General features: G+C 49.7%; 196 protein-coding genes and 6 tRNA genes (1 of these 202 running past the window's edge). 99 read left to right on the top strand and 103 right to left on the bottom strand.

The features are described from left to right. Nucleotides 1-52: 52 nt before the first annotated feature. Nucleotides 53-721 carry a Bax inhibitor-1/YccA family protein gene (locus EYB30_RS13440; protein ID WP_166839427.1) on the bottom strand — a complete coding sequence of 223 codons (669 nt, stop codon included), beginning with the start codon at nucleotides 719-721 and terminating at the stop codon, nucleotides 53-55. A 163-nt stretch (nucleotides 722-884) separates the two neighbouring features. Between EYB30_RS13440 and EYB30_RS13445 the strand changes: the two genes are divergently transcribed. The 8 genes from EYB30_RS13445 to EYB30_RS13480 all read left to right on the top strand — a co-directional run bounded on the left by EYB30_RS13445 (nucleotide 885) and on the right by EYB30_RS13480 (nucleotide 4,777). Further along, a tRNA-Ser gene (locus EYB30_RS13445) sits at nucleotides 885-975 on the top strand. Between the two features lie 209 nt (nucleotides 976-1,184). Then, nucleotides 1,185-1,829 (top strand): UvrY/SirA/GacA family response regulator transcription factor, encoded by a 645-nt coding sequence (uvrY, locus tag EYB30_RS13450; RefSeq protein ID WP_166839428.1) that lies wholly within the window; start codon nucleotides 1,185-1,187, stop codon nucleotides 1,827-1,829. Continuing rightward, on the top strand, nucleotides 1,829-3,646 hold the full coding sequence (gene uvrC / locus EYB30_RS13455; RefSeq protein WP_166839429.1) for an excinuclease ABC subunit UvrC: 1,818 nt from the start codon (nucleotides 1,829-1,831) through the stop codon (nucleotides 3,644-3,646). Before uvrY ends, uvrC begins: the two co-directional genes overlap by 1 nt. Nucleotides 3,647-3,679: 33 nt before the next feature. Continuing rightward, on the top strand, nucleotides 3,680-4,234 hold the full coding sequence (gene pgsA / locus EYB30_RS13460) for a CDP-diacylglycerol--glycerol-3-phosphate 3-phosphatidyltransferase (RefSeq protein WP_166839430.1): 555 nt from the start codon (nucleotides 3,680-3,682) through the stop codon (nucleotides 4,232-4,234). A 136-nt stretch (nucleotides 4,235-4,370) separates the two neighbouring features. Continuing rightward, nucleotides 4,371-4,446, top strand: a tRNA-Gly gene (locus EYB30_RS13465). Nucleotides 4,447-4,476: 30 nt separating this feature from the next. Next, nucleotides 4,477-4,550 (top strand) — tRNA-Cys (locus EYB30_RS13470). A gap of 34 nt (nucleotides 4,551-4,584) precedes the next feature. After that, nucleotides 4,585-4,671 (top strand) — tRNA-Leu (locus tag EYB30_RS13475). A gap of 30 nt (nucleotides 4,672-4,701) precedes the next feature. After that, a tRNA-Gly gene (locus EYB30_RS13480) sits at nucleotides 4,702-4,777 on the top strand. A 47-nt stretch (nucleotides 4,778-4,824) separates the two neighbouring features. Here EYB30_RS13480 and EYB30_RS13485 read toward each other — a convergent pair. Beyond that, complete coding sequence (locus tag EYB30_RS13485; RefSeq protein WP_166839431.1) at nucleotides 4,825-6,261, bottom strand: SLC13 family permease; 1,437 nt, start codon at nucleotides 6,259-6,261, stop codon at nucleotides 4,825-4,827. Between the two features lie 21 nt (nucleotides 6,262-6,282). Then, nucleotides 6,283-7,041 carry a pseudouridine synthase gene (locus EYB30_RS13490; RefSeq protein WP_166839432.1) on the bottom strand — a complete coding sequence of 253 codons (759 nt, stop codon included), beginning with the start codon at nucleotides 7,039-7,041 and terminating at the stop codon, nucleotides 6,283-6,285. Nucleotides 7,042-7,141: 100 nt separating this feature from the next. Between EYB30_RS13490 and EYB30_RS13495 the strand changes: the two genes are divergently transcribed. After that, nucleotides 7,142-8,101, top strand: coding sequence for an aldo/keto reductase (locus tag EYB30_RS13495; protein ID WP_166839433.1), 960 nt, complete (start codon nucleotides 7,142-7,144; stop codon nucleotides 8,099-8,101). Nucleotides 8,102-8,155: 54 nt separating this feature from the next. Here EYB30_RS13495 and EYB30_RS13500 read toward each other — a convergent pair whose 3' ends face one another. Together EYB30_RS13500 and EYB30_RS13505 are read right to left on the bottom strand one after the other, a co-directional pair. Continuing rightward, the gene (locus EYB30_RS13500; RefSeq protein WP_410200355.1) at nucleotides 8,156-10,222 is read right to left on the bottom strand and encodes a hypothetical protein; all 2,067 of its coding nucleotides are present in this window, start codon (nucleotides 10,220-10,222) and stop codon (nucleotides 8,156-8,158) included. A 329-nt stretch (nucleotides 10,223-10,551) separates the two neighbouring features. Further along, on the bottom strand, nucleotides 10,552-12,186 hold the full coding sequence (locus tag EYB30_RS13505) for an electron transfer flavoprotein-ubiquinone oxidoreductase (protein ID WP_174978748.1): 1,635 nt from the start codon (nucleotides 12,184-12,186) through the stop codon (nucleotides 10,552-10,554). 200 nt (nucleotides 12,187-12,386) lie between these two features. On the opposite strand from EYB30_RS13505, the gene EYB30_RS13510 reads away from it, so the two are divergent. The 3 genes from EYB30_RS13510 to EYB30_RS13520 all read left to right on the top strand — a co-directional run bounded on the left by EYB30_RS13510 (nucleotide 12,387) and on the right by EYB30_RS13520 (nucleotide 14,674). After that, nucleotides 12,387-13,136 (top strand): electron transfer flavoprotein subunit beta/FixA family protein, encoded by a 750-nt coding sequence (locus EYB30_RS13510; protein WP_166839436.1) that lies wholly within the window; start codon nucleotides 12,387-12,389, stop codon nucleotides 13,134-13,136. Then, a complete protein-coding gene (locus tag EYB30_RS13515; protein WP_166839437.1) occupies nucleotides 13,136-14,062 on the top strand; it encodes an electron transfer flavoprotein subunit alpha/FixB family protein in 927 nt (308 codons plus the stop codon). The genes EYB30_RS13510 and EYB30_RS13515 overlap by 1 nt, the downstream gene beginning before the upstream one ends. 114 nt (nucleotides 14,063-14,176) lie before the next feature. After that, nucleotides 14,177-14,674 carry a GNAT family N-acetyltransferase gene (locus EYB30_RS13520; protein WP_166839438.1) on the top strand — a complete coding sequence of 166 codons (498 nt, stop codon included), beginning with the start codon at nucleotides 14,177-14,179 and terminating at the stop codon, nucleotides 14,672-14,674. Nucleotides 14,675-14,733: 59 nt separating this feature from the next. Here the strand turns inward: EYB30_RS13520 and fur are convergent, their stop codons facing one another. Continuing rightward, nucleotides 14,734-15,174: a ferric iron uptake transcriptional regulator gene (gene fur / locus EYB30_RS13525; protein ID WP_166839439.1), complete on the bottom strand. Its 441-nt coding sequence runs from the start codon at nucleotides 15,172-15,174 to the stop codon at nucleotides 14,734-14,736. A 155-nt stretch (nucleotides 15,175-15,329) separates the two neighbouring features. Here fur and EYB30_RS13530 point away from each other — a divergent pair, with 155 nt between their 5' ends. Beyond that, nucleotides 15,330-15,800: a DUF4442 domain-containing protein gene (locus tag EYB30_RS13530; protein WP_166839440.1), complete on the top strand. Its 471-nt coding sequence runs from the start codon at nucleotides 15,330-15,332 to the stop codon at nucleotides 15,798-15,800. Nucleotides 15,801-15,852: 52 nt separating this feature from the next. Here EYB30_RS13530 and fldA read toward each other — a convergent pair whose 3' ends face one another. The 4 genes from fldA to EYB30_RS13550 all read right to left on the bottom strand — a co-directional run bounded on the left by fldA (nucleotide 15,853) and on the right by EYB30_RS13550 (nucleotide 17,714). After that, nucleotides 15,853-16,383 (bottom strand): flavodoxin FldA, encoded by a 531-nt coding sequence (gene fldA, locus EYB30_RS13535; RefSeq protein ID WP_166839441.1) that lies wholly within the window; start codon nucleotides 16,381-16,383, stop codon nucleotides 15,853-15,855. 13 nt (nucleotides 16,384-16,396) lie between these two features. Then, entirely contained in the window at nucleotides 16,397-16,669 is a 273-nt protein-coding gene (gene ybfE / locus EYB30_RS13540; RefSeq protein ID WP_166839442.1) for a LexA regulated protein, read from the bottom strand. A 14-nt stretch (nucleotides 16,670-16,683) separates the two neighbouring features. Further along, complete coding sequence (locus EYB30_RS13545; protein ID WP_241698043.1) at nucleotides 16,684-16,830, bottom strand: DUF2788 domain-containing protein; 147 nt, start codon at nucleotides 16,828-16,830, stop codon at nucleotides 16,684-16,686. A gap of 116 nt (nucleotides 16,831-16,946) precedes the next feature. Further along, nucleotides 16,947-17,714: an alpha/beta fold hydrolase gene (locus EYB30_RS13550; protein ID WP_166839444.1), complete on the bottom strand. Its 768-nt coding sequence runs from the start codon at nucleotides 17,712-17,714 to the stop codon at nucleotides 16,947-16,949. 109 nt (nucleotides 17,715-17,823) lie between these two features. Between EYB30_RS13550 and seqA the strand changes: the two genes are divergently transcribed. The 35 genes from seqA (at nucleotide 17,824) to EYB30_RS13725 (ending at nucleotide 67,661) form a co-directional block, all read left to right on the top strand. Then, nucleotides 17,824-18,330, top strand: a complete 507-nt coding sequence (gene seqA / locus EYB30_RS13555; RefSeq protein WP_166839445.1) for a replication initiation negative regulator SeqA — start codon at nucleotides 17,824-17,826, stop codon at nucleotides 18,328-18,330. Between the two features lie 11 nt (nucleotides 18,331-18,341). Next, nucleotides 18,342-19,991 carry a phosphoglucomutase (alpha-D-glucose-1,6-bisphosphate-dependent) gene (gene pgm / locus EYB30_RS13560; protein WP_166839446.1) on the top strand — a complete coding sequence of 550 codons (1,650 nt, stop codon included), beginning with the start codon at nucleotides 18,342-18,344 and terminating at the stop codon, nucleotides 19,989-19,991. A 153-nt stretch (nucleotides 19,992-20,144) separates the two neighbouring features. Continuing rightward, the gene (locus EYB30_RS13565; protein ID WP_166839447.1) at nucleotides 20,145-22,628 is read left to right on the top strand and encodes a glycogen/starch/alpha-glucan phosphorylase; all 2,484 of its coding nucleotides are present in this window, start codon (nucleotides 20,145-20,147) and stop codon (nucleotides 22,626-22,628) included. 156 nt (nucleotides 22,629-22,784) lie between these two features. After that, a complete protein-coding gene (locus tag EYB30_RS13570) occupies nucleotides 22,785-23,624 on the top strand; it encodes an ABC transporter substrate-binding protein (protein WP_166839448.1) in 840 nt (279 codons plus the stop codon). 63 nt (nucleotides 23,625-23,687) lie between these two features. Beyond that, entirely contained in the window at nucleotides 23,688-24,485 is a 798-nt protein-coding gene (locus EYB30_RS13575) for an SAM-dependent methyltransferase (protein WP_206674648.1), read from the top strand. Beyond that, nucleotides 24,463-24,981: a GNAT family N-acetyltransferase gene (locus tag EYB30_RS13580; protein WP_166839449.1), complete on the top strand. Its 519-nt coding sequence runs from the start codon at nucleotides 24,463-24,465 to the stop codon at nucleotides 24,979-24,981. The genes EYB30_RS13575 and EYB30_RS13580 overlap by 23 nt, the downstream gene beginning before the upstream one ends. A 9-nt stretch (nucleotides 24,982-24,990) precedes the next feature. Then, complete coding sequence (locus EYB30_RS13585) at nucleotides 24,991-25,284, top strand: hypothetical protein (RefSeq protein WP_166839450.1); 294 nt, start codon at nucleotides 24,991-24,993, stop codon at nucleotides 25,282-25,284. 378 nt (nucleotides 25,285-25,662) lie between these two features. After that, nucleotides 25,663-27,057, top strand: a complete 1,395-nt coding sequence (locus tag EYB30_RS13590; protein ID WP_166839451.1) for a tetratricopeptide repeat-containing diguanylate cyclase — start codon at nucleotides 25,663-25,665, stop codon at nucleotides 27,055-27,057. Between the two features lie 88 nt (nucleotides 27,058-27,145). Continuing rightward, on the top strand, nucleotides 27,146-28,822 hold the full coding sequence (locus EYB30_RS13595; protein ID WP_166839452.1) for a GGDEF domain-containing protein: 1,677 nt from the start codon (nucleotides 27,146-27,148) through the stop codon (nucleotides 28,820-28,822). A 74-nt stretch (nucleotides 28,823-28,896) separates the two neighbouring features. After that, nucleotides 28,897-29,952, top strand: coding sequence for a succinylglutamate desuccinylase (gene astE / locus EYB30_RS13600; RefSeq protein ID WP_166839453.1), 1,056 nt, complete (start codon nucleotides 28,897-28,899; stop codon nucleotides 29,950-29,952). A 295-nt stretch (nucleotides 29,953-30,247) separates the two neighbouring features. Next, entirely contained in the window at nucleotides 30,248-31,432 is a 1,185-nt protein-coding gene (locus EYB30_RS13605; RefSeq protein ID WP_166839454.1) for a thiamine pyrophosphate-dependent dehydrogenase E1 component subunit alpha, read from the top strand. Next, entirely contained in the window at nucleotides 31,432-32,409 is a 978-nt protein-coding gene (locus tag EYB30_RS13610) for an alpha-ketoacid dehydrogenase subunit beta (RefSeq protein WP_166839455.1), read from the top strand. The genes EYB30_RS13605 and EYB30_RS13610 overlap by 1 nt, the downstream gene beginning before the upstream one ends. An 11-nt stretch (nucleotides 32,410-32,420) precedes the next feature. Continuing rightward, a complete protein-coding gene (locus EYB30_RS13615; RefSeq protein ID WP_166839456.1) occupies nucleotides 32,421-33,953 on the top strand; it encodes a dihydrolipoyllysine-residue acetyltransferase in 1,533 nt (510 codons plus the stop codon). Nucleotides 33,954-34,032: 79 nt separating this feature from the next. Further along, nucleotides 34,033-35,493, top strand: a complete 1,461-nt coding sequence (locus EYB30_RS13620) for an AAA family ATPase (RefSeq protein ID WP_166839457.1) — start codon at nucleotides 34,033-34,035, stop codon at nucleotides 35,491-35,493. Nucleotides 35,494-35,496: 3 nt separating this feature from the next. Next, the gene (locus tag EYB30_RS13625) at nucleotides 35,497-37,335 is read left to right on the top strand and encodes a protein kinase domain-containing protein (RefSeq protein ID WP_166839458.1); all 1,839 of its coding nucleotides are present in this window, start codon (nucleotides 35,497-35,499) and stop codon (nucleotides 37,333-37,335) included. Between the two features lie 141 nt (nucleotides 37,336-37,476). After that, entirely contained in the window at nucleotides 37,477-37,950 is a 474-nt protein-coding gene (locus tag EYB30_RS13630; protein ID WP_166839459.1) for a GAF domain-containing protein, read from the top strand. After that, complete coding sequence (locus EYB30_RS13635) at nucleotides 37,947-38,255, top strand: hypothetical protein (protein ID WP_166839460.1); 309 nt, start codon at nucleotides 37,947-37,949, stop codon at nucleotides 38,253-38,255. Before EYB30_RS13630 ends, EYB30_RS13635 begins: the two co-directional genes overlap by 4 nt. After that, a complete protein-coding gene (gene proQ, locus EYB30_RS13640; RefSeq protein ID WP_241698044.1) occupies nucleotides 38,242-38,955 on the top strand; it encodes an RNA chaperone ProQ in 714 nt (237 codons plus the stop codon). Before EYB30_RS13635 ends, proQ begins: the two co-directional genes overlap by 14 nt. Nucleotides 38,956-38,972: 17 nt before the next feature. Further along, complete coding sequence (gene prc, locus EYB30_RS13645) at nucleotides 38,973-40,997, top strand: carboxy terminal-processing peptidase (protein ID WP_166839461.1); 2,025 nt, start codon at nucleotides 38,973-38,975, stop codon at nucleotides 40,995-40,997. Nucleotides 40,998-41,089: 92 nt separating this feature from the next. After that, a complete protein-coding gene (locus EYB30_RS13650; RefSeq protein WP_166839462.1) occupies nucleotides 41,090-42,421 on the top strand; it encodes a sodium-dependent transporter in 1,332 nt (443 codons plus the stop codon). 77 nt (nucleotides 42,422-42,498) lie between these two features. Then, nucleotides 42,499-43,968 (top strand): Na+/H+ antiporter NhaC, encoded by a 1,470-nt coding sequence (gene nhaC / locus EYB30_RS13655; RefSeq protein ID WP_174978749.1) that lies wholly within the window; start codon nucleotides 42,499-42,501, stop codon nucleotides 43,966-43,968. 83 nt (nucleotides 43,969-44,051) lie between these two features. Continuing rightward, nucleotides 44,052-46,640 carry an aminopeptidase N gene (gene pepN, locus EYB30_RS13660; RefSeq protein ID WP_166839463.1) on the top strand — a complete coding sequence of 863 codons (2,589 nt, stop codon included), beginning with the start codon at nucleotides 44,052-44,054 and terminating at the stop codon, nucleotides 46,638-46,640. Next, nucleotides 46,640-46,861 carry a DUF2835 family protein gene (locus EYB30_RS13665; RefSeq protein WP_174978750.1) on the top strand — a complete coding sequence of 74 codons (222 nt, stop codon included), beginning with the start codon at nucleotides 46,640-46,642 and terminating at the stop codon, nucleotides 46,859-46,861. The genes pepN and EYB30_RS13665 overlap by 1 nt, the downstream gene beginning before the upstream one ends. A 320-nt stretch (nucleotides 46,862-47,181) precedes the next feature. Continuing rightward, nucleotides 47,182-49,383 carry a DUF1302 domain-containing protein gene (locus EYB30_RS13670; protein WP_166839464.1) on the top strand — a complete coding sequence of 734 codons (2,202 nt, stop codon included), beginning with the start codon at nucleotides 47,182-47,184 and terminating at the stop codon, nucleotides 49,381-49,383. A gap of 16 nt (nucleotides 49,384-49,399) precedes the next feature. Then, the gene (locus EYB30_RS13675; RefSeq protein WP_166839465.1) at nucleotides 49,400-50,761 is read left to right on the top strand and encodes a DUF1329 domain-containing protein; all 1,362 of its coding nucleotides are present in this window, start codon (nucleotides 49,400-49,402) and stop codon (nucleotides 50,759-50,761) included. A 79-nt stretch (nucleotides 50,762-50,840) separates the two neighbouring features. Beyond that, the gene (locus EYB30_RS13680; protein WP_166839466.1) at nucleotides 50,841-51,875 is read left to right on the top strand and encodes a WD40/YVTN/BNR-like repeat-containing protein; all 1,035 of its coding nucleotides are present in this window, start codon (nucleotides 50,841-50,843) and stop codon (nucleotides 51,873-51,875) included. A gap of 1 nt (nucleotide 51,876) precedes the next feature. After that, nucleotides 51,877-54,192, top strand: coding sequence for an efflux RND transporter permease subunit (locus tag EYB30_RS13685; RefSeq protein ID WP_166839467.1), 2,316 nt, complete (start codon nucleotides 51,877-51,879; stop codon nucleotides 54,190-54,192). A gap of 228 nt (nucleotides 54,193-54,420) precedes the next feature. Beyond that, the gene (locus EYB30_RS13690; protein WP_166839468.1) at nucleotides 54,421-59,259 is read left to right on the top strand and encodes an NAD-glutamate dehydrogenase; all 4,839 of its coding nucleotides are present in this window, start codon (nucleotides 54,421-54,423) and stop codon (nucleotides 59,257-59,259) included. Between the two features lie 64 nt (nucleotides 59,260-59,323). Beyond that, complete coding sequence (gene pyrD, locus EYB30_RS13695) at nucleotides 59,324-60,334, top strand: quinone-dependent dihydroorotate dehydrogenase (RefSeq protein ID WP_166839469.1); 1,011 nt, start codon at nucleotides 59,324-59,326, stop codon at nucleotides 60,332-60,334. A gap of 132 nt (nucleotides 60,335-60,466) precedes the next feature. Continuing rightward, nucleotides 60,467-60,982 carry a cell division protein ZapC domain-containing protein gene (locus EYB30_RS13700; RefSeq protein WP_166839470.1) on the top strand — a complete coding sequence of 172 codons (516 nt, stop codon included), beginning with the start codon at nucleotides 60,467-60,469 and terminating at the stop codon, nucleotides 60,980-60,982. Nucleotides 60,983-61,058: 76 nt separating this feature from the next. Further along, nucleotides 61,059-62,261: a class I SAM-dependent methyltransferase gene (locus tag EYB30_RS13705; RefSeq protein WP_166839471.1), complete on the top strand. Its 1,203-nt coding sequence runs from the start codon at nucleotides 61,059-61,061 to the stop codon at nucleotides 62,259-62,261. Between the two features lie 81 nt (nucleotides 62,262-62,342). After that, complete coding sequence (gene chrA / locus EYB30_RS13710; RefSeq protein ID WP_166839472.1) at nucleotides 62,343-63,554, top strand: chromate efflux transporter; 1,212 nt, start codon at nucleotides 62,343-62,345, stop codon at nucleotides 63,552-63,554. Between the two features lie 25 nt (nucleotides 63,555-63,579). Next, a complete protein-coding gene (locus EYB30_RS13715; protein ID WP_166839683.1) occupies nucleotides 63,580-65,352 on the top strand; it encodes an SLC13 family permease in 1,773 nt (590 codons plus the stop codon). A 25-nt stretch (nucleotides 65,353-65,377) separates the two neighbouring features. Continuing rightward, nucleotides 65,378-66,064 carry a glutathione S-transferase family protein gene (locus tag EYB30_RS13720; protein ID WP_166839473.1) on the top strand — a complete coding sequence of 229 codons (687 nt, stop codon included), beginning with the start codon at nucleotides 65,378-65,380 and terminating at the stop codon, nucleotides 66,062-66,064. An 82-nt stretch (nucleotides 66,065-66,146) separates the two neighbouring features. Next, a complete protein-coding gene (locus EYB30_RS13725; RefSeq protein WP_166839474.1) occupies nucleotides 66,147-67,661 on the top strand; it encodes an alanine/glycine:cation symporter family protein in 1,515 nt (504 codons plus the stop codon). An 80-nt stretch (nucleotides 67,662-67,741) separates the two neighbouring features. Here the strand turns inward: EYB30_RS13725 and EYB30_RS13730 are convergent, their stop codons facing one another. Beyond that, nucleotides 67,742-69,589, bottom strand: coding sequence for an ABC transporter ATP-binding protein (locus EYB30_RS13730; protein WP_166839475.1), 1,848 nt, complete (start codon nucleotides 69,587-69,589; stop codon nucleotides 67,742-67,744). Between the two features lie 265 nt (nucleotides 69,590-69,854). Between EYB30_RS13730 and ribA the strand changes: the two genes are divergently transcribed. From ribA to ydiJ, 3 genes are all read left to right on the top strand, one after another. Further along, the gene (ribA, locus tag EYB30_RS13735) at nucleotides 69,855-70,436 is read left to right on the top strand and encodes a GTP cyclohydrolase II (RefSeq protein ID WP_166839476.1); all 582 of its coding nucleotides are present in this window, start codon (nucleotides 69,855-69,857) and stop codon (nucleotides 70,434-70,436) included. A gap of 78 nt (nucleotides 70,437-70,514) precedes the next feature. Next, nucleotides 70,515-70,982, top strand: a complete 468-nt coding sequence (locus tag EYB30_RS13740; protein WP_166839477.1) for a YehS family protein — start codon at nucleotides 70,515-70,517, stop codon at nucleotides 70,980-70,982. A gap of 56 nt (nucleotides 70,983-71,038) precedes the next feature. Next, nucleotides 71,039-74,083, top strand: coding sequence for a D-2-hydroxyglutarate dehydrogenase YdiJ (ydiJ, locus tag EYB30_RS13745; protein WP_166839478.1), 3,045 nt, complete (start codon nucleotides 71,039-71,041; stop codon nucleotides 74,081-74,083). A gap of 70 nt (nucleotides 74,084-74,153) precedes the next feature. Here ydiJ and EYB30_RS13750 read toward each other — a convergent pair whose 3' ends face one another. Continuing rightward, nucleotides 74,154-76,733: a TonB-dependent receptor plug domain-containing protein gene (locus tag EYB30_RS13750; RefSeq protein WP_166839479.1), complete on the bottom strand. Its 2,580-nt coding sequence runs from the start codon at nucleotides 76,731-76,733 to the stop codon at nucleotides 74,154-74,156. 220 nt (nucleotides 76,734-76,953) lie between these two features. Between EYB30_RS13750 and EYB30_RS13755 the strand changes: the two genes are divergently transcribed. Both EYB30_RS13755 and EYB30_RS13760 read left to right on the top strand, forming a co-directional pair. Next, nucleotides 76,954-77,523, top strand: coding sequence for a GNAT family N-acetyltransferase (locus tag EYB30_RS13755; protein ID WP_166839480.1), 570 nt, complete (start codon nucleotides 76,954-76,956; stop codon nucleotides 77,521-77,523). Between the two features lies 1 nt (nucleotide 77,524). Further along, nucleotides 77,525-78,862 (top strand): NAD(P)/FAD-dependent oxidoreductase, encoded by a 1,338-nt coding sequence (locus tag EYB30_RS13760; RefSeq protein ID WP_166839481.1) that lies wholly within the window; start codon nucleotides 77,525-77,527, stop codon nucleotides 78,860-78,862. A gap of 32 nt (nucleotides 78,863-78,894) precedes the next feature. Here EYB30_RS13760 and EYB30_RS13765 read toward each other — a convergent pair whose 3' ends face one another. After that, complete coding sequence (locus EYB30_RS13765) at nucleotides 78,895-81,267, bottom strand: TonB-dependent receptor (protein ID WP_166839482.1); 2,373 nt, start codon at nucleotides 81,265-81,267, stop codon at nucleotides 78,895-78,897. 192 nt (nucleotides 81,268-81,459) lie between these two features. Here EYB30_RS13765 and EYB30_RS13770 point away from each other — a divergent pair, with 192 nt between their 5' ends. From EYB30_RS13770 to EYB30_RS13790, 5 genes are all read left to right on the top strand, one after another. Continuing rightward, a complete protein-coding gene (locus EYB30_RS13770; protein ID WP_166839483.1) occupies nucleotides 81,460-82,101 on the top strand; it encodes a LysE family translocator in 642 nt (213 codons plus the stop codon). Nucleotides 82,102-82,144: 43 nt separating this feature from the next. Beyond that, nucleotides 82,145-82,675, top strand: coding sequence for a YaeQ family protein (locus EYB30_RS13775; protein ID WP_166839484.1), 531 nt, complete (start codon nucleotides 82,145-82,147; stop codon nucleotides 82,673-82,675). Nucleotides 82,676-82,770: 95 nt separating this feature from the next. After that, the gene (gene trhO / locus EYB30_RS13780; RefSeq protein WP_166839485.1) at nucleotides 82,771-83,685 is read left to right on the top strand and encodes an oxygen-dependent tRNA uridine(34) hydroxylase TrhO; all 915 of its coding nucleotides are present in this window, start codon (nucleotides 82,771-82,773) and stop codon (nucleotides 83,683-83,685) included. 176 nt (nucleotides 83,686-83,861) lie between these two features. Next, on the top strand, nucleotides 83,862-84,410 hold the full coding sequence (locus tag EYB30_RS13785) for a cytochrome b (RefSeq protein ID WP_166839486.1): 549 nt from the start codon (nucleotides 83,862-83,864) through the stop codon (nucleotides 84,408-84,410). A gap of 13 nt (nucleotides 84,411-84,423) precedes the next feature. Continuing rightward, entirely contained in the window at nucleotides 84,424-84,993 is a 570-nt protein-coding gene (locus EYB30_RS13790; RefSeq protein ID WP_166839487.1) for a YceI family protein, read from the top strand. Between the two features lie 26 nt (nucleotides 84,994-85,019). On the opposite strand, the gene EYB30_RS13795 is transcribed toward EYB30_RS13790, so the two are convergent. The 5 genes from EYB30_RS13795 to ubiG form a co-directional block, all read right to left on the bottom strand. After that, a complete protein-coding gene (locus EYB30_RS13795; protein ID WP_166839488.1) occupies nucleotides 85,020-86,048 on the bottom strand; it encodes a tetratricopeptide repeat protein in 1,029 nt (342 codons plus the stop codon). A 70-nt stretch (nucleotides 86,049-86,118) separates the two neighbouring features. Beyond that, the gene (gene yfaE / locus EYB30_RS13800; protein ID WP_166839489.1) at nucleotides 86,119-86,373 is read right to left on the bottom strand and encodes a class I ribonucleotide reductase maintenance protein YfaE; all 255 of its coding nucleotides are present in this window, start codon (nucleotides 86,371-86,373) and stop codon (nucleotides 86,119-86,121) included. Nucleotides 86,374-86,381: 8 nt separating this feature from the next. Beyond that, complete coding sequence (gene nrdB, locus EYB30_RS13805; RefSeq protein WP_166839490.1) at nucleotides 86,382-87,512, bottom strand: class Ia ribonucleoside-diphosphate reductase subunit beta; 1,131 nt, start codon at nucleotides 87,510-87,512, stop codon at nucleotides 86,382-86,384. Nucleotides 87,513-87,582: 70 nt separating this feature from the next. Further along, nucleotides 87,583-89,868 carry a class 1a ribonucleoside-diphosphate reductase subunit alpha gene (gene nrdA, locus EYB30_RS13810; RefSeq protein ID WP_166839491.1) on the bottom strand — a complete coding sequence of 762 codons (2,286 nt, stop codon included), beginning with the start codon at nucleotides 89,866-89,868 and terminating at the stop codon, nucleotides 87,583-87,585. A gap of 364 nt (nucleotides 89,869-90,232) precedes the next feature. After that, nucleotides 90,233-90,958 carry a bifunctional 2-polyprenyl-6-hydroxyphenol methylase/3-demethylubiquinol 3-O-methyltransferase UbiG gene (gene ubiG / locus EYB30_RS13815; RefSeq protein ID WP_166839492.1) on the bottom strand — a complete coding sequence of 242 codons (726 nt, stop codon included), beginning with the start codon at nucleotides 90,956-90,958 and terminating at the stop codon, nucleotides 90,233-90,235. A 187-nt stretch (nucleotides 90,959-91,145) separates the two neighbouring features. Between ubiG and gyrA the strand changes: the two genes are divergently transcribed. From gyrA to EYB30_RS13870, 11 genes are all read left to right on the top strand, one after another. Beyond that, entirely contained in the window at nucleotides 91,146-93,764 is a 2,619-nt protein-coding gene (gene gyrA / locus EYB30_RS13820) for a DNA topoisomerase (ATP-hydrolyzing) subunit A (RefSeq protein ID WP_166839493.1), read from the top strand. 139 nt (nucleotides 93,765-93,903) lie between these two features. Further along, nucleotides 93,904-94,986 (top strand): 3-phosphoserine/phosphohydroxythreonine transaminase, encoded by a 1,083-nt coding sequence (serC, locus tag EYB30_RS13825; protein ID WP_166839494.1) that lies wholly within the window; start codon nucleotides 93,904-93,906, stop codon nucleotides 94,984-94,986. Further along, the gene (aroA, locus tag EYB30_RS13830) at nucleotides 94,983-96,263 is read left to right on the top strand and encodes a 3-phosphoshikimate 1-carboxyvinyltransferase (RefSeq protein WP_166839495.1); all 1,281 of its coding nucleotides are present in this window, start codon (nucleotides 94,983-94,985) and stop codon (nucleotides 96,261-96,263) included. Before serC ends, aroA begins: the two co-directional genes overlap by 4 nt. A gap of 144 nt (nucleotides 96,264-96,407) precedes the next feature. Beyond that, a complete protein-coding gene (cmk, locus tag EYB30_RS13835) occupies nucleotides 96,408-97,097 on the top strand; it encodes a (d)CMP kinase (RefSeq protein WP_166839496.1) in 690 nt (229 codons plus the stop codon). A 111-nt stretch (nucleotides 97,098-97,208) separates the two neighbouring features. After that, entirely contained in the window at nucleotides 97,209-98,888 is a 1,680-nt protein-coding gene (gene rpsA / locus EYB30_RS13840) for a 30S ribosomal protein S1 (protein WP_166839684.1), read from the top strand. Between the two features lie 22 nt (nucleotides 98,889-98,910). Further along, nucleotides 98,911-99,237 carry an integration host factor subunit beta gene (gene ihfB / locus EYB30_RS13845; RefSeq protein ID WP_277816736.1) on the top strand — a complete coding sequence of 109 codons (327 nt, stop codon included), beginning with the start codon at nucleotides 98,911-98,913 and terminating at the stop codon, nucleotides 99,235-99,237. Between the two features lie 41 nt (nucleotides 99,238-99,278). Next, nucleotides 99,279-99,521 (top strand): lipopolysaccharide assembly protein LapA domain-containing protein, encoded by a 243-nt coding sequence (locus EYB30_RS13850; protein ID WP_166839498.1) that lies wholly within the window; start codon nucleotides 99,279-99,281, stop codon nucleotides 99,519-99,521. Between the two features lie 3 nt (nucleotides 99,522-99,524). Beyond that, the gene (locus EYB30_RS13855) at nucleotides 99,525-100,661 is read left to right on the top strand and encodes a tetratricopeptide repeat protein (protein ID WP_166839499.1); all 1,137 of its coding nucleotides are present in this window, start codon (nucleotides 99,525-99,527) and stop codon (nucleotides 100,659-100,661) included. A 14-nt stretch (nucleotides 100,662-100,675) separates the two neighbouring features. Continuing rightward, nucleotides 100,676-101,380 (top strand): orotidine-5'-phosphate decarboxylase, encoded by a 705-nt coding sequence (gene pyrF / locus EYB30_RS13860; RefSeq protein ID WP_166839500.1) that lies wholly within the window; start codon nucleotides 100,676-100,678, stop codon nucleotides 101,378-101,380. Between the two features lie 17 nt (nucleotides 101,381-101,397). Beyond that, entirely contained in the window at nucleotides 101,398-103,122 is a 1,725-nt protein-coding gene (locus EYB30_RS13865; protein WP_166839501.1) for a potassium/proton antiporter, read from the top strand. Continuing rightward, entirely contained in the window at nucleotides 103,122-103,433 is a 312-nt protein-coding gene (locus tag EYB30_RS13870; RefSeq protein WP_166839502.1) for a hypothetical protein, read from the top strand. Before EYB30_RS13865 ends, EYB30_RS13870 begins: the two co-directional genes overlap by 1 nt. Nucleotides 103,434-104,062: 629 nt before the next feature. Here the strand turns inward: EYB30_RS13870 and EYB30_RS13875 are convergent. The 9 genes from EYB30_RS13875 to EYB30_RS13915 form a co-directional block, all read right to left on the bottom strand. Further along, complete coding sequence (locus EYB30_RS13875) at nucleotides 104,063-104,551, bottom strand: hypothetical protein (protein WP_166839503.1); 489 nt, start codon at nucleotides 104,549-104,551, stop codon at nucleotides 104,063-104,065. A gap of 67 nt (nucleotides 104,552-104,618) precedes the next feature. Then, nucleotides 104,619-105,941: a zonular occludens toxin domain-containing protein gene (locus EYB30_RS13880; protein WP_166839504.1), complete on the bottom strand. Its 1,323-nt coding sequence runs from the start codon at nucleotides 105,939-105,941 to the stop codon at nucleotides 104,619-104,621. Further along, the gene (locus tag EYB30_RS13885; protein ID WP_166839505.1) at nucleotides 105,941-106,306 is read right to left on the bottom strand and encodes a DUF2523 domain-containing protein; all 366 of its coding nucleotides are present in this window, start codon (nucleotides 106,304-106,306) and stop codon (nucleotides 105,941-105,943) included. Before EYB30_RS13885 ends, EYB30_RS13880 begins: the two co-directional genes overlap by 1 nt. Continuing rightward, a complete protein-coding gene (locus EYB30_RS13890; protein ID WP_166839506.1) occupies nucleotides 106,306-107,745 on the bottom strand; it encodes a virulence factor TspB C-terminal domain-related protein in 1,440 nt (479 codons plus the stop codon). Before EYB30_RS13890 ends, EYB30_RS13885 begins: the two co-directional genes overlap by 1 nt. An 83-nt stretch (nucleotides 107,746-107,828) precedes the next feature. Beyond that, nucleotides 107,829-108,029 (bottom strand): major capsid protein, encoded by a 201-nt coding sequence (locus EYB30_RS13895; protein ID WP_166839507.1) that lies wholly within the window; start codon nucleotides 108,027-108,029, stop codon nucleotides 107,829-107,831. A 198-nt stretch (nucleotides 108,030-108,227) separates the two neighbouring features. Then, entirely contained in the window at nucleotides 108,228-108,584 is a 357-nt protein-coding gene (locus tag EYB30_RS13900) for a hypothetical protein (protein ID WP_166839508.1), read from the bottom strand. A gap of 10 nt (nucleotides 108,585-108,594) precedes the next feature. Beyond that, nucleotides 108,595-109,659 (bottom strand): phage/plasmid replication domain-containing protein, encoded by a 1,065-nt coding sequence (locus EYB30_RS13905; protein ID WP_166839509.1) that lies wholly within the window; start codon nucleotides 109,657-109,659, stop codon nucleotides 108,595-108,597. Nucleotides 109,660-109,761: 102 nt separating this feature from the next. Beyond that, entirely contained in the window at nucleotides 109,762-110,040 is a 279-nt protein-coding gene (locus EYB30_RS13910) for a hypothetical protein (RefSeq protein WP_166839510.1), read from the bottom strand. Nucleotides 110,041-110,373: 333 nt separating this feature from the next. Continuing rightward, nucleotides 110,374-110,811 (bottom strand): hypothetical protein, encoded by a 438-nt coding sequence (locus tag EYB30_RS13915; RefSeq protein ID WP_166839511.1) that lies wholly within the window; start codon nucleotides 110,809-110,811, stop codon nucleotides 110,374-110,376. A gap of 108 nt (nucleotides 110,812-110,919) precedes the next feature. On the opposite strand from EYB30_RS13915, the gene EYB30_RS13920 reads away from it, so the two are divergent. Beyond that, nucleotides 110,920-111,282 (top strand): DUF3693 domain-containing protein, encoded by a 363-nt coding sequence (locus tag EYB30_RS13920; protein ID WP_166839512.1) that lies wholly within the window; start codon nucleotides 110,920-110,922, stop codon nucleotides 111,280-111,282. Between the two features lie 67 nt (nucleotides 111,283-111,349). Here EYB30_RS13920 and EYB30_RS13925 read toward each other — a convergent pair whose 3' ends face one another. After that, entirely contained in the window at nucleotides 111,350-112,054 is a 705-nt protein-coding gene (locus EYB30_RS13925; RefSeq protein ID WP_166839513.1) for a hypothetical protein, read from the bottom strand. A gap of 88 nt (nucleotides 112,055-112,142) precedes the next feature. On the opposite strand from EYB30_RS13925, the gene EYB30_RS13930 reads away from it, so the two are divergent. The 6 genes from EYB30_RS13930 (at nucleotide 112,143) to EYB30_RS13955 (ending at nucleotide 115,354) form a co-directional block, all read left to right on the top strand. After that, nucleotides 112,143-112,457, top strand: coding sequence for a hypothetical protein (locus tag EYB30_RS13930; RefSeq protein ID WP_166839514.1), 315 nt, complete (start codon nucleotides 112,143-112,145; stop codon nucleotides 112,455-112,457). Between the two features lie 112 nt (nucleotides 112,458-112,569). Further along, nucleotides 112,570-112,854: a hypothetical protein gene (locus EYB30_RS13935; RefSeq protein WP_166839515.1), complete on the top strand. Its 285-nt coding sequence runs from the start codon at nucleotides 112,570-112,572 to the stop codon at nucleotides 112,852-112,854. A gap of 90 nt (nucleotides 112,855-112,944) precedes the next feature. Next, on the top strand, nucleotides 112,945-113,154 hold the full coding sequence (locus EYB30_RS13940; RefSeq protein WP_166839516.1) for a hypothetical protein: 210 nt from the start codon (nucleotides 112,945-112,947) through the stop codon (nucleotides 113,152-113,154). Nucleotides 113,155-113,376: 222 nt separating this feature from the next. Then, the gene (locus EYB30_RS13945) at nucleotides 113,377-114,030 is read left to right on the top strand and encodes an SGNH/GDSL hydrolase family protein (RefSeq protein ID WP_241698045.1); all 654 of its coding nucleotides are present in this window, start codon (nucleotides 113,377-113,379) and stop codon (nucleotides 114,028-114,030) included. 88 nt (nucleotides 114,031-114,118) lie between these two features. Further along, entirely contained in the window at nucleotides 114,119-114,733 is a 615-nt protein-coding gene (locus EYB30_RS13950; RefSeq protein ID WP_166839517.1) for an outer membrane beta-barrel protein, read from the top strand. Between the two features lie 15 nt (nucleotides 114,734-114,748). Beyond that, on the top strand, nucleotides 114,749-115,354 hold the full coding sequence (locus tag EYB30_RS13955) for a DUF938 domain-containing protein (RefSeq protein ID WP_166839518.1): 606 nt from the start codon (nucleotides 114,749-114,751) through the stop codon (nucleotides 115,352-115,354). Nucleotides 115,355-115,370: 16 nt separating this feature from the next. Here the strand turns inward: EYB30_RS13955 and EYB30_RS13960 are convergent, their stop codons facing one another. From EYB30_RS13960 to EYB30_RS13980, 5 genes are all read right to left on the bottom strand, one after another. Further along, a complete protein-coding gene (locus EYB30_RS13960) occupies nucleotides 115,371-116,093 on the bottom strand; it encodes a substrate-binding periplasmic protein (RefSeq protein ID WP_166839519.1) in 723 nt (240 codons plus the stop codon). 112 nt (nucleotides 116,094-116,205) lie between these two features. After that, nucleotides 116,206-116,628: a hypothetical protein gene (locus EYB30_RS13965; RefSeq protein WP_206674649.1), complete on the bottom strand. Its 423-nt coding sequence runs from the start codon at nucleotides 116,626-116,628 to the stop codon at nucleotides 116,206-116,208. A gap of 129 nt (nucleotides 116,629-116,757) precedes the next feature. Then, nucleotides 116,758-117,915, bottom strand: coding sequence for a GNAT family N-acetyltransferase (locus EYB30_RS13970; RefSeq protein WP_166839521.1), 1,158 nt, complete (start codon nucleotides 117,913-117,915; stop codon nucleotides 116,758-116,760). Further along, the gene (gene kynU / locus EYB30_RS13975; protein ID WP_166839522.1) at nucleotides 117,916-119,169 is read right to left on the bottom strand and encodes a kynureninase; all 1,254 of its coding nucleotides are present in this window, start codon (nucleotides 119,167-119,169) and stop codon (nucleotides 117,916-117,918) included. Then, complete coding sequence (locus tag EYB30_RS13980; protein WP_174978751.1) at nucleotides 119,166-119,333, bottom strand: hypothetical protein; 168 nt, start codon at nucleotides 119,331-119,333, stop codon at nucleotides 119,166-119,168. The genes kynU and EYB30_RS13980 overlap by 4 nt, the downstream gene beginning before the upstream one ends. Nucleotides 119,334-119,506: 173 nt before the next feature. On the opposite strand from EYB30_RS13980, the gene yghU reads away from it, so the two are divergent. Next, a complete protein-coding gene (yghU, locus tag EYB30_RS13985) occupies nucleotides 119,507-120,346 on the top strand; it encodes a glutathione-dependent disulfide-bond oxidoreductase (protein ID WP_166839523.1) in 840 nt (279 codons plus the stop codon). A gap of 31 nt (nucleotides 120,347-120,377) precedes the next feature. Here the strand turns inward: yghU and EYB30_RS13990 are convergent, their stop codons facing one another. From EYB30_RS13990 to zwf, 14 genes are all read right to left on the bottom strand, one after another. After that, on the bottom strand, nucleotides 120,378-121,706 hold the full coding sequence (locus EYB30_RS13990) for an ABC1 kinase family protein (RefSeq protein ID WP_166839524.1): 1,329 nt from the start codon (nucleotides 121,704-121,706) through the stop codon (nucleotides 120,378-120,380). A gap of 103 nt (nucleotides 121,707-121,809) precedes the next feature. After that, nucleotides 121,810-123,114, bottom strand: a complete 1,305-nt coding sequence (locus EYB30_RS13995) for a ribonuclease J (protein ID WP_241698046.1) — start codon at nucleotides 123,112-123,114, stop codon at nucleotides 121,810-121,812. A 119-nt stretch (nucleotides 123,115-123,233) separates the two neighbouring features. After that, the gene (locus tag EYB30_RS14000; RefSeq protein ID WP_166839525.1) at nucleotides 123,234-126,323 is read right to left on the bottom strand and encodes an efflux RND transporter permease subunit; all 3,090 of its coding nucleotides are present in this window, start codon (nucleotides 126,321-126,323) and stop codon (nucleotides 123,234-123,236) included. Then, on the bottom strand, nucleotides 126,320-127,381 hold the full coding sequence (locus EYB30_RS14005; RefSeq protein ID WP_166839526.1) for an efflux RND transporter periplasmic adaptor subunit: 1,062 nt from the start codon (nucleotides 127,379-127,381) through the stop codon (nucleotides 126,320-126,322). Before EYB30_RS14005 ends, EYB30_RS14000 begins: the two co-directional genes overlap by 4 nt. 227 nt (nucleotides 127,382-127,608) lie before the next feature. Next, entirely contained in the window at nucleotides 127,609-129,474 is a 1,866-nt protein-coding gene (locus EYB30_RS14010; RefSeq protein WP_166839527.1) for a DUF885 domain-containing protein, read from the bottom strand. Nucleotides 129,475-129,567: 93 nt separating this feature from the next. Continuing rightward, entirely contained in the window at nucleotides 129,568-131,250 is a 1,683-nt protein-coding gene (locus tag EYB30_RS14015; protein WP_166839528.1) for an NAD-dependent malic enzyme, read from the bottom strand. Between the two features lie 72 nt (nucleotides 131,251-131,322). Then, entirely contained in the window at nucleotides 131,323-132,168 is an 846-nt protein-coding gene (locus tag EYB30_RS14020) for an HDOD domain-containing protein (protein ID WP_166839529.1), read from the bottom strand. Between the two features lie 185 nt (nucleotides 132,169-132,353). Continuing rightward, nucleotides 132,354-132,821 carry a Dps family protein gene (locus tag EYB30_RS14025; RefSeq protein WP_166839530.1) on the bottom strand — a complete coding sequence of 156 codons (468 nt, stop codon included), beginning with the start codon at nucleotides 132,819-132,821 and terminating at the stop codon, nucleotides 132,354-132,356. A 204-nt stretch (nucleotides 132,822-133,025) separates the two neighbouring features. After that, on the bottom strand, nucleotides 133,026-134,615 hold the full coding sequence (locus tag EYB30_RS14030; RefSeq protein ID WP_166839531.1) for an ABC-F family ATPase: 1,590 nt from the start codon (nucleotides 134,613-134,615) through the stop codon (nucleotides 133,026-133,028). A 154-nt stretch (nucleotides 134,616-134,769) separates the two neighbouring features. Next, nucleotides 134,770-135,423 carry a bifunctional 4-hydroxy-2-oxoglutarate aldolase/2-dehydro-3-deoxy-phosphogluconate aldolase gene (locus EYB30_RS14035; RefSeq protein WP_277816737.1) on the bottom strand — a complete coding sequence of 218 codons (654 nt, stop codon included), beginning with the start codon at nucleotides 135,421-135,423 and terminating at the stop codon, nucleotides 134,770-134,772. Further along, a complete protein-coding gene (locus EYB30_RS14040; protein WP_166839532.1) occupies nucleotides 135,407-136,393 on the bottom strand; it encodes a glucokinase in 987 nt (328 codons plus the stop codon). Before EYB30_RS14040 ends, EYB30_RS14035 begins: the two co-directional genes overlap by 17 nt. Beyond that, nucleotides 136,386-138,218 (bottom strand): phosphogluconate dehydratase, encoded by a 1,833-nt coding sequence (edd, locus tag EYB30_RS14045; RefSeq protein WP_166839533.1) that lies wholly within the window; start codon nucleotides 138,216-138,218, stop codon nucleotides 136,386-136,388. Before edd ends, EYB30_RS14040 begins: the two co-directional genes overlap by 8 nt. A gap of 9 nt (nucleotides 138,219-138,227) precedes the next feature. Beyond that, nucleotides 138,228-138,920 carry a 6-phosphogluconolactonase gene (pgl, locus tag EYB30_RS14050; RefSeq protein WP_206674650.1) on the bottom strand — a complete coding sequence of 231 codons (693 nt, stop codon included), beginning with the start codon at nucleotides 138,918-138,920 and terminating at the stop codon, nucleotides 138,228-138,230. A 3-nt stretch (nucleotides 138,921-138,923) separates the two neighbouring features. Continuing rightward, nucleotides 138,924-140,393 (bottom strand): glucose-6-phosphate dehydrogenase, encoded by a 1,470-nt coding sequence (zwf, locus tag EYB30_RS14055; RefSeq protein ID WP_166839534.1) that lies wholly within the window; start codon nucleotides 140,391-140,393, stop codon nucleotides 138,924-138,926. Nucleotides 140,394-140,647: 254 nt separating this feature from the next. On the opposite strand from zwf, the gene EYB30_RS14060 reads away from it, so the two are divergent. Further along, nucleotides 140,648-141,505 carry a MurR/RpiR family transcriptional regulator gene (locus EYB30_RS14060; RefSeq protein WP_166839535.1) on the top strand — a complete coding sequence of 286 codons (858 nt, stop codon included), beginning with the start codon at nucleotides 140,648-140,650 and terminating at the stop codon, nucleotides 141,503-141,505. Between the two features lie 131 nt (nucleotides 141,506-141,636). After that, on the top strand, nucleotides 141,637-143,073 hold the full coding sequence (gene pyk, locus EYB30_RS14065; protein WP_166839536.1) for a pyruvate kinase: 1,437 nt from the start codon (nucleotides 141,637-141,639) through the stop codon (nucleotides 143,071-143,073). 56 nt (nucleotides 143,074-143,129) lie between these two features. Here pyk and EYB30_RS14070 read toward each other — a convergent pair whose 3' ends face one another. Then, entirely contained in the window at nucleotides 143,130-144,101 is a 972-nt protein-coding gene (locus EYB30_RS14070) for a DMT family transporter (RefSeq protein ID WP_166839537.1), read from the bottom strand. 200 nt (nucleotides 144,102-144,301) lie between these two features. On the opposite strand from EYB30_RS14070, the gene EYB30_RS14075 reads away from it, so the two are divergent. Next, nucleotides 144,302-145,285 carry a 6-phosphofructokinase gene (locus EYB30_RS14075; RefSeq protein WP_166839538.1) on the top strand — a complete coding sequence of 328 codons (984 nt, stop codon included), beginning with the start codon at nucleotides 144,302-144,304 and terminating at the stop codon, nucleotides 145,283-145,285. Between the two features lie 7 nt (nucleotides 145,286-145,292). On the opposite strand, the gene EYB30_RS14080 is transcribed toward EYB30_RS14075, so the two are convergent. From EYB30_RS14080 to EYB30_RS14095, 4 genes are all read right to left on the bottom strand, one after another. After that, the gene (locus EYB30_RS14080; RefSeq protein WP_166839539.1) at nucleotides 145,293-146,111 is read right to left on the bottom strand and encodes a LytR/AlgR family response regulator transcription factor; all 819 of its coding nucleotides are present in this window, start codon (nucleotides 146,109-146,111) and stop codon (nucleotides 145,293-145,295) included. Beyond that, nucleotides 146,104-147,186, bottom strand: coding sequence for a sensor histidine kinase (locus tag EYB30_RS14085; RefSeq protein WP_166839540.1), 1,083 nt, complete (start codon nucleotides 147,184-147,186; stop codon nucleotides 146,104-146,106). Before EYB30_RS14085 ends, EYB30_RS14080 begins: the two co-directional genes overlap by 8 nt. Before the next feature lie 114 nt (nucleotides 147,187-147,300). After that, nucleotides 147,301-147,699 carry an acyl-CoA thioesterase gene (locus EYB30_RS14090; RefSeq protein ID WP_166839541.1) on the bottom strand — a complete coding sequence of 133 codons (399 nt, stop codon included), beginning with the start codon at nucleotides 147,697-147,699 and terminating at the stop codon, nucleotides 147,301-147,303. Between the two features lie 95 nt (nucleotides 147,700-147,794). Next, nucleotides 147,795-148,145 (bottom strand): HIT domain-containing protein, encoded by a 351-nt coding sequence (locus tag EYB30_RS14095; protein ID WP_166839542.1) that lies wholly within the window; start codon nucleotides 148,143-148,145, stop codon nucleotides 147,795-147,797. 77 nt (nucleotides 148,146-148,222) lie between these two features. Here EYB30_RS14095 and EYB30_RS14100 point away from each other — a divergent pair, with 77 nt between their 5' ends. Next, nucleotides 148,223-150,001, top strand: coding sequence for a M61 family metallopeptidase (locus EYB30_RS14100; protein WP_166839543.1), 1,779 nt, complete (start codon nucleotides 148,223-148,225; stop codon nucleotides 149,999-150,001). A 7-nt stretch (nucleotides 150,002-150,008) separates the two neighbouring features. Here the strand turns inward: EYB30_RS14100 and EYB30_RS14105 are convergent, their stop codons facing one another. From EYB30_RS14105 to EYB30_RS14115, 3 genes are all read right to left on the bottom strand, one after another. Further along, on the bottom strand, nucleotides 150,009-150,833 hold the full coding sequence (locus tag EYB30_RS14105) for a M23 family metallopeptidase (protein ID WP_166839544.1): 825 nt from the start codon (nucleotides 150,831-150,833) through the stop codon (nucleotides 150,009-150,011). Next, nucleotides 150,796-151,653 carry a 6-carboxytetrahydropterin synthase gene (locus EYB30_RS14110; RefSeq protein WP_166839545.1) on the bottom strand — a complete coding sequence of 286 codons (858 nt, stop codon included), beginning with the start codon at nucleotides 151,651-151,653 and terminating at the stop codon, nucleotides 150,796-150,798. Before EYB30_RS14110 ends, EYB30_RS14105 begins: the two co-directional genes overlap by 38 nt. A gap of 77 nt (nucleotides 151,654-151,730) precedes the next feature. Beyond that, the gene (locus tag EYB30_RS14115; protein ID WP_166839546.1) at nucleotides 151,731-151,988 is read right to left on the bottom strand and encodes a hypothetical protein; all 258 of its coding nucleotides are present in this window, start codon (nucleotides 151,986-151,988) and stop codon (nucleotides 151,731-151,733) included. A 143-nt stretch (nucleotides 151,989-152,131) separates the two neighbouring features. Between EYB30_RS14115 and fabA the strand changes: the two genes are divergently transcribed. Continuing rightward, nucleotides 152,132-152,644 (top strand): bifunctional 3-hydroxydecanoyl-ACP dehydratase/trans-2-decenoyl-ACP isomerase, encoded by a 513-nt coding sequence (gene fabA / locus EYB30_RS14120; protein WP_166839547.1) that lies wholly within the window; start codon nucleotides 152,132-152,134, stop codon nucleotides 152,642-152,644. Between the two features lie 84 nt (nucleotides 152,645-152,728). Here fabA and rmf read toward each other — a convergent pair whose 3' ends face one another. The 5 genes from rmf to rlmKL all read right to left on the bottom strand — a co-directional run bounded on the left by rmf (nucleotide 152,729) and on the right by rlmKL (nucleotide 159,233). Continuing rightward, nucleotides 152,729-152,911 carry a ribosome modulation factor gene (gene rmf / locus EYB30_RS14125; RefSeq protein ID WP_166839548.1) on the bottom strand — a complete coding sequence of 61 codons (183 nt, stop codon included), beginning with the start codon at nucleotides 152,909-152,911 and terminating at the stop codon, nucleotides 152,729-152,731. Between the two features lie 270 nt (nucleotides 152,912-153,181). Next, nucleotides 153,182-154,966 carry a DUF3466 family protein gene (locus EYB30_RS14130; protein WP_166839549.1) on the bottom strand — a complete coding sequence of 595 codons (1,785 nt, stop codon included), beginning with the start codon at nucleotides 154,964-154,966 and terminating at the stop codon, nucleotides 153,182-153,184. A gap of 25 nt (nucleotides 154,967-154,991) precedes the next feature. Further along, nucleotides 154,992-156,890 carry an ATP-binding cassette ATPase Uup gene (gene uup / locus EYB30_RS14135; protein ID WP_166839550.1) on the bottom strand — a complete coding sequence of 633 codons (1,899 nt, stop codon included), beginning with the start codon at nucleotides 156,888-156,890 and terminating at the stop codon, nucleotides 154,992-154,994. Next, complete coding sequence (locus EYB30_RS14140) at nucleotides 156,890-157,117, bottom strand: glutaredoxin family protein (RefSeq protein WP_166839551.1); 228 nt, start codon at nucleotides 157,115-157,117, stop codon at nucleotides 156,890-156,892. The genes uup and EYB30_RS14140 overlap by 1 nt, the downstream gene beginning before the upstream one ends. A 1-nt stretch (nucleotide 157,118) precedes the next feature. Next, nucleotides 157,119-159,233, bottom strand: coding sequence for a bifunctional 23S rRNA (guanine(2069)-N(7))-methyltransferase RlmK/23S rRNA (guanine(2445)-N(2))-methyltransferase RlmL (rlmKL, locus tag EYB30_RS14145; protein ID WP_166839552.1), 2,115 nt, complete (start codon nucleotides 159,231-159,233; stop codon nucleotides 157,119-157,121). A gap of 214 nt (nucleotides 159,234-159,447) precedes the next feature. On the opposite strand from rlmKL, the gene EYB30_RS14150 reads away from it, so the two are divergent. After that, nucleotides 159,448-159,524: transfer RNA gene (locus tag EYB30_RS14150), tRNA-Met, on the top strand. Nucleotides 159,525-159,833: 309 nt separating this feature from the next. Here the strand turns inward: EYB30_RS14150 and EYB30_RS14155 are convergent. Both EYB30_RS14155 and EYB30_RS14160 read right to left on the bottom strand, forming a co-directional pair. Next, nucleotides 159,834-161,753, bottom strand: a complete 1,920-nt coding sequence (locus tag EYB30_RS14155) for a sensor histidine kinase (protein WP_166839553.1) — start codon at nucleotides 161,751-161,753, stop codon at nucleotides 159,834-159,836. After that, nucleotides 161,750-162,895 carry a sugar ABC transporter substrate-binding protein gene (locus tag EYB30_RS14160; protein ID WP_166839554.1) on the bottom strand — a complete coding sequence of 382 codons (1,146 nt, stop codon included), beginning with the start codon at nucleotides 162,893-162,895 and terminating at the stop codon, nucleotides 161,750-161,752. The genes EYB30_RS14155 and EYB30_RS14160 overlap by 4 nt, the downstream gene beginning before the upstream one ends. A 188-nt stretch (nucleotides 162,896-163,083) precedes the next feature. On the opposite strand from EYB30_RS14160, the gene EYB30_RS14165 reads away from it, so the two are divergent. Continuing rightward, nucleotides 163,084-164,553 carry a protein adenylyltransferase SelO gene (locus EYB30_RS14165; RefSeq protein ID WP_166839555.1) on the top strand — a complete coding sequence of 490 codons (1,470 nt, stop codon included), beginning with the start codon at nucleotides 163,084-163,086 and terminating at the stop codon, nucleotides 164,551-164,553. Between the two features lie 66 nt (nucleotides 164,554-164,619). Here the strand turns inward: EYB30_RS14165 and EYB30_RS14170 are convergent, their stop codons facing one another. Both EYB30_RS14170 and EYB30_RS14175 read right to left on the bottom strand, forming a co-directional pair. Beyond that, nucleotides 164,620-167,040 (bottom strand): TonB-dependent receptor domain-containing protein, encoded by a 2,421-nt coding sequence (locus tag EYB30_RS14170; RefSeq protein WP_166839556.1) that lies wholly within the window; start codon nucleotides 167,038-167,040, stop codon nucleotides 164,620-164,622. Nucleotides 167,041-167,136: 96 nt separating this feature from the next. Continuing rightward, nucleotides 167,137-168,387: an MFS transporter gene (locus tag EYB30_RS14175; RefSeq protein ID WP_174978752.1), complete on the bottom strand. Its 1,251-nt coding sequence runs from the start codon at nucleotides 168,385-168,387 to the stop codon at nucleotides 167,137-167,139. A 170-nt stretch (nucleotides 168,388-168,557) separates the two neighbouring features. On the opposite strand from EYB30_RS14175, the gene gtfA reads away from it, so the two are divergent. Continuing rightward, a complete protein-coding gene (gene gtfA, locus EYB30_RS14180; protein WP_166839557.1) occupies nucleotides 168,558-170,045 on the top strand; it encodes a sucrose phosphorylase in 1,488 nt (495 codons plus the stop codon). Between the two features lie 15 nt (nucleotides 170,046-170,060). Here gtfA and EYB30_RS14185 read toward each other — a convergent pair whose 3' ends face one another. Then, nucleotides 170,061-171,080, bottom strand: a complete 1,020-nt coding sequence (locus EYB30_RS14185; protein ID WP_166839558.1) for a LacI family DNA-binding transcriptional regulator — start codon at nucleotides 171,078-171,080, stop codon at nucleotides 170,061-170,063. A gap of 104 nt (nucleotides 171,081-171,184) precedes the next feature. Here EYB30_RS14185 and EYB30_RS14190 point away from each other — a divergent pair, with 104 nt between their 5' ends. After that, the gene (locus EYB30_RS14190) at nucleotides 171,185-172,117 is read left to right on the top strand and encodes a PfkB family carbohydrate kinase (protein WP_166839559.1); all 933 of its coding nucleotides are present in this window, start codon (nucleotides 171,185-171,187) and stop codon (nucleotides 172,115-172,117) included. Between the two features lie 45 nt (nucleotides 172,118-172,162). On the opposite strand, the gene ppsA is transcribed toward EYB30_RS14190, so the two are convergent. Next, the gene (gene ppsA / locus EYB30_RS14195; RefSeq protein ID WP_166839560.1) at nucleotides 172,163-174,541 is read right to left on the bottom strand and encodes a phosphoenolpyruvate synthase; all 2,379 of its coding nucleotides are present in this window, start codon (nucleotides 174,539-174,541) and stop codon (nucleotides 172,163-172,165) included. A 136-nt stretch (nucleotides 174,542-174,677) separates the two neighbouring features. On the opposite strand from ppsA, the gene ppsR reads away from it, so the two are divergent. Further along, entirely contained in the window at nucleotides 174,678-175,487 is an 810-nt protein-coding gene (ppsR, locus tag EYB30_RS14200) for a posphoenolpyruvate synthetase regulatory kinase/phosphorylase PpsR (RefSeq protein ID WP_166839561.1), read from the top strand. Between the two features lie 14 nt (nucleotides 175,488-175,501). Here the strand turns inward: ppsR and EYB30_RS14205 are convergent, their stop codons facing one another. The 3 genes from EYB30_RS14205 to EYB30_RS14215 all read right to left on the bottom strand — a co-directional run bounded on the left by EYB30_RS14205 (nucleotide 175,502) and on the right by EYB30_RS14215 (nucleotide 178,551). Further along, nucleotides 175,502-176,563: a 2-dehydropantoate 2-reductase N-terminal domain-containing protein gene (locus EYB30_RS14205; RefSeq protein WP_166839562.1), complete on the bottom strand. Its 1,062-nt coding sequence runs from the start codon at nucleotides 176,561-176,563 to the stop codon at nucleotides 175,502-175,504. A gap of 22 nt (nucleotides 176,564-176,585) precedes the next feature. Continuing rightward, nucleotides 176,586-177,935 (bottom strand): class II 3-deoxy-7-phosphoheptulonate synthase, encoded by a 1,350-nt coding sequence (locus EYB30_RS14210; RefSeq protein WP_166839563.1) that lies wholly within the window; start codon nucleotides 177,933-177,935, stop codon nucleotides 176,586-176,588. A gap of 127 nt (nucleotides 177,936-178,062) precedes the next feature. Beyond that, on the bottom strand, nucleotides 178,063-178,551 hold the full coding sequence (locus EYB30_RS14215; protein ID WP_166839564.1) for a low molecular weight protein-tyrosine-phosphatase: 489 nt from the start codon (nucleotides 178,549-178,551) through the stop codon (nucleotides 178,063-178,065). Between the two features lie 138 nt (nucleotides 178,552-178,689). On the opposite strand from EYB30_RS14215, the gene EYB30_RS14220 reads away from it, so the two are divergent. After that, on the top strand, nucleotides 178,690-179,367 hold the full coding sequence (locus tag EYB30_RS14220) for a response regulator transcription factor (RefSeq protein ID WP_166839565.1): 678 nt from the start codon (nucleotides 178,690-178,692) through the stop codon (nucleotides 179,365-179,367). Here the strand turns inward: EYB30_RS14220 and EYB30_RS14225 are convergent. The 5 genes from EYB30_RS14225 to EYB30_RS14245 are packed head-to-tail and all read right to left on the bottom strand — an operon-like array spanning nucleotide 179,334 to nucleotide 182,845. Beyond that, on the bottom strand, nucleotides 179,334-180,116 hold the full coding sequence (locus tag EYB30_RS14225) for a CsgG/HfaB family protein (protein WP_166839566.1): 783 nt from the start codon (nucleotides 180,114-180,116) through the stop codon (nucleotides 179,334-179,336). The genes EYB30_RS14220 and EYB30_RS14225 overlap by 34 nt on opposite strands. A gap of 2 nt (nucleotides 180,117-180,118) precedes the next feature. Then, nucleotides 180,119-180,502, bottom strand: a complete 384-nt coding sequence (locus tag EYB30_RS14230; RefSeq protein WP_166839567.1) for a curli assembly protein CsgF — start codon at nucleotides 180,500-180,502, stop codon at nucleotides 180,119-180,121. Between the two features lie 2 nt (nucleotides 180,503-180,504). Continuing rightward, nucleotides 180,505-180,906 carry a curli production assembly/transport protein CsgE gene (locus EYB30_RS14235; RefSeq protein WP_166839568.1) on the bottom strand — a complete coding sequence of 134 codons (402 nt, stop codon included), beginning with the start codon at nucleotides 180,904-180,906 and terminating at the stop codon, nucleotides 180,505-180,507. A 46-nt stretch (nucleotides 180,907-180,952) separates the two neighbouring features. Continuing rightward, nucleotides 180,953-182,431: a hypothetical protein gene (locus EYB30_RS14240; RefSeq protein ID WP_166839569.1), complete on the bottom strand. Its 1,479-nt coding sequence runs from the start codon at nucleotides 182,429-182,431 to the stop codon at nucleotides 180,953-180,955. A 21-nt stretch (nucleotides 182,432-182,452) separates the two neighbouring features. After that, entirely contained in the window at nucleotides 182,453-182,845 is a 393-nt protein-coding gene (locus EYB30_RS14245; protein ID WP_166839570.1) for a curlin subunit CsgB, read from the bottom strand. A gap of 295 nt (nucleotides 182,846-183,140) precedes the next feature. Here EYB30_RS14245 and EYB30_RS14250 point away from each other — a divergent pair, with 295 nt between their 5' ends. The 4 genes from EYB30_RS14250 to EYB30_RS14265 all read left to right on the top strand — a co-directional run bounded on the left by EYB30_RS14250 (nucleotide 183,141) and on the right by EYB30_RS14265 (nucleotide 189,576). After that, nucleotides 183,141-185,624, top strand: a complete 2,484-nt coding sequence (locus EYB30_RS14250) for a S8 family serine peptidase (protein WP_166839571.1) — start codon at nucleotides 183,141-183,143, stop codon at nucleotides 185,622-185,624. 156 nt (nucleotides 185,625-185,780) lie between these two features. Further along, the gene (locus EYB30_RS14255; protein ID WP_166839572.1) at nucleotides 185,781-186,689 is read left to right on the top strand and encodes an AAA family ATPase; all 909 of its coding nucleotides are present in this window, start codon (nucleotides 185,781-185,783) and stop codon (nucleotides 186,687-186,689) included. Beyond that, on the top strand, nucleotides 186,677-187,645 hold the full coding sequence (locus EYB30_RS14260) for a DUF58 domain-containing protein (RefSeq protein ID WP_166839573.1): 969 nt from the start codon (nucleotides 186,677-186,679) through the stop codon (nucleotides 187,643-187,645). The genes EYB30_RS14255 and EYB30_RS14260 overlap by 13 nt, the downstream gene beginning before the upstream one ends. Then, on the top strand, nucleotides 187,639-189,576 hold the full coding sequence (locus tag EYB30_RS14265; protein WP_166839574.1) for a transglutaminase TgpA family protein: 1,938 nt from the start codon (nucleotides 187,639-187,641) through the stop codon (nucleotides 189,574-189,576). The genes EYB30_RS14260 and EYB30_RS14265 overlap by 7 nt, the downstream gene beginning before the upstream one ends. On the opposite strand, the gene EYB30_RS14270 is transcribed toward EYB30_RS14265, so the two are convergent. Further along, on the bottom strand, nucleotides 189,550-189,798 hold the full coding sequence (locus EYB30_RS14270; RefSeq protein WP_166839575.1) for a TIGR02647 family protein: 249 nt from the start codon (nucleotides 189,796-189,798) through the stop codon (nucleotides 189,550-189,552). The two genes, EYB30_RS14265 and EYB30_RS14270, sit on opposite strands and share 27 nt — an antisense overlap. A gap of 128 nt (nucleotides 189,799-189,926) precedes the next feature. Next, on the bottom strand, nucleotides 189,927-191,015 hold the full coding sequence (locus tag EYB30_RS14275; RefSeq protein WP_206674662.1) for a pyridoxal-phosphate-dependent aminotransferase family protein: 1,089 nt from the start codon (nucleotides 191,013-191,015) through the stop codon (nucleotides 189,927-189,929). 213 nt (nucleotides 191,016-191,228) lie between these two features. Here EYB30_RS14275 and EYB30_RS14280 point away from each other — a divergent pair, with 213 nt between their 5' ends. Continuing rightward, nucleotides 191,229-191,570 carry a zinc ribbon domain-containing protein YjdM gene (locus EYB30_RS14280; protein ID WP_166839577.1) on the top strand — a complete coding sequence of 114 codons (342 nt, stop codon included), beginning with the start codon at nucleotides 191,229-191,231 and terminating at the stop codon, nucleotides 191,568-191,570. 47 nt (nucleotides 191,571-191,617) lie between these two features. Here EYB30_RS14280 and htpX read toward each other — a convergent pair whose 3' ends face one another. After that, on the bottom strand, nucleotides 191,618-192,484 hold the full coding sequence (gene htpX / locus EYB30_RS14285; protein WP_166839578.1) for a protease HtpX: 867 nt from the start codon (nucleotides 192,482-192,484) through the stop codon (nucleotides 191,618-191,620). A gap of 141 nt (nucleotides 192,485-192,625) precedes the next feature. On the opposite strand from htpX, the gene pepE reads away from it, so the two are divergent. After that, nucleotides 192,626-193,327 (top strand): dipeptidase PepE, encoded by a 702-nt coding sequence (pepE, locus tag EYB30_RS14290; RefSeq protein WP_166839579.1) that lies wholly within the window; start codon nucleotides 192,626-192,628, stop codon nucleotides 193,325-193,327. Between the two features lie 110 nt (nucleotides 193,328-193,437). Here pepE and bioD read toward each other — a convergent pair whose 3' ends face one another. Genes bioD through bioB form a run of 4 tightly spaced genes read right to left on the bottom strand, consistent with a single transcriptional unit; the run spans nucleotide 193,438 to nucleotide 197,119 of the window. Then, nucleotides 193,438-194,136 carry a dethiobiotin synthase gene (bioD, locus tag EYB30_RS14295; protein ID WP_166839580.1) on the bottom strand — a complete coding sequence of 233 codons (699 nt, stop codon included), beginning with the start codon at nucleotides 194,134-194,136 and terminating at the stop codon, nucleotides 193,438-193,440. After that, nucleotides 194,126-194,929, bottom strand: a complete 804-nt coding sequence (gene bioC, locus EYB30_RS14300) for a malonyl-ACP O-methyltransferase BioC (RefSeq protein WP_166839581.1) — start codon at nucleotides 194,927-194,929, stop codon at nucleotides 194,126-194,128. Before bioC ends, bioD begins: the two co-directional genes overlap by 11 nt. Next, a complete protein-coding gene (locus tag EYB30_RS14305; RefSeq protein WP_166839582.1) occupies nucleotides 194,926-196,077 on the bottom strand; it encodes an aminotransferase class I/II-fold pyridoxal phosphate-dependent enzyme in 1,152 nt (383 codons plus the stop codon). Before EYB30_RS14305 ends, bioC begins: the two co-directional genes overlap by 4 nt. Before the next feature lies 1 nt (nucleotide 196,078). After that, nucleotides 196,079-197,119 carry a biotin synthase BioB gene (bioB, locus tag EYB30_RS14310; RefSeq protein ID WP_166839583.1) on the bottom strand — a complete coding sequence of 347 codons (1,041 nt, stop codon included), beginning with the start codon at nucleotides 197,117-197,119 and terminating at the stop codon, nucleotides 196,079-196,081. Between the two features lie 106 nt (nucleotides 197,120-197,225). Here bioB and bioA point away from each other — a divergent pair, with 106 nt between their 5' ends. Further along, complete coding sequence (bioA, locus tag EYB30_RS14315) at nucleotides 197,226-198,497, top strand: adenosylmethionine--8-amino-7-oxononanoate transaminase (RefSeq protein WP_166839584.1); 1,272 nt, start codon at nucleotides 197,226-197,228, stop codon at nucleotides 198,495-198,497. Here the strand turns inward: bioA and EYB30_RS14320 are convergent. After that, entirely contained in the window at nucleotides 198,494-198,868 is a 375-nt protein-coding gene (locus EYB30_RS14320; RefSeq protein ID WP_166839585.1) for a hypothetical protein, read from the bottom strand. The genes bioA and EYB30_RS14320 overlap by 4 nt on opposite strands. 101 nt (nucleotides 198,869-198,969) lie before the next feature. Between EYB30_RS14320 and asnS the strand changes: the two genes are divergently transcribed. Continuing rightward, entirely contained in the window at nucleotides 198,970-200,370 is a 1,401-nt protein-coding gene (gene asnS, locus EYB30_RS14325; RefSeq protein WP_166839586.1) for an asparagine--tRNA ligase, read from the top strand. 556 nt (nucleotides 200,371-200,926) lie between these two features. On the opposite strand, the gene EYB30_RS18820 is transcribed toward asnS, so the two are convergent. The 5 genes from EYB30_RS18820 to EYB30_RS14350 form a co-directional block, all read right to left on the bottom strand. After that, nucleotides 200,927-201,040, bottom strand: coding sequence for a bacteriocin (locus tag EYB30_RS18820; RefSeq protein WP_166839587.1), 114 nt, complete (start codon nucleotides 201,038-201,040; stop codon nucleotides 200,927-200,929). Between the two features lie 211 nt (nucleotides 201,041-201,251). Then, nucleotides 201,252-201,809, bottom strand: coding sequence for an NAD(P)H nitroreductase (locus EYB30_RS14335; RefSeq protein WP_166839588.1), 558 nt, complete (start codon nucleotides 201,807-201,809; stop codon nucleotides 201,252-201,254). A 114-nt stretch (nucleotides 201,810-201,923) separates the two neighbouring features. Further along, entirely contained in the window at nucleotides 201,924-203,336 is a 1,413-nt protein-coding gene (locus EYB30_RS14340; protein ID WP_166839589.1) for a glycogen synthase, read from the bottom strand. Nucleotides 203,337-203,362: 26 nt separating this feature from the next. Next, nucleotides 203,363-204,595: a glucose-1-phosphate adenylyltransferase gene (glgC, locus tag EYB30_RS14345; RefSeq protein ID WP_166839590.1), complete on the bottom strand. Its 1,233-nt coding sequence runs from the start codon at nucleotides 204,593-204,595 to the stop codon at nucleotides 203,363-203,365. A 226-nt stretch (nucleotides 204,596-204,821) separates the two neighbouring features. Then, on the bottom strand, nucleotides 204,822-206,840 hold the full coding sequence (locus EYB30_RS14350) for an NADPH-dependent 2,4-dienoyl-CoA reductase (protein ID WP_166839591.1): 2,019 nt from the start codon (nucleotides 206,838-206,840) through the stop codon (nucleotides 204,822-204,824). 186 nt (nucleotides 206,841-207,026) lie between these two features. Between EYB30_RS14350 and sppA the strand changes: the two genes are divergently transcribed. Continuing rightward, nucleotides 207,027-208,907 carry a signal peptide peptidase SppA gene (gene sppA, locus EYB30_RS14355; RefSeq protein WP_166839592.1) on the top strand — a complete coding sequence of 627 codons (1,881 nt, stop codon included), beginning with the start codon at nucleotides 207,027-207,029 and terminating at the stop codon, nucleotides 208,905-208,907. A 68-nt stretch (nucleotides 208,908-208,975) separates the two neighbouring features. Further along, the gene (ansA, locus tag EYB30_RS14360; RefSeq protein WP_166839593.1) at nucleotides 208,976-209,992 is read left to right on the top strand and encodes an asparaginase; all 1,017 of its coding nucleotides are present in this window, start codon (nucleotides 208,976-208,978) and stop codon (nucleotides 209,990-209,992) included. Nucleotides 209,993-210,011: 19 nt separating this feature from the next. Here the strand turns inward: ansA and EYB30_RS14365 are convergent, their stop codons facing one another. The 7 genes from EYB30_RS14365 to msrB form a co-directional block, all read right to left on the bottom strand. Continuing rightward, nucleotides 210,012-212,723, bottom strand: a complete 2,712-nt coding sequence (locus EYB30_RS14365; protein ID WP_166839594.1) for a DUF349 domain-containing protein — start codon at nucleotides 212,721-212,723, stop codon at nucleotides 210,012-210,014. Further along, on the bottom strand, nucleotides 212,713-212,994 hold the full coding sequence (locus EYB30_RS14370; RefSeq protein ID WP_166839595.1) for a YeaC family protein: 282 nt from the start codon (nucleotides 212,992-212,994) through the stop codon (nucleotides 212,713-212,715). The genes EYB30_RS14365 and EYB30_RS14370 overlap by 11 nt, the downstream gene beginning before the upstream one ends. Before the next feature lies 1 nt (nucleotide 212,995). Beyond that, entirely contained in the window at nucleotides 212,996-213,322 is a 327-nt protein-coding gene (locus tag EYB30_RS14375; protein ID WP_166839596.1) for a zinc ribbon domain-containing protein, read from the bottom strand. 52 nt (nucleotides 213,323-213,374) lie between these two features. Then, nucleotides 213,375-215,000: a penicillin binding protein PBP4B gene (gene pbp4b, locus EYB30_RS14380; RefSeq protein WP_166839597.1), complete on the bottom strand. Its 1,626-nt coding sequence runs from the start codon at nucleotides 214,998-215,000 to the stop codon at nucleotides 213,375-213,377. A gap of 49 nt (nucleotides 215,001-215,049) precedes the next feature. Further along, nucleotides 215,050-216,177, bottom strand: a complete 1,128-nt coding sequence (locus EYB30_RS14385) for a M14 family metallopeptidase (protein ID WP_166839598.1) — start codon at nucleotides 216,175-216,177, stop codon at nucleotides 215,050-215,052. Nucleotides 216,178-216,313: 136 nt separating this feature from the next. Continuing rightward, a complete protein-coding gene (locus EYB30_RS14390; RefSeq protein WP_166839599.1) occupies nucleotides 216,314-217,765 on the bottom strand; it encodes a glyceraldehyde-3-phosphate dehydrogenase in 1,452 nt (483 codons plus the stop codon). Nucleotides 217,766-217,890: 125 nt separating this feature from the next. After that, nucleotides 217,891-218,277: a peptide-methionine (R)-S-oxide reductase MsrB gene (gene msrB / locus EYB30_RS14395; RefSeq protein ID WP_166839600.1), complete on the bottom strand. Its 387-nt coding sequence runs from the start codon at nucleotides 218,275-218,277 to the stop codon at nucleotides 217,891-217,893. Nucleotides 218,278-218,449: 172 nt separating this feature from the next. On the opposite strand from msrB, the gene EYB30_RS14400 reads away from it, so the two are divergent. Beyond that, nucleotides 218,450-220,231 carry an alkaline phosphatase D family protein gene (locus EYB30_RS14400; protein ID WP_166839601.1) on the top strand — a complete coding sequence of 594 codons (1,782 nt, stop codon included), beginning with the start codon at nucleotides 218,450-218,452 and terminating at the stop codon, nucleotides 220,229-220,231. Nucleotides 220,232-220,258: 27 nt separating this feature from the next. Here EYB30_RS14400 and EYB30_RS14405 read toward each other — a convergent pair whose 3' ends face one another. From EYB30_RS14405 to glgB, 9 genes are all read right to left on the bottom strand, one after another. Then, nucleotides 220,259-220,792 carry a hypothetical protein gene (locus tag EYB30_RS14405; RefSeq protein ID WP_166839602.1) on the bottom strand — a complete coding sequence of 178 codons (534 nt, stop codon included), beginning with the start codon at nucleotides 220,790-220,792 and terminating at the stop codon, nucleotides 220,259-220,261. Nucleotides 220,793-221,104: 312 nt separating this feature from the next. Further along, entirely contained in the window at nucleotides 221,105-221,512 is a 408-nt protein-coding gene (locus EYB30_RS14410) for a GFA family protein (RefSeq protein ID WP_166839603.1), read from the bottom strand. A 14-nt stretch (nucleotides 221,513-221,526) separates the two neighbouring features. Further along, on the bottom strand, nucleotides 221,527-221,973 hold the full coding sequence (locus EYB30_RS14415; RefSeq protein WP_166839604.1) for a hypothetical protein: 447 nt from the start codon (nucleotides 221,971-221,973) through the stop codon (nucleotides 221,527-221,529). A gap of 1 nt (nucleotide 221,974) precedes the next feature. Then, nucleotides 221,975-222,991 carry a hypothetical protein gene (locus EYB30_RS14420; RefSeq protein WP_206674652.1) on the bottom strand — a complete coding sequence of 339 codons (1,017 nt, stop codon included), beginning with the start codon at nucleotides 222,989-222,991 and terminating at the stop codon, nucleotides 221,975-221,977. A 28-nt stretch (nucleotides 222,992-223,019) separates the two neighbouring features. Then, nucleotides 223,020-223,829, bottom strand: a complete 810-nt coding sequence (locus EYB30_RS14425) for an alpha/beta fold hydrolase (protein WP_166839605.1) — start codon at nucleotides 223,827-223,829, stop codon at nucleotides 223,020-223,022. A gap of 185 nt (nucleotides 223,830-224,014) precedes the next feature. Next, on the bottom strand, nucleotides 224,015-225,217 hold the full coding sequence (purT, locus tag EYB30_RS14430) for a formate-dependent phosphoribosylglycinamide formyltransferase (RefSeq protein ID WP_206674653.1): 1,203 nt from the start codon (nucleotides 225,215-225,217) through the stop codon (nucleotides 224,015-224,017). Continuing rightward, a complete protein-coding gene (gndA, locus tag EYB30_RS14435) occupies nucleotides 225,214-226,743 on the bottom strand; it encodes an NADP-dependent phosphogluconate dehydrogenase (RefSeq protein ID WP_166839606.1) in 1,530 nt (509 codons plus the stop codon). Before gndA ends, purT begins: the two co-directional genes overlap by 4 nt. Before the next feature lie 93 nt (nucleotides 226,744-226,836). Next, the gene (gene glgX, locus EYB30_RS14440; protein WP_166839607.1) at nucleotides 226,837-228,909 is read right to left on the bottom strand and encodes a glycogen debranching protein GlgX; all 2,073 of its coding nucleotides are present in this window, start codon (nucleotides 228,907-228,909) and stop codon (nucleotides 226,837-226,839) included. A 36-nt stretch (nucleotides 228,910-228,945) separates the two neighbouring features. After that, a protein-coding gene (gene glgB / locus EYB30_RS14445; RefSeq protein WP_166839608.1) for a 1,4-alpha-glucan branching protein GlgB crosses the window boundary here: on the bottom strand, nucleotides 228,946-230,686 show its 3' portion. The gene runs 452 nt beyond the window's last position; only the last 1,741 of its 2,193 coding nucleotides appear in the window; its start codon lies off the right edge, out of view; the stop codon is at nucleotides 228,946-228,948.

The following is a 230,686-nucleotide window of genomic DNA, read 5'->3' on the forward strand; positions in this document are numbered from 1 at the left end:
CCGGCAGGCGGGGCATTCTATCGAATATCAGCTGTGACGCAAAGTGGTGACGTTAATCATCACCACCAAACACACCCAGCAGCTGCAGCAGGTTAACGAAAATGTTAAAAACATTTAGGTATAAACTTACGGTAGCACGGATGTAGTTGGTCTCGCCGCCATTGATGATACGGCTGGTATCAAACAGGATCAGGGCGGACATGATCAGGATGATAGCAGCACTGATGGTCAGGCTAAGCGCCGGGATGGCTAGAAAGATATTTGCCAGCGCGGCAACCAGTACCACGATAAGACCAACCATTAAAAAGCCGCCCATAAATGAGAAGTCTTTGCGGGTGGTCAGTGCATAAGCTGACAGACTGAAGAAGATCAGTGCTGTACCGCCTAAGGCTTGCATAATCAGCGCCGGGCCATTTGCCAGACCAGCGTAGTAGTTCAACATTGGGCCAAGCGACGCGCCCATGGCACCGGCAAAAGCAAACACCCAGAAAATACCGCTGGCTGAATCTGCCTTTTTATTGACCACGAATAACATAATAAAGCCGGCGACAAAACATACCAGTGACATCACCGGTGACATGTTAAGCGCCATTGCGATGCCTGCGGCGACGGCACTAAACGCCAGTGTCATCGCTAGCAAAAAGTAGGTGTTGCGCAGAACTTTATTAATCTCTATGCTGCGTCCGGCAGTACTGAGGGTTGACGTTTCTCTGTATGACATCGTTATGTTCTCCTGATACAAAGGTTTAATGTTGCTTTGGATAACATCATACGCAGTTAGTTCCATACAGACCAGTCTCTGCTGCGACAATTTCAGCGGCATGACAATTTTTTCTATTAAAAGCTTTCTTTTATCGGGTTAACTGATTAATATACGCGTCGCCGGAGGGATGGCAGAGCGGTTTAATGCACCGGTCTTGAAAACCGGCGTGGGTTAATAGCCCACCGAGAGTTCGAATCTCTCTCCCTCCGCCACTTCACTAAAGCCTGCTGTTAAAGCTAAAAGCACAAATTACCGCCTAAAACACAATTCTATTGTTTCAAATTGTTAACCTTTCTGGCACACTTAACGTCAACCGGTCAAAACTAATATTATCGGCGCAATATGTTTAGCAAAAACGCTGTAGGTCGGCTATGCTAAACGGCAATAATAATTCTAAAAACCAGTGAACGGAGAAGCGAAATTGATTAACGTCTTGTTAGTTGATGACCACGAGCTTGTACGTACTGGGATCAGTCGCATACTAATGGATGAGCGCGGTATCAAGGTGATAGGCGAAGCTGGCTCTGGCGAAGAAGCATTACAATTTTGCCGTCAACACGAACCTGATGTCGTGCTGATGGATATGAACATGCCCGGTATGGGTGGCATGACAGCAACCAAACGTATATTACATTACTGCCCTGATATCAAAGTATTGGCGTTGTCGGTGTCTTGTGAAGAACCGGTGCCTACTAAGGTAATGCAATTGGGCGCAGCAGGTTTTATTTCAAAAAATTCACCACCGCGCGAAATGGTGTCGGCGATCCGTAAAGTCTACTCCGGCGTAAGGCATATATCGGATGAAGTGGCACAAAAAATGGCGCTGAGTAAGGTCAATAACCACAGTCAGAACCCGTTTGATGATTTATCTGATCGTGAGCTGCAAATCATGATGATGATTACTCAGGGGCAAAAAGTGACGGATATTGCCGAGCAGCTCAATGTTAGCGCCAAAACGGTGAATTCCTATCGTTACCGCATGTTTGAAAAACTGGCCATCAGCGGTGATGTCGAGTTAACACATCTGGCGTTACGCCACGGCATGATTGACATCGCTAAAGCCTGATGTTCGACGCTAAAAGCTTTTTAAAGTCTGTACCGCATCAGCCCGGCGTTTACCGTATGCTAAACGCCGCCGAGCAGGTCATCTACGTTGGTAAAGCCAAAGATTTACGCGCCCGGCTCAGCAGCTATTTTCGCTCCCAGGTCGATAGTATTAAAACCCGCTCTCTGGTAAGCCAGATTGCACAGGTTGAATACACGCTGACACACAGTGAAACGGAAGCGTTGATCCTGGAAAATAATCTGATCAAGCAGTTTTTACCGCGCTATAACGTTTTGCTGCGCGATGATAAGTCTTACCCCTACATTTTGATCAGTAGCCACAAGCATCCGCGTATCAGTTCGCACCGTGGGCCGCGTAAAACCGCAGGGCAGTATTTTGGTCCTTACCCCAATGCCAGTGCTGTTTGGCAAAGCCTGAAAACCTTGCAGAAGATCTTTCCCATTCGCCAGTGCGAGGATGGCTTTTATCGTGCCCGTACCCGGCCTTGTCTGCAGTATCAGCTAAAACTGTGCTCAGCCCCCTGTGTTGGCAAAATATCCGATGCCGAATATCAGCAACAGGTTGCGCTGGCGGGGTTATTTTTGCAGGGCAAAAATCAGCAGGTGATAGATGACTTAGTGCAGCAAATGAGTCAGGCCAGTGATAATTTGCAGTTTGAGCAAGCCGCACAGTTGCGCGACAAGATCATCGCGCTAAGAAAAGTGCAGGAGCAGCAAAGTGTTAGCGGGCAGCACGATGAAATGGATATTATTGGTTTTGTCTATTCGCATGGCGTGGCTGCGGTGCATGTGCTGTTTGTGCGTGAGCAAAAAGTACTGGGTTCAAAAGCGTATTTCCCAAAAGTGCCGGCAGATACCTCTGAGGCGGAAATCTTAACCGCATTTTTGCTGCAGTTTTATCTTGATGGTTATGGTGCGCAGCAGATGCCGCGTGAAATTGTGATTGCCCGGCCACTGCCCGACATAGACAGTGTTACCGATGCGATCAGTGAGGTGGCAGGGCGTAAAGTACGTATTACGTATGCACAGCGGGGTGAAAAGGCGCAGTATTTGAGCCTGGCACAGAAAAACGCCCAGCAGTCTTGTGACAACAAACAATCACTGGCACAAAAAATGGCGCTGCGTTATCAGCAGTTACAGCAGTTGCTGGCGCTACCTCAGCCGATTGAACGAATGGAATGCTTTGATATCAGCCATACCATGGGCCAGGCGACTATCGCGTCCTGTGTGGTGTTTGACGGTCAGGGGCCGCACAAAGCACAGTATCGGCGCTATAATGTCAGCGGTATCACAGCCGGCGATGACTATGCCGCCATGCAGTTTGCATTGGACAAACGCTATAGCAAATTGCAGGACACTGACAACATTCCGGATATTATTTTTATTGACGGTGGCCAGGGCCAGCTGAATATCGCGATTGAACAGTTTAGCAACTGGCCGCATGCCAAGCGGCCATTGCTGGTGGGCGTGGCGAAGGGCACCAGTCGCAAACCCGGGCTGGAGACGTTGATCCTGGCACACAATGGCCGCAGTATAAATCTGGCTGAAGATGCGCCGGCTTTGCATTTAATCCAGCAAATTCGAGACGAAGCGCACCGCTTTGCGATTACCGGTCATCGTAATAAAAGAGGCAAAGCGCTGCTTAAAAGCCCACTGGAGCAGGTAAAAGGGATCGGCGAAAAGCGCCGGCAAGCCTTGTTGCAGTATCTTGGCGGGCTGCAGGGGGTGATGCGCGCATCAGTTACTGAGCTGTGTTCAGTGCCGGGGATATCAAAGGCGCAGGCAGAAAAGATTTACCATGCTTGCCATAACAAGTAGCATAGCGGCATAAATGCTGTAGAGAATAATAAGATGTGGAATATTCCCAATCTGTTAACCCTGTTCCGATTGTTTTTGATCCCGGTTTTTATCCTGTGTTTTTACTCAGGTGCTGACAATGCCCGTTTCTGGGCTGCATTTGTGTTCTGGTTGGCGGCGATTACCGATGCGTTGGATGGTTATCTGGCGCGGCGGCTGCAGCAGTCCACACCCTTTGGCGCTTTTCTGGACCCGGTGGCGGACAAAGTGATGGTGGCAGTGGCGCTGGTATTGGTGGCAACAGACAGTGTGTCACTGTGGGTTACCATCCCGGCCATCATTATGATCAGCCGTGAGATAGTGATCTCAGCGCTGCGGGAATGGATGGCGCAGTTGGGTAAGCGGGCTAATGTTGCGGTATCTAATCTTGGTAAATATAAAACTATAGCGCAGATGCTGGCACTTATTGGTTTGATTTGGCGGCCTGAGCACTGGCTGGTCAGCTGGTTTACCCCGGCGGGCATGCTGTTACTGTACCTGGCTACGTTATTAACGCTCTGGTCTATGTACGTTTATTTAAAAGCGGCCTGGCGCGATCTGCTGCATTAATGGCTGTTTTTGTTGCTAATTAGTGCAACTCAGTCAAATTTTAATCAGTCAGTCATAAAAGCAAAAATTTATTATTGACTGCCACAATTAAAACAGTAGAATGCGTCTCGTGTTAAGGCACATGGCCATAAGCATCGCGAGTATAGCTCAGCTGGTAGAGCGCGACCTTGCCAAGGTCGAGGTCACGAGTTCGAACCTCGTTACTCGCTCCAACTCTTTCAAAGAGAGTGCATTGTTTGATTGGCGGGTTGGCAGAGTGGCCATGCAGCGGATTGCAAATCCGTCCACCTCGGTTCGACTCCGGGACCCGCCTCCATAACACAGTACAATAGCGTAACAAAAAGTTGTCTGCCCGGGTGGTGAAATCGGTAGACACAAGGGATTTAAAATCCCTCGAGGGAAACCTCGTGCCGGTTCAAGTCCGGCCCCGGGCACCATTACTCAGTAAGAGTAAATACCAGAATTATGCGAGTATAGCTCAGCTGGTAGAGCGCGACCTTGCCAAGGTCGAGGTCACGAGTTCGAACCTCGTTACTCGCTCCAAATAAAAAACGCAGCCGATGAGCTGCGTTTTTTATTGCCGTAAGTTCTTAAAAGTTAAAGATAAAACGTGCTAAATACCACACCGCCAGCGTGATCAGCGCTATGGCTACCAGGTTCAACACCAGGCCGGCTTTTACCATGTCGACAATTTTTAATTTGCCTGAAGCAAAAATGATGGCATTGGGCGGCGTAGCGACCGGCATCATAAAAGCGCAACTGGCTGCCACAGCCGCGGGGATCACCAACATAGCGGCAGAGGTATCCAGCGACACGGCTACCGGGCCTAACAGCGGTAAAAAGGCCGCCGCAGTGGCCGTATTACTGGTGATCTCGGTCAGGAAAATAATGACGCTGGTCACTAGCACAATCAATAGCAACAGATTAACGCTGCCAAGCATACCAATTTGTGACGCGATATAAGCTGATAATCCTGAGTTATCAATTTGGCTGGCCAGCGTCAGGCCGCCGCCAAACAGTAATAGCACACCCCAGGGTAATTTATGGCAGTCTTCCCATTGCAAAATGCGTTGACCGGTTTTTAACGACACCGGCAAAATAAACAATAAACTGCCGGCAAACACAGCGATCAGCGTATCGTCCAGTTTAATGCCACTTAGGCTGCTCAGCGGGCTGCGAAAGATCCAGCAACAGGCTGCCAGTATAAAGACCAGCAACACCAGTTTCTCGGCGTTATGCATAGCACCAAGGGCACTGAGTTTTTGCCGGTATAAGCTGCGACTGTCAAGGGTTTTAACCTTATCCAGTCTAAAATGCAGCTGCGTTAGCCAAAACCAGCACACCAGCAATAAACTTACCGACAGCGGCACACCAAACAACATCCAGTCGCTAAAGCTAAGTTGCAGCTGATAGCTACGCTCCAGATAGGCGGCTAATAACGCATTAGGCGGAGTGCCTATTAAGGTTGCTACGCCGCCAATACTGGCAGCATAGGCGATGGCCAATAATATGGCTTTGGCAAAATTATCTTCGCTGATGCCTTGTTCCTGTTGCATGGCAATAATGGATAAGCCAATGGGTAACATCATTACTGCTGTGGCGGTATTTGACATCCACATCGACAAGAATGCGGTAACCAGCATAATACCGGCAATTTGTTGGCTGGGTTTGCTGCCAACCAATAGCATGGTCAAAAGCGCGATGCGTTTATGCAGGTTCCAGCGTTCCATGGCGATGGATAACATAAAACCACCAAGGAACAAAAAAATCAGCGGATGGGCATAAGGTGCCGTGACATTGCCAATACTGTCGAGGCTTAATAACGGAACGATGACAATTGGCAGCAGAGCAGTAACCGGTATTGGTACCGGCTCGGTGATCCACCATAGCGCCATCCAGGCTGTCAGTCCGCTGATCAGCCAGGCATTTTCTGACATGCCGTTAAAGGCGGGTTCAGTTAACAGCACCAGCAGAAATAGTGCCGGGCCGGTCAGCAAAGCAACATAGAACGGCAGCTTGAATTGCATAAGTCGTTTTACCTGTCACTGTTAGTCATCAAAGCTATGGTTGCTCGTACCTGGCTCAGCGGTTTTGCTGGAGCTGAGTAGCTGTGCCTCGAGCATACGGATTTCGACATCGTCCAATAAACGCCATTGGCCTGGCTTTAGCCCGGCCAGACGGATATGCATAATGCGGGTGCGTTTAAGCGTTTGCACCTCGTAACCCAGATATTCACACATCCGGCGGATCTGGCGGTTAAGCCCCTGCGTTAAAGTAATATTGAAGCTCTGTTTTGATTTTTGTACCACGCTGCAGGGCAGGGTGACGGTGTCTAAAATAGGCACTCCGCGGCTCATCTGCTGAATAAAGCGTTCAGTAATCGGTTTATTGACGGTGACAACATATTCCTTGTCATGGGCATTACCGGCACGCAGAATTTTATTGACGATATCGCCATCATTGGTCAGAAAAATTAAGCCTTCCGAGGGCTTATCCAGGCGGCCGATGGGGAAAATACGTTCGGGGTAGCGGATAGCATCAATAATATTGCCATGGATATGCCGCTCTGTGGTACAGGTAATGCCGACCGGCTTATGGTATGCCAGATAGACTCTTTTCGGTTTAGCCTTTAGTGGCTTCCCCTGTACTAAAACCTGATCGTGCTCGCCGACTTTCAGGCCGACCGGCGCAACGGCGCCGTTTACGCTAACCTGACCGGTTTCAATCAATTTATCTGCTTCACGCCGTGAACACAGGCCGGTATCACTGATAAATTTGTTTAGTCGGTATAATTGGGTATCAGACATAGGGGAACAACAATCCGTAGCGGGCTAATAATGCCGATAGTGTAGGGGTTCAGGCTTTTTTTCGCTACACTGGCGGCGAATTTCATTATTAGGAGACCCTATGATCCCTTTAGCACAACACCTTCCTGGTGTCAGTTCACTGGCATTTGGCTGTATGGGGCTGGGCGGTAGCTGGGATGACAGCGTTATCACCGAACAGAGCCAGCGGCATGCGTATTCTGCTATTGATGCTGCGTTAACGCACGGTATCAATTTTTTTGATCATGCCGATATTTACACCCGGGGTAAGGCAGAGCAGGTGTTTGGCCGTTATCTGCAGCAGGCTCCGGCGGCCCGGGCTAAGATGTTTATTCAAACCAAATGCGCCATTCGCTTTGCCGATGAACAGGGCCCCGGGCGCTACGACTTTTCAGCTGACTATATTATCCACTCAGTAGAGCAGAGCCTGCGCCGGCTAAACACTGACTATCTGGATTTATTATTATTACACCGGCCCGATCCTCTGATGCAACCGGAGCAGGTCGCCCAGGCGTTTACGCAACTGCAACAACAAGGCAAGGTGCGCCATTTTGGTGTCTCTAATATGGGCTGGGCACAGATGCAGTGGTTACAAACTGCGCTGGGACAGCCGTTGTTAGTTAATCAGTTACAAATGAGCCTGGCAGATATCGACTGGCTGGAGGAAACGGTGCTGACCGGCATGCCACAGGGGCAGCAACATCACTTTGGTTATGGCACGGTGGAATATTGCCAGCAGCACGGCATACAGCTGCAAAGTTGGGGCAGTCTGGCAAAAGGTATTTATAGTGGTGCATCCTGCCAAACAGCCGCACAGCAAGCGACCGCCGCTTTGGTTGCACAACTGGCTGAGCAGTATCGGTGCAGCCGTGAAGCCATAGTGCTGGCCTGGCTAATGCGCCATCCCGCTGCGGTGCAACCGGTGATAGGTACGGCCAATGCTGCCCGAATAGCGGCTTGTGCAGAAGCAACAACCATTAGCCTTAGCCGCGAACATTGGTATCAGCTGTACGTTAGCCGGCGCGGGCAACCGCTGCCGTAATGCAGCTCGGATACAGGCTTAGCATCGCTAAGCCTGTATCCAGAGTCCCGTTGGTTAGTCTGTCGCCGCCGTTTTTTTCTGGCTTTGCGGATTAAGCGAAATAACTTTTGTTTTGCTGATTTTGTGCCGGTAAATTTCGCGTAGGTATTTAATCGCCTTTTTCACACTGTCACGGCTTAAACGAATGTCATTAATAGAGACAAATTTATCTTTATTATGAATAAGTTCGCGGTACTTTTTCTCGTACATTGGTTTAATGGCATACCAGTTGGTGTCGAGAATTTTGGCCGGATTTTCAAATTCATGTAGCATCTCATCCAAGCTGTTTTCGTCAAATTGATCGGAACGAATAAATTCTAGCATTGCCTGATCAAGTTGCTCATCAAAACGGTAGTTGTCTTTGGCAAAACAGCGCTTAATAAAGGCGACAATTAAGGTTAAAAAATCATCACTTAAACAAGGGCTTTTTACGATCAGGGTGGTCAGCGATATATTGGCAGAGGCACCGATAACCAGAGCATAGCGTTTTAAGGTGGTGTTAGGGAACAGCGCATTGAGATGCGATTTTAGCCGGTTTAAATCCATGTACGATAATTTGTAGTCTTTCGGCAGCGATACAATAGACACTACCGACGAGCAGTTTTTGAAAAAGTGTAAGTCTTTTAACTCGGCAGCGTTATAGCCATTTTTTACGTAATTGGCCAGGGTTTCCCGGTAGCGGCCAGACTCTATTGGCAGCAAGCTAATGCCTTCAATTGCCTGGGTCACTTTATTAAAATGCGGCAAGTCAATTGAGCGGAAAAATAAGTCATCAATGTTTAGCCCGCCTGCGCTTTTATCAAACATTTTCAGCTTCTCTGCGCTACCATTGTCGGACGGTACCACCGATTCGGCATACGCCACGGCAACCGGGCCGGCCAGGCTCATAAATAAATCATTGGCATCCAGCCGTATTGTTTCACCAATATCAATACCGGCACGACGGAAGTAGTTTTCGTCATAATCGGTGGTTACTGCCTGGGCCGTTAAAATATTAAAAATCTGCTGCGAAATATATTGGTTAGCGTATTTCTCCATAGCGTTGACATCAATATGCTGAATACCGCCATCGTCGGTTTCTTCGGCGTAGCGCATAATATCATTGGATATCAGCATCATTGCATTCCAGGGCCGGATGCGGTGCATAACGCTTGATTCACTGCTGTCTTCGTTGTCGAAGTTATAAGAGAAATCCCACTCTTCAGCCAGATATTTACATAGTAAGCGGCCGGCATTGATATGCAGTGCTTCAGACATCTCAACGCCGTGGTCAGAAATATTCGGTAAAATGCAGATGCCACTGGTAAAGATAGGTTCGAATACAAAGGAGTGGCCGCGGTTTTCTTCGTCTTCGGCCAGCATACGGGTGTCGAAGGTTTTGCTCATGTAAGCATATTGCTGCGCCAGGCCAAACTCGGATGCCATACCTGAGCCGGTACCCCCACCAGCACTAAAAATATAAAAGTACAGCCGTGACTGATTGGCTTTAATACCGCAAGAATCTATCAGGTAAGAGTGGATAAACTTCCAGTCGGTGTTGGCAAAACGCTGGGTGTCTTTATTAAGGATAATTTTAGCCAGATACTGGCCCAAAATAGGGGCGTTACCGGCACCACCGGCATGCACCTCTGATAAATCCATAATTTTCATTTTGGTGTAGTCGTGCAAAAAGCCGCTTTTTTCGCCTTTATGCGAAAAGCGAATGCGGCCTTCAATGTCTTTATCCAGATCGCCGAGCATCACCAGCGGTTCAATTAAAAATACCGGCTTAACCGCTTGTTCACTCGACAGGTGCAGGCTGCGTTTTATCCAACGCATCGGCCGGTATTCCTGTTCCCGCGTTTGCTTTTCTTCATTGTTGAATTCGCTGAGATAAAAATTGCGGGCGTTGTATACCAAAGACGCGACATCCAGCGCGATATTGGAACCGCAACGGCCAAGGCCAATTAAGCAAACAGACGGAAAATGCTGTTGTTTGCGGCTTTGGATCTCGTTATCAGGATTGGTCACCGGAAACACGCTGCTACGCAGTGCATCAAGATTAGTCAGGATTTTATTCAGATCACGTTCGGTAAAGTACATATAACGATCACTGGCAAAAGAAGGAGTTAGCGCCGTTGCCGGAGACTTTTTAATTGCCGTTTTTACAACTACATCATCTTGCGGATTAAGTTCGGTTTTTATTTTATTGTTCATTTGGCTACTTCCTGTCTCTGGCGAGGCGTTACTGCACGTTAATCAAATACGGTCAGTACTAAAGGTAGTTGCTGGCGAAAATTAAGGCAATGAAAAAAACAAAAATGTGCGTTGATACAACGATGAAAGGCTATAAAGTGCGGTTTTAAAACAAAGACTTAGCATAGTATGCCCGATAACAGCTGCTGGCTGCACCGGGCATTATTATATCTTACTTACATATTCGGATAGTTCGGGCCACCGGCGCCTTCCGGGGTTACCCAGATGATATTCTGTGACGGATCTTTAATATCACAGGTTTTACAATGTATGCAATTTTGCGCGTTTATTTGCAACTTAGGTTCGTCGTTTTCATCCTGCACAATTTCGTATACGCCCGCCGGACAATAGCGCTGCGCCGGTTCATTGTATTTTGCCAGATTGACGCTGATCGGAATTTGCGCATCTTTTAGTTTTAAATGACAAGGCTGCTCTTCTTCATGATTCGTATTGGACAAATACACAGAAGATAAGCGGTCAAAACTTAATACATTATCCGGTTTTGGGTAATTAATGGGTGCCGCTTCGCTGGCCAGTTTTAACTGCGCATGATCAGGACGTTCGTCTTTTAGCGTAAACGGCAATTTGCCGGCAAACCAGTTTTGTTCCAGCGTGTTAAAGGCTCCACCCCAAAAGGTGCCGAATTTATGGATCGCTGCGCCAAAGTTACGCGAGCGGTACAGCTCGTCATATAACCAGCTGCTTTTTATTGCATCGGCAAAGGCGGTTAAATCGCGCCCGCCGGTATCATCCTGCATTAGCGCGTCAAACAGGGTGTCAGCAGCCAGCATGCCGGATTTCATCGCGGTATGGTTGCCCTTTATTTTGGCAAAATTTAACGTGCCGGCATCACAGCCCACTAATAAACCGCCATTAAAGCTCATTTTCGGCAAGCTGTTTAAACCGCCTTTGGCAATAGCCCTGGCGCCATAGCTTACCCTTTTACCGTTTTTCAGATACTGGCTTATCACCGGGTGGTGTTTATAGCGTTGAAACTCTTCAAACGGGCTCAGATGCGGGTTACTATAGTTCAGGTCAACAATCAGGCCTACGACAATTTGCTGGTTTTCAGCATGGTACAGATAGCCGCCACCATAGGCGTCGTTGTTTAGCGGCCAGCCGGCAGAGTGCACTACCAAACCGGCCTGATGCTGCTGTGCCGGCACATCCCAGATCTCTTTAAAACCCAGCGCATAATGCTGTGGCGACTTGTCTTTATCCAGCGCAAAGTGCTGAATAAGCTGTTTACCTAAATGGCCGCGGCAACCTTCAGCGAACACGGTATATTTAGCACGCAGCTCCATGCCGGGGACAAAGCTGTCTTTGGGCTTACCGTGTCTATCCAGCCCCATATCGCCAATCAGTATGCCTTTGACAATATTGTCTTCAATTAATACTTCACTGGCGGCAAAACCCGGGAAGATTTCAACGCCCAATTGCTCTGCCTGCTGTGCCAGCCAGCGACACAAATTAGCGGCAGATACAATATAGTTGCCGTGGTTATGCATGGTTTTCGGCACCAGCAAGCCAGGCAATTTAGTCGCGCTATCGCTGCTGCGAAACAGGTAAATATCATCCTGGGTTACGGCGGTGCTGACCGGAGCACCTAATTGTTGCCAGTCAGGCAGTAATTCGTTGAGGGCGCGGGGTTCAAACACGGCACCGGATAAAATGTGCGCGCCCACTTCAGAGCCTTTTTCTACCACACAGACAGTCAGTTCTTTGGCCGCCGCTTTGGCTTGTTGCATCAATCTGATGGCCGTTGACAGTCCGGCCGGACCGGCACCCACGATCACTACATCGAATTCCATTGATTCTCTTTCCACCGCACTGACCTCTTGGAGTTTATTATTTACAGCATTTGCTGCTTTTATCATGCTGTTTAGGGTATTGCAGGTTGACGTTAACGTCAACAGTAAGTAGATTGTGGCAAACCACACTATTATAGCTTTACCTTAACGTAAACCTGCAGCGAATACGGGGTATTTTGCAGGAAAAGAATGAGGATCTTATGAAAATACTGGTACCGGTAAAACGGGTAATCGACTACAACGTCAAAGTGCGGGTAAAAGCCGATCAAAGCGGTGTTGATTTGGCTAACGTAAAAATGGCGCTGAATCCGTTTTGTGAAATTGCCGTCGAAGAAGCGGTGCGTCTGAAAGAGGCGGGCGTGGCGACAGAAGTGGTCGTGGTATCTATAGGTCCGGCCGCGGTGCAGGAACAATTACGCACGGCGTTAGCCTTGGGTGCTGACCGGGCGCTGCACCTTGAGACTGAGCTGAATCTGGATTCTCTGCAGGTTGCCAAACTGTTAGCCAACGTCGTGGCAGACGAGCAGCCTTCTCTGGTTATTCTTGGTAAGCAGGCAATCGACTCAGACAATAATCAAACCGGCCAGATGCTGGCGGCATTAACGGGCATGGGGCAGGGAACCTTTGCTTCAAAAGTGGCCCTAGCGGACGGTAAGGTTCAGGTGACCCGTGAGATTGACGGTGGTTTGCAAACGGTTGCCCTGACATTGCCTGCGGTCGTGTCTACCGACCTGCGGCTGAACGAACCGCGTTATGCCTCACTGCCAAACATCATGAAAGCCAAGAAAAAGCCATTGGACGTTAAAGCGGCTGACAGCTACGGCGTCAGTTTAAGCTCAAATGTGAAGGTGCTGAAAGTCAGCACACCGGCCACGCGTCAGGGCGGTATCAAAGTAGAGTCAGTTGCTGAGCTGGTTGACAAGTTAAAGCATGAAGCGAAGGTGATCTAATGGCGATTTTAATTATTGCAGAGCATAACAATCAAAGCCTGAAAAGCGAAACGCATAAAGTCGTACAGGCTGCCACTGCTATCGGAGGTGAGATTACGCTGCTGGTTGCCGGTGCCAATTGCCAGGCGGTGGCCGATGAAGCGGCAACGATTGCCGGCGTGAATAAGGTGCTGCTGGCGGATAACGCGGTTTACCAGCATCAGCTGGCAGAAAATGTTGCTAAGCTGGTTGCGGAACTGGGTGCTGATTACAGCCATATCCTGGCAGCAGCGACCACCACCGGCAAAAACTTTCTGCCACGGGTTGCAGCTATGCTGGATGTGGCTCAAATTTCTGATGTGATTGCCATTGAAAGCGCTGATACCTTTGTACGGCCAATTTATGCCGGTAACGCTATTGCGACAGTGCAATCGGCGGATCGTATCAAAGTGCTGACGGTGCGTCCGGCGGCATTTCGGGCAGCGCCAACTGGCAACAGTGCTCCCGTTGAAGCCATCACTGGTGCGCATGATGCAGGCGTGTCAACCTTTATCAGTGAAGAGCTGACCAAATCAGAGCGACCAGAGCTTACAGCGGCCCGGGTGGTCATTTCCGGTGGCCGTGGCATGCAAAATGGCGAAAATTTTGCGTTGTTAAATGGTATAGCGGATAAGTTGGGCGCGGCAATTGGTGCCTCGCGTGCTGCGGTTGATGCGGGTTTCGTGCCTAACGACATGCAGGTTGGCCAGACCGGTAAAATTGTTGCGCCGGAGCTGTATATTGCGGTAGGTATTTCCGGTGCGATCCAGCACTTAGCCGGTATGAAAGACTCTAAAGTGATTGTTGCCATCAACAAAGACGCCGAAGCGCCAATCTTCCAAATTGCTGATTACGGTCTGGTAGCTGACTTGTTTAGTGTATTACCGGAGCTCGAGCAGCAGCTGTAAGCTTAGCAAGTGTGCTAAAAAGCCAGCATCTTGCTGGCTTTTTACGTTTAGGCCCTTGTGGCCAGCGAATAATCCGACTTAATATAATCTTCAGTTACGTTAAAGGACATTATTATGCCCGCTGTTATCCGTCATGCCGAACCTGCTGATATTGAAGCTATTAAAGCTATTTACGATCAGAGCAGTGTCTATGCCAATACGCTGCAGTTGCCGTATCAGCCGGTGGCGAACTGGCAAAGACTGTATAATGCCGGTAGTGGTTTTTATAATCTGGTGGCCGAAGTAGAGGGCAAAGTGGTAGGGCAACTTGGGCTGCAAGTATGCCAGAATCCAAGGCGACGCCATGTGGCTGAACTTGGCATGGGCGTGGCTGAAGATTATCAGGGCCAGGGTATAGGGTCGGCATTATTGCGCTCTGCATTGGAACTGGCCGATCAATGGCTGAATATCCGCCGTTTGGAATTAACGGTATACAGCAGTAACGAAGTTGCGGTGGCGTTATATGAACGCTTTGGTTTTGAGGTAGAAGCTGAGCTGTCTGACTTTGCTTTTCAGTATGGTAAGTACGTCAGTGCCCTGTGTATGGCGCGCATTAATACCGCCTCAACCTAAGCAACAGAGCAAACGAAAACGGCACCTGCCGGTGCCGTTGTGATTGCGCCCTTAGCGGCTTAATTCATTTCGCTGTTTTTCTTACACTGTACAGTGTCTTTACACTCGCCGTACAGATACAAACTGTGATGGGTGAGTTTAATGCCGTTTTTCTCAGCAATTTCCAGCTGCTTGGCTTCTATCACATCATCTTCAAACTCAATGACTTTGCCACACTTTAAACAGACCAGATGGTCATGGTGACTACCGCCGGTCAGTTCAAACACGGATTTACCGCCTTCAAAATGATGGCGGGTTAAAATGCCGGCATCATCAAACTGGTTAAGCACCCGGTACACGGTAGCCAGGCCAATATCTTCGCCAATCTCTAACAGCAACTTATATACGTCTTCGGCACTGATATGCTGGTTTTTGGGATCCTGTAGGATCTCAAGGATTTTTACCCGTGGCAGGGTCACTTTAAGGCCGGCTTTACGTAATTCGCTGTTGTGATCTGACATAAATATTCTGACTCTGGCTTAGATATGTGAAAGATTATAAAGACATTAGCACGAGAATGAAATGGCAAAGTTTATTGCGGTGTATCAAGGCGGCCTTGTGCTTAGTGTGCGGTGCAGTACAATAGGGTGAAACAGGTCATACCAGAGGTTTTTTGATGAAATGGGCATTTAATCCGGCGGTCATGCGCCACTTACTGAACTTTTGGCCACCGTTTTTATTTCCCGGAATCAAAGTGGCTGAGCTGAGCCATGATTATCGCTATTGCCGGGTAGAGCTGAAATCCCGGCGCTGGACACGCAATATTAATAGCAGCCAATTTGGCGGCAGCATGTTCGCCATGACCGATCCGATATATCCGTTAATGTTAATGGGTGCACTGGGCAAAGAATATCTGGTGTGGGACAAACAGGCTGATATCGACTTTATCAAGCCTGGTAAAGGCAAGCTGACGGCAGAGTTTTGGTTATCAGATGACAGTGTCGATACGATTAAAGCCGCCACAGCAGAGGGCGATAAGCATTTTCCGCAATTTGTCGTGCATATAAAAGACAGTCGTAATCAGATCGTGGCAGAGGTAAACCGCACAGTGTATGTGCGCAAAAAAGCCAAATACCGGCCTGATTAAGTAGGCCATTCACGGCATAAAAAAACCGGCGATTAAGCCGGTTTTTTTTGAGTTACAAGCCTTCGAATTCTTTTAAGCTCATCTCGTCGTAAATTTGCTTGCACCACTGTTTCACACGCTGTTCGGTCAGCTCCGGCTGGCGATCTTCGTCGATACCCAGGCCGATAAAATGGTTGTCGTCAGCCAGCGCTTTAGAGGCGACAAAGTTGTAACCTGCCGTTGGCCAGTGGCCAACAATGATAGCGCCTTTAGGCTCGATAATATCGCGCAGGGTGCCCATAGCATCAAGGAAGTACTCAGCATAATCTTCCTGATCACCACAGCCGAAAATCGCTACCAGCTTGTTGCTGAAATCGATATTTTCCAGTTCAGGGAAAAAGTCATCCCAGTCACACTGGGCTTCACCGTAGTACCAGGTAGGAATACCCAGTAGCAGTAAATCAAAAGCGGCAATATCTTCTTTGCTGCTTTTGGCAATATCGCGTACGTCGAATAAGTGTTTACCCAGTTCTTTCTGGATCATCTTGGCGATATGTTCAGTGTTACCGGTATCACTACCGAAAAAAATGCCTACAGTTGCCATTAATCTAACCTTCTTACCTGGTTAAAACTTGTGTCAGAATATGTTCTATATACGCACTGCGTGTCATGTCGGCTTGGTCGGCCTGCTGACTTAAGGCCGCATATAGCTGGTCAGACACTTTAAACTCAATGCGCTTTAAACCTTTACTACGATCACGTTTGATTTGATTACGTTTATTCAGTTTAAGCTGCTCTTCCCGTGGCAGCGGATTGGTTTTTGGCCGTCCGGGGCGCTTTTCCTGAGCAAATAAATCAATCGTGGTGCGATCAGTGGCAATCTTCGCCATTAATCTTAACCTTACTACTCTAAAAAATAAGACACTACGCTTTTTATGATAAACACCGCTGGCGACAGAAACAGCACCAGCCAGACAAAAAACTGTCCCAGTTTTGGCGCATTACTCTTTTTCAACACATCGCGTATTGCCAGTACTATAAAAAGGTACAAAATACCTAATCCTAGCCATAAACTCAGCGTCTCGAACTGCTCAAAAGACATCCTATGTTACCCGACTGAGAAAAAGTGCGCGCACTATAGCACAAAAGCGATAAAATTTTAGTGCGTTAGCTCAATAAAAAGTCTTGCACCAGTTTGATAAAAGCGGCGGGTTTTTCCGCATGTAACCAATGGCCGGTGCCCTGAATAATTTTTGCCTGGGCTGCAGGAAATAGCTGCAGTATTGCCGGTCGGTGCTCAGGCAGAATGTAGTCTGAATCGGCGCCTTTAATAAACAGCACCGGGCCTGTAAACCGGCCATTAAGCATAGGCTCTGCAATCAGCGCCGGGTAATTGGCCTGTAATGCCTTAAGGTTAAAACGCCACTGAAAGGTGTCATCTTGTTTTATCAGGCTTTTTAGCAAAAACTGCCGTACGCCCGCTTCGTTAATATAGGCTGACAGTTGTTTATCGGCATCAGCACGGTTGCTGATAGTGGCCAAATCAACGGCATGTAAACCGGCAAAAATACTGTCGTGTCGTGGCGGATAAGCTACTGGCGCGATGTCGGCCAGAATAAGTTTGCTGACGCGGTGTGGATATTTCAGGGCAAAGGCCATCGCCAGCTTGCCGCCCATGGAATGGCCCAGCAAAGCGGCCTGCGGCACTGCAAGGTGATCCAGCGTTTGCGCCAAATCTTCGGCCATTTCAGCATAGGACATCGTCGCACTGTGGCCTGAACGGCCATGGTTGCGCACATCGATATTGATGGTGTAATACTGCCCGCTTAAGCCACGCTCAATCACACCAAGGTTTTCATAACTGCCAAATAAACCGTGAATAAGCACCAACGGAGGCAGGTCCGGCTGGCCGGCGCAGTGGCAATGTAAAAGCATAAACAACTCATTCGGTTAACTAAGGGCAATAGTCTAGCAAATCATGTTGCTGGCGTCAGTCGATAAGGCTTTATATAATGAGGCCACTTTTGGCGCGTGGAATAAATATATGAAAACCATCGAAATAGATGACGAGCTATACCAATACATTGCCGGGCAGACGCAAAAAATTGGCGAAAGTGCCTCGGAAATACTGCGCCGGCTGTTGCTGGGTGACGACAACACTACAGCGCCGGCCCCAGTGGAAGTGGCAACAGCAACAGCGGCACCTGCGGTTAGCAGTAATATTTTTGACTTAATAAACCGGCAGGATCTACAGGCAGAGCAAAGTGTGGTGGGACGCTTTTTGTTTATTCTGTCTGCACTGGCACGGGCGCATAAAAAACAGTTTACCAAAGTACTTGATATTAAAGGCCGTAACCGGCTGTACTTTGGCCGTAGCGCGGCAGAGCTATCAGAAGCTGGCAGCAGTACCAACCCGAAACCAATTCCTAATACCGAGTTTTGGGTGATTACTAATTCCAACACCACACGTAAAAAAATGATGCTAACCGAGACAGCGATGAAACTCGGCTATAGTGAACAGGATGCAGAACGAATTCGCGATTTGTTATAAAAGGAAAGGATATGTCTTTACACCCGCTGGCCGGACAACAGGTGCCTACATCGCAACTTCCTAATATCAGCCGGTTGATGACGGCATACTACGTACTAGAGCCAGATGTACACACGCAAAGTGAGCACAAAGTCAGCTTTGGTACTTCGGGCCACCGTGGCAGTGCACTGAACTGCTCGTTTAACGAACCCCACGTGCTGGCTATTTGCCAGGCCATTGCAGATTATCGTAAAAAAGCGGGCATTACCGGGCCACTCTTTTTAGGTAAAGATACCCATGCCTTGTCAGAAGCGGCTTTTGCCAGTGCACTGGAAGTGCTTATTGCCAATAAAATACAGGTATGTATTCAAAAAGACCTTGGCTACACACCAACGCCGGTGATTTCACATGCCATCTTAACGCAAAATAAAGGCGCCAGCGCGCAGTTGGCCGACGGTATTGTCATTACGCCATCGCATAATCCGCCTGAAGATGGCGGTATAAAGTACAACCCGCCGCATGGCGGCCCGGCCGATACCGACGTAACCAATTGGATAGAGCAGCGCGCTAATGAACTGCTGAGCAAGGATCTGGACGGCGTTAAAATGCAGCCGTATGCATTAGCGCTGCAATCGGGCTATTGCCAGCACATTGATTATATTCAACATTATGTTGATGATTTAGAAAATGTTATCGACATGGCCGCCATTGCCAAAGCCGGTATTCGCATTGGTGTAGACCCACTAGGCGGCTCGGGTATGGCTTACTGGCCGCGCATTGCTGAGCGTTACGGCCTGAACATTACCGTAGTAAACGACAGAGTAGATCCGGCGTTTGCCTTTATGCCGCTGGACAAAGATGGCCAAATCCGCATGGACTGCTCATCAGCTTATGCGATGGCCAATTTAATTCAGCTCAAAGATCAGTTTGATATCGCTATTGGCAATGACCCGGATTTTGACCGCCACGGCATTGTGACCCGCAGTGGTGGTCTGATGAACCCTAACCATTACCTGGCGGTGGCAATAAATTATTTGCTGGCGAACCGGCCAGATTGGGCACCAGAGCTGGCGATAGGAAAGACACTGGTATCCAGCGCCTTGATTGACCGTGTAGTCGCAGCGCGTGGCCGCAACTTATTAGAAGTGCCGGTAGGTTTTAAATGGTTTGTAGAAGGTTTACATCAGGGCCGTATCGCTTTTGGCGGTGAAGAAAGCGCTGGTGCCAGCTTTTTACGTTTTGATGGCTCGGCCTGGTCTACCGACAAGGATGGCATTATTTTAGGCCTGTTAGCGGCAGAAATGCTGGCTAAAACCGGGGTAGACCCTTATCAGCAGTATCAGGCGCTGACCAAAGAGCTGGGCTCGCCGTTGTACCGGCGGTTGGATGCACCGGCCAGCAGTGAGCAAAAAGCGGCGCTGAAAAAACTGGATGTAAAAAGTGTACAACAGACGACACTGGCCGGTGATGACATTTTAGCGGTGCTAACCAGGGCGCCGGGTAATGATGCTGAGATTGGCGGCGTGAAAGTGGTTACGCGCAACGGTTGGTTTGCCGCCCGGCCATCGGGCACTGAAAATGCCTATAAAATTTACCTGGAAAGTTTTGTTGGCGAAACGCATTTACTACAGTTAGAGCAAGATGCTAAGGCTTTCGTTGAATACGTATTCAGTCAGATGTAAGGCACTGAAAAGGTTATGAATTTAGTTGTAATTAAACTACATTCATAGCCTTTGTTTTTGCTATAACGGCTGATTTAAGGTATGTTTTTGTAATATTTTTACATTTAGCGCATTCCTGCTGCCGTCTCTGGCAGCGCATTATCAGGATCTGTCATGAAAAAACATAACGCAACAGCCAGCAACGGTGTTGGGCAAATTAGTACTGAGCAGCTCAAAGAGCAGATCGTCCGCCACCTGCATTCAACCCTGGGTACTGATGTCAATAAAGCCAGCCCTCAAGCCTGGTGGCGTGCTACCTGTGCAGCAGTCAATGAGCAGGTGTTTGATGGCCTGCGCAATACCCAGCGTACGCACTATGAGAACAACACCCGCGCCTTACATTATTTCAGCCTGGAATATTTAATGGGCCGGTTGTTTAGCAATAATCTGCACAATCTGGGCTTGTACGAGCCGGCAAAACAAGCGCTGGCTGAGCTGGGGCTAAACATCGCTGATCTGGAAGATCAGGAAGAAGACATGGCGCTGGGCAACGGCGGTCTGGGCCGGTTGGCGGCCTGCTTTATTGATTCACTGGCGACATTAAACTATCCGGCCATTGGCTACGGCATTCACTACGAGCATGGCTTGTTTCAACAAAGCTTTCAGGACGGCCGCCAGATAGAGCGGCCAGACAGCTGGCGTGAATACGGCAACCCATGGGAAATTTGCCGGCCAGAATCAGTACAGGAAATCTCGGTGTATGGTTATGTTGAAACCGTATACGATTTACAAGGCCGAATGAAAAAGGTCTGGCACCCGGGCCGCATTATCAAAGGCGTGCCGTGGGACATCCCGGTGGTCGGCTACCATGGCAGTTCAGTAAATGTCTTGCGCTTATGGGAAAGCCGGGCCAGCGATTTCTTTAACTGGGATGTATTTAATTCCGGCGGTTATATTGACGCGGCGCGGGAGAATATTGAAGCCGAGACCATCTCCAAAGTGCTGTATCCCAATGATGAAACCGATGCTGGTAAAGAGCTGCGGCTTATTCAGCAGTACTTCTTTGTTTCCTGTTCGTTAAAAGACATTATCCGCCGTTATAAGCGGACGCACGGCGATGACTGGAGCGATTTCACCAAGCAGGTGGTGGTGCAGTTAAATGATACGCACCCTGCGGTGGCGATACCGGAACTGATGCGTATTCTGGTTGACCGTGCCGAGATGCAGTGGGACCAGGCCTGGAGTATCTGTCAGCAGGTATTTGCTTATACTAACCATACGCTGTTGCCTGAGGCACTGGAAAAGTGGCCGGTTCGCTTGTTTGAAAAGGTATTGCCGCGTCACCTGGAAATTATCTACGAGATTAACCGCCGCTTCCTGGTGGAGCAGGTGGATGTGCTGTGGCCAAATGACAATGACAAGAAACGTAAGTTGTCTATTATCGAAGAAGGCCACGAGCCGATGGTGCGGATGGGGCATTTATCCGTGGTGGGATCGTTCCGCGTCAACGGCGTGGCCGAGATCCACTCGCAGCTGGTAAAATCTGATTTGTTTCCGGAGATGGTAGCCCTGTGGCCGGATAAATTTACCAATGTAACTAATGGTGTTACGCCGCGACGCTGGTTAAAAGCCTGTAACCCTAAGCTGGCTAACTTGCTGGATAAGCACATAGGCACAGCCTGGCCAACCGATCTAAAGCAGCTGTCTAAATTTGCCGCCTACGCTGATGATGCCAGGGTGCAGGATGCCTTTATGGCAATTAAGCAGCAAAACAAAGCAGATTTGGCCTCTGTGGTTAAAAAGCTGACCCAGATCGATATTGACCCCCATGCGATTTTTGATATTCAAATTAAGCGTTTACATGAATATAAGCGCCAGCACTTAAATTTACTGCATATCCTCGCACTGTATCGCCGCATTTTGCAGGAACCGGATTATGACATGGTGCCGCGGGTGTTCCTGTTTGGAGCCAAAGCAGCGCCGGGCTACAAATTGGCGAAAGAAATTATCTATGCCATTAATAAAGTGGCTGAGAAAATTAACCATGATAAAAGGGTGAAAAACCGCCTGAAAGTCGTGTTTATGCCTAACTACCGGGTAACCTTGGCTGAGAAGATGATCCCGGCGGCCGATGTGTCAGAGCAAATCTCTACCGCGGGTAAAGAAGCCTCTGGCACCGGCAATATGAAACTGGCGCTGAACGGCGCTATTACGGTTGGTACCCTGGATGGCGCCAATATTGAAATCGCCGAAGAAGTAGGCAGCGACAATATTGCTATTTTTGGTTTAACGGTGGAAGAGGTTAAAGCTCTGCATGCCAAGGGTTACAACAGCATGGACTATTACTATGCGAATCCTGAAATCAAAGCCATTTTAGACTGGCTGGAAACCGATTATTTTACCCCGGGTAGACCAGGCGAGCTGTCAGCAATTAAGCGCAGCCTGCTTGAAGGCGGCGACCCTTATCTGGTACTGGCTGACTTTGACAGCTATACCAAAGCACATGAAAAAATTGACCAGTGGTACCGCGATAAAGCACTGTGGGCACAAAAAGCCATCTTAAATACGGCATCTGTAGGAAAGTTTACCTCTGACCGCTCTATTGAAGACTATGTCAGCCGGGTATGGCAACTGGAAAAATGCCCTGTTAAGCGCTAGCGTGTCGTTATTTAAAAGCCTGTCATCGACAGGCTTTTTTATCAGATTAATATCAGTAAATGCTTAGGCCGAACCGGCAGCCGTTTTCTATAGTGCAGTAAAACTGAATATTGTCGGGTAGCTATGACGTTATCTGCAGCCACTTTGCGGCTTACTATGCTTTTTTTCTGCGCGGTGATCTGGCCTGATGCCCGGGCGGTTGACAGCCAGATAAACTGGGCGGTGAACACGGCACCACCTTTTCATATTGTAGATGGCGATTTCAAACAACAAGGGCTGTGTGATGTGCTGATAGACACAGTACACCGCTATTTGCCAGAACTGAAAAAACGCCGTGAAATATTGCCACAGCCACGCATAGGCCGGGCCCTGGAACGTTCTGAAAACCTGTGTTTTGCCTGCATGATTGCCAAACCGCAGGGCGAGCAGGGCGCTTATTATAGCTTGCCTACCCATGTGTATACCCCGCATCAGATCATTACCAACGACAAGACCGCCAGCCTGATTAAACAGCGTTACCCACTTCCGGTGCCGCTGGCCGATTTACTGGCCGACGAGCAGCTGCAGTTTGGTTACCCGGCCGGGCGGCGCTACGGCGTGTTACAGCCATTAATAGAAGGCCAGTATAACCGGCCCGGCAACCGGCTGGTGCGCTCGGGCGATAATGGCCCACTGGCCATTTTGCAGATGATTGCCTCAGAACGGCTTGATTACACTGTCGATTACAGCATGATTAGCCGTTATTACCAGCTCACCAACGGCGCGTCGCTTACGCTATTGCCCATCGCCGAGAACCATCAACAGGCTGTCGTCGGGGCTATCGGCTGCAGCAACAGTGCCTGGGGCAAAAGCGTGATTGAGCAGATAAATGCAATAATGCCACAAATTCATGCCGATGCTGAATTTGTGCAAAGTCTGCAGTTTTGGTTTGAGACAGATAACAACCGCGCCTATCTTCGCTACAACAAACAACAGTTAGCTAAATTAAAACGCTAAGCACGCTTGCCAGCACGATAAACAACCCTTTATAGTGGCGGAAAAACAGCACAAGGACAGACAGTGCAAGGCAGTTTAGTGTGCATAGGCACCGGCATCACCCTGGGCAGCCATATCAGCCCGCTTTCCCGCAGTTATATTGAACAGGCCGACGTCGTGTTCGTGCTGGTGGCCGATGGCATTACCGAGAAATGGATAGAGCAGATGAACGCCGATGTGCGTTCGTTGCAGCCGTATTACCTGGAAGGTAAATCACGCATGATCACTTACCGCGAAATGGTGGCCGCTATGCTGGCTGAAGTTACCGCCGGTAAAAACGTGGTCGGCGCTTTTTACGGCCACCCCGGCGTATTTGCATGGGTGCCGCACAATGCCATTAAGCAAGCCCGTGAGCTTGGCTATAACGCCCATATGGAGCCGGGCATTTCTGCCGAAGACTGCCTTTATGCCGATTTAGGCATAGACCCCGGTACCTATGGCTGCCAGCACTATGAAACCAGCCAGTTTATGTTTTATAAACGCACTATCGATACTGCTGCGTATCTGGTGTTATGGCAGGTACTTGCTGCTGGTGATAAATCTTTGGCCAGATTTTCAGCCTGCCGGCAATATCTTGAAGTATTAGTTGAGCTCTTGTCTAACTGGTACAGCCATGATCATAGCGTCTTTTTATATGAAGCAAAAACGTTGCCTGTTCAAAGCCCAAGAATTGTTGAATTAAAACTCAGCGAATTACCTGCAGCGCAACTGGATATGAAGACGACGCTGGTGATACCACCCGCTAAGAAACTTGAGAAAAATGAAGAATTGCTAAGTAAGCTTGAGTTATTTTTGGTAGATGATGATGCTAATACCGACTGACTTTATTGATATATCTGCAGATTTCCAGCTTAGTGTATTTCAGTTATCTGATGTTGACACCTTTGTTCAGCTGTTCACGACTGCCGATATTATGAAGCATATTGCTCATCCGCTTCATATTGACGATGCCGTGAACGATGCTGTCACTGCTAGTCAAGTTAGCAACAGAGTTAGAACACGCCAGTTATATCTTCGCATTGCTTCAGCTGATGGACTCCCTGCAGGTTTGCTTTCTGTTATAGCCAATAAAGAATGCAGTAGCTTCGAGATCGGTATTATGCTGCTGCCTCTATTTCAAAGTACCGGCTTGAGTGCTGCTGTGGTAAAAAGTGTTTGTGTAAAGTTATTAACGCGGTACTCTGGTTGTCGGATCTGTTGTGAGATTAATGGCGATAACGCAGCTGCAAGACGACGGGCATTAAAACTCGGCTTTATAGCAACAGAGATTAAAAACAGATATGTCTTGGATCAGTATATTTTATTAAGTTCTGAGTAGGGGATACAAATGGATAACATTATAAGAGCAATAGAGTTATTAGGAAAAACAGCCTCTTTGCAGTCTTTATCTGCAGACGAGGTAAAGCAGGTTCTTAACCCGTTGGATCTTGATGTCGCAGTGCAACAGGCCATTGTCAGCAAAGACACCACAGCACTTGAAATGATGCTTGATGTTCGAAATAAAATTGTGTGTATGGTGAATAAACCCGAACCTGATGACGCACCTGAAGATACTCCCGAGCAGGAAGAAGAACAACCGGATAAGCAACCGGAATCCAGTAAATATATTGCTAATTGGTAAGCCGTATTAATGTTACTGCAGAAACTTTCTATTTTGCTATTGTTGACGCTCTTTGCATTACCATGTGCTCGCGCCTCGAATTCAGAGATCTTGGATAGATTGCAAAAGCTGGAAGATATTCGTCTGACGGATTTTCAAGGTTTCAGCAGTGGACTACATGAATTAGCGATAGAACAACCCAGATTTAGTAACGAAGAAACGGTGTATTACACACTCCTGAAAGGATACGAAAGTACCCTTTCAGGAGACTATAATCATGCGTTGAAAACAATAGATCCACTAGTTAGTTCTGGTGATGATAGCGTATTTTCATTTAGAGCCCGTGTTCTGGCTGTTAATTTGTATATCTTATCCAGAGATTACTTAAAAGCTTTTATCATGTTGGGGAACATTAATGAGCAGCTTGATAATATCAATGATGAAGTCGCAAAAACCCAGGCAATAGCCAACATTGCTATGCTTTACAACGAAATTGAGCGTTACGATATTTCGTTGTTTTACACTGAGCGTTTTATGCAGTCTTCAGTTGCAGCCAAAATGGCCTGCCGGGTACAGGTTCATCGTATGCTGTCGCTGTTAAGACTGGAAAAAACAGCAACTTTTTTAAATGATGTTGATGGCGCGCTAGCCGATTGTCAGCGTAGTAATGAAAAGATCCCTGAGTTGATTATTCAGCATTACAAAATGCAAGCCATTGCTGAACAGGGACGCTATGATGATGTGATCACGGTATTCAATGCTAACAAAACCGCTGTGCAACAGACCGGGTATCCAATATTGATCGCCGGTGTCTGGACCGAAGCCGCAAAATCTTATCTGAACTCCGGTATGCTTAACGAAGCCGAGCAACTTGCATATCAGGCTTTAAAACAAATTGATCACATTGATGTAAGTCTGGCGCATGTTGAGCTTTATTCGTTATTAGCTGAGTTGGAAAAACGACAAGGAGACTACCAAACAGCCTTGGCGTTTTTTGAGCAACTAGCCGTACTACAAAAACAGTACACCAATAATAAAATTAGCCAGCAACTTGCCTATCATCAGGCAGAGGGCGAACTTGCTATAAAAAATCAGCGGATAGCTTTGCTGGATAAAGACAATGAGGTGCTGGCGTTACAACGTGACTTATACGAGCAGGAAGCCCGGCAAAACCAGCTGATGGTATTGACATTGGCTGCGGTACTTATCTTTGCCAGCGCTTTGGCTTATCGCGGTATCTCTGGCCGGCGGCGCTTTAAGAAAATTGCGGAATATGATCAGCTTACCGGTGTCAGTAACAGGTACCACTTTAATAACCAGGCACAGATAGCGCTGGAATATTGCGATAAGAACGCTAAACCTGCAGCGCTTATTCTGTTTGATTTAGACCACTTTAAACAAATTAACGACGCCCATGGTCATGCTGCCGGTGACTGGGCACTGCAGGCGGTGGTAAAAACCTGCCGCAACTTTATGCGCAACAACGATGTGTTCGGCCGTATTGGCGGCGAAGAGTTTGCCGTGCTGCTGCCCGGCTGCCAAAGTGATAAAGCGGCGTTATTGGCCGAGATTTGCCGCGACGCCATTGCCAGCATTGATTGTAGCGACAGCGGTTTTGATTTTCCGCTAAGTGCCAGCTTTGGCGTCAGTGGCTCTGACACGTCTGGCTATTCGTTAAAACAACTGCTGGCCGATGCCGATAATGCCATGTATCAGGCTAAAGCAGCAGGGCGCGACACGGTGATTAGTTTTGAACTGGAGTCGTGTCATTATGAATCTGGCGCTAAAAGCTAGTACGCCGTTTCTGGGCGCGGCTAACGCTAAAACAGTCCGCAAGGCGGTCTGGCACAAACCAGCAATCATATTGTTTGCTGGTTTTTTTATGTTGCTGATAGCAGACGCCAGCGCCAGTGCACGTTTAGAACGCCTTGATGAGTTGAAAGTTGCCGATGTCGGAGCTTTTAAACAACAGCTTGCGATTATTGAACGCGACAGCACCAGCTTGTCTGCGGCAGAGCGGGACTATCTGCAGCTATTGCAAGGCTATAATCTGATGCTGTCAGGCGATCTTAAAGCTGCACAATTGCATTTAACCTCAATGTTGCACAGCCCGATCGCGCCAGAGCTGTTGTTTCGGGTTAAAGCATTGCTGATTAATGTGCAGGCCGTCTCCCGCAACTATCACTCCGCTTTTTCGTTACTGCAGGATATTACCCGCCAGTTACCAGATATTCAAAATGCGCGTGCAAAGGAGCATGGCCTTAGTGTCATGGCATACAGCTACAACCAACTGGAACAGTTTGAAACCGGCAAGTTTTATTCACAAATGCTGATAAATAGTGCCGTATCAGAGCGCGCCAGGTGTCATGCAAAGCATCATCTTTTGGAGTCCTTGTATGGCCTGAAAGATTGGCCGGCATTTAACGAACGGGTTACCGAGGCTATTGCCCATTGTTTGCAGCTTAACGAACAGGTATTTGCCAACCTGATCCGAATTAAGCGGCACAATTATCTGCTAAACCTAGGCGACGTTGAACAAGCCAGCCAATATTTCCACAGTTATAAAGACGAACTTAACGCTATTAGTTATCCGCTGCTGGTTGCCAGTGCGTCAGCTTTGGCTGCACAAGGAGAAGTAAAACGGGGTAAGTATGATGACGCTTTAAACCTGGCCAATGCTGCCTTAAATATGCTGGATACTGAAGACTATAGCCTGCCGCTGATAAACACCTATCAAGCGTTGTATAGCGCACACGAAGCGCAACAAAACTATAAAACGGCGCTGCATTTTCAGCGCAAATACACGGAAGCGTTAAAAGCACACAGTGATAACCGTTTTGCACAGCAACAAGCTTATTACCTGGCCAGAGCCGAGGTTGAAGTAAAAAACCAACGTATTGCGCTACTGGATAAAGACAATGAGCTGTTGGCATTACAGCGTGATTTATACGGCCAGGACGCACGGCAGAATAAGCTGCTGGTATTCGTGCTGGGCGTTATCTTGTTACTGGCCAGCATGGCGGCCTACCGGGGTATTACCGGCCGGCAGCGCTTTAAGAAAATTGCCGAGTATGACCAGCTTACTGGTATCAGTAACCGTTATCACTTTACTAATCAGGCCTCGCTGGCGCTGGAGTACTGCGAAAAAAATGCCAAGCCGGTGGCCGTGATGTTATTTGATCTGGACCACTTTAAGCAGATTAACGATATCCACGGCCATGCTGCCGGTGACTGGGCGTTGCAGGCGGTGGTGAAAACCTGCCGTAACTTTATGCGCAATAATGATATATTTGGCCGAATTGGCGGTGAAGAATTTGCCGTCGTGTTGCCAGGCTGCCAAAGCGACAAAGCGGTGTTACTGGCGGAGATTTGCCGTGACGCCATTGCCAGTATTAATAGCCACGACAGTGGTTACCACTTTAGGTTAAGCGCCAGTTTTGGCGTTAGCGGCTCGGACAGTTCAGGGTATTTGTTAAAGCAACTGCTGGCGGATGCCGACCACGCCATGTATCAGGCTAAAGCGGCAGGGCGTGACAAAGTGGTGGCTTTTTCCGGCTAAAGTGTCCAGTGCCGTTTTGTCTGTGGTGTTAATGGGTTAGAATTTGCCGCAATCTGACAACAGGGAGCAGGCGCATGGCGCAAACCTTACTACCGCTGCAACAAGATGGCGATTTCTTAACCCTTACCTTAGCCAATCCGGACGGTTTAGCCCCGGCACAGTTTAGCCTTGCCGATGGCACGACAGCCAGCATATGGGATACCGGCGTTATTTGTTTTGAACCGAAAACCGCCACTGCAAAAGACATCGTGCTGTCTTGCGGCGTGCATGGCAATGAAACCGCACCTATCGAAATCTGTGCCGAGCTGGTAAAAGATCTGCTCACCGGTAAGTTAACGCTGAAACACCGCCTACTGGTGTTATTTGGCAACCCGCCGGCGATAAATGCCGGCACGCGGGAAGTCAGCGAAAACTTAAACCGGCTGTTTTCCGGCCATCATAGTTTGGGCGCCGGGTTAATTAACGCCGAGCGCAAGCGCGCCAAGGCGTTAGAGGAATATGTCAGCCGGTTTTATAGTCAGGTACGCATAACCGGTGCGACTACGCGTAACCGTTATTTGTATGACTTGCACACCGCTATTCGCGGCTCGCGCTTTGAAAAATTTGCCGTTTATCCATTCTTACACGACAAGCCCTGGCAAAAAGCTGAATTTGAATTTTTACAGGCTTGCGATGTGACCACGGTATTGTTAATGCAAACACCGGCCTCTACTTTTAGCTACTATGCGTCCAATAGCCATGGTGCCGATGCGTTTACCATAGAGCTGGGGAAAGTGCAGCCGTTTGGCAAAAATGATATGAGCCGTTTTAGCAAAGCCCGCGCAGCGCTGCGCCAACTGGTTAGTAGTGACACTGTGCAAACGCAGCGCTTCGATGAGCAGCAGTTTCAGCTGTATCAGGTGTACCGCGCCATTAATAAACAAACGCAGGAGTTTAAACTGCATTTTGCCGATGATGTCGAAAACTTTACCAGTTACCCGCTTGGCACCTTGTTGGCCACCGATGGCGATACTGAGTACCGGGTAGAGCGTGAAGGCGAGGCGATAATTTTCCCTAACGCCAAAGTGGCCATTGGTCAACGCGCCATGCTGATGGTGGTACCGACTACCGTCGCGCATAATCTGGCGTAAACTTAGCGCTAGTGACAGCAAGAGTGACAACAACAGTAAATTTAACCTGACAGTCGTTTGCTCTGCTGCACAGAGCAAACGGCAGCTTAGGTTGCAATGCAGTTTACGTAAAGGTAAAGTTGCCGCCGATAAGAAACAGAACAATCCGGTACCGGCCTATGGCTTGTACAAAACGGGGAGCGCGGTAAAACCGCTATACTAAGCCGGTAAACCCAAGCTGCGATAACCTGCAACACACCGCAGGTTGCGCTATCCGGCTACATGTCTAACACGTATAACAAACAAGAGACACCCTATGAATAACCCAAATAACGCCACCATCACCACGGTGCACACTGCAGAGTTTACTGCCGGTGATGCGTTAAAAATTCCGACGCTGCGCATCCTGCGTGACGACGGCAGCCTTTACGAAGGTGCCGTAGCACCAGAGCTGGACAAAGCCACGGCACTGAAAATGTACGATACCATGGTGTTTATCCGGGTGCTGGACGAGCGCATGCTGGCTGCACAGCGTCAGGGCCGGATCAGCTTTTATATGCAGTGTTTAGGCGAAGAAGCGGCTACCGTTGGCAGCGCTGCGGCACTGGATGATAAAGACATGATTATGGCGCAGTACCGGGAGCAGGGGGCGCTTAGGTATCGTGGTTTTACGCTGGAGCAGTTTATGAATCAGCTGTTTTCCAACGAGAAAGATTTGGGTAAAGGCCGCCAGATGCCGGTGCATTATGGCAGCAAAGACATTTATTACATGACGATTTCTTCACCGCTGGGCACGCAAATTCCGCAGGCCAGTGGTTATGCTTACGCACAAAAACTGCGTGGTTTAAGCAATACGACTATCTGCTACTTTGGTGAAGGCGCCGCCTCTGAAGGCGACTTCCACGCTGGGCTGAATATGGCTGCGGTGCATAAAGCGCCGGTGATTTTTTTCTGCCGCAATAATGGTTATGCCATCTCCACCCCAGCGAATGAACAGTTTGTTGGTGACGGTATTGCCTGCAGAGCGGTGGGTTATGGCATGAAAGCGCTGCGGGTAGACGGTGCTGATATTTTAGCGGTGTATCAGGCGACAAAGATGGCGCGTGAACATGCGCTGGCGACCAACGAACCGGTGTTAATTGAGTCTATTGCTTATCGCTTAGGGGCGCATTCGTCGTCAGATGATCCAAGCGGCTACCGCTCTAAAGAAGAAGAAGAAAAGTGGCGGCAGAACGATCCTATTGCCCGTTTCCGTTTATGGTTGCTGGAAAAAGGCTGGCTGAATGAGGCTGACGATAAGGCGACGATTGAAAAGCTGCGTACAGAAATTCTTGATGCGTTAAAAGTGGCCGAAAAAGTCGCTAAGCCGGGCATAGAGCATTTGATTTCAGACGTATACGCCGAGCCTATTGCGGCATTACAACAACAACTAGATGAGTTAAAAGCGCATATCCGTAAATACCCGGATGCGTATCCGGTGACGGCGGGGAGACTAGACTAATGGCAAAAATGAATATGTTACAGGCCATTAATAATGCGCTTGATTTAGCGATGGCCAAAGATGATGGCGTGGTGTGTTTTGGTGAAGACGTTGGCCATTTTGGCGGGGTATTTCGCGCCACCAGCAAATTGCAGGAAAAATACGGCAAGGCGCGCTGCTTTAATACGCCTTTAACGGAGCAGGGCATTGCCGGTTTTGCGAATGGTATGGCAGCGCAGGGCATGAAGCCGGTGGCAGAAATTCAGTTTGCTGATTACATTTTCCCGGCCTTTGATCAGATCGTCAATGAAACGGCGAAGTTTCGCTACCGCTCGGGTAACGAGTTCAACGTCGGCGGTATTGTATTTCGCAGCCCTTACGGCGGTGGTATAGCAGGCGGCCATTATCACAGCCAGTCACCCGAGGCGTATTTCGCCCATACACCGGGATTAAAAGTGGTGATCCCACGTGACCCTTATCAGGCGAAAGGCTTGCTGCTGGCGTCTATTGCCGACCCGGATCCGGTTATTTTCTTCGAACCGAAAAAGCTGTATCGCGCATCTACTGGCGAAGTGCCCGAAGACTACTACGAAATTGAACTGGGCAAAGCCGAAGTGACGCAGCAGGGTAAAGATATTACCGTGCTGGCCTGGGGCGCGCAGATGGAAATCGTACAAAAAGCCGTAGAAATGGCTGAGCAAGACGGCATCTCCTGTGAAGTGATTGACCTTCGCAGCATACTGCCTTGGGATGCTGATACTGTGGCGGCTTCGGTAAAGAAAACCGGCCGTCTGGTGATCAACCATGAAGCACCGTTAACCGGTGGCTTTGCCGGTGAAATTGCCGCGACTATTCAGAAAATGTGCTTTTTACATCTGGAAAGCCCGATTGAGCGCGTTTGTGGTATGGATACACCATACCCGTTGGCGCTGGAAAAAGAATATGTTGCTGATCATTTAAAAACCTATGAAGCGATTAAACGCTCAGTCAACTTTTAACGGAGGCAGAGATGAAAAAAGATTTTATTCTGCCGGATATCGGTGAAGGTATCGTTGAGTGCGAAATTGTTGAATGGCTAGTCGCCGAAGGCGATACCATTAAAGAAGATCAGCCGGTATGCGATGTGATGACCGACAAAGCTCTGGTACAAATTCCGGCGGTGCATGATGGTATCGTCAGTAAGCTTTACTACGCTAAAGGCGATATTGCTAAAGTGCATGCGCCGCTGTTTGAAATGCAGCTGGCCGGTGGCAGCGAAGCCGCCGCGGTAGCCGTTGAAACGGTCGCACCAGCACCTGTTGCTGCCGCTGTAAGTGACAGTGCCAGCGAGGACTTTATTCTGCCGGATATTGGCGAAGGCATTGTCGAATGTGAAATCGTCGACTGGCTGGTAAAAGAAGGCGATGACATCGTTGAAGACCAACCGGTGTGCGATGTGATGACCGACAAAGCTCTGGTGCAAATTCCGGCTAAATACTCAGGTAAAGTTACCAAGCTGTATTATGCCAAAGGCGATATTGCTAAGGTACACTCCCCCTTGTTTGCCATGAGCCATGCCGGCACGGCAGCAGCGCAGCCTGCTGAGGTTACTGCTGTGACAACAACACAGGCTAAGCCTGCAGCAGCGGTGACAACACCCGCAGCACAGGGCAAAGCGTTGGCCAGCCCGGCCGTACGCCGCTTAGCCCGTGAGCTGAATATTGATTTAAGCAAAGTGCCTGGCAGCGGCGAGAAAGGCCGCGTGTACAAAGAAGATGTACGCGCTTTTGCACAAGGCAAGCCAGCCGCACCTGCGCCAGCACAACAACCGGTAGCAGCGCAACCCGCCGTTGCCGGGGGGAGCCGCGTTGAGCCGATTAAAGGCATTAAGGCGGCGATGGCGCGGCAGATGGTAGAGTCGGTATCGACCATACCGCACTTTACCTACTGCGAGGAGATTGATTTAACTGAGCTGATCGCCTTGCGCTTAAGTTTAAAAGATCAATATGCCAAGCAGGGTGTTAAGCTGACGATGATGCCGTTTTTTATCAAGGCATTATCATTGGCCATCAATGAATTCCCCATTATGAACGCTCAGGTTAACAGTGACTGCACTGAGCTGACGTACTTTGAGGATCACAATATCGGCATAGCGGTAGACTCAAAAATTGGCCTGTTGGTGCCGAATATTAAAGGCTGTCAGCGTAAGTCAATTATTGATATTGCCAATGATCTGACCCGTTTAACCGAGCAAGCCCGCGAAGGCCGTGTTAGCCCGGCCGATTTAAAAGGCGGCACCATAAGCATTTCCAATATTGGTGCGCTCGGTGGTACTGTGGCTACACCTATTATCAACAAGCCTGAGGTGGCGATAGTGGCATTGGGTAAGGTGCAAACGCTGCCACGCTTTAACAGCAAAAGTGAGGTAGAGGCGCGTCAGCTGATGCAAATAAGCTGGTCTGGCGATCACCGGGTGATAGACGGCGGTACCATAGCGCGCTTTACCAACCTGTGGAAGCAGTATCTGGAGCAACCATCGGCTATGTTAGTCGCCATGCGCTAAGCATGATTTGCTGCTTGGATTTACCCTTGCTTTCTGCTAAAACCCACTCATTGTAGTGGGTTTTTGTTTAAGGGCGCAGATGCACGAGTTTGATGATTTACGGGTATTAGTTCAGGCACACAGCCCACTGATTGTTATTGAAAGCTATGAAGAGCCGCGGGCGCTGATGCTGATTAAACGTCTGGCTGTTAACCTGATGCGACCGGTGTTTAAATGGACCATTACCGATGGCCTGCAGCGGCTAGATAGCGAGCAGGGCGCCCAGGCGTTTAATGCTGAGCCGACCAATTTGCTGGCGCAAATCAAAAGCACCCGCAACAGCGGTATCTATGTGTTGTGTGACTTTCACCCATTTTTGGCTGAGCCTAAGCATGTGCGTTATATCAAAGAGATAGCCCAGGCGCATGAGCAGCTGGGCCATACCCTGATTTTGCTCAGCCATGCCATTGATGTGCCGCCAGAGCTAAGCCGGCTGTGTTACCGTTTTACGTTAAGCTTGCCATCTGATCAGCAAATTCGTCAGCTTATTCATGATATGGCTGACAGCTATGCCGCAAAAACCGGCATGCTGGCAGAACTGACCGCAGAGAATGTCAGCTTGCTGCTACAAAACTTACGGGGCTTGACCTTCGATGAAGTAAAACGGCTGGCGTACAAAGCCATTGCCGACGATGGCGCCATTACCCAAGCCGATATTCCACGGATTAACCGCGCCAAATTTAGCTTGCTGCAAACCGATGGCGTGTTAAGCCAGGTTTTTGATAGCGTCAGTTTTACTAATGTGATTGGCCTGACACACTTAAAACACTGGTTAGCACAGCGCCAGCAGTCATTTATAGAGCAGGCCAAAGATACCCCCAAAGGGCTAATGTTAACCGGGGTGCAAGGCACAGGTAAAAGTCTGGCCGCCAAAGCCATTGCCGGAAGCTGGCATTTGCCGTTATTGCGCCTGGATATGGCCGCGCTCTACAACAAATACATTGGTGAAACCGAAAAGAACCTTACCCAGGCGCTGGCACTGGCTGATGCCATGTCGCCGTGCGTGTTGTGGATAGATGAAATTGAAAAAGGCTTGTCGTCAGGTGATAACGACAATGGTGTATCGCGGCGCTTACTGGGCAGTTTTTTAACCTGGTTGTCTGAGCGCAAGTCGCAGGTGTTTTTGGTTGCTACGGCAAATAATATCCATGATTTGGCGCCGGAGCTGCTGCGTAAAGGCCGCTTTGATGAAATCTTTTTTGTTGATTTGCCCGATGAACAGGAAAGACTGCAGTTACTGCAATTGCACCTGACAAAGCGGCAATTGCCGCTAAGCGAGGCGGAGCTTGGCTCTGTGCTGGCATTATGCCACGGCTTTTCCGGCGCGGAGCTGGAGCAGGCTGTAGTCGGAGCCGGCTTTCGTGCCCGCGCCGGTAATAGCACCTTTAGCATTACGCATTTAATCGACGAATTAGCGGCAACACAGCCGTTATCGGTGGTCATGGCTGAGCAAATTACTGCGCTGCGCCAATGGGCGCTTGAGCGCTGTGTGAAGGCATAAGCGATGCAAGATAAAAACCAGCTGCGTAATTTTTATATTCCGGAAGAGCAGTCTATCTATTTGCTTAATGCCAATGATGCGAAAAAGCTAAAAGACTGGGTGGCATTATGTATTTCTGAGCTGGAAAAACTCGGGTATAAAAGCATCGAACTTATCGGCAAGGGCGCTTATGGTTTTGCCTTTGCCGGCTTGGATGCCAGTGGTCAAAGCTGCGTGTTTAAATTTTCGCGTATTAATTTGCCGTTGCATATTCAGGAGCGGCTGGCCGACGAGGCCTATATGTTGTCGCAGGTAAAGCACCCTAATGTGCCGGCGTACATTACCTATCAGGTCGTGAGAAAGCAGGGCATTTTAATGATGCAGCGCGGTAAAGGCATCGATTTGGAACAATATAGCCTGAAGCATGGCCGGTTAAGTGCCCGTTTACTGATCGACATCGCCTGTCAGCTGGCGGATGTGTTGTTGTTTTTAAGGGGGTACCGTAAAGAGGGTGAACTGCAACCTATAGTGCATGGGGATATCAAGCCATCGAACCTGGTATATGACGAGCAGAGCGGCCGGATCAGTGTGATTGACTGGGGATCGTCGGTATTTGCCCAGTTGGATGCACAGGGCCAGTATCTGTCGAACAATGTAATGCAGTTAATGTCGGCAGATTTGCAAAGCTCTAACGCCCGCATGGGCGATGTGTATTTTATCGGTGCCGAGCAGCGCAGCGGTGCCTTGTCCAGCCCACGGTTTGACGAGCAGGGGGTTGCCGGTACGTTATATGCGCTGGCATCCGGCCAGTCGTGCCGCTTTGGTCGCAAAGCGATACCGGCGCGCAGTTTAGGTTTACCGGTAGAATTTGCCACTTTGCTCGATAGCATGCTGTCAGATGACGTGCAGCTACGCGCTCAGGCTGGCGATTATTTTTTGCAACAGATGCCCAGATTAAAGCAGTTGGTACTGCCAGCGCTGCCGTTATTTGATGATAGCCCTTTGCTGCCGGTATGGGTAAGCCCCGACGTACGGGAGCTGGATACTGTGGTGTATTCCTCACGTAAATCTTTTTTACGCGAGCACAGCGAAGAAGACGGCATTGCTTATGTTGATGACGTTCAGTTAGAGCGCTATTACAAGAATTATCTCGAAGGCATGGGGGAGACCGAAAAAGCCTTTGTCGCAGCAGTAAGCCGGCTGGCACGTTATCCGGTCGTCGGCGGCTTGGCCATTCACTGGCAAACCAATGGCGTTTACATCGATTCCAGCCTGAATTTATATGATGCGGCACTGGCAACATCCTTCGCGTTGTCGGTAAACAATGTGGTGACGCTGGCACGCGCTATCGCCAAAGTAGGTATTTTTAAGGCCTGCTTGTTTAATGCCCGCAATACTTTGCATATCAGCCGGACCAGCACAGCGCAGCCGTTTACTGTGCCATCTGGTGCGGTGATACCTTATCAGCTGGCACCGGTTTTAAGTCTGGAAGAGGCCAGCAAACAGCATTCTTACTTTGAAGATGGTAAAGATCCTGATGAGCAATTGGTGTTACCGGATGCCATCATGGCAGACATTGCCAAGCTGAATTTAATCCGCCATACCGGCTGCATTATTTTTGAAGTCAGCAGTTTGTATATGAAAATTCACAGTTATTACCGCTTACTGGATCCGGCGGCTGAGCAAGCGTTTAGTGCTTTATTAGACAACATATTGCGTAATGTGGCGTTAATCAGTGGCGAAGGCGTAGGTGGTTTTATGAAGCTACCGTTCAAAGATACGCGCTTTTTCAGCCATCAGGGGCAACAACCGGCATGTTTTTATCCGCCCAATCCCCATCAAGTGGTCAGCTCTGCCCTGTAGATAGCTTAAATAACCGCCAATCAGGCCGATGCCGGTGTTAAATACGCTGTGGCGGAGAAAACTTTGCCGCCAAGGAGTTTAAATTCTCAGGTAAAACGAGTAATGTACGGGTTTTAAGCTTTAATCAGAATTCCATATTTCATGTCTAGTGAGAAAACCGCGTTGTACGGCCTGCTAAAGCAGCAGGCACAGGCTTTAATTGCCCAGGAAACCGATCTTATTGCCAATATGGCGAATATCAGTGCGCTGCTGTTTAACCAGTTGCCCGATTTAAACTGGGCCGGCTTTTACATTATGCGTGCCGGTGAGCTGGTGTTGGGGCCGTTTCAGGGCCAGGTAGCGTGTGTGCGTATCCCTGTCGGCAAGGGCGTATGTGGCACGGCCGTGGCAACCGGGCAGGTGCAGTTGGTAACCGATGTGCATGAATTTCCGGGCCACATTGCCTGCGATGCCGCCAGTAACTCAGAAATTGTGTTACCGCTGCGTCACAACGGTGACATTATTGCGGTGTTAGATATCGACAGTCCGAGCCTGGCACGCTTTGATGCCGAGGATCAGGCAGGTCTTGAACAAATTATTAGCCTGTTTGAGCAGCACCTGGCAGCCACTTTATGAAAGATGCGCTTTCAGTTCACGATTATCTGTTTGATATTGCCGATATTGGTGATTGGGAAGGTGATGAAGAACTGGTTACCGACAAGGTTAATGCGGTTTATCATGCTGTTTGGCAGGCGTTGCCGGATGACATCAGCAGTGAACAGGTAGAGCAGTTATTACCGGCTATCTGGGATGAACTGCGTGGCGGCACTGTGCTGCTGGAAGCTGATGAAGATGAACTGATAGATTGGGCGTTGGCCTATGTGCGCCAACAGCTGGAAGAAGGTACGCCCGAAGCGGATACCACAGATGAAGAAGAGTGAAGCGTTAATGACCACCCCAACTGAACAAAATGTAAAAGCAACTAACGTCAAAGAGGTACTGGCGTATCTGGTACAGCAGTTTCCGGCGTGCTTTAGTGCTGCTGGTGAAGCAAAGCCACTGAAAATAGGCATTTTTCAGGACCTGGCTGAGCGACTGAAAGATGACGTAGTGGTAAGTAAAACGCAATTACGTCAAGCGCTTAGAGTTTACACCTCAAGCTGGCGTTATTTGGAAGCAACAAAAGAAGGTGTTGCCCGGGTTGATCTGGAAGGGACTGCAGCAGAGGTAATTGACGCCTCACAAGCTGAGCATGCAGCAAAAACGCTGGAAGAAAGCAAAGCCAAAGCAGCAGAAAAGCGTAAAGCCAAAATTGCAGAAGCCAAAGCAAAGGCAGCCAGTACGGCTAATGCTGACAAACCTGGTTACAAAAAAAATCCGAACAAAAAAGTTTCTCCGGCCTCTAAAAGCACTAAGGTTAACCAGAAACCGGTTAAAACCGCTGACGCACCGCAACAAAGCAGTAAAGCACTGCAAGCGGCCAGTGCTGCAGAGGTTGTTGTTGGTGCCAAGGTGCTGTTAAAGCTTGGGCAAAGTCCGATGCCGGTAACAGTGCTTGAAGTCAGTAAAGATGATGTCACGGTACAATTGGGATCTGGTATGGTGATCAAAACCCGTCAGGACAGTTTGTATTTAGCCTGACTAACGCAGAGTAGCTTATGAATAAATTATCAGTACTAGCGACAGCTTTTGTCACAGCTTTTAGCATCAATGTGTATGCTGAAAATGCGGCAGAGGCGCTGACGCTGCCGGTTATTACACAGGACGCGCAACATGCGACGGCAACAAAACGCATAACAGCGTTGTTTACCCGTGGCCATTATAATGCTGTGCAACTTGATGATGCGTTATCATCCAGAATGTTTGATACCTATCTGAAAAACCTGGATTATTACCGCAATGTACTGATAAAAGCTGACGTAGATGCCTTCGAGCCGTATCGCGATAAATTTGATGATGCGATTAACAAAGGCAACCTGAGCTTCGCGTTTGACATGTTCAACCTGACGTTAAAGCGCCGGGCTGAACGGTTTGATTATGCGCTGGCGCTGCTGGAGAAAGACTTCGACTTTACCCGTGATGACCAGTACCTTTATGACCGCGAAAATGCGGCCTGGCCTGCAACGACGGCAGAACTAAATGAGATTTGGCGGCAACGGGTGAAGTTTGATGCGCTGAACCTGAAGCTGGCCGGTAAAAAAGATGATGAAATTAAAACCATACTGACAAAGCGCTACCGTAATACGCAAAAGCGTTTAACCCAGACCGAAAGCGAAGATGTGTTTCAACTGGTGATGAATTCATTTGCCCGCAGTATCGAAGCGCATACCTCTTATTTATCGCCACGTAATGCTGACCGTTTTCAACAGGAAATGAACCTGTCTCTGGAAGGTATTGGCGCCGTATTGCGCGCAGACGAAGATTACACTGTTATTCAAAGCCTGGTGCCCGGTGGGCCGGCAGATTTAACCCAGAAGTTAAAACCAAAAGATAAAATCATCGGTGTTGCCCAGGACAAAGCGGAATTTGTTGATGTGATTGGCTGGCGGCTGGACGATGTGGTCGATCTGATCAAGGGGCCTAAGGGCAGTACCGTTCGGTTACAGGTCGTTGGCGCTAACGATATTGGTACCAGTCAGGCCCAGGTTATCAGTATCGTGCGTGACAAGATCCGACTGGAAGACCGGGCGGCAAAAGCCGAGGTGTTTCAACCGCAACTATCAGAACTGGATCAGAAAATTGGCGTGATCAGCATCCCGGGCTTTTATAACAATTTAGCCGAAGATGTGAAAAAGCTATTGGTCGAGCTAAAAGATAGCAAGGTTGATGGCATCATTATTGATTTACGCGGCAACGGCGGTGGTTCGCTACAGGAAGCGACCTTACTGACCGGTTTGTTTATTGACAGCGGCCCGGTGGTGCAAATTCGTGAGGGTGATGGCAAGGTGTCTGTGTCACAGGACAACGATGGCGTCAGTTATTACGAAGGGCCGTTAACGGTGATGGTAGACCGATACAGTGCTTCGGCGTCAGAGATTTTTGCCGCCGCCATGCAGGATTACGGCAGAGCTTTGGTAGTGGGTGAGCAAACCTTTGGTAAAGGCACTGTGCAGCAACACCGCGGGCTGGGGCGTATTTATGATATGTTCGATAACCCGCTTGGCAGTGTGCAATATACCATTGCTAAGTTTTACCGTATTAACGGTGGTAGTACTCAGCATAAAGGCGTAATTCCGGATATCCAGTTTCCTACCGCAATAGATCCGGCCGAGTGGGGCGAAAGCAAAGAGGAATACGCATTACCGTGGGATTCGATTAATGCTGCCCGTTATAACAGCCTGACTGATATCACCCCCCTGGTGCCCGTGCTGCGGGAAAAGCATCATGCAAGGATCAGTAGCGAGCAGGAGTTTCAGTATTTACTGGATGATATCGCGCAGTACAAAGAACAACTGGATGACAAAACGGTATCACTGAAAGAAGCCGAGCGTATTGCTGAGCGCGATATAAATAAAGCGCAACAATTGGCCCGGGTTAATGCACGGCTAAAGCGTTTTGGTCTGCCTGTTGTGACGTCGCTGGACGATGTACCAGAGAAACTTGAGAAAATTGATCCCTTTTTAGAAGAAGCTGCCAATATCACGGCTGATTTTAAAATGGTCAGCCGTTTGGCAAAAAAGTAACAAACAGGGTTTCATCAGAGCAATAAGGCGGTATTATTACCGCCTTTTGTTAATGTAAGATGATAAAACATAATAATTATAAAGGTTAACTAATGGCTACACGTGGTGAGTTCTCTTCGAGGATCGGCTTTATTCTGGCCGCTTCCGGTTCAGCAGTTGGCTTGGGCAATATCTGGGGCTTCCCGACCCAGGTTGCCAGTAATGGTGGGGCAGCATTTGTCATAATGTATCTGATCCTGGCATTTTTATTGGCGTATCCGGTGTTAATGGCGGAATTGTTAATAGGCCGGGCGACAAAATCCAATGTGGTAGATGCGCTGGGCCAGGTATCGCGAGGCCTATCCGGCCGGGTAGTGGGTGCCTGGGGCATAATGACAGTGTCATTAATTCTGGCGTTTTACAGTATTGTCGGCGGTTGGATGCTATCGCATACCGTCGAAGCCTTGGTCAATCTGGCTGGCTTTGAGCACTTAGCACAGTGGTTAATCTCCTTCTCTTTAGAACGTAATTTGTTGTTTTGCGCCGTATTTATGGCGCTTACTGTTGGCATTGTCAGTGGTGGTGTGGTCGACGGTATAGAGCGCTGGTCGGTACGGTTAATGCCCACCTTGTTTGTCATTATGATAATGCTGTTTGCTTATGTTATGACGCAGCAAGGCGCAATGGACGGCCTGAAAGTGTATTTGTTACCTGATTTTAGTCAGGCATTAAACCCGGATTTACTGATCAGCGCGATGGGGCAGGCGTTTTTCTCTATGTCACTGGGTGTCGGCACTATGTTGATTTATGGCTCTTACGTCAGCCACAGTGAAAACCTGCCAAGGTTAGGTGCTGCGGTATCGTTGGTAGACATTGGCGTAGCTGTTTTGGCAGGATTATTGATTATTCCGGCGATGTATGTGGCGCTGCACAACGGCGTGCAAATTTTCGGTGAAAACGGGCAGTTACTGTCGGAAGATACGCTGATCTTTACCGTGTTACCGTCACTATTTACCACTATGGGCGCTGTTGGTGGCGTGGTGGCTTTTGCTTTCTTTCTGCTAATGTCGATAGCCGCATTGACGTCTTCCATTTCAATGCTGGAAGTCCCGGTGTCTTATGTGGTCGAAAAACGCAACCTGAACCGGCATAAAGCGGTGTGGTTGATCGCTGCCATCATTTTTGCCCTTAGCTGTTTGATCATTGTCAACTTTGACACCCTGTTTGGTTTGGTTATTGCGCTAACCACCCGTTACAGCCAGCCATTACTTGGTTTAATGCTGTGTATTTTTGCCGGCTGGATTTGGCATCGTAATGAAATACTCAAAGAGTTGAAAAGTGGTGACAAGTTGGCAGAGCAAGGAATTTTCTGGCGAATTTGGCCCTGGTATGTCAAGTTTGTCTGCCCATTAATTATCGCGCTGATGTTTTACCGCTCACTGTAAGTGCGACTTAAGCCTTTATATAACAATAAAAATACAGGGCGGTAGTCACGCCCTGTTCCAACCGGAGCATCAATTTTATGTCTGAAAAACAACCCAGTTTTCTGGATGCCTCTGTGCCCTTACTGGTACTGGTTGTGCTGCTTTCAGCTTCTGTGTACTTATTCGGAGATAACTCATCTTACGGGCCAAACCAGATAGCACTGTTTATGGCCACCGCGGTTGCCGTGGTTATCGGGTTAAAAAATGGTTATCGCTGGTCGGTGATGGAAAAAGCCATGGTGAAGGGCATTTCGCTGTCGCTGGGCGCTGTGCTGATCCTGCTGTCTGTCGGGGCACTGATTGGCACCTGGATGCTGTCCGGTACCGTACCTACGCTGATTTACTATGGTTTGCAGATCCTCAGCCCAAGCTGGTTTTATGCGGCCTCTTGTTTACTGTGCGGTATCGTAGCGATGAGTATTGGTAGTTCCTGGACAACGGCGGCGACTATCGGTGTGGCTTTGATTGGTGTCGCGGCCGGTCTTGGCCTGTCACCGGCTATTACCGCAGGGGCTATCGTTTCCGGGGCTTACTTTGGCGATAAGATCTCGCCGTTAAGTGAAACGACCAACCTGGCACCGGCCGTTGCCGGGGCTGACTTATTTGATCATATCCGCCATATGTTATGGACGACTGTGCCGAGCTTTTTGTTGGCGCTTGTTTTGTTTACAGTGATTGGTTTTAATTCTGATGTAAGTGCAGATTTGGCCCGTATTGATGAAATAAGCCAGGTACTGCAGGCTAATTTTTCAATTAGTGTGTTGGCGCTGGTACCCTTATTTGTGCTGCTGACGATGGCGATAAAGAAAGTACCGGCCTTTCCCACGGTATTTATCGGCGCGCTATTGGGCGCTTTGTGGGCAGTGCTGTTCCAGCAGGATTTGCTGTCAAAGTTGATTGAAACCGACGTGCCAGCTGCTTTGGGGATCACCAAGCTGATTTGGCATATTTTACATGCCGGTTTTAGCATTGACACCGGTAACGCCAGCCTGAACGATCTGCTAAGCGGCGGCGGTATGTCCAGTATGCTAAATACCATATGGCTGGTGTTCAGCGCTATGATGTTTGGCGCGACCATCGAAAAGATAGGCTTACTGCGCAAGTTTGTCACCTCTATTTTGTTCTTTGCCCGCAGCACAGGCTCGCTGATTACCAGTACTATTGCCACCTGTTTTGTGACCAATGTGCTGACCGCTGATCAGTATATGTCGATTGTCATGCCTGGCCGGATGTTTAAAGAAGAGTATGAACGGCGTAATTTGGCCCCGGTTAATTTGTCGCGCACCCTGGAAGATGGCGGTACCATCACCAGCCCGCTGATCCCGTGGAATACCTGCGGCGCTTATATGCACAGCGTGTTGCAGGTTAGCCCGCTGGATTATGCCATGTACGCGTTTTTTAACCTGATTAATCCGGTGCTGGCGATTATTTATGCTTACTGCGGTATCAAGGTATTAAAGCTGACGCCGCCAGACTCTGTGATAAGGGATGTGGCCAGCAAAGCCTAAACCATAAATAACTGACAAAAAGCCTGATTCGTTCAGGCTTTTTTATCCGTATACTTAGATTAAACGATTCAGCAGGACATGATATGGCTCAGCAAACTATGAACCGGACGGCAACATCACGACATGATTATCAACCTCCGGCATTTTTGATAACGCAGGTAGCGCTAACCTTTGAACTGGATCCCAAGGCTACCCGGGTGACATCCGTGATGCAGGTGCAACGGCAAAGTGAGGCGACCTGCCTGAAGCTGGATGGCCAGCAGCTGCGCTTGATCAGTGTAGCAGTAAATGAGCAACAGCTCAGCGCAGAGGCTTATCAACTGGACGAGCACAGCCTGACCTTAACCGACTTGCCACTGTGTTTTGAACTGCGCATTGTGACGGAAATATCACCACAAACGAATACTGCGCTTGAAGGTTTGTATCTGGCGGATGATACCTACTGTACCCAGTGTGAAGCTCAGGGCTTTCGCCGTATTAGCTATTTTTTAGACCGGCCGGATGTGCTGGCCGAATACCAGGTTACGATTAAAGCCGATGCCCGGCGTTATCCTTATCTGTTGTCTAATGGCAACAAGGTATCGGAACACCTCGATCAGCAAGGCCGCAGAGTAGTGCAGTGGCATGACCCCTTTCCTAAGCCTTGTTACTTATTTGCATTGGTTGCCGGTGATTTTGATGTGTTAATGGGTAATTTTATTACTCGCAGTGGCCGTGATGTTAGCTTGCAGTTGTTTGTTGAAAAAGGTCAGGGGCATAAAGGTCAGTTCGCGCTGGACGCATTGAAAAGGGCGATGGCCTGGGATGAGCAGCGTTTTAATCTGGAATATGATCTGGACATCTACATGGTGGTCGCGGTGGACTTCTTTAATATGGGCGCGATGGAGAACAAAGGCCTGAATGTGTTTAACAGCAAATATGTGCTGGCCGACCCTGCTACCGCAACAGATCGTGATTACTTTAATATTGAGTCCATTATTGGCCATGAGTATTTCCACAACTGGACCGGTAACCGGGTGACCTGCCGCGATTGGTTTCAACTAAGCCTGAAAGAGGGCTTAACGGTGTTTCGTGATCAGGAGTTTAGTGCTGATATGAGCTCGGCCACACTGTGTCGCATTGACGCAGTCAAGCTTATCCGCACCGCGCAGTTTGCCGAAGACGCCAGCCCGATGTCGCATCCGATCCGGCCGGAGCAGGTGCTGGAAATGAATAATTTTTACACCGTTACCGTGTATGATAAAGGTGCTGAAGTGATCCGCATGCTGCAAACCCTACTGGGGCGGGAGCGCTTTGCCGATGGCCTGGCCTTGTACCTTAACCGCCATGACGGGCAGGCGGTAACCTGTGATGATTTTGTCCGTGCCATGCAAGATGCCAGTGGCGTGGATTTAAGCCAGTTTTCACTGTGGTACAGTCAATCGGGTTCACCCGAACTGACCGTCAGGCAGCATTATGATAGTGCAGCCGCGCGTTTGACATTAACCGTTAAGCAGCACACGCCGCCAACGGCAGATCAAACCGACAAGCAGGCTTTACTGATGCCAATACGCATCGAGTTTTTACTGCCCGACGCGACCAAACAACAACATGTACTGCAGTTAACGCAAGCCAGCCAGCAGTTTGTGTTTGACAATATCAGCGCTGAGCCTGTTGTGGTGTGGCTGGAGCATTTTTCTGCGCCGGTAAAGCTGCATGCCAACAGCAGTGACGACAGTTTGCTACAGATTGCTGCAATGGCCAGTGATGGCGTGGCGCGCTGGGATGCGATGCAACAATTTTGGAGTGGCAAAGTAGCACAGGTTATCGCAGGGCACAGCGCTGAAACCGTGTTACCAACACAGCTATTTGATATGATGAAGCAGTGGCTACATCAGCCTGGTGCTGACCTGGCGCTTACAGCAGAGTTATTAATGCTGCCGGATTTTGATAGCTTAGCGGAGCAGTATCAGCAAATACCGGTAGACGGCATTTGGCAGGCTTTACAGCAATTCGAACATTTACTGGCGACAACTTTGCAGACGGCGTTACGACACTGCTACGACCAGCTGGCCGGACAAGCCTATCAGTACAGCGAATACGCCGTCGCTAGCCGCCGATTGCGGGCTTTGTGCCTGCGTTATCTGGCTCGGGTTGATTCAGATGCCGGTTTGACCGTCAGGTCGCATTATCAGCAAGCTGACAATATGACCGACACTATTGCTGCCCTTAGCGCAGCGCAGCAAACTGATGCCGTCCTGTTTAGTGAGCTTATAAGTGACTTTACCGCGCGTTGGCAGCAGGATGTGCTGGCAACAGATAAAGCTTTTGCGTTGGTGGCATCTAACCCTTCAGAGCAAGTATTTAGCGGTATTGATGCCATGTTGCAGCATCCGCAATTTAGCTGGAAAAACCCAAACCGGATCCGTGCTTTATTCAGCGCTTTTAGTTTACGTAATCCAAAGCAGTTTCATCGCGTTGATGGCAAAGGTTATCAGCTGCTGCAGCAAACGGTAGCCCGGGTAGATGTGATTAACCCGCAGGTTGCTGCCCGGTTAGTGACGCCGTTATTAAGTTGGCGCCGCTATGACAGTACGCGGCAACAGCTAATGCAACAGGCTCTGCGTCAACTTGCAGGTAGTGCAACACTTAGCAATGATCTGTATGAAAAGGTCAGTAGAAGCCTGGACTGATGCGACAGTATTATTTCAATGCCTATCTGACAACAGAGCAATGCGAGGCGTATTACCGCGGCGCGGTGAAATATGTTGTGGTGACCGCAGACAGTGGCGAGCGGGTGCAACTGCAATTTCATCATTTGCGCCCCTTTATCGACAGTGCCGGTTTGAGGGGCCGTTTTCGCCTGAGTGTCAGTGAACAAGGTGCGTTTCAGCGTCTGGAAAAAATTAATTAGAGTTTATACTTTAAACACTGAATTAAAACAATGGCTTGCTTATATCTCTGGTTTGACCTTTAATTTCATTAGCTTATAGCAAGGCGTGTTATAGCATTAGGCATATGTTAAACCACTGACAGATTAAAACGGGCAAAAGTTGCGCCAAAATTGTAAAAACTGAATACAAATCAACAGATTTACGTTGCACCAGGCCTTGCCTGTAGCCTGAAATGATGTAATTATTTTAGCTAAGTAAGCTGAGCTCGGATCAGTTGGCTTGGTAATATAACTAAAAAAACACTTATAAATCCTGCAGGGACAGGGGGGGAGATAACAAGATGAATAAAAGGTCGATAACCTTTGCTAAGAAACCCTTAGCGCTAGGTGTTGCTTCAGCGCTGTTTGCCTTGTCAATGGCTCCGGCACAAGCAGCAAGCTGGGATCTGGGTGATGTCAGCATTACGTTTGATTCAACGTTTTCCTATGGCGGCAGTGTCCGTATGGAAGACCGTAATTGGGATACGATCAGCAAAGCGAATAACCCAGGCCTGAATTGGGCTGGTTATGGTTATGATTTGGCAAATGCGGACCCGATGAAGCGGTTTAATCCGGTTTATACCAGCGCCGACATCTGGAAAGAATATGGCTCTTATTCCAGCAACGGCGACAGCGGTAATCTGAACTACGATCGCGGCGATATGTTTAGCAGCCTGTTTAAAGGTTTACACGAGTTATCTATTACCAAAGATAATATCGGCTTGTTTACCCGCTTTATGTACTTCTACGATTTTGCGCTGATGGACAAAGACGGCGCTTACACTAATCCGTTATCAGGCAATCGTGTTGACCCTTGCGCAGACGAAGAAGCCCGTGACTTAGCCTGCCGTGATATACGTTTATTAGACGCTTACATTTACGGCAACTTCAGTTTTAACGATGGTATGAACCCGGTTACCGTGAAGTTAGGCCAACAGGTACTAAGCTGGGGTGAAAGCACATTAATTCAGCATGGTATTAATATTACCCCTATTGATGTTGGTGTTGCCCGTGCACCGGGTGCAGAGCTTAAAGAAGCTTATATCCCTGTGGGTATGCTGACATTGAATATCGGTCTGACAGAAAATCTGTCTACAGAGCTATTTTATCAGTACGAGTGGGAAAATAGTTATCTACCGGTTCCTGGCAGCTATTTTTCGACGAATGACTTTGCCGGGAAAGGCGGCTTTAGTCAGAACGTGCAGCTAGGCTTTGCTGGTAATCCAGATATAGACCTGCCGTTTTTGGTAGGTGAAATGAATACTCTGTCAAGCATTGCCGGCGACCTTTATGCACTGATCGCTAACCCGGCTACGTCCGCCGCTGACAGGGCGTTAGCTGTTAGCCTGGCGACAGCGTACTCAACGAAAGTTACGCTTAGGCCAAACGGTAGCGAGGGTGAGATTAAACCTAAGGATGGTGGTCAATACGGTATTAAGCTTGAGTATTTCTCACCAGAGTTAAATGATACCGAATTTGCCCTGTACTACATGAATTACCATAGCCGCGTGCCGGTAATTTCGGGTATCGCCTCAGATTTTGAAGTTTATCGTCGCAATGCCGATGGTAGCCTGATGTTAAATGATCAGAATATGCCTATAGCGGGTGGCTTATTGCAGTCTCTGCAAATTCTTGCAGCAAACCCGGGTGGTGTAACGGCGGATAATATCGGCGACTTGCCAATGTTCTCCAAAGCTTTATTAGAGTATCCAGAAGATATTAAACTTTATGGCTTCAGCTTTAATACTACTTTAGGCGAAACCTCCGTTGCCGGTGAAATTGCCTACCGTCAGGACGAGCCCTTACAGATTGATGACGTTGAAATATTGTATGCCGGTATGCCTGAACAGTTGGCTAATGCCGGCTTACGGCCAGACTTAGCAGGCATATCTCAAATTGGCCGTGTAATCGGCACGAAAGTGGGCTCCGGGCAAAAAGCCAATGGCTTTATTCTGGCGGATACCCTTCAGGCACAGATGACCTTTACCCATTTAGTTGGGCCGGCACTTGGCTCTGACAACGTCAGTTTATTGGCTGAGATTGGCGGTATCCGTATTCAGGATATGCCGGAACAGAGCGTACTGCGTTTAAATGGTCCTAACACTGACCGCAGCGGAGCACCTTTACGTGGTTTAACAAACGGCGAGTTGGTAAATAAAGACGGTTTACATACTGGCTTATCTGATGGTGCTGAAACCAACCCGTTCCCGACAGCTTCTGCCTGGGGTTATCGTTTACTGGCGAAGATGGATTACAATAACGTTTTTGCTGGCGTTAACCTGTCGCAACGTGCTGTGTTTTCTCACGACGTCAATGGTATTACACCGGATCCGTTATTTATGTTCGTTGAAGATCGTAAGTCTCTGGCTTATGCCATCAGCTTTGACTACCTGAGCAAATGGTCTGGCGAACTGTCATACAACGTATTCTGGGGCGGTCAGGGCACAACCAACAACGTAGCAGACCGTGACTTTATCTCTTTTAACATTAAGTACTCTATTTAAGGGACGAGCACTAATTATGAAAAAACTCACCCTAATTTCATCAGCTATTGCACTGGTATTAAGCTGCTCAGTAGCCGCTAAAATTACGCCGGAGCAGGCCGCAAGACTAGGTAACGATTTAACGCCGTTAGGCGCCGAAAAAGCAGGTAATGCCGATGGCTCTATTCCCGAGTGGACAGGCGGTATTACGGCTGCACCAGCAGGCTACAGTGCGGGTATGCATCACCTGGATCCATTTAAAGATGACAAGGTGCTGCTGACCATTGATAAGTCTAATCTGGAACAGTATCAAAGCCTGTTAACACCGGGCCAGGTTAAATTGTTTGATATTTATCCTGATACTTTCAAGATGAATGTGTATCAGTCGCGGCGTACTGCGTCCTACCCACAATATGTATATGATGCTACTAAAAATATTGCTACCAAAGCCGAGCTAATCGAAGGCGGTAACGGTATTGTCAACGCAGCCATTGGTATTCCGTTCCCGATCCCGCAAAATGGTTTGGAAGCGGTGTGGAACCATTTACTGCGTTTTCGTGGCGTAGCGGCCAGCCGTAATGGTGGTCAGGCGGCACCGACAGCGTCAGGCGCTTATACTATTATCGGCTTCGATGAGCAGATCATGTTTAAGTATTCTGAACCTAATGCCACCGCTGAAGCGTTAACGGCTGAGAATATCTTGTTCCGCTTTAAGCAGGGCGTAACATCGCCTGCGCGTTTGGCCGGTACAGCCTTGTTAGTGCATGAAACGATGGATCAGGTAAAAACGCCACGTCAGGCCTGGACTTATAATACTGGCCAGCGCCGCGTCCGCCGCGCGCCTAACGTTGCCTATGATGCACCTGGTACGGCGTCAGACGGTTTGCGTACGACGGATGACTTCGATATGTTTAACGGCTCACCAGACCGTTATAACTGGGAGTTAAAAGGCAAACAGGAGCTGTATATTCCGTACAACAGCTACAAACTGCACAGCAACGATGTGAAATATGCCGATTTATTGATGGCCGGACATATTAACCCTGAATATGTACGCTGGGAAAAACACCGTGTATGGGTTGTAGAAGCAACATTAAAAGATAACACCCGCCATGTGTACGGAAAACGCGTGTTTTACATTGATGAGGATAGCTGGCAAATTCATGTTGCCGATCTGTATGACAACCGTAATGAGTTGTATCGGGTCGCGGTGGCGCATGGTCTGAACTATTATGAAGTGCCAACGCACTGGAGCACGCTGGAAGTTTATCATGACCTGAACTCGCGCCGTTATATCGCGATTGGTCTGGATAACGAGGATAAGATGTATGATTTCTCGGTTAGTCTGACAGATGCTGATTTTACCCCTGCCGCTTTGCGTCGTGAGGGAACACGGTAATCTTAACGTGTAGTGACGACGGTTGGCCTGGTGCCAACCGTTTTTATTTTAACTATTTTATAGAGTAATAACTCAGACTATGGGTAAAAAAATGATTTGTCTGGTGCTGCTTTACACGGCGTTGAGCAGCGGTGCAGTCGTAGGCAATACAACACAAAGCCAGCCCGAACCTGCCTATATCGCTGCTATGGCAGAAAAAGCGCTGCTGACCGACATTATTAATGTTGCCGAGCAAAACCTGGTCGCTGTTGGTGAGCGGGGGCATATTTTACTGAGCCAGGACGGTGTGAACTGGCAACAGGCTGAGGTGCCACTGCAGGCTAATTTAAACAGTGTTTATTTTTTAAATAAGCAACAAGGCTGGGCGGTGGGCCACGATGCCAGCATTCTGGCGACACAAGACGGTGGTAGCAGCTGGCAGCTTCAACATTATGCGCCAGAGCAGGATAAACCGTTGTTTGACGTCTATTTTACCAATAGCAAAGACGGTGTGGCCGTGGGCGCCTATGGCTTGTTCTACCGTACAGAGGACGGTGGTGTCAGTTGGCAACGTGAATTTCACCCCGAATTGCTATCCGAAGACGATCAGTTATATCTGGAAGAATTACAGGAAACCGACCCTGAGCTATATCAGATAGAGCTAGGGGCAATATTGCCGCATTTCAATCGTTTATATGCCGATGGCAATGTGTTGTATATGGTAGGCGAGGCCGGTCTGGCAGCGAAAAGCTCAGATAACGGCCGCAACTGGCAGCGCCTGGATGAGTTTTATAATGGCTCTCTGTTTGATATTACCCGCACATCCGCTATGACATTGCTGGCAGTAGGGCTGCGTGGCCACGCTTTTCAAAGTACAGATCAGGGGGCAAGCTGGCAACAACTTGAGCTTGATGAAACCGCCACCCTTAACAGTGTGTTTTCCGACCAAGCCGGCCGCTTGTTTATCGTCGGTAACGCCGGTAGCTTGTTGGTAAGCAAAGATAATGCTGCGTCTTTCGCTGATTTGTCGCGTGCGGACGGTAAGGCGATAGTTAATGGTCTTGTTTGGCGCGAACACTTATTGTTGGTGACCGAGACAGGCATAAAAACGATTAAATTGAGTGAATTAGAATAAAATGACTGTAAATCGACTGGTTAATAAGTTCGAGTACGCGTTATTCCGCCATCGTGCGCTGGTGATAGTCGCTTTTTTACTCGCTACGGTATTTCTACTGTTTAAAGCAACCAGCATTAAGCTGGATGCTGCTTTTACAAAAAACATTCCGCTGCAGCACCAGTACATGCAGACTTATTTACGTCATGCGCAGGACTTTGGTGGTGCCAATAATATTTTAATTTCGTTATGTGATGAAAGCGGCGATATTTTTAACGCTAATTTTTTCGATACGCTACGCAAAGCACATGATGAGTTGTTATATACCTCTGGAGTAGATAGGGTACAGGTTAAGTCGCTGTTTAGCCCCAGTACCCGTTTTGTTGAAGTGGTCGAAGACGGTTTTGCCGGCGGCCCGGTTATTCCGGCGGATTTTATCGCCAATAGCGATGGACTGGCTAAAGTAAAAGAAAATACCGAGAAAGCCGGTATCGTTGGTCGTATGGTGGCCGATGATTATAGTTGTGCAATGATCTCTGCTCAGTTACTGGAAGTTGACCCGGATACAGGTGAGAAACTGGATACCATAGGGTTTGCCAGTACACTGGAGCAGAATATCCGTGCTAAGTTCCAGTCAGACAGTATTAGTATACATATCATCGGTTTTGCCAAAATGGTCGGCGATGTAGCCGATGGCGCTAAAGGCGTGTTGGTGTTCTTTGCCATTGCCATAGCGGTGACATCAGTGATGGTGTTTTTCTTTTGCCGCTCGTTAATGCTGACGCTATTACCGATTGCCTGCTCGCTTATTGCGGTGGTTTGGCAGATGGGACTATTGTCTGTGATGGGCTTTGGCATTGATCCTATGTCGATACTGGTGCCGTTTCTGGTGTTTGCCATTGGCGTAAGCCATGGTGTGCAGATGATTAACTCTACCGGTAAGCGGGTTGCTGCGGGTATGGACGCTAAAACGGCAGCCCAAGCCAGTTTTCGTAAGTTATTAGTACCCGGTGGCGTAGCGCTGTTATCCGACACCGTTGGCTTTTTAACCTTGTTGATTATTGAAATTGGTGTGATCCGGGAGCTGGCCATTACCGCGAGTTTAGGTGTGGCGGTCATTATTTTAACTAACCTTATTTTACTGCCGGTACTGATGTCCTTTGTCCGCTTTAGCCGGGGTTACAAAGCACGGGTCGCCGCGCCATCGCCAGGTGCTGATAAAGTCTGGTTTGCCCTGTCGGCGTTTGCGACACGTAAGTATGCGGCAATTATTTTGCTGGTAACCGCTGTACTGTTTGGCTTTGGTTACCTGCAAAGCCAACAGCTGAAAATAGGCGATTTACATGAAGGCGCACCGGCACTGCATGAAGACTCGCGCTATAACCTGGACACTAAGCTTATTACAGAGCGTTATGCTATTTCGGTGGATTATCTGAACGTGATGGTGGAAACGCTTCCCAGTGCCTGTACTGAACACAGCATTATGGCCCGCATAGATAACTTCCAGTGGCTAATGGAAAACGTCGAAGGTGTGCAATCAGCGGTGTCACTGGCTTCTGTATCTAAGTCGATAAACGCGGCCTTTAATGAAGGCAACGTAAAATGGCGCGTGCTGCCACGTAATACCCAGTCATTGGTGCAGGCCTCGTCACGGGTAGAGACCAGCACGGGCTTATTAAATGCCGACTGCTCTGTGATGCCGGTGATCTTATTTTTAGAAGATCACAAAGCGGAAACGATAGAGCGCGTTGTTGCTGCAGCAAAAAAATACGGTGCTGAGCTTGGCGATGAGCAAACCCGTTTTATGCTGGCGTCGGGGCCTGCCGGGGTAATGGCAGCAACCAACGAAGCCGTGTCAGAAGCGCAACAGCCAATGATGTGGTATGTCTATGGTGCAGTCATCATCTTATGTTTACTGAGTTTCCGCTCGCTGCGTGCGACGATTTCGGTCATAGTGCCGCTGTATGTGGTGTCTGTATTGGCAACCGCCTTAATGACCAAGCTGCAAATTGGCTTAACAGTGTCAACACTACCGGTGATAGCACTGGGTGTAGGTATAGGTGTCGATTATGGTATTTATATTCTGTCAAATATGACACAGATGTTGCGTGACGGCGCGCCACTGCGTCAGGCGTACTTTGAAGCCTTAAAAGAACGGGGCAGTGCAGTCTTGTTCACTGGTATTACCTTAGCAATTGGTGTGAGTACCTGGGTATTCTCGGCGCTGAAATTCCAGGTTGACATGGGCATACTGCTTACCTTTATGTTTATTGTAAATATGTTAGGTGCCATAGTGGTGTTGCCGGCGTTAGCGGCCTTTTTATGGCGTAAAAATTAAAAACTTTTTTTGCATGAATAAACACGAAAATGGCCGAAAGGCCATTTTCTATTTACGGCAGATGAATAAGTTGTCAGAGGCCTTAAAAATCACTGGTTTAACCAGCACAAAAGCCAAAAATAGTGCTCGAAAAGCGCTACAATAGGCACTACACTGCGCACCTGACACGCTCTGGTTTGTTCGGTAGCGCCTGCTGTTAAAAGCAGTGACTGCAAAAAGGATACAAAAATGGCACTGATAGACGGTCAACCCTCTGTACTACTACAAAACGTAAATAAACTGATAAAACAAAAAGTGAAAGATCAGCCCGCGCTGGTCGAAAAATTTGCACACACCCTGTATGGCAACATGTCTAACGAAGATCTGGTTGGCCGTAATGACAGCGATCTGTATGGTGCAGCATTAAGCCTGTGGCAGACGTTTAACAGCCATGCTGAGCCAGGCGCTAAAATACGCGTATTTAATCCGGAAATTGCTAAATTTGGTTGGGAGTCTAAGCACACTATCGTAGAAATAGTGGTACAGGACATGCCATTTTTAGTTGATTCTGTGCGTATGGCATTAAGCCGGCAAAGTATTACCGCGCATTTATTGCTGCATTACCCACTGCAGACCGAGCGTGATAGCCAGGGCCGGATCAGCGATTTCTATAAGCTGGGTAGTCAAGCTAATGCCAGCATGCAGCAAACGGTATTTCATATTGAGATCGATCGGCTGACAGATAAAAATGCCATTGCGACGCTGACAGAAGAGTTGCATTCGGTGATGGAAGATGTGTCGTTAGCGGTACAAGACTGGCAGCCAGCGCGCGAAAAATTACAGCAAGTGATTAAAGATCTGCCTAAAACCTGCGGTAAAGCCTCGGCGGAAGAACTGCAACAAGCGACAGAATTTTTGAACTGGCTGGCAAAAGACAACTTCACCTTACTGGGATACCGGCAATACAGTATTAATCCGGTTAAAGGTGATTATAAGATCAGCGGTATCGACGATACTTCGCTGGGGTTGATGCGCCGCTCAGCGTCACGCGATCTGATGTTATCAGAGTTGCCGGAGTCTGGTCGCAAGCAGGCCGTTAACAGTGCTTTACTGATCCTGACCAAAACCAATAATAAATCACGGGTACACCGGCCAGCCTATATCGATTACATCGGGGTAAAAAAGTTTGATAAAGACGGCAAGGTGATTGGCGAAGACCGTTTTATCGGCTTATATTCGTCGTCGTTGTACAATAACAGCGCGGCTGATATTCCTCTGCTTAAGAACAAACTGGCGACAGTAATGGATAAGTCGGAGTTTGCGGCCGGCACTCACGCCTACAAAGCACTATTAAATATTCTTGAAACCTACCCGCGGGATGAGCTTATTCAGGCGACAGCAGACGAATTACTGCATGTTGCCATGGGCGTATTGCAAATGCAGGAACGTGATATGACACGCCTGTTTATGCGCAAAGACAGCTTTGGCCGCTTTGTTACGGCGATGGTGTATGTACCGCGCGAGCGCTACAACACCCAGCTGCGAAAAGATACTCAGGCGATTTTACAACGTGCCCTGGGTAGCGATGAGCCGGTAGAGTTTACCACCTATTTTTCTGAATCTGTGTTGGCGCGCACCCATTATCTGGTGCGGATCAACGATAGCCATGTCGAGTATAAAGTGAAAGATATCGAGCGTAATCTGGTAGAAGCGGCCAGAACCTGGGAAGACAAATTAGAAAGTGCCCTGATTGGTGTTTACGGCGAAGCGAGGGGCCGCGAATTAATCGGCAAATATGTGAATGCTTTCCCACGCAGTTATAAAGAAGAGATGCTGCCTAACGATGCGTTAGTGGACATAGGCAAGCTGGAAGCATTAAACGATGACCACAAGCTGGAGATGCTGTTCTACCGGCCACAGGAAGAAAAAGCCGACAGCAAAGCCGTGCGGTTAAACTTATTTCATAAAGATCATCCGATTCACTTATCCGATGTGTTACCGATGTTGGAAAACTTCGGCCTGCGCGTGATAGGTGAAACCCCTTATGCGGTTAAATGTGCAGATGGTTCAGTCAGTTGGATTTTAAACTTTGCCATGGAACTGAACTGTGCGCTACCTGCTGATTTTGCTGCCGCGCAGCAATCGTTCCAGGAGTCGTTTGCCAAAGTATGGAATGGGCAGCTGGAAGATGACGGCTTTAACCGTCTGCTGTTAGGTGCCGGCCTGACCGGACGCGAAGCGTCTTTACTGCGGGCTTATGCTAAGTACAAACGCCAAATTGGCGGTACTTTCAGCCAGGCCTATGTTGAAAGCACCTTTGCCCGCTATGCCGAGCTGGCTAATTTGCTGGTGCAGTTGTTTAACAGCAAGTTTGCGCCGGACAGTAAAGCCAACGCCAAAGCGATTGAGAAACTGGAAGAGCAGATCGCCAGCCAGCTGGAACACGTGGCAAACCTTGATGATGACCGTATTATTCGCCGCTTTGTCGACATGATCAATGCAACCTTGCGCACGAACTACTTCCAGAAGCATAGCGATGGCACAGATAAAGCGTATATCTCGTTTAAAATTAAGTCGGATTTAATTCCGGACATGCCACTGCCAACACCGATGTTTGAAATCTTTGTCTACTCGCCAAGGGTAGAAGGTGTGCATTTACGCTTTGGTAAAGTTGCCCGTGGTGGTTTGCGTTGGTCTGACCGGCGAGAAGACTTCCGCACTGAAGTACTGGGGTTAGTAAAGGCGCAGCAGGTAAAAAATACCGTTATAGTGCCAACCGGCTCTAAAGGCGGTTTTGTCTGCAAAAAGCTACCGGAAACCGGTGGCCGCGAAGCCTTCTTAAATGAAGGTAAAGACTGCTACCGCACCTTTATCCGTGGCTTGCTGGATGTTACCGACAACATCGTGCAGGGCGCGATAGTGCCGCCAAAAGATGTGGTGCGACTGGACGAAGATGACCCGTATTTAGTGGTTGCCGCCGACAAAGGTACTGCTACCTTCTCAGATATTTCTAATGGTATTTCTGAAGAGTATGGCTTCTGGTTAGGCGATGCCTTTGCATCAGGTGGCTCTAACGGTTACGACCACAAGAAAATGGGCATTACCGCCCGTGGTGGTTGGGAATCAGTAAAACGTCACTTCCGCGAAATTGGAATTGATTGCCAAAGCACTGATTTTACCTGTGTTGGCATAGGTGATATGGCCGGTGACGTGTTCGGTAACGGTATGTTGTTGTCAAAACATATCCGCTTGCAGGTGGCGTTTAACCATATGCACATCTTTATTGACCCTAATCCGGATGCGGCAAAGAGCTGGCAAGAGCGCGAGCGCATGTTTAACCTGCCAACCTCAACCTGGGACGACTATGACAAGTCACTGATTTCTGAAGGTGGTGGTATTTTCCTGCGCAGTGCCAAAGCCATCAAACTGTCACCGCAAATGAAAGAAATGCTCGGCACCAGCAAAGCCAGCATGACGCCAAACGAGCTGATCCGTGAAGCCTTGATGATGCCGGTTGATCTGATTTGGAACGGCGGTATCGGTACTTACGTTAAAGCCAGCAACGAGAGCCATGCCGAAGTCGGCGATCGCGGTTCAGAGCCATTACGGGTTAACGGTAAAGATGTAAAAGCTAAAATCTTCGGTGAGGGCGGTAACTTAGGTGCTACCCAACGCGGACGGATTGAGTTTGCGATGAACGGTGGTCTAATCAACACTGACTTTGTTGATAACGTCGGTGGTGTTACCTGTTCAGATAACGAAGTTAATATCAAGATTTTGCTTAATACCCTGGTTGCCGCCGGCGATTTAACGCTGAAGCAGCGTAACAAACTGCTGCTGGACATGACAGACGATGTGACAGCCATTGTATTGAAAGACTGCTACCGTCAGACTCAAAGCATCAGCATTTCGTCGTTGCTTGGCGCAGAGCAGTTAAAAGAGTACACCCGCTTTATCCACACGCTGGAAAAAGAAGGCAAGCTAAATCGTGAACTGGAGTTTTTGCCGTCTGATGATGAACTGGCCGAGCGGATGGCTAAAGGGCAGGGCTTAACCCGGCCTGAGCTGTCAATTCTGACCGCGTACGGTAAGATGGTGTTAAAAGAGCGCCTGGTGTTACCGGAAATTTTTGAGAACCCGTACTTCAAGCGTCAGTTGTTTGCTAACTTCCCGCAAATGTTGCAAGACCAGTACGCTGCGCAGATGGAAAGCCATCCGCTTAAAGCTGAAATTATTGCCACTAAGCTGGCGAATATGCTGGTAAATGAGATGGGACCAAACTTTGCCCAGCGGATGCAGGAAGAAACCGGCGCCGGTGTTGGCGAAGTGACATTATGCTACGCCATTGCCCGTGACTTGTTTGATATGTCGGCGGTATGGCGCAAGCTGGAGCAGCTGGACAACCTGATCCCGGCCGCATTGCAAAGCAAGTTGTTGCACCAGTTACGCCGCACTATGCGCCGGGCGACCCGTTGGTTCCTGCGTCATCGCAACAAGGCGCTGGACATTCAGCAAACGGTAGATTTCTTCAAACCGGCTTACCAGCAATTGAGCAAAGCGTTAGATCAGTACCTGGCTACGGCTGAGGTAGAGCAGTTGCAGCAGAAGCAAACTACGCTGACCGAACAAGGCGTGCCAGAGGAGATTGCGCAGTATCTGGCTCAGCTCAGCACCGTGTTCTCCGTAATGGATATTGCCCAGGTTGCCGATGCGGAAAAAGTGCCGCTGGCCATGGTGGCTGAAATTTACTTTAAACTGGGTGACAAACTGGATCTGCACTGGTTCCTCGAGCAAATCACCAACCAACCGGTGGCGAACCACTGGCAGGCGTTGGCGCGGGCGTCTTACCGTGAAGAGCTGGACTGGCAACAGCGCGCGCTGTCAGCCGTTGTGGTTCGCAGCTGTGGTAAAGTGTGTGCCGCCGATGAGGTGATTAACAGCTGGATCACGGAGCATGATGCGCTGCTGGAGCGTTGGCGTTTAATGTTGGCAGAGTTTAAAACCACCAAGAGCCATGAATTTGCTAAATTCTCGGTGGCACTGCGTGAATTAATGCTGTTAAGTCATCACTGTGACCCTGTAAAATAATATTATCAGTGGCTACAATACCCCGGCTGGTCCGGGGTATTTTTTTGTATTGAGAAGGCAATCTATGTTTTATCCGATAGCACAGAAATTAATGTTCGCCTGTGATGCTGAATGGTCACATAATTTTGCGCTGGGCAGCTTAAAACGCTTTGCCCATACGCCGCTGAGTGGGCTTTGGCAACAGGAGCTGCCGCACAAGCCGGTTACCGTTGCGGGCATTCGTTTTGATAACCCGCTGGGGTTAGCGGCCGGCCTGGATAAAAATGCTGACTGTATTGATGCCTTTGGCCAAATGGGCTTTGGTTTTATTGAAGTAGGCACTGTGACGCCACGGCCGCAGCAGGGGAACGACAAACCGCGCATATTTCGTTTGCCGCAATCGCAAGCCATTATTAACCGTATGGGGTTTAATAATAAAGGTGTTGATTATCTGGTAGAAAACGTGAAAAACGCCAGCTACAAAGGCGTACTGGGTATTAATATTGGTAAAAACAAAGATACCCCGAATGAGCAGGGTAAAGATGATTATGTGCATTGCATGCGTAAAGTGTATGCCCATGCCAGCTATATCACGGTGAATATTTCGTCACCCAACACGCCGGGGCTGCGCGATTTACAATTTGGCGATGCCTTGTATGACTTACTGCAAAGCGTTAAAAATGAACAACTTGATTTGCAGGCGCAGCATGATAAATATGTACCGGTATTTGTTAAAATTGCGCCAGACATGGATACAGTGGCGGTGCAGCAAGTGGCTGAAACGCTGTTAAAAAGTAAGATGGATGGCGTTATTGCTACTAACACTACGCTGGACAGAAGCCTGGTACAAGGCCAGCGCTATGCCGATGAAGCCGGTGGCTTAAGCGGCTTACCGGTAAGAGACAAAAGCACTGAGGTGCTGCGTCAGCTCAGGGCTGCAGTGGGAGCGGATATGCCGATTATTGGCGTAGGGGGGATCAGCGATGTGGCATCGGCACAGGAAAAATTGCAGGCGGGCGCCAATTTACTGCAGGTCTACACCGGCTTTATTTATCACGGCCCGGCGTTGATCAAGCAGATCGTCAACAGCTTATAAGGATCCGTAGCTGATCTTGTACTGTTAGAACAAAACAGTCTTTAACATCTTGATCAGCTTAGTGTATTTCTATTTTTGTTTAAATATTAGACGCCGTAATAACGCCATCATTTATCTCAGCCAGGGAATTGCATGTTAAGGCCATCAGAGCGCTGGTTTTGGACATATTGTCCACAAAAAGACCGTTTGTTACTGGATATCAGTGACGAAGCCCAGTTCTGTGCGCCTTTTAGTGCTGCACAACTCAATTGCTTACCGCGCCAGCAAGCGTTATCCATGGCTGAAGCTGAAGCATTCTGGGCCATTGATGACAGCCTGCAGATACTGGCTTTACCGGCAGCGCTGCGCTTGGAGCTATGCCTGACCGCACTTTGTGCGCCCTTTTTACAGCAAACGGCACACAAAAGCTGGTATTTTCAGCCAGGGCAGTCTTATGCCGCGCAGCCGTTTGAGCTGGTGAGCCTGTCTGGTCAAAGCCAGCAGTATGCTTTGGTGCTAGGCGGCGATGCTGACTGTGTCAGCTGCTTATTGTTAGGTGATATAGTGACATTGAGCGGCAAAACCTTACCACGGCTACAATGGCTACGCGTACTGAGAAACCGTGTAACCCCGCTGCAAACCGATGTTGCTTATCGTTATAGCGCCTGATTTTAACCGCTGTTATTTCCCTTAACTGCTGATCCGACTACACTAGCAGCAATTTTGTTGTCTAGGATGTTTTGCTATGCCCACCATTGTTGCTGTTTCTGCCGAGCTGGACGCTTTCTATCAGCTGCTTGATAACGCGGTCAGTGCGCAGCAACTGATAAAGCTGGTACTGAGTAAATATCAGGGTACCGAGCCACTAAAACAGATACAGGTTAAGCCGGTCGTATTAAAAGGGCAGTGGCAACTCAGTTTTGTTTATAAATATCAGACTAATGACGTAACACGTAACTTGTTACCGGCAGCGGCGTGCGAAGAAGTGCGGCAGTTACTGGGAACACAGTTTTTTGCTGTTAATCTGTTCAGCAGCCAGGCCGAAGCACAGCTGAGCGTCAGTAAAAAGGGTAAGGTGCTGTATCAGTTAAAAAAAGTACAGACACAAATACCAGAGACGGCGGTTAGCCATAATCGGCAGAAACAACGTTTTTTAACCCTGCAACGCCCTTATCTGCAAGCGCTTGGGGTAACCGATGCAAAGCAACAGCTTATTCCGGCGATGTCACGCAAGTGGAAGCAAATTAATAAGTTTATTGAGATTTTTGCCTCAGCCTTGCAAGAGACCGGTTTGTCGCAACAGCAGCAGGTGCATGTTGCAGACTTTGGCTCAGGTAAAGCCTATTTAACCTTTGCGGTACACGACTATCTTACCAACACGTTACAACTGGACGCCAAAGTCACCGGGGTAGAGCTCAGACAACATCTGGTTGAGCTGTGTAACAGCACTGCATCTAGCCTTGAGCTGGCAGGTTTACATTTTGAGCAGGGTGATGTTAAACACTTTAAAGCCCGTGGCATTAACGTCATGATAGCGCTGCACGCCTGTGATACCGCCACCGACTATGCTATCCATATGGGAATAGCGACCGGGGCTGACATTATTATGTGCTCGCCGTGTTGCCATAAGCAGATCCGGCCACAGATGACACTGCCTGCGGTGCTGGCCCCAATGTTAATCCATGGTATTCATCTAGGACAGGAAGCGGAAATGCTGACCGACAGCCTGCGGGCCTTGTTATTGCAGGCGCATGGTTACGATACTAAGGTGTTTGAGTTTATTTCGCTGGAGCATACCAGTAAAAATAAAATGATTTTGGCGACAAAGCGCAAAACACCGCGGGATAATAGCGCGATATTGCAGCAAATTGCCGACATTAAACAGTTTTACGGCGTTAAAGAGCACTGTCTGGAGACGCTGCTACAAGCGCCTGCGGCACACGAATAACCTACGGTTGGCAAAAGCGCTTGCACCGGGCACGGATATAACACTAGCATAGCCTTACGTTTTTTTACGAAACCGGCCGTGATGTCTGCTAAATCCGCTGTTTCACTCTGGCAATTATTTGTTATTTTTCTGCGTCTGGGCTGCACCAGCTTTGGTGGCCCGGTGGCGCATCTGGCCTATTTTCGCCATGAATTTGTAGAAAAGCGTCGCTGGTATAGTGAGCAACACTATGCACAAACGGTGGCGTTGTGTCAGTTTTTACCCGGCCCGGCCAGCTCTCAGGTGGGTATTGCTATTGGTATGGAACGCGGCGGTTATTGTGGAGCACTGCTGTCCTGGCTTGGTTTTACTTTACCTTCGGCGCTGTTGCTGCTGGCCTTTGCCTATGTGTTTGTCGGCGTTGGCGACAGTGTGGGCTATCACTGGATAGCGGCGCTTAAGCTGGTCGCAGTAGCTGTTGTCGCACAGGCGGTCTGGTCGATGGCCAAAAGCCTGTGCCCTGACAAGCTGCGTGTCGCAATCGCCTTGTTAACAGCAATCAGCTTGTTATTACTATCTGGTGTTGTGGTGCAATTACTGCTGATGCTAATCGCGGCGTTAATTGGCTGGCGTTTTATCCGCGCGCAGGCGGTGATGGCTGAGCAGGCGAGCGCAGCAGCGGCTAAACCCACAGGCGTTGCACCTGTGCTGATGTTTGCCGTTTTTGCCGGTTTGTTAGTGTTATTACCGGCGCTGGCAGCCGATAGCGACAGCAGTATGCTTAAGTTGTTTGATCACTTCTACCGCGCCGGTGCTCTGGTTTTTGGCGGTGGTCATGTTGTGCTGCCATTGCTGCAGGCAGAGCTGGTCCCGGCGTGGGTAAATCAGGATGCGTTTTTAGCCGGTTATGGTATGGCACAGGCCGTACCGGGCCCATTATTTACCCTGGCAACCTATCTTGGCGCCGTGACGCCGTTACCTGCCTGGCAGGGGGCTTTTGTCGCTACACTGGCCATTTTCTTACCTGCATTTTTACTGCTGTTTGCCGCTTTGCCTTTGTGGCTGCAGCTTAGCCGCCAAGCCGGTATGCGTCGTGCCATTGCCGGCATTAACGCGGCAGTGGTGGGCATTTTATTGGCGGCACTGTATAACCCTGTGTTTAGCAGTGCGGTAAAGCATAGCTATGATATGGCTGGCGTAGTACTGGCGTTTGTAGCGTTAGCCGTTTGGCGTTGGCCGCCGTATCTGGTGGTGTTGCTGGCGGCCCTGGCTGGCATAGCGCGGCACTATCTGCACCTGTTCTGGGGAGTGTAGCGCGGTGATCACAGCTGAACAAATGATGGTTTTCACGGTGCTGGCAGTGACCTTGTTGCTGTTTATCTGGAACCGCTGGCGTTACGATATCGTGGCACTGTTAGCGTTACTTACGCTGGCGATTAGTGGTTTAGTGCCGTCTGATCAGCTCTTTAGTGGCTTTGGTCACCCGGCGGTGGTGACCGTAGCGGCGGTATTAGTGCTAAGCCGTGGCCTGATGAACGCCGGAGTGGTAGACACGATAGCACGGCAGCTGTTACGTGCCGGTGATAATCTGTTGTTGCAGATAAGCTTACTGACCGTCATCGTAGCGCTGGCCTCGGCTTTTATGAACAATGTCGGTGCGCTGGCGTTATTGATGCCCGTGGCTATCTGGATGTCGCGCCAGCATAATCGTTCACCCTCTATTTTGCTGATGCCGCTGGCGTTTGGCTCTTTACTCGGTGGCACGATTACATTAATCGGTACGCCAACCAATATCATCGTGGCGTCATACCGGAAGCAAACCGACGCTGCGGCGTTTTCGATGTTTGACTTTATGCCGGTGGGGCTTGCGGTTACGCTGGCAGGGGTGCTGTTTATTGTACTGTTGGGCTGGCGGTTAACACCAACACGGCAGCAAGCAGCAAACCGTGATGGCTTATTTGAAATCAGTGATTATTTTACCGAAGTGACAGTGACGGCTGACAGCCAGTTTAGCGGTAAAACCTTGCATGAGCTGCTCACGGCGTTAAAAGACAACGCTGATATCGTGGTGTTGGCGCAGATCCGCGGCGACACCCGGCGTAATTCGCCGTCGACGTACTCTATTATGCGGCCCGGCGATACGTTGCTGCTGGAAGCCGACCCGGACAGTTTGCAATTATTGTTAGAAAAATCTGCGTTTAGCTTAGCGGCAAAAGCTGACAGCGACGAGAAAACATCCACAGATCGCAACGCGGCCACCTCGGAATTGATGGAGGTGATTATCACGACGGCATCAAGTTTAATTGGCCGTAGTGCGGCTACCCTGGACCTGCGTGAGCGCTCGGGCATCAACGTACTGGCCGTAGCGCGGCAGGGTAAACAATTGCGCAAGAGGCTAAGCAAAGTACAATTTGTCGCGGGCGACATTTTACTGGTGCAGGGCAATGATGAAGCGGCCGCAGCAAATTTATCTGCACTGGGCTGTTTGCCACTGGCGGCCCGTGGTTTGCGTATCGGTAAACCACGGCAAGTTGCGCTGGCCAGTAGTATTTTTATCAGCGCTTTGTTGCTGATGGCCTTTGACGTGTTGCCAGCGGCTACCGCTTTGGTGGCGGCGGCGGTGGCGATGCTGTTTGCCGGTATTATCAAAACCGGCGAGATATACCACAGCATTGATATGCCGGTTATCGTGCTGCTGGCAGCGATGTTACCTTTAGGCATTGCGCTGGAAAGTTCGGGCGGCTCGGCACTGATAGCACAGTTGCTGTTAGTGCTGGCCTCAGACTTGCCGCCGCTGGCGGTTATCGCGATGTTAATCGCCGCGACCATGTTACTGTCTAATGTCATTAATAATGCTGCCACTGCTATCCTGACGGCACCGATAGCCATTAAGTTAGCGCAGGGGCTTGGTTTATCTGCAGACCCCTTTTTAATGGCGGTGGCAATTGGCGCCTCTTGTGCATTCTTAACGCCCATAGGGCATCAGTCTAATGCGTTGGTTATGGCGCCAGGTGGTTATAAGTTTGGCGATTACTGGCGGATGGGCTTGCCGTTGTCAATACTGGTTATTGCCACTGCAGCGCCAGCTATTGCCTGGATCTGGCCTTTGTAATAACCCCTTTTATATGGAGAACACTATGCGTGAGCTATATATCGCCAATAAAAATTATTCATCCTGGTCGCTCAGGCCCTGGCTGTTGATGCGGGTGCTTAATATCCCTTTTATTGAGCAACTGGTGCCGTTTAGCCAACAGGGCAATTTTGAAAAATTCCGCACTTTTTCACCCAGTGGTAAAGTACCTTGTCTGGTGCAGCAAGACGTGGTGGTGTGGGACTCTTTAGCGATAACGGAATTTTTATATGAGCACCATACCGACGTTTGGCCAAAACAGACCAAAGCCCGTGCCTTTGCACGCTGTGTCGCAGCAGAGATGCACTCGGGGTTTAGCGCGCTGCGCAATATTTGTGGTATGAGTTGCCGGCATAGTGTGAAGCTGCATCAGATTTCTGCTGCGTTGCAGCAAGATCTTGACCGGTTAAGCGAGTTATTTGAGCAGGGACTGACGGAGTTTGGCGGCCCTTTTTTATGCGGTGAGGCTTTTAGTGCCGCAGATGCCTTTTTTGCTCCGGTGGCGTTTCGGATGCAAAGCTACGATTTACCCTTTAGCGAGCGCGCTGTGGCGTACCTGCAGCACTTGCTGGCGTTACCGGCTATGCAGGACTGGTATCAACAGGCTTTAGCTGAGCCCTGGTTAGATGAAGCCCATGATGAAGAAATAAGCCGCCATGGGAAAATTATCGCAGACAGACGGCAAGGCAGCTGACAACGTGGCTATTCGCCGTTCAATATGGCAAATTAAGCGCCGTATAACAAACATCATGTAAAAATAACTATAAGGAAGGGAAATGGAAGGCTTTATAAGTGCGCTAAATGGCATTATCTGGAGCCCGGCACTGATCTATCTGTGTCTGGGTGCTGGTTTGTTTTATTCAATTTTAACCCGGTTTGCCCAGGTACGGCATTTCAAAGAAATGTGTAAGTTGCTGCTAAACAACAGCGAATCTGAAAAAGGCATCTCGTCATTTCAGGCGCTGGCGGTATCGTTATCTGGCCGGGTTGGCGTTGGTAATATTGCCGGTGTAGCGGCTGCTATAGGTTTTGGTGGCCCGGGCGCCATTTTTTGGATGTGGGTCGTCGCGTTTTTAGGCGCCAGTACTGCTTATGTCGAATCGACACTGGGGCAACTGTATAAAGTGGAAGAAAATGGCCAGTACCGCGGTGGCCCGGCGTACTATTTTGAACGCTGCCTGGGGTGGCGTTGGTTGGGCATTTTGTTTGCGGTATCGGCTATTATAGGCTGCGGTATCTTTTTACCCGGTGTACAGGCCAATGCAGTAGGTAATGCGGTGACGCAGATTTTCGGCGAAGGGGCTATGGTTGTCACTACTTTTGGCGAGGTAGGCACCTATAAGCTGATCGCGCTGGCGGTGATCCTGATAGTACTGGCGTTTATCATTTTCGGTGGTATTAAGCGGATTGCGCATTTTACCCAGATAGTGGTGCCTTTTATGGCGCTGGGTTACATCGTGATGGCGCTGATTGTTGTGTTTCTGAATATGGATAAAGTGCCAGGCATTTTCAGCTTAATTTTATCCGATGCCTTTACTGCACAAGCCGGTTTTGGTGCTGCCATAGGCTGGGGGGTAAAACGGGGTATTTATTCCAACGAAGCGGGTCAGGGCACAGGGCCACATGCCGCAGCCGCCGCAGAAGTCGAGCATCCATCACAGCAGGGCCTGGTACAAGCGTTTTCGGTATATGTTGATACATTATTTGTTTGTACCGCGACGGCACTGATGATTTTAATTACCCAACAATACAATGTGGTCGGTGAGCTGACAGATGGCAGTTTTATCGTGCAAAATGTAGACGCTGCGACTGAAATAGGCTCTGCGGCCTTTACCCAAATGGCGCTTTTAAGCGTATTTGGTAACTTTGGTCAGGTGTTTGTCGGTCTGGCGCTGTTTTTCTTCGCTTTCACCACCATTTTGGCCTACTACTACATTACCGAAACCAATGTCGCTTACTTAAACCGGGTGTTTAATAACAAGCTGCCAACTTTAGTGTTTAAGCTGCTACTGATGTTTATGGTGGCCTATGGCACAGTAAACAGTGCAGGCTACATTTGGAATATCGGCGATATTGGCGTTGGGTTAATGGCCTGGGTTAACGTACTGGGTATATTGGCGATTTTCTTTATGTACAAGCCAACCATGCGCTGCCTGCGTGATTTCGAGCAGCAGAAAAAAGCCGGTGGGGCTATCAGTTTTGATCCGGTTAAACTTGGCATTACCAATGCCACCTTCTGGGAGAAAAAACTGGCTAAAGCGCAGGCTGAGCAGGATAAGCATTTACCTTAGTCAGGTAGGGCATGTTGCAGGCAACATTTAGGACAAAAAAGCCCGGCATAAATGCCGGGCTTTTTTGGGGGTTGGCGGCGTTAATCTACACCGATAAAACCACCGGTTTGATGCGCCCATAGCTGGGCGTAAATACCGCCGCTGGCAATCAGCTCGCTGTGGCTGCCTTGCTCTACAATGCGGCCCTGATCTAACACGATAAGCCGGTCCATCTGGGCGATAGTGGATAAGCGGTGGGCGATGGCGATCACGGTTTTGCCGTGCATTAGCGTATTTAAACTGGCTTGTATTGCCGCTTCTACTTCAGAGTCCAGCGCTGAGGTGGCTTCATCCAGAATAAGAATGGGCGCATTTTTCAGCAGCACCCGGGCAATAGCAATACGCTGGCGTTGGCCGCCGGACAGTTTTACACCGCGTTCGCCCACCTGCGCATCAAAGCCGATATTACCTTTAGGATCGGTTAAATCATGAATAAAATCAATGGCCTCAGCCTGTTCCGCCGCTTGTATCAGTTCAGCCTCTGTCGCATCAGGTTTGCCATAAACAATGTTGTCTCGCACCGAGCGGTGTAGCAAAGAGGTGTCCTGGGTTACCATGGCAATATGCTGGCGCAGGCTTTCCTGGCTGACTTGGCTGATATCCTGGCCATCGATCAGAATATTGCCGCTTTCGACATCATAAAACCGCAATAACAGGTTAACCAGCGTCGATTTACCGGCGCCGGAGCGGCCAACTAAACCGACTTTTTCACCTGGTTTAATCTGCAGGTTCAGCTGCTGTAGTACCGGAGCCTTGCCGTTGTCGCTGCCAGCTTTACCGTAATTAAAACAAACATTATTAAAGCTGATTGCGCCGTGTTGTACCGCAAGCGGTTTGGCATCTGGTGCATCCAGAACCTGTGCCGGTTGCGACAAAGTGGTAATGCCATCGGCCACTGTGCCGATATTTTCAAACAGGCTGCTGATTTCCCACATGATCCACTGCGCCATACCGTTTAAGCGCAGCGCCAGACTTACCGCTATAGCAATGGCACCAACGCTTATCGCACTGTCGGCCCATAAATAAATAGAGAGCGCGGCGATGCTGAACACCAACAAGTAATTCAGGGTTTGCACCGATACGCTCAGGCCGGTGGCTAAACGCATTTGCCGGTACACCGGTTTTAAGAATACTTCCATACTGTCACGGGCATAGGCTTCTTCACGGTTAGTATGCGAAAACAGCTTAATGGTCGTGATGTTGGTGTAGCTATCGACAATGCGGCCTGTCATCTCAGAGCGGGCATCGGCCTGGCGGGTTGACGCCGCTTTTAGCCGGGGCACAAAGTAAAACTGCATCGCGATATAAATAGCTAACCACACCAGCATCGGAATAATAAGCCGCAGATCGGCGTCGGCAATAAAAAATAACATGGAGCCGAAATACACCAGGATATATACCATAACATCGAGCAGCTTCATGACCGTTTCACGCACGGCTAAGGAGGTTTGCATCACTTTAGTGGCAATACGACCGGCAAAATCATTCTGATAAAAACTGATGCTCTGGCGCAGTAAATAGCGATGCGCCAACCAGCGGATTGACATTGGGTAATTGCCCAGTAAAGTTTGATGCACGATAGCAGCGTGAAAAAAGCTTAATGCCGGTAATAAGATTACGGTGACGACCGCCATTTTGATTAAGGTTGCCCGCTCAGTGGTGAATAAGGCCTCGGGCTCATTTTGCACCAGCCAGTCAACTAACTGGCCCATAAAGCTGAACAGTGATACCTCCAGCATTGCCAGTAAGGCTGTGCTGAGGGACATCAGAATAAGTGACGCTTCCATACCCTTAGTGTAATGCCGGCAAAACGCCAGTATGCCTTTGGGCGGTTGGCTGGGCTCAATGGCCGGAAAAGGTTTAATAATACGCTCGAAGAAACTTAGCATGACAGTTAACCGCTAACAAAAAGAGCGGCTATTGTAGCCGTTTTAGCGGAAAAAGTGTGGTTAACTGCGCTAGTTCTCGGCTGTGCTGCGATGCGATCAGCCTGCTTTTTGTTATATTGTCACATTTTGTTGCACGCTGCGGCGATGAACGCTGCTATAATGCCAGCATTGCTGTCACCTTTGCCGTTGCCAGCTTGAATTGTTGCTGTGGCGGCCCAATTAAGCCTGTGCTGTGGACTGTGCGGCTGTTTTATTGAGACGTATTATGAAATTAAAACTTGTAACCTCAACGCTGTTGCCTACGCCTTTTGCCGAGTTTCGTTTACACGGCTTTGAGGCGCCCAATGGCAAAGAGCATGTCGCGCTGACCCTAGGTGATGTCAGCGGTGCTGAACCCGTTTTAGCCCGCGTGCACTCTGAGTGCTTAACCGGTGATGCATTATTTAGCCTGCGCTGTGACTGCGGCCCACAATTGGAAGCGGCGATGCGTAAAATTGCCGATTTAGGCCGCGGCTGTATTTTATATTTGCGTCAGGAAGGCCGTGGCATAGGGCTAATTAATAAGATCCGTGCTTATGCCGAGCAGGATAAAGGCCTGGATACGGTAGAAGCGAATGAGATCCTCGGTTTTTTACCGGATATGCGCGAGTATGACATTGCCGCGCAAATGTTCGAGCAATTAGGCATTAAGCAAATACGCCTATTGACCAACAACCCGCGTAAGCTAAAAGCCTTGACCGATGCCGGTGTTAATGTGTTGGAGCGGGTGCAGCACAGGGTTAAAACCAGTGCGCACAGCCACCGTTATCTGGCAACAAAAGCCAGTAAACTGGGGCATTTGCCATAAAGCGGTTATGGCTGCGATTAACGGTGTGCTGTGGTATGCTTGCCGCCGTTTTATCATCTTTTAACACAGGATATCCCTTTGACTCCGAATGACGTACTGCGCAGTCTGCGCTACAGCCTGAACGTGCACGACTATGGCATGATAGATATTTTCGCCCTGACTGGCGTAACGGTTAGCAAAGAGCAGGTGGTAGCCTGGCTGAAAAAAGACGAAGACGAAGGCTATGCGCCGATTAGCGATGAGCTGATGGCTGGTTTCTTAAATGGTCTGATTATTCAACGTCGTGGCGCTAAAGATGGCGCTATACCTGAGCCAGAGAAGCGGCTGAATCACAATATTATGCTGCGCAAACTGAAAATAGCCTTCGACTTAAAAGACGATGATATTATAGCGTTGTTGCAAAGCGCAGATTTTCGCTTAAGCAAACATGAGCTAAGTGCATTTTTCCGCCGGCCGGATCATAAGCATTACCGCGAATGTCAGGACCAGGTGTTGCGCTATTTTCTACGCGGTATTCAACTGAAATTCCGTCCCGGCAGCAGCTGATCCCACAGCACAGTTAATGTTATACTGCAGCCACTTATTGTGAAGTGTCTGCAGTTATGATCCCAAAGCTTAATCCCGAATTAGCGCTGGATGCCAGCATAGTCGCCTATAGCAAAGCCTTAGTTGCTGCCGGCTTTAGTGGTGATATTGAAACCAGTTATGGTGCCCGTCTGGCGGTGGCCACTGACAACAGCATTTATCAGGCATTGCCACAGGCGGTACTACACCCCAAATGCACCGAAGATTTGGTGATCCTAACGTCGCTGGCGCAAACCTCCAGTTTTTCGCATATTAAATTCAGCCCGCGCGGTGGTGGTACCGGCACCAATGGTCAAGCACTGACTGAACATGTGGTGGTGGACTTATCACGCCATATGCGCGGTATCCTGGAAATAAACGTCGAGCAGCGCTGGGTGAGAGTACAGGCCGGGGTCATTAAAGATCAACTGAATGCGTTTTTAAAACCCTATGGTTTCTTCTTCGCGCCGGATCTGTCGACCTCTAACCGCGCGACCATTGGCGGTATGATCAATACCGATGCCTCTGGGCAGGGCTCGCTGGTGTACGGTAAAACCAGCGACCATGTGCTGGCGCTTAAAACTGTACTGATTGATGGCAATATTTTAAACAGCCATAAGATGGCCACCTTCGAAGCTGAGCACCGTGCTGAGCAGCCCAATAGCATTGGCCGTATTTATCGTCAGGTGCTTGATAGCTGTCGTGACTTCAGACCACAAATTTTAGAAAAATTTCCGCGTTTAAACCGCTTTTTAACCGGTTATGACTTAGAGCATGTGTTTAATGACGATTTAACCGAGTTTGATTTATCGCGCATTATTACCGGCTCTGAAGGCTCCTTGGGCTTTGTGGTGGAAGCCAAGCTGAATATTACGCCGATCGCCAAATACAAATGCCTGGTCAATGTAAAATATGACAGCTTTGAAAGTGCATTGCGCAACGCGCCCTTCTTAGTGGCTGCAGAGGCAACATCAGTTGAAACTGTTGATAGCAAGGTACTGGATCTGGCCCGCGGTGACATTATCTGGCATCAGGTAAAAGACTTGATCACCGATGTGCCCGGCAGCGATATGCAGGGCCTGAACATGGTGGAGTATAACAGCGAAGATCAAACTGAAATTGAGCAAAAAATAGCCTCGCTCACCGCCAGATTAGACAATGCTGTTTCCAGTAAAACCGATGGCATTATCGGCTATCAGCTGACGTACGATAACGCGGCGATCAGTAATATCTACGCCATGCGTAAAAAAGCGGTGGGTTTGCTGGGTAATACCAAAGGCAGGCAAAAGCCACTGGCCTTTGCCGAGGACACCGCAGTACCGCCAGAGAATCTGGCTGACTTTATTATGGAGTTTCGCGCATTACTGGACAGCCATGGCTTGCAATACGGCATGTTTGGCCATGTTGATGCCGGTGTACTGCATGTACGTCCGGCGTTGGACTTGTGTGATCCGGCTCAGGAGCAGCTGCTGCGTAGCATTTCCGATCAGGTGGTTGCCTTAACCGCAAAGTATGGCGGCCTGATGTGGGGCGAGCATGGCAAGGGCTATCGCAGTGAATACGGCCCGGCATTTTTCGGTGATGCCTTGTTTAGCGAATTACGTAAAATTAAAGCGGCTTTTGACCCGCGTAACAGGGTTAACCCCGGCAAAATTTGTACGCCGTTTAACAGCGCGGACAGCTTAGTGTCGGTAGATGGCCAAAAGCGCGCCTGGTTTGACCGACAAATTCCGGTAGCGGTTAAAGATAGCTTTGACAGCAGCTTAAATTGCAATGGCAATGGCCTGTGTTTTAACTATGAAGAAAGCTCGCCGATGTGTCCGTCCAGCAAGGTCACCAAAGACAGGCGCCACAGCCCGAAAGGCCGGGCCGGATTAATGCGGGAATGGTTACGTTTGGCGCAGCAGCAAGGGGTAGATGTGTTGGCCCAGGAGCAACACTTGCTGCGCCAGTCAGCCGGCATAACCGGTTTGTGGCAGCGGATTAAAAACAGCCTGGCCAAACACCGTGGCGAAGCGGATTTTTCGCATGAAGTGATGGCGGCGATGGAAGGCTGTCTGGCGTGCAAAGCCTGTGCTGGCCAGTGTCCGATTAAAGTGGATGTGCCATCGTTTCGCGCCCGTTTTCTTCAGTTGTACCACAGCCGTTATCTGCGTCCGGCCAAAGACTATATCGTAGGCAATATCGAGCGCACGGCACCCTGGCTGGCTAAAGCGCCAAGGCTGGTAAATTTTGTCGTAAAACAAAAGGCCACGGCAGCCTTATTAGAGAAAACGGTCGGTTATGTGGATACCCCGCTGCTGTCAGTACCCACCCTGGCACAGCAGGTGGGGCAGCGTTATCGCTTTGATTTGGCGCAAATAACCCAGCTCACGGCAGATGAGCGCAAGCGTACAGTGCTGCTGGTGCAAGACCCTTTTACCAGCTTTTATGAAGCGGAGCTGGTGGCTGATGCGCTGCAATTACTGGAAAAACTGGGATTCAGGCCGGTGTTACTGCCGTTTTTACCGAATGGCAAGCCACAGCATGTAAAAGGCTTTTTGCGTCAGTTTGCTAAAACGGCGGCCAACGCGGCTGAGTTTCTCAATCAACTGTCACAGCTGGATATGCCGTTATTGGGTTTAGATGCGTCTTTGGTGTTGGTCTATCGCGACGAATACACTAAAGCGCTGGGTGACAAACGGGGCGATTTTAACGTGCAATTGCTGCACGAGTGGCTGGTGCAGCAAGCGCTGCCAAAAGCAACCGGCGAGGGCGCCTATTTATTATTGGCGCATTGCACCGAAAAAACAGCATTACCGGCAACAGAAAAAGCTTGGCAACAGATTTATGCCCAGGTGGGTTTATCGCTTAAGCCGATAAGCGTAGGCTGTTGCGGTATGGCGGGTACTTATGGCCACGAGGCGCAAAATCAGCACAATAGTAAAGCCCTGTTTGATATGAGCTGGCGACAGCCGGTAGAACAACATGGTATTGAGAATATTCTGGTGACAGGGTTTTCCTGTCGTAGCCAGGTTAAACGTTTGGTGGGCGATAAACCGCGGCATCCGCTACAGGTGCTGCTGGCGCAATTGCAGCGCTAAAAGCGCTCTTGGCTTTACACAATAAAAAAATCCGCCGCAGCGGATTTTTTTATTGTGTACATCAGCGTTATCAGAACTTGTAACTGCCTTTTAAGTACCAGTAACCGCCGTTGATGCCCATAGGTGAAGTTTCGAAAAACTTACCACCTAAGATACCTTTCCACTCGTCTGGTAGTTCAGCCGGATCGTTATCCAACAGGTTCTGCGCGCCTACGGAGACGATAAAGTTGTCGTTAACATAGTAACTGACTTCAGCATCCAGTGTGACTTCCCAGGTCGCATTCACAGCTAAGCCCGGATCATCGGCGTGCACGCCCTGATAGCTACCATAGTAATTGGTCCGCACGAAAGCTGACCAATCATCCCAGCTTTGGGTCCAGGTAAAGGTAGCACGATGGTTAGGTAAGTCATCTTCCAGCCGTGATACGCGGAATTCGCCGGTAATATCAGTAAAACGCGTTACCTCGGTATCGTTCCAGTTGTAAGCCAGGGCAAAGCTGCTGCGGCCATCAAACAAGTCCATTGAGTAGTTGGCGACGATATCAATACCCTGAGTACGGGTGTCAAAATCGTTGGTCAGATAGGTGATGCTGGTCAATGAATCGATACCACGGACACCGGCTGCTTTTAACAAGGCGATATCGTCTGCGGTCACTTCAAAAGCACTTGACTGGCTGATACGGTCATCAACGTCAATCCGGTAGTAGTCAGCGGTAATAAAGAAATCATAACCGGTGTACACCACACCAAAGGCGTAGCTGGTTGATTCTTCCGGCTCCAGCTCAGTGGCGCCTTTTAAGATAGCCACAGGGTTGGTAGCGGGTAATACGCCGATATCGACCAATACGCCCTGGTCCGCTTCGGTCCGTACGTTACTGACGTTAGCCTGACCAACGGTAGGGGCGCGAAAGCCAGTACTGGTAGAAGCACGCAGTGCCCAGTCATCTGTCAGTCGGTACTGACCGGTCAGTTTGTAGTTAGTGGTGGTGCCAAAGCTGTCGTAGTCTTCAAAGCGCACTGCCAGCGCACCTAGCAAGTTTTCCGTAAACTCCGCTTCTACATCAATATAAGCCGCGTAGTTACGACGGGTGGAGGTGCCGGCGGTTTGTGGCTGGAAGCCCGGGAAACCGTTAGAACCATTACTTAAACCTTGTGATACGTAGGGGCCAATTTCCCATGACGCTTCTTCACCGGCGACAATTTCAAAGCTCTCTTCGGTCCATTGTGCACCAAAGGCAACGGTTAAATCTTCATATAAACCGGCTGGCACGTATTTTACAAAATCAGCGCTGAAGGTTTTTTCCAGCTGGATATATTTACCGGCATCAAAATCGGTTGGTGTTTCCGGGCCTAAAGAGGCGTTAACCGAGTTAAATAACTGGAAATTCGATTCGCTGCGGCCGACAACACCACTGAAATCGTATAACACACCTTCCATAAAACCGGTTTTAAACTCGCCTTTAGTACCAATAGCCAGTGAGGTATCGGTAATATTGCCGCCAAAGTTTGGCGTAAAACCACCCGGGAACATAGAGAAGAACGTAAAACAGTTATCTGGTAATGCCTGTACTTCAGCGTCAATTTGTTGGTAATTTAAACCGCTTAGCGCAATGTTCTGACAGCCGCCTTCGCCACCGCTGCCTAAATCGGTCAGATCAACCACTAACAACGACTCGCCACCGTCATTAGAAAATACCTGCGGCCGGTTGGTTGGATTGCGGTAGTAAAAGCCACCGCGCACATCACGTTCAGAGTAGTTACCAAACATGTAGGCTTCGCCACCGTTGCCCAAATCCAGGCCAGCGTTGGCAAATATGGTGATGTCGTCTTTTACTTCCGGTGAACCCCATATCTGAGCCGGATTTTTAATAAAGGTGTTGCCGGCATCGGCTAACCCCTGGGCGTCGTCACGTTGTACACTGCGGCTGGTGGCGTCGACGTTTTTATACTGCATGCTAAGGTTAACAAAGCCGTCTTTGGTCAGCGGTAGGCCAATATTGGCAGCGACTTCAGTAGAAGTGCCATCGCCTTCATAATATTCACCGTGTTTTACCTCAACAGTACCGCCCTCTGCAGCATCTTTAAGCACAAAGTTAACCACGCCGGCAATGGCATCTGAGCCGTACTGGGCTGCAGCGCCATCTCGCAGCACTTCAACTTGTTTTAACGCTATGCCAGGGATCACGGATAAATCCGGGCCTTGTGCGCCGTCATTAATGCCGCCACCGAGGAACGAAATCACCGACGCGCGATGCCGGCGTTTGCCGTTTAGCAGCACCAAGGTGCTGTCAGAAGACAGGCCACGTAAATTGATGGGACGGATCAGCGTAGCGGCATCGCTGATAGGTTGCGAATGCACGTTTAGCGACGGCACTGTGGTGCTGATCAGATTTAGCATGTCAGAGTTACCGTTCTTATTTAACTCTTCACCACCGATAATATCGACCGGTACCGGCGAGTCACCGATAGAACGTGGGGCAGAGCGGGTACCGACTACAGCAATTTTCTCAACTGACTGTTCTTTCTTGGCGGTATCTGGTGTTGTTTCCTGTGCTACTGCCACGGTAGCGCTGATCCCGAAGGATAGCGATGCTGCCAGGCCGAATTTTACGGCGCGGGCAACCGGATGGTACTTATTATGATTTTTCATAGCTCTTTTCCTGGATTATTTTTTTAGTAACCGGACGCTTATGTTTTTGTTTTTGCGTCCTAATAAACATATTGGATAACGTCGCTGTTGTCTATCGTATATTTCTGTTATTTCGTCTCTATAGTGGGGAAATGCAGTCGATTGCAAAAATAAAAACACCTTGCTGTAAGCCGCCAGCCTGATTTATAACTGCGGTATTGCCAACCTGCCGGATAAAAATGTGCAAATCCTTGAACTTACCTCTGATCACTTTGCTGCGGTTGTTACGCTGGCCAATCAGATCCATGGCGATAACTACCTGGACAGCGTTAGCCTGACGCAGATGCAGCAACAAGGCATAAAACGAGGCATTAATGCCAGTTTTATCGCGCTGGACGAAGAACAACAGGTTGTTGGCTATCGCTTAAGCTTTGCCGCCGGACAATGGCAGCCTGATAATTGGTGTAGCGAAGCCTTGTGGCCGGTCGCGGCTGATTCGATGGCCTATTTTAAATCAGTGGGGGTCAGCCCGGCACAGCGCGGCAAGGGCATAGCATCAAGCTTGCTGCAGACGTCGCTTGCTGCGCTGCGCCAGCAAGGCGCTAAAGCCGGCCTGGCGCATATCTGGCGTGAAAGTCCGGGCAACGCGGCGCAGCGTTATTTCGCCCATGCCGGTGCGGTTTTAGTGAAAATTCATCCTCAGCGCTGGCGGCATTTATCTGAAACGGTGGGTTATCACTGCCCGGTATGCGGCGCCTTGTGTAACTGCAGCGCTGCGGAAATGGTGTTGCTGTTTCCAGAGGCCGACTAAAATGTATGATCCGCTAAATGATAGCCGTATCGCCGCCGGCCAGGCTTATCCGCATTCTTATTGGGCGCAGCACACCGACATTGCAGCGCCGACAGCGCCTTTGCAGCAGGATGTGCATACCGATGTCGTGATTGTCGGTGGCGGTTACACTGGCCTCAGCTGCGCCTATCAGCTGGCAACTCGCTTTAACCGTGAAGTCACGCTGCTGGAGGCCAACCAGGCCGGTTGGGGCTGCAGTGGCCGCAATGCCGGCTTTGTGCTGCGCGGCACCGGACGGTTGGGACTGGCGCAGTTGACACAGCGTTTTGGCATTGAATGCGCGCGCTTATTTCATCAGGAATATGGCGAGGCGATTGCACAGGTTAAACAGATGATATCGCTGGGTAATATTCGCTGTGACAACCAGCCTGAAGGCTACTTAAAGGTAGCGCATAATGCTGCTATGGCGGCAGAGTTGCCAGAGCAGGCGGCGCTTTTACAACGTCAGTTTGGTTATCAGGCAGAGTATCTATCGCCACAGCAGCTAAAGCGCGACTATATGCACAATACACAAGCCTATGGCGCGGTTAGATTCCCCGATTGCTTTGGGCTAAACCCCTTGGCTTTGGCACAGGGTTATACTGCTATGGCAAAGCAAAGCGGGGTACAGCTGTATACCGGCTCACCGCTGTTGAGTTGGCAACGTGAAGCTAACGGTAGTTTTTTGCTGCAAACGCCAAAGGCACAGCTGCGCTGTAAACAGCTGATACTGGCCAGTAATGCTTATACCCCTAAGGGGCTGTATCCGGCGCTAAACCGCGCTTGTTTGCCGGTGCTTAGCAGCATTATTGTGACGCAGCCGCTATCGCCGGTGCAACTTGAGCAAAGCGGTTTACAGCATACGCAGTTGGTGATGGATACCCGGGCGTTGAAATACTACTACCGCAAATTACCGGATAATCGCATCTTATTTGGCGGGCGCAGTGCAGTGTATGGCAAGGATGCCGAAAAAGCGGTGTACCCGGCGCGTCTATTGGCCGCGTTAAAAGCCTGTTTTCCGATGTTGACCGGTTTAGACTACGACTATCACTGGAGCGGTTGGGTCGCGGTGTCTTATGATGATTTACCGCGGGTGTGTGAAGCTGAACCCGGGCTGTTTTACGCTGCGGGTTATTGTGGCAGTGGGGTGTCGTTTAGCAGCCTGGCCGGTGTGCGGCTGGCAGAATTAGCCAGCGGTGTTGCTGTGCCGGCGTTGCCAATTTATCAAAGTCAGCTGGCGCCATTTCCGTTGCCGGCGTTCAGACGGCTAGGACAGCAGGCTTATTACCAGTGGGGCCGTTTTAAAGACCGCTACCTGTAACTATACGCCCGGTTTAACCGGGCGTAATGTAATCAGAAGGTTGCCCGCAGGCCAAGCGTTATTGCCCGCCCCGGCAGCGGTGCATCTGCTTTAATAAAAGAGCTGTGGACAAAACCCAGCTCGTTGGTCAGGTTAGTGGCGCGGATAAATGCCGTCATATCCAGCCGTGCTAAATTAAAATCGTAGTTCAGGCTGGCATCGAGTAGGGTATAAGCTTTGGTTGGCGTTTCATTGGCGGCCACTTTGTTTTGTTTGGCGTAACGCGTTACGCCAACATCAGCACTCCAGCGAATGCCGGCATACTGATAGCCTAAACCGGTTTTAAAAGGCGGAATACGCGGCAGGTAATCAGCACCATCCAGCTTGGCCCGTACAGCATCAAAAAATACCTGTAGTGACTGAGCGTTGCTCAGTTTATAGCGGGCTTCAAATTCCAGCCCATACAAGGTTGCATCATGCTGCTGGTAATGATACAGCGGAAAGTCATTATGCCCGGCATGCTCTTCTTCCGTATGGCCGTCCTCTGCGTGGTCTTCATGATGATCTGCCAGATCTTCCATTGTTAAGCCGGTGTTTGCCAGGTACAGATAGTCGTGTACTTTGTTATAGAAAAAGTTGTAGGTAAATGTCAGATCGCCTTTGAAGCTGCGAAAGGTAACATCTATATTGCTTGCCGTTTCCTTTTCAACTACGCGCTCTGATAGTTCCAGTTCACCATCGTGTAACTGATAGGCCAAGCCCAGCTCATAGCTGCTGGTGGCAATATGCGCACCATTAGAGTAAAGCTCAGCCGCACTGGGCGCGCGTTCTGAGCGGCTTACTGCCAATGCCCAGGAGAACCCTGGCACAAACTCCCACACCAGACCGGCGGAAGCACTAACGGCTGCAAAGGTGTCTGACAACCTGACAACAGAGCCTGCTTCATGCCCCAGTTCTACAGAGCCGGTTTCGTGTTTTGTTCGCTCAATCCGGCCACCTAACTGAGCAGAGATATTACCAAACTGCCTTTCCTCCAGCACAAAGACTGCATGTGACAGCGTTTTACTATCGGGGGTAAAGGCTTCTTCGCCAAAGGCTTGATAATCTGCGTGCTGCAGATGATAACCCAGCACCCCATGCCAACCGCTAATGTCTTCATGTTCAAGCGTTAAACGGCTTTCCAGGGCGTTATTTTTAAAGGTGGTGCCCGGCACGCCCGCGTCAATTTCCTGATGCTGATAGTCGGTATAAGCCGCATTAAATGACAAAGTTTCAATGCCAGAAAACGGTGCATACCATTCACCGGCCATGCTAACGCGGTTTTGCTTTAATTTGGCAAATACACCTTCTGCAGCATGCTCGTCATCAGCGGTGTCCGCTTCATGTTCATCTTCGTTGCCATGCTCATCATGATGGCCGGGAATACCATAATCAGACTCTAACCGGCCAACGCTGATACCAAATAACCCGTGATTACCGATAACGCTGACACCGCCGTTTACGGCTGTACTTTGTGTCCAGGAATTTTCTAAGCTGGTAAGGGTTTCGCCTTCATCGTTAGTGAAGTGGGGCACATCATAGTTTGAGGCATCACGTTTAACACCATCGAAGTGCCAGGCGATATTATCACTACTGCCTTCGTGGTTCAGCGCCAGGGTTTGTTCATCTGACACATCAACATAGCGGCTTTCCAGCTTGGTTTCGCTGGCGGCACGTAACTGGCGGGGAATACGGTTATCTACCACGTTAATAACGCCGCCAATAGCGCCGCTGCCGTACAACAGAGTAGCCGGACCACGCAATACTTCAATTTGTTGCGCGGTAATCGCATCGGCGCTAATGGCATGGTCCGGACCGATACGTGACACGTCTGCCGTATCCAGGCCATTATTTAAAATACGCACCCGCGGGCCGTCCAGACCGCGGATCACCGGGCTTGACGCTACCGGGCCATAATAGTTGGCGTGTACGCCGGGCTCGTATTTCAGGGTTTCTCCTATGGTAGGCTCGGTGCGTCGGCTTAATTCTTCGCCGGTCAGCACCGATACCGGCGTGGCCATTTCCAGGTTGTATTTATGAATACCCGAAGCGGCCACCACAATGCGCTCAATACCGCCTGGTGTCAGGTTGATCGTCAGTTCAGGCTGTACTGGCGTCAGCGTAACAAAGCGGTCGCCATAGCCGGCGGCCGAAATATGCAGCTCAGCGTTTGCCGGAGCCTGAATACTGAAGCGGCCCAGCTCGTCAGCGTAAACATACTGCTGGCGGCCATGAATATGCACCCGGGCGTTTTTCAGCGGTTGGCCCTGACTGTCGGTAATAACACCGTTATAACGCTGGCCAACGTCTTGTGCTGACACACTAAACATCAGGCCAACCAGGGTGGCTAGCAGGCTGTAACGTGGCAAAGCAGATAAACTGCGCATTCGGCTTCCTTCAGATTTTTTGCATTCGTAATGTTATAACATTTTACAGTATTATCCGGGCGCAGCAAGTTACCTTTGCTGTGACAGGATAAAACGGTATCGCGGCGCGATTAACTGCTGGCGTAAGGCGGCATGAAGTTATTAGAATGCAGCTTGTGAAAGTTATTGAAATTACAGGGCAGGTTTGGCGTTATGAGTTTTTGGCCGGAGTTTATGTTAATTGCATTGGTGCATCTGATGGCGGTGGCCAGCCCAGGGCCGGATTTTGCCATAGTGCTACGCTATGCCGTGCGTTTTGGCCGGCAACAAGCACTGGCAGCCAGTGTGGGGATCGGCTCGGCAATACTGTTGCATGTTACCTGGTCGTTAGTGGGGATTGCCGTGCTTATTCAAACAACGCCTTGGTTGTTTCAGGTATTAAGCCTGGCTGCGGCGGCTTATCTGGCCTATATCGGCATACTGGCGCTGCGCAGCAAAGCACCAACACACCCGGAGCAAAGCATTCACGGCAGCGCAGATGAGGCAGTGCCTACGGTCGGTAAAGCTTTTATTGCCGGCTTTATTACCAATGGCTTAAACCCGAAAGCGACATTATTCTTTTTATCGTTATTTGCGGTGATTATTTCGCCGATTACGCCACTTTCTTACAAAATTATCTATGGCATTTATATGTCTGTCGCTACGGCCGCCTGGTTCTGTATGCTATCCATGGTGCTAACACAGACTAAAGTAAGGGGTTTTTTACTGTTAAAGGGTTACTGGTTTGACCGTTTAATGGGTTTGCTATTGTTGGCACTGGCTATGCATTTGGTAGTAACGAGTTTCAGCAGCTAAACTCTGTCTGAGTCGGGCAGAGTCTGACGAAGTGGGGTACAACATGCAGATGGCCGCCAAAGTGATCAAATTGGATCTGGACTACAGTTGTGACGCCAGCCATGCGTATCAACAGCAGCGCCATTATGTCTCGCCGTGGCAGGGGGAGAGCACTGAGCATTTCGCCAAACGTTTACTGGCTTACTTAAGCTTGTACGAGCACCATCCCAGCTTTGCTAAAGCCGAGTCATATGGCAAGCTGCCAGATTTATATATACAGGATAGTCAGCAGCATTTTGCCCTCTGGTGCCAGCTGGAGCTGATACCGGAAAAACGATTGCAACGCGCATCTCATCTGGCTGATGCACTGCTGCTGGTGTTAAATGAACAGGAAACAGACAAAGCGCGCCATAGTGTGCAACCGGCCAATCAGCGTATTTTTACCTTAACGCATAGCAAGCTTGACGCCTTTTGTCTGATGTTAAAAAGCCATATGCACCTCAGTGTCTGGCGTGAAGACCCTCTGCTGTCTATTACTGATGGCGAATACCTGCTGCAGTTGAATCTGAGCGCGCTGATTGAAAATCCACACTAACACTGTGGCCTTGCCTTGTACGTGCTGAACGCTATAATACGCGCGGTTTTTAATATTGCTCCGGATTTACGATCCGGCACTGCAAGAGGTCAATTATGTACGTTGTTGCTGCTTTATATAAATTTGTTCACTTAGCCGACTATGTCAGCCTGCGCGATGCCTTATACGACCATATGGTGGCGAACAAGGTCAAAGGCACCTTATTGCTGGCCGAAGAAGGTATCAACGGCACTATCTGTGGTCTGCGCGAAGGCGTGGATGCCGTTAAAGCCTGGCTGGATGCCGATGGCCGCTTTGATGGTATGAGTTACAAAGAGTCGCTGTCGGACGAACTGGCGTTTTACCGCACAAAAGTAAAGCTGAAAAAAGAAATTGTCACCATGGGCGTTGCGGGTATTAACCCGGCGCATATCGTTGGTACCTATGTTAAAGGTGATGACTGGAATCAGCTAATCAGCGATCCGGATACCATTCTGATTGATACCCGCAATGACTATGAAGTCGCTATCGGCACCTTTAAAAATGCGGTTAATCCAAACACCACCACCTTTCGTGAGTTTCCACAGTGGGCAGCGCAAAACCTGGATAAAACCAAACATAAAAAAGTGGCCATGTTTTGCACCGGTGGTATCCGCTGCGAAAAATCGACCGCTTATCTGAAAGAGCAAGGCTTTGACGAGGTATACCACCTGGACGGCGGTATTTTAAAATACTTAGAAGACATGCCGGTAGAAAATAGCTTATGGCAGGGCGAATGTTTTGTGTTTGACCAGCGCGTAGCGGTAAAACATGGGCTGGAGCAGGGCAGTTATGATCAGTGTTATGCCTGTCGTATGCCGTTGTCTGCCGATGAAATGGCCTCAGACCAGTATGTCAAAGGCTTAAGCTGCCCGCATTGCCACGATAAAACCACCGCTGAGCAAAAAGCCGCTTTTGCCGAACGGCAGCGTCAGGTTGAGCTGGCGAAGCAGCGCGGTGAAAAACATATTCGTGACGGCAAGTTTGAATAAGCCGTGCGGTTAGCGCTAAATTTTGTCGTCTGAAGCCAGCAACATGCTGGCTTTATTTTTACCTGTAAAATACGATTTAGCGCCCGTTAATTCGATTTATTCGAATATTATCGCGCTAATTATGTGCTTTTAGTTTAGTTAGTCAGGCGTATCATCGGTATCAGGCAGGAGAACTTATGTTAAAAAATTCACAATCTCGTTATGGCATGGTCAGTATTGTTGTGCATTGGCTGGTCGCTGCCACCGTATTTGGCTTGTTTGCGGTTGGTTTTTGGATGGTTGACCTGAGCTATTACAGCAGCTGGTACCGCACTGCACCGCATTGGCATAAAAGCGTCGGTATGTTGCTGGCAATGGTAATGCTGTTTCGCCTGTTATGGCGTTTTATCAGCCCGCCACCTGCGCCTGTAGCATCGCATAAAAGCTGGGAGAGATTAACTGCCGTTGTCGTTCAGTTGGCCTTATATCTTGGTATTACGCTGTTAGTGATAACAGGATATCTGATATCAACCGAAGATGGCCGGCCGGTGCAGGTATTTGGCTGGTTTGACGTGCCGGCACTGGGGCAATTATTTAACAATCAGGCAGATATTGCTGGTGTGATCCATGAATATACCGCTTACACCTTGATCAGTCTGGCTGTGCTGCATGGCCTGGCAGCGGTTAAGCACCATGTTATTGATAAAGACGCTACGCTAAAACGTATGTTTGGACGTAAACCTTAACCCGGAGATAACAATGAAAAAACTTTTACTGGCCGCGTCAATGGCGGCGATGATGGCCGCGCCGGCCCAGGCTGCTGACTATGTCATTGATACACAGGGCGCCCATGCCTTTGTGCAGTTTAAAATAAGCCATCTGGGCTATAGCTGGCTATATGGCCGTTTTAACACCTTTTCCGGTGATTTTAGCTATGACGCAGCCAAATTAACCGATGCAAAAATTCAACTGACTATTGATACCGCCAGCGTGGATTCAAATCACGCTGAGCGCGATAAACACCTGCGCAGCGCTGACTTTTTAAATGTCAGCAAGCACCCTAAAGCGACTTTTGTCAGCACCAAGGTGGTCCCCAAAGCCGGTGAGGCCTTTGATCTATACGGTAATCTGACATTAAACGGCGTAACCAAAGAAGTGATTATTGCCGCAGAGAAGTTAGGTGAGGGCAAAGATCCCTGGGGCGGCTACCGGGCGGGTTTTGCCGGTACAACAACCTTAACCTTAAAAGACTTTGCCATTAACACTGACTTAGGTCCGGCCTCTGCCACTGTGCAACTGGATTTAACGGTGGAAGGTATTCGCCAGTAAATATACGTAATACAGAGCGGGAAATATCAGCTTTCCTGCTCTGTATTGCCGGTTGCGGCTTCTGTTGCTGGCAGTTCAGGTGCGGTAGCTGTTTTGGACTTTAATGCACTTAATAAACTGAGCAAAATCAGGTTAAATTCTTCCTCCTCAACTTGCACATTGGTTAGACTGCCAACCAGTAGCGTCGCTTCAAAGTTATCGCCGGTACGATACATTAACTGGGCCAAACGTAACTTAGCCCAGGGCAGGGTTTTGTTTTCGCTGTCCTGATAAAACGCCACATACTGCTGCAGCGCTTTAATACCCAGCTCTGCGTCCTGATCGGCAATCACCGCTAAGCGGCCAATATGGTACAGCGCATTATATTTATCGGTTAAGTCGGTGGCATAGTCAGCGGCCTGGCTATAGCTGACAAACGCTGCCTCATACGCCTGAAGCTCATTCTGGATTTGCGCCTTACGCGCCAGTAAACGGGCTGTTGGCGGGTTGGGCATCATCTTTTCCAGCAAGGCCAGCGCTTCGGTCGGCTTTTTCTCGTTCAGCAAAATCCGGCTTTGCGCCAGTAATGCCTGCGCCGGGTTTTCCTGTGCCAGTTGCTGTGCCATTTCTGCGGCCAGGGCTTTATCACCGCCAGCGGCAGCCGGTGCTATGCTATAAAAATCAATTAATGCCTGGCGGGCCGCAAAATGGTCGGGCTTAAGGGTTACGGCTTGTTGTAGCAAGGCTACACCCCGGGCCGCGCGCTCTTTAGCCGCAAACACATTGCCATCGCTGGCCAGGCGAATTTTACTCAGCCCAGCCAAATAATTCAGCTCGCTGTTATTGGGAAACTGCTCAATGGCATAGTTGAGTAAGGTATTGGCATCTTCCAGACGCTGTTGGCTAATCAGGGCCTTGGCATAAATAACCAATAAACCGTCTTGTTGTTTGTAGTCTTGCTGCTGTACCAACTGGTGTTCCAGTTCGGAAAACTGAGATTTCGCCAACAATTGTTCATAGTGCGATAGATTAGACGGTGCCGCAGATACCGCTAACAGTAATAACAGCGCTTTCAAAATTGATCTCCTTCAAGATCAGGGTGTCATAAGGCCAGTCTGCTGCAACTGCAGGCAAATTACCACCGGCTCAGGGAATTTCTATCTCAATATCTGTCAGCGGAATGCTACAGCAGGGTAAAAACTCCCCTTTGCGCACAAACGCCAGTGGTTCGTTCAGGTACTGTACTTCGCCCTGTAACAGCTTACAACGGCAGGCACCGCAATAGCCTTGCCGGCAATGAAAATTAACCTGCAGCTTATGTTGCTCCAATGCGGTGAGTAAAGTGGGCGCAGTGCCATCAAAGGCGATGGCACTGTTACCGCTTATTTTGACATTGGGCATTGCCGGGCTTACAGGTCGAAGTCGCCGAAGTCGCCACCATCAACTTCATTATCTATCTGACCAACCAGATAAGAGCTGATCTCCGCTTCTTGCGGTGCTACCTGCACGTTGTCAGATACCAGCCAGGTGTTGATCCACGGGATCGGGTTTTGCGTGGTGGAGAAAATGGGCTTTAAACCAATCGCCTGCATCCGGCTGTTAGTAATATATTCCACATACTGGCATAAGATGTCTTTGTTCAGGCCAATCATAGAGCCATCTTTAAATAAGAATTCTGCCCAGTCTTTTTCCTGCTCGGCCGCTTTGCGAAAAATAGCATAGGCTTCTTCTTCACATTCTTTGGCAATTTGAGCCATTTGCGGGTCGTCATCGCCGGCGGCCATAATATTCAGCATATGCTGGGTGCCGGTCAGGTGCAGTGCTTCATCGCGGGCGATCAGACGGATAATTTTCGCGTTACCCTCCATCAGCTCTCGTTCGGCAAAGGCAAAGCTACAGGCAAAGCTGACATAGAAGCGGATAGCTTCGAGCACGTTAACTGACATCACACATAAATACAGCCGGCGTTTTAGCTCGTACAGGCTGATATTCTGGCTTTCGCCATTAATAGTGTGGTTGCCTTCACCGCAGCGCTGGTACAAATTAACGCCGTCGATCAGCGCATCGTAGTAACGTGTCACGTCTTCGGCGCGCTGCAGGATCTTTTCGTTCAGCATAATATCGTCGAACACTTTGTGTGGCTCTGCGCTGATATTACGCACGATATGGGTGTAGCTGCGGCTGTGAATGGTTTCACTAAAGGCCCAGGTTTCAATCCAGGTTTCCAGTTCCGGCAGTGACACTATCGGCAAAAACGCCACATTCGGTGAGCGGCCCTGTACCGAGTCGAGCAGGGTTTGATATTTCAGATTACTGATAAAAATATGCTTTTCATGCTCGGGCAAATTCTGGTAATCGATGCGGTCTTTACTGACATCCACTTCTTCCGGGCGCCAGAAAAAACTCAACTGTTTTTCAATCAGTTTTTCAAAGATACCGTATTTTTGCTGATCATAACGGGAAATGTTTACCGGGTTGCCAAAGAACATCGGCTCTTTTAATTGATCGTTTATTTGTCGGTTAAAGGTTGTGTACGCCATGGCCACTTCTTGTCCTAACAGGAATGTTATACAAACTACGGGCTACTGCTGTAGCCCGTTTACTGTCTGATTAAATTTTACAGGCACCGCCAGCACAGCCATCGTCTGCTGCCTCCGGTTTGATGTCGTCTTGTATATCAGCGGCACCATCGCGGGTATTGTGGTAGTACATCGTTTTTACGCCCAGCTTATAGGCCGACAGCAAGTCTTGCAGTAATAGCTTCATCGGCACCTTACCACCGTCAAATTTGTTCGGATCGTAGTTGGTATTAGCAGAGATAGTCTGATCGACAAATTTCTGCATTATGGCAACCAAGGTGAGATAACCGGTGTTGTTCGGAATATCCCACAGCAGCTCGTACTGATCTTTTAAGCGCTCGTACTCGGGCACTACCTGTTTTAAAATGCCGTCTTTACTGGCTTTAACACTGATATGACCGCGTGGTGGCTCAATACCATTGGTCGCATTGGAGATTTGCGATGAGGTTTCTGACGGCATTAAGGCTGACAGCGTCGAGTTACGCAGACCATGCGTGGTAATGTCTTTACGCAGCTGCTCCCAATCCAGTTGCAGTGGCTCCTGGCACACTTTATCCAGATCTTTTTTGTAGGTATCAATCGGTAAGATACCTTCGGCATAGGTGGTTTCGTTAAATTTCGGGCAAGCGCCAAATTCCTGTGCCAGTTTGTTTGAGGCTTTTAGCAGATAATACTGTATAGCTTCAAAAGTACGGTGGGTCAGGCCATTGGCTGAACCATCTGAATATTTCACGCCATTCTTCGCCAGGTAATAAGCGTAGTTAATCACACCCACGCCTAAGGTACGGCGGTTGATCGAGGCATGAAACGCTGCAGGAATAGGGTAGTCCTGATAATCCAGCAGGCTATCAAGTGAGCGTACAGCTAATTCGGCCAGCTCTTCCAGCTCAGATAAGTTCTCAATAGCGCCTAAATTAAACGCAGAAAGCGTACACAGCGCAATTTCGCCTTCAGGATCGTTGACATCATTCAGCGGTTTGGTGGGCAGCGCAATTTCCAGACACAGGTTACTCTGGCGTACCGGAGCAAATTTGGGGTTAAACGGGCTGTGTGTATTGCAGTGATCGACGTTTTGCAGATAAATACGGCCGGTACTGGCACGTTCTTGCATAAACAACGTAAACAGCTCCAGTGCTTTTAAGCGTTTTTTCCGGATACTGCTATCGGCTTCATACTTAACATATAGCTGCTCAAACTTTTCCTGATCTTCAAAGAAGGCATCATACAAGCCAGGCACGTCAGACGGGCTGAACAGGGTGATGTAATCGTCTTTAATTAAGCGGGTATACATCAGGCGGTTAAACTGCACGCCGTAATCTAAGTGACGTACCCGGTTTTCTTCGACACCGCGGTTGTTTTTCAGTACCAGCAGAGATTCAACTTCCAAATGCCACAGCGGATAGAACAAGGTGGCTGCTCCACCGCGCACGCCACCTTGTGAGCAGCTTTTCACTGCCGTTTGGAAGTGCTTATAAAACGGAATACAACCGGTGTGGAAGGCTTCGCCATTGCGAATGGGGCTGCCCAGTGCACGAATACGGCCAGCGTTAATACCAATACCGGCACGTTGGCTAACGTATTTTACGATAGCGCTGGAGGTGGCATTGATGGAGTCTAAGCTGTCACCACACTCGATCAGTACGCACGAGCTGAACTGACGGGTAGGGGTACGCACACCAGACATGATCGGTGTTGGCAACGACAACTTAAACAGAGAGCAGGCATCATAAAAACGGCGTACATAATCAAGCCGGGTAGCTTTGGGGTAATTGGCAAACAAACACGCCGCGACCAGCATATACAGGAACTGCGCGCTTTCGTAAATTTCACCGCTGACCCGGTTTTGTACCAGGTATTTTCCTTCCAGCTGTTTTACGGCGGCATAGCTAAAATTCAGATCACGGCTGTGGTCAATATAGCTATTTAACGTATCAAGCTCTTCGCGGCTGTAGTCGGCCAGAATGTGTGCGTCGTAGCGCTTCGCCTCCACCATTTTGACAACCTGATCATACAGATGCGGTGGCTCAAACTGGCCATAGGCTTTTTTACGCAGGTGGAATACCGCCAGACGCGCTGCCAGGTATTGATAATCCGGCGTGTCTTTTGAGATTAAATCCGCAGCCGCTTTGATAATGGTTTCGTGAATATCTTCACTTTTAATGCCATCGTAAAACTGAATATGCGATTTCAGTTCAACCTGTGATACCGACACATTTGACAGGCCTTCAGCGGCCCAGGTGATAACACGGTGAATTTTGTCCAGATCTAAAGGTTCACGCCGGCCATCCCGTTTAGTTACAAAAAGAGCTTGTGTCATTGCTGCAGATTTCCATTTCGGTTGTTATGCATGGTTAGTTAGCCATGTAGCGCACGGCCATATTACCAGCAGCTATTGTTGCTTAATTACACAACATATAGGTGCTTTTGAGAAAGTGATCACAAGATAGTGTGGATCTGGTTTTTTTGCAAGGCTTGACAAGGTGGAAAAAATGGCACTGAAAGACGGCGTTAGTAGCTGCTAACCACGTCGCTAGTGTGCAAAGATAGCCGCCAGCGACGCAAGCTTTTTTTCCATATAAATTTATTTGTTCTATCAATATTTTTTTTATATCTCATCGCTATTTAAGTGCTGATTAAAGCAGCACTTAAATAGCGCCGCCAGCTTATTCAGTCTTGCACTGCTACAGTGGTTTGCGCGCGACAACGATATAATTAACGTCCAGGCCGGGGCCAATTTTAAAGCTTTCATTCAGTGGGTTAAAGTGCAACCCTGTCGCATCTACCAGTTCCAGTCCGGCGTGTTCGATAAACTGCATCAACTGAGAGGGTCGGATAAATTTACTAAACTCGTGTGTCCCCTTAGGGACCAGCTTCAATACCTGCTCGGCACCGATAATCGCCAGCAAATAGGCCTTAGCGGTTTTATTTAGTGTAGAAAAAAACAAGGTTGCGCCGGGTTTGGCTAAATCAGCACACGCCTGGATCACGGACATCGGCTCGGGCACATGCTCCAGCATTTCCATACAGGTTACGACATCAAACTGCGCCGCATGGGTTAATGCATGTTGCTCAGCGGTGGCTTGCTGATAATTCACTTCTACGCCGGCTTCTAGCGCATGCAACCTGGCAACATTAAGGGAATCACTGGCCATATCGAGCCCGGTTACGACAGCACCGCAGCGCGCCATGCTTTCTGCCAGAATACCGCCACCACAACCAATATCGATAACCTGCTTGCCAAACAATCCTTGCAGCTCATCACTGATGTAACTCAGACGTACCGGGTTAAGTAAATGCAAGGGTTTAAACTCACCGGCAGGATCCCACCAACGTGAGGCAATATCATTAAACTTGGCGATCTCTGCGGCATCTACATTTGGGCTTGTGTGTTTTACGTCTGCGGTCATAGCGGTATCCGTTCGTTTTTGCGCATTATAAAGCCTTGATCCGTTTGAGCAATGCCATCGCTAAATTTGCCGTGCATTTGGGACATGGCAAGCGTCATTTTCTGTGTTAGAATCCTGCGTTGTCTCGCGCTCTATAACATCGACAAAAGCGAGTTATCTATCTGATTTTAAGGGAAATTAGCGTTTTATGACAGATCTGGCCAGAGAAATAGTTCCTATCAATATCGAAGACGAATTGAAAAATTCGTACCTCGATTACGCCATGAGCGTTATTGTTGGCCGCGCCTTACCGGACGTAAGGGATGGTTTAAAGCCGGTACACCGTCGCGTATTGTTCGCGATGAAGGAACTGGGCAATGACTGGAACAAAGCCTATAAAAAATCTGCCCGTGTTGTGGGTGACGTTATTGGTAAATATCACCCGCATGGTGACAGTGCCGTATACGACACTATCGTACGTATGGCGCAGCCGTTTTCACTGCGTTACATGCTGGTAGATGGTCAGGGTAACTTTGGTTCGATTGATGGCGACTCTGCTGCAGCGATGCGTTATACCGAAGTGCGCATGGCACGTATTGCCCATGAGCTGCTGGCCGATTTGGATAAAGAAACGGTTGATTATGTGCCTAACTATGATGGCACAGAGCAAATTCCGGCGGTTATGCCAACTAAGGTGCCTAACTTATTAGTTAATGGCTCCAGCGGTATTGCTGTAGGTATGGCGACGAATATCCCGCCACATAATCTGACAGAAGTAATTGATGGCTGCTTGGCGCTAATCGCAAACCCGGATATCGAGCTGCATGAACTGATGCAGTACATCCCGGGCCCGGATTTCCCGACTGCAGCCATTATAAATGGCCGTAAAGGTATTGAAGAAGCTTATCGTACTGGCCGTGGCAAGGTGTATATCCGTGCCAAGACTGAGGTGGAAACAGACGAGAAAACTGGCCGTGAAGCTATTATCGTTAATGAAATTCCCTATCAGGTAAACAAAGCGCGTTTAATTGAAAAAATCGCCGAGCTGGTAAAAGAAAAACGTATTGAAGGTATCTCGGCACTGCGCGATGAGTCTGATAAAGACGGTATGCGCATTGTTATCGAGCTGAAACGCGGTGAGTCAACCGATGTGATGCTAAACCAGCTGTATGCCAATACCCAGATGCAAACGGTGTTTGGTATTAATATGGTGGCGCTGGATCAGGGCCAGCCGAAGCTGCTCAGCCTAAAAGAGATGCTACAGTGCTTTGTGCTGCACCGCCGTGAAGTGGTGACCCGCCGTACCGTATATGATTTACGCAAAGCACGCGACCGGGCCCATATCTTAGAAGGCCTGGCGATAGCGCTGGCCAATATCGATGAAATTATCGAGCTGATTAAAACCTCACCCAGCCCGTCAGAAGCTAAGCTACGCTTAGTTGATCGCGGTTGGCAGTTAGGCGATGTCAGTGCGATGTTAGAACGGGCGGGCCAGGATGCCGCACGGCCAGAATGGCTGGAAGCGCACTTTGGTATTCGCGACGGTAAATATTTCCTGACAGAGCAGCAGGCGCAAGCCATCTTAGATTTGCGTTTACATAAGCTGACCGGCCTTGAACACGAAAAAATTCTGGACGAGTACAAGCAACTGCTTGAGCTGATTGCAGAATTGTTACACATTCTGGCCAGCCCAGAGCGCTTAATGGAAGTGATCTGTGAAGAGTTAGAGGCAGTTAAAGCCCAATATGGCGATGCCCGCCGTACGGATATCCAGGACAATATGCTGGATATCAATATGGAAGACTTGATCACCGAAGAAGATGTAGTGGTTACCTTATCGCACTTAGGTTATGCCAAGTATCAGCCACTATCGGATTACGAAGCGCAGCGCCGTGGTGGTAAGGGTAAAGCCGCTACCACTGTAAAAGATGAAGACTTTGTTGATAAGCTATTGGTGGCCAGTACCCACGATACTATCTTGTGCTTCTCTAACCGCGGCCGTCTGTACTGGATGAAGGTGTATCAATTGCCACTGGCCAGCCGTACCGCCCGCGGTAAGCCTATTGTTAACTTATTGCCGCTGGAAGAAGGCGAGCGTATTAACGCCATTCTGCCAGTGCGCGAGTACGCGGCCGATAAATATGTGTTTATGGCCACGGCCAACGGCACGGTGAAGAAAACGGCACTGACGGAATACTCGCGGCCACGTTCCAACGGCATTATTGCTGTTAACCTGAACGATGGTGACCGCTTAATCGGCGTTGGCATCACCGATGGCAACAATGAAATTATGCTGTTCTCTGATGACGGGAAAGTCGTGCGCTTCACTGAAGATCAGGTACGCGGCATGGGCCGCACAGCCACCGGCGTGCGCGGTATTAAACTGCGTGAGGGCGGCTCAGTGGTATCATTAATCATTCCAAACGGTGACGGGCCTATCCTGACAGTAACGGAAAATGGTTATGGTAAACGCACAGCGCTAACGGAATATCCAGCCAAGAGCCGAGCAACTCAGGGTGTAGTATCGATTAAAGTGTCTGAGCGTAATGGCCTGGTCGTCGGTGCTGTACAGGTGAACGAACTGGATGAAATCATGATGATTTCAAACAAGGGCACCTTAGTGCGTACCCGCGTCAATGAGGTATCCGAGGTCGGCCGTAATACCCAGGGCGTGATCCTGATCCGCACCGCCGAAAATGAAAAAGTGGTGGGCGTGGAGAAAATTGACGAAATTCAGGACGCAGAAGAGCTGGCTGCTGCAGAGGCAGAAAAAGCGGCTAACACTGCGTTGACGGATACGCAGTTAGCGCAGGATGAAGAAGAGTAACACCCAGACAAAACGGGCGCTTCTGCGCTCGTTTTGCTTTTTAGCCGTTGGTAATTTAAACAATAAGATCGGCTCTAGCCGGCATAAGTAGCAACCAGGCCAGTGAAATAAAACGCCAAATCAGGAGCGCGCAGTAAAGATGACTACGTTTAATTTTTGTGCCGGCCCGGCCATGTTGCCGGTTGAGGTGATGCAGCAGGCACAACAGGAATTTATTAACTGGCAACAGCATGGCTGCTCGGTAATGGAAATAAGCCACCGCAGCAAGCCGTTTATCAAAGTAGCGGCAGAAGCTGAGCAGGACTTACGCGATTTACTTAGTATTCCGGCCAATTACAAGGTGTTGTTTATGCACGGCGGCGGCCGTGGCCAGTTCTCAGCCGTGCCGCTGAATCTGCTAAAACCGGGCCAGAGTGCCGATTATATTGTCTCTGGTGCCTGGTCAAAATCGGCAGTAGAAGAAGCGGTAAAGTTCGGCAATATTAAGGCGCAGGACATCCGCCAAAAAAGCGCAGGGGGTATTCGCACTATTATTGCTCCCTCGCAGTGGCAATTAACGCCAGGCGCTGCTTATGTGCATTGCTGCCCGAATGAAACGGTAGACGGTGTTGAATTTAGCGGCCTACCGCAAACAGACAGCCCCATCGTTGCCGATTTATCCTCGACCATTTTATCGCGGCCAATAGACGTTAGCCGCTATGGCGTTATTTATGCCGGTGCGCAAAAAAATATCGGCCCGTCGGGTTTAACCCTGGCCATAGTGCGCGAAGACCTATTACCAGCTAAAGAGGCCGCTATTCCTTCAGTGCTGGATTACCGTCTGGCGGCCGACAACGATAGCATGTTTAACACCCCGCCAACTTTTGCCTGGTACCTGGCAGGACTGGTGTTTAAATGGTTAAAACAGCAGGGCGGCGTTACTGCAATGGCTACACGTAACCAAGAAAAGTCAAGTTTACTATATGATTTTATTGATAATAGCGATTTTTACAGCAACGATGTTGATAAAGCCTACCGCTCCTGGATGAATGTGCCGTTTTTCCTGGGCGACGAGCGCTTAAACGATATGTTTGTTGAGCAAGCTGAAACACATGGCCTGTTGGCGTTAAAAGGCCACCGTATGGTCGGCGGTATGCGCGCCAGTATTTATAATGCTATGCCAGTTGAAGGCGTGCAAACGCTGGTGAGTTTTATGCAGGAATTTGAGCGGGTACACGGATGAAAACATTAACCCTTAATCCAATTGCAAAGGTCGCCGGTGAAGTGCATTTACCCGGCTCGAAAAGTATCTCTAACCGTGTGCTATTACTGGCAGCACTGGCCGAGGGGACAACGCACATTACTAATTTGCTCGATAGTGATGATATTAAACATATGCTTAATGCCTTAACGGCGTTAGGTGTCAGTTATAAACTATCTGCCTGCCGTACTAAGTGCGAAGTGCATGGTATTGGCGGCTTGTTCAACCATCCGCATGCGCTGACGATGTTCCTTGGTAACGCCGGTACGGCGATGCGGCCTTTAACCGCCGCGCTGGCAGCTTCTAATGTCGACGTTACGCTAACCGGCGAGCCGCGCATGTATGAGCGGCCGATTGGCCATCTGGTCGATGCGCTGCGTCAGTGGCAGGCTGATGTGCACTATCTTGGCAACGAAAACTTTCCGCCGCTTAAGATCAAAGGTAAGCCGTTGCAAGGCGGCAGCATGCAAATAGACGGCAGCATTTCCAGTCAGTTTTTAACGGCGGTATTGATGGTGGCGCCATTACTTGACGGCGACAGTGAAATTGAAATTACCGGCGAGCTGGTATCTAAGCCTTATATTGATATCACTCTGGCGCTAATGCAGCGTTTTGGCGTTCAGGTACAAAACCATGCTTATCAACGTTTTAGCATTAAAGGCAAACAAAGCTATCGCTCGCCTGGCCACTGGCTGGTTGAGGGCGATGCGTCATCGGCATCTTACTTTCTGGCCGCTGCAGCCATTAAAGGCGGAAGTGTCAAAGTGACCGGTATTGGCAAACATGCGGTGCAGGGCGATATTCACTTTGCTGATGCCTTAGAAGTGATGGGTGCTGAGGTTGAATGGGGCGACGACTACATTATGGTTACGCGAAACCAGCTCAACGGTATTGACCGGGATTATAACGCCATACCCGATGCCGCTATGACCATTGCCACCACGGCGCTCTTTGCTAAAGGGCCAACGGTGATCCGCAATGTATATAACTGGCGGGTAAAAGAAACCGACCGTTTAGCGGCGATGGCAACAGAGCTGCGTAAAGTGGGTGCTGAGGTGGAAGAAGGTGAAGACTATCTTAAAGTAACGCCGCCGCCAAAGTTAACACATGCCAGCATCGCAACTTACAATGACCACCGTATGGCGATGTGTTTTTCGCTAGTGGCATTAAGTGACACCGCGGTGACGATAGAAGATCCAGATTGCACTGCGAAAACCTTCCCGGGCTACTTTGACACCTTTGCCCGTTTAGCCCACTAGCGACTCTTCCCTGTAGACGCACAACCGTCCTGTTGTGCGTCTTTTACCGTAGTTAAACTGAATTAAACACAGATTTTGTCACGAAAACCTGTATAATAGCGCCGTTTTGAAATCCGATTAACCAGCAGTTTTAAAGGGGGTAGGATGCCACACTCTGCAGCAGTAATTACCATAGATGGCCCCGGTGGCGCCGGTAAAGGCACCATTTGCCGCTTACTGGCCCAGCGTTTAGGTTGGCAATTACTCGACAGTGGCGCCATCTACCGGGTGCTGGCTTTGGCCGCAATGCACCATCAGATCGCCTGCGACGATGAAGATGCATTGCAGCCGCTGGCCGCGCATTTAGATGTGCAGTTTAGCAGCGACGAACAGGGTAACATTCGCATTACACTCGAAGGCGAAAATGTGTCGCATACCATTCGCACGCAGGAAGTGGCAGAAGTGGCATCAAAAGTTGCCTCTTTGCCCCGCGTGCGCGAAGCCTTGTTACGCCGTCAGCGTGCCTTTGCCGAAATGCCCGGTTTAGTCGCCGATGGCAGAGATATGGGGACTGTGGTCTTTCCGCAGGCAGAGGTTAAAATCTTTTTAACAGCCACCGCGGAAGAGCGCGCCAGACGGCGCTATTTAGAGTTGAAAGAAAAGGGCTTTGATGTTAATATCGGCGACCTTTTGAGCGAAATCCAGGCCAGAGACGAGCGTGATATGAACCGCGCTACCGCGCCGTTAAAACCGGCAGCCGACGCCTATATGCTGGATTCGACCAGTAAAACCATTGAACAAGTGTTGGAAGAGGTACTGAACTACGTTGGCATGAAACTGCCTGCAGTAGTATGAACCAGGCCAAAACCGCATTTTGGACAGCCTGTTAAACGGATTTAAACAGGTAAATTTAGCAACCCCATACGAACATGACGTTCTGTGGCGCACTTAACTGAAAAAGTGAATATGACTGAAAATTTTGCACAATTATTTGAGGAAAGCCTCAAGTCTATCGAAACCCGTCCGGGTGCCATTGTTAAAGGTACTGTTGTAGCTGTTCTGAAAGACGTCGTTATGGTTGACGCCGGTCTGAAATCAGAAGCCGCTATTCCGGTTGAGCAGTTCAAATCTCTGAACGGCGAAATCGAAGTAAGCGTCGGCGACATCATTGACGTAGCCTTAGACGCGATTGAAGACGGTTTCGGTGAAACCCTGTTATCTCGCGAAAAAGCCAAGCGTCACGAAGCCTGGGTACGCCTGGAAAAAGCTTGTGAAGACAAAGAAACTGTTATCGGTGTTATCACTGGTAAAGTTAAAGGTGGTTTCACGGTTGAAGTTGATGGTATTCGTGCATTCCTGCCTGGTTCATTAGTAGACGTACGTCCGGTGCGTGACACGCTGCACCTGGAAAACAAAGAACTTGAGTTCAAAGTTATCAAGCTGGATCAGAAGCGTAACAACGTGGTGGTATCACGTCGTGCGGTGATTGAGTCAGAAAGCAGCCATGAACGTGACCAGCTGTTAGAAACACTGGAAGAAGGCATGGAAGTTAAAGGTATCGTTAAGAACCTGACTGACTACGGTGCATTCGTTGACTTAGGTGGCGTAGATGGCTTACTGCATATCACGGATATGGCATGGAAGCGCGTTAAGCACCCAAGCGAAATCGTCAACGTTGGCGACGAAATTCCAGTAAAAGTACTGAAATTCGACCGCGAGAAGCAGCGCGTATCTTTAGGCCTGAAGCAAATGGGCGAAGATCCGTGGGCAGCTATCGCTTCACGTTACCCAGAAGGTGCTCGCATCACTGGTCGTGTAACTAACCTGACGGACTACGGCTGCTTCGTTGAAATCGAAGAAGGCGTTGAAGGCTTAGTACACGTTTCAGAAATGGACTGGACTAACAAAAACATCCACCCATCTAAAGTGGTTAACCTGGGTGATTCTGTTGAAGTTATGGTTCTGGAAATCGACGAAGAACGTCGTCGTATTTCATTAGGTCTGAAACAGTGTAAAGCTAACCCATGGGAAGAGTTCGCGAAGGGCTTCAACAAGGGTGACCGTGTAAGCGGTAAGATCAAGTCAATCACTGACTTCGGTATCTTCATCGGCTTAGACGGCGGCATCGATGGTCTGGTTCACTTATCAGACATCAGCTGGAATGCCACTGGCGAAGAAGCGGTACGTGAATTCAAGAAAGGCGACGAAGTACACGCTGTTGTACTGCAAGTTGACCCAGAGCGCGAGCGTATTTCTTTAGGTATCAAGCAACTGGATGAAGATCCGTTCAATGGTTACCTTGCTGACAACAAAAAAGGTGCTATCGTTAAAGGTGAAGTAACTGCCGTTGACGCTAAAGGCGCTACTGTTATGTTAGAAGGTGCTGTAGAAGGTTACATCCGCGTATCTGATATCGCGCGTGAGCGTATCGAAGATGCCACTACCGTACTGAAAGTAGGCGAAGAAGTTGAAGCTCGTTTAATGGGTGTTGACCGCAAAAACCGCGTAATCAGCCTGTCAATCAAAGCGAAATTCGAAGCTGAAGAAAAAGAAGCTATGGATACTATCAACAGCAAGCAACAAGAAGCTGATTTTGGTGGTAACGCTATGGCCGAAGCATTTAAAGCTGCTCAGAAGCAGGATTAATTGCTAACAAAGCAGGGGGCTTGTGCCTCCTGCTTTATCCAACCGCAGGTTTGCCGGAGGGTCTATGACCAAGTCTGAATTAATTGAAAAATTAGCTACTGATTTCCCCCATATTCAGGTCAAGGATGTTGAAGCTTCAGTTAAAGAAATCCTCGAGCAGATGGCACAATCTTTAGCCGCCAATGAACGCATTGAAATTCGTGGCTTTGGCAGTTTCTCATTACATTACCGTGCTCCACGTGTTGGCCGGAATCCAAAAACTGGTGACAAAGTAGAGCTGGATGGTAAATATGTACCGCATTTCAAACCGGGCAAAGAGTTACGTGACCGGGTAAAAGACAACACCTGAGCCTCAATGTATTGAGTTTGCAGGCGTAAACGGAGTTTCCCTTGCGCAGACTACTTTTTATCGTTGTACTGGTAGCCCTGGTGATAGTAGGGGTGCTGTTTGGTTCTATTAATCAGCAACTTGCTGATTTACATCTTCTTATCGTCAGTGTGCAGTTACGTGTTGTTGATATTGCCCTGATCTTCCTGTTGCTGGGTATTCTACTTGGCCTGTTGATTGCTTTGTTGTATGCCATACAACGTAAAACGAAGGGTTGGCTGCGTAAATCAGCGGACCGCAACTAGCCTATGTTAGAGCTGCTGTTTTTATTATTACCGGTAGCAGCAGCCTATGGTTGGTTTATGGGCCGCAACAGCGTAAAACACAAAGAGCTGAAAGGCCGGGCCAGCATAACCCGCAATTTGTCTTCTGGTTTAAATTTCTTACTTACTGATCAAGAAGATAAAGCAATCGAGCAATTGCTTGAGCTGTTGGACATTGAAGCGGCAACCATCGAAACCTATCTGGCGCTGGCGAATTTATTTCGCCGCAAAGGCGACTGGGATAAAGCTATTCGCATTCATGAAAAGTTACATCAGCTTAAATTACCCAAACCGCAGGCACAACAAATACAATTTGAACTGGCAAAAGATTATTTCTGCGCCGGCTTGTACGACAGAGCTGAAAAGCTGTTAGTTAACCTGGTAAAATCGCCCAAACTCGCCGAAATGGCATTAAAACAGTTGTTCAGTATTTTTATTGCTACCCACGAATGGCACAAAGCTGAACAGTACCGCCAGGCGGTAGAGAGCACCACATCGCGTTCGTTGCGTGTCGCCATGGCTAATATGCTGGTCGAAGCGTTAAAGCAGGCACCAGAGCAAAACGTTGATCATTTAATGTCGCTGTGTGAGCAGTATCCGCTAGCTATCCGGCCGAAATTTGAACTGGCACAGTGTGCATTAAACCAGCAGCAACCGTTGCTGGCCAAATCAGCCTTGTTATATATCGTTGACCATAAGCCGCAGTGGGCGGCCGATATTTTACCGCTGTTACGCCAATGCCAGCTGGCGGATGACGAGTGGTATCAGTTGTTAAGCAAGTTAGCCAACAAACAGCACAACATTAGTGCGGTAGTGCTATTGGCGCGTTGGCTGGCAGAACACGGCTCAGCTACAGCGGCAGAGCAGTTTTTACTGGATAAGTTAACGCAGCAACCCAGTATCCGGGTGTTTCAACAACTGTTACAGATCCGTCAGCAGCAGTCGGCACCCGCTGCGGAGGTGCTGTCTTCAGTGGAAGAGTTGGTTAATGCCTATCTGGATAAAAAGTCGTTATACAGCTGCCGCAACTGCGGCTTTAAAACCCGAAATCATTATTGGTTGTGTCCGTCTTGTCAGCAATGGGAAACCGTTGAGCCCGTTGCTGGTATTGACGGTCGTTAGTTAAAGGAAAAAGCATGTCTTGTCAGACCCCTGTGGTGGTGGCCCTGGATTTTGAAAATAAAACACAAGCCCTGAATTTGGTTAGCCAGCTTGACCCGCAATTATGCCGGCTGAAAGTGGGTAAAGAAATGTTCACCCATTTTGGTCCAGAATTGGTGAGGGAATTACAGCAGCGCTGCTTTGATGTATTTTTGGATTTAAAATTTCATGATATTCCCAATACCGTCGCCAAAGCGGTGAAAGCCGCTGCAGATTTAGGCGTATGGATGGTGAATGTTCACGCCAGTGGTGGCAGTAAAATGATGAGCGCGGCTCGTGAATCTCTGGTAACTTATGGTACTGAAAAGCCGCACCTTATTGCTGTTACAGTATTAACCAGTATGGAGCAGTCCGATTTAGCGGAGCTGGGTATCAGCCTGACTCCGGCGCAGCAGGTACTGAAGCTTGCGGCGTTAACGCAGCAAGCCGGCTTAGATGGTGTGGTGTGTTCGGCACAGGAAGCTACACTGTTAAAACAACAGTTCGGCAAGGATTTTATGCTGGTCACGCCCGGTATTCGTCCGGCCGCGAGTAGCCAGGACGATCAGAAGCGGGTGATGACGCCCTCCGAGGCGCTTGCTGTAGGGGTAGATTATATGGTGATTGGCCGTCCTATTACCAAAGCGGCTGATCCCCTGGCTGCGCTTAACGCCATCGTGCGGGAGATTGCAAACGCTTAATTAATCAGGAGGTTAGGGTGGATGGTATCAACCTCGCGATATTAATTGGCGGTTTTCTTTTTGTTATCAGTATTATAGCCACGCTTATTTCGGCGCGCCTTGGCGCGCCTATGCTATTGGTATTCCTTATTATCGGTATGCTGGCCGGTGAAGAAGGCCTGGTTGGCATTCAGTTCGATAATCCTCAAGTTGCTTTTTTAATTGGCTCTATCGCGCTGGTCATTATCTTATTTGACGGCGGCATGCGCACCCATCCGGAGCGTTTCCGTGTGGCATTGGCGCCGGCCTCAATGCTGGCAACGGTGGGCGTGGTGCTAACCTGCGGCATTGTTGGCGTAGCCGCAGCATACTTATTGAATTTAACCTTGCTGCAGGGGTTATTACTGGGTGCCATTTTAAGCTCTACTGATGCCGCTGCAGTGTTCTCCATTTTCCAATCACAAGGTTTACGTATTAAAGAGCGGGTAGCCTCGACACTGGAAATAGAGTCGGGCAGTAACGACCCTATGGCGGTGATACTAACCTTAACGCTGGTTGGCGTATTGGCACAGGGCGAACCGTTAAACTGGGGCGTGGCTAAAACCTTTTTACAACAAGCGGTTGTCGGCGGCGTTATGGGCTATGGTGCAGGGCGGGTGTTTGTGCTGTTGTGCCGTAAATTACCGCTGAGTTTTGCGTTTTTCCCATTGTTAGCAGTAGCCAGTTGCATCTTTATTTATGCCGTTACCAATATGTTTGGTGGCAGTGGTTTTCTCGCTGTTTATTTAATGGGTTACCTGGTTGGCAATGCACGGTTACCACAAATTATCCATATCTTACGCATGCATGACGGCTTGGCCTGGATCAGTCAAATCAGTATGTTTTTAATGCTGGGATTACTGGTTGTGCCAACTAATTTGCTTGAGCATTTGGTGCCGGCATTACTGCTGGCTGCTGTGCTTATATTTGTCGCACGACCAATAGCGGTATTGGTTAGTTTAATTCCATTTCGTTTTCCCTCCCGGGATCAGCTGTTTATCAGCTGGGTCGGTTTGCGCGGCGCGGTACCCATTATTCTGGCATTATTCCCTTGGCTGGCGGGCATGCCCGACGAGCATCTGTATTTTGACGTGGCTTTTGTGGTGGTGATTGTTTCTCTGGTGCTGCAAGGCTGGACTATAGTGCCGGTAGCGCGCTGGTTAAAGTTGGAAGTACCAAAAGAACTGGCACCGGATCAAACCATGCCTCTGGATGCCGTGCCCAGCAATGATGTAATGGAAGTGCTGGCGTTTAAAGTTAGCGATACGTCTCCGGTGCTGGCATTAAGCTGGCAGGATCTGCAGTTTAAACAGCCAATACAATTTTTGGGCGTTATCCGCGATGGCGAATGGCTATTACCGGATAAAAAACCGGTGTTTAATGCCAAAGACACCTTAATGGTATTGGCAAAGTTAAAGCATGTACAAAAAATTAGTGAAGTGCTGGCGAATGATGCAGAAAAATCGGTACTGAGTAATAGCAACTTCTTCGGTGACTTTGTGCTTAACGGTAATATCAGCCTGAGCGATCTGGATGCGTTTTACACGATAAACCTTGAGGGGTTAGACAGCAAACAAACGCTGGCTGGCTACATTGGCCAGCGTTTTCACCGTCGGGTGGTTATTGGTGACCGGGTACAGTTAGATCAGTTGTTATTAACAGTACGCCAGGTTAATGACGCAGGCGAAGCCAGTCAGGTAGGTATAAAACCGGTCGGGGATTAATGTTGGACAAAGCAGCTTTTATCAGTGAACTGTCGGCACAGTTCACGCAAATTTTTCAGCTTAGTAAAACCGGAAAGGATAACAGCACGCAGCGTTACCGTACTCAGGGCTTTATTCAGGCTGGTGAGTTAATGCAGCTATGTAGCAGAGACGATGTGCAACATCTGATGCAAAGCGCGCATATCGCAGTGTTTGGCTGTAGCGTCGAACAGTGCCAAGGCAGCAATGCCAGCAAAGCGCGCAGGCAGCAAGCGCTAAGCGATGGTAATTACGAATATTTTGATGAACCAGCCGTTAGCCGGCAGAAATAGCACCTTTCCAGCCTAATACTTTATATCCCATAATGCAATTTTTATGTTAAATAATATCCTTTAAATTCATTGTGTTATATTAGCTCAAAGGCCAGTTTAATCAACTGGCCTTTTTTGTAAGTTTTCTCGCTTTGCTCGAAAAATGGCCATTTCTCCGGTACCGGTGCGGTTTACTCCGGAAGTCCGGACTCAGTTCGGATGTAATAGAACTCCGAACTGAATCGCAGCCCGTCAGCCAGCCGCCTTGCGTCTGTCTGCCTGCCGGTCTGCTGCGAGATAAGTTGTTTTTTTGGGGCTTAGCGTGCCGGAAAAATCGCGGGCGCGGAGACGCGCCAAGAGGGGACGCCTGCGGCGGTGGCCGGAGACGGCCAGGGAGAAAAATGCGCGGCGCCGGAGACGGCGCAAGAGGAACGCAGCAAGCTGCGGAACGCTAAAGCGAGATAATGCCTGGCTTCGCCAGAGCTATCTATGGCGGCGTTGCCGCCTAAAGCGGTCGACAGGGCGCGACCGGGCGGCGGATTGAAATTTGGGGTAGTTTGACGCGAAAAAAGGCAGGTGCTACCAAAAGCGGGTTTGGTACCCGCTGCGCGTCTCCCTCCGGTCGATGCTCGCTGCATGGCCTGCGGCCATCAGTTTAATTTAATCCTATTGCGCCAATACTGCTCAAATGCCTTTTTCTGCTGCGCTTTATCATCGGCGCAAAATACAAAATCATCGTGCTGGGGAGATTTTTGGCGGCATCTGGCAGGCATTTTGTAAAAGGTTTCCCAGGCTTTTAACTTCTCACCCTGGTAAACGCGGTTTTGTGCTGACCAGTTATCATTAATGGCCATTGAAGAAGCTGAAGAACTGGAGCGGTATTCATCAAAAGTGGGCTGGGAATCTGAATTTGATAGCCGGTTATCAATAGGTGAGCGGCAATACTTGGATATGAGCATAAACAACTCTCTGTCGCGCTCGTTAAGTCTGTTGCCCTTGGCAACGCCATAACGCTTAGTAAAGCGCTCTTGAATGCGCTCCTTTTCGGCTTTAAGGGCATCACAGTGCTGTTTACTGTATTGGTCATTGGCGATCGCCGTTAAGGGTAAAAGCAGTAGCAGAAATAGAAAGTGTTTCAAAAGGGCGTCCTGTGTCTGGTGGTTCCATTAAATGGAATATACCAAACACAGGTAAAAAAGTAAGGTATCAGTACCTGGGGAAAACGTACCGGCTGCCATTGTAAGTGAGCACTGGCAGGTTGTTTTTAAAATCAAAGTCAAAGCCCATGCTTTGCATGAAGTAGCCGTCAAGCAATACCTGGGGTTTGCTAAAGGGTTCTTCTTCGGTGGCGTTTTTCTGCTCCTGCTCGTTATAGGGCAGTTCACAAGTAAAGAAATGGACTGAAGAATAGCGGCCTTTGCCCAGGTGCTTTAGTTCAAAGCCGGCATAGCGCAAATCAGTGCAAATTTCACTTATAGGGGTTTCCTTTGATACAGCGGTAAAGGGGCGCACTGAGTAAGTGCCCTGGGGCGCTATTTGTTGGGTTTGTTTGGGGTTAACTTGCTGCCGAGTGTCACTGGCCGGAAGCGTTGAGGGTTCTTCAGTCTGTAAACGGCCAAAGAACTGATAAACCAGAAACAGAATAAGCAGTAAACCCAATGGGAAAAGCAGCAGCTTTTTAGGTAGTGCCAGTTTGTTGGTGTGTTCATCTGCAGACCAGTAAAGGCCATAAAAACGCTTGTCGCGGGTTATATTGCTTTTAACGGTGCGTTCGCGCTCGTGGTAGTCCTTAGGGTTAAAGCACTCTTCTGCCTGCATACGGGTTACACGATTCATACCCCAAAGGTTTTTATAGTGAATGTGGCGATTAGTAAGACCGCGAATGTGGCTGTCTAAAAAATTGTGATGTTGCGTTACCAGGTGAACGTCCCAGCCCTTGTGGCGGTGTGTTTCAAACTCGCGACAGTGCTGGGGTACTTTAGAACCTACAGGGCGGGGCGGAAACCACTGCTGGCACTCATCAATAACAATAATACTTTGCCTGGGCAGCTCAAACCAAAGCAACGGATCCGGAAAGTGCCGCCAATCTAAATTGAATTGCTTTAAGTGGTCAATTTCAATGTCCTGAAGTTCAGTATTAGCAAGGTAGAGGTTAAACATTTCAAGACGTTTTTCGGGGTAAAGTTTTTTAACCCAATCAACCCAAAGCTTTATATGGCCTTTGAATAATATCCAGCTTTCAAAAGTCTGGGTAAGGTGCGGGAAGTCAGAACGGTCAGCAAGTTGCCCCTCGTTATGAATGCGCTTAAGTATCTTTTTCAGGCCATCCAGTTTAGGGCCGGTAATAGATGGCAGGTAAATGCCATAAAACCAACCCTGAAAGCTGCTAACAACTTCAAAATCCAGCATCAGCAGCTTGATATTGTTGTAATAAAGCTCCCTGCCGGTGTTGTTGGGGTTTTCAATAATTTCTTTAAGGGTGTTCAGGGTTTTGCTGGCCCCTGGGGTACCGGTGCGCAGGAATAACATCAGTTACCCCCGCCGGTAAAGGTCATGGTCTTTTTAGTGCCACTGGCACCAGTATTACTGAATCCCTGCCACACCAGGCGAGCAGCAAAAGCTGCAAAGACGGTTGTCAGTAAAAAATCTATCTTAGCCATAGCCAAAAACGGAATAACTTCGGGCGGTAGGGCTGAAAAGTTGGTTTTAATGGTGTTAAAAAGGCCATCAAGGGCATAGCTGCCCAAGGTGTAGGTAACAACCCCTATGCCCAGGGAGGAAAGTATTTTGATAATTAAAGGGCCAACCATCGCGGCGATTAATGTAATTATCCATAGACGAACAGAGGTAAAAAGGGTAACTAAAGCGGCACCAAGCCAGGCAATTAAAGGCATTATTTACGGCTCCCAAAAACGATGAATAATGAAAGTACGTAGGCGCTTATCTGCACCAGTACACCAATGAAGCTGAAAACGTCACAGAATGGCTGCCAGCTAATGCTATGGGCTTGGCCAAGTATGTTTATTTGCCGGTCAGCAGGGCAGGCTGAGCTACCCAGGGAGAATTGAAAGTTTCCGCTAAAATCGTCCAGGCTAATGGGTTCGCCCTCTAAATCTTCGAGGGTTTCATCACCGGTTAAACCAAGCCCCTGGTTAATTTCATCCTGAAAGCCAGAGCTATCGATTTCAAGCTGTTCCCCGTAAAGGGTATCGTCAAGCGTACCCTGAATACCCACCAAATTACGGTTTACCTGGTCAACTTTAGCACCCAAGCCGGTGAGCTTGTCACTTAACTTGTCGGTGTTTTTATCGTTACTAATCTGAACATCTTCAAGCTCTTTTTTAATAGATGAAAGGCGAGTTTCAGCACCGACTAGAACATCTTTGAAATCTTGCTTAACCATGTCGCCCATAGATTTATTCGGGTCCTGAATATCATCGGATATTTCAGGGTCAGGAATGTCTGGAGCGTCAGGTTCTTCGGGGCAGTAAAACTGGCCATTGATATAGCCGCAATTGGCTTCGCAACTTAGCAGGCCAGTAGAATTAACCGTGCATTTATCGTCAGGGTCGGCTTTACATACTGTCATGCCATTACCGCCCTCGGTGCAGTCGGGCTTTAAGTCGGGTTCTTCAGGTTCCTGACCGGCGCAAGATTGAGGGTTAGAAAAATCAGCAGTGTAATAGCCCGGTAAATTGGGGTCTTCAACGTAAGGGCAAATGCTGCCATTATCTTCTTCAATGCAGGCGGTACCACCACCTTGTTGGCCTATATAAAAAATGGGGTTAGGACCAGGTTCTGTGGGGCAATCCTGTGGGTCTGGTGATGGCACTGAGGTGTAACACATAGCATCATCACCATCGCGATAGGGGCCTGTTAATTCTGGAGCGCCATCTGGAGGACAGGAGAATGATTCAATGGTTTGAATGTTGGATAAACCAGATGAGTAATTATAATAGTTATTCTGTAAGCATGCATCAGTGCTTGCCCAATTGATAGAACGGCTATATCTATAACCGCTTGAGCTTTCTTCTTTATTTATGATACAACGCATTGATGATAATTCAGCATCAATATGTGCGCGACAAGCTTGTTTCAGCTCATCATTCGTACGACCAGTAACTTGCACAGAAGAAACAAGACCACCAGAACACCTACCTTCAAGCATTTGCTCGAGCGGAACTGATGCACCACAAATAGGACCTAGAACTGAGTGGTTTACATAGGTTCCCGCAAGAGAAGCGCAAGCAAGCTCATCAGCAGTTTGAGCTGTTACGTAACGTGGTAATAAAAAAGCCCCAATCAGCAGGGCTAGAATTAGGGCTTTTTGCATAGTGGGTTAGCCTTATGAGTCGAACAGAATGAACAGAGCCATAAGGCTGACAATGATGAATACATCGTCAGCCGTAAACATAATTAACTAAAAATCATGCCTTTAACCCACTTATAGCCGAGGGCTAGGAAAGCACCGGTAATCATTGCACCGCCAACTAAAGCGACGTCAGTGGCCCATTGCGTCGAAAAAGCAGTTGCTGCAGCGGAAACGTCAGCCATAGCAGAGCCAGATACCAAGGCACCCGCAGCAAGTAACATTTTTTGTTTGATGGTCAGTTTCATAAATCACCTATTTATTGAAGATTAAACGTAACAGCTGTCTGATACCCCAGGCAGCAAGAAGAACCGCAATAAGCTGCGGCAGAATTTGGACAAACTCCGAGTAGGTAAGCGGTAACGCGCTCGAAGTCTGAACCCAAATAAGGGGTTCAGGGCAAACGCCATCTACAGGCGTAGCGGGGCAGACCTGAACGTAACGCATTAGCTGGCCTTAGCCACTGGCTTGTGTTCCAGCTGTGCGTCAAAAATTACGAAAGAGATTTTTTCTTCGCCTTTTTGCTTAACCACATCGAAAACACCTTCAAAGGTGACGGGCTGCAAATACACTTTGGCGTGTTCAAGGCGCTTGGCCAGCTCGATATGCGGCTTGCCGGTTTCACGGTTTACCAGGTTAAACTTTACACGGGGCGAGCCATAAGAGACGTTACCGTCACGGCCATTGTTGTTAGAGTGGGCGTTAACCACTTCAACGTTAGCCCATACAATAGGGTTGCCAGAGTCTTTATCAACAATGGTTCCAGCAGATACAGATAAAACAACATAGGTTTCAGTAGCCATTTTTGTTTCCTTAAGCAGTGAGTCTTAAAACAGGGTTAGTAATAGGGCCGCGATACCAGGAAGGCTGGTAAGCGTGGTCGGCGCGTATAATTTCGCGCTGGTTACGTATCATCGGCAGTACATTGCGATCCGTTCTGAATGGGATAGAAATATCCAGACCTAGAGCAAGTAAGCGTTTTTTATGCACATAGAACTGACTATTGCGCGGAGTTTGTTCGTTAAAGTGCGGGTTATGGATCCAGCTGAGGGCGATAGACTGCGTGGCGTTGGCAGACTGGCGAGAGCCGCAAACACCTTTAGCCAGCAGCTGGTCAGCTATGGTTGTGTAATCCATAGTGGCCACCTCCAGGGTGTTGGTTAATTTTTCAAGCGTGGTTAGGGTTTTATGATTGACTAAGCGGTCAAGCGTTACGTAACCGTAATATTGAAGATCGTATCGAATGAGTTTTTTAGATTTAAAAGAGTGTTCTTCGCGTATTAGACCGGCGTGTTGACAGTGTTCAATCAGGCGTTGGTAATAAAGTTCGTCGTCGGCTGTTGCTCCTTTTGTGTTGGATTTTAGCTTGTCTAATAAATCGACATGCTTAATGTAAACTTTTGAATAATCCCAGCTGCTACCACGGCCAGACTTACTGCTAGACCAATCCACAGTAGCACCATTTGGGTAAAGGTAGGGATGCTTACCGTTTGGTAAGCTAAGCGTACTAAGCGCACGCAAATACTGATAAACGTTGTGCTGGCCAACTGTATGGTTTTTAGTAATATCCACATGGGCAAAATTACAGCCGGTATAGATTTTCTTGGCTTCTTCATCAGCACCCCCTTGCAGATATTCAAAGCGGCCAGTGGTAAAGGCTGGTAAACCCAGTTCGCGCAGTACGTTGTTATAAACCGCTATACAGTCGTCAAAGTTATCAAAACCTATAAGGTTATCCATGCGGCCAAAGCGGGAAGGGTTACCCTCTACGAAAACGCGCTGGCCATTGCAATGCACCCTAATAGTGGTGCTGTAGCTGCTCATAACGGGAAATTTGCCCTTTATCTTCAGGGCGTCGTCTGTTTCACCGGTCTGCAAATCGAAATCAATAGCGCCGGTTTTACCAATGAATGGCAGTTCATCATCGTAGTTTTGCCAGGCGTTTAGCTTGTCGATAAAAAAGCCGGTAGAGGTAAGCATTTATGCTGTCTCCGCTGACTGGTAATAGACAGAGTTCGGAAAAACAAAGTGAAGCTTGTGCTTTGGCAGGCCTACACGGTTGAAAAAGGAAGTTATCTCAGCCTGGTCAGCAAAGGGCCGGTCTGTTGCGTATGTCAGCGGAAGCAACACTTTAGGGTCTGGCGTTTTGATGTATACAACAACCTGGTAAGCACGGTAATCAGGAAAAACAGCCGGAAATGCTTCGACTATTTGAAGCATGTTATGGCTGATAAAGGCTTTTAGGTCGGCTAGGTTCATGCTGCACCTGCCGTAAATTCAATAACAAATAAAATAACAGCAAGGGCGAAAAGTGGAACAGCCACGTATTTGCATAACGCTGTTACGATACGGTCAAGATGGTCAATGAATCTCATGCTGCACCGCCGTTGTCACCAGTGACAGGCGCTGTATGAATGGACATAAAACGACCGGTACGGACGTTTCTTAACTGGCTAAAAGTTAGGTCAGCGTTTAAACAGCATAACGATGCAGCAAGCTTAAAATCTGGTGCTACTGCAGCGGGAACCCAAACGGTTAATTTAACGCGACCTGCAAGACGCATAGCGTTTTCATACTTGGCGTTGCGGCTAGTCATGACGAAAGCCCCTTAGCCTGTGAGCGCTTAAGGCGGCGTTCTATACGTATGGCGTGACGAACCTGAGACAGTTTGGGGTAAATCTTATGCGTAAAATTGCCGTTTACATCAAAGTCGACAACCAAATAAGTAGGGCGCTGACCAGTGGTTTCAGGAGAAGCGGCGGGAACCGGAGTTTCCACTGTTTCACACTGGCCAGCTAAAAAAGAACGGCGGTCATCATAGTCGAAAAGGTTGCCGTTAATACAGACCGCCAAGGGGCAACGTAAACTTTTAGTTGGCCAAAAGGTCACATCGTGGCCGGTAACGTGAAAGCCGTTATCAGTGAAGCTACAAGCGCGGTATTGAATGCCAAGCTCGGTTAATCGGGTTAAGGCTTCATTCAGGTTTGCTGCGTTAAACAGCACTGTTTTGATTAGGTTTAATTCGCTCATGGTTCCCGCCTAGAGTATACTTTGTTAATTGGTTTTTGTTGTCGTTTCGACAACTTTTTAATTGTGATCCTTTTATTTGAAATTGTCAATTCGACAACTGGAATTTGTATGAACTTTAGCAACGAACTAATTGATGAATTTAAAAAAGCTAAGGGTATAAAAACTGACTCTGAGGTTGCTGAAATGCTGCCAGAGATGAACAAAGGGAACTTGAGCAAAATACGTAAGGGAACAGAGAACAGACATCTTAACGAAACGCAGGCAATTTATATTGCGCACGAGTGCAATTTATCAGTGGACTGGGTTTTAGTGCAGCTGGCAGAGGAAACAGCCAAAAGCGAGGAAGCCAAGAACGCCTGGCACAATCTGGCAAAAAAGCTGAATAAGTCAGTCTCAGCCGCAATACTGGCTTTAATTGTTATTTTTGGCGGTTTGAATCAAAACAGCGAGCCTAACGCTTTAGGCGTGTAATTATCATATCCCATAATGTATATTATGTTAAATTGATTATTTGCCTGAAAGGAGTAAGCTCTTGGCGCTACGCGCTATCCCTCTTTTTCCCCTCCATCTCATACTCACCTAGATATTTTGGTGTGTAGACACCTTTAACTCTTATGCTGACATCTGGGTTTGCGATTTTGTTTTCAGCATTTAGTTTATGCCAGATAAAGTACAGTGTTTTATAGTTCTGAAAGTCGGCACCGACAAAACGAATAACTAAAACCGCTGCTACGAATGTCGTAATAGCAAAGCCAAAGTTTACAAAACTCGGTTTTGCTAGTAGCGGTAACAGCCCACTCATGCCAACTATTAATAAGAGCATGGATGCCCAAAATGAATACAGCACTTCACTTTTAGCAAATCTGCCAAACTCGATGGCAATTTTGTCATTTACTGGCCTGAGATACTGCGCTACGCGTTTTAACTGACGAATGGTGGCAAAGCCCTCTAAGTATATTTCTCTGAGCATCTTTGCTTCTTCATGTGACACTCTGATACCAGATGCAAGCGCAAAAGCTTCTTCTTCTATTCGTTTATCGACAAAATTTACGTTCGGAGACTGGGCCGAAATATGCGTTTTAATCTCTGTAAGTCGTTTCAAATTGCGTTTTAGGTAGTATTCGTCATGTGTATCGACAGCAGATCTTATTACTTTTATAACTCCGGCTATCACAGCAATTCCAGCAGCGATGGCGGCAATAAACCAACGTAAGTTAATAAATTCAGATGGTAGCTGTTCCAAACCTTTTACCTGCTAAAGTTCTGCGTAAAATTACATAGAAAGTAACCCGAAGATAACCAAATTCGCAAGCACTTAACAATTTGTCGCTGTGAAGGGATTTAAGTACCCTCACCCGTCCGCTTATCGATACCTGGTTGTACACAACGCTAGCTATCTGCCATTAAGCAAAGGTTGGTCAAGTTTCCGCATTGACTCAGATGGCGTTTTAGATACTCCGCACGGCAACTGCACAGCCGGTGATATCGCCATGCTATGGCGCTACAAGTGGACAGCCGAACAGACTGCAAAACAGCTCAAAGCAGCACGGGAAAAGTTAAAAGAAATCACCAGTGGAACTAAGTATAAAATGCTTTTACATACTGCTGACTATCTCAATAGATTGGTAAAAGAATTTTCTGATTAGGCTAATTGCCCTAACATTTTTTTATCTGGTCGTACCAGATGTGTTGTATCTGTGCCTTAACACAAGTAGAATTCTCTTGTGGTTATTTTATAAACAGATAGAGGGTAAAAATATGACACCTAAAGGTTTGTTACAGACAGATAAGTACAAATATATTTGGACACGTGATGTAGGAGATGGTGAGTATAGAGGTCCCTTAGATGCTATGCGTGTTGATAAAGATGAAGGTTATGAGGTTTACCGATTTATAATCAACTTCTTAAAAAAATATAAACTAGATTCTATTTATCATGCGCATCTTATTGAGGATGCTTTACATTCACCAACTCTCTCAAATGTTGTTATGAGGGAAGATTTAATGAATCGAATTTACTCAATGATTTCTAGTAAGATTTAAATTAAAAAGTGGTGAGCCCCTTTTAATTGGGTTCATTATGTACATTGCCAGACAGTATTTATGTTCAGTCATTTTCAATAGAGGTGTTAGTTGGAAGTATCAATATTTAGTCGACCTGTTAATGGGAAAATTCCTGTTAAAGTTAGCTGCACAACTGATAGCACAGGTAGAAACGAATCTTTAGAGATATTAGTATGGGTTTCTGATAATGATTCCAAATCACTTATCGCGAAAGAAACAAAGGCCGCTGCAATTCGTCTTATTAAAGAAGCTCTCGAAAAACTTGAAACTAAAGAGTAAAAAAGGGGCTTATGCCCCTTTCATTTTTTCCATTATGTTAAATGTGTAATTATGCGACAGCTATATCTAACTGTAAAACTGTTGCTAATTAACTGATGGTTATTATGATGGCACATAAGTCATCCAGATCAACGGGTTAATGTCTCCGTGTATTTATTGTCTTTACAGTGGTGGTTGCTCACCCTGCTCTGCTGGCCGTTATTGCTGTGGCAAGGTAAACGGGTGCATAAACTTGCACTGCGTTTGCCGGAGGCTGCTGGGCGGCGAGCTGGCGTGTCGGGTGATGAACAGCTGCCGCCTTTGCGGTTGTTAATTTGTGGCGACTCGGCGGCCGCTGGTGTGGGTGTAACGACGCAAGACGATGCACTCAGTGGCCAATTGGTTAGCCTGTTGGCGCCACACTACCGGGTACACTGGCAGCTTGAAGCGCAAACCGGGCTGGACAGCACCGCTTTGGCTGCTCTATTGGCGAAACTTAACGGCCAGTGTTTTGATGTAGTTGTGCTGTCTATTGGCGTTAACGATGTGACATCGCTTTGCTCAGCCCGCCGCTTTTGCCGGCAATTAACGCAGTGTCTTAGTTTGTTAAAGCAGCAAAATGGCAACCCGCTGCTGCTGTTTAGTGCAATACCGCCGATGCAGCACTTTAGCGCACTACCTACGCCGCTTAATGGCTGGCTTGGCGTAAAAGCTGCGCAGTTAAACCTGCTTGCCGCTAAACAGATGCTCGCCCGGCCTAAAGCGGTTTTTGTTAGCAGCCCGGACACGTTAATAGCGGCTATGCTGGCCGCGGATGGCTTTCATCCCTCTGCAGCAGGTTATACGCTTTGGGCAAACCAGCTGCTGGTGGCTATAAGCAAAAATATTGCGCATTAACATAGATTTACAACCTGACAGTCACACTATTAGCGTAAAGCTGTTACCATATTGGGCCTATTTTCCCGTTAACTTATATCGAGGTTGTATGAAATCCATTATCGCTGGTCTGGCTCTGGCTGCTATGGGCTGTGCCGCTTTTACCGCACAGGCCGCTTCGCCTGATATTAGCTGGACTTACCTGAGTGCAGGCTATGCCAGGGTCAGTCTTAACAATGTTGCTGGCAATGATGTTGATTTAAATGGTTATCAGCTTAATGCCAGTTATTCGCTGTCTGACAACTGGTATTTGCATGCGACATATTATGATGTATCTGGTGATTTACCTTTATTGGATGACATTATGGGACTGGAACTTGAAGCAACTGAATGGCAACTCGGTTTAGGTTTACGCCAGGCTGTTAGCGATAATATTGATTCATTCTTTCAGGCGGGTTATGTGCGTTCAGAGGTGGGTGTTGTCGGATTTGAAAATGACAGCATGAATGGCTTGCAGGCTGCTGCTGGTTTTAGATACCGCGCTCTGCCCAAACTGGAGTTATCCGCCGCGCTGCGTTACAACGACAGTTCAGATTCAGATAGCAGTACCTATGGTGACGTCGGTATGCGCTATAGCATGACAAAGATGTTTGATCTGTACCTGAATTATCAGTTTGACAGCGATGCCTCGCTGCTAGGTGCCGGTGTTGTATTAAATTTCTGATAGTGAAGCAACGTTATGTATGGCGAGCTGCCCTTTTCTCAAGCCTGTGAAAACAATAAGGCACCAATTTTAGCCGTGTTACAGCAGGCGTTTGCCAGCTGCCGTCACGTACTGGAAGTGGGTAGTGGTACCGGACAGCATGCCGTACATTTTGCAACACACTTAACGCAGTTAATCTGGCAGGCGTCAGAGCAACGGCATTATTTAGTCAGTCTGACAAAGCGGCTGCGCCGTGCCGCTTTAGTCAACCTGCCGCCACCTTTAGCATTAGATGTGTGTCATGATGCCGCACCAAGTGCAGTGTATGACGGCATGTTTACCGCTAATACTCTGCATATTATGCCCTGGCCGGTAGTTGAGCTATTGTTTAGCCGGTTAAATGAGTTTACCGCTCCTGGAGCGACGCTGTGTATTTATGGCCCTTTTAACTACCATGGCCAGTTTACCAGTTATAGCAACCAGGCTTTTGATGCCAGTTTAAAAAGCCGCGATCCGAAGATGGGTATTCGCGATATAACAGCGGTTGTTGCTTTGGCCGACGCCGCCGGTTTTACGCTGCGGCACGACCACAGTATGCCAGCAAATAACCGCTTGCTGCAGTTTTTACGCACAGCCGGTTAATACGGGCTGTAAAGTGTCAATTATAAAGACGATATTTGCCTTCTTGCCGGATCTGTCGCACGGCCTGGTGAAACGCGTCATGCCGGTTGGCATAGCGGCCGGTTTTGGAAATCGCAATGTGTGCTTCTGAAGCCGGTTGTTGGTTTTGCGGGGCAAGTATCAGTATGTTTTTGTATCGGGCATTGCGGGCGATCTGCGCGAGTATGATGTGCTGAGGCCCGACGATAACGTCCGTGTCGCGAAAGAACAAGGCGGTAAGTGCCCCATCTATGTCAGCCACTTTATTAATCTGGTAGCCTGCTCCCTGGTACTTTTGCATTAGCGAATCAGAATAGATCCGGTCTTCTACTAAAGTGACTTTTAAGCCCGCCTGAATGTTTAGCCGGGTGTCTTTATGGATAAACCAACTTTCTGAGTGTGCTACATCATACGGCAGCAAATAGAAACGTTGTGCCCGGTCATCGGAATACAGCAAACTGGCTACTACATCCACGTCACCCCGTTCCAATTGTTGCAAACAGCGGTTTGTCGGTGTTGGCAAGGTGTACACCAATTTAAAATTCAGCCGTGCAGCGAGGTCTTGCATCAAATTAACCATCGGACCATAAGGTGCTTTACCTGTTTCATAATGTTGCCGTTGCGGTACGTGATCCAGGCACCAGATAAGTGGCTGACGCTGATCAGCTAATGCATAGTATGCATTGAATACCGTTAAGGTGTATATCAGGCGAATAAACAATGTGATCTCCCCACAACCGCTCTGTCAACACGGTAATCTTACCTAGTATAGTCAAATCTGAGCACGGTTTCGGGCATAAGCTTACAAGGCTGCTGCAGCATACAGTGAAGTGCTAAAACGCAGTGTTATACACTTGATTATACAGCGCGGTAACCTGGTGGTGTGAACTAACGTCGAACCAGCGCAAATGCGCCTGCAGGTAGCGTTTATCCTTGCTGGCAAGCCGTATAGCATTGCTATAGGCCTGTGCCAGTTTCTTACCTTGCTCAGTTTTACTGCACATAATGTAGCCGCCGGTATATTCTGTTGCTTCGCTGATCTCTACGCTAACCAGCTCTACCTTGTGGTTCAGCGCTGCGCTGTAGTGTTGTACCACGTTAGGATATTCCACTATCAGCTCTACCCTGCCGTTTACCAGCATGTCCAGCATGGCCGCGGCACTCATATCGTTGGCAGTGCGGGTATAAATGCGGTTACGACTCGCCAGTTGGTCAAAGACTTGTTGTAGCGATTCGCCGTAATTGCGCCCACCCACTACCCCGATGCGGCTGCGCGGCAGCCTACTAGTGCTATGGAATGCCATAACGACCTTAATTTACATTGGCTTTAGCGTGGTACCACCCACCGTATTGTTGTCATTATAGGCAACCGCTACAATCTCTCGCTATATTTTTCTATAAGGCAAGGCTTGCATAGCCTGCGCACTGTAGGTCTGAAGATGTTTTGTCTCCTGCCTGAAATAATCAGCAATGGCGCCGCTTAGCGGGGTGTCGGCGAACAGATAATTTCCGTAACGCGTTACTGGTTCAAAGCCGCGTTTGAGCTTATGCTCGCCCTGAGCGCCGGCGTCAAAGTATGTCAGGCCGTGCTCAATACAGTATTCAATGCCCTGATAGTAACACAGCTCAAAGTGCAGTTTATCGGCATCGACAAGGGCGCCCCAGTAGCGGCCATACAGCGTGTCCTGGCTTTTAAAACACAAAGCCATCGCCTGTATTTCGTCCTCGCTACTTAACGCGGCAAATACCACCAGCGTCTGCGACATGGTTTGCCCTAACTGATAGAAACTCTCGGCGCTAATATAGCCATGATGGCCAGAGCGCTTTAAATAGGTGGCTTGATAACAGCGCACAATTCCCTGCCAGTGTTTTGCGCTAATCTCGCTGCCGGCAAGCGTAACCAGCTTAATGCTGCTTACGGTGCTGCGCTCTTGCCTTACCTGCTTACGCTTACGGGCATTGAGGTTTGCTAAGTAATCGTCAAAACACGTGTAGGCTTTGTTATGCCATAAAAACTGCACATCGTGGCGGGCTAAAAAGCCCTGCTGTAGCAGTTTTTCGTGTAACGCGTGACCAACATAAAGCCATTGCACACTGTAAAACTGTTGTGTTGGCAGAGTTTGTTTTAATGCATCGCAGATAAGCGTCAACATCGTATCAAAAGAAGCGATATTCTCAGCAAGCGCTGGCAATAGTCCCAGCCTTGGCCCGGTTGCCGGGGTAAAGGGTATGGCCGCTATCCACTTTGGATAATACGGCAGCGCAAACTGGCGATACGCATCGGCAATTTGCCAGTCGAACAGATACTCACCGTAAGAGTGCTGTTTCATATAACCTGGCACCGCCGCCAGCAGCGTATCGTCCTGCCACAGTGTCAGGTGCTGGCAGTGCCAACCACTTTTACCATCAACACTGCCGCCCTGCTCTAGTGCCAGCAAAAAGCGGTGCTGGCAAAAGGGATAATCGTCTTCTGCGGCAAATAACGCATCCCACTGCGCGGCAGTGATCTCAGTTAAGCTGGATAGCCATCGTACGCTTAGCAATCAGGTCACCTTGTGTTTTACCTGATACTCGGCTTTTAAATACTCGCCACTTCGCATCACATCGGCCAATATTTCAACCGCGGTCCAGATGTCGATATAGCGTAAGTACAACGGGGTAAAACCCAGCCGCAGTATATCCGGTGCCCGAAAATCAGCGATAACCCCTTGCTTAATCAGCGCCTGACACAGCGCATACGCATCTGGGTGCCGATACGCAAGCTGGCTACCACGCTCATCTTCGTTATAGGGGCTAATGCGCTCAAGCACCTGTAAACAATGATGCTGGTTAACTAGCTGCTGAAAACAATCACCCAGTGCCAGCGACTTTTGCCGTAGCTGCACCATATCAACGTCAGCAAACACCTCAAGTGCTGCATCCAGCACGCTCATCGACAGCACCGCTGGCGTGCCGGTAAGAAATTGTGCAATGCCTGGCGCTTTTTCATAGTGGGTATTAAAGCTAAACGGGGTTTTGTGGCCCATCCAGCCGGTTAATGGCTGGTTAATTGCGCTATGATGGCGCCTGGCGGCATAAATAAAGGCCGGTGCGCCCGGGCCACCGTTAAAGTATTTGTAACCACAGCCCACGGCAAAGTCGACATTGCACGCATCAACCGCTATGGGCATTGCGCCGGCACTGTGGGCCAGATCCCAGATAACCAATGCGCCCTTGTCTTGTGCCAGCCGGGTCAGCTTGGCCATATCAAACAGCCGGCCGCTACGAAAATCGACCTGAGTTAGCATTAACACCGCTACCTCTTCGTTGATAGCCGCTTCCAGCTCAGCATCATCAACCCGTTTTAGTTGGCAGCGCTGTGTGCCGGTCAGTTGCGACAGGCCTTCAACCATATATAAATCGGTAGGAAAATTGCCATTAACAGACAGCACCGTCTGGCGCTTTGGCTGCAGCGACAGCGCTGCACACAGTACCTTAAACAGGTTTACTGATGTCGAGTCGCAGCACACCACTTGCCCCGGTGCGGCCCCTATTAAACGGCCAATTTTATCGCCCACGCTAAAAGGCAAATCTATCCAGTGATGGCGGTTCCAACTGGTAATTAGGTGCTCGCCCCATTGCTGGCTAACCACCTCTGTAGCTCGCTCGGCGGCGATTTTCGGCATAGCACCCAGCGAATTGCCATCCAGATACAGTGTGTTGTCTGGCAAATGAAAAGCGGCCCTCTTGGCAAAGAGCGGATCGGCCAGATCGCGCTGCTTCAGCGCGGCACAAGTTAATTTAACATCATAAGTCACTTGGCGAACGGCTCCTGTAACTGTTGTGGCACTGTGGCAAAAGCCGCTGTTTGTGGGGGCAGCCAGTCAAAATGGCCGGCACCATCGACAACTTTGAAGGCTATGCCACTTTGTGTAGCCTGATTAAGCGGCACTATAGTATCGCTGCTGCCGTGTAACAACAATGTGTTTGCCGCTAATGACTCACCATAGAGCGTGTTATGCTTATTCGTTATGACTTAGTTGTAAAAACACGGTCTGGATCAGCCGTTTAGCTTGTATTTTTGCGCTGTTTTACCCATATCAGCGTAGTAGTAAGGCTTTTGCAACGGCTATCAGCAAGTTAATAGGAGCAAACATGAGTTCACCGTATACACCGCCTAAAGTCTGGACCTGGGATGCTGCCAATGGCGGGCAGTTTGCCAGCATTAATAGGCCAATATCGGGCGCTACGCACGAAAAGCCCCTGCCCAAAGGCAAACAACCGTTACAACTTTATTCCCTGGCAACGCCTAACGGTGTAAAAGTGACGATTATGCTTGAGGAGTTACTGGAGCTTGGCAAAACCAATGCCGAGTACGATGCCTGGCTTATCAGTATCAAAGATGGCGACCAATTTGGTAGTGGTTTTGTAGAGATTAACCCCAATTCCAAAATTCCCGCGCTGCTGGATACGACCAACGGCAGCCGGGTGTTTGAGTCGGGCGCTATCTTGCTGTACCTGGCCGAGAAGTTCGGTGCTTTTTTACCCACCGAACCGGCTAAGCGCACCGAAACGTTAAACTGGCTGTTCTGGCAAATGGGTAGCGCGCCCTTTGTTGGCGGCGGCTTTGGTCATTTTTATGCCTATGCACCAGAAAAATACGAATACCCTATTAATCGCTATGCAATGGAAACCAAGCGCCAACTGGACGTGTTAGATAAACAACTGGCTAAAAACGCCTTTGTTGCCGGCGATGAATACAGCATTGCTGATATGGCGATCTGGCCCTGGTATGGTGGCCTGGTGCTGGGCCGCTTGTACGATGCAGCAGAGTTTCTTGATGTTGCCAATTATACGCATGTACTGCGCTGGGCAAAACAGCTTGACCAACGCCCGGCGGTGCAACGCGGCTACAGCGTAAACCGTAATTGGGGTGATGGCCCGCAATTACCAGAACGCCATAGCAGTGGCGATTTTGCCAAAGTCACTGATTAACGAAACACTAAACAATATCCCAAAGGATGCCCTATGTATTCACGGCTGCCGCTGTTAAATAGGGCTTTAACAACGCGCGCACATTTACCCGCGCTTGTAGCCGGGCGGCCAGCAAATATAAACCGGCAATTTTACGGTGTAAAAACAGTGCGTCGGCCGGTGGTGTGTGCCAATAGTTTTGTTGCATACTGAGCTTAGTGCCGGCATCACGCAGCCGGCTGGCTAAATCGGTTTGGCCAAAGTCAAACTCGCCCCTGTGCTGAAACGGCTCGCATGCCAGTTGCACCAGTGCTAACACAGCCTGCTTTTGCGCCGGTAAAATGTGCTGGCTGAAAAAACCGATATCGGTCAGCGCTTGCTCCTGTGCCTCGCTGTCTTGCTGGATAGCCGCAGTAAACAGGTTTCGATATGCGTTACTTATTTTGATCGGATAATCGCGGCAGGCGCCAAAATCCAGCAGTACCAGCTGCGCAGTGTCTTTGTTGTACAGGTAGTTAGCAAAATTAGGATCGGTTTGCACCAGCTTGAAATCAAACAGCTCGCGAAACAACAAGGTAAAGAGCTGCTGCATCACTCTGTCGCGTACCGGTTGCGGCTCATGTTGTAACGACTCGATGGGCACACCGTCAACATAAGTCATCGTCAATAAGTTAGTACTACTAAGCTCAGGCAAGGCCTGTGGCAATACATAGCGGTTATCGCTGGCCAGTAATTGCTGATAACGCTGCAAAAAGCCTGCTTCACGGGTGTAATCGGCTTCTTGCTTTAGCTGTTGTTTAGCCTCTTGTAACAGGCCTTGATAATCTACCGAGGCCGGTAGCAAACCACTGACGCGTAGCAAGGTCGCTACGTTATCGACGTCACCGTCGATACTGTTTTTAACGCCAGGATACTGAATTTTCACCGCCAGTTTGCGCCCGTCATCGTGATGAGCCAGGTGTACCTGGCCGATAGAGGCTGCGGCCAGCGGTACAAACTGAAAATCGCTGAAATGGGTAAGCCAGTTTTCGCCCAGTTCTGTGCGCAAAACCTGAGTTAATTGCTTTGGTGGCATGGGGTTAGCATTAGCACGCAGCTTAGATAGGATCTCAGCGAGCTCAGGTGGTAGTAAATCTCCGGCATCCATCGACAACAACTGGCCCACTTTCATTGCTGCACCGCGTAAATGCGCCAGTTTATCTGCCACCCGACGCAGGTTGTCGGTGGTTAACAACATGCTGGCTTTATTGGGTTTCTCACCTTTGGCTAACTGGCGGGCCCCCTCGGCGAGCATGCCGCCGGCAACACGGCCGGCTAATGAGGCTAAACTGCCCAAACGTGACAACCGGTTTACCGGCACTTTTGAATGCGATGATGACATAAGACTCCACTGCCAGGCATAAAACCGAAATAGCTGTTTCTGCTATTACGCTGATTTCAGGGTTATGGCTCAGTCGCGCACTATGGTGGCGGCTCAGGTACTATTACTGGTCACGAACTATGGCAATGCGCCCGGCTTTGGCAAAGTTTGGCCACAGCCGTGGCTTAGGTGCTAACACAAACAGATCGCCGTTTTTGCCGGTTAGTTGCTGGCTAACGCCGGCGGCTTTGGCCACTTCGCCGTTGGCGGCCATATGCTCTGCTTCACCGTGCACCGGCACAGCCAGTTGGGGTTTAACCCAGCGATAGAGTAAATCCAGCTCGCCCCGACACGGGTGGCCAGACACATGGATTGGCAGCTCAGTGTCGTGTTTTTGCAGCGTGTCGATGTTGCGGGCACGAAATTTATCCACCAGGCGGCTAATCAGCATTTCATTGCCAGGAATAATGATGGCGCTGAAAATGACGAGGTCTCCGCTTTGCAGTGATAACTGCGGGTGTCTGTCGTCGGCAAGCTTATTTAGCGCTGCGCGGGGTTCGCCCTGACAGCCGGTGGCCAGCACCAGCACTTCTTCTTTGGGCAAATAGCCTATGTGTTCGGCGTCTACCAGCGTTAGCTCAGCCGGCCAATGACCGGTTGCGCGCGCGGCACCGACCATATTGTGCAAGGCGCGGCCCATCAACGCCAGATAACGGCCGGTTTTAGCGGCAATCCGGGCCAGCGATATTAACCGGCCAACATTAGAGCTAAAGCTGGTGACCACGACCCGCCCTGTCGCTTGCGCTATCACCTGCTGCAGTGCCTTGGCGCAATCTGACTCTGAGATGGAAAAACCGTCGCGCAGCGCATTGGTAGAATCACATACCATGGCGGTAATATTTTGCTGCCCCAAGCGTTTAAACGGCGCCGCTTTAAAAGCGCGGCCGGTAATGGGATTGGCATCCATTTTCCAATCAGCAGTATGAAAAATACTACCGGCCAGCGTTTTAATTACCAGCGCCTGGGGTTCCGGGATCGAATGGGTAATCGCCTGAAAGTGCACGGCAAAAGGGCCAATATTCGCCGTGGCGCCCGAGGCAATTTCAATAATCGGTATCTGCTGCGCTAAGTCCGTGCCTGCCAGTTTGCGTCTGAGTACTTCAGCAGTAAAAGGCGTGGTGTACACCGGGCATTGAAACCGCGGCCACAAAGCTGGCAAAGCACCGATATGATCTTCATGCGCATGCGTAATCACGATGCCACAAAGTAAATCACGACGGGCACTGATAAAAGCGGGATCGGCGGCCAGTACCTCAGCTGAGGCTAAAGTACTGTCGGGCTGATAGTCTGGCGATAGCGGATTATTAAAGGTAACACCACAGTCCACCATCAACCAACGGCCGGCATGACCATATAAATTCAGGTTCATACCAATTTCGCCACAGCCACCGAGCGGCAAAAACCATAAGTCTTTTGCGCTGGGATCTTTGGTTGCGACAGCGTTAGCCGATACTGTCTTGGTGCTGTTAATAACCGCCTCCGTTTAAGTTAGTCTAGCTGCTGTGCCTGTGCCAGCTCTGTTTCCAGCCGTTTACTCTCATCCGCTCTGGGTTTGGCAAAACGGGCCAACGCCAGATACAGCACCGGTGTTAAATACAGGGTAAAAATTACGGCGATGCCCAGGCCACCAAATACCACCCAGCCTATGGCGTTGCGCGCTTCGGCGCCGGCACCGCTGGATAAAATCAGCGGCAGCGCGCCCAGTAAGGTAGATAACAATGTCATCGCAATAGGCCGTAAGCGGATAGCCGCGGCTTGCTCTACCGCTTTTCGCACTTCATAGCCCTGATCGCGCAGCTGATCGGCAAACTCGACCAGTAAGATAGCATTCTTCGCCAGCAAACCAATCAGCATCACCAGGCCTATCTGCGAATAGATATTGATGGATGTGCCGGTTAAAAACAGCGCAAAAATTGCCGCAGCAATACCAAAAGGTACCGTGGTCATGACCACTACCGCGCTATTAACACTTTCAAATTGCGCCGCTAATACTAACAGTACAATGACAAACGCCAGCACATAAGTCAGGGTAACTTCTCGGGCAGTTTCCTCGAAGGTTAACGCTTCACCGAGGAAAATCAGGCCAATATCGCTGGGTAGATGTTGCTCAGCCAGGCTGCGCAGCTGCTCGACCGCCTGCTGCAGTGACAAGCCTGGCGGTAGTTCCATATCCAGCTCTATTGCGCGGCGCTGTGCCTGGCGTTCTAACTCGGCAGCAACACCTTCTTCTGAAATGGTCGCCAGGCTGGATAACGGCACTAAAGCACCTGAACTGGAGCCGACATAGAGATTTGCCAGATCGCCCGGATCCTGGATACGCTGGCTTTGTGCTTGCAGAATAATCGGTATTGCCTGATCGCCAACGTTAAGATCGGCCAAATCGTCGCCATTAATTGCAACCCGCAAGGTGGTGGCGATATCAGACAGCGGCACACCGAGCTCCTGCGCACGGCGCCGGTCAATGTTCACTCTTAACTGCGGCTGGGTTGGCTGATAGGAAATACGCGGCGTGCCTAGCTCAGGCAATTTCTGCTGCACGACTTTGGCAAACGCCTGGGCAGCGGCAAAAATCTCATCATAACTGGAGCCGGTTAACGCCAGCTCCAGCCCGCCGCCCTGCCCGCGCAGGTTTAAACTGTTAGAGCCAAAAGCCCGCGCCGGGGCACCGGGAATAGCCGCCAGCGGGCCACGAATTTCGTCGATGATTTCCTGCTGTGAACGCGAGCGCTCGTCCCAGTGCTTTAGCGGTACCGTAATAAAGGCCAGATTCGGGTCCCACTGGCCGACGACGGTATAAATGGAGTCGATATCACCGCCATTGACATAAGGCAGTAAGATATCTTCCATTTTATCGGCCTGGCGGTCCATAAAGTTTAAGCCTACGCCATCCGGGCCGCGGGCGAAAATACGCACACTGCCACGATCTTCAGTTGGCATCAGCTCACTGGCCAGCTGACTGTACAAACTCAAGGCAGCAACGGCGGCGGCGACACTGGCAAGAAAAATCCACCAGGCTTTATCCAGTGAAAAATGCAGGCTGCGCTGATACACACTCACCAAGCGCGCGCCCAAAGCTGACAGTGCATTGGTGCTATTGGCCTTTAACGGTAAGCGCGCCGTAAGCGCCGGCACTAATGATAAGGCGACAAAGGACGAAATGATCACGGACACCGCCAGTACCCCGCCAAACTCGCGGAACAAACGGCCGGCAGTAGAGGGCAAAAAGGCAATCGGTACAAACACCGCCACCAGTACCGCCGTAGTGGCGATAACCGCAAAAAATACTTCCCTCGTGCCCAGCACCGCAGCAGCCCTTGCCCCTAAGCCCATAGCGCGGCGGCGCTGAATATTCTCAGTCACGACAATGGCATCGTCGACAATCAGGCCGGTAGCCAGTACCAGTGCTAACAGGGTTAAAATATTGATGGAAAAGCCCATTAACCAGATGGCGGCCAGTGCACCGATAAGTGATACCGGAATAGACAAGGCGGGTACGATAGTGGCGCGCCCCGAGCCGATAAACAGCCACAAGGTGGCGACCACCAGCACGACGGTCAGCAGTAACGAGGTAAACACCTCCTGTACTGAGCTTCTGATAAATTCGGCATCATCGGCGGTAACCTGGATCTCGAGATCGGGAAAGCGGCTTTGCAGCTGCTTAACCAAGGCTAATACTTCGTCGGATATTTCAATGGTGTTAGAGCGGGCCTGACGGATAACACCTAAGCCGATTACCGGCTTACCATCCAGCCGCACTAAACTTTGCGCGTCAGCCGGGCCAAAATACACGGTGGCGACATCACCAATGCGGGTATTGCCACTGATAATAATGTCTTCCACCTGAGCGGCGGTGACTGAGGTGGCGTCGGCCCGCACTATCAGCTGCTGATCGGTTGATTTCATACTGCCGGCCGGCACATCAAAAGGCGCCTGACGCAGTGCTGCCGCGACATCTGTCACGGCCAGGTTAAAGCTGGTAAGCCTAAGCGGGTCCAGCAGTACGCGCAGTACCCGTTCACGATCGCCATTTAGCCGCACATCGGCCACGCCCGGTACGCTTAAAAATAACGGCGCTAAATCAGTTTCGACCCGTTCGGTCAGGCTTTCTAAATCTAAGCTGGCGCTGGACACGGCCAGACTAACGACAGATTCGGCGTCGTTATCGGCTTTAATAATCGATAAACGTTCAACCGCGTCGGGCAACTCACGCTGAACACGGCTTACCGCTTCGCGGGTTTCGTTAGCGGCATCATCCAGGTTGGTACCCGGGCGAAATTCAACCCGCACGCGCGAGCTGCCCTCTTCGCTTGAGGCATTAATTGATTTAACGCCACTTACCCTTGCCACTGCGCCTTCCAGTTTACTGGTGACTTCTGTATCGACCGTCTCCGGCGAACCACCGGGATAAGCGGCAGTAACTGAAACGATGGGCCGGTCGACATCAGGCAGTTCGCGCACTTCAATCGCGTTTAGCGCGGCAAAACCGGCGATGATAATCAGCAGGTTAAGTACAACTATCAGCACCGGGCGGCGAATAGATAAAGAAGGTAAGTCGTTTAACGGATTTTGAAGCTTCATTGTGCAGCAACCTCTGTTTGGCTAGCGCTTTGGTTAACCGCCCGCACAAGCTGGCCTTCGCGTAGCGTCTGTACACCCTCAACTATCAGTTGGTCCGTTGCGGTTAACTTGCCTGCTACCAATAAACGCCCGCTTAAACGCTGCTTAATTTGCACATCTACCCGCTTGGCTTTGCCGTCTTCAGCCAGCCAAACATAAGCGCTGGTGGCGCCCCACAGCAGTGCCGCTTCGGGTACTACCGCATAAGACTCACCTGCCAGCTGTAATTGGACACGAAAGCTCATGCCGGGCCGAAAGCTGTCGCTACGGTTATCCAGCAGCGCCCGCACCCGGATACTGCGGTTGCTGCTGTCAATGCGCGAGTCCACTTCGGCAATTTCGGCGCTAATGCTAGTGCCCTGTGCTTGCCACGGCGACAATTGAACACTGGCATTGCCTTGTACAATCGGTAGAGCATCTTCCGGCGCGTTAAAGTTAATCAACAGCTGTGAACGATCATCTATAGTGGTAATTGCCGTTTGCAGGTTAATACGGTCGCCCGGCTCAACATCCGTTAAGCCGACTACACCACTAAAAGGCGCCCGCACGACTCTGTCTTCCAACTCAGTTTGAGCCTCTGTCAACTGCACTTGCAGTAAATCGCGGGCGGTAATGGCATCGTCCAGGACGCTTTGTGCAATAGCACCCCGTTCACGGCTTTCCTGCAGCCGGGCCACTGTTCGCTGTGCATCGCGCAGCTGAATGGTAGCGCGCTCAACGGCTACGCGCTGACGGCGGGAGTCGAGCTCAACGAGAACCTGGCCCTTTTCTACCCGCTGCCCTGGCGCAAAGTTAACCGCTGTAACCTTGTCGGCTACCGCAGGGTATAACACCACAGAGCGAATTGCCTCGGCACTGCCAACGGCTTCCACCCGGCTGCTTTGCTGTTCAAAGGTTACGGCCTGAGTGATCACCTGCGCGGCGCGGCCACCTCCTGTCATCTGAGCCTGTGCTGCAGGCAGCATAAGCAATGCCCATAGACAGAGGAATTGGCATAACGGCCGACGTGTCAACTTCATGTTTTATCCTTTAATTCAATATGATGCAAAGCAGCGTCTACTATACGAATTCAGGTCAGACACCATCAAGGCTCTTTACGGTGTCTTTACCAAACGCTGGTTGAATGGCTGCTTACTATACGGAAATCAGTAAGACATGATCAAAAAAGGCTGCTCATACGCGATGAACAGCCTTTAATTACCGCTAAAACGCTACTGCGTTTTAGGTTTTACCAAAGCGGGTCGGTTTAGCTGGCCTTTACACTGGCTATCCAGTTATCTACCCGCTTCTCCAACACATTCAGCGGCAGCGCACCGCCACCTAAGATGGTGTCATGAAAGGCGCGGATATCAAACTTATCACCCAGTTGTTGCTGCGCTTTAGCACGTAGCTCAAGGATTTTAATCATGCCAATTTTGTAGGCTGTAGCTTGACCTGGCCAGACAATGTAGCGGCGCACTTCTGAGATCACCGCGCCCTCGGCAATCGGCGTTTTCTCCAGGAAGTAATCTATCGCCTGTTGTTCGGTCCAGCCTTTGCTGTGCAGGCCAGTGTCAACCACCAACCGCACTGCCCGCCACATCTCGGTGATTAAGCGGCCAAAATCGGAATACGGGTTTTGATAGGCGCCCATTTCTTTGGCCAGTAATTCCGAATACAGCGCCCAGCCTTCAACATAGGCAGTAAACCCCGCCTGAGTGCGGAAAGTGGGCACTGAGGTTAGCTCTTGCGCAATAGAAATTTGCATATGATGCCCCGGATTCCCCTCATGGTACGCTATGGCTTCCATTTCATTTTTGGGCATAGAGCGCATATCCGATAAATGCGCATAGTAAATGCCAGGCCTTGCGCCATCGGGTGTGCCGGGAAAATAATGCTGGGCCGCACCGGGCTGCTCACGAAATGGCTCTACCCGTTTTACGATTAAGTCGGCCTTGGGTAAAATGCCAAAATACTCAGGCAGCTTCTGATTAATAAACGCCAGATACTGGCGGGAGTCTTCAAGATAGCCTTCGCGCCCTTCGTCGGTATCCGGGTAGTAGAACTGATCATCGTCTTTAATAAATTTAAAGAAGGCTTTTAAATCGCCGGTAAACCCTACCTTATCTTTTATCGCGATCATCTCTTTGGTTAAACGCGCGACTTCATCCAGGCCAATCTGATGAATTTGCTCAGCGGTTAAATCGGTGGTGGTCGACACTTTTAAGCGGTAATCATAAAAGGCTTTACCGTCAGTTTGTTTACCGACGCCGGTAGCTATCTGATCACTTTTTGCCACATCCTGCTCTAACCATTGCTTTAATGCGGTGTAGGCCGGTAAAAAATGGCTTTGCAGTGCGGCACGGGTTTGTTCTGTTAACTGCTGTGCCTGCTCGTCGCTGAGTTTATCGGCCTTAACCAGCGAATCAATTTTGCCTTTAGCATCGCTCCACAGGGGTATGTCTTGCTCTTTGTCGGTAAAAGGCGCGCCGTTAATCAGGTTATTTATTTGTTCTAACACGCCATCATAGGCAAATTTGGGCGGGCGCACATCGTGCGTGGCATTATCCTGGGCCCGCTGCAACAACTGGCTTATGGCGCGGCTGATGCCTTCTATCCGTTTTACATAGGCCTGCATGTCTTCTGCCGTATCCACTTTATGAAAGTTGATCATAATTTGCGGCAGCATGGCATGAATGCCCTGCATCTGTGTGAAAATATACGCATTTTTGCGAAATGGTACGCCCTGCTTCGCTTGCTCATATTGGTAAACCCAGATGTCATATGAGGTTTGCGCTTCCAGATCGAGTTTGGCGTAGTCAAAACTGGATTTAAGCTCAGCGACCGTCGCGGCCAGCCAGGCCAGTTGTTCATCTTCGGCCGCTACTGAGGTGTCATCAACCTGATCATACTTATCTTTACGACCAAGAAAGGTCATTTGCAGCGGGCTTTGTTGCAGTTGTTGCTCGTACTTGTCTTCAAACCACTGATTAAGCCGTTCGGTTTCTGATGGTTGCTGTGCTACAACTTCTGCATTGGGTGCTGCATCTTGTTGTTGAGACGGAGCTTGTGGTGCCGGGCTACAGCCGGTAATGAAACCGGCCACAGCCAGCGCTATCAATGACTTACGCATCAAAGAGTCCTTGTTGTTTTGGTTATTAACCCAACAAGACTACCCTCTGAGCGAACGTTAGTCTAAAACAATTTGTAACCAGCTTTGTCAGCGCTACGCACTGACACGTTTATACTGGCGGTACTGCGGTGTCCAGAAGTTGTCGTCAATTTTCTGCTGTAGCAGCGCATCGTCAAGCTCCAGCGCCAGCCCCTGCTGCATCGCTACTTTAGCCACATTAAAAGCAATTTGTTTGCTCAAATTGGCCAGCGCGGTAAAAGGTGGTAATAAACCGCCCTCGCCGGTATTGCCGCGGGGAGAGGCTTCAGCCAGGGTTTTACTGGCCGCGCGCAGCATTTCATCGCTAATGATGCGGGCTTTACAGGCAATCACACCCAGGCCAATGCCGGGGAAGATATAGCTATTATTACACTGCGCGATTGGGTAGCGTTTGCCTTGGTACTCCACAGGCGCAAAGGGGCTGCCGGTAGCAATAATAACATCGCCGTCAGTCCAGTTAATCACCTGCTCTGGTGTGGCTTCAACCTGGCGCGACGGGTTTGACAGCGGGAAAATAATCGGGGTGCTGCAGCCTTTTTTCATCGCCCGCACGACAGCTTCGGTAAATAAACCGGCCTGGCCTGACACACCAATTAACACTCCGGGCTTGGCGCAGTTCATCACATCGCGCAGGCTGGGGTATTCGCTGCTGTAGCTCCAGCTGGCAATAGCCTCAGAGTGTTGCACCAAAGCCTGCTGGAAATCGCGCAGGCCTGGCGTGCTGTCGGTCAGCAGGCCAAGCCGGTCTATCATGTAGATCTGACTACGGGCCTGTGCTTCGCTGATCCCCTCGGCGACCATCTGGCTGATCACCTGCTCAGCAATGCCGCAACCGGCTGAGCCTGCGCCGACAAACACCACTTTTTGCTGTGATAACTTAACCTGCTTGCTGCGACAGGCAGCCAATAAAGTGCCGACGGTAACGGCTGCGGTGCCCTGAATATCGTCATTAAAGCAACAGACGTTATCACGGTACCGCTGTAGCAGTGGCATGGCATTGGGCTGGGCAAAGTCTTCAAACTGAATAATCGCCTCTGGCCAGCGGCGTTTTACCGCCTGGATAAACAGATCGACAAACTCATCGTACTCGGCTTGATTTACCCGTTTTTGCCGCAGCCCCATGTACATCGGATCGTTAAGTAATTTTTCATTATTAGTGCCCACATCCAGCATTACCGGTAAGGTGTATGCCGGGCTGATACCACCACAGGCGGTATACAATGACAACTTGCCGATAGAAATTCCCATACCGCCAATGCCCTGATCGCCCAGGCCCAACACGCGCTCGCCATCGGTGACCACGATCACCTTCACTTTGCGTTTAGTGGCGTTACGCAGCACATCATCCAGCTGATGTCTGTCCTGATAGCTGATAAATAAGCCACGGGCACTGCGGTAAATGTCGGAGAACTGCTCGCAGGCGTCACCTACTGTTGGTGTATAAACAATGGGTAACATTTCTTCCAGGTGTTGCTGCAACAGGCGGTAAAACAGCGTTTCGTTGTTATCCTGAATGGCGCGCAGGTAGATATGTTTATTAATGGCGCTATCAAAGCTTTTGTATTGCATGTAAGCACGACTCACCTGCTCTTCAATGGTTTCAAACCTTGGAGGTAGCAAGCCGGCCAGATTAAACGCCAAACGTTCTTCAGCGGTAAAAGCACTGCCTTTGTTAAGTAATGGGGTTTCTAATAAAGCGGAACCGGCATAGGCGGTGTAAAGCGGAAACTTTTTCATTGCACTGCTCTTGGATAAAGGTCAGAAATGCAACAACGGCACAGTAAAACTGCACCTACTGCTGCAATCAAATTAATAAATGGTGCTGATTCTGGGGTTTAATACCGATAAGATAAACAAACCTTCGGTGTTGCAGAAATCTATCGCACGGATAATGTCCTGCTGCGTCAGATCAAGCAGTTCCAGTACAAAGGGGTCAACCAACTGCCGGGTGGAGTATATCTCCGGATGTTGGTTCGCCAACGCCAGACGTACGGCCAGGTGCAATACCAGTTGGGCTTTATTCTTTTGCTCAAACTTATGGCTGTGTTGCAGTGCTACCGGTTCAACAATACTGTCGGGCAACTGCCACAGGTGCAATAACTCTGCACCACATTCTGCATAAGTAAAACCCAGCACACGCTGCTGCAGTTGCCAGGGTTTTTCGTCGGCGTTGTAGTTCTGACACTGATGTGCTTGCTCTGCGCTGTTGTGCAATACCACCATCTCACCGATATTGTGCAACAGACCGGCAACATAGTAACGATCAGTCGGTTTTAACTTACAGTTTTGTGCCAGAAACTTAGCGATAAGGGCGGCATTAATGCTTTGTTCCCAAAACCGTTCTAAATCAATGGCTGAGGTATCAATTTTGCTACAGGCCGAGGCGATGCCAATGCTAATTACCAGGTTATAAACCTGGGTTTTGCCAAGCACCAATAACGCTTTGCTGACACTTTCTACCTGGTACGGCAAATTATAAATGGCACTATTGGCCAGCTTTAGTAGCTTAGATGTGAGTACCGGATCGAGCAGGATCACTTCTGCAACTTCATCCAGACTGGCGGTGTCAGAATCCATTAACTGCTTTACGCGCAAATACCCTTCCGGTAAAGCAAATAGTTCTGCAACATTCTGCGCATATTGCAAGGCTTTCATCGGGTATGATCTCCAGTAGCGGGTGCGCTCTGCGTTGCACCAGCTATAAGTGTTACTGCTGGCGTTGATTTTACAAGCTTTGACAGGAAAAACTTAGTGTTTTTTGTCAGAATGACATTTTTACACGTTTGCAGCGATAAAACGCCTGACAGGTCAGACCGGTTCTGCCCTGTCAGGCGCCAGTATTATGCCACCAGACTGCGCAGCATCCAGGCATTTTTTTCATGCACTGTCATGCGTTGAGTCAGTAAATCCAGGCTGACTTCATCAGCAGCTTTATCAGCCACCGGTACTATTGAGCGCGCCGTTTTGGCAATGGCCTCCTGGCCTTTCACCAGATCTTTAATCATTTCTTCTGCCGTGGGTATACCGTCGGCTTCTTTCAGGCTGGTCAGTTTAGCGTATTCTTTATAGGAGCCTGGAGCAAACTCGCCCAGCGCCCTGATACGCTCAGCAATTTCATCGACCGCCAGCGCCAGCTCGTTGTACTGGGTTTCAAATAAGGTATGTAAGGTTTGAAACATCGGTCCGGTGACATTCCAGTGATAGTTATGAGTTTTTAAATACAGCGTATAGGTGTCGGCTAGCAGTACCGACAAACCGTGCGCAATAGCCTTACGTTGATCTTCTTCAATGCCGATATTAATTTTCATAGCAACTCCTTGGGTTGAGCACAGCGACAAAAATACCATAGCACAAAACATCTTTTGTTCATTCGATAATGCTGAGAATACGTTGTTTTTGCGTGTGCAGTTAAAGCTTATGTAAAGACATGGGGATAAATTAACGTAAAATCAAGGCGTAAAAAAACCGGCTTACAAAAACCGGTTTCTTAACAACAGCTAATCAGCGTTGACTCAGGCGGATTGGGCTGCCAGATATTCTTCGTAACTGCCAACAAAGTTACGGATATCTTTGTCAGTAATCTCAATAATACGGCTGGCCAGGCTGGAGACGAATTCACGGTCATGGCTGACAAACAGCAAGGTGCCTTTATAGTGTTCCAGCGCCAGGTTTAATGACTCTATTGACTCCATATCCAAGTGGTTAGTTGGCTCATCCATCACCAGAATATTTGGCCGCTGCAGCATTAGCTTGCCAAACAGCATCCGGCCTTTCTCTCCCCCGGACAGTACCTTAACCGACTTTTTAATCTCATCCTGTGAAAACAGCAAGCGGCCTAAAATACCACGGATCGCCTGCTCATCATCTGATGGCTGCTTCCACTGGCTCATCCAGTCAAACAGGCTGATATCCTCGCTGAACTCATGTGCATGATCCTGAGCGTAGTAACCAATTTTGGCATTTTCCGACCATTTCACGCTACCCGACTCCGGCGTTAGATCGCCCACCAGACATTTTAACAAGGTCGACTTACCGATACCGTTGGCACCCAGTATGGCCACCTTTTCGCCGACTTCTATTGTCATACCAAGGTTTTTTAGCAGCTTAAGTTCGCCAAAACCTTTATGCAGGCCTTCGACTTCCAGCGCCAGGCGGTATAACTGCTTTTGCTGCTCAAAACGGATAAAAGGGTTAACCCGGCTTGAGGCTTTAACCTCTTCTAACTGGATTTTATCTATCTGTTTGGCGCGTGATGTCGCTTGCTTCGCCTTAGAGGCGTTAGCAGAAAAGCGGCTGACGAAGGTTTGCAGCTCGGCAATCTGGGCTTTTTTCTTGGCGTTATCGGCTAACAAACGCTCGCGGGCCTGGGTCGCTGCAAACATGTACTCATCGTAGTTGCCCGGATATAAGCGCAATTCGCCGTAATCCAAATCAGCCATATGGGTACAAACGCTGTTTAAAAAGTGACGGTCGTGCGAAATGATCACCATAGTGCTGTTACGCTCGGCCAGCACGTTTTCCAGCCAGCGGATGGTGTTAATATCCAGGTTGTTGGTCGGTTCGTCCAGCAGCATAATTTCCGGATCGGCAAACAGTACCTGTGCCAGCAACACCCGCAGTTTAAAACCCGGCGCTATTGCCGACATCGGGCCAAAATGCTGCTCTACCGGTATACCCACACCAATTAACAGCTCCCCGGCGCGTGATTCTGCGGTGTAACCGTCCATTTCACCAAAGGCGACTTCCAGATCGGCGACTTTCATACCGTCTTCTTCGCTCATTTCGCTGCTGGCATAGATGCGATCACGTTCTTCTTTTACCGCCCACAGCTCGGCATGGCCCATGATCACCGTATCGATAACCGAGTACTGCTCAAATGCAAATTGATCCTGGTTTAGCTTTGCCACGCGGTGATTCGGCTCAACAAACACATTACCGGCAGATGGCTCCAGCTCACGGCTTAAAATCTTCATAAAAGTGGATTTGCCGCAGCCATTGGCACCAATTAAACCATAGCGATTGCCTTCGCCAAATTTAATGGAGATATTTTCAAACAGCGGCTTAGCGCCAAATTGCATGGTAATGTTAGCAGTTGATATCACAGTGTGTTCCAGAGCAGGTTAAAACGAGCCGCGGCCTGAAACTACACAGGCCAGCGTAAAAAGTGCGCTACTATACGCCTTTTCAGCACTAAACTCAAAACAAACACCCGGTAAAAACCGGGTGTTGTTGTCGGTGACGCTATAGCCTACCGCGTTAACGGCGGGCTTGTGCCACAGCGGCCTGGCATAGTTGGGTTATTCTATCCCAATCTTTGCTGGCTACTGCGTCATCAGGTACTATCCAGGAGCCGCCAACACATTTCACATTGGGCAGTGCCAGATATTCCATAAAGTTTTTCTCGTTGATACCGCCGGTAGGACAAAAGCGGATATCGGCAAAAGGACCGTGGATCGATTTTAATGTTTTAACACCACCGGCGGCTTCTGCCGGGAAAAACTTAAAGTGGCTGTAACCAAGGCCGGTGCCTTCCATTAATTCTGAAATACTGGCGATACCCGGAATAAGCGGTATGCTGCAGTCTTTACCCGCTTGCAGCAGTTCACGGGTCAGGCCCGGGCTGATGGCAAATTTGGCCCCAGCCTCTACCACCTGCTGTAATTGCGCCGCAGTGGTAACCGTGCCGGCACCGACGATAGCATCAGGCACTTCCTGTGCCAGCAGACGGATCGCTTCCAGTGCCACTGGCGTACGCAGCGTCACTTCCAATACTTTTATACCGCCGGCCAACAGGGCTTTTGCCATTGGCACAGCGTCGGCTAAATCTTTTATCACGATAACCGGTACCACTGGCCCTTGTTCAAATAAGGTACCCGGTTGTAACTGCCAGTTTTCAAATGCCATATTCATTACTCGCCAAAAATTGTTTCAGGTAAACGGCAGCCCCGATTAATCCGGGTTGCTCTGCCGTCACGACATAGCTGGCGATCTGGCGATTAAAAGCGCTAAACCGGCCTTTTGCTTCAAAACGCGCTCTGAACTCGCTGTTTGCAAGCAGAGGTAATAATTTGGGTACTATGCCACCGGCAATATAAACACCGCCAAAGGTGCTTAAGGTTAATGCCAGATCGCCGGCGACACTGCCGAGGCTGGCGAAAAACTGCTGCACGGTGGCCAGGGCTAAATCGCACTCGCCCTGTAACGCCTTAGAGGCAATCTGTGCCGCCGATAGCGGCGTCACCACTTGCTGACGATACAGCGCCAGTGCTTTGTAGATAGCTTCAAGGCCGGGGCCCGATAGCAAACGCTCTGGCGAGACATGGCCATACTCTTTTGCCAGCATTTGCTGAATAAACCATTCCTGCTCATTTTGCGCCGCCCAGTCGATATGGCCGCCCTCACCCGGCAACGGAATATACTGGCCGTTGTGTGGCAGTAAATGTGCAACGCCAAGGCCGGTTCCGGCACCCAGTACGGCCATAGGTTTGCCGCTTAGGCTGCTGCCGGCACCAAACTGCACTTTTTCATCTTCTTTAAGTGCCGGTAAACACATGGCTACAGCCGTAAAATCGTTCATCACCTTAAGTGCGGCCAGGCCAAGCTGTTGCTGCATGGCGCTGATGGAGAACTGCCAGTGAAAGTTTGTCATGCTAACCTGATCGCCGGTGACCGGACAGGCAATAGCGATAGCAACGTGTTTAACCGCTGTCAGCGCTTGCTGGCGCATATAATGCGTTAATGCATCCGCTAAGGTGGCAAACTGGGCGCACGGATACACCGCGACCTTATCCAGCGTCAGGCTGTCCAATGCAACGCGGCTAAAGCGGGCGTTAGTGCCGCCGATATCGGCGACAATAGCGTGTGATGGCAGCTTAGCCATGCAAATGCTCCTCCGTGCTAAACAAACTACAGGCGCCCTGCTCGGCACCGGTCAGTTGGCTGCGCAGGGCGCCAAACATTTCGCGGCCCATGCCGTAGTAACTGGCGGCCATGTCCATGGTTGCCGGTTGACGTGCATTAAACTCCTGCTCAGGCACTAACACTTCCAGACGGCCGGTTAAACCATCTACCAGCATCATATCGCCGCTTTGGATACGGGCAATGTTACCGCCGTCAATGGCCTCTGGCGTGACATGTATCGCCGCCGGTACCTTGCCTGACGCACCGGACATCCGGCCGTCAGTGACCAGCGCCACTTTAAAACCTCTGTCCTGCAGTACGCCCAGAGGCGGTGTGAGTTTATGCAGCTCTGGCATACCACAGGCCTTAGGTCCCTGAAAGCGCACAACGACGATACAGTCTTTATTCAGTTCTCCGGCTTTAAAGGCCGCATCCAGTTCATGCTGGCTGGAAAACACCACCGCTGGCGCTTTTACCACTTCGGTACCTTCACGCAGCGCAGAGGTTTTAATTACGCCACGGCCAACATTGCCGGATAACACTTCCAGGCCACCGTGATCTTTAAAAGGTTTTTTCACACTCGTCAGCACATCCGGATCCAGTGATTGCTCTGGCGCATCAACCCACACCAGCTTGCCATCCTGCAGCACAGGTTGCTGGGTGTAACGGCGCAAGCCGGGGCCGGCGACCGTTTGTACGTCTTCATGCAATAAACCGGCGTCGAGTAACTCACGTATCAGCAGTGCCATACCGCCAGCATGCTGGAAGTGGTTAATATCGGCCTGGCCGTTAGGATAAATTCGGGTCAATAGCGGCGTGGCCGCCGACAGCTCAGCAAAGTCATCCCAGTTAACGATGTAACCGGCTGAACGCGCCATCGCGATTAAATGCATAGTGTGGTTAGTAGAGCCGCCTGTGGCCAGCAACCCAACGATACCGTTAACGATGGCTTTGGCATCGATCATCTTACCGGCAGGTAAATAATCAACACCCAGATCGGTTAACCGTGTTACCTGACGCGCAGCTGCTTTGGTCAGCTCATCACGCAGTGGCGTGCCCGGGTTAACGAAAGAGGCGCCTGGCAAATGCAAGCCCATAATTTCAACCACTAACTGATTTGAGTTGGCCGTGCCGTAAAAGGTACATGTACCGGCCGAGTGATAAGATGCCGATTCAGCGGCCAGTAGCTCTTCTTTACCTACTTTACCCTCGGCGTACAACTGGCGTACCCGGGCTTTTTCTTTGTTCGGAATACCTGATGGCATAGGACCGGCCGGCACAAACACAAACGGCAGATGGCCAAAGCTCATGGCCGCCATAAATAAACCCGGCACAATTTTATCGCAAATACCCAGCATTAAGCCGCCATCGAACATATTGTGCGACAAGCCAACGGCTGCAGACATGGCGATAATGTCGCGGCTTAGTAAGCTTAGTTCCATACCAGGCTGGCCTTGCGTTACACCGTCACACATCGCCGGTACACCGCCGGCAAACTGCGCCACGCTACCCACCTCTTGCACCGCTTGTTTAATCAGCGCCGGGTAATGTTCATACGGTTGATGCGCCGACAGCATATCATTGTACGACGATACTATGCCGATATTGGCTTTGGTCAGGCTGCGCAAATCACTTTTGTCCTGTGAATTACAGGCGGCAAAACCATGCGCCAGATTTCCGCAGCTAAGCACGCCGCGATGCGGGCCCTTTAACCGGGCCTGCTCCAACCGTTGCAGATAAATCTGCCGACTTTTCTGGCTACGGGCAATAATTCTGTCCGTTACTTTCTGAATCACAGGATCCATGACTATCCCCTACTTCGCTGTATACATCACTGTTACATCAGCAACAGGATGTTGTAAAAAGGCCCGGATAGGCATAGCGTAAATGTCGTTATCCGCCATCGCTTTATCCAGTACTGAAAGTTTATTGGCGCCGACCAGATGCAGGAAAATGTGCCGGCTGTTTAACAGCCGCGGCAAACTGAGTGACAACCGCTGGTACGGCGCGCTAGCAGGCTGCACGGCAAGCACTGCCGGTGCATCCATCATTAGACCTTGCTGAATTTGTTCACTGCAGGGAAACAAGGATGCGGTATGGCCATCCTCACCCATGCCCAGGATCACAGCATCGAAGGTCGGTAGTGCAGCAACACGCGGTAATACCTGCGCTACGCCGTCAAATGCCGAGCTGGTATTGGCGTACAAGCTAATAAAACGGGCTGCTTTGGCCTTATGCTGTAGCAAGCTGGCTTTGACCAGGCGCTCGTTCGAATCGTTGTGACTGGCATCCAGCCAACGGTCATCGGCCAATAACACTGTTACTTTGTGCCATGGCAGATCAGTTTGGCTCAAGGTTTGAAACAATGCTTGCGGCGTTTTACCGCCCGATACCACTAAATAGGCCGCATCACGCTCGGCGATAGCCTGGCGCAGAATATCGGCTAAGCGCTTAGCAAAGTCTTGATTTAGCGCTGCGGTATCGTTGAACTGGTTTAGCTGCATCATGGCTTATTCCTCCCAGTTACGATCATCGCGTGCCAGCATCGAAATGGCCGCTACCGGGCCCCAGCTGCCGGCCTGATAGGTTTTTGGCGGTTCATTGCTGGTTTTCCAGGCATCCAGAATGCTATCTACCCACTTCCAGGCATGTTCTACTTCGTCGCGGCGGACAAACAGATACTGGTTGCCTAACATGGCTTCAAGTAGCAAGCGCTCATAGGCATCAGCAATACGCTGCGATTTAAAGGTTTCGTCGAAACTTAAATCCAGTTTGCTTTCCTGCAAGCGCATATGCTCGCCCAGGCCAGGAATTTTATTTAATACCTGAATTTCCACGCCTTCATCAGGCTGTAAACGAATAATCAGTTTATTCGCCGGTAACTGGCTGTACGTAGCATGAAAAATATTGTGCGGTTGCGGCTTAAAGCAAATCACCACCTCACTGAGTTTCGACGCCATGCGTTTACCGGTACGCAGGTAAAACGGCACGCCTGCCCAGCGCCAGTTGTCGATATCCACTTTAATGGCGACAAAGGTCTCGGTTTTACTGTTCGCCCGCGCGCCCTCTTCTTCCAGGTAACCGGGCGCCGCTTTGCCGGCAACAAAGCCACTGGCGTACTGGCCGCGCACGGTTTTTTCCTGAATATTGCTGATATCAATACGGCGCAGCGCTTTGAGCACCTTTAACTTTTCATCGCGGATACTGTCCGCATCCAGCCGTGCCGGCGGCTCCATGGCGATAAGTGTTAATACCTGCAGTAAATGGTTTTGTACCATATCGCGCATTTGGCCGGCATCATCATAATAGCTCCAGCGGCCTTCAACGCCCACTTCCTCTGCTACGGTGATCTGCACATGGTCGATAGAATTATGATCCCAGTTACCAGCAAAAATGGCGTTAGCAAAACGCAGGGCTAACAGATTCAGCACTGTTTCTTTGCCCAGGTAATGGTCGATACGATAAATCTGACTTTCTTTAAAAAACTCGGCCACCTGATCGTTAATTACTTTCGATGAAGCCAGATCGTGACCAATCGGTTTTTCAAGTACTACCCGTGCCGGCTCTGCGGCCAATCCGGCTACCGCCAGGCCTTTACAAATAGCACCAAATAATGACGGCGGCGTAGCAAAATAACTTACCGGTACCCGTTTACTGCTATCGGTTACTGCAGACAGCTTGTTGTAATCCTGCTCGTTTGTCAGGTCCAGCTGAACATAGACCAGTTTTTGTTGTAAGCGCTGCCAGACATCTTGGTCCAGCGGCTCTTTTAAAAACTTATTCAAGTTGGTTAGCACCAGCTCGGCATAAGCTTCTGTAGACATATCGTCACGTGCTACACCGATGATGCGTGACTCAGGGCAGAGTAAAGCGGCTTTTTCCAGCTGATACATTGCCGGTAATAGCTTGCGCCGGGCTAAATCGCCCTTAGTACCAAACAAAATTAAATCACATGCCGAATTCTGTGCTGTTGTCGTCATAACTGACCCTTGATTTAGATGTAATTTTACAACACTTAAGCCATACTAGCGCAGCATAACGGGGTTGTAAACCGGATATCTTGTAATTAAATTACAGATTGCGTAATGTTTTGACTATTCTTATATAATAAGGCAGCCTTAGCAATCGATCTGTGGTTTTGTGGTAAATTTAATACCATTCTGATAACCGATCTGAAGAGCGACATGCTGTGTTACACCCTGTATCAGCCTAATTATAAGTCAGGAATCGCCGGATGAACGTGCTGGAAAAAATCGTTAATAGCGTCAACAATTTTAGTAAGTCAGAACGCAAGGTAGCAGACGTCATTCTGGCTAACCCGCAAACTACTATTCACAGCAGTATAGCGGCTTTGGCTAAAATGGCAGATGTCAGTGAACCAACGGTTAATCGTTTTTGTCGCCGTCTCGATACCAAGGGCTTTCCCGACTTTAAATTGCACTTGGCGCAAAGCCTGGCCAATGGCACGCCTTACGTTAACCGCCATGTTGAAGAAGAAGACGGGCCTGAAGCCTACACCGCTAAAATTTTTGAATCCACCATGGCTGCACTCGACACAGCACGGCAACATGTTGATATCAATACAGTTAATCGGGCTGTTGATGTGTTAACTCAGGCGAAAAAGATTTCATTTTTTGGCCTGGGTGCCTCAGCGTCTGTGGCACATGATGCACAAAATAAGTTTTTCCGTTTTAACGTACCTGTGGTGTGTTTTGATGACATCGTTATGCAGCGTATGAGCGCGATAAATAGCGCTGAGGGGGATGTTGTTGTGTGTATTAGTCATACCGGACGGACGAAAAACTTGTGTGACATTGCCGCTATCGCCCGCGAAAATGATGCCACCGTGATAGGCATTACCGCCTATGACAGCCCACTCGCCAAAGAATGCACCCTGGTATTGTCGCTGGATGTGCCGGAAGATACCGACATGTATATGCCAATGGCATCACGGGTGGCGCAGTTGGTACTGATTGATATTCTGGCCACTGGCTTTACGCTACGCCGGGGTAGCAAGTTCCGTGAAAACCTGAAAAAGGTAAAAGACAGCCTGCGCGGCTCACGCTTTGATAAAAAAGACTTCAATAACTGATGGCGGGCGCAGTTGTTTGCCAACTGCGCCAACCTGTCGCTTTTCTTCATCCTGTTGCTGTATTCTGTAATAAAATTACATTACACTAACGTCAGGTCATACACCCTCTTTGCAACAAGCAGGAAAACACCATGCACAGAAGAACTAAAATTGTCGCCACCCTTGGTCCGGCTACCAGCACGCAACAGTCGATTGAAAAACTGATTCAAGCCGGAGCGTCGGTTTTCAGGTTAAATTTCTCGCATGGCAGTGCTGATGACCATCGCGAACGGGCCGCTATGGTGCGCGCTGCAGCAGACAAGCTTGGTGCACATGTCGCTATTTTAGGCGATTTACAGGGTCCGAAAATTCGTGTGTCTACCTTTAAAAACGGCGCCGTGCTGTTAGCAGAAGGCCAGCCTTATGTGTTGGATGCCCAGCTGGCAAAAGGTGAAGGCGACGAGCAGCAAGTAGGCATTGATTACAAAGAGTTACCCCAGGACGTTAACGCCGGTGACTTATTGTTGCTGGATGATGGCCGTATTCAGCTAACTGTTGACCGGGTGGAAGGTAGCCGGGTACATACCACTGTTACCGTTGGCGGTAAGCTGAGCAATAATAAAGGCATTAACCGCCAGGGCGGCGGATTAACAGCCCCTGCCCTGACCGAAAAAGACAAACGCGATATTGTTACTGCCGCTCAAATTGATGTCGATTTTCTGGCTGTATCTTTCCCGCGTTGTGGCGATGATTTACGTCTGGCACGTGAGCTGGCACAGGCAGCCGGCTCTGAGGCCCGTATTATGGCGAAAATTGAACGCGCCGAAGCCGTTGCCGATAACGACACCCTGGATGATATTATCCGCGCCTCTGATGCGGTAATGGTTGCCCGTGGCGATTTAGGTGTTGAGATTGGCGATGCTGAGTTAGTCGGTCAGCAAAAACGCATTATCGCCCGCTCGCGTCAGCTCAATCGTGTGGTGATCACCGCCACCCAGATGATGGAGTCGATGATTGAAAGCCCAATGCCGACCCGCGCTGAAGTAATGGATGTGGCCAATGCCGTACTTGATGGCACGGACGCGGTCATGTTGTCAGCCGAAACGGCAGCCGGTAAATACCCGACTGAAACAGTAAAAGCGATGGCCCGCGTATGTGATGGTGCCGAGAAGCACCCCAGTGTGCAAATTTCTAAGCACCGCATGGATGTCACCTTTACTGAGATCAGCGAAACTATCGCTTTATCAGCCATGTACGCAGCGAATCATCTGGAAGGCATTAAAGCCATTATTACCCTGACAGAGTCTGGTTACACCGCTAAACTGATGTCGCGCATTACCTCGCCACAGCCAATTTATGCGCTGTCTCGCCATACCAAGACATTGAATAAAATGGCATTGTACCGCGGTGTTTACCCGGCATTTTTTGACAGCACGGCATTGAATGGTCAGCTGCTGGCCGATGCGGCTATCGATGCCGTACGTGACAAAGCCGGCCTGAAAAGTGGCGATCTGGTGATTATGACGCATGGCGATGTGATGGAAACCGTCGGTGCTTCTAACACCTGCAAAATTGTGCAGGTTAAATAGCACTGTCTCTGTTACATTGATGCAAAGGGCTCATTGAGCCCTTTTCTATTTCTGGTTTAAAACACATCCCGTTGCAGCTTTCTGACCCGTCGCGCTTCACGGTACTGCACAAACTGCGGTGCCAACGCCGTAAGTGCCGAGCCAGCGACAACGAACACCGCTCCCAGCCAGGACCACAGATTAAGCGGCTGTGCCGTTAAATAAGCCGGAAACCACCAGGCCACTAAAGCGGCAAACAGTATGGTAAACAACGGCGTGACCGCCAGTACGGCGCTGACTTTAGACGCTTCCCAATGGTGCAGTGCTTCGGCAAAGGCGCCGTAAGCGACGACTGTATTCAGACAGCAAAAAATCAGTAAGCCCCAGTGCAGCAAACTCATATCAATAAAAGGCCGGTAATCGGCCAGCGGTAAAAAGGCGACACTGCCGGCAACATACAACAGATACATAATTTGTTTTGAGCCCAAATGCACTAGCAGTTGCTTTTGCGCCAGTGCATAGCCAGCCCAGGTAACCGCCGCCGCTATAATTAACAAAACGCCCAGCGTCTCAGTACCTGCCTGCAGTATCAGCGCGACCAGTCGCTCGTTAAAAAACAACAGTAAACCGGCAACCAGCAATAAGGCCCCTGCTTTTTGCCACAACAGCAAACGCTCTTTAAAAATGATCACGCCGCCTAGCATCATCAAAAAGGGCGCTAACTGAATCACCACCTGGCCGGTTTCAGCCGTTAAAAAGTTTAGCCCGCTCAGGTACATAATATAGTTAGATAACAGCCCCATGACGGCAATAAGCAGCAGCCAGGCAATTTTGCGGCTGCGCAGTAAGGCCAGCCTGGGGAGTTTGCCGCGGGCCGCCAGCCAAAGCCCCACAATCAGTGCGGCAGAGACAAAGCGGATCGCTGTGATGGTGTTCGCCGTCATAATATCCAGCAGCATTTTCAATGCTATCGGCAAGATGCCCCATAAAATGGCAGTCGTCAGCGCCAATAGCAGCCCTAACATGCTTTTACCTGTGGTCTGGTGCATTAGTGTGGTTCCGGTGCGGCCTGTTCAGGCTCAAGTCGCTGTATGGTGGACGTTATTATATTTTCGCTTATTCCCCCCTGTTTGTCTGTAGTATTGCGCGGCAGACTCGACTAATGTACTAACTGTTGCGGCATATCAAGTTAGCCTGGTGTGAATGGCCGTTATACTGTTGTATTAAGCAACTCTGAGTGAGCAGGACAATGATCAAACGTATTGGTGTACTAACGTCCGGCGGTGATGCGCCGGGTATGAACGCAGCCATCCGCGCCATAGTGCTCACTGGTGCCGCGCACAATATCGATGTCATTGGCTTTCGGCATGGTTTTAACGGCTTGCTGGAACAAGATTACCAGACACTGCTGCCGCAGCATGTACAACATATTATCCAGCATGGTGGTACTGTGTTAAAAAGTGCCCGCTGCAAAGCCCTGCATAGCGACGCCGGGGCACAGCAAGCGGCCGACGCACTGCACAACTTAGCGTTAGATGCGCTAATCATTATCGGCGGTGATGGCAGCTTTCGCGGCGCTTTGGCAATAGCAGCGCATTATCGGGGGCAAATCATCGGCGTACCGGGCACTATTGATAACGATGTCGACGGTACCGACTACACTATTGGCTTTGCGACCGCCATTGATACGGCGCTGGATGCAATTGATAAAATCCGCGACACCGCAGATGCCTTTGAGCGCATTTTTCTGGTGGAGCTGATGGGACGACATTCCGGTTATATCACGCTATCGGCGGGTATTGCTGCCGGTGCAGAGCAGATTATCTGTCCTGAATTTGGCCGTTTAGACGATCTCAACAGCCTGCTGACGCCAATACAACATGCACAGCTTTTGCGCGGTAAAAGCAGTTACATTATCGTTGTTGCAGAGAACAGCTACCCGGGGGGAACGACAGCACTGGCCGAAGCGCTATGCGCTGAGCTGGGCATTGAATGCCGCGCCTGTATACTGGGCCATATTCAACGCGGAGGCTCACCGGTCGGCGCTGACAGAATTCTGGCAACCAAGCTGGGGGCTTTTGCGGTAGAGCAATTAGTGCAGGGAGCCCATTTGGTAATGGCTGGCGAAGTCAGCCAGCGGGCCGTGTTATATCCGTTGGCACAAACCGGCGATAAGAAAAAGCAGATAGACCCCTATTTGGTACGCTGGCAACAATATATTGCCAGCGACTGATCACCGCTTACTGGTTAAACACCTGTTTTACGCGGTCTTTGTAACTGCGGCTTACTTTTACTGCCTGGCCATTGGTGAGCATCAACTGATGCTCACCATTCGCCAGCATTTGCAGCTTAGCTATAGTGTGCACATTGACGATGGCAGAGCGATGCACACGGACAAACAGTTTAGGGTCCAGCTCTTGCTCCAACTCTTTCATGGTGCGCCTTAAAATATGCGTTTGACCATCACGGGTATGAATACACATATAATCGCCGGCAGCATCCACCCACTCTATTGCCGCTACCGGTACCCGGGTGATTTCACCGCTATCTTTTATGCTGATGGCATCGGGAAAACGGTCGTTAACGACAGGCTCAGCATTATCTAAACGTTGTAAGATATTGTCGGCATCATCACCGGTTAATTTTGCAACGGCTTCAGCCAGTTGCCCCTTATGCTTTTGCGTATCCTGTGCCTGATAAATCTTCAGTACTTTTTCTACCGCCTGCTTTAACCGCTCAGGTTCAACCGGTTTTAACACATAGTCCAGTGCATTCACTTCAAAGGCATTATACGCATAGTGGTCATACGCCGTGACGAAGATAATGTAGGGCAAGCTCACCTGCTCTGCCTGCAACTGCTTTAGCACAGCAAAGCCGTCCATACCGGGCATTTCGACGTCTAAAAAGACTAAATCCGGTTTTAACTCTGCGATCTGCTCTATTGCCTGCTGGCCATTGCTACACTGGGCAATCACATCCAGTTCGGCAAACTCTGCCAGGCGCACCATCATTCCCTTGCGGGCTAAAGGTTCATCATCGACTACTATTACCTTAAGCATGTTCCTGTTCCGTTTTTTCTAATTGTAATGGAATTCTGATATTTACTTTTAAACCGCGCGGCTGGTTATGGGTTAACACCAGGGCAAAATTATTATCATACAGTGCCGACAACCGCTCTTTGGTATTGACCAGGCCGACACCGCTATCGCTGCTTTTCGGTAACCCATTGGTAATATTCATGCCCGGGCCATTGTCCGCCACTTCCAACAATAAATCGTGGCCAAACTTTTTTGCCGTTATAGCAATTTCGCCACCATTAATCTGGCTGGCGACAGCATACTTTATCGCGTTTTCGATCAGCGGCTGCAAGATTAAACTGGGTACCAACGCCTTTTCTGTGCCGTCTTCCAAATCAAACACCACTGCTAAGCGCTCAGAAAATCGCACTTTTTCAATTTCTAAATACAACCGCGCCGCGTAAACCTCTTGTTCCAGCGGCACCTTGTTAATGGGATCTTTGTACAACGAATAGCGTAAAAAGTCACTAAGCCTTGTCACCATTTTATTGGCCGTGTCGGTTTCGTTAATTAATACCAGGGTGGAAATGGCATTTAATGTATTAAATAAAAAATGCGGGTTTAGCTGATAGCGCAGCATTTTAAGCTGCGCTTCGTGCGCCTTGTTGGTGGCAGTTAGCAGTTTTTGCTTTTCCAGCTGCAGGGTTTGATAGTACTTAATGCCAAAATATAAGCCGCTCCAACTTAGCATTACGTAAAACGCAAACGGCGTATCGCGGATGTATTTTAGCCAGTCGTCCGGGCGCGCGCCATGGCGATAGATTTCCCAGTAATTAAAGTTGCGCACCGCTGTCCAAATTGCTGCCGTTAAGAAAGCCAGCAACAGTACGGTTAATGCCAGTTTCCACGGCACCCAATGCCAAATCCGTTGATAGGCATAGCGCAGCGGTATAGTAATTAACCAGCCTAAGTAAGAATCCAGCGCCACAACAATAAGATATGCATCGCGGGTTTCCAGTACCAGCGAGTTCAGATAATTGACGATAGCAAAACCAAGCCAGCCTAAGGTATGGAGGATCCAGAACTGACGGTTGCGATCTTCAAATGCTTTATACAAAATATCAACCTGCAGGCCGAGCTGTTAATCGGCCGATTATAACCAAAGCGCGGCCAAATACCTTAACCACTGACCGTGTTTGTCTAAGCGTTAATCGCATTCGCCTGTACTATTTTAGCCGAGCACCGGCGTCGGTTTTCTGTCCGGCCCCAGCGCAACAAAGGTAAAGCTGCCGGAAATGGCTTTGTGTTGATCATCGTTGTACATATGCTCAACAAAAATGTCGACATGAACACGGATACTGGTGCGCCCGACATGCTCTACTTTGGCCACCAGCTCTATAATGGTGCCGGCCGGAATAGACTCCTTAAAATCAACCCGGTCAGAGCTGACTGTCACCAGAGGCTTGCGGCAAAAACGCGTTGCAGCAATAAAGGCGGCTTCATCCATCCAGGCCAGGGCTTCGCCACCAAACAACGTATTGTGATGGTTAGTGCGCCCGGGAAATACCGTTTTGGTGACACGGGTAATGGCATGTTCCATCCGTTTTGCGATCAGTGCTTCGTTATTCATAGTGGTTACTCAGGCTGTGATGTCGTTTTGCGTTAAGGCGGCGAATTTTATAAGAGTTAGACGCGATTGCAACCGTAATGCACAGAAATAGCTGCTTAGCGGCTTAACATAGGCCCAAGCGCCCGGCCACCCACCAGATGCAAATGAATATGATACACCTCCTGCCCGCCATGCGCGTTGCAGTTCATGATCAGCCGGTAACCTTTATCAGCGATACCATGCTCTGCCGCCAGCTTGCGCGCAACGGTAAATAAACGCCCTAATGCTGCTTCGTGCCGGGCTTCGACATCGTTCACTGTTGGAATAAGCTGGTTTGGTACTAATAAAATGTGCACCGGAGCCCGTGGCCGAATGTCGCGAAAAGCCGTCACCAAATCATCCTGATATAAAATATCAGCGCTGGCTTCGCGGCGGATAATTTTACTGAACACCGTTTCTGTTGCCATAACGTTTTCCTTCCCCTGTTTTAACGGCATAATAGCCAGCTTAATACGCCCGGCGGTGGCAGGCAAAGAGTAATACAATGAAATCTGTAAACTATCAGTTCGATATCACGGACATTGGCGCCCATCTGATCCAAGTCAGCTTAACCTTTAGCCCGGTACAGACAGTGCATCAGCTGAGCTTACCGGCGTGGATCCCCGGCAGTTATATGATCCGTGATTTTGCCCGCAATATTACGGCCATTCATGCCCATGATAAATCGGGCCCGTTGTTACTGACACAACTGGATAAACAGCGCTGGCAGCTGAACTGCAACGACAGCCCGGTTAGCATCCAATATAGCGTTTATGCCTATGACATGTCAGTGCGGGCAGCATATATTGACGATGAGCTGGCGGTGCTTAATCCGGCATGCCTGTGTCTGGCGGTCGAAGGCTTGCAGGCACTACCACACCGGCTGAAGATCATTAAGCCTGCAATGGCCAGCTGTAAAAACTGGCGCCTGGCCACAGCGTTAACCCGGGCGGCAAATACCGCTGAGCTCGGCTTTGGTCAATATCTGGCTGACAACTACGACAACCTGATTGATAGCCCTATTTTGGCCGGCCGTTTTTCCGTTGCGTCTTTTACCCTTAACAAGGTGCCACATTATCTGGTCGTTAGCGGTGATAATCTTACTGATTTGGCCCGTTTTACCAGCGATTTACAGCGCATTTGCCAGCAACAAATCGGCGTGTTTGGTGCCTTACCGGACGATTTGAAACACTATTGGTTTTTACTCTGGGTAACCGATGACGGTTATGGTGGCCTGGAGCATATGCACTCAACCCTGTTACTGTGCAGCCGCTTTGACTTACCGCCGCCTGGCAATACACCGCCAGATGACAATTATCAAAACCTGCTGGCACTGTGTAGCCATGAATATTTTCATACCTGGTGGGTAAAAAGGTTAAAACCTGCCTGCTTTCATCCGTATCAGTTAAGTGCAGAGCAGTACACGCCCCAGCTGTGGCTGTATGAAGGCTTTACGTCTTACTTTGATGATTTAGCCTTAGTCAAAGCCGGTCTTATTGATCTACCCCGCTATATAAAAACACTGGAGAAAACCATTAGTCGCGTTACACGTAACCCAAGTGATAGCGCGCAAAGCCTGACAGACAGCAGCTTTAACGCCTGGACTAAGTTTTATAAGCAGGATGAAAATGCCGCTAACGCAGTGGTCAGTTATTACGCCAAAGGTGCCTTGTTAGCACTGTGTCTGGACGCCAAGCTACGTACTGCCGGCTATAGTCTGCAACAGCTTGTGCGCCAGCTATGGCAAACTTATCTGCCAACGGGTACACCGGACGACGCGCTGTCTGAAGTATTGCAACAGCTGGGGCTGGATGAGCTGGCCTGTTTAACTACCCGCTGGTTAACTCAGCCTGAGCCGCTGCCGCTTCAGCAAGTGTTAGCGGAGTTGGGCCTGCAGTTAGCGCTGCGTCCTATGCAGCATGGCGAGGATGTTGGCGGCAAGCCGGCTAATGCGCAGGCTATCTATATCGGTGCCCAAACCAAGGTGGTTAATAACTTGCTTCAGCTAAGTCAGGTGTATCATGGCGGCAGCGCACATCAGGCCGGGTTAATGGTTGGCGATCAGCTGCTGGCTATCGACGGCCGCAAAATCAGCGCCGCCAGTATGGCACCGTTGCTCAGCCGTTATGCGCCAGGTAGCAAAGCTCAGCTGCACTTTTATCGCAAAGACCGTTTGCTCGACACCACACTGCTTCTGGATGTGGCCCCGCAGCAGGTTGCGGTGCTTAGTGTTGTTAATGAAGACAAGTGCCAGCGTTGGCTGGCATCAGAGAAGAAGCATTAAACCTGCTTTAAGGTGTCAGGTCGTCAAGCACTAAACCCGGCAGCAATGCCGGGTCCAACCGCTCCTGTTGCCAGTTTATCCGCCAGTCAAGATGCGGTCCTGTTACCCGGCCCGTAGCCCCCACTTCGGCAATTTTATCGCCTTGCTGCACCTTATCACCGGTTTGAACGGTAAAACGACTCAGGTGCATAAAGGTTGAACTGACACCAAAACCATGGTCGATAATCAGTGTCAGGCCGGAGTAGTATAAATCTTCTGCCAGCAGCACGGTGCCGCTAAGTGGTGCTATCACGCTGGCGCCAACCGGGGCGGCTACATCCAGCCCGTAATGTGGATTACGCGGCTCACCGTTAAACACCCTTTGGCTGCCATAGACACCTGAAATACGGCCTTGTGCCGGCATCAGCGGCTGGGCAAAAATATACGGCAATCGGCTTAGCGTCGCACGAACCTGCCGTACTTTCTGGTTATCGCGTTTTATACGCTCAGTCACCTCGGCCGGCGGTGTAACATACTTTTGCGCCACCCCATTGACATGCTGGATAGCATACTGACGTGGTTTAAATACTAAGGTACGTTGGTGTGTTTTACCATCTCGTTGCAGCACCAACTGGTGCTCAGCAGGCGCATCGCGGCCCACACCAAACACAAAGCGACCATCGTCGGTCAGCATCAGTTCTGTATTATTAAATAACACCCGGCTAACCCCCGCCAGCTGGCCGCGGATCAGGCTGCCCTGAGTTAGTTCACCCTCAAGTTGTAAATCGTCAAACGCCTGCGCTGGTAACCCCAGACTAACTAACAGCGATAGCGCCTTTAGCCACACCTTCATATGCAACAACCTTATACTGTTTATCCGGCTCCTGTTGTTTCAACTGGGCCGCGATATAATCCGCCAGGCACTCAACCGTGGTATCGCAGGGTACAATTTCACAATGTGCCCGTGGCATTGACAGTTCAAACCAGCCCTGCCCGGCCCGATAGGCAAAACAGTAATCCTGTGGCTCAGCTTGTAAATGCTGCAAGGTTTTGGCATCAACGATATCTTCGGCCGTAGCCAAATAGATATCCTGCCAACGTTCACTCCAGTATTTATTCAGCCGTGGTGCCAACATGCCATCGGTATAAATTTGAATGGTAGAGCGATGGCCATGCGCAATGCGCTGGCAATTACCGTCATGCTTTTTTAAACCATGACTATAGTGGTAATAAAAACCGTTGCTGGCTTCTGGCCGCAGGTTTAATACCAGCTGTTTAACATGTGCCGGTAACAGCGGCATTAACTTGTCATGCAAAAATGCTGTCAGACTGTGCACATCTATTTGCGGGCTTGGCACAACGGCTACCGCCTGAGCCGGCGCCGCCATTTGAATGCGGCCCCGTGCGCTTTGAAAACTCAGCACGCTATAATCAGCGTCGCCGTTTAACTGTAATGCCTGCGCCTGACCAGGTACCGCCAGTTTATGGTCAAGTAGCTGATCGATGGCCTGCTTAATCACTTTTTTTACCAGGCTAAAATCCAGCACCATCGACGCGTTATCCAGGCCACCATGCAGTTCAACATCGACAATAAAACTTTCACCCAGCATGCCACGCGTCTGGCACAGGTAAGAAAAATCAATTACGGTTAGATCCCGGACAAACAAAATCATTAACGATACTCATAGCTTGATAAACTGGCCGCATTATACCGCCGATTAGGCCCGGGCAACACCAGCAACAGCACTATTCAACGCTTATGCTCGGTCAGCCAGCTATTTAAAATACCCACCTGGCCACATTTATGCGCCGCATACATCAGCCGGATAGCATTACTTAACAAGGTACTGTCACTCCAATCCGTTTTTTGTTGTATTTCGGCATAGCAGCTTAACGCTTCCGGTGTCAGATAACCGCGCAGCTCTTTTTTACCAGACTGTTTCTGCCGCTGCCGGTATCGTTGCTGTTTTTCGGCATTAGTCAGCGCTTTTCCACTCGAATTGCTCATGTTGTCACTCTTAGGTCATAACACTGTCATACACTCAGCCAGAGGCTGGCGAATAGCTAAAATGATACTTCTTACAAATCGGACTTGTTTAGCGTACAAGTGTTCGCTAAAGTGGCCCGGCATTTTCACTGGATTAAACATACATGACTAAGAATAGCTTTACAAAAGAAGATTTAATTGCCTGTGGCAATGGTGAATTATTTGGCGAAGGCAACAGCCAGTTACCGTCAAATAACATGTTGATGATGGATCGCATAGTGCACATTTCCGAAGAAGGCGGCTTGTACGGCAAGGGCCAAATCATTGCTGAGCTGGATATCACACCAGACTTGTGGTTTTTTGCTTGCCACTTTAAAGGCGATCCGGTGATGCCTGGCTGTTTAGGTCTGGATGCGATGTGGCAGTTAGTCGGTTTCTTTTTGGGCTGGTCTGGCGGTCCGGGCAAAGGCCGGGCTCTGGGTGTTGGCGAAGTTAAATTTACCGGCCAGATTTTACCCACGGCAAAGAAAGTCACCTACACCATTAATATGAAGCGGGTCATTAAGCGCAAACTGTTTATGGGAATTGGCGATGGCGTAGTCAGTGTCGACGGCCGTGATATCTATGCTGCGACTGATCTTAAAGTAGGTTTATTCCAGGATACATCCAGCTTCTAAGCGTTTAGGCTGCGTCTTACAAGGTAAAAGCCCCGCCAGGTAATTTGAGCGGGGCTTTTTAAACTGTGGGCAATAACGAAAAAACTACTGGCCTTTATTAAATAATCCAATGTTGCGATCTTCGATGGCTTCGCGCCAGCCTCCTAACCATTGTGAGCGCGTATCTAAACCTTGATATGGGCATATTTCTTTAGACCGTCCGGTTACACCGGCACGATAACCTTGAGCATGAGCACGTTCCAGACGATCACGTTTTTGTCTTTTCATACGGCAGTCTTCCTCAACTTTGGATGATAAAAATAACTGTAACAGAGGTTACGGTTACCTTTAATTGATAGTCCAGTGCTGACAAAGGTTCAATCTGACAGTGACAGATTTACTACTTGACATCGGCTAACAAGCTGATGTTGTTTAGAATTTGATGACAAATTTATTTAGAACTAATCGTGCTAATTTGAATTTTTTTAATAGCGTTTAGCAGTAATAAATTGATACAGATAAAAAAAGCTGCCGCAGCAGCTTTGTTACTTTTTAGTATCAGGCTTTTCTGCGTCGCCACCACAACAGGCCTGCGCCTAGCAACAAAGTGACAAAACCGGCACTGCCGCCCTGCCGCTCATATTGCGTCTGATCGCTGCCACAGCTATCAGGCTCGCCATTAGCTACCGGCTGCAATTTTACGGTAATGGCCACCTCTTCCATTTCCGGATTGCCTTGTTCATCGACAATCACCTCGCCCAATAAATCTTTACGCTCTTTTTCCACAATAGCCGTTGCCAGGATTTCACCATTATTGTTGATGTCTTTTGCATCTACCAGCGTATAGGGCGCGTCACAGCTGATTAAGCTATTCAGATCGCGAAAGCTGTCTGTCGTAATATCATAAACAAAGCCATGCTGGCGCCGGCTCGTTGTTCCGGCCACAACAACCTCTGCGTTGCCAACTATCTGATTATTATCATTAATTGCGCTTGGCATGGTGTTTGAGCTGTTAAAGAAACCATCGACAAAGGTTGTTTCGCCCAAGCCATAGTCGTAGTAAAACATTTTCCGTTTTACGCTACCGCTTATCACCTTACTGGCGTAACCGACGGCAATATCATTTTCATTAATATCTACAGCGCTACTGCCCACCTGCAAAGCGGCATTAGTGCTAAAAACAAACCATTCGTTTGGATCAACCATAGGTAAGGCTTGTCCATCGACAAACAATGTCGCATGCGCCTGACGATATGCCGCCTGGTCAACATTCGACTGATAGCGCACCTTGCGCTCAGAGTCACTGTACATCGAATGGCCCACGGCAATACCTTTAGTATTTACTGCATTGGCCTGATTGTAGCTATCATAGTTCACGGCAATCGCTTCATCGGTGTAGGCTTCACCGCTATTCTTATCACCCAGATAGCCCAGCACCAGCGGATCTGTGACACTGCCATCCGCTTGTAATTGCCACAACATTGCACGTTGCTGATAACGGCTGGCATCGCTACTGCTCACCGTATTTTTGTATAAACACAGTGCCACAGGTTCCGCTTCACCATCACAAGCTGTCGTCAGTGTTTCCTGCAACGCTTCTGACATGCCTGTACTACCATAGCCGGCAATACGACCATCGTCACTGACGCCGTTGGCACCGGAAAAGCCACCACCGAATTCCTGATAAGGCGGCAGCAGCGCTGTCGTCACACCGTCCTGCACCACTACGCCAAGCCGGTAGCCCTGTTGCGGCAGCCAAACGTTTTTAGCCACAGGCTCGGGCACCGTTTCTGTTGGTGCAGGCGTAAAGCTTTGCAGCTCAAAAGTGGTAGTTGCTACGCCAACGGCTACCCCGCTATTGTTAATATCGTACAGATATTCGCTATTACCGCGTTCTGCTGCGGTGTCACGCAGCAAAATATTCTGCGCACCGCCGGTGCCATTTAACAGATAACTAATCGCATTACCTATAGGTTGGCCTGACGGGTTACGCTGCAACAAAATGGCTAAAATGTCATTGGTAATAATACCGTTGCTTACATCAGCCAGCTGCTCATCACTAAAAAAGCCTTGTACCGTTTCGTTCTCAAAATCAATAGCATCCAGCCGAATGGGGAAATTGTAATATTGAAATACGCCAGACTCATTTCCAGTGATTGCATCGCGCACGCTGCCGCGAATAGCGCCGTTAAACACTGCGGCGCCAGCGTCATTCAGTGCTGAGGCATAAGTGGCCTTCACTTGCGCTACTTCACCAATCTCTACGACGTTATAAACGGCCGCCTGTACCGAACACACACTTAACAGCGGCAGTATCGCCAGACTGATGCGAGATAACTTCATTCTAAGCCCCTAAATTTACTTCTTTTTATGCGTCTAGTTGTTCCCAGCGCGCGTACGCTTGCGCCAGCTTCGACTCGGTCTGTTGCAATAGGTTCAACGTGCTCTGAGTTTGTTCACTGCTTTGTTTAAAAAACTCGGCGTCATTTACCTTGGCTTGCAAGGTTTCCAGCTCAGCTTCTAACTGCTCTATTAACGCTGGCAGCTGTTCCAGTTCGCGTTTTTCTTTGTATGATAACTTCTTAGTGCTGTTAACAGAAGCCTGCAGCGGCGTTTGTTCTGCTACTTCAGCGGTGTTTTTTGTCACTTTTTGTACCGCCACCGCCGATTGCTGCCGTTGCTGGTAAGCAATAACATCATCATAACCACCGGCGATCTCGATAATACGGCCCTCGCCGGCAAATAGCAGTGAGCTGGTCACGGTGTTATTGACAAACTCCCGGTCGTGACTAACCAGTAATACCGTGCCCTGATATTGTTGTAATATATCTTCCAACAGCTCCAGGGTTTCAACGTCTAAATCGTTGGTTGGCTCATCGAGAATAAGCAGGTTGCTGGGCCTGGCGAATAATTTAGCCAGTAACAGCCGGTTTTTTTCACCACCCGACAAGGCTTTTACCGGTGTACGGGCCCGCGCCGGCGGGAACAAAAAGTCCTGCAGGTAGCTCAGCACATGGCGGGTTTTGCCATTTTGCGTAATCTCCTGTTTGCCTTCGGCCACGTTATCCTGCACCGTCGCTTCCAGATCCAGCGCCATGCGATGCTGATCAAAATAGGCCACCTCAATGTTGGTGCCGCGTTTAATCTCGCCACTATCTTGCTTGTAATCGCCCAGCAGTAACTTTATCAGCGTAGATTTACCAACACCATTTGGCCCCACCAGCGCAATACGGTCGCCACGCATCACCAGTAAATCCAGTTTGTCGATAATGGTGTTACCGTTAAAAGCGCAGCTGATGGCTTTGGTTTCAAACACCAGCTTGCCGGAGCGGTCGGCCTGCTCAATATTAAAATCAACCTTGCCTAAGGTTTCTACCCGTTCGGCGCGTTCACGGCGCAGTGCTTTAAGTGCCCTTACCCGGCCTTCATTGCGGGTGCGGCGGGCTTTAATGCCCTGGCGGATCCACACTTCTTCCTCGGCCAGTTTTTTATCAAACAACGCATTGTGCTGCTGCTCGTCTTCCAGCATCTTTTGTTTGCGATCGAGATATTCCTGATAATTACCCGGGTGCGACGTTAACTGGCCGCGGTCTAAATCGATAATGCGGCTGGCCAGCGCGCGGATAAAGGCGCGGTCGTGCGAGATAAAAATAATGGCGCCGGAGAAATTCAGTAAAAACTGCTCTAGCCACTGAATAGCCGCTACGTCTAAATGGTTCGTCGGCTCATCCAGCAGCAAAATATCCGGTTTGGCAATTAACGCCCGTGCCAATGCGGCTTTACGCAGCCAACCGCCTGATAAGGTGGCCAAACTGGCATCCGGGTTCATCTCAAATTGCTGGCATAAATCGGTAACGCGTGACTCTAAACCCCAACCATCACGGGTATCCATTTCAGCCTGCAGCTGTTCAAACAACCGGTAATCGGCGTCAGAGGCACCGTCTAAGTTTTCAGACAAGGTATAAAATTGCTGCAGCTTAGCCGCCAAATCACCGGCGCCTTCACGGATAAAATCGGCAATTTTCACATCCATTTTTGCTGGTGGGTCTTGCTCTAAGCGGCTGATTACGACCCCGGTATTGACAACAATCTGGCCGTCATCCAAATTTTGCTGACCGGTCAGCAGTTTTAAAAATGATGATTTGCCAGCGCCATTGCGGCCAACCAGACACACCCGCTCGCCGCTGAATAAGCTAAAATCGACGTGATCTAAAATCGGGTGGGTACCAAAGGCTAAACACGCCTGTTGAAAACGTAATAACTCCACTACTGTACATCCTTAAGCCATGTTACCAGCTGCGCCGCATCAAACGGCCAGTATAATTCGTTGTCGCCTCTTTTCAGCACCGGTATTGCGAACCGGTAGCGGGCAAAGGCTTGTTCATCATCCACTATATCCACCAGTTGAAACGGCTGGCTGGCATCGCGTAATAACTGCTCTGCCTGCTCACACAAATGGCAGCCCCAGGTGCTGTATAAAACCAGTGTTTGCATGTTAACGGGTTAACTCAAAACAGACGTGAATATGCACGTTACGCTTAAAATCTTCCGGCAAGGTGGCCGCCGAAATATCTTTTACCTGCCAGCCAGCATCGTTAAGTGCCTGGGTATCAATTTTAAAGCGGCGCTTGTTGTTTGAGAAAATCACCTTACCACCCGGTGCCAGGCGCGGCGTCAGCATATTGAGTAATTTCACATGATCGCGCTGTACATCCCAGCTATCCTGCATCCGCTTTGAGTTAGAAAAGGTTGGCGGGTCAACAAAGATTAAATCAAACTGGTTACGGCAGCGGCTCAACCACTGCAGGCAATCAGCCTGCTCAAACTGGTATTGCTTACCGGTTAAACCGTTTACGGCAAAGTTGCGTTTCGCCCAGTCCAGATAGGTATTGGACATATCTACCGTGGTAACACTACTGGCGCCGCCAATAGCGGCATGCACCGAGGCACTGCCGGTATAAGCAAACAGGTTTAGTACACTTTTGCCTTTTGCCTGCTGCTGGATCATGCGCCGGGTAAGGCGATGGTCTAAAAATAACCCGGTATCGAGATAATCGCGCAGGTTGACCAGAAACTTAGCACCGTATTCGCTCACTTCTTTATACTGACCGGCCTTATTCAGTGCCTGATATTGTGAGCTGCCCTTTTGTTTTTCCCGTACCTTTAAAATCATCTTATCTGAGCTGATGCCCAGCACCTGCGGCACCTGATTTACCACATCAAATAAGCGCTTCTGTGATACCTGCTCATCTACTGTACCCGGTGCGGCGTATTCGTGCACCACCACTTCGCCGTCGTACCAGTCTACCGCCACGTTATACTCTGGGATATCGGCATCATATAACCGGTAGCAGCTTAAGCCTTCTTTTTTCGCCCATTTTTGCAGTTGTTTCAGGTTTTTCGCCAAACGATTGCCAAAAGAGCTGCTCTCGCTAAAAAACAGCGCGGGCGCATCAGAGCTTACCGCGACCTGCTTTTCAGTTAAATCAAACAGCGTGAAATCGCAATCGAGCGGGCCATTGGTGAATTTATAGCTTTTGCTTTTTGATAACCTCAGCGCGCGCAGCAAATCAGTATTTGAGGTAATAATCGCCAAACGCCAGCCCTGATAATGCTGCTTTAAAGCCAGCGAAAACTTGCTATACAGCGGTATTAACGACGGTAAATCGCCTAAACGTTCACCATATGGCGGGTTGGTAACGATGACACCCGCCGTGGCCGCAACTGGTGCGTTTAACGTTGTCGCATCAGCCTGGCTAAACTGCACCATGGCGCTAATGCCAGCCTGCTGCGCATTATGCCGCGCCTTGGTTAAACTGCGCTCGTCAACATCAGAGCCCCAGAATTTAACCTCTTTGGCAACCGGCAATGCGGCGGCTTTAGCGTCGCTACGCAGTTGCTGCCACACCGCTTCGCGATGGCCGGGCCAGCTTTCAAAGGCAAACTTTTCCCGCGTTAAGCCAGGCGCTCTGTTAAGCGCAATTAATGCCGCTTCTATCACTAAGGTGCCGCTGCCACAAAACGGATCAAAAAATGGCTGCTGTGCTGTCCACCCCGAACGTTTTATTAGGGCTGCAGCTAAATGCTCTTTTAATGGTGCATCGCCCTGGCCGGCACGGTAACCGCGCTGATGCAGTGACGGACCGGAGAAGTCCTGTAAAAAGTGAAAATGGGCTTTCTCTAAGCGTACCTGAAAGCGCACATCCGGGGTCAGCCGATCCACATCTGGCCGGTTGCCGGTTTCTTCGCGAAACTGATCCACTATCGCGTCTTTTAAGCGGATGGCACCAAATTGGGTATTGTCTATCTTCGGGTGCTTGCCGACGCATTCCACCGCTAAGGTGTTTCTAAGCGCCATATGCTGCAGCCAGTCAATTTTACCGGCTACCTGATATAAATCGCTGTCGGCCGTTACCGGCTCAGACTGAATAAGGCGCAGAATACGCGTCGCCAGACGCGACCATAAACACAACTGATAGGCAGTGCGTAAATCCGCAGTAAACCGTACCACGCCCATGGTCACTTTTAATACGTCACCACCATGCTGACGAATCTCATCCGCCAGCAGTTCTTCTACCCCTTTAGACGTTAACGCCCAGAATTGCAGCATTGCTTTTCACCTGAAACAAAAATGGCGCACAGTATAGCAGAAACACCGCTTTAACCGGTTGGCTTTTTCGTTTGGTGATACGGTGGCGATATTTGCTGTATAAATCGGCGGCTTGTATAAGAAAGCGGCAGTTGAGCCGGTTATTAAAAATAAAAGCCGTTAAGCGCTTGCAAGCCACCGGCAAAAACACTAAGATGCGCCCCGCAATGACGGACGCGGGATGGAGCAGCCTGGTAGCTCGTCGGGCTCATAACCCGAAGGTCGTCGGTTCAAATCCGGCTCCCGCAACCAACATTTAAGCCAGCATTAAGCTGGTTTTTTTGTATCTGAATTTCGGGCAACCCGAAGGTCGTCGGTTCGCTCCTTACAAAGATCAGGGCTCCCGCAACCAACTTAAAAGCCGACGAATAAAGTCGGTTCTTTTGTGTCTGAAATTCAGCAACCCGAAGGTCGTCGGTTCGTTCCTTACAAAGATCAGGGCTCCTGCAACCAACTTAAAAGCCGACGAATAAAGTCGGTTTTTTTGTGCCTGAAATTCAGCAACCCGAAGGTCGTCGGTTCGCTTTTTACAAAGATCTGGGCTGCCGTAACCGGCACTGACTATCTGGGTTTTATGACAACTCTGACCGGCAGCGTTAACACAAAACTCGTGCCTTTGCCGGGCGCACTATGGCAGACAATACTGCCTTTTAACTGCTGGGTAACAAGGTTGTAGACAATACTTAAACCCAAACCGCTGGCACCGTCTTGCTGGGCGGTGGTGAAAAAGGGTTCAAATATACGTGCCTGCACTTGCTGCGCCATACCCGCGCCATCATCCTGGTAGGTTATTTCTAACCGGCCGTCGGCGAGCAATTTGTAACTGAGCCAAATGTTATGCATTTGCTGACGTTCAAAGCCATGTTGCAACGAGTTCAGCATTAAATTGGTCAGAATACGGCTGAAACTGCCGGGGAAGCTTTGAATAACCATGATTTTGTCGCCCTGAATATCGGTTTTCACCTGATATTGTCCCAGCTCATAGCGCAGGTTTAACACTACGCTTTGCAGGTAGTCGTACAAATTAAAATTGCGCCGTTGCTCAAAAGACTGATCCACTGCTATGGCTTTAAAGCTCTGGATCAGCTCCTCTGCCCGCTTTAGCTGATGACCAAGTTGCTCAATGGCGGCTTTTGAATCACGTAAGTAGTTATCAAACACCGAGCGTTTTAACGCATTTTGTTTTACGGCGCTGGCAATTTGCATATTGTGCAGTTCAAGAGCGTTAAGCGCCTGCACACTGCTAGACACCGGGGCGGTGATTTCACGGGCGACACCGGCGACCAGAATGCCAATCTGCGATGACTTTTCCGACTCGATTAATTGTTGCTGGGTTTTAACCAGCTCGGTATTCATCTGATTAAGATCTTCTACCGCGCGCTGCAACTCGGCCGTGCGCTGCTGCACCCTGCCCTCTAATAACTGTTGATGTTCGTTCAGCTTCAGTGCCATGGTATGTAGCACCTTTGCGATATTTTCAAACTCGGTAAACGGGAAGTGTTGTTGTGGTTGGCTAAAATCGCCCTCGGCATAGCGTTCAACCACGTGGCTTAAGGCCGCTATGGGTTTAATTTCCAGTCGCACAAACAGCCAGCCTGCGACTAACAACAGCAGTAAAAATAATGCGGTGAGCAGTGCAAAGCGATACGTCAGATCCGTTATCGGCTGCAGCGCCACGGCGCGGCTGGTTGCGAATGTCACCGTAAAAGCGCTGTCCAGCCCGGGCACCTGCAGTTGTGCCTGAGTGATGACACTGTCGGCCTGAGCCTCTGACGTCGCCGGCAGCAGGGGTTTATCCTGCCAGTAGATATTCAGCAGGTGTGCATCGGGGGTGTAATGCTCTAACTGCAGGCGAATTTGCTGTACAGACAGCAGCGCGACCAGCGCGCCGGTCAATTTGCTGCGCGGATCTATAACAGCCGTATCGGCCAGCTTTAGTGGCATTAGCATTACCAGCCATTGTGATGATAACGGCGCGGTAGCTTCTGCTAAAAGTAGTTGGTTAAAATCAGCGGCATCCAGCAGCAGCGTCTGCTTTGTTGCCGTGTAATCTGCCGCATATAGCGTTGCCAGGGCGGGCTCTAATGCTGTCAAAGGTAACACCATGGCATTTACCGGAACGGCTTCGGCCAACCAGTACTTATTGTCCAATAGCAGCAAAGCGCTGGCCAAAGGTTGTTGCTCAGCAATGTTTAACAGATTATTGCGGGCGCTGGGGGCGAACACGCCGGAACTGGCAGCCAGTGCCGCATTGGAATCAAGTGACAATTGTTCCAGCTGCAGTGATAGCTTTTCCAGCTCAAATGCCAACTGAAACACTGCCTTTTCAGTTTGTGCGCTTTGCTTTTTGATTTGCTCATCAGTTTGAATATCGCGAAACTCTGCAATGAGTAAACCGCTGAGCAGTAAGGTTGGGATCATCGCCCCCAGTACAAACTGCACCACTAACAGATGTTTAAACGATACACTACCGATTTTCATAAGCCCGCCGCCAATAACTGCTGATCCCGTTGCGCCGTTTTCTGCATAAAAGCTGCGGCATCAGCTGCATTTAAGGCGCGTGCCTGATGCAACAACATGCCTTTTTGCATACCATTCCAAACCGATACCATGGCCTCAGTCGCCGGCATTAGCTGGCTTAAGCGCTGTTGTGCCTGTACCTGTAAATACAGCGGATCTGTGGATGCTTCTGCAGAAACAGGCGACTGAATAGTAGGCGTCAGGTAATGTTTGGCGGCCAGCGCCTGCAGGTGTGCTGGCTGGCGAAAATACTGTACCAGTTTTTTAATTTGCGCGGCTTTACTGCCACCCAAGGCGTAATGCGGAAAAATCATCACTATATAAGAGGCATGTGGCTTTATGGTTCTGCCCTGCCAGCTTGGAAACAGTGTTATGCCCAGATCCTCTCCCAGCCGCCGTCTGGCATCCGCCAGCGCCCAGCTACCATTTATCGCATAAGCATATTGTCCCTGGTAAAACGCTTCTGACACACAGTGATAACCGCATTCGCTTTGTGCCACACCGGTATCGGCTAACCGTTGGTAAAACGCTAACGCCTGTTGCATCGCTGCAGTGTCCAATGTTGCACTGTCATGGTTTGCCAGTTGAGCACCGAACAGATCAGCGAATAAGGCAAACCAATAGGGTTCCTGATAATTTAGCGCCAGTGTATTAACACCTTGGCGGGCAAAGAGGCTTTGCTGATCAAATAACTGTTGCCAGTCTGTTACCGGCTGCTTTACCCAGCGTTTGTTATACATCAGTAATAAATGATTACCGGAAAACAGCGGCACGCCGTAATTTTTTTGTCTGAACTGCAATGCCTGCATCACATCGGCCGGTAACTTATGGTCGACAAGTTCCGTTGGTAATTCAGATAGCTGCATCAGCGGTGCATAGCCGAGGTTATCCGATGAAATGATAATAATATCAGGTGCTGTTGGCTGATCCGCTGCGCGGATCACCGCGGCTTTTAGCTCTTCATTGGGTAGCAACTGCACTGAGACACTGATATCGGGATGAACGCTGGAAAAACGCTGCGCCAGCGCTGAAAAGTCGCTATCGAGCTCCTTTAACATATGCCAGACATTAAGCTGGGTGGCGCCCTGTACCCACAACGACATAAAGAGTGCACAACTTAGCAGAACACTGCGCAAAGCGACCTCCGCCTGACCATTTTTTGAGAGTGTTTTGGCTACACTATAGTGCAATCAACAAATTACGTCATCAAACGATGAAAGCTGATAAGGTCGCGCTGGTTGTTGTTACACAACACCGTTACACTAAGCAGCCAGTTCTGCCGGAGTACATTATGACGAAATTTAAGGTGAAACACAGCCTGGCTGCTTTAGCCGCACCTTTTTCCCAGCCTTGTCAGCCAACGCCGGTATCGGCGCCGCAGTGGCTGGCGTTTAACTCAGCGCTCGCCACGCAATTGCGCTTGCCAGAGCAATACTGGCTAACAGATGCCGGTTTAGCGCTGTTTAGTGGTAATGCGCTGCCGGATTGGACCAAGCCGCTGGCTCATGCTTATGCCGGCCATCAGTTTGGCCATTTTGTACCGCAATTAGGTGATGGCCGCGCGCTGTTACTGGCAGAGCTGGAAGATGCTCATGGCCAACTATTCGATATTCAGCTTAAAGGTGCCGGCCGCACGCCATTTTCACGTGGTGGTGACGGTCGTGCGCCACTGGGCCCGGTGCTGCGCGAGTATTTAGTCAGCGAAGCTATGCAGGCGCTTGGCGTGCCGACAACCCGGGCGTTAGCTGCGGTGCTAAGCGGTGACTGGCTACAACGCGACACGGCCGAACCCGGCGCCATTATTTGCCGGGTAGCCAAAAGCCATATTCGCATTGGCAGTTTTCAGTATCTGGCGGCACATAGCGACAGCAGCCAGCTTAAAACCTTTGCCGATTATGTAATACAGCGCCACTATCCGGCATGCCTGCACGCTGATAACCCCTACCTGGCGTTACTTGAAGCGGTAATAAGCGCGCAGGCACAGCTGATTGCCAAATGGATGAGCCTGGGCTTTATTCATGGCGTAATGAATACCGACAATATGAGCATTAGCGGCGAAACCATCGATTATGGCCCCTGCGCCTTTATGGATGCGTTTAACCCGGCACAGGTATACAGCTTTATTGATAAACAAGGCCGCTATGCCTGGGGGAATCAGCCGCGTATCGCCAGCTGGAACCTGGCACGTTTTGCCGAAACTCTGCTACCGTTAATCGCCGAACACGCGGCGCAGGCAGTTGAACTGGCAACGGGCGCACTGCAAGGCTTTAACAGCGAAAATGAAGCGGCGTTTTTACAGCTAATGGGCGAAAAAATTGGCCTTAAGGCGGCAACGAAACACGATGAGTCATTAATTCGTGATTTACTTAATCTGATGAGCGCCAATAACGCCGATTTTAGCCAGACATTTCGCCTGCTTAGTCAATCGGTTAGCGATGCCAGCACCGGCGCAGCTATGCTGTTTGCTGATAACAACAGTTGGCAGGCCTGGTGCAGCCGCTGGCAGGCCCGGCTGGCTGAGCAAGGTATTGCCACGAAAGACGTGAAACAACAGATGGACGCCTGTAACCCGGCGTTAATCCCCCGTAATCACCAGATCGCCAAAGCGATTGAACTGGCCAGCACTGAAGCTGATTTGTCGCTGTTTAACCGTTTGCATAACGCACTGCAAACGCCCTTTGAACTCGATGACGCCAACGCAGATTTAGCCCTGCCGCCAACCGCAGAGCAGTGTATTGAAAACACCTTTTGCGGCACCTGAGCTTTTTGGCTCAGCAAAAAACACACCCCGCTTATGCGGGGTGCTCTGCAAGACTTAGGTTAAGTGTTAAAACTGATAGCGTAAGCCCAAAGACGCGGTACGGCCATTGATGGCGCGGGCGCGGATAATGCCATTGGCAGGTATCGAGCCTTCTTCAGCTTCGGTTAGCCCTACTTCGTCAAACAGGTTGTTAATATTCAACGACAGCTGCAGGTTTTCGGCTAAGTCATAGCTGACAAACGCATTAAGCTGGGCATAGCCGCTAAACTTCAGATCGTTATTGTCCTGGGCATAGGCGTCGCTGGAACCTATAACAGTAACCCCCAGCTGCGCTTGGTCCAGATAATAACGTACTAACAGGCTGTACAGCATATCGGCCTGGCGCCGTGGCGTATTGCCTTCCAGCGCTGGGCTTAGCGCATCTTTACTGATTTCGGCATCAGTTAAGGTTACCGAGCCACGCAGTTCCAGATCGCCCATTCTGTAACTGCTTTCCAGCTCTATACCTTGCGCTTTGTATACCCGGTCAAAAAAGCGCTGGCTGGTGGCTTCAAAGTTTTGCTCTTCCGTTTCGGCATAAAAGGCGGTGGCAAACAAATTCAGCTTGCCATGGCGGCTTTTGCTACCGAACTCGTACTGAGTCACTTCATCCACTGCATCTTGTTTGGCGACACTGCCATCTGCATTCACTTTACCGAATAATAAGCGGTCGGCATTAGCCCGGCCGCCTTTACTGATGCGGGCAAATACTGCCCAATCACTATCAAGTTGATAGTTTGCGCCAACAGAATAAGAGTTATAACCCCAGCTGTAATTCACCAGGTTCGGGTTTGCTAAGTCTATCGCTGACACGCTCTGCTCTACCTGGCTTAACACTCCATCGCCATTCATATCACGGGCACTTTGCACCGGCCCGGCATAATTGCCATTTGCTTTACCGATATCGCGCCGCACGCTGGCATCCAGCGACAATTTATCCAAGGCCCAACTTAGCCCGGCGTAAGGGGCTTTAATACTGTAGCGGGTGTCATAGTTACGCTGTAATCCACCCCAGAATGGCACGCCATAGGCAATCAGGCCTTGTTCTGAGTAGGCAGTACCGTCAGCGGCATTGACGTTTAGCAGCTCGGCGTTATCGCCTTTTAATGCCATAAAGTAGCTGTTCCACAACCAGGACATACTGATGTCTTGATCCGCCACGTAATAACCCAGGTTGACATCAACATCACCAAAACGTCGCGACAACTTAAGATCATTAACGATGGAGCCAAAGTCTGCAATTTCGACGTCAAAGGTGTGAATACGCATGGCATTTTCACCGTTATATGCACTACCTGCTTCAGCGCCAACAGCATAGCTTACAGACGCGCCGCTACCGGCAATGCTATCAGCGATTTGCTGCGCGTTGCCCACTTCGGCGGGAAACAGGGTAATAAAGTTGCCGCTGACATCGCTTAGCCGAAAGCGGTTTTCCAGCGTCCAGCCTTCAGGTAAGTCGAATACTGCTTCAGCGCCAATGCTATTTACCTGTGGGTTCATGCCGTCGCGCACATCGCCGCGTGAGATCTGATTATCGCCGTTTAAGCGCACCGTCTGGGTTAAATACACCGACTGCAGCGTATCGCGCTGCGCATCAAAACCGGCAACAGAACGGCCATCTGAGAGCATTGGCATCGGCATATAACTGGCCGCCTTGTCGTTTAGGTGTTTTACATATAAACGCACATAGCCACTATTAAATTCACGGGTCAGGTTGGCCTTTAACTGATAGCCAGTTTCGCCCTGATAGCCCGGGTCGCGCACACCCTCGCCCTGGCGGACAAAACCGCCAATATGAAAACGGGTATCGCTGTTTATATCGCCGCCGTAGTCAAAATCGGTGCGAAAGCTGTCATAGTTAAGGCCGGTGCTAAAGGCAATGCTGCCGCCCTCAGTGTCACCGGTTTTACTGACAAAATTAATAATACCGCCTGGCGAGTTACTGGCAGCTGTGCTGGCTGAACCACCACGGATCACATCTAACCGCGCTAAAGTGGCGTCAGCGCGCAGAAAAATATCGGCGTTACCAAAGGCGATATCGCCAAACTGCAAAACCGGCAAGCCATCTTCCTGCAAGGCTAAAAACTTAGCGCCGCCGGAGGCAACCGGCAAGCCGCGGACGGCGATATTGGCATTGCCCTCACCGCCAGTCGATTCACTGCGCACACCCGGTAACATGCGGAAGATCTCAGCTGTGCTGCGCGGCGTACTCACTTCAATATCCGCAGGTGTCAGGCTGCTTACCGAGACACTGGACTGCATCACCGTTTGATTGCGCGATACGGCACCGGTAACCACTATGCGCTCAAACCCCAGACCAGTGTCAGTGCTGTTTTCAGTTGCTGTTGTATTGTCTTGCTCAGCTTGCTGCGCCTGCGCCGCAAGGCTGCCAAGTGCCAGGCTCACTGCCAGTGCCAGATAAGCTGGTTTGATATGCTGTTGTTTCATCGTCTAGCTCCCGTGTTGATAGTGCTATCTCTTTAGTTGGATAGCTAATTAAATTGCCAACTTAAACGTTTAAGTTTGTTAAGCAAAAAATACCCGCTACTGCTGATTGCGGGCTAAGCGCTGTTTGGCCGGTTGCGCCAGCCAGTTATAGAGCATTGCGCCGGCTAATAAGGCAGCAAAGGCTGTCGCCAGATAAAAACCGGCACTTACATCACCTGCTATATCACCAATAATCGCCATTAATGCCGGTGCCAGGGCTGCTGACAGTGCTGTAAAAGCCAGAATAAGCCCGGCGACGGCGCCATGCTGCTGGCGGGCAAAGCAGCTGATGCCTTTGGAGTTAAGCGTGGGGTAAATCATCGACATAAACAGGCCTGATAGCGGCATTAACCATAATGCCACGGCTTTGCCACCCAACATACTCAGGGCAAAACAGGCAAAAATAGCTAACGTAAATAACGCCATCACACTACTCCAGCAAAAACGCTGTAAAATAATACCGGCCAAAAAGCGCCCGGCTGCACGCAGTATAAAAAATACCGTAATAGCATGCAGTGCCAGATAACCAAAGCGGCCGTCATAACCGGCCAGCAGTGTCGGTAACCAGACAAAAATGGCCACTTCGCAGCCAACATAAAGTGCTATCGACAGCGAAAAACCCAGTGCGTAACGATCTTTTAGTAGCGCCAGTGACTGGCAAAACGACACCTGAGTACTGGATGCCTGATACGGTGGGTACGGCAACCTGGCCGCCATGATGACCAGCACGGTACACAGCAGCCCGGCCACCAAATACAGCTGCTTCCAGTGTATCGAAGCGGCAATCATCAGCGTGACCAAAGCTGGTCCGGCAATAGCGCCGAGGGCAAAAAAGCCTTCAACTTTGTTCATGGTGCGGGTGTGGCTTAAGCTGTCGGCGCTGATATCACCAATCAGCGCCAGCGCAGCGGTTTTAAACATACCAATCGCCAGGCCACACAGGCCCATTAGCAGAATAAAAAATAGCGCGCTGTCACCGACTATAAAGGCATAACACGCCGCTGCATACAGCGCCAGACCGGCAATGATCAGCGTTTTGCGGCCTAATTTATCGGCCAGACGGCCCAGCAGTAAACCGGCAACGCCAATGGCGACCATAGGCACATAGTGAAAGGCACTGGCCTGAAACATTGTTAGCTGATATTGCGCCATTGCTTCCGGGATGATGACACCAACGGCATCCGTGGTCATGGCAAAAACAAAAAACATCAGGTAGGTCATCCAGCGCACCTGACGCTGCAGACGCACAGCAGGATCGGCTGTCATAGCTGCCCCGACAGCCTGACCGGTATTTTTGGTAGTAAGCATCTTGTTCCCCGTTGTTACTGCTGCCTGGCCGGTGTAAGCGCACCGGCCTGTTCGCACGGCTTTGTAAATAAGCCCTGTTATTCTTACGCGGGGGCTTGACAAAGTTGTGCATTGGCTTAAAGCTATATCTTAATCGTTTAAGATGCAAATTTTTTTTCAGGAAACCGGCAATGAAAACAGCAGTACAGCACAATCAAATCCAGTTAATCACTTACATAGACAGGTTAAGCGGCGGAAAAATAACAGATTTACAGGCTTTACTTGATGGGCCTCTGGCAGGGTTGTTTGATGGCGTGCATTTGCTGCCATTTTATCCGCCGATAGATGGCGAAGATGCCGGCTTTGACCCAACCGACCATACAGCGGTAGACAGCCGCTTGGGTAACTGGACTGATATAGAGCGTCTGGCAGCGGATTATCCGCTGATGGCGGATATGATCGTTAATCATATGTCAGCACAGTCGCCGCAGTTTCTTGATGTGCTGGACAAAGGCGATGCTTCGCCATTTTGGCCACTGTTTTTAACCCGGGATAAGGTGTTTGGTGACACACCGGCAGCAGCAGAGCTGGCCGCTATTTACCGGCCCCGCCCGACGCCCTGCTTTAGCGATATTACCCTGCGTAATGGTCAGACAGTGCCATTTTGGACCACCTTTACCGCCAATCAGATTGATATTGATGTGACATCCGCCCCCGGTGCAGCCTATTTACAGGCCATTTTGCAGCGTTTTACTGATCATGGTGTTAAATATATCCGCCTGGATGCGGCAGGTTATGCGATAAAAAAAGCCGGTAGCAGCTGCTTTATGCTGCCAGAAACCTTTGATTTTATTGCTCAGCTGTCTGAGCAGGCTAAAGCGCGCGGCATGACCTGTCTGGTAGAAATTCACGGTTATCATAAAACCCAGATTGACATCGCCAAACGCTGCGATCTGGTGTACGACTTTGCCTTGCCGCCATTGGTGCTGCATACCCTGTTTAGCAAAGATGCCACTGCGCTGAAAAACTGGCTGCAGATGGCGCCACGCAATTGCATTACGGTGCTGGATACGCACGATGGTATCGGCATCGTCGATGCGGCCGACTATCAGGGCCAGCCCGGATTATTAACCGATCCACAATTAGATGCCTTAGTTGAACAAATTCACCAAAATAGCGGCGGCAGTTCAAAACTCGCTACCGGTAATGCTGCCAACAATGTCGATTTATATCAGGTAAACTGCAGTTTTTACGATGCCTTAGGCCGTAACGACAACCATTATTTGTTAGCCAGAGCGATACAGCTGTTTTGCCCCGGCATCAGCCAGATTTACTACGGTGGCCTTTTGGCCGCAGAAAACGATGTGGCATTGCTGCAACGTACTGGTGTAGGGCGCGATATTAACCGGCCCTATTTTAACACCTGCACAGTGCAGCAAGCAGTGCAGAAACCTGTGGTGCAGGCCCTGTTTAAGCTTATTAAGCTGCGCCGCACTATGCAGGCCTTTAACGGCAGCTTTAACCAGCAACTCAACGCTGACAGCTATCAACTGCATTGGCAGCATGAGGGACATCAGGCCAGCTTAACCATAACACTTAGTAACTTGAGTGCGATGTTAAGCTGGCAACATCAGGGCGAGACTCTTCAGCAGCTGGCGCTGGCTAGCTTATTATCTTAAGGACAAGCAAAAAGGTTAACTGCTCTCCCCCAGCCTGATTTCGTAAGGCAGAAGCTGGGGGGTATCATCTAATGATAAAAATGCCCGCACTGCAGCCTCACCTTTGGCATCACTAAACTGCCAGACGCTGCTGAGGGTCGGATGATAACGCAGGGTTTCTTCAATACCATCAAAACCGACTACCTTAAGCTGCTGTGGAATGGCAATACCTAACTGCAGCGCTTCGCGCATCGCACTTAGCGCAATTAAATCGCTCATACACAGCAAAACGGTTGGCCTTGGCGTCAGTGACAACACCGCCTGCGCCGCTTGTTGCGCATAGAGCTGGTTACTCTCAGGCAGATGCCACAAATAGTCTGGCTGCAGGCTCAGCTTGCATTCTTGCATCGCACGCAGATAACCATCCAGCCGGCGGTGAGCAATAGAGCTTTGGTTATCCCACAGTGGCGCGTCCAGCACTGGCCGGCTGTCGGGCGCATCAATCAGCCTTAAGCCAAGAATAGCCACGGTATCGGTGCGGCTAAGTACCGCTTTGGCGCTTTGATAAGCCGCCTGTTCGTTGTCGATATTGACAGAAGGCCGGCCGGGTAAATCAAAATCGACCGTGAGTACCCGTTTGGGGCAGCGCTGTAACTGCGCAATCAGGCCCAGATTACGCGGCGCGCCATAACAGATAAAACCATCGACAAAATCGCTGATCGCATCTAAATTGGCGCTGCTACCGGAAAACAGTAATAAATGCAGCTTATGCAACTCCAGCTCACGCGCCACACCTTGTAAAAACTGACTGGCGACCGGATCGCTGACCATATACTCCAGCGAGTCGGATAAGATCACGGCGACAATACCCGAGCTGCCAGTTCGCAGCGACTGCGCGGCTTTATTCGGGCCAAAATAGCCCAGTTCAGCACAGGCGCTGAGTATTTTTTGCCGTAGCGCCACCGACAATTGATCCGGCCGGTTAAAGGCGTTAGAGATGGTGGCCGTAGACACGCCTAAGGTTTTCGCGACACTTTTCAGCGTTAATTTACTCATCGTTCCAGTCACTTCGGGCTATCTTCTTAATTGATTAAGTTATATGATTTTTACTTGATTGCCAAACGCTATATTTACACAGCTTATTGCCACAGGATACTACTATGCTTGCCGTTATTGGAGAAAACGTTGTTGATATGCTGCCGGACGAAAACGGCTTATACCGGCCTTGTTTAGGTGGCTCGCCGTTTAACCTTGCCATCGGTGCGGCGCGCCAGCAAATACAGGTAAGCTATATCTCACCCTTGTCAGCCGATGCCTTTGGCCAACAGTTTGCTGCTTATTTGCAGCAAAATGGCGCCGGTTATGGCCTGGATTACTTCAGCCGCTGCCCAAGCGCTATGGCTGTGGTATCAATGGATCAGCAGCAACAACCGCAGTACAGCCTGTACCGCAGTGCTATTGCCGATCGCGATATCAGCGCCGAAGCCCAAATTGCCGCCCTGCCGCCAACTTGTCAGTTGCTGCATTTGGGCTCGCTGGCACTGGAAAGCGAAGATGCCCCCAGGATCCGTCAGGTGGTTACTGCAGCAAAAGCACGTGGTATCCAGATAGCGCTGGATATCAATGTGCGCCTGAATGCCGTGACCAACGCTGCAGCTTACCGCGCTTTTGTGCTGGAAATGGTTAAGCAAAGTGACTTTATTAAAGCCAGCGATGAAGATTTAACCCTGTTGTTTGCTGACCACGCTTTAACAGACGCGCTGGCGTTTATCAGGCAAAGCGCGCCATTGGCACTGCTGGCCCTGACCGAAGGTAATAAAGGTGCCACTCTGTATTGGCAGCAACATCAGCTTAGCTTGCCGGTAATAACGCCGACACCTTTTGTGGATACCGTCGGCGCCGGTGATACTTTCTGGGCCAATTTACTGGCTGCGCTGCTAAAACTCGGTTTACCTGAGGCAGCGAAGATCTCATCACAGACACTGCAGTATTGCCTGCAACGCGCCATGCTGGCTGCCAGTTTAAATATTTCGACTAAAGGCTGTAATCCACCAACGCGTGAAGCTTTAGACCGGGCACTGACACAGCGGTAATTTACCCAAAAAAACACCCCGCTTAAGCGGGGTGTTTTTATCGCCTTAATTTTTACCGTATTTCTCGGCCAGATAGAGCCAGGTTTCCAGCACGGTATCCGGGTTTAACGATACACTGTCGATGCCCTGCTGCATTAACCAGGCGGCAAAATCTTCGTGATCTGACGGGCCCTGCCCGCAAATACCGATGTACTTACCTTTGGCTTTACAGGTTTTAATGGCCATTTCCAGCAATTTATAAATCGCCGGATTACGCTCATCAAATAAATGCGCAATCAGCCCGCTGTCTCTGTCTAAACCCAATGTCAGCTGGGTGAGATCGTTAGAGCCAATGGAGAAGCCATCAAAATATTCCAGAAACTCTTCCGCCAACAGCGCGTTAGACGGTAGCTCGCACATCATAATGACCCGCAGGCCGTTCTCGCCACGCTTTAAACCATGCTCGGCCAGCAAATCAATGACGCTGCTGGCTTCACCCAGCGTACGCACGAACGGGATCATCACCTCAACATTGGTAAAGCCCATCAAATTGCGTACCCGCTTTAACGCTTCAACCTCTAACGCAAAGCAATCGCGGAAGTCTTCAGAGATATAACGCGAGGCGCCACGAAAACCTATCATCGGGTTTTCTTCATGTGGCTCGTACTGACGGCCGCCAACTAAGTTTGCATACTCGTTTGATTTAAAATCAGACATCCGCACTATGACTTTTTGCGGCGCAAAGGCACAGGCCAATGTGGCAATACCTTCCGTTAGCTTGGCAATATAAAACTCTACCGGGCTTTCGTAACCGGCAATCATTTCACTGATCGTGGCTTTTAGCTCATCAGTTTGCGCATCAAAGTTAAGCAGCGCTTTTGGGTGCACGCCAATCATGCGGTTAATAATAAACTCGAGCCGCGCCAGACCAATACCGGCATGCGGTAGCTTGGCAAACGAGAACGCCCGCTCCGGGTTGCCGACGTTCATCATAATTTTTAAATCCAGCTTGGGCATTTGATCAACGCGGCTGCTGACCACTTTGTATTCAAGCTTGCCATCATAAATAAAGCCGGTGTCGCCCTCAGCACAAGACACGGTAACCTGCTGACCGGTTTTAATGCTGCTGGTGGCATCACCACAGCCAACCACTGCCGGTATTCCCAGCTCACGGGCAATAATGGCGGCATGGCAGGTTCGGCCGCCGCGATTGGTAACGATGGCTGAGGCGCGCTTCATAATCGGCTCCCAGTCAGGATCGGTCATATCGGTAACTAACACATCACCGGGCTGAATTTGGTCCATCTGCTCAATGCCTTTTAGCACCTTAGCGATACCGCTGCCGATCCGTTGCCCGATGGCACGGCCTTCAACCAATACCGGCGCTTTAGCCAGCAATTGAAAACGCTCCATGCTGTTGCTGTCTTCTCGGCTTTTTACTGTTTCAGGACGCGCCTGTACGATATACAGCTTGCCGTCGTTACCGTCTTTGGCCCATTCGATGTCCATCGGCCGGCCATAGTGGTTGGCAATGATCACCGCTTGTTTCGCCAGCTCTTCTACCTCGCTATCAGTCAGTGAAAACTGCCGGCTGCGCTCGGCCGCAATATCCACCACCTTTACCTGTTTGCCGTGGCCCTGCTCGCCGGAATACACCATCTCGACTTTTTTACTGCCAAGATTACGTTTCACCACCGCCGGGCGGCCAGCGGCCAGCGTGGGTTTATGTACATAGAATTCGTCCGGGTTAACCGCGCCTTGCACCACCATTTCGCCCAGGCCATACGATGAGGTGATAAACACCACCTCTTCAAATCCCGACTCGGTATCAATACTAAACATCACGCCAGATGAGGCTAAATCAGAACGCACCATCTTTTGTACTCCGGCCGATAAGGCCACTCCGCGGTGGTCGTAGCCCTGATGCACCCGGTAAGAAATAGCGCGGTCGTTAAACAGCGAGGCAAACACGTGTTTAATCGCCACAATCACTGCATCATAGCCGCGCACGTTTAAGAAGGTTTCCTGCTGGCCGGCAAAAGACGCATCCGGCATATCTTCAGCGGTAGCGGATGAGCGCACGGCAAAAGATACGTCCTGGGCGGCATCCGGGTGTAGCTGCTGATACGCTTCACGGATGGCTTGCTCTAATTCCGGTTGAAATGGCGTATCAATAACCCACTGACGGATTTGCGCACCGGCCTTTGCCAAAGCAGTGACATCATCAACGTCTAGGCCATCGAGCAGTTGATAAATGCGCTCGTTAACGCCGCTTTGTTCAAGAAATTGGTTAAAGGCATAGGCCGTGGTAGCAAAACCACCGGGTACCTGCACACCGGCATTGGCCAGGTTACTGATCATCTCACCGAGGGAAGCGTTTTTGCCGCCAACCCGGTTTACATCGTGCATCCCCAGGTTTTCATACCAAATCACAAATTCTTGCACAGTTCGTCTCCAATTTTTGTCGTATGGCGTGTAAGCTTACAGCAAGCATTACAAGGCAAGGTGATTTTACACCGCGGCCGGAATGAATTAAAACCCTAATTTTCAATGTAATTTTATAACGACAAATGGAGACATTGTGCGTACAGCCTTTTATATATCAGACGGTACAGCCATTACAGCTGAAGTATTTGGTCATGCCTTACTTACGCTTTTTCCTGCACAATTTGAACACGTTACCATACCTTTTGTTGAAACCAGTGACATGGCCGAACAGGTAAAGCAAAGGATTAACGATCGTTATAAAACAACGGGACAACGGCCGTTAATCTTTCAAACCTTTGTTGATGATACGCTGCGGCAAATCATTAACAGCAGCAATGGTGTCTGCTATGACTTTCTCAACACCTTTGTTGAACCTATTCAACGTGAATTAGGCGTTGCACCGGTGCCCAAAACCCACCGCACGCACAGCATTCATGAAAAAACCTATGATTTTCGTATCGACGCCGTAAACTTTGCGCTGGCTAATGATGATGGATCCAATTTAAAGAACTTTGATCAGGCCGATATTATTCTGGTTGGCGTCAGCCGCTCCGGTAAAACGCCGACCAGCCTGTATTTAGCCCTGCAATACGGTATTAAGGCGGCAAACTATCCTTTTGTTGAAGAGGATATGGAACAATTGCGCCTGCCTGAGGTGCTAAAACGCAATAAAACGAAACTATTTGGCTTAACCATTACACCTGAGCGTTTAAGCCAAATTCGTGAACAACGCCGCGCCAACAGCCGGTATGCTTCTATACGTCAATGCCAGTTGGAGCTGGCCGAGGTGGAAAGTTTGTATCAGCGCGAGCAGATCCCGTTTTTAAACTCTACACATTTATCGATAGAAGAAATATCAGCAAAGATCATCGCCAAAACCGGTTTAAAACGGCATAAATATTGACCTGACAACACACCTTAGTGCGCTAGCCGCCGCAGTATGTCTGCACCCGTCATACTGGTGGCCTGGCCGCTTTCCAGCCATTTTATTTGCTCAACCAACAAGCCGTTTACCGGTGTCGGAACCTGGTATTGTTGGCCCATTCTGACAACGACATCATTTAAAAACATAATTTCGGTGCGCTTGTTAGCTTTTAAGTCATGCCACATCGGTGAGTGCGCCGAGGCGTCTGTTGGTAGCATCTGTTGGCACAGGCGGCAAAAAATGAGCGTTGGTAAGCGTAATATCCATGGCAGTAAGCTGTTATTAACGCGGCTATAAGACTGCGGCTTAACCCCCGCGCGGTGACACACAGCCAACCATTCTCGCATGGCTAACGCCAGCACAGCCCGGTAATCCCTATCTGCCAATTGTTGCGGCAACGGCAAGCCGCTAATGGCATTCAGCGCCTGATTTAAATCAAGTAACAGCTTGCCGAACTCTGCGCTGGCCATGTCATCACACAGTTGCACCGCCAACTGCAGACGTGAAAAAGTACTGCTGACATAGTTAACAACAGCAAAATCATTACGCTGCCAAAACAGCGCCCCTGCTGTAGCGCGATGAAACTGCCCAGGTCGTATTTTTAACACACTAAAGGTCGCCAAAGCGCGTATCACAGGATTACTTAAGTCGTGAGACAGCATTTCGCCAACACCTACACCGTCTTGCAGCGCTACCAGCGGCACATCAGGGCGTAAAAAATGCTTTAGCTGCGCTAACATGGGTACCAGGGCTGTGGCTTTTACGGTCAGTAATACCAGATCACACTCAATCAAACTGTTTAGCGAGCTATAAAATGCTATCGGCTGAGCAAAATAGGTATGATGCGTACAGGAGGTTACGCTTAAACCATGAGCTGCCAGTTCTAAAGCGGTGGTTTCGCGGCCGAAGAATTTAACCTCTAATGCGCTGTCCTGACACAGATGCGCGCCCAGGTAGCAGCCTAGCTTACCGGCGCCAACAATACCGATACAATAACGCCGGCCAGCAGTGCTCTGCTGGCCGGCGTTATCTGTCACCTGAACCCCTGATTGCACTTACGCTCCTGTGAGCGCGTGATTATTTACGCGCAGTGCGTAGAGTATCGGCAATAAGGAAGGCTAATTCCAGTACCTGATCGGCATTTAAACGCGGATCGCACTGCGTAAAATAGCGTTTGCCCAGGTCGTTCTCGCTTAAGCCGTAAGCGCCACCGGTACACTCCGTTACATGCTCGCCAGTCATCTCCAGATGAATACCTCCGGCGTGGCTGCCTTCAGCTTTATGTACCGCGAAGAAATTTCGGATCTCACGCAATATTGCCTCAAAATCACGGGTTTTGTAGTCATTACTGGCTTTAACGGTGTTGCCATGCATCGGGTCGGAACTCCATACCACAGTGCGGCCTTCCTGTTGTACCCGCCGTACCAGCTGCGGCAGCTTGTCGGCCAGCTTATCTGCGCCCATACGGGTGATCAGCGTTAAACGGCCCGGAATATTGTCCGGGTTTAACGCATCAATCAGTTGTATCAACTCATCAGGTTGCATACCCGGGCCAATCTTTACACCAACCGGGTTATGAATGCCACGGAAAAACTCGATATGGGCATGATCCAGCTGGCGCGTGCGCTCGCCAATCCATACCATGTGCGCCGAGCAGTCATACCAATCACCGGTAAGAGAATCACGCCGGGTTAAGGCCTCTTCATAGTTCAGCAGCAAGGCTTCATGTGAGGTATAAAGCTGGGTTTCGCGAATTGATGGCGAGTTTTGTCCGGTAATACCGCAAATTTCCATAAAACGCAGCGCTTCCTGAATACGCTGCGCCACATCCTGATAACGGTCTTTCAGCGGGTTCGACTCAACAAATCCCAGGTTCCATTTACTGACCTGATGTAAGTCTGCCAGACCGCCCTGAGCGAAAGCACGCAGTAAATTCAGGGTAGCGGCTGAGTGATGATAGGCTGTCGTTAAACGGTTAGGGTCAGGTTGACGTGCCGCATCAGTAAATTCAAAACTGTTGACGATATCGCCACGATAACTGGGTAATGACACACCATCGATAGTTTCTAAATCACTGGAACGCGGTTTGGCATATTGCCCAGCCATCCGGGCCACTTTTACCACCGGTAAACCACCGGCAAAGGTCAATACCACTGCCATTTGCAGTAACACTTTAAAGGTATCGCGAATTTTCGGCGCGTTAAAATCGTTAAAGCTCTCTGCGCAATCACCACCTTGCAGCAAAAAACCCTGCCCCTGGGCGACCTGGCCTAACTGGCTAAACAGATCACGTGTTTCCTGGGCAAACACTAACGGTGGGTATTTGTGCAGTTGCTGTTCGACACGATGAAGTAATTGCTGATCCTTGTAGCTTGGTTGCTGTTGGATCGGCAGGCTGCGCCAGCTTTGGGGCGTCCAGGTCGTCACAATGATTTTCCTATCTCTGTTTACTTGACTAGCAAGTTATAGACTTCTGGACGTAAATTCAATGCTGGCTTTAGCATAATTTATGACATTTTTGCCACAACTGGCAAAATCGCTGCAAATTGTATATTTATTGCGCTAATTCGCGCTGATTATCCGCGACTAACTGCTGTAATAAAGCTTCGCAGCCTTGTTCAATTAACTGCAACACCAGTGCGAATCCGCGACTGCCGCCGTAATAAGGGTCAGGCACTTCGGAGATATCCGGAAAGTGGGGGTGAAAGCTTAAAAACAATTTTAGTTTATGCTGGTGCGACGGTGGGCAGCGACGTTGTAAGTGCTGCAAATTATCATTATCCATCGCCAGGATCAGGTCATACTCGGCAAAATCACTGTCTTTTACCGGTCGCGATACAATACCGGCAAAAGAGTATCCGGCCGCTTTACCCTGGCTTACGCTGCGTGGATCTGGTGCCTGGCCGCGATGTGACGCACTGGTACCGGCAGACTCCACCACTATTGGCGTTGCCAGTTGAGTCGCTTTGTGCCGCATTACCGCATGGGCTGTCGGCGAGCGGCAAATATTTCCTAAACAGACAAAGAGTATTTTTGACGACATAACTCCCCCGGGGTTATCAAAGTGGTTAATGCTAGCATGCTTTAAACAATAGGTTAAACAGTTGCATTAATATGGCGTCAGGTACAGTATATAGTGTTCAAGGACAATAGAGATACGCAGTACACAGGAGTATGTCTGATGGATAAGTTCAATCGGCTTATCGTACTCACCGAGCAGGACACTTTGCACAATCTGACATTATTAGCCCAGTCTGTCGGCATTAAAACAGAACAAAGAAGTAAAGCCGAGATGTTATACAGCGCCAGCCACAAAGCCGGTTCGCTGTTAGCCTGTCCTTATGCTAATAGTGATTTTAATAAGAAAGGCTCGTCAGCAGAACTGCATTACTTGCTGCAAAAATCGTCATTATTTTTCTTTCAGGCCGAACGCGCATTAATTGAACCGATTCAAGCGCTGCAAGCAGGTATACGGGGTGTTATATACCGTGACGAGCAACTCGATAGAGTACTTACCGCGTTAAAAACTATGATGGACGGCCAGCTATATTATGCCCGTCCGGTGATGTCAGAGCTGGTTGATCAGTTGTTGCAACAAAAAGCCAGCAGCGGTCAAGGCTCGCTACTACTAAACGACAACACCTTGCTGACCAAACAGGAAAAACGCATTATTCAACTGGTAGCCGACGGTGCCCGGAATAAAGAAATAGCAGACAAACTCAACATTAGTGCGCACACGGTTAAAGCACATTTGTCATCAATATTTCGTAAAACCCAGGCCAGAAACCGGGTTGAGCTGCTGCGTTGGTTGCAGCAGCCGCAACGTCACGAGCCTGCTGTGGCGTTCAGGCTTAACTGATCCTCAGCGCGCCAGAAGCCGCGATCCTGCCCCTGCGCTATCAGCGCAGCGACAGCAGTTTCTATCGCTTGCTTCACACAATACTGCACCGGTTCGTTGGTTGAGTACCCCCCTTCTGCCTCCGCCAGGCGATTAAGGGATACATAGCGAAACAAACCGGCCCGCAACTCTTGCGAGAACACTTTTTTGTTACTGGAGACTGACATCAAGACCTGGCCGGTGTAAACATCTATAACCCGCAGATAAACCGTAACCTGATCTTCGCGATATAACTCTGAAGCGCCGATCCCAAAGTACTCAGCACCAATGCCGCCGGTACTGAGGTTAGTTTCGTAGCCAATAATGCCACCTTCAAACAATAATCTGGCTTCTTTTAACGGCGGTAACTCAGCAGACTTTTTATTTGAACCATGAATTTTTCGCTCGGTGAGCAGGTTTTGCAGACCTTCACGCTCAAGTGGCGAAAACCAGCCGCTGTCCAGTAAAATCTGAGTCAACATCGAGGTTGCCCCTTGGGTAACGGCAGTGGAAAAGCTGGATACATTGGCCTGAGGTTTATACTGTCCGGTTTGATCGCGAAATGCATAAACTGATACCGGGATCGGGCTACGGGGTTTTCCTGCTTGCTGCAATTGCTGCATAACGGTACTGGTGCTATCAATACTGGCCGGAGAAATATTCATATCCGGCTTGGGTAATAATGAACAGCTACTAAGTAAAACGGCCACAGTGACAAACAATATTCTCATGTTCAGCCCCCTATCGCCGGTATGGTAATAACGGTGACTTCACCGGTTTGCAGATCCGTAATGTTAACGATAACGCCACCATCGGTTTCAGCACTAACTTCAACCAAAAACTCGCCGGTGTTGTACACCCCTTCAACCAGCTCACCATCGGCGATCCGCCGGGTCAGCGAATTGATAATATTACGCTCTAGCGCATCTCTAAACTTATCAACAAAGGACAGCCCTACCGACTCTGCAGTATGTTTATTCTGGCTTTGGGCCTTTTGCAGTAAAAAGTTACCGTTTAACGGATTACCACCAAAACTGGGGTTAACCGGTGTGTACACCAGTTCGGTAGCACTGACAGCACTACTGCAAAGCAATAACACCATTAATATCAGCTTCATTATTATTCCTTATTGCGCTGCTCAGACAGCTCTTCACCCACCATCTTGGCTGCCTGAATATTAGCCAGCTCGTTAACACTGAGTAATACTGCTTGCTCTGCCATTTGTTTTACATCGTTATAACGGCGGCCAAAATATGTTTGATAGATACGGTTCTGGTTCATTTCGACCCATAAAAACGTGCCTGCCTGCGGGTAAACCTGTTCATAAATTACCACGGTAACACCATCGGTTGCAGGCATATCACGCCAGTAACCAGCGTAGTAGAACGCGAAATCTTTACCAAAGCGGGAAATGGTGCGATCTAACACCAAACCACCCAATTCGATATCATCAGCGAAGGCCGGGCGGGACACCGTGCACAGTAAGACACACAGCAAGAGGTTAAGCAGAGACTTTATCATACTTCATAATACGCCAGAGGCGGCAGGCACCGCCTCTGGCAACGGCTTAGTTCTGTACAACAATGGCGGTATTAAAATCGCCAACCTGAGTAACCGACATGATATTGCCGTCACCCGCCTGACTCCCTAATACCAGGTTGTCATTACCCTGCTGCGATACCGCCAGTACCCCGTTGTTACCCGCCACCGCAAAGTAGCCATCATCACCAGCAACCCAGTTGCCTGCGCCGTTTTGCAGGATTTCGATAGTGTTGCTGTTACCGGCAAGTAAGATGTCGACCAGGTTAATATCACCATTTTGCTCCAGCGTCATTGCGTTGCTGCTAACAGCAACATCACTGGTCACCAGTACTTCATTGGCATCGCCAGACTGATCGACATAAATGTCGTTGTCGTCACCTAGCACATCAACCAGCGCAAAGTTATCGTCGCCAAACTGCTGCAGCTCGGCCATATTGCCACTGTCAAACAAGCCTGCTGCTGCAATATTGTTATCACCGCGACTATAAATACTTGCTCTATTGTCTGTACCTGCTAACACCACTTCACTGCTATTAGCCGCGCCATTTTGCCGGATCTCAACGTTATGACCATCGCCGTCTGTAGCAAATACGGCGTTGTTTAAATCGCCACGCTGCCAAACATCAATTTGGTTGTCGTTTCCAACCAGTCCCAGCGGAGCAGAGATTATATTGCCGTCACCATCTTGTTGGATCAGTACCAGGTTTTGCTCCCCTACCAGCGGGTCCAGTAAAAACTCATTACCATTACCCTGCTGCCAGATATCAACCAGATTGTCATTACCGGCAACATCAAAGGCGATAAAGGCGTTACCGTCGCCTTGCTGCAACACAAAAAAGCTGTTGTTGTCGCCCGTCAAACCAACTACACCACCTACGTTAGCGTTGCCAAATTGTTCTGATTCAAAGCTATTTCGGTTACCGGTAAGGTTAAACATACCGGCTTCGTTGTTGTCACCTTGTTGTACGCTGTACAAGGTGTTGTCGTTGCCGGAAAAACCGGCGTTAGACCAGTTAGCAATACCTTGTTGCTCCATTTCAGCAACATTACCATTACCGCTCAGGTTAATAATGGCTTCGTTAGTTTCGCCTGTTTGCACAACAACAGCATCGTTGATATCACCACCTACTACTATTTCAGCGGTATTATAAAAACCATCCTGAGTCACGGTTGCGGTGTTTTCGTTGCCGGCAATATCCGTGTAGGCAATATGCCAATCAGCCTGTTGCTCAATACGGACCTGGTTGTCATTGCCGCTGACATAATTATAGGCTTCAAGCCAAACACCGTCCTGACTGATAGCAGTGTTATTTAAGCTGCCGCTTTGCTCAACTACCGCCAGATTAATATCACCGCTTTGCGACACTTCTGCCAGGTTGCCTTCAGCTGCGGCAACAGCACTTTGATTGATAATGGTCTGGTTGTCAGCAGCCAACGCCGGTCCGCTAACAATTAGCGCTATTGCCAACCCCAACATATGCTTGCGTGGAAAAGTAAGATTCATGAAATTCTCCCTAATTTATTATTAGTATTGAATAATCGAAATTTCAGCACCGTTACCGGACTGCTCAATGGTAAAGTGCCGGCTACCCCATTGCTCTAGCTGGATCAGGTTGTTACTGCCATTTTGAATGATCTGAGCAGAGTTGTTATTGCCAAACTGAGCTATCTCAGCTTGATTAGCGAAACCGGTTTGCTGCAGTACTAAATGATTCAACACACCTTGTTGTAGCAACACCGCATAATGCCCCTGGCCGGATTGCATCACATCGGCAACATTTAAATTGCCCAACTGTGTGATATCAACTCCATTTGCCAGTGCATGTCGCTCCAGTAAAGACGTGAACTGCACAGAAACATCAGCGGTACATGCGCCGCTGAACAGCAGTGCTGTTGCAAACAGTCGCCATTTCGTCATTTTTATCACTATGATTCCCTAGTACTGTGGTGACGAAAAGCTAGGCTAAAGCACCGACAAATTGAAGCAATAGGACGAAATAACTAATTTATATATTTATAATTAATTATATGTAAATAATATATGCCATTTAAATTAGTAGGTTAAGAAATTCAATTAACATTAACCCTGCCAAACCACCTAATCCTTTCGGACTATTTTTGCAAAATAGTTTAAACAGTGTTACCAAACGTGCTATCCATAATTGTGCTAAAAAATAAGCATATATTTAACATTTTATTAAATGGGGACAGTTATGAATAAAAAGAAAATGCTGACCGTCGCAATAGCTGCGGCACTGTTATCCACACCAGCGCTAACGTCTGCCGCCGCTACAGATGATAAAGGTGCCATTCTGGTGATGTTTAAACCTGGCGTCTCCAAGCAGGAACGGGAAACCTTAATAAAGCAAAATGGTGCCAGTTTACGGCAACTGGATGCTCAAGGTCGCGATATGAAGATGCGTTACGTCGCCGACGGCCGCATTGTGAAAGTACAAGTACCCAAAGGCATAGATCGTGACCGCTTGATTAAAAAGCTTGCTGCCAACCCGGCGGTTGAGGTGGCAGAGCCGGATTTTCCACTCAAAGCATTGGCAACACCTAACGACCCAAGCTTTGGCGACCTGTGGGGCTTACATAATACCGGCCAGGCCGGTGGTACTGCCGGCGCTGATATTAAAGCCGTCGATGCCTGGGATGTCACCACTGGCAGCCATGATGTGATCATTGGCGTGATAGATACCGGTATGGATTACAACCACCCCGATTTAATTGCCAACCGCTGGGAAAATCCTGGTGATCTGCCCGGCAGCACTTACGGTTATTCGACATTGAATGCCGAACAAGACCCAATGGACAGTGATAGCCACGGTACCCATGTAGCGGGTACTATTGGTGCCTCTGGTGATAACGGCGTTGGTGTCGTCGGCGTTAACTGGAACGTTACGATACTACCTTGTCAGTTTCTTGGCCCATCAGGCGGCAGCACTGCAGGCGCTATCGAATGTATTAACTACTTTACCGATTTAAAACTGAATCACGGTGTTGATATCAAAGCCACCAACAACTCTTGGGGCGGTGGGGCTTTTTCTGAAACCCTCAAAGCGGCCATTGAGTCAGGCGGCGACGCCGGCATTTTATTTATTGCAGCATCAGGTAATGACGGTGGTAACGCCGATTCTGCGCCGATGTATCCTGCCGCGTACGATCTGGATGTCATCGTATCCGTGGCATCTACCGATAGAAATGATGCCATGTCAGGTTTTTCTAACTATGGTTTAACGTCGGTTGACCTGGGCGCACCGGGCTCAGCAATTTTGTCGACAGTGCCGGGCAACAGCTATGCGACCTACTCCGGAACCTCAATGGCGTCACCGCATGTCGCAGGCGCAGCCGCATTATTGTGGTCTGTAAACCCCGATTTAACGGCGCTTGAGATGAAAGCCATTTTAATGGACTCGGGTGACAGTTTACCGGCACTGGAAGGTAAAACGGTATCCGGTAAACGACTAAACCTGGTAAATGCCTTAGTTGAAGCAGATCCGACCCCCTCCTTTAAACTGTCTCTGACACCACGCAATCAGCAGATCACCGCCGGTGACGCAGCGCAATATACGCTGGATATCGGTAATGTTGCCGACTGGACCGGTGAAGTGGCTCTGAGTGTTGCGGTTGAACCGCAACTGGATGGTGTTAGCCTGTCAGCCGCTACAGCGCAGCCGGGTCAGTCATTAACGCTGGATGTCGCAACAACTGCTGATACTGCCTGGGGTAGCTATCAGTTCACCATTACCGGTACTGATAGTGCAACCGGTGAACTGGTTAAATCAGTTAATGCCAGCTTAAGCGTGTTACCACAAGGCCTGCAGGATTACGACTACAGTAACAGTACGCCAGTGGCTATCCCGGATAATAATGCCGATGGTATCAGCAGTGTGATTAACGTACCACAAGTTGGCACTGTGTTTGGTGCTGATGTCGGCGTGAACATTACCCACACCTGGCGTGGCGACTTAATCGTTAAATTGCGCTCACCACAAGGCACTGAGCATACTTTGCATAACCGTGCCGGTGGCAGTGAAGATGACCTAGTGCAAAACTGGCAAACCGACGCCTTTAACGGCGAAACGATGCAAGGTGACTGGACTTTACTGGTGTCAGACAATGCCGGCTTAGATACCGGTAACCTGAATAGCTGGGATCTGACCCTGACGGCATTATCTGATGATGACACGCCGCCGGGCCCGGTTGCGCCAGTGGCTGATTTTAGTTTTACCAGCAACGGCCTTAGCGTCAGTTTCACTGATCTGTCCAGCGATGCTGATAACGATATCAGCAGTTTAAGCTGGGACTTTGGCGATGGCAGCAGCTCAACTGAGGCGAATCCTAGCCACAGCTACGCCAGCAGTGGCAGCTATAATGTTAGCCTGACAGCAACCGATGCCACCGGTCTTAGCCATACCAGCAGCAAAATGGTAACCGTTGCCGATGCCGATGTTGATTTGCAGCTAAGTCTGCATCGCTCTATTCGCACCCGTACCGGCTCAACAATCGTTGACCTGCGCTGGACCGGCAGCAGCGACAATGTTGATTTATACCGTGATGGCGCGCTGATAAATACGCTCGATGGTAGCGGCCGTTATCGTGATCGGTTTAACTCACAGGCCGTATCAGTAACCTATAAGATCTGTTTAGCCGGTACTGATGCGTGTTCAGCTGATTTAACGGTAAACTTTTAAGCCGATAGCAGCATAATGATTCAAGGCGGCTTCGGCCGCCTTTTTTTATGGTTGCAGTTCTGCTGCACACGGGTACTATTACCCAATAACATCGCATCCTCAGCTAACGCTTTGCCGCCGTGGCAGGTAATGCTGGCCCGGCAGTAAGGAGAAACCGTGTTTACCCAATTGCACAGTGTCGAACAAAGCCTGAATCAGGTGATCTTAGGTAAAAGCAGTCAGATCCGTTTGGCACTTTGCTGCCTGCTGGCAGAGGGACATTTGTTACTGGAAGACTTACCCGGCATGGGTAAAACGACTCTGGCTCATGCGTTGGCCAACAGCCTGGGGCTAAGCTACCGCCGCGTGCAGTTTACCAGTGATTTGCTGCCCGGTGATTTGGTGGGGATGAATATTTATGATGCCCGGTCACAGCAATTTCATTTTCAGGCCGGCCCGGTATTCAGTCAGGTATTGCTGGCGGATGAAATTAACCGGGCCAGCCCGAAAACTCAAAGTGCCTTGCTCGAAGCAATGGAAGAGAAGCAAGTGTCAATTGACGGTGAAACCCGTAGCTTACCAACACCGTTTTTTGTCATTGCAACGCAAAATCCGTTGTTTCATGCCGGAACCTCCGCCCTGCCCGAGTCACAGTTAGATCGCTTTATGTTCCGGTTATCGCTGGGCTTTCCTGATCGTCAGGCGGAGCACCAGTTACTGCGCCATGACAGCGGCAACTCGCGCCTGACATTATTAACAGAACAATTAGATACCGAACAATTAAGGGCGCTGCAACTGCAGGTACCTCAGATAACCGTATCGGACGCTTTACTGGATTACCTGTTAGCACTGGTTAACAACAGCCGTCAGCGCAGTGATATGCTGCCATTGTCGCCCCGGGCGTCCAAAGCGATATTGCGCGCCGCTAAAGCACATGCGTTAATAAATCAACGTAACTATGTCACTGCAGACGATGTGCAACGTGTGTTTCCTCATGTTGCCGAGCACCGGCTGGACCCATCATCCTCGGCGCAGGACAGTCGTTTAAGCCAACTGTTACTGCAACAAACACCATGCCTGCTCTAGCAACGCTAAAACAACGGCTACACCAGCGCTACTGGCAACTAATCAGTGTTTATCTGGATAAACGCCAGCCGGCCAGCAGCAAAGTTAAACTGGTACAAAGACTGATTTTTATTTTACCTACCCGTTATGGCTGGTGGTTTTTATTGCTGATTGTCTTACTGTATTTGCTCGGCACCAACTATCAAAATAACCTTATCTTGTTAACCTGTTATCTGCTTCTGAGTGTGTTTTTACTCTGTATTGTGCTTTGTTATCAGAATCTTAGCGGTCTGACATTACATTGCCCGGTTGCCGCTGAAGGCTTTGCCGGTCAGCCAATTTATATCAGCATAGGCCTGTCGTCAGACAACAGCAGCGCTGACGCCCATGTTATGCTGAGTTTACATTTTGTCGGACAGGCACCACAGCCGCCACTTGCAACTTTATGCAGCACAGTTAATCTGGCCATTAGTAATACGCAGCGCGGAAAGTATCGTTTGCCGCGGCTTAAAATCAGCAGCCAGTATCCCTTTGGTTTATGGCGCGGCTGGAGTTATGTTGCGTTAGCGCAAGACTACTGGTTGTATCCCTCGCCCGATGGCCAGGTCAAGCGCGATCTTAACGCCAGCGCTGGTACGAAGGAACAACATGCAGTGCAGCAACATGGCGATATATTAGCACCTTACCGTCACGGCGACAGTGTTCGTCACCTGATCTGGAAACGGCTGGCACGCGATCCGGCTAACCCCGTGGTACGCGAGCAATTAAGCGCCCCTGAAGCAGAGCCCAGCTGGGTGATTATACCGCCGGCATCCGGTGAAGCCTTAGAGCGGGCGCTCAGGCAAGGCTGTCGCCAACTGTTAGATCTGGAACAATCCGGGCAGCAGTACGGTGTCAAACTGCCGCATCTGACAATAGCGCAGTCATCAGGGCCACAGCAATTACAGCGCTGCCTGCAGGCATTAGCCTTATGTTGAAACAAAAGCCTTTACTAATGCTGTGGTTAGCCATTCAGCTGTCGCTGTTGATATTGTTACAACAAGCTTTTACCTCGTGGATAAGTGCAACCTTTGCCGCTTTACTGCTGCTGCGATTACTAACAACATGGCGGGCAAAAGAAACCTTAAGCCTCAAATGGGTTAATGTACTGGCGGCCGTGCTCACCCTGGCTCTGCTGCTAAACCTGAAGCAAGCCGGTGTACTGCATTTTATGTTACAAATTTTGCTGCTGGCGGCCATATTACGTTTACTGGCACTGCAGCAATTGTACGAGGCCAGGCAGTTAGTCTGGGTGCATTATTTTTTGTTGGCCAGCTGCTTTATTTTGCACCAGGACATGCTGCTTGCCGCATTTATTATGTTGGTGCTGATGGGCAACCTGTACAGCCATTTTTTGCTGTTTTCGCCCGCGGGTATTCACCTTAAATGGCAGCGTGTCAGCCGCGCCGCGCTGATAATCTTACCGTTGTGGCTGGCAATGTTTATGTTGTTTCCGCGTTTAGCACCATTCTGGCAAATCCCCACCGCCAATGTTGCCAGTACCGGTCTTAGCGATACGTTGGATCCGGGCAGTATAGAGCAACTGGTGCAGGATAATAGCCTGGCATTTCGGGTTGAGTTTAGCGCTGACATTCCAGCGCGGTCGCAGTGGTACTGGCGCGCAAGACTGTATGAAGACTTTGATGGCCGCCGCTGGCAGGTTAATCCGCTGCGCAGCCGCTCAGGCAAAGATGGCTCTGTTACAGAGCGTTCGCCTGGCAGTGCGACAGCGCAATATCGTGTTATTGCAGAAGCCAGCCAGCAGCGTCATCTGTTTGCGCTGGCAACGCCGGTAAGCAGCAGCAACAATGTCGCTATCGCCGCAAGCGGCCTGGTTAAAGCAGTTAAACCCGTAACGCAGCGCACCAGCTACCAAATTAGTAGTGTGTTGCAGCCGGTTAAGCAGCAGTCTGATGAAGAGCTAACAATTAATTTAACGCTGCCGGAGGGTAATGAACAAACCCGGGCTTTTGGCCGCCAGTTAGGCCAACAGTTTCAGCAAACGTCTGCTTTGGTAGCGGCAATAACGGCGCATTTTCAGCAACAACCTTATTTTTACAGCCTGACACCACCGCCGCTGGGGGCAAACAGCGTAGACCAGTTCTTGTTTAATACCCGTACCGGCTTTTGCAGCCATTATGCCTCTGCAGCGGCAGTAATATTACGTGCCGCTGGCGTGCCGGCGCGCGTAGTGGGAGGCTATCAGGGCGGAGACTGGCACCAGCAGCAAGGCTATCTGGCAGTGCGTCAACGCGAAGCCCATGCCTGGGTAGAATATCTGGATAACGGTAAGTGGCAACTGTTTGATCCAACGGCGGCGGTAGCGCCTGAACGGATCTTATCCAGTCTTGATGCAGTGCTCTCTGCTGAGCAGCGGCAACTTCTAAACCCCGGCTGGCGTAAATTTGCATTGCTACAGACGTTAAGTTTGCAACTTATGCACCTGGATTACTACTGGTCTGTTTGGGTATTGGGGTTTGACGATAACAACCAGCGTCAGTTGTGGCATCAGCTGAAACAACAGTTAACCCGTTATGCTTACCCGCTGTTGGCGGTGATCAGCTTGCTGCTGTGCGCCGCCGCCTGGTATCTGTTACGCCCTGGCGCTGTCACGGCTCAGCCTGAAGCAAGCCGCCTGCTACAACAGGCATTAGCTGGCATGGTAAAACAAAAGCCGGCACAGCAATCACTGTCAGCATGTTTGCGACACTACGCCAGCCAGCACCCAACAGACCGCAACTGGTTGCAGCAGTTGACCGACAGCTATGAGCAGGCTGTTTTTAATAACGATGCAGCGGCGCTTCGCTTGCTAAAACAGCAACTAAAGCGCCACCGGGCAGATTTAAGACGCTTGCAAAGGCGCGTTTAAAATACGTAGCGCCGTTTGCAAGTGCTCGGCACAGTGAATGCCTAAATCAGTCAGGTAACCACCATCTTCCTGTGTTACCAGCCCTTTAGCATGTAAACGTTTAATGGCGGCAAGGGTATCTGCATCGGCAGATTGGTGTACCTTTATCCCTTCCATGGCACTGTCTAAGTTGAACAAAGTTAACACCCTGATTTCAGCATTAAGTTGCGGCGATATCGGCATAGGTAAGCTCCTGCTCTGTTGTTTTACTCAACATAGCGCTCCTGACGCTAAAAGCAAAGCATTGCAGCGAAAAACTGCAGCAGGCGGCCCCGCCTGCATCGCCGGGCTGCGGGTCAAGCATTGTGCCCCTAGCGCTGAGCCGCTAATACATCGGTCAGGGCTTTGATACACAACGCCACATTTTCGCGCCGCGCCGCATACCCCATTAAACCAATACGCCAGGCTTTACCGGCTAAATCGCCCAGACCAGCGCCAATTTCCAGGTTATATTGCTCAAGCAACTGTGTGCGTACAGCCGCATCATCAACACCTTGTGGAATATATAGGCTGTTAAGTTGTGGCAAACGATAAGCATCGGCGACAACAAACGTCAGGCCAAGACTTTCCAGCCCCTGCTTTAACAGCTGATGCATGTCGCGGTGGCGCTGCCAGCTTTGCTCCAGCCCTTCGGCCGCCAACAGACGCAGTGACTCATGCAACGCATACAACGCATTTACCGGTGCGGTATGGTGGTAGCTACGTTTGGCACCACCACTCCAGTAACTCATCACCAGGCTTTGATCTAAAAACCAGCTTTGTACCGGCCGTGTCCGTGCTTTAATACGTTCAACCGCTTTGGGCGAAAACGACACCGGCGATAACCCCGGTACACAGGACAAACACTTCTGGCTGCCAGAGTAAATGGCATCTAGGCCCCAGTCGTCAACCCTAAGCTCAACGCCGCCCAGCGACGTTACCGCATCAACAATGGATAAACAGTCATACTGCTGCGCCAGTGCGCACAGCGTTTTAGCATCTGACAAGGCGCCGGTTGAGGTTTCCGCGTGTACAAAGGCCAAATAGCGCGCCTCAGGGTTTGCTTTTAACGCCGCTTCAACAGCTGCCGGATCAACCGGCTCGCCCCAGGCATTATCCACAGTAATCGCCCTGGCACCGCAGCGCTCAACGTTTTGCCGCATCCGCTCACCAAATACGCCATTGCGGCAAACAATAACCGTATCGCCGGGTTCCAGCAGATTAACAAAGCAGGTTTCCATGCCAGCGCTGCCGGGGGCCGACACCGCCAGTGTCATCTCGTTTTTAGTCTGAAACGCATACTGCAGCAGCTGTTTTAACTCATCCATCATGCCAATAAATAGTGGATCTAAGTGGCCAACTGTTGGCCTGGCTTGTGCGGCCAGTACCTGAGGATGCACATCGGACGGACCAGGCCCCATTAAAATGCGTCGGGGCGGCAAAAAGGCGTCTATTTGGGGGGCGGCTAACATAACAACTCCAACTGTCAGATTTTGCCTTACCATAGCAAAATTAGCTGCGGATGCCAGCGCTGTTCGGCTATTGCCGTTATTCAAAAGATTAATAGTGCCGCTGACGCCAGTCTCTGGGGTATAATACGCGTTTTGCGCCTAAGTGCCCTGCCGGAGTCTGTGATGTCAACTTTACCTGCCTGCCCGAAGTGTCAATCTGTGTATACCTATGAAGATGGCGCCCTGTTAATGTGTCCAGAATGCGGCCATGAATGGTCTGCCAATGCGATGGAGGCCAGCGATGAAAAGCAAATACACGATAGTGCTGGCAACGTGCTGCAGGACGGTGACACGGTGACGGTAATCAAAGACTTAAAAGTAAAAGGCTCATCGGCCGTGGTAAAAATTGGCACTAAGGTGAAAAATATCCGCCTGGTAGAGGGCGATCATGACATCGATTGTAAAATAGACGGCTTTGGTGCCATGAGTTTAAAATCAGAATTTGTCCGCAAGGTGCAGGACTAGCCTAAAAATGGGGGCACAGTGTTCTGCCCCCATTTCAGTTTGCTTATTTAGAACTGGCGGCTGCGCAATGCAGCAATGCGTTTTTCCAGCGGCGGGTGGCTTAAAAACAGCTCAGATTTTGCTGCACCACCGGCAATGCCAAATGCCATCATACTGCCTTCCAGCCGGCTTTCGTGGTTATGCTTTAACCGCTCTAATGCTGCGATCATTTTATTCGGGTTCCCTTCAAGCTTGGCTGCACCGGCATCGGCGCGGTATTCACGCTGCCGTGAAAACCACATTACGATAATACTGGCCAGTACACCAAATACCATCTCCAGCACTATTACGGTGGCAAAATAGGCCAAACCGCCACCCTGGTTGTTATTGCCGTTGTTGTTCAGCATACCGGCTACCAGACGTGCCAGGAAAATAACGAAAGTGTTTACCACGCCCTGAATAAGCGTCAGCGTCACCATATCTCCGTTAGCAATGTGTGACACTTCGTGTGCCAGTACCGCTTCTACCTCATCTTCACGCATATTGCGCAGCAAGCCGGTGCTTACTGCTACAAGGGCGTCATTACGGTTCATACCGGTGGCAAAGGCATTCATCTCTGGCGAGTCATACACGGCCACTTCCGGCATGCCAATACCAGCGGCTTTGGCCTGGCGCGCTACAGTGGCCATTAACCATTGCTCAGTCGCATTGCGTGGCTGTTCAATCACAACGGCACCGGTAGAACGTTTTGCCATCCATTTTGATATCGCCAGCGATATAAAAGCGCCGCCAAAGCCAAAAATGGCAGCAAATACCAGCAAGCCGCCAATGCTGCTACGGTCAACACCCAGAAAACTAAAGACAATATTAAGCACTATGCTTAATACCAGTATCACCGCCAGGTTAGTGGCTAAAAACAACAACACTCTTTTCATAACAGCTACCTCAAATGACTCACTACCCGCTAATATATGGCCTTAGAGCTTGTTTTCAATCAGCGGTGCCACCATAACAGCGGCATAATTTGTAACGAATGATGTCTGTCGCCAGGGCATCACAGTACATCGGAGTGTATTATGCAGTTATTACTACTTAGCAGCTCACGCGCCAATAATAGCGACTATCTGGCGCCCTATATGAACTGGCTCAGCGACCATCTGGCAGGCGTCGACGAGTTGCTGTTTATTCCCTATGCCGGTGTCAGCATCAGCTATGACGACTACTTGCAGATGGTAAGCCAGGCTCTGGCGCCAAAAGGTATTAAAGTCAGCAGTATTCATCAGCACGCGGATGCGCGTCAGGCGGTGCTTAACGCCAAAGCCATTGCCGTTGGCGGTGGTAATACGTTTCACCTGCTTTACCAGTTATATCAGCAGGATATTGTGCAACTAATCAAAAAACGCGTAACCGAAGGGGTGCCTTATATCGGCTGGAGTGCCGGTTCAAATATCGCTGGCGCCACTATTCGCACCACCAACGATATGCCGATTATTGAACCGGCGTCGTTTAATGCCCTCAACCTACTGCCGCTGCAGTTAAACCCGCATTACACCGACTATAAAGCAGCAGGTTTTCATGGTGAGACCCGTGATATGCGTTTAGCGGAATTTATGCAATTACATCCGGCCACGCCCATTATTGCGCTGCCCGAGGGAACAGCGCTTAAACGCAGTGGCAATAGCTTAACCCTGCTCGGTAACGAGGGGGGTTATCTGTTTCTCGGTGGCAATAAAACGCCATTGGCAGAGAACTGCGATTTAGCTGAGTTTCTGCTGTAAACAAATCATCTGCAGAGGTCAGAGCTTGTTTACGAAGGTTGGAAAACACGATCAGTCGCCACAGAGTGTCTGAGCGAACGCGCTAACGGTAGCGAGTTGCTGTGGCGAGCTTAGCGTGTGTTGCAACCTTGAGTTTTTAACACCTTGCCTGCCAACTCTCGCGCTAACTGCTGATATTGCACCGGATCGGGCGAAAAAGGCACTACACCTAAACAAGGCGCGCTAATACGGCCGGTTAAATCGGCAATATTTTGCGCCAGCAGTGCCATATCAGGGTCAATACAATTAGCCACCCAGCCAAGCAACTGACAGCCACTACGTTCAATTTCGCGCACCGTTAACATGGCATGGTTCAAACAGCCGAGCTTCACACCAACGATCAGTACGACAGGTAAACCATGTTCTGCCACCCAGTCAGCCAGATAACGTTTATCCGTTATTGGTAATAACCAACCGCCGGCACCTTCAATCAACAGTTGTTCCACGTTCAGGCTTTGCCAGTTCGCCAGCGTGTTATTTAATAGCGCTTCGTCAATCGGCTTTTGCTCACTGATGGCGGCCAGATGCGGTGCCACCGGCGCCTGATAACAAATAGGGTTCACCTGCGCATAAGGTAACGCGATACCAGAATGTTGCTGCAGCAGTAACGCGTCACCATTCTGACCCTGCGCGTTAGCCCCCGCCGCTATTGGCTTTACACCAATGGCCGGCACATTAAGCGCCTTAAAGCCCTGCAATAGCAGGCCGCTGATAAAGGTTTTACCGGCGTCGGTATCAGTAGCCGTGATAAAAACTGCATTAGCCGCCATGTTTTACTCCACTGATCAGCAATACCTGATAACTGGCCGGCAACCCCAGCACAGTACGATGAACTTCATAAGCTTGCGCCAGTTGCTGCCAGTAACCCTTACCGGTTAAGCCATTGCGCCGCCCGGCGACCTGATTCGCCCCCAGCTGTTTTAACTCGCGCGCTAATGTCTGTACATCGGGGTAATACAGCGGATAACGGCGCAGTTCAAACTGCCAGTTAATATTTGCTGCAGCAACAGCCGCTTGTCTGATGCTGTCAACGGCTAAAAACCGACTGACGTGCGGATAATTATCCAGACTGGCAAAGGCTTGCGACAACTCAGTTAAGGTGCCCTCTACCAGTGTGCTGATTGCCACTTTACCGCCCGGTGTCAAAAGCCGGTCTATTTCGCGAAACACCGCTTCGGGCTCACTGCACCACTGCAACATCAGGCTGGAAAATACCCTATCTACGCTGTTATCACACAAGGGTAACTGCTGGGCATCAGCTTGCAGATAGCTTTTCGCCAGTGCCGAGCGGGCAGCCACTTCTAGCATACCGGCGCTTAAATCAACCGCGGTAAAGGCGCTACAGTAATCGACAAAACGCGGATGCAGCCAGCCCGGGCCACAGCCCAGGTCGAGCAAATGCCCGCTTGCTGTTTTGGGCAGCAGGGCCAGTGCATCCAGTGCCACCTGCTGTTGTAAACGGGCGCCCTGCATATAGCTTAGTGAGGCTGCGCTAAAGCTTTTGGCAACCTGTTGCTTAAACGCACTGCCACTGTCTGACGTGGGCTCAATTACAGCACTCATACTAACTGCCTTAACTGCTGTACTAATTGGTGAATATCCTCAGCGCTGTGCTGTGCACTTAACGTAATACGCAAACGGGCGCTGCCTTGTGGCACTGTTGGCGGCCGGATGGCGCTAAGCCAAATGCCATCTTGCTTTAATTGCTGGCTAACCGCTAATGCCCGCTCACTGCTACCCAATACCAGGCCCTGAATCGCGCTTTCGGAGTTTAATAGTGGTAAATCAGCGGCCAGCCGGCGAAACAGCGCAATATTGCTGTGCAGTTTGTCACGCCGCCAGCTTTGGCGGCGGCAAAGCGCAATACTTTTTATCACGCCGGCGCACAGTGCCGGCGATAGCGCCGTGCTGTAGATATAATGCCGGCCAAACTGGGTTAAATACTCAATCACTGTTTTACTGCCACCAATAAAGGCACCACCAACGCCCAGTGCTTTGCCAAAATTGGCCATAGAACAAAAGATATCGGCCGGTTCGATGCCCTGCTTGGCCGCTGTGCCCTTGCCTTCTGGCCCCAATACCCCTAATCCATGCGCATCATCTAACAGCAGCGCCGCCTGATGTTGCTGACACTGACGGAGCATTTCGCCAAGATCCGGGCTGTCGCCGTCCATGCTAAACACGCCTTCAGTCACCACCAGCGCCTGCTCAGTCTGGCTCAGCAAAGCTTGCAGTGCTGGTATATTGTTATGGGCAAAGCGTTTAAATCCGGCTTTACTATGCAGGGCACCGTCGATCAGCGAGGCATGGCTTAACTTATCCAGCAGCAGCGTATCGCCCTTTTGCGCCAGGGTTTGCAACATGGTTTGATTAGCGGCAAAGCCGGATGAAAACAGCATCACCTGCTCAAATCCCAGCCAGTCGCATAAGGTGTCACACAGCGTTTGATGCACCTGATGCTGGCCGGTAACCAAAGGAGAGCCCGTGCTACCGGCACCAAACTGATGGGCGCCTTCAGCAACGGCTTGTAAAACCTCAGGCGCCGTGGCTAAACCAAGATAATCATTGCCGGAGAAATTCAAGAAGGACTGTCCGGCAACGACCAACAAGCGGCCACAGTAGCGCTGCAGCGTTACCGGCGTGCGCAACAAGTGTTGTGTTGCACGTTGGTCCAACGCCTGTTGCAGCTGCACCAGTCGATTGGCAGCCATACTATTGTGCTGCGTGAAACAACGGCGGATTCGCCTGCTCTTTTATCGCATCGGCCAATGCCAGTTGGTGCGCTTCGTCAGACACATCGTGGCGCTGCTCAGGCTTAATACCCAGCTTGGCAAACAGCTGCATATCGGCATCGGCCTCCGGATTATCGGTGGTTAACAGCTTATCGCCGTAAAAAATCGAATTGGCACCGGCGAAGAAGCACAGCGCCTGCATCTGCTCGTTCATGCGTGAACGGCCGGCCGATAAGCGCACATGGCTTTGTGGCAGCATAATACGCGCCACGGCGATAGTACGGATAAATTCAAAGGCGTCTAAGTCTTCAACGTTCTCCAGCGGCGTACCGGCAACTTTTACCAGCATGTTAATTGGCACGCTCTCGGGGTGCTCGGGCAAGTTAGCCAGCTGCATTAGCAGTGCTGAGCGGTCATTGGCGCTTTCGCCCATGCCTAAAATACCGCCACAGCACACCTTCATACCGGCATCACGCACATGAGTTAACGTATCTAACCGGTCCTGATAGGTACGGGTGGTAATAATTTCACCGTAAAACTCCGGCGAGGTATCCAGGTTATGATTGTAATAATCCAGTCCGGCCTCAGCCAGGGTTTGTGCCTGGTCGCCATCAAGCATGCCCAGTGTCATGCAGGTTTCCAGCCCCATGGCTTTTACGCCGCGAACCATTTCAATAATGTACGGCATGTCACGCTGCTTCGGGTTAGTCCAGGCAGCGCCCATACAAAAGCGGCTGGCGCCTTTATCTTTAGCGGCTTTGGCCTGTGTCAGCACTTTTTCTACTTCAAGCAAGCGTTCGCGCTCCAGCCCGGTATTGTAGTGGCCGCTTTGCGGACAATATTTGCAGTCTTCAGCGCAGGCACCGGTTTTAATCGACAATAAGGTGCTTACCTGTACTTCGTTCGGCTTAAAATGCTGACGATGCACCGTTTGTGCCTGAAACAGTAAATCATTAAATGGCAGTGCATACAGCGCATTAACCTGCGCTAAGGTCCAATCATGGCGGACAACAGCCTGCATAAATATCCCTGATTAAATTGAGGTTAACATTATTTTCCGCTAGTCTAACCGCCGCCCCTATCTTGTCAACGCTGACCAGCAGCAAAACTTTACTACAGGTTAAATAATGAGCATTGATCTTGCTTTTGATCGCCAGCATATCTGGCATCCTTATACTTCTATGCTAAACCCGCTGCCGGTGTATCCGGTGGTTGCCGCTGAGGGCTGTGAGCTAATACTGGAAAATGGCCAGCGTCTGGTAGACGGCACCGCATCCTGGTGGTCGGCGGTGCATGGCTACAATCACCCGGTGTTAAATCAGGCAGTAACAGCGCAGCTTAGCAAGATGGCGCATGTCATGTTCGGCGGCATTACCCATCAGCCGGCAGTGCAGCTTTGCCAGCAGTTGCTTGCTATGGTGCCGGCTAACTTAACCAAAGTATTTTTGGCCGACAGCGGCTCTATTTCGGTAGAAGTGGCGATAAAAATGGCGCTGCAATACTGGCTGGCCAGCAGCACACCGCAAAAACAAAAGCTGGTAAGTTTACGCAAAGGCTACCATGGCGATACCTTTGCAGCGATGGCGGTATGCGACCCGGTTGATGGTATGCACGATATGTTTGCTAACCTGTTGCCGCAACATTACTTTTTACCGGCGCCGCAAAGCCGCTTTGCTGGCAAGTTTCTGCCAGAGGATATTGCTCAGCTTGAGCAGCTGCTGGCAGAAAAACACCATGAAATTGCCGCGCTGATTTTAGAGCCGATAGTGCAAGGCTATGGCGGTATGCGCTTTTATCATCCAGAGTATTTACGCCGCGCCCGCGCGCTGTGCGACAAATATCAGGTGCTGCTGATAGCCGATGAAATTGCCACCGGCTTTGGCCGCACCGGTAAGTTGTTTGCCTGCGAACATGCTGATATACAGCCCGATATTATGTGTGTAGGTAAAGCATTAAGTGGCGGTTACATTACACTGGCCGCAACCCTGTGCACCGATGAGGTTGCCCGCGGTATCAGCTTAAGTGCCGCCGGCGGCTTAATGCATGGCCCTACCTTTATGGCCAACCCGCTGGCCTGCGCCGTGGCCAGTGCCAGTTTGGATTTAATTGCCAAGGGCGACTGGCAGCAGCAAGTCGCGGCAATTGAAGCCCAGCTAAAGCATGAGCTGGCGCCTTGCCAACAATCGCCGTTAGTAAAAGATGTGCGGGTGCTTGGCGCCATTGGCGTGCTGGAAATGCACTCGAAGGTGAATGTCGCTGAATTACAGCAACGCTTTGTCGAGCTGGGAGTATGGATCCGGCCCTTTAATAACCTGATTTATATTATGCCGCCATTTATTATCAGCCCGCAGCAACTGAGCAAACTTAGCTCGGCAATGTGTCAGCTGGTGAACGTTTAAGCGTACCACAGCAAATACAACAGCAAACTAATGCAGCTTACCAGCAGTAACACTATGTTCAGATGCAAGTGATCAGAACGCCGGCGCAAGCGCAAGCGGTTTAACACTATACTCAGGCCACTGGCGCAGGCCGCCGCAATTAAAAAGTACTGCAGGCAGGCAGTGAGTGTTGGGTGCCACTCATCGCGAATGTCAATGCCCCAGTAGCGTACCAGGCCGGTATCCATTTCCGGCCTGGCATAATGCGCCAATACCATCGCCAGCACAAACAACAGCCAGCCAATAATTGCCAGCCAGCTAAAGGCACGGCAGATCAGATCCGGCCCTTGTCGACGTTCATACTTTTCTGGTTTTGCCGCTTCAATCGTCAATTTTATCGTCCTGCTAACTTTTACTTGTGTTGTGCGCTTGGCTCAGTATCATTACAAACTTTACGCAGTTGTCTAAGTTTACACCCTCTGGAGTTTGTTGCATGACGCACGCCGTTATTAAAGATGTTTTAGCTGGTCGCTATGCCGTAGGTGACGTTGTCACCGTGAAAGGCTGGATCCGCACCCGCCGCGATTCAAAAGCCGGCATTTCCTTTTTAGCTATTCATGATGGCAGCTGCTTTGACGCTGTGCAGGCAGTAGCGCCGGCAGAGCTTGATAATTACGAGTCAGAAGTAAAGCGTTTAACCACCTCATGCTCGGTGGCCGTTAGTGGCACTGTTGCCCGCTCTGAAGGCCAGGGCCAGGCATTTGAATTACAAGCCACGCAGGTTGAAGTATTAGGTTGGGTTGAAAACCCGGACACCTACCCTATGGCGCCCAAACGCCACAGCATGGAATACCTGCGGGAACACGCACATCTACGCCCTCGCACCAACATTATGGGCGCAGTCACCCGGGTGCGGCATTGTTTAGCCCAGGCGGTGCACCGTTTCTTCCATGAGCAAGGCTATTACTGGATCAGCACGCCCATTATCACCGGCTCAGACGCTGAAGGCGCCGGTGAGATGTTCCGCGTTAGCACGCTGGACATGGAAAACCTGCCACGCAACGACAAAGGCAAAATTGATTACAGCCAGGATTTCTTCGGTAAAGAAACCTTCTTAACCGTGTCAGGCCAGTTAAACGGCGAAACCTATGCCTGTGCTATGTCAAAAATTTACACCTTTGGCCCGACGTTCCGTGCAGAAAACTCTAACACCAGCCGCCATTTAGCCGAGTTTTGGATGATAGAGCCGGAAGTGGCCTTTGCTGAGCTTAAAGATATCGCCCAGTTAGCCGAAGATATGCTGAAATACGTCTGCAAAGCGGTACTGACCGAGCGTGCTGACGATATGGCGTTTTTCGCCGAGCGTATCGACCCGACCGCCGTAACCCGCTTACAACAGTTAGTTGACTCAAGCTTTGTGCGGATGGATTACACCGACGCAATTGAGATCTTAAAAAGCTGCGGTAAGAAATTTGAATACCCGGTTGAATGGGGTGTCGATTTACAGTCTGAGCACGAGCGCTATTTAGCCGAAGAGCATGTGGGCGCGCCTATCATCATGCAAAACTACCCGAAAGACATTAAAGCGTTTTACATGCGCTTAAACGACGACGGTAAAACCGTTGCCGCGATGGACGTGTTAGCGCCGGGTATCGGTGAAATTATCGGCGGCAGTCAGCGTGAAGAGCGTTTAGATGCCTTCGACAAACGTCTGGATGAAATGGGCTTAAACAAAGAAGACTACGGCTGGTACCGCGACCTGCGCCGCTACGGCACAGTACCCCACGCCGGCTTTGGTTTAGGTTTCGAGCGTTTGGTGTCGTACGTTACCGGTATTGGTAATATCCGCGATGTTATCGCCTTCCCACGCACCCCGGGTAACGCTGAGTTTTAATCTTTTTAGATAGAAAAACAGGAGCAGCCAGTCTGCTCCTGAAAATAAATGAGAAAGGAATCTTTTGCAGAAATCATGGAGCTTTAATAATAAATCTTGATAAAGATATGGCTACGAAAAAACCTAAAATTGTTGCGATAATATCGTATATGTCAAAGTAAAAATCATTCATTGAGACCTGAGCAAACTCATAAATTATCAAGCCAGTGCAAAATAAAAATATTGACTCCCCGACTCTATCTAACTTATAAAACAATGATATCGCCAAGGAAACGAATGCAGCGGCGATAAAGTTTGGGGCAGAACCTAGTACTATAGACATAAGCCCCAAATGTTCATTGCCCCTTTGAGCCTTAACCAGAGTGTCCAGAAGTAAAGCGATTACCAGAAAAATCAGGCCAAGAGACCGACATAAATATGCTTTTTTCATTTTAAATAAAAAAGCACATAGGCATACCCAATGTGCTTTTCCCGATTAAAAAATTAAGGAAGGTGGCGCCCAATATTATAATGCCATGACGCCTTCATAGATGACCAAGAGTTATTCAGATAATTATTAATGCCGTCGTATCCACCCATAGCATCGTAAGCATAAGCCCCAGCCACCCCCCCAAAACAATGGGTTTCCACCAGAAATATTATTTAACTCGCTTGATGATAAAGTCTTCATGCTGAAAGTATCCTTCTATTTTATTTAGATAATACTATTTAGCCTCAGCGCGCAACTTAATTATCGATTGTTAATATTTTTAATATAACTGTGAGATTTTACAGGTAAGAAAAATAGTCGTATGGCTCTGACGTGTTTCGTTTACTGGTTTACCACGGAAGCAACAATACTCCAAAGAGCGTTAACGCTCTTTGGATGTGCTTAGAAGACTTTACAGGTAAGAAAAATATTCGGCTGGCTCGGGTGTGTGCCGTTTAGCCGGCTCGCCGCTTGGTGTGCCGAGGTATAAAAAGCCGACGATTTCGTCGTCCTCACCTAACTCCAGTGCTTGTTTAACAAAATCCAGCTGTGAATAAGCGCCGGTGCGCCAGATGCCACCGAAGCCCTGGGCAAAGGCGGCTTGCTGCATGGCCATGACTGCACAGGCAGCGGAGTGTTGTTGTTCAATTAGCGGCACTTTGGCGTGTTCTACCGCTTTCGCAATACACACAATCACCATAGGTGCGCGCAGTGGCAGTAGCCGGGCGCGCTCGAGCAGTTCGTTACTGATCGCCGGATCGTCTTCTACCGCTGCTTCAGCAAAAATATCGCCTAACCGGCACAGCGCCTGGCGCCCCTCAGCGATAACAAAACGCCAGGGGCGTAAGTTGCCATGATCCGGCACCTGCAGTGCGGCGCGTTTAATGTTCTCCAGCGTCTCGCCTTGTGGCGCAGGCTCGGTTAAACGGGCAGAAGAAAAACGGCTGGTAAGTAAAGTTAATGCATCCATAATAAACCCCGATGGTGTTAGCTGCGCGCAGCCTAGCAAATTAACAGTAACCTTTACATCAGATTATCGCAAGGTAACGCCCGGCTGACGGGCTTTCAACCAGTTTGCTGAAATTTAATGCGTTTTCGCCAGTAAGGCCTGCTGGTACAGCGCCAGATAGGCCGTAGCAGCACTGGCCCAGCTAAAGTTTTGCCGCATGCCATTTTGTTGCACCCGCCGGTAACTGGCAGCTTTACTAAACAATAACTCAGCCTGGGATAACGCCTCAACAGTGGCGCTAACTTCCGCTGCGGTAAAACCAATACCGGTAGCGCCACGGCCAGGCCAGGGTTTTACCGTGTCTTTTAAACCGCCGGTGAGCCGTACCAGTGGCACTGTGCCATAGCGTAAACTGTAAATCTGGTTTAAACCGCAAGGTTCAAACAACGATGGCATTAGAAAAAAGTCGCCGGCCGCTTCCAACTGATGTGCCAGTGCGTCGCTAAAACCAAGAATAAAACGGAATTTATCCGGAAAATCCCACTGCAATTGCTCCAGCGCTAAGCAGTATTTAGCCTCGCCGGTGCCCATCACCACTACCTGCGCCGCGGCTGTTGGCAGCCATTGCCGTAATGCCGGTATTAAATAGTCGTAGCCTTTTTGCCCGGTTAAGCGGCTAACGGCGACAAACAGCGGCTGTGATGTTGCTGCCAGATGTAAATGGCGCACAATAGCCTGCTTACACAGCGCTTTGCCCTGCATGGCATCTAAATCATAATGCGCAGCCAAATGTGCGTCGCGGCCCGGGTGCCAGATGTCATAGTCACAGCCGTTTAAAATACCGGTAAAGTCAGCGGCACGCTGTTGATACCATACCGCTAAACCGGCGGCCATCGGCTCGTGCATCAGCTCATCACGATAACCCTGGCTTACGGTGTTGAGCTTGTCGGCGTATTGCAGCGCTGTGGCCAGAAAATTCAGCTCGCTATGCTGCTCTGGTGCTATATCCAGCTCAGTGCGCCAGTGTTGGGCGCATTTTTCCTGATAAGCGCCATTGTGAATACTAAACACAAAAGGTACCGCGGCCAGTGCTGTGCCGGCAAAATGCTGTTTTAAATAGTATGCCGCGGCTGCGCTTTGCCAGTCATGGCCATGAATGACATCAAACTGCTGATCAGTTTGCAGCGCCCATTGCAGCGCCGCTTTACAAAAAAAAGCAAAACGCAGCGGGTTGTCACTGTAGCCATGCTCACCATCATCATAGGGCCGCTGGCGCCGGAAAAAATCATGGTGCTCCACCAACGCAATCTCAACGCCGTCGAGCTGCAATTGATGCACGGCGCAGCCAAAATCACGGCCGGCTAAATCAATGTATACCGATTGCCAGTCCGTGCCTGAAAGGTGATACAAGCTGGCGTAGCGTGGCAGCACAACGCAAACCTGATGCCCCGCAGCCACTAAAGCTTGCGCCAGACCGCGACAGGCATCTGCCAGGCCGCCGGTTTTTATCAGGCCTTCATACTCACTACATATAAACAATATCCGCACGCGGCTTCCTTACTTTAACGCTGTGCTTAGTCAAAACCCACCATGGCACCTTTGGGGATCACTATCACGCCACTGGCCGAAACATGAAACCGCTGTTTATCCAGTACCGGATCTTCGCCAATAATAGTGCCGGGCGCAATCCGCACATCTTTATCAATAATAGCGCGGCGAATACGACAGCCCCGGCCAATGTCGTTGTTGCCCATCAGCACGCATTTTTCAATGTAGCTGTGGCTATGTACATGCACGTTAAAGCCCAGGATCGACTGATAAACAATAGAGCCGCTGACAATGCAGCCGGAGGCCACCATAGAACTTATTGCCTGGCCGGTACGGTTGGCTTCATCATGCACAAACTTTGCCGGCGGCACCGGTGGCGTATAACCCCTTAGTGGCCAGTATTTGTTGTACAAATCAAACGGCGGCTCGACAGAAATCAGATCCATGTTGGCTTCATAGTAGGAGTCAATGGTGCCGACATCGCGCCAGTACCCTGAGCTACGCTCATTTTCACCGCGAATGGTATTAGAAGAAAAATCATACACATAAACATCACCTGACGGATACAAACCGGGGATAATATTGTGGCCAAAGTCGTGCTTAGAGTCAGCTTGTTTGGCATCCTCTTCCAATACATTGACCAGGGTTTTCGCTTCAAAAATGTAGTTACCCATAGAAGCCAGTACAAAGCCCGGCCGGCCGGGAATGGTTTTCGGGTTGGTTTTCGGCTTTTCTTCAAAGCCGATCATTTTACCGCTGGCATCCACTTCGATAACACCAAACTCATGCGCCTGCTCTACCGGTACCGGTATGGCTGCAACGGTCAGGCGGGCATTATGTTGTCGGTGATAATCCAGCATCTGGCGTACATCCATCTTATAGATATGATCACCGCCAAACACACAAACATGCTCAGGATCCAGGCCATGTATTAAGTGCAGGTTTTGATAAATAGCGTCAGCCGTGCCCAGATACCAGTGTTTGCCGGTTTGCATCTGTGCCGGTATCGGGTCGATAAAACGGTTGGTTAAACCGGTTACGCGCCAGGCCCTGCTCAGGTGTTTCATTAGCGAGTGCGATTTAAACTGGGTAATAACAAAGATTTGTAACAAGTCAGAGTTAACAAAGTTGTTCATCACAAAATCGATAATGCGGTAGTTACCGCCAAACGGTACTGCAGGTTTTGCTCTGACACCGGTTAAAGGCGCTAAACGCGTGCCCTCACCACCTGCCAGTATCATGGTTAATACCCCGGACATAGAAACTCCCTGTGCTGCTTGCTGTGTGATTTTTATCTAAGGTGCAAAGCTGATACCAGAATAGCAGCCATGCGAAACAAAAGCCTAGCGCTTAGACAGAATAACGCTTTGCGTCAGCTCAAGATAGGAGTGAATTATGACCCGGATATGACATAAGCACCGCTTTGGTGCTACGCTTGCCGGCCCGCACCAAAATAGTGCGGGCCGGGTGCATTAATTGCACAGCCTAAATGGCTGCCGCCAGCTCAGCGCCCTGACGGATGGCACGTTTGGCATCAAGCTCAGCGGCCACATCGGCACCGCCAATCAGGTGTGGTGTAATACCGTGCTGCTGCAGACCGCTGACCAGGTCGCGCAATGGCTCCTGACCGGCGCAGATAATCACATTATCCACATTCAGACAACGCTCCTCACCGGCTATTTCTACCCACAGGCCATTGTCATCCACCTTCACGTAGTTAACGCCGGCTATCATCTCGACGCCTTTTTTCTTCAGCGACGCACGGTGGATCCAACCGGTGGTTTTGCCAAGCCCCGCACCCACTTTCGATGTTTTACGCTGCAGCAGGTAAACTTTGCGCTCTGACGGCTGCGTTGGCTGATCCGGCAGTAAAGCCCCCCGGGCCTGATAGCCTTTATCAATACCCCAGTCTTTAAGCCAGGCCTCGGGTTGCAAGGTTAATGAATGCGGTTCAGTTAAGTATTCCGCGACATCAAAACCAATACCACCGGCGCCGATAATGGCTACATGTTTGCCAACTGCTTTATGATCGCGCAGCACATCCAGGTAGCTCAGCACCTTAGCATGTTCGCTGCCAGCCAAACCAATATCACGCGGCACTATACCAGTGGCCAGCACCACTTCATCAAACCCTGCTGCAGCCAGCGTGTCTGCCGTTTGCACAGCATTTAAATGCAGTTTTACTGCGTGCAGCTCCAGCATCCGGCCAAAATAGCGCAGTGTTTCATGAAATTCTTCTTTGCCGGGAATTTGCTTAGCGTAGTTAAACTGGCCACCAATCTGGTGCGATTTATCAAACAAATGCACCTCATGGCCACGTTGTGCGGCATAAACACTAAATGCCAGGCCCGCCGGGCCTGCGCCCACGACCGCAATTTTTTTACGCTGTGACGCCGGGGTAAAATTAAGCTCGGTTTCATAGCACGCGCGTGGGTTAACCAGGCAGCTGGCACGTTTATTTTGAAACACATGGTCAAGACAAGCCTGATTACAGGCAATGCAGGTATTGATTAGCTCAGCCTGATCAGCCGCCGCTTTATTGACAAAGTCGGCATCGGCTAAAAACGGCCGTGCCATGCACACCATATCGGCCTGGCCGTTGGCAAGAATGTCTTCTGCCACCTGCGGGTCGTTTATCCGGTTTGTGGCGATAACGGGAATCGTTATTTCTGCCTTAACTTTCTCAGTGACCCAGCTAAAGGCCGCACGCGGTACCATGGTGCCAATGGTCGGCACCCGGGCTTCGTGCCAGCCAATACCGGTGTTAATCAGGCTTGCGCCGGCATCCTGTATCGCCCTGGCCAGCGCCACTACTTCATCATAGCTGTTGCCATCCTCGACTAAATCCAGCATCGACAAACGGTAAATAATAATAAAATCGTCACCACAAGCCTGGCGCACTGCTTTTACCGTTTCAATGGCAAAGCGGCAACGATTAGTAAAGCTCCCCCCCCATTCATCGCTGCGCTGGTTGGTGCGCGAGCAAATAAACTGATTAATTAAGTAGCCTTCCGAGCCCATCACTTCAACGCCATCATAACCGGCCTTTTTTGCCAGTTTTGCTGCATGGGCAAAATCTTTAATCGTGCCACGTACCTGCCGGCCTGACATCTGTGACGGCTTAAATGGCGTTATCGGTGACTTAATGTTGCTCGGTGCCACACTAAACGGGTGATAACCGTAGCGTCCGGCATGCAACAACTGTAAGCAAATCTTCGCGCCATACTGGTGCACTGCCTGGGTCACCTGCTTATGTTTACCAGTTTGCCACCAAAAGCTTAACTGGCTGCCAAAAGGCACTAAATTGCCGCGAAAGTTCGGGCTGATGCCTCCGGTAATAATCAGGCCTACACCACCTTTGGCCCGCTCGGCATAAAAGGCGGCCAGCTTGGCAAAGCCTTGCTTCTCCTCTTCCAGGCCCGTGTGCATCGAGCCCATAATGACGCGGTTTTTTAACTGGGTGAACCCCAGATCCAGTGGTTGTAATAATTTTTGGTATGCCACATCACCCTCTCTGGTCGTACCTGTTGTTTGAGGCAGACTTTAGCCGCTTTGTCAGCCGATAGCAAGCTATGGCTGTACTGCTGTGTAGTGTTACACATTTACTTACAAATTCCACTTAGCCTTTGCGGCCAAATTGTTTAGCATACCAATATGCAAAAATTGTAATGTTAATAACAGGAAACCTTCATGACTGAAAAAAAATCTGGCCTTATTCGCCGGTTGTTCAGCGCCATTGGCCGGGTATACCGCGGCTTTCGCTCTGTAATCCTGAACCTGCTGTTTATTCTGGTTGTCTGCCTGATTGCGGTGTCAATTTTCAGCGGTGATGACAAGGTAGACGTGCCCCCTACTGCAGCATTGGTACTGAATTTGACTGGCGATCTGGTGGAAGAAAAACGCTGGACAGATCCCATCGCTACCGCGATCAACGAAAGCCTGGGCGGCCAGGAAGAAGCACCAGAGGTATTGGTCAGTGATGTGGTAACGGTGATTAATAAAGCGGCTAACGATAACCGTATTCAGGCTATGGTGCTGGATTTATCAATGCTTGGCCGTGGTTCACTGGATAAAATGCAGCGCATTGGTGAGGCCATTACCGCCTTTAAAGCGGCCGGTAAAAAAGTATTCGCGTATGGCGGCTTTTATGGCCAAACCCAGTACTACCTGGCCAGTTACGCCGATGAAATTAATTTAAGCCCTATGGGCGCCGTGTTACTGGAAGGCTATGGCAGCTACCCGATGTATTACAAAAATGCGCTGGAAAAACTGAAAATTAATACCCATGTGTTTCGCGTTGGTACTTATAAGTCAGCGGTAGAGCCGTTTTTACGCAATGATATGTCGGCCGAAGCCAAAGAAGCAAACAGTGCCTGGTTAAACGAGCTGTGGTCTGATTATAAAACCCAGGTGGCACAGCGTCGTGGTTTTAGCGCCGATAACTTTGACGAAACGTTCGATGCCCTGCTGGAAAAACTGCAAGCCGCTGACGGTGACTTAAGCCAGTATGCCGTTAACGCTGGCCTGGTAGATACGATAAAAAGCCGCGAAGCCTTCCGCCGTGATTTAATCGCTCTGGTCGGAGAAAACGATGAACATACTTATAATCATGTCACCTTTAGCGATTACGCTGATTTAGTCATACCCGCACAGCAGTTTGATAACCCGCTCACCGATAAGGTCGGTGTGGTAGTCGCCCGTGGCGTTATTGTTGATGGTACTGCTAAAGCTGGCAGCGTTGGCGGTGACTCTACGGCAGCGTTGCTGCGCCAGGCGCGCCATGACGATAAAATTAAGGCGGTTGTACTGCGAATTGACAGCCCCGGCGGCAGCGCTTATGCCTCTGAGGTAATTGGTCAGGAGATCCGTTTATTGCGCGAAGCCGGTAAACCTGTGATTGCCTCGATGGGCGCCGTTGCAGCGTCTGGCGGTTACTGGATAGCCGCACCGGCCAATGAGATTTGGGCCGCTCCAACCACTATTACCGGCTCTATCGGTATCTTTGGGTTAATTCATACCGCTGAAGATGCCATGCCGGTGCTGGGTTTAAATGTTGATGGCGTGGGTACCACGGAATTAGCCGGTTTATCAGGTGGCCTGCCGTTGTTTCAGGGCCTGAACAGCAAGGCGCAAGACTTATTCCAGTTACTGATAGAGCGCGGCTATACCGAGTTTTTAACCCTGGTTGGTGAAAACCGCAACATGAGTAATGCCGAGGTAGATAAAGTAGCCCAAGGCCGGGTTTGGACTGGCCGTAAAGCCCTGGAACTGGGCTTGGTCGATAAGCTGGGCACGCTGGATGATGCCGTAAAAGCGGCCGCTGATAAAGCCGGTCTAACCATGTACGACGTTAAAGTAGTACAGCAGAAGCTGTCGCCCAGCGAGCAAATGATTAAAGACTTACTGGGTGAAGCCAAAGCGCAGGGCTGGCTGCCTGAAACGGCCGTTAGCGCCGAGCAAAAACTGCTGGGTAAACTGACGCAGCAATTAAAACAGGATTTTGTATTGTTAAACCAGTTTAACGATCCAAACGGTGTTTACTCTTATTGCGTCAGCTGCAGCATTAACTGACAGCGCGAATAAGTTCTATTACAATGCCCGGCACTGACCGGGCATTTTTTTAACGGTATCACCGCAAAATGAGCAGAAAACGTATTTATGTCGCCTACACCGGCGGCACCATCGGCATGCAACATTCAGCGCAAGGCTATGTGCCTGTGCCGGGTTTTTTAACCGACACGGTAAAACGCATGCCGGAATTTTACCGGCCAGAGATGCCATTATTTGATATTCATGAGTATCACCCGGTGATTGACTCCTCTGACATGACACCTGAGCACTGGCGTCATATCGCCGAAGATATTCAGCAGCAATATGATAAGTACGATGGCTTTGTGGTACTGCATGGCACCGACACTATGGCTTACACCGCCTCGGCACTGTCTTTTATGCTGGAAAATCTGCAAAAACCCGTCATTATTACCGGCTCGCAAATTCCGCTGGCGCAAATGCGCTCTGATGGCCAGGTAAACTTGCTCAATGCGCTGTATTTGGCCGCCAACTACCCTATTGCTGAAGTGGCGTTGTTTTTCAACAATCAGTTATTTCGTGGCAACCGCGCAACCAAAGCCGATGCCAGTGGCTTTAATGCCTTTGCCTCACCTAATTTTCCGGCACTGCTTGAAGCCGGTATTCATATAAATCTTATTGCGGGTAAGTTAAGTCAGGTAGATGTTGCGGCCCCCCTGACACTAGCTAAAGTGATACCACAACCGATCAGCGTTGTTACGCTATACCCGGGGATCAGCACCGACGTCATCAAGAACATGATCACCGCCCCGGTACGGGCGCTGATCATTAAGTCTTTTGGTGTCGGCAATGCGCCGCAGCGGCCAGAGTTGTTACAGATTTTACGCGATGCCAGCGACAATGGCGTGATCATTGTTAACTGTACTCAGTGCTTTAAAGGTAAGGTGAATATGCAGGGTTATGCCACCGGTAATGCCCTGGCGCAATCTGGTGTAATAAGTGGTTATGATATGACGCTGGAAGCCGCCCTGACCAAGTTGCACTACCTGTTAAGTAAGGATTTAACACCAGAACAGATCAGGCAACACATGCAGCAAAACTTACGCGGAGAACTGACCACGGATTAATCCGTGGTCAGTCAGAGCATCAGACAAATAGCGGTTTAATTCTTGCCAGTAAGGGTAACTCCGCCGCGCTTAGCGGGCCAAACTGTAACCAGCGTTTAAGCAAGCTGTGCTTGTCCAGTGCGATCCCCTGATTATGCTTGTCTGATAACAGCATCAACTGTACCTGTTGTCGTGCTGTCTGAGCAGCGGCCGGTGACGGCACATTCGCAAGCAGTTCCAGCGCCAGTGTTAACTGTTCGCGGGTAAACTGCTGTTCCTGTTGTTTACCAAAGTCATCACGATAAGCGGCCGGTAATTGCTCTGCGCTTAACTGGCTGTCAGTTAGTAATTCAAACATCTGGCTAAACTCAGCGTGTTGCTGCTGCTGTTGCCAATGCTGTTGTTTAACTTGCAATTGCTCGTTCAGTTGCCGCACAGCTTGTTGCGCCGCCGGGCTTTGACCGTTAAGCGCCTGCAGTTGTTGCTGCAACAGAGTAAAATCTGCCGGCTGTTGTGCCTGCGTTAACTGCGCGGACAACACCTGAAGAGTGTTATTCAACTCGGCCAGTTCCGCCTGCTCAGCGTGCTTTTGTTGTTCAAACTGCGCAGAGCGGGCATTAAAAAAGCCATCACACAGCGCACGGAACTGTAACCACAATGCCTGATCCTGTTTACGCGCAGCGCTGCCCAGTGTTTTCCATTGTTGCTGACACGCTTTCAGTACCTTTGCTGTCTGGTTGGCGTCACTCAGTTGTAATGCCGCTTCAGCTTGGGTAATAAGCTGTTGTTTAGCATCAGCAGCCTGCTGCTGGCTGGCGTTTAATTGCTGCCGCAGTGGTTGTAATGCCTGATTAAACTGGTCGTTTAACACAGTAAATTGTTGTTTATCGACCGCACCGGCTTGCTGCCAGGCTTGCTTCAGTTGCTGCAAAGCGCTGTCCAGCGCTTTTGTATCCAGCTGCTGTGTCTGCAATTGCTGCGCCTGAGCGATTAGATGTTGCCGCTGAACAACATGGGCGCTACGTTGTGCATCTTGCGCAGCAAAATAACGCCGGCAAGGAGCAAATGCCTGCTCACACGCCTGATCAAAGGCGGCATTAAGTTGCTCGTCCAATGCAGGATCAGCTTTACCCAAACTGTTCCAGGTAGCTCTGGCCTGCTTAACTTGCTCTACCCGCTGATGAATATGCTTATCTGCCAGATCGTCGGTTAGCTGCTGCATCTGCGCAACCAGCTCTTGCTTGCGCGGTGTAGCGATATACTCTTGCCAGTCTGCCAGCTCAGCCTGTTTTTCACGGGCAAATTCGTAATCTTTGCTCAGCAGAGCTTGCTGCTGCGCACTCAATTGCTGGTAATCGTCGGTAATGCCCTTAAACAAACCGAACAGCACTTTATATTTGCCAGCACTGTATAGCCGGCGAAACTGCGCCAGCTTACTGCGGCATTGCCGCTGCAGTTTATCGGCTTCGGCGTTAAACTGTGCCGACAGCTGTTGCCATTGCGCTGCCAAGGCCGCTTTTGCCTGCAGCAAACTGTCGGGCACGGCTATTGGCAGCTGCTTACTGATATGACGCCAGTCTTGTTGATATTGCTGAACTTGTGGCAATTGTTGCTGATAGGCCTCGCCGGTGGCCGGCACCGCCAGCGCCGCCCAGTCGGCCAGCAGACGCGTTAACTGAGTCAGTTGTTCCGCCAGCTGTGGCAACTGTGCCAGCTGCTGTTTCAGGGTTGCCAGACGTTTTTGTAAGGCGGTGTTATCCTCAACATCAGCGTGCTGCAATTGTTGCTCTAGCGTATTCAGCTGTTGCTCCAGTTGTTGTGCACTACTGATATCTGTGGCCAACAGCGCCTGCTGTAACGCCTGCTCCAGCGCGCTGAGCTGCGCAGCAAATTGCTGTTGCTGGGCGCTTCGGGCCGCTGTGGCAACCTGTTCAGCTTGCTGCTGTTGCAGCTGTGCCAGCCGCGGCGCCAGCCACTGCTCAGTGTGCTGACAAATTTTGTCATACTTATTGCGAAATTCGTCTGCTTCAGTGCCCAGACAAGGTAGCTCAGGCGTAAGCGCTTGCCATTGCTGCTGATACTCCGCCAGTTGCGCCGGTATCTCGGCCAGGCTCACGCGTTCACGCAGTGCATTCAGTTTTGCCAGCAATAATGTCAATTGTTTACGCAGCTGTAGCGGCTTTTGTTTGTCTTGCTGTAATTGCTGCAATTTATGCTGAACATCGGCTAATAGCTCACCGTCCAGCTGTTTGGTCAGTTTTTCCAGCGTTTTCTCATCATTTATGGGAAACAATAACTGCTGCTTTTGCGCCAGTGATAACTGGTTATCCTGCAGCGCTTTAATATTGAGCTCAGTTTTGTTTAAGCGTTGTAACAGACTGAATTTAATACTGGTGTCGGTTTCAGTTTGTGCCAATTGCTCTAAGATGCTGCTGCGGTTGCACTGGGTAATAAACTGCTGTTTCAGTTTTGGCTCTACCTGATTATCCAGTAATTGCTGGATCAGGGTTTGCTCTGCTAACTGCTGTAAACGTTCGGCATTGTCGTGCTTACTGGCCTGCCACCACAGAGCAAAGTCGTTTAATTTTAGCAATGCGGCTTTGCGCACGGCTTCGGCGCCATCGTTAAATGCCAGTTCGTGCAATACGGTTTTATGGTTCTGATCGTCACGGTTTAGCTCGGCAATGGCCTGTTGACGTACTGCAGCATCGGCATGTTGCCATTTCGGTTTAAAAAAACGTTTAAAGATCATCGTGCGAAAACCTTGCAATAGACGACGGAGTGTCGAATTGTTTTTTCAATTCGGCTTTGGATTTTTGGATCATCTGGCCATCAGCACCGATGGTAAACAACTGTTCAGACTTTAACACCTGTGCCTGATAGGCCATCACCAATTGCAGGCTATGTTCGCGCTGAGCGTCGCTTAGCCGATTGCCATCAGCCCAGCGGCCCGTCGCCACGGCTTCTGCCAGTTTTTCATAGGTGTCAGGCGTCATTGCCTGCACCAGTGCGGTAAAGTCCATGCTATTTTTTTCTCTTTAACAACATAATGCGAATGCGGGTAATAATGTACCAACAAAATCCAATACCAATGGCAGCGCCGGCAAGTATCTGCTGCACGCCACCAGGCTCGGGGTTCCACCAGTACATTAAGCCAAAACCAGATAAAAACAACAGCAGGGCTAACATCGAGTGATTCACCAGGCTCTGGCTTTTATCTAACGCCTTATTCCGGGCCAGCGATGCCATTTTTTCCGGGGTTAAATTGCTTAAGTCGCTGCTGCATTTGCTGCATTCGGCGGCTTTATCTGACACTTTATGCCCGCAAAACGGACAGGATACAATCGCCATACTGCCGGTACCTTGTATTGCTCTGATTGAAATTGAAGTGATGCGCCAACTGCTATTGCAGCGCCTGATATATTTTACTCATGATGCTACCATACATACCAGTTTCAAATTTATCTCCGGCAAAATAATAGCCATTATCGCCCTGCGTTAATACCGGGCTGTGCTTTTTATTGGTTAACAACACCACGACCAGGTTGTAGTAAGGGTCAATCAACGTTGCTGTACCGGTCCAGCCGGTATGGCCGAAGGCATAAGCACTGGCATAAGGGCCAAAATGCCAGTTTAGATCCCCTCCGGTCGCTGTACGCCACCCCAGGCCAACAGTGTGGTCGCTAACCGAAGGCCGGACAAACTGTTGCAACACCGCTTGGCTAAATACCGGCGTTAAACCATAACCACCGTGCAGCGCCAGCAGTGCCAGCCTGGCGGTGTCTTCTGCGGTAGAAAACAAGCCGGCATGGCCGGCTACACCGTCAAAGGCGTAGCGGGCTTTTTCGTCATGCACGTCCCCCCGCACTACCCCGCGTTTATCGGCCGGAAACAGCACTCTGCCACCACGGCTGTTGCCGTCCAGTTCAGTCGCGGCGATTTGTGCCGGGCTAATGCCTTTTCGTAACGGATTAAACAGGCTGTGTTGCAAGCCCATTGGCTGATATAAATGCTGTTCCAGATACTCGTCCTGCGCCATGCCGGTAAGGCGCTCAATAATAAGCCCCAGCAACATATAATCTATGTCGCTGTACACCGCCTTGCCGCCACGCTCACGTTCAAACGGCACCTTAGTGGCAATCAGCTGCATACTAAGCTGGCGATCGGTTGAGTAAAACGCCGGCCCGTGCCGATTATCCGGCCGGTGAAAATGCACCTCTGGGGGATAACCGGCATTGTGGTATAGCAAGTCACTGACCAGCCGACTGTCCCGGCCCTCGCCTACGTATTCATGCAGATATTGCGCTATTGGTGCTTTAAGATCGAGCTTGCCCTGGCTGACTAACTGCATTAACGCATAGTTAGTGGCGTACATTTTGGTGTTAGAGGCCAAATCAAACAGCGTATTGGTTTGCATCGGCTCGGGCTGCGCCAGGCTGCTGCCATCGCTGGCATATCGGCTGGCATAACCATAAGCCGTGTGTTTAACGATTTTGCCATCTTTAGCAATCAGCAATACTGCGCCAGGAAAACCCTGCGTTACTTCGCGCTCGATAAGCGCATCCAGCTGTTCAAGTTGTGCCAGCGCAAAACCTGCCGACTCTGCGCTGCCTGTTATCAGCTGCGGATATGGCACTACCAGCCGCACTTGCGCCCCTAACGGTTTAATATCAACCAATTCCAGCTGATTTAACCCATTACGTGTAACAGTGCTGATATCCAGTAACAGATGCTGACCCAGGCTGGGTTCTGGCTGCAGTGGCAACGTTTTGTCATTAATGCGCAGCGTCAGCGCTGTCGCTGTTCCCAGCTGCAGCAGTAACTGGCCCTGCCCTTTGTAGGCGTTAAAACCTGCACGATTGTTAACCAGCGCCCTGTTACTGCTGTGATCAGGCCAGCGCAGATCAAGCTGACCTACCTTGTTAGCCGAGCTAAGGGCAAAGCGCTGCGACGACGTCTGGCTGCTGACCGGCAGTGGCGACACAGCAAGCCATTGCTGCAAGGTTGCACAGCTGCTGAGCGTCAGCATAACGGACGCCAGCAGTACAGAGCGTGATCGGGCGCTTAACATCACGCGATTAACGCAGTTTATCAACCACCGCCAAAATGGCCGGTAGCATGTCCTGGCCCAGTTTCATTGAGCGTACATCAGACCAGCCATAAGCCGCATCGGGCAAGTTAGCATTGTCTTTAAAGGGCATTTCCACTGTGTAAGCCAGGCAGTTAAACTGCTCGCCAACCCAGGCCGTTGCTACAGTCATATTGGCTTTACCCGGTTCGTCTAAGTCATAACCAAACTCGGTTTGAAACTCTGGTGTAACCGTCAAAAGGGTTTGCTTAAACAGGTCTTCTAGCTCTTTAATCCGCGTATTGTATGACGGTACACCTTCAGTGCCGGCAACAAAGTTGTATGGCAGGTTTTCATCACCGTGCATATCAAGGAACAGGTCAACGCCGGTTTCCAACATTTTTTGCCGTACCAGGTACACTTCCGGGCTTTTCTCCATCGACGGGTTTAACCATTCGCGGTTTAAGTTCATTCCGGCGGCGTTAGTGCGTAAATGGCCGCGCACTGAGCCATCCGGGTTCATGTTTGGTACGATGTAAAATACCGCTTTATCCAGCAATAAGCGTGCTACGCCGTCGTCTTCATCTAATAAACGGTCTAGCAGGCCTTCAACCAGCCACTCGGCCATGGTTTCACCCGGATGCTGACGCGCTGTGATCCAAATTTTCTTTTTGCCCTCTTCCGGTTCACCAACAATCAGCAGGCTCATATCACGGCCGTCAAGCGTCTCGCCAAGCTCCACCAGCTGGCAGTTATAATCACACTGCGCCTGGTGCAGCAAGTCCATGTGGCGCTCGTAGCTGTACGGCGCAAAATAGGCAAAATACACTGACTCGGCTTCCGGAAAATGCTTAATGGTTAGTGCCTTACCATCGTACTCGGTGTCTACCCGAAACCAGGTTTGTCTGTCGTACGACGCCACAGCCTGATAGTCTTTCCAACCATCCGGATACGCCGAATCACCCGCATTAGTGATCACCAGGGTATGCTCCTGCGCATGCTCGGTGCTTAAACGAAAATGAAACCACTGGTAAAAGTCTGACTGATTGTCTTTGCGAATAGCCAGTTGAATATTATCCGGGCTGTCGGCTGATAAAACTTCGATATTGCCGCTGTCAAAATTGCTGGTAATTTTCATAACTAAATCCGTTGCTGTAAAAAACTAAAACTGTCACAGCGCTAAAGCACCATGCACAGAAGATATGATAAAGATTCTAACAGGTTAAGCACAAAGAAAAAGCCGCTTAAAAGCGGCTTTTCGATAAAGACACAGATTAACGCGCTACCGGCAGGGTTGGATACTTAATACCAGCCATATCGTTCATCACGCGGATTACCTGAGTGCTGTAACCAAACTCGTTGTCGTACCATACATACAACACGCAGCGATCGCCATCAACGATGGTTGCTTGCGAGTCGACGACACCGGCATAACGTGAACCGACCAAATCAGACGACACGATCTCCGTTGATGCGGTGAAGTCGATCTGATCCTGCAACTCAGAAAACAACGAGGTGCGCTGCAAGAAGTCGTTCATGTCATCACGGCTGGTTTCGCGGTTTAAATTCAGCGATAAAATTGCCATAGACACATTAGGCGTCGGCACACGAATCGCATTACCGGTTAACTTGCCTTTTAGCTGTGGTAAGGCTTTAGCCACGGCACTGGCAGCACCGGTAGAGGTCAATACCATGTTTAGCGGCGCAGCACGGCCACGGCGCTCAGCGCTGTGGAAGTTATCAATCAGGTTTTGATCGTTAGTGTACGAATGCACGGTTTCAACATGGCCGTTACGGATACCGAACTCGTCTTCCAGCGCTTTTAACACCGGCGTAATGGCATTGGTGGTGCAGCTGGCGGCTGAGACAATTTTATGCTCAGGTAAAATCATATGCTGATTCACGCCATACACGATATTTGGCACTTCGCCTTTGGCCGGTGCCGTTAACAGTACCTTGGCTGCGCCTTTACTCTTGAAGTGAATGCTCAGCTCTTTGTCATCTTTCCAGATACCGGTGTTATCTACGACTAAGGCATCGCTGATACCATACTGGGTATAATCCACCAGCTCTGGTGAGTTGGCATAAATGACTTTGATAAAGGTACCATTGGCTTTTATGCCCTGGTTTTCTTCATCCACGGTAATGCTGCCATTAAACGGGCCGTGAATAGAATCGCGGCGCAGCAGGCTGGCGCGTTTTTCCAAATCACCTTTTTTGCCGCCGCGTACCACAATGGCACGCAAGCGTAATTTGCTGCTGGGACCAGAGCGCTCTAACATTAACCGCGCTAATAAGCGGCCGATACGGCCAAAACCGTACAGCACAACATCAACCGGTTTTACCTGATCTTCGTGATCTAACAGCTCAGCCAGTTCGCGGGCTAAATATTGCTCTAACTCAGTGCCGTTGGCCGCGTTTTTATAAATATAGCCATACGCCAGCTTACCAATGTCTACCCGGCCCGGGGCCAGGTTCATCTTGCTGATGGCTTCCAGTACCGGATAGCTTTCACGCAGACGCAGCTTTTGGCCTTCAAAACGTTCTACACTTTTATGTGCTTTGATAATGTCGATAGTCGTTGCATTAACCAGCGGACGGCCATACACCACCACTTCAATGCCCTTGTTACGGTACAGACGGCCAATAATTGGCTGCATGTTTTCGGCATATTCCTGGCGTTCCTGCCAGCTCTTTTGATACTGTTCTGCGTGCGATAGGGTCATGTGTCGGCCTTTTACTTCAGTAAGATGAATTAATAGGGTTGCCAAAGCACGGTCTGCGCCGCTGCTGCTCTGCCGGCGCGTATTGTAATAGAAGTTGAAAGCCTACGACAACAGTTACAGCTTTTTTATTCATCCTCAGCGCTAAAACTCAATGAGATAGAGTTAACACAGTAACGCTGACCGGTGGGTTTAGGGCCATCATCAAACACATGTCCCAGGTGTGCATCACAGTTAGCACATAAAATTTCAGTGCGCTGCATGCCATGACTGTTATCAGGCTGATACTTTACCTTGCCCGCCAGCGCCTTGTAAAAGCTGGGCCAGCCGCAACCGGCATCAAATTTGCTGTCTGAGCTAAATAGCTCGGTGCCGCAGCAAATACAGTGATAACTGCCAGCTTTGTCGTTGTGTAGCAGTTCACCGCTAAACGGATATTCAGTGCCTTTAAGCCGGGTAACCCGGTATTGCTCGTCCGTTAAACGTTCACGCCATTGTTGTGCTGTAAGTTGCATGTTGTTACCCCATGTTTGTGCGCTGCTATTGACTATAGCAGTATGCCCCAGAGCACGAAAACCGGCTAATGACGATATCGTTTGCTGACGTTAAACAACAGTTTAATAACAGCTATCACATTACTGTCATGGTTTTCTGCTTCACTGCGCTGGTCTAACCAGGAGAATAACAATGACCAGACTGACTCGTCGTGATTTTTTGAAAGCCTCTGCCGCAGGCTTTGGTTCTGTAGTGCTCTCAACTCAGTTGATTGGTTGCAGCAGTGACACCCGCGAACCGGTGGCATTACCCTATCGGGTACAATTTTTACATGGCGTTGCCAGTGGCGACCCTGCTGCTGATGCGATAATACTCTGGACCCGGGTTAGTGCTGATGCGGCCACTGTGCCAGTACAGTGGCAACTGGCTGAAGATGCTAACTTTAGCCGTATTATCCGCAGTGGTGATACCACGACGTCCGCGCAGAGTGACTATACCGTTAAAATTGACGTTCGCGATCTGGACGCCGCAACGGAATACTATTACCGATTCCAGGCCGGTACCGTTACATCACCTGTTGGCCGGGCAAAGACGTTAGCCACTGCCGGAGTGACGGCAGTGAAGCTGGCTGTGTTTTCCTGCTCTAACTATCCAACCGGATATTTTCATGTGTATGGCAAAGCTGCTGAAATAGCCGATTTGGACGCCGTTATTCATTTGGGTGATTATATCTACGAATACGGCTCTGATGGCTATGCAACGGAAAATGCAGCCGCGCTGGGCCGGCAGCCACAGCCAGCGGTTGAGATTGTCAGCCTGAATGATTATCGCAGCCGCTATGCGCAGTACCGTGCGGATCAGGCATTGCAACAACTGCATGCCGCCGCGCCTTTTATTGCGGTTTGGGATGACCATGAAATTACCAATGATACCTGGCGTGATGGTGCTGAAAACCACCAACCGCAGGAAGGTGATTTTAACCAGCGTAAACTGGCGGCACTAAAAGCCTACTTTGAATGGATGCCGATCCGGCCGCTGACAACCGATGATGAGCTGACCATTTACCGCCAGTTTGAATTTGGCGATCTGGTTAACTTGTTGATGCTCGATACCCGTGTTATTGGCCGTGATCAGCAACTTAGCTATGCCAACTATACCGATCCGGTCAGTGGCCAGCTCGATAGCGCCCGCTTTAGGGCTGATGTGCAGCAACCAAACCGGACCTTATTGGGCAATACGCAATTACAATGGTTAGTGGATAAACTGACACAATCAGATGCGCGCTGGCAATTGCTGGGCCAGCAGGTCTTAATGGGCACCATGTTGCTGCCCGGCGCTATCGCCAGCCAGCAGCTAAGTATCAGTGACTATGCTGAACTGGCGGGGTTGGCGCAACTGGCCGCCCAAGCTCAGGCTGGCGACCCTGCGCTGACAGCAGAGCAACTGCACTATTTAAACGCGAATCAGGCAAGGCTAACGCCGCAGGTGCTGGCCTTACTGCAATTGCCAGCCATTCCCTATAATCTTGATGCCTGGGATGGTTACCCCGCCGAGCGTGAACAGATACTGGCTCAGGTTCATGCAGCGGGCAAAAAGCTGATTGTACTGGCCGGTGACACTCACAACGCCTGGGCGAATCACCTTGATCTTGCCGATGGCACACCAGTGGCTGTAGAGCTGGCAACCGCTTCTGTTACGTCGCCGGGGTTGGAGCAATATATTGGCCTGCCTGATCGGGCCAGCGCAATAGCAACTGAGGCCGGGTTAGTTCAATTGGTTAACGGTTTGCAATACTGCAACCTGTATGACCGTGGTTTTATGCTACTGAATATCAACCGTGATGCGGTGCAGTGCGACTGGATATATATCGACAATATTCTAACGGCTAACGCCAGTTTACTGCCGGAGCGCCAACAAAGCGCGGCGGTAATATGGCAGGAGCAGGCAGCGCCGAGGTTAACGCTGGCAGGCTAAACACAGCCTGTAGTGCAGCAGTTTGCGCTATTCAGCAAACAGTTTTTCAATACTGCGCACATAGTTGGTGGCACGGACTGCATGCTCATTTTGCAGATTAGCCACCAACTGTCGCAGCTGCGCTTCGTTGTCTGCCAGAATAAAACTGTAACCGCTGGATGTTGAAGTGCGAATTGACATCGATAACTGAATACGTCCGTCGTCGCTGCGGATGTAGTTTAAGCTATCACGTACCGGAAAACGTTCCAGGCTGTAGTAGAAAAACTGCAAGGCATATTCAAGCTGCTGAAAAGACGTTGGATAACTATTACGGGCATCATTAAAGCCGCTTACGGCATAACCAATGATGTCGCGTTTAGGGAAGTTGGTAACTGGCTTGCCGCCGGCAAAACTGAAGTGTAACTTACAATGCCCGCTGGCTTTTTGTTCAATCATACGCCAGCATAATTCATTTTGCTTGGCGTTAAATTGCACGGTCTGTGCTGATGCCAGCACTGTCGTGCTAACTATCGCCACTATCGTAAGCGTTATTGCTGCTAAAATGCCGTTTACTCCACGCATTGGTACATCCTCCATGACTGCAGTATGACTACCGTTACAACATCAATACTCAATGTGTACCCTTCTGTTATAGCGTTAACTTTGAACCTATGCAATTGATCCTGATGAGGAAATGATGACTATAAGGCATTTTTATGACAGTGCTGCAATATGGCCACGTTCAGTAAACCTAGCAGCTTTAATTTGTTAACACAAGCTGAATGTAGCTACAGAACAAATACAACTTTGCCGCAGAACCGGACATTGCGTTATCACCGTATGAGTTACGCCAACACAATCATATTTGCCGTCGAACAACATCATATTTGCTGTCTATGTTCTGCCAGGTTCAAAGCTGTCATAACGCGGTAAGCCGGCATCTAAATCTTCCCAGTTAGCTTTACTGCTATAGAAATTATGTGACAGCGGCCGCTCAGTAATGTCGCTGGTTAAAATACCCAGCCGGATGCGAAGACGTGCGGGGTCCTGCGCGTTACTGCTGTACACCGGTGAGCCGCAATTACTGCAAAAGTGCCGTAAACGCCCGGGTTTAAAGGTAAACTGACTTAAACAGCTTGCCCCCTTTACAATTTTGAAATCAACGGTCTGCACAAAGCCGTTAGTGGCAAACGCTGTACCACTGGATTTACGGCACAATGAACAATGGCAATGAATAATACTGCTGATTGGCCCGCTGATTTCGACCACTACTTCGCCACATAAACATGAACCCTGATACATAATTTCCCCGTCTATTAAAATTGCCAGACAATTTCATTACGCAATGTTTCTACCGCTGCTTTTTGTTTGCCGGCGACGGCCACATACACAAAACTGCCGGACTCAAGCGCTACACATTTTATTACTGCGCGGTTTTGCAGGTAGTTGCCGTACACATAATGACCATTTTGCACCACAGCGCCAAATTGCAACGTCTCTAGCACCGCCTTACCTTTGGTGGCGCATTGTTCTGCAGACAACGTCAATATCTTATGACCAGACCATAGCTTCGGTGTATAAGGAACACCGGTGTACACGGTGCTGCTGACGACCTTTGGCTTCACCGTTTCCTGCTGCGCGCTCTGCGGCACCTCAGGTTGCATGGCGGGCTGCCCCTTCTGCTGTGGTGCTTCATAGTGTGTGACACAGCCAGACAACAATAAAACCGCCAATAATGGCGCTATATCCGTTATATTTTTCACGTTAATCCTTATTTTGGTTGCATTGCATATTAAACTGCACGCAGTCTATAAATGCCTGCGGTTGATCCAGCCCTAGATACAGATAGGTAATTTTGTCGTCGGCCTGCCGCAGCTCGATAGCAATATTCGGCTCGCCGGCAAAGTTGTATCTTTTGCTATCGCTCGAGCGTGTGACATAGCCTTTGTGCCGGCGAATAACGAAGATATTCGCCAGTGGTATTATCCGGCGGTTAAAAATACCGTAGCGGATATAAATATGCTCAGCACCAATGGATACCGGCCTTATTGCCATGGCACGATACTCAGCAATAAAAAACATCAGGCTAAACAGGGTTAGGCCGCTGACGATATTGGCAGCCAAAGGCGACCAGGCAAAATGTAAAAACAAATGTACCAGAGGCAGCTCCAGCGCAATCAGCAAGATAAAACCCTGCGCATTAGTTTGTGCGCCATCTTTTACGTGATAACTAAAATGCTTATCGCCCTGAAATTGCGCTGGCTTAATTTTGCTGGCAAACAATAAGTAGGTCCAAAGCCGGGTTTCAAAGGCAAGAATATCAGCGGTTATCCCTTTTCCCAGTAGCCGCTCAATGGGTTGGCTAATGGCTAAATCTGGTTCTGCTTGTTGCTTCAGCGCACTTCGGATGGCCAGATACACCGTTAGCACAGCGGCAAGCTCAAACAGCAAAAACAGCGCGACGAGCAGATAGCGGCCAGACTCCAGATAATGCCATACCAGTTTACTTTGCGCCGGAATAATATAGCTACCCACCAGCACCGCTAAACTGCACAACACAGCCGCTTTTATTGCCGCCTGCTTTTTATCTTTTATACAAATAAAACACAGCAGCGGCAGTACCAGCAGGGCATCAATTAAATACAACCACTCAACGTTAGCCACGCCATAGTCATTCAGCCAATGTTCGCCCTGATAATAAAAGCCCCAACTAACGGATATCAGCAGCAGAAACAGCAGCGGCAATTTTTGTTTAATACTGTCAGCCAATGTATTAGGCATAGCGTTCTCCCGGCGGTAACGTTTTAGCTCAGTTAGTTCGCAGTATCGCTAGCAGCCGTGTCAGTTCAGCCAGTACGAGATCCGGCTGGTCAAACTGGACAAAATGGCCGCTTTTATCGGTTAGTACCGTGCGCCCTTGTGGAAAAGCTCCCGCCCAGCTTTGCCAGTGTACGCCCCAGAGTTCACGGCCTTTATCGGTAAAAAATAAGTTTGGCGGGTTATCCATGGTTTTAACCGAGGCAATGACCGTTACCGGCATGTCCTTAATTTGCGGATAGTCCGGCAACGGCCTCTTACTCCAAAAGTCCAAGTATTGGTTCGACATGCCGTTTTTCATATCATCAAGCTTTATCGCTGCAATTTCTTTATTAGCTTGCTCAAGGTCAATGGCGCGAAGTATGTCAACGTCATGCTCGCTTGATGGGTCCAGCAGCAATAACGCTTTAACTTTATCCGGATAAGCGGCGGCGAAATCCCGCGCTACACTGCCGCCGTACGAGTGCGCAACATAAATCACCGGCGTGGTGATATTAAGTTTTTCCAGCAGCGCGCTGGCGTAGTCGGCATAATCGCGTGAAGTAAAATGGCGTTTTATTTGCGTTGATTTGCCGTTGCCAACACGGGAGTAACGAATAACTGTCGCCTGCTGTGTGATCCGGCTAAACACTGGATCCCAATCCGTCATCGGCGAGCCGCCGCCCGCTTCCAGCAATACGGTATGCTCGCCGTTACCGGCAATTTCATATTCCAGTTCAAATTCATTAACCTTAATAAACTGGCTGTGGGCCGCAGACAGGTTAAAACAGATTGCCACGCAGGCGAAGAGGATAAATTTCAAAATAGCTCCTTTATTTAGTATTTGACGACGAAGCGACCTGGTGCACCATGTTCAACATTCCTTATCTTAGGTTCGTAATGAGCTAGCAGTCGATAATGCTAGAGGACTTTATTAGCAAAGTGAACAACTTATTTACAATGCCAGACATTAAAAAACCACCCGCAGGTGGCTTTTCTTCAATACCGCTAATTAAGCGTCACTGTTAACTTACTAATGACGTTTAGCGCCTTCTGTGTGGCCGCCTCAACGCTGTCGCTCAGTGCCAGAGCAACACCCATACGCCGCTCGCCCTGAACCTCGGGTTTGCCAAAAATACGCAGCTCGGTATCCGGCTCAGTTAACGCTGCTGCCAAACCCTGGTACTGAATATCCGCACTGTGGCCGGGCACTAACAACACCGCCGAGGCGGCCGGGCCGTATTGCTTAATCTGTGGTATTGGCAGGCCTAAAATAGCGCGGGCATGTAAGGCAAATTCGCTTAGCTGCTGCGATATCAGCGTGACCATGCCGGTATCGTGTGGCCGTGGTGATACCTCAGAGAAATACACCTCGTCACCTTTAATAAACAGCTCTACGCCGAATAAACCGCGGCCGCCTAAGGCTTCAACAACGGCTTTGGCGTAGTGTTTTGCGGTTTCAAAGGCTTTATCGCTCATCGCCTGCGGCTGCCAGCTTTCACGGTAATCGCCTTTCTCCTGGCGGTGGCCTATTGGTGCACAATATTGAATGCCAGACAGCGAATTTACCGTCAATAGCGTAATTTCGTAATCAAAGTCAATAAAACCTTCCACGATTACCCTGCCCTTACCGGCACGGCCACCTTCCTGCGCATATAACCAGGCGGCATCCAAATCAGCGTCTGAACGCAGCACGCTTTGGCCTTTGCCGCTGGACGACATTATCGGTTTTACTACGCAAGGGTAACCAATAGCGTTTACTGCAGCAATAAAACTGTCTTTATCGCTGGCAAACTGAAATGGCGAGGTGGCTAGTTTTAGCTGTTCTGCCGCCAGGCGCCGAATACCTTCGCGGTTCATCGTCAGGTTTACCGCCTTAGCGCTGGGTACCACATTAAAACCGCAGTCTTCCAGCTCAATCAGCACTGAAGTGGCTATGGCTTCAAGCTCAGGTACGATTAACGCCGGTTTTTCACTTATTACCAACTGGCGCAGTGCAGCGTTATCCAGCATCGACATCACGACCGCTTTGTCTGCCACCTGCATCGCCGGCGCATTCGGGTAACGGTCTACGGCGATAACTTCACAGCCGTAGCGTTTAAGTTCAATGCACAGCTCTTTGCCCAGCTCGCCGGCGCCTAATAACAGCACCTTAGTACTACTGGCGGTGCCTGGGGTACCTATGTGTTGGATATTATTCTGTGAGCTCATTTTATTTTCACCATTGGCCGCTGCGGGTTACTCCAGTCGACGTGGAACATCTTGCCTTTGGCTTTATCAGTGCGCTCAAAGGTGTGGGCGCCGAAATAATCGCGCTGGCCTTGCAGCAGGTTAGCCGGCAACACGGCGGTGCGGTAAGAGTCGTAATAGCTAAGCGCACTGCTTAGCGCGGCTACCGGAATACCGGCTAAAGTGGCGTTGGCCACGGCTTTGCGCCAGTTTTGTTGATATACCGAAATTTGTTTCGCAAAAAAAGGGTCCAGCAGCAGGTTTTCCAGCTCGTCATTACGCTCGTAAGCCTCGGTGATAGACTGCAAAAACACCGCGCGGATAATACAACCTGCCCGCCAGATCTTAGCAATTTCAGCAAAGTTCAGCTGCCAGCCATGCTCGTCCGCAGCGGTTTTCATTAGGTGGAAGCCCTGCGCATACACGCAGATCTTGGCGCAGTACAAGGCGTCATGCAGTGCCTGAATAATGTCTTGTTTTTGCTCGGCAGAAATTAAATTTTGCGCCGGACCCGCCAATACCGTGGCGGCTTTAACCCGCTCATGCTTTAACGCCGACAACGAACGGGCGTACACCGCCTCTGCAATAGTCGGCGACGGGCTGCCCAGTTGCAGGCTGCTGACTGCGGTCCATAAACCGGTGCCCTTCTGACCGGCTTTGTCCATAATCACATCCACCAGTGGCAAGCCAGTTTCAGAGTCTTTAGTGGCGAGGACATCGGCACTGATGCCAATTAAATAACTGTGCAGTTTGCCTTCATTCCAGCCTTTGAACACCTCGGCAATTTCTGCTGCCGGCATGCCCAAAATATCACGCATCACCTGATAGGCTTCACATATCAGCTGCATATCAGCGTACTCGATGCCGTTGTGCACCATTTTTACGTAGTGGCCAGAGCCGCTCGGGCCAATGTAGGTAGCGCAGGGTTCGCCTTCTGTTACCGGGTTACCGGGCTCAAAACGCTCAATGGGCTTGCCACTGACCGGATCCACTTTAGCGGCAATAGCCTGCCATAGCGGTTTAATCCGGGTCCAGGCATAAGGGTCGCCGCTTGGCATCAATGACGGGCCAAAACGGGCCCCTACTTCGCCACCTGACACGGCGGTAGAAAAGAAGATAAACTTACCTTCGTAGTCTTTTTCCCTTGCAACGGTATCTGTCCACAGGCTGTTGCCGGTGTCGACAATAATGTCATCAGCCTGAATACCGGCATCAATAAGTTTATGACAGACATCATCGACCGGTTTACCGGCTGGTACCGACAATACGATTAAATGCGGTGCAGATAAACGCGACAGTAATTCTGTGTAAGAGCTGCAGGCGATAACGCGGGCGGGTTTGTCGCCACGCTCGGCTTTATCCTGCGCCAGCACAGCTTCCAGCTTTTGGTGGTCCAGGTCAAAGGCGGCAACGCGATAGCCATTATCAGCCAGGTTCAGAATAAGGTTTTTGCCCATTACACCGGCGCCAACAAAACCGATATCGCAAAGTGCAGCTGTGTCTGTCATCTGACATTCCTTCATTATTTTTCACTGATACGCGCCGCCTGTACGGTGACGCGTCTGAACGGCGCGCATTATACTGAAACGAAACCGATAAACCTACAACCAGACCGAGATACTGTGCGGATTTTGCAGATATTGCGCCAGTGGCTTTGTCTGGTGTTTCAACATACCTTTGGCCACACTGGTATCGAATAACGGCTGCCAGGCGCGTTGCGGCAAGGAAAGGTCCAGGGCATGCGCGCCGGCATTAAACACAAACAGTAAGCTGGCTTTGCTGGCTTTATTACGGATCTGAAAAATACAAGCCGCACGTTCAGGGTCGTGCCAGTCATGCTGTTGCTTTTCACTGCCATCGGGCAAAAACCAGCTTATCTGATGTTTATCACCGTGTAGCTGATAGTTGTCATCTAACAAAGACAATTGCTGCAGACAGCTGTATTTACGCCGCAGCATCAGCATCTGGCGGACAAAGTTAAGAAAATCCTCTTCATCGCTGTCCAGATGCCAGTCCAGCCAGCTAATGTCGTTGTCCTGGCAGTAGGCATTGTTATTACCACGCTGGCTGTGGCTTAGTTCATCACCGCCAAGCCAATGGATCATGCCCTGACTAAGCAGCAGTGTTGCGACCAGATTACGTTTGTGCAAATAGCGGTTTGCCAGCACGATAGCGTCTTTTGTTGGCCCTTCCACACCATGATTGCAGCTTAAATTATGGCCATGGCCGTCGCGGTTTTCCTCGCCGTTAAGCCAGTTATGTTTGTCCTGGTAGCTGACCAGGTCGTGCAAGGTAAAGCCATCATGATAAGTTAAATAGTTAACACTGCAGCATGCCGGTTTATGGTGTTTCTGAAAAATGTCGCGCGAGCCGAGCAACCGGGTGGTAAATTCCGGCAGCACGCCTTTATCGCCACGCCAGAACGCGCGAAAAGTATCACGGCATTTATCATTTAGCTCTGACCAGTGTGCAGGAAATTGGCCCAGCTGATAGCCCATAGGGCCAACATCCCAGGGTTCGGCGATTAATTTGGCTTGAGACAACACCGGATCCTGGGCGATGATTTGAAAAAACGCGGCATAAGGGTTAAAGCGCTTGTGCTCGCGTGCCAGCGTGGTGGCTAAATCGAAGCGAAAACCGTCTACCTGCATCTCGGTTAGCCAGTAACGCAGCGCATCCATCACCAGTTTTTGCACCATAGGATTTGCCAGATTCAGCGTATTACCGCAACCGGTATAATTACTGGCCTGGCTAAAATCGGTAATGTCAGCGTGGCTTTCAAACAGATAATAGTGTTTATTGGCCAGGCCGCGAAAGCTAAGCAAGGGCCCGTCCTCGCCAGCTTCGGCGGTGTGGTTAAATACCACATCTAAAATTACCTCGATGCCAGCCTGATGATAAGTGCGAACCAGGGTTTTAAACTCGGTAACGGCATCCTGCAGCTGATAACGTGGCTCAGGGGCAAAAAAACTCACCGGGTTATAGCCCCAGTAATTGGTCAACTGCAGTTTAGTTAACCTGGGCTCCGCCATAAACGCCGCCACCGGCAGCAATTGTAGACTGGTAATGCCAAGTTGCTGCAAGTGCTTAATCACAGCCGGATGGCACAAGCCCAGATAGGTGCCGCGTAATGCTTCCGGCACATCCGGGTGCAGCATCGTCATGCCTTTAACATGGGCTTCGTAGATCACGGTTTTTTCCCGCGGCACTTGCGGTTTGGTTACACCCTGCCAGTCAAATTCGCTTTGCCTGAGTACACCTTTGGCCAGCATATAATGGCTTTTAGCGGCATAAAGCCGCGCATTAAAGCCTAAGCTGCGGTTTAATTGCTTTACGTAGGGGTCAAGCAGAATGCGCTCAGCGTCAAACATCAGGCCGTGCTCCGGCTTATCTGGCCCACTCGCTTTTAACGCATACAAACTTCCCTCAGCAATACCTGATACCTGCAAGTGCCAGATATCACCGGTACGGCCTGAAAACGCCAGCTCACCGAGCAGTTCTTCGGTATCCGGCTGATACAGACATAAGGTTAGCGCGCTGGCGTCGGGTGCAAATACGGCAAAGTTCCATACCTGCTCCACGCTGTCTGCCACCGGCTCAGAGCGCAAACACGTTGCGCCCAGTGGTGCAGCGCTACCCACCGACATCGTTAATAGGGGGATATGGTAGCTCATCGTCTGACACTTCTCTGTTATATCAGGTGGCAGGCATTAAGCTGCCTGGCGTTTTTTACGTAAATACAAGGTCGCCAACGGTGGCAGCTGCAAACAAAGGTGCTGCGCCAACCCGTGATACTGGCCGCTAATGCTGTGAAGTGGCCCGCCAACGGCATAATTACTGCCCCAGTAGTATTCACTGTCAGTGTTCAGAATAACCTCATACTCTCCACTGTGCTCTACGCCGAGTAAAAAATTATTGCGCGGTAACGGCGTAAAGTTACACACCACATAAATGGCATCCCCGTTGGCGTCGCGGCGCAAAAAGCTCAGGGTGCTGTTATCCGCATCCTGATGGTCAAGCCAGCGAAAGCCGTCCTGGGCGTAATCCAGCTGATATAACGGTGCACAGCGCCGGTAGGTATGGTTTAAATCACGTAATAACTGTTGCATGCCACGGTGTTTGTCATAATCAAGCAAATGCCAGTCCAGGCTTTGCATATGGCTCCACTCACGGCCCTGAGCAAACTCATTGCCCATAAAATTCAGTTTTTTACCCGGATGGGCAAACATAAACGCATAATAAGCACGCAAATTGGCCGCTTGCTGCCATTCATCGCCGGGCATTTTATTCAGCAAGCTGCCTTTGCCATGCACCACTTCATCGTGTGACAGCGGCAAAATAAAGTTTTCGTTGTAAGCATACACCATCGAAAACGTCAGATCGTTATGATGATAACGCCGGTAAGCCGGGTCTTTGCTGATATAACGCAAGCTGTCGTTCATCCAGCCCATATTCCATTTGAAGCCAAAACCCAGGCCGCCCATATCTACCGGCCGTGACACCATCGGAAAAGACGTCGACTCTTCGGCGATGGTCATAGCATTTGGAAACTTAGCGTACACCTCGGTATTAAACCAGCGGAAAAAGCTGATGGCTTCATAGTTATGGTTGCCACCATCAACATTGGGGATCCACTCGCCTTCGTTACGTGAATAATCCCAGTACAACATTGACGCCACCGCATCTACACGCAAGCCGTCAATATGAAAATGCTCCAGCCAATACAGCGCACTGGCCACCAGAAACTGGCGTACATAGTCTTTACCATAGTCATAAATGCAGGAATTCCAGTCCGGGTGCCAGCCACGGCGCGGATCTTCGTACTCGTATAAATGCGAGCCATCAAAGCGGGCTAAGCCGTGACCGTCTTCCGGAAAGTGCGCCGGTACCCAATCCAGAATAACGCCAATACCGGCCTGGTGGCAGGCATCAACAAAGTATTTAAAGTCGTCCGGGTTGCCAAAGCGCGAGGTTGGTGCAAACAACCCCAGTGGTTGATAGCCCCAGGAGCCATCAAACGGGTGTTCCATTACCGGCAGTAATTCAATATGGGTATAGCCCATGTCCAGCACATAAGGAATAAGCTCATCTGCCAGAGCACGGTAACTGAGTGGCTGATTATCCGCGCTGCGCCGCCAGCTGCCAGCTTGTAGCTCATAAATGCTCATCGGGCTGCTAAGCGGATCGGCTACCGGGCGATTACGCCAGGCGCTATCCTGCCACTGGTAGTGGTTGTGGTCATATACTAAAGAGGCATGCGACGGATACTGTTCAGCATAAAACGCCATCGGATCGGCTTTATGCGGCAATAAATGACCATTTTTATCTTTAATTTCATATTTATAGCGCACGCCTGCAGCCACTTGGGGTATCACCAACACCCAGTGACCACAGTGGGTGCGCTGCATTGGGTGTACCCGTCCATCCCAGCTGTTCATATCACCGATGACA

Source organism: Rheinheimera pleomorphica (genome assembly GCF_011634895.1).
Taxonomy (GTDB): Bacteria; Pseudomonadota; Gammaproteobacteria; order Enterobacterales; family Alteromonadaceae; genus Alishewanella; species Alishewanella pleomorphica.

Bases quoted from the DNA above. Each gene is read 5' to 3' on its own strand.
- EYB30_RS13440 (WP_166839427.1), bottom strand. From the start codon at position 721: ATGTCATACAGAGAAACGTCAACCCTCAGTACTGCCGGACGCAGCATA.
- uvrC (WP_166839429.1), top strand. From the start codon at position 1,829: ATGTTCGACGCTAAAAGCTTTTTAAAGTCTGTACCGCATCAGCCCGGC.
- pgsA (WP_166839430.1), top strand. From the start codon at position 3,680: ATGTGGAATATTCCCAATCTGTTAACCCTGTTCCGATTGTTTTTGATC.
- EYB30_RS13485 (WP_166839431.1), bottom strand. From the start codon at position 6,261: ATGCAATTCAAGCTGCCGTTCTATGTTGCTTTGCTGACCGGCCCGGCA.
- EYB30_RS13490 (WP_166839432.1), bottom strand. From the start codon at position 7,041: ATGTCTGATACCCAATTATACCGACTAAACAAATTTATCAGTGATACC.
- EYB30_RS13495 (WP_166839433.1), top strand. From the start codon at position 7,142: ATGATCCCTTTAGCACAACACCTTCCTGGTGTCAGTTCACTGGCATTT.
- EYB30_RS13500 (WP_410200355.1), bottom strand. From the start codon at position 10,222: ATGTACTTTACCGAACGTGATCTGAATAAAATCCTGACTAATCTTGAT.
- EYB30_RS13505 (WP_174978748.1), bottom strand. From the start codon at position 12,186: ATGGAATTCGATGTAGTGATCGTGGGTGCCGGTCCGGCCGGACTGTCA.
- EYB30_RS13510 (WP_166839436.1), top strand. From the start codon at position 12,387: ATGAAAATACTGGTACCGGTAAAACGGGTAATCGACTACAACGTCAAA.
- EYB30_RS13515 (WP_166839437.1), top strand. From the start codon at position 13,136: ATGGCGATTTTAATTATTGCAGAGCATAACAATCAAAGCCTGAAAAGC.
- EYB30_RS13520 (WP_166839438.1), top strand. From the start codon at position 14,177: ATGCCCGCTGTTATCCGTCATGCCGAACCTGCTGATATTGAAGCTATT.
- fur (WP_166839439.1), bottom strand. From the start codon at position 15,174: ATGTCAGATCACAACAGCGAATTACGTAAAGCCGGCCTTAAAGTGACC.
- EYB30_RS13530 (WP_166839440.1), top strand. From the start codon at position 15,330: ATGAAATGGGCATTTAATCCGGCGGTCATGCGCCACTTACTGAACTTT.
- fldA (WP_166839441.1), bottom strand. From the start codon at position 16,383: ATGGCAACTGTAGGCATTTTTTTCGGTAGTGATACCGGTAACACTGAA.
- ybfE (WP_166839442.1), bottom strand. From the start codon at position 16,669: ATGGCGAAGATTGCCACTGATCGCACCACGATTGATTTATTTGCTCAG.
- EYB30_RS13550 (WP_166839444.1), bottom strand. From the start codon at position 17,714: ATGCTTTTACATTGCCACTGCGCCGGCCAGCCGGACCTGCCTCCGTTG.
- seqA (WP_166839445.1), top strand. From the start codon at position 17,824: ATGAAAACCATCGAAATAGATGACGAGCTATACCAATACATTGCCGGG.
- pgm (WP_166839446.1), top strand. From the start codon at position 18,342: ATGTCTTTACACCCGCTGGCCGGACAACAGGTGCCTACATCGCAACTT.
- EYB30_RS13565 (WP_166839447.1), top strand. From the start codon at position 20,145: ATGAAAAAACATAACGCAACAGCCAGCAACGGTGTTGGGCAAATTAGT.
- EYB30_RS13570 (WP_166839448.1), top strand. From the start codon at position 22,785: ATGCTTTTTTTCTGCGCGGTGATCTGGCCTGATGCCCGGGCGGTTGAC.
- EYB30_RS13580 (WP_166839449.1), top strand. From the start codon at position 24,463: ATGATGATGCTAATACCGACTGACTTTATTGATATATCTGCAGATTTC.
- EYB30_RS13585 (WP_166839450.1), top strand. From the start codon at position 24,991: ATGGATAACATTATAAGAGCAATAGAGTTATTAGGAAAAACAGCCTCT.
- EYB30_RS13590 (WP_166839451.1), top strand. From the start codon at position 25,663: ATGTTGGGGAACATTAATGAGCAGCTTGATAATATCAATGATGAAGTC.
- EYB30_RS13595 (WP_166839452.1), top strand. From the start codon at position 27,146: ATGTTGCTGATAGCAGACGCCAGCGCCAGTGCACGTTTAGAACGCCTT.
- astE (WP_166839453.1), top strand. From the start codon at position 28,897: ATGGCGCAAACCTTACTACCGCTGCAACAAGATGGCGATTTCTTAACC.
- EYB30_RS13605 (WP_166839454.1), top strand. From the start codon at position 30,248: ATGAATAACCCAAATAACGCCACCATCACCACGGTGCACACTGCAGAG.
- EYB30_RS13610 (WP_166839455.1), top strand. From the start codon at position 31,432: ATGGCAAAAATGAATATGTTACAGGCCATTAATAATGCGCTTGATTTA.
- EYB30_RS13615 (WP_166839456.1), top strand. From the start codon at position 32,421: ATGAAAAAAGATTTTATTCTGCCGGATATCGGTGAAGGTATCGTTGAG.
- EYB30_RS13620 (WP_166839457.1), top strand. From the start codon at position 34,033: ATGCACGAGTTTGATGATTTACGGGTATTAGTTCAGGCACACAGCCCA.
- EYB30_RS13625 (WP_166839458.1), top strand. From the start codon at position 35,497: ATGCAAGATAAAAACCAGCTGCGTAATTTTTATATTCCGGAAGAGCAG.
- EYB30_RS13630 (WP_166839459.1), top strand. From the start codon at position 37,477: ATGTCTAGTGAGAAAACCGCGTTGTACGGCCTGCTAAAGCAGCAGGCA.
- EYB30_RS13635 (WP_166839460.1), top strand. From the start codon at position 37,947: ATGAAAGATGCGCTTTCAGTTCACGATTATCTGTTTGATATTGCCGAT.
- proQ (WP_241698044.1), top strand. From the start codon at position 38,242: ATGAAGAAGAGTGAAGCGTTAATGACCACCCCAACTGAACAAAATGTA.
- prc (WP_166839461.1), top strand. From the start codon at position 38,973: ATGAATAAATTATCAGTACTAGCGACAGCTTTTGTCACAGCTTTTAGC.
- EYB30_RS13650 (WP_166839462.1), top strand. From the start codon at position 41,090: ATGGCTACACGTGGTGAGTTCTCTTCGAGGATCGGCTTTATTCTGGCC.
- nhaC (WP_174978749.1), top strand. From the start codon at position 42,499: ATGTCTGAAAAACAACCCAGTTTTCTGGATGCCTCTGTGCCCTTACTG.
- pepN (WP_166839463.1), top strand. From the start codon at position 44,052: ATGGCTCAGCAAACTATGAACCGGACGGCAACATCACGACATGATTAT.
- EYB30_RS13665 (WP_174978750.1), top strand. From the start codon at position 46,640: ATGCGACAGTATTATTTCAATGCCTATCTGACAACAGAGCAATGCGAG.
- EYB30_RS13670 (WP_166839464.1), top strand. From the start codon at position 47,182: ATGAATAAAAGGTCGATAACCTTTGCTAAGAAACCCTTAGCGCTAGGT.
- EYB30_RS13675 (WP_166839465.1), top strand. From the start codon at position 49,400: ATGAAAAAACTCACCCTAATTTCATCAGCTATTGCACTGGTATTAAGC.
- EYB30_RS13680 (WP_166839466.1), top strand. From the start codon at position 50,841: ATGGGTAAAAAAATGATTTGTCTGGTGCTGCTTTACACGGCGTTGAGC.
- EYB30_RS13685 (WP_166839467.1), top strand. From the start codon at position 51,877: ATGACTGTAAATCGACTGGTTAATAAGTTCGAGTACGCGTTATTCCGC.
- EYB30_RS13690 (WP_166839468.1), top strand. From the start codon at position 54,421: ATGGCACTGATAGACGGTCAACCCTCTGTACTACTACAAAACGTAAAT.
- pyrD (WP_166839469.1), top strand. From the start codon at position 59,324: ATGTTTTATCCGATAGCACAGAAATTAATGTTCGCCTGTGATGCTGAA.
- EYB30_RS13700 (WP_166839470.1), top strand. From the start codon at position 60,467: ATGTTAAGGCCATCAGAGCGCTGGTTTTGGACATATTGTCCACAAAAA.
- EYB30_RS13705 (WP_166839471.1), top strand. From the start codon at position 61,059: ATGCCCACCATTGTTGCTGTTTCTGCCGAGCTGGACGCTTTCTATCAG.
- chrA (WP_166839472.1), top strand. From the start codon at position 62,343: ATGTCTGCTAAATCCGCTGTTTCACTCTGGCAATTATTTGTTATTTTT.
- EYB30_RS13715 (WP_166839683.1), top strand. From the start codon at position 63,580: ATGGTTTTCACGGTGCTGGCAGTGACCTTGTTGCTGTTTATCTGGAAC.
- EYB30_RS13720 (WP_166839473.1), top strand. From the start codon at position 65,378: ATGCGTGAGCTATATATCGCCAATAAAAATTATTCATCCTGGTCGCTC.
- EYB30_RS13725 (WP_166839474.1), top strand. From the start codon at position 66,147: ATGGAAGGCTTTATAAGTGCGCTAAATGGCATTATCTGGAGCCCGGCA.
- EYB30_RS13730 (WP_166839475.1), bottom strand. From the start codon at position 69,589: ATGCTAAGTTTCTTCGAGCGTATTATTAAACCTTTTCCGGCCATTGAG.
- ribA (WP_166839476.1), top strand. From the start codon at position 69,855: ATGAAATTAAAACTTGTAACCTCAACGCTGTTGCCTACGCCTTTTGCC.
- ydiJ (WP_166839478.1), top strand. From the start codon at position 71,039: ATGATCCCAAAGCTTAATCCCGAATTAGCGCTGGATGCCAGCATAGTC.
- EYB30_RS13750 (WP_166839479.1), bottom strand. From the start codon at position 76,733: ATGAAAAATCATAATAAGTACCATCCGGTTGCCCGCGCCGTAAAATTC.
- EYB30_RS13760 (WP_166839481.1), top strand. From the start codon at position 77,525: ATGTATGATCCGCTAAATGATAGCCGTATCGCCGCCGGCCAGGCTTAT.
- EYB30_RS13765 (WP_166839482.1), bottom strand. From the start codon at position 81,267: ATGCGCAGTTTATCTGCTTTGCCACGTTACAGCCTGCTAGCCACCCTG.
- EYB30_RS13770 (WP_166839483.1), top strand. From the start codon at position 81,460: ATGAGTTTTTGGCCGGAGTTTATGTTAATTGCATTGGTGCATCTGATG.
- EYB30_RS13775 (WP_166839484.1), top strand. From the start codon at position 82,145: ATGCAGATGGCCGCCAAAGTGATCAAATTGGATCTGGACTACAGTTGT.
- trhO (WP_166839485.1), top strand. From the start codon at position 82,771: ATGTACGTTGTTGCTGCTTTATATAAATTTGTTCACTTAGCCGACTAT.
- EYB30_RS13785 (WP_166839486.1), top strand. From the start codon at position 83,862: ATGTTAAAAAATTCACAATCTCGTTATGGCATGGTCAGTATTGTTGTG.
- EYB30_RS13790 (WP_166839487.1), top strand. From the start codon at position 84,424: ATGAAAAAACTTTTACTGGCCGCGTCAATGGCGGCGATGATGGCCGCG.
- yfaE (WP_166839489.1), bottom strand. From the start codon at position 86,373: ATGCCCAATGTCAAAATAAGCGGTAACAGTGCCATCGCCTTTGATGGC.
- nrdB (WP_166839490.1), bottom strand. From the start codon at position 87,512: ATGGCGTACACAACCTTTAACCGACAAATAAACGATCAATTAAAAGAG.
- nrdA (WP_166839491.1), bottom strand. From the start codon at position 89,868: ATGACACAAGCTCTTTTTGTAACTAAACGGGATGGCCGGCGTGAACCT.
- ubiG (WP_166839492.1), bottom strand. From the start codon at position 90,958: ATGACCGCAGACGTAAAACACACAAGCCCAAATGTAGATGCCGCAGAG.
- gyrA (WP_166839493.1), top strand. From the start codon at position 91,146: ATGACAGATCTGGCCAGAGAAATAGTTCCTATCAATATCGAAGACGAA.
- serC (WP_166839494.1), top strand. From the start codon at position 93,904: ATGACTACGTTTAATTTTTGTGCCGGCCCGGCCATGTTGCCGGTTGAG.
- aroA (WP_166839495.1), top strand. From the start codon at position 94,983: ATGAAAACATTAACCCTTAATCCAATTGCAAAGGTCGCCGGTGAAGTG.
- cmk (WP_166839496.1), top strand. From the start codon at position 96,408: ATGCCACACTCTGCAGCAGTAATTACCATAGATGGCCCCGGTGGCGCC.
- rpsA (WP_166839684.1), top strand. From the start codon at position 97,209: ATGACTGAAAATTTTGCACAATTATTTGAGGAAAGCCTCAAGTCTATC.
- EYB30_RS13855 (WP_166839499.1), top strand. From the start codon at position 99,525: ATGTTAGAGCTGCTGTTTTTATTATTACCGGTAGCAGCAGCCTATGGT.
- pyrF (WP_166839500.1), top strand. From the start codon at position 100,676: ATGTCTTGTCAGACCCCTGTGGTGGTGGCCCTGGATTTTGAAAATAAA.
- EYB30_RS13870 (WP_166839502.1), top strand. From the start codon at position 103,122: ATGTTGGACAAAGCAGCTTTTATCAGTGAACTGTCGGCACAGTTCACG.
- EYB30_RS13880 (WP_166839504.1), bottom strand. From the start codon at position 105,941: ATGTTATTCCTGCGCACCGGTACCCCAGGGGCCAGCAAAACCCTGAAC.
- EYB30_RS13885 (WP_166839505.1), bottom strand. From the start codon at position 106,306: ATGCCTTTAATTGCCTGGCTTGGTGCCGCTTTAGTTACCCTTTTTACC.
- EYB30_RS13890 (WP_166839506.1), bottom strand. From the start codon at position 107,745: ATGCAAAAAGCCCTAATTCTAGCCCTGCTGATTGGGGCTTTTTTATTA.
- EYB30_RS13895 (WP_166839507.1), bottom strand. From the start codon at position 108,029: ATGAAACTGACCATCAAACAAAAAATGTTACTTGCTGCGGGTGCCTTG.
- EYB30_RS13900 (WP_166839508.1), bottom strand. From the start codon at position 108,584: ATGGCTACTGAAACCTATGTTGTTTTATCTGTATCTGCTGGAACCATT.
- EYB30_RS13910 (WP_166839510.1), bottom strand. From the start codon at position 110,040: ATGAACCTAGCCGACCTAAAAGCCTTTATCAGCCATAACATGCTTCAA.
- EYB30_RS13915 (WP_166839511.1), bottom strand. From the start codon at position 110,811: ATGAGCGAATTAAACCTAATCAAAACAGTGCTGTTTAACGCAGCAAAC.
- EYB30_RS13920 (WP_166839512.1), top strand. From the start codon at position 110,920: ATGAACTTTAGCAACGAACTAATTGATGAATTTAAAAAAGCTAAGGGT.
- EYB30_RS13935 (WP_166839515.1), top strand. From the start codon at position 112,570: ATGACACCTAAAGGTTTGTTACAGACAGATAAGTACAAATATATTTGG.
- EYB30_RS13950 (WP_166839517.1), top strand. From the start codon at position 114,119: ATGAAATCCATTATCGCTGGTCTGGCTCTGGCTGCTATGGGCTGTGCC.
- EYB30_RS13955 (WP_166839518.1), top strand. From the start codon at position 114,749: ATGTATGGCGAGCTGCCCTTTTCTCAAGCCTGTGAAAACAATAAGGCA.
- yghU (WP_166839523.1), top strand. From the start codon at position 119,507: ATGAGTTCACCGTATACACCGCCTAAAGTCTGGACCTGGGATGCTGCC.
- EYB30_RS13990 (WP_166839524.1), bottom strand. From the start codon at position 121,706: ATGTCATCATCGCATTCAAAAGTGCCGGTAAACCGGTTGTCACGTTTG.
- EYB30_RS13995 (WP_241698046.1), bottom strand. From the start codon at position 123,114: ATGAACCTGAATTTATATGGTCATGCCGGCCGTTGGTTGATGGTGGAC.
- EYB30_RS14000 (WP_166839525.1), bottom strand. From the start codon at position 126,323: ATGAAGCTTCAAAATCCGTTAAACGACTTACCTTCTTTATCTATTCGC.
- EYB30_RS14005 (WP_166839526.1), bottom strand. From the start codon at position 127,381: ATGAAGTTGACACGTCGGCCGTTATGCCAATTCCTCTGTCTATGGGCA.
- EYB30_RS14010 (WP_166839527.1), bottom strand. From the start codon at position 129,474: ATGCGTAAGTCATTGATAGCGCTGGCTGTGGCCGGTTTCATTACCGGC.
- EYB30_RS14015 (WP_166839528.1), bottom strand. From the start codon at position 131,250: ATGAAAAAGTTTCCGCTTTACACCGCCTATGCCGGTTCCGCTTTATTA.
- EYB30_RS14020 (WP_166839529.1), bottom strand. From the start codon at position 132,168: ATGAAAGCCTTGCAATATGCGCAGAATGTTGCAGAACTATTTGCTTTA.
- EYB30_RS14025 (WP_166839530.1), bottom strand. From the start codon at position 132,821: ATGAAAATTAATATCGGCATTGAAGAAGATCAACGTAAGGCTATTGCG.
- EYB30_RS14035 (WP_277816737.1), bottom strand. From the start codon at position 135,423: ATGAATATGGCATTTGAAAACTGGCAGTTACAACCGGGTACCTTATTT.
- EYB30_RS14040 (WP_166839532.1), bottom strand. From the start codon at position 136,393: ATGGCTAAGCTGCCATCACACGCTATTGTCGCCGATATCGGCGGCACT.
- edd (WP_166839533.1), bottom strand. From the start codon at position 138,218: ATGGATCCTGTGATTCAGAAAGTAACGGACAGAATTATTGCCCGTAGC.
- pgl (WP_206674650.1), bottom strand. From the start codon at position 138,920: ATGATGCAGCTAAACCAGTTCAACGATACCGCAGCGCTAAATCAAGAC.
- zwf (WP_166839534.1), bottom strand. From the start codon at position 140,393: ATGACGACAACAGCACAGAATTCGGCATGTGATTTAATTTTGTTTGGT.
- EYB30_RS14060 (WP_166839535.1), top strand. From the start codon at position 140,648: ATGAACGTGCTGGAAAAAATCGTTAATAGCGTCAACAATTTTAGTAAG.
- pyk (WP_166839536.1), top strand. From the start codon at position 141,637: ATGCACAGAAGAACTAAAATTGTCGCCACCCTTGGTCCGGCTACCAGC.
- EYB30_RS14070 (WP_166839537.1), bottom strand. From the start codon at position 144,101: ATGCACCAGACCACAGGTAAAAGCATGTTAGGGCTGCTATTGGCGCTG.
- EYB30_RS14075 (WP_166839538.1), top strand. From the start codon at position 144,302: ATGATCAAACGTATTGGTGTACTAACGTCCGGCGGTGATGCGCCGGGT.
- EYB30_RS14080 (WP_166839539.1), bottom strand. From the start codon at position 146,111: ATGCTTAAGGTAATAGTAGTCGATGATGAACCTTTAGCCCGCAAGGGA.
- EYB30_RS14090 (WP_166839541.1), bottom strand. From the start codon at position 147,699: ATGAATAACGAAGCACTGATCGCAAAACGGATGGAACATGCCATTACC.
- EYB30_RS14095 (WP_166839542.1), bottom strand. From the start codon at position 148,145: ATGGCAACAGAAACGGTGTTCAGTAAAATTATCCGCCGCGAAGCCAGC.
- EYB30_RS14100 (WP_166839543.1), top strand. From the start codon at position 148,223: ATGAAATCTGTAAACTATCAGTTCGATATCACGGACATTGGCGCCCAT.
- EYB30_RS14105 (WP_166839544.1), bottom strand. From the start codon at position 150,833: ATGAAGGTGTGGCTAAAGGCGCTATCGCTGTTAGTTAGTCTGGGGTTA.
- EYB30_RS14110 (WP_166839545.1), bottom strand. From the start codon at position 151,653: ATGATTTTGTTTGTCCGGGATCTAACCGTAATTGATTTTTCTTACCTG.
- EYB30_RS14115 (WP_166839546.1), bottom strand. From the start codon at position 151,988: ATGAGCAATTCGAGTGGAAAAGCGCTGACTAATGCCGAAAAACAGCAA.
- fabA (WP_166839547.1), top strand. From the start codon at position 152,132: ATGACTAAGAATAGCTTTACAAAAGAAGATTTAATTGCCTGTGGCAAT.
- rmf (WP_166839548.1), bottom strand. From the start codon at position 152,911: ATGAAAAGACAAAAACGTGATCGTCTGGAACGTGCTCATGCTCAAGGT.
- EYB30_RS14130 (WP_166839549.1), bottom strand. From the start codon at position 154,966: ATGAAGTTATCTCGCATCAGTCTGGCGATACTGCCGCTGTTAAGTGTG.
- EYB30_RS14140 (WP_166839551.1), bottom strand. From the start codon at position 157,117: ATGCAAACACTGGTTTTATACAGCACCTGGGGCTGCCATTTGTGTGAG.
- rlmKL (WP_166839552.1), bottom strand. From the start codon at position 159,233: ATGCTGCAATTCTGGGCGTTAACGTCTAAAGGGGTAGAAGAACTGCTG.
- EYB30_RS14155 (WP_166839553.1), bottom strand. From the start codon at position 161,753: ATGAAAATCGGTAGTGTATCGTTTAAACATCTGTTAGTGGTGCAGTTT.
- EYB30_RS14160 (WP_166839554.1), bottom strand. From the start codon at position 162,895: ATGTCGTTGTGGGTACAGGGCGCCACCCAGCTTAATGTCTGGCATATG.
- EYB30_RS14165 (WP_166839555.1), top strand. From the start codon at position 163,084: ATGACGAAATTTAAGGTGAAACACAGCCTGGCTGCTTTAGCCGCACCT.
- EYB30_RS14170 (WP_166839556.1), bottom strand. From the start codon at position 167,040: ATGAAACAACAGCATATCAAACCAGCTTATCTGGCACTGGCAGTGAGC.
- EYB30_RS14175 (WP_174978752.1), bottom strand. From the start codon at position 168,387: ATGCTTACTACCAAAAATACCGGTCAGGCTGTCGGGGCAGCTATGACA.
- gtfA (WP_166839557.1), top strand. From the start codon at position 168,558: ATGAAAACAGCAGTACAGCACAATCAAATCCAGTTAATCACTTACATA.
- EYB30_RS14185 (WP_166839558.1), bottom strand. From the start codon at position 171,080: ATGAGTAAATTAACGCTGAAAAGTGTCGCGAAAACCTTAGGCGTGTCT.
- EYB30_RS14190 (WP_166839559.1), top strand. From the start codon at position 171,185: ATGCTTGCCGTTATTGGAGAAAACGTTGTTGATATGCTGCCGGACGAA.
- EYB30_RS14215 (WP_166839564.1), bottom strand. From the start codon at position 178,551: ATGTCGTCAAAAATACTCTTTGTCTGTTTAGGAAATATTTGCCGCTCG.
- EYB30_RS14220 (WP_166839565.1), top strand. From the start codon at position 178,690: ATGGATAAGTTCAATCGGCTTATCGTACTCACCGAGCAGGACACTTTG.
- EYB30_RS14225 (WP_166839566.1), bottom strand. From the start codon at position 180,116: ATGAGAATATTGTTTGTCACTGTGGCCGTTTTACTTAGTAGCTGTTCA.
- EYB30_RS14230 (WP_166839567.1), bottom strand. From the start codon at position 180,502: ATGAAGCTGATATTAATGGTGTTATTGCTTTGCAGTAGTGCTGTCAGT.
- EYB30_RS14235 (WP_166839568.1), bottom strand. From the start codon at position 180,906: ATGATAAAGTCTCTGCTTAACCTCTTGCTGTGTGTCTTACTGTGCACG.
- EYB30_RS14240 (WP_166839569.1), bottom strand. From the start codon at position 182,431: ATGAATCTTACTTTTCCACGCAAGCATATGTTGGGGTTGGCAATAGCG.
- EYB30_RS14245 (WP_166839570.1), bottom strand. From the start codon at position 182,845: ATGACGAAATGGCGACTGTTTGCAACAGCACTGCTGTTCAGCGGCGCA.
- EYB30_RS14250 (WP_166839571.1), top strand. From the start codon at position 183,141: ATGAATAAAAAGAAAATGCTGACCGTCGCAATAGCTGCGGCACTGTTA.
- EYB30_RS14260 (WP_166839573.1), top strand. From the start codon at position 186,677: ATGCCTGCTCTAGCAACGCTAAAACAACGGCTACACCAGCGCTACTGG.
- EYB30_RS14265 (WP_166839574.1), top strand. From the start codon at position 187,639: ATGTTGAAACAAAAGCCTTTACTAATGCTGTGGTTAGCCATTCAGCTG.
- EYB30_RS14270 (WP_166839575.1), bottom strand. From the start codon at position 189,798: ATGCCGATATCGCCGCAACTTAATGCTGAAATCAGGGTGTTAACTTTG.
- EYB30_RS14275 (WP_206674662.1), bottom strand. From the start codon at position 191,015: ATGGGGCCTGGTCCGTCCGATGTGCATCCTCAGGTACTGGCCGCACAA.
- EYB30_RS14280 (WP_166839577.1), top strand. From the start codon at position 191,229: ATGTCAACTTTACCTGCCTGCCCGAAGTGTCAATCTGTGTATACCTAT.
- htpX (WP_166839578.1), bottom strand. From the start codon at position 192,484: ATGAAAAGAGTGTTGTTGTTTTTAGCCACTAACCTGGCGGTGATACTG.
- pepE (WP_166839579.1), top strand. From the start codon at position 192,626: ATGCAGTTATTACTACTTAGCAGCTCACGCGCCAATAATAGCGACTAT.
- bioD (WP_166839580.1), bottom strand. From the start codon at position 194,136: ATGGCGGCTAATGCAGTTTTTATCACGGCTACTGATACCGACGCCGGT.
- bioC (WP_166839581.1), bottom strand. From the start codon at position 194,929: ATGAGTGCTGTAATTGAGCCCACGTCAGACAGTGGCAGTGCGTTTAAG.
- EYB30_RS14305 (WP_166839582.1), bottom strand. From the start codon at position 196,077: ATGGCTGCCAATCGACTGGTGCAGCTGCAACAGGCGTTGGACCAACGT.
- bioB (WP_166839583.1), bottom strand. From the start codon at position 197,119: ATGCAGGCTGTTGTCCGCCATGATTGGACCTTAGCGCAGGTTAATGCG.
- bioA (WP_166839584.1), top strand. From the start codon at position 197,226: ATGAGCATTGATCTTGCTTTTGATCGCCAGCATATCTGGCATCCTTAT.
- asnS (WP_166839586.1), top strand. From the start codon at position 198,970: ATGACGCACGCCGTTATTAAAGATGTTTTAGCTGGTCGCTATGCCGTA.
- EYB30_RS18820 (WP_166839587.1), bottom strand. From the start codon at position 201,040: ATGAAGACTTTATCATCAAGCGAGTTAAATAATATTTCTGGTGGAAAC.
- EYB30_RS14335 (WP_166839588.1), bottom strand. From the start codon at position 201,809: ATGGATGCATTAACTTTACTTACCAGCCGTTTTTCTTCTGCCCGTTTA.
- glgC (WP_166839590.1), bottom strand. From the start codon at position 204,595: ATGTCCGGGGTATTAACCATGATACTGGCAGGTGGTGAGGGCACGCGT.
- sppA (WP_166839592.1), top strand. From the start codon at position 207,027: ATGACTGAAAAAAAATCTGGCCTTATTCGCCGGTTGTTCAGCGCCATT.
- ansA (WP_166839593.1), top strand. From the start codon at position 208,976: ATGAGCAGAAAACGTATTTATGTCGCCTACACCGGCGGCACCATCGGC.
- EYB30_RS14365 (WP_166839594.1), bottom strand. From the start codon at position 212,723: ATGATCTTTAAACGTTTTTTTAAACCGAAATGGCAACATGCCGATGCT.
- EYB30_RS14370 (WP_166839595.1), bottom strand. From the start codon at position 212,994: ATGGACTTTACCGCACTGGTGCAGGCAATGACGCCTGACACCTATGAA.
- EYB30_RS14375 (WP_166839596.1), bottom strand. From the start codon at position 213,322: ATGGCGATTGTATCCTGTCCGTTTTGCGGGCATAAAGTGTCAGATAAA.
- pbp4b (WP_166839597.1), bottom strand. From the start codon at position 215,000: ATGCTGACGCTCAGCAGCTGTGCAACCTTGCAGCAATGGCTTGCTGTG.
- EYB30_RS14385 (WP_166839598.1), bottom strand. From the start codon at position 216,177: ATGAAAATTACCAGCAATTTTGACAGCGGCAATATCGAAGTTTTATCA.
- EYB30_RS14390 (WP_166839599.1), bottom strand. From the start codon at position 217,765: ATGACCCTATCGCACGCAGAACAGTATCAAAAGAGCTGGCAGGAACGC.
- msrB (WP_166839600.1), bottom strand. From the start codon at position 218,277: ATGCAACTTACAGCACAACAATGGCGTGAACGTTTAACGGACGAGCAA.
- EYB30_RS14400 (WP_166839601.1), top strand. From the start codon at position 218,450: ATGACCAGACTGACTCGTCGTGATTTTTTGAAAGCCTCTGCCGCAGGC.
- EYB30_RS14405 (WP_166839602.1), bottom strand. From the start codon at position 220,792: ATGCGTGGAGTAAACGGCATTTTAGCAGCAATAACGCTTACGATAGTG.
- EYB30_RS14410 (WP_166839603.1), bottom strand. From the start codon at position 221,512: ATGTATCAGGGTTCATGTTTATGTGGCGAAGTAGTGGTCGAAATCAGC.
- EYB30_RS14420 (WP_206674652.1), bottom strand. From the start codon at position 222,991: ATGCCTAATACATTGGCTGACAGTATTAAACAAAAATTGCCGCTGCTG.
- purT (WP_206674653.1), bottom strand. From the start codon at position 225,217: ATGAGCTCACAGAATAATATCCAACACATAGGTACCCCAGGCACCGCC.
- gndA (WP_166839606.1), bottom strand. From the start codon at position 226,743: ATGACAGACACAGCTGCACTTTGCGATATCGGTTTTGTTGGCGCCGGT.
- glgX (WP_166839607.1), bottom strand. From the start codon at position 228,909: ATGAGCTACCATATCCCCCTATTAACGATGTCGGTGGGTAGCGCTGCA.